The 230,686-nt window shown below is 71.1% G+C and carries 198 protein-coding genes, 5 pseudogenes and 1 riboswitch (2 of these 204 only partly in view); of the genes and pseudogenes, 91 read left to right on the forward strand and 112 right to left on the reverse strand.

The features are described from left to right. The 7 genes from OG352_RS18540 to OG352_RS18570 all read right to left on the reverse strand — a co-directional run. Positions 1-1,684: the 5' portion of an FtsX-like permease family protein gene (locus OG352_RS18540; RefSeq protein WP_329218268.1), read on the reverse strand. Its footprint begins 587 nt before the window's first position; 1,684 of the gene's 2,271 nt are visible here — the first part of the coding sequence; its start codon is at positions 1,682-1,684; the stop codon falls past the left edge of the window. Then, positions 1,681-2,355 carry an ABC transporter ATP-binding protein gene (locus OG352_RS18545; RefSeq protein ID WP_329218270.1) on the reverse strand — a complete coding sequence of 225 codons (675 nt, stop codon included), beginning with the start codon at positions 2,353-2,355 and terminating at the stop codon, positions 1,681-1,683. The genes OG352_RS18540 and OG352_RS18545 overlap by 4 nt, the downstream gene beginning before the upstream one ends. 76 nt (positions 2,356-2,431) lie before the next feature. Beyond that, on the reverse strand, positions 2,432-2,842 hold the full coding sequence (locus OG352_RS18550; protein WP_329218271.1) for a hypothetical protein: 411 nt from the start codon (positions 2,840-2,842) through the stop codon (positions 2,432-2,434). Positions 2,843-2,983: 141 nt separating this feature from the next. Beyond that, positions 2,984-4,456 (reverse strand): aldehyde dehydrogenase family protein, encoded by a 1,473-nt coding sequence (locus tag OG352_RS18555; protein ID WP_329223880.1) that lies wholly within the window; start codon positions 4,454-4,456, stop codon positions 2,984-2,986. 44 nt (positions 4,457-4,500) lie between these two features. Further along, entirely contained in the window at positions 4,501-6,231 is a 1,731-nt protein-coding gene (locus OG352_RS18560) for an N-acyl-D-amino-acid deacylase family protein (RefSeq protein WP_329218273.1), read from the reverse strand. 138 nt (positions 6,232-6,369) lie between these two features. Beyond that, positions 6,370-7,488 carry an LLM class flavin-dependent oxidoreductase gene (locus tag OG352_RS18565; protein ID WP_329218275.1) on the reverse strand — a complete coding sequence of 373 codons (1,119 nt, stop codon included), beginning with the start codon at positions 7,486-7,488 and terminating at the stop codon, positions 6,370-6,372. A 135-nt stretch (positions 7,489-7,623) separates the two neighbouring features. Next, positions 7,624-8,394, reverse strand: coding sequence for an SDR family NAD(P)-dependent oxidoreductase (locus tag OG352_RS18570; RefSeq protein ID WP_329218276.1), 771 nt, complete (start codon positions 8,392-8,394; stop codon positions 7,624-7,626). Between the two features lie 313 nt (positions 8,395-8,707). Here OG352_RS18570 and OG352_RS18575 point away from each other — a divergent pair, with 313 nt between their 5' ends. Further along, entirely contained in the window at positions 8,708-9,442 is a 735-nt protein-coding gene (locus OG352_RS18575; RefSeq protein ID WP_329218278.1) for a hypothetical protein, read from the forward strand. A 153-nt stretch (positions 9,443-9,595) separates the two neighbouring features. After that, positions 9,596-10,426 carry a hypothetical protein gene (locus OG352_RS18580; protein ID WP_329218279.1) on the forward strand — a complete coding sequence of 277 codons (831 nt, stop codon included), beginning with the start codon at positions 9,596-9,598 and terminating at the stop codon, positions 10,424-10,426. 91 nt (positions 10,427-10,517) lie between these two features. On the opposite strand, the gene OG352_RS18585 is transcribed toward OG352_RS18580, so the two are convergent. The 3 genes from OG352_RS18585 to OG352_RS18595 form a co-directional block, all read right to left on the reverse strand. Continuing rightward, the gene (locus OG352_RS18585) at positions 10,518-11,192 is read right to left on the reverse strand and encodes a response regulator transcription factor (protein ID WP_329218280.1); all 675 of its coding nucleotides are present in this window, start codon (positions 11,190-11,192) and stop codon (positions 10,518-10,520) included. 128 nt (positions 11,193-11,320) lie between these two features. Next, positions 11,321-12,265, reverse strand: coding sequence for a TIGR03619 family F420-dependent LLM class oxidoreductase (locus tag OG352_RS18590; RefSeq protein WP_329218281.1), 945 nt, complete (start codon positions 12,263-12,265; stop codon positions 11,321-11,323). Next, the gene (locus OG352_RS18595; protein ID WP_329218283.1) at positions 12,262-13,536 is read right to left on the reverse strand and encodes an amidohydrolase family protein; all 1,275 of its coding nucleotides are present in this window, start codon (positions 13,534-13,536) and stop codon (positions 12,262-12,264) included. The genes OG352_RS18590 and OG352_RS18595 overlap by 4 nt, the downstream gene beginning before the upstream one ends. A 228-nt stretch (positions 13,537-13,764) precedes the next feature. Between OG352_RS18595 and OG352_RS18600 the strand changes: the two genes are divergently transcribed. After that, positions 13,765-16,752: an AfsR/SARP family transcriptional regulator gene (locus tag OG352_RS18600; RefSeq protein ID WP_329218284.1), complete on the forward strand. Its 2,988-nt coding sequence runs from the start codon at positions 13,765-13,767 to the stop codon at positions 16,750-16,752. A 247-nt stretch (positions 16,753-16,999) separates the two neighbouring features. Next, positions 17,000-17,272 (forward strand): hypothetical protein, encoded by a 273-nt coding sequence (locus OG352_RS18605; RefSeq protein WP_329218286.1) that lies wholly within the window; start codon positions 17,000-17,002, stop codon positions 17,270-17,272. 460 nt (positions 17,273-17,732) lie between these two features. Here the strand turns inward: OG352_RS18605 and OG352_RS18610 are convergent, their stop codons facing one another. Then, positions 17,733-19,343, reverse strand: coding sequence for a FadD3 family acyl-CoA ligase (locus OG352_RS18610; RefSeq protein ID WP_329218287.1), 1,611 nt, complete (start codon positions 19,341-19,343; stop codon positions 17,733-17,735). A gap of 115 nt (positions 19,344-19,458) precedes the next feature. On the opposite strand from OG352_RS18610, the gene OG352_RS18615 reads away from it, so the two are divergent. The 3 genes from OG352_RS18615 (at position 19,459) to OG352_RS18625 (ending at position 21,900) form a co-directional block, all read left to right on the forward strand. Further along, a complete protein-coding gene (locus tag OG352_RS18615; protein WP_329223881.1) occupies positions 19,459-20,613 on the forward strand; it encodes a lipid-transfer protein in 1,155 nt (384 codons plus the stop codon). Positions 20,614-20,713: 100 nt separating this feature from the next. Then, positions 20,714-21,130, forward strand: a complete 417-nt coding sequence (locus tag OG352_RS18620) for a Zn-ribbon domain-containing OB-fold protein (RefSeq protein ID WP_329218288.1) — start codon at positions 20,714-20,716, stop codon at positions 21,128-21,130. Next, positions 21,127-21,900: an enoyl-CoA hydratase/isomerase family protein gene (locus OG352_RS18625; protein ID WP_329218289.1), complete on the forward strand. Its 774-nt coding sequence runs from the start codon at positions 21,127-21,129 to the stop codon at positions 21,898-21,900. The genes OG352_RS18620 and OG352_RS18625 overlap by 4 nt, the downstream gene beginning before the upstream one ends. 6 nt (positions 21,901-21,906) lie before the next feature. Here the strand turns inward: OG352_RS18625 and OG352_RS18630 are convergent. The 3 genes and pseudogenes from OG352_RS18630 to tmk form a co-directional block, all read right to left on the reverse strand. Continuing rightward, positions 21,907-22,284 (reverse strand): annotated as a pseudogene (locus OG352_RS18630) (hypothetical protein); the annotation flags it as partial. A gap of 87 nt (positions 22,285-22,371) precedes the next feature. Further along, positions 22,372-22,815 (reverse strand): NUDIX hydrolase, encoded by a 444-nt coding sequence (locus OG352_RS18635; protein ID WP_329218291.1) that lies wholly within the window; start codon positions 22,813-22,815, stop codon positions 22,372-22,374. Continuing rightward, entirely contained in the window at positions 22,812-23,468 is a 657-nt protein-coding gene (gene tmk / locus OG352_RS18640) for a dTMP kinase (protein WP_329218292.1), read from the reverse strand. The genes OG352_RS18635 and tmk overlap by 4 nt, the downstream gene beginning before the upstream one ends. A gap of 32 nt (positions 23,469-23,500) precedes the next feature. Here tmk and OG352_RS18645 point away from each other — a divergent pair, with 32 nt between their 5' ends. Beyond that, positions 23,501-23,788: a hypothetical protein gene (locus OG352_RS18645; RefSeq protein WP_329218293.1), complete on the forward strand. Its 288-nt coding sequence runs from the start codon at positions 23,501-23,503 to the stop codon at positions 23,786-23,788. Positions 23,789-23,965: 177 nt separating this feature from the next. Here OG352_RS18645 and OG352_RS18650 read toward each other — a convergent pair whose 3' ends face one another. Both OG352_RS18650 and OG352_RS18655 read right to left on the reverse strand, forming a co-directional pair. Next, the gene (locus OG352_RS18650) at positions 23,966-24,160 is read right to left on the reverse strand and encodes a hypothetical protein (RefSeq protein ID WP_329218295.1); all 195 of its coding nucleotides are present in this window, start codon (positions 24,158-24,160) and stop codon (positions 23,966-23,968) included. A 14-nt stretch (positions 24,161-24,174) separates the two neighbouring features. Beyond that, complete coding sequence (locus OG352_RS18655) at positions 24,175-24,621, reverse strand: ATP-binding protein (protein WP_329218297.1); 447 nt, start codon at positions 24,619-24,621, stop codon at positions 24,175-24,177. A 243-nt stretch (positions 24,622-24,864) separates the two neighbouring features. Here OG352_RS18655 and OG352_RS18660 point away from each other — a divergent pair, with 243 nt between their 5' ends. The 3 genes and pseudogenes from OG352_RS18660 to OG352_RS18670 all read left to right on the forward strand — a co-directional run. Next, positions 24,865-26,151: an XRE family transcriptional regulator gene (locus OG352_RS18660; protein ID WP_329218299.1), complete on the forward strand. Its 1,287-nt coding sequence runs from the start codon at positions 24,865-24,867 to the stop codon at positions 26,149-26,151. After that, positions 26,148-26,687: a GNAT family N-acetyltransferase gene (locus tag OG352_RS18665; RefSeq protein WP_329218301.1), complete on the forward strand. Its 540-nt coding sequence runs from the start codon at positions 26,148-26,150 to the stop codon at positions 26,685-26,687. Before OG352_RS18660 ends, OG352_RS18665 begins: the two co-directional genes overlap by 4 nt. 2 nt (positions 26,688-26,689) lie before the next feature. Then, a pseudogene (locus OG352_RS18670) lies at positions 26,690-26,851 on the forward strand (enoyl-CoA hydratase/isomerase family protein); the annotation flags it as partial. Positions 26,852-26,861: 10 nt separating this feature from the next. Here OG352_RS18670 and OG352_RS18675 read toward each other — a convergent pair. The 3 genes from OG352_RS18675 to OG352_RS18685 form a co-directional block, all read right to left on the reverse strand. Continuing rightward, the gene (locus OG352_RS18675; protein ID WP_329218303.1) at positions 26,862-27,014 is read right to left on the reverse strand and encodes a hypothetical protein; all 153 of its coding nucleotides are present in this window, start codon (positions 27,012-27,014) and stop codon (positions 26,862-26,864) included. A gap of 63 nt (positions 27,015-27,077) precedes the next feature. Continuing rightward, positions 27,078-29,498, reverse strand: a complete 2,421-nt coding sequence (locus OG352_RS18680) for an outer membrane protein assembly factor BamB family protein (RefSeq protein ID WP_329218304.1) — start codon at positions 29,496-29,498, stop codon at positions 27,078-27,080. A gap of 462 nt (positions 29,499-29,960) precedes the next feature. Beyond that, a complete protein-coding gene (locus OG352_RS18685) occupies positions 29,961-30,644 on the reverse strand; it encodes a VOC family protein (RefSeq protein WP_329218306.1) in 684 nt (227 codons plus the stop codon). Between the two features lie 580 nt (positions 30,645-31,224). Here OG352_RS18685 and OG352_RS18690 point away from each other — a divergent pair. Further along, on the forward strand, positions 31,225-31,860 hold the full coding sequence (locus tag OG352_RS18690; protein ID WP_329223882.1) for a TetR family transcriptional regulator: 636 nt from the start codon (positions 31,225-31,227) through the stop codon (positions 31,858-31,860). Positions 31,861-32,089: 229 nt separating this feature from the next. On the opposite strand, the gene OG352_RS18695 is transcribed toward OG352_RS18690, so the two are convergent. Both OG352_RS18695 and OG352_RS18700 read right to left on the reverse strand, forming a co-directional pair. Then, positions 32,090-32,581 (reverse strand): nitroreductase/quinone reductase family protein, encoded by a 492-nt coding sequence (locus tag OG352_RS18695; RefSeq protein WP_329218308.1) that lies wholly within the window; start codon positions 32,579-32,581, stop codon positions 32,090-32,092. 41 nt (positions 32,582-32,622) lie between these two features. After that, entirely contained in the window at positions 32,623-33,855 is a 1,233-nt protein-coding gene (locus OG352_RS18700) for an acyl-CoA dehydrogenase family protein (RefSeq protein ID WP_329218309.1), read from the reverse strand. Positions 33,856-34,001: 146 nt separating this feature from the next. Here OG352_RS18700 and OG352_RS18705 point away from each other — a divergent pair, with 146 nt between their 5' ends. Together OG352_RS18705 and OG352_RS18710 are read left to right on the forward strand one after the other, a co-directional pair. Next, positions 34,002-35,213 carry a thiolase C-terminal domain-containing protein gene (locus OG352_RS18705; RefSeq protein WP_329218310.1) on the forward strand — a complete coding sequence of 404 codons (1,212 nt, stop codon included), beginning with the start codon at positions 34,002-34,004 and terminating at the stop codon, positions 35,211-35,213. Positions 35,214-35,281: 68 nt separating this feature from the next. After that, on the forward strand, positions 35,282-35,686 hold the full coding sequence (locus tag OG352_RS18710) for a hypothetical protein (RefSeq protein ID WP_329218311.1): 405 nt from the start codon (positions 35,282-35,284) through the stop codon (positions 35,684-35,686). An 83-nt stretch (positions 35,687-35,769) separates the two neighbouring features. Here OG352_RS18710 and OG352_RS18715 read toward each other — a convergent pair whose 3' ends face one another. Both OG352_RS18715 and OG352_RS18720 read right to left on the reverse strand, forming a co-directional pair. Next, positions 35,770-36,180 carry a cupin gene (locus tag OG352_RS18715; protein ID WP_329218313.1) on the reverse strand — a complete coding sequence of 137 codons (411 nt, stop codon included), beginning with the start codon at positions 36,178-36,180 and terminating at the stop codon, positions 35,770-35,772. Continuing rightward, entirely contained in the window at positions 36,177-37,625 is a 1,449-nt protein-coding gene (locus OG352_RS18720) for an MFS transporter (protein WP_329218315.1), read from the reverse strand. Before OG352_RS18720 ends, OG352_RS18715 begins: the two co-directional genes overlap by 4 nt. A 57-nt stretch (positions 37,626-37,682) precedes the next feature. Between OG352_RS18720 and OG352_RS18725 the strand changes: the two genes are divergently transcribed. The 3 genes from OG352_RS18725 to OG352_RS18735 all read left to right on the forward strand — a co-directional run bounded on the left by OG352_RS18725 (position 37,683) and on the right by OG352_RS18735 (position 40,294). Continuing rightward, a complete protein-coding gene (locus OG352_RS18725) occupies positions 37,683-38,351 on the forward strand; it encodes a TetR/AcrR family transcriptional regulator (RefSeq protein WP_329218316.1) in 669 nt (222 codons plus the stop codon). Positions 38,352-38,575: 224 nt separating this feature from the next. Continuing rightward, positions 38,576-39,553, forward strand: coding sequence for an expansin EXLX1 family cellulose-binding protein (locus OG352_RS18730; protein WP_329218318.1), 978 nt, complete (start codon positions 38,576-38,578; stop codon positions 39,551-39,553). A 39-nt stretch (positions 39,554-39,592) separates the two neighbouring features. Beyond that, positions 39,593-40,294, forward strand: a complete 702-nt coding sequence (locus OG352_RS18735; RefSeq protein ID WP_329218319.1) for a pyridoxine/pyridoxamine 5'-phosphate oxidase — start codon at positions 39,593-39,595, stop codon at positions 40,292-40,294. Positions 40,295-40,338: 44 nt separating this feature from the next. Here the strand turns inward: OG352_RS18735 and OG352_RS18740 are convergent, their stop codons facing one another. The 3 genes from OG352_RS18740 to OG352_RS18750 all read right to left on the reverse strand — a co-directional run bounded on the left by OG352_RS18740 (position 40,339) and on the right by OG352_RS18750 (position 44,194). Beyond that, positions 40,339-43,263, reverse strand: a complete 2,925-nt coding sequence (locus tag OG352_RS18740; RefSeq protein WP_329218320.1) for a SpoIIE family protein phosphatase — start codon at positions 43,261-43,263, stop codon at positions 40,339-40,341. A gap of 65 nt (positions 43,264-43,328) precedes the next feature. After that, positions 43,329-43,673: a helix-turn-helix domain-containing protein gene (locus OG352_RS18745; RefSeq protein WP_329218322.1), complete on the reverse strand. Its 345-nt coding sequence runs from the start codon at positions 43,671-43,673 to the stop codon at positions 43,329-43,331. Beyond that, the gene (locus OG352_RS18750) at positions 43,670-44,194 is read right to left on the reverse strand and encodes an ATP-binding protein (protein WP_329218324.1); all 525 of its coding nucleotides are present in this window, start codon (positions 44,192-44,194) and stop codon (positions 43,670-43,672) included. Before OG352_RS18750 ends, OG352_RS18745 begins: the two co-directional genes overlap by 4 nt. 274 nt (positions 44,195-44,468) lie before the next feature. Here OG352_RS18750 and OG352_RS18755 point away from each other — a divergent pair, with 274 nt between their 5' ends. From OG352_RS18755 to OG352_RS18765, 3 genes are all read left to right on the forward strand, one after another. Next, on the forward strand, positions 44,469-45,320 hold the full coding sequence (locus OG352_RS18755; protein WP_329218325.1) for a helix-turn-helix domain-containing protein: 852 nt from the start codon (positions 44,469-44,471) through the stop codon (positions 45,318-45,320). A gap of 13 nt (positions 45,321-45,333) precedes the next feature. After that, positions 45,334-45,525: a hypothetical protein gene (locus tag OG352_RS18760; protein WP_329218326.1), complete on the forward strand. Its 192-nt coding sequence runs from the start codon at positions 45,334-45,336 to the stop codon at positions 45,523-45,525. Positions 45,526-45,711: 186 nt separating this feature from the next. Beyond that, positions 45,712-45,990 (forward strand): DUF397 domain-containing protein, encoded by a 279-nt coding sequence (locus OG352_RS18765; RefSeq protein ID WP_329218327.1) that lies wholly within the window; start codon positions 45,712-45,714, stop codon positions 45,988-45,990. On the opposite strand, the gene OG352_RS18770 is transcribed toward OG352_RS18765, so the two are convergent. Continuing rightward, positions 45,974-46,375, reverse strand: a complete 402-nt coding sequence (locus tag OG352_RS18770; RefSeq protein WP_329218328.1) for a Zn-ribbon domain-containing OB-fold protein — start codon at positions 46,373-46,375, stop codon at positions 45,974-45,976. The genes OG352_RS18765 and OG352_RS18770 overlap by 17 nt on opposite strands. 394 nt (positions 46,376-46,769) lie before the next feature. Here OG352_RS18770 and OG352_RS18775 point away from each other — a divergent pair, with 394 nt between their 5' ends. The 6 genes from OG352_RS18775 to OG352_RS18800 all read left to right on the forward strand — a co-directional run bounded on the left by OG352_RS18775 (position 46,770) and on the right by OG352_RS18800 (position 54,444). Beyond that, positions 46,770-47,996: a flavin-containing monooxygenase gene (locus OG352_RS18775; protein ID WP_329218329.1), complete on the forward strand. Its 1,227-nt coding sequence runs from the start codon at positions 46,770-46,772 to the stop codon at positions 47,994-47,996. 186 nt (positions 47,997-48,182) lie between these two features. Continuing rightward, positions 48,183-48,473: a hypothetical protein gene (locus OG352_RS18780; RefSeq protein WP_329218330.1), complete on the forward strand. Its 291-nt coding sequence runs from the start codon at positions 48,183-48,185 to the stop codon at positions 48,471-48,473. A gap of 166 nt (positions 48,474-48,639) precedes the next feature. Further along, positions 48,640-50,163 carry a flavin monoamine oxidase family protein gene (locus tag OG352_RS18785; protein WP_443072298.1) on the forward strand — a complete coding sequence of 508 codons (1,524 nt, stop codon included), beginning with the start codon at positions 48,640-48,642 and terminating at the stop codon, positions 50,161-50,163. 432 nt (positions 50,164-50,595) lie between these two features. Beyond that, positions 50,596-52,830 carry an acetate--CoA ligase family protein gene (locus OG352_RS18790; RefSeq protein ID WP_329218331.1) on the forward strand — a complete coding sequence of 745 codons (2,235 nt, stop codon included), beginning with the start codon at positions 50,596-50,598 and terminating at the stop codon, positions 52,828-52,830. 35 nt (positions 52,831-52,865) lie between these two features. After that, entirely contained in the window at positions 52,866-53,657 is a 792-nt protein-coding gene (locus OG352_RS18795) for an enoyl-CoA hydratase/isomerase family protein (protein ID WP_329218332.1), read from the forward strand. 184 nt (positions 53,658-53,841) lie between these two features. Further along, complete coding sequence (locus OG352_RS18800; protein ID WP_329218333.1) at positions 53,842-54,444, forward strand: flavin reductase family protein; 603 nt, start codon at positions 53,842-53,844, stop codon at positions 54,442-54,444. Between the two features lie 41 nt (positions 54,445-54,485). On the opposite strand, the gene OG352_RS18805 is transcribed toward OG352_RS18800, so the two are convergent. Together OG352_RS18805 and OG352_RS18810 are read right to left on the reverse strand one after the other, a co-directional pair. Continuing rightward, positions 54,486-55,850 carry a multicopper oxidase family protein gene (locus OG352_RS18805; protein WP_329218335.1) on the reverse strand — a complete coding sequence of 455 codons (1,365 nt, stop codon included), beginning with the start codon at positions 55,848-55,850 and terminating at the stop codon, positions 54,486-54,488. Positions 55,851-56,221: 371 nt separating this feature from the next. After that, a complete protein-coding gene (locus tag OG352_RS18810; RefSeq protein ID WP_329218337.1) occupies positions 56,222-57,601 on the reverse strand; it encodes an MFS transporter in 1,380 nt (459 codons plus the stop codon). A gap of 72 nt (positions 57,602-57,673) precedes the next feature. Here OG352_RS18810 and OG352_RS18815 point away from each other — a divergent pair, with 72 nt between their 5' ends. Further along, entirely contained in the window at positions 57,674-58,747 is a 1,074-nt protein-coding gene (locus OG352_RS18815; protein ID WP_329218339.1) for a GlxA family transcriptional regulator, read from the forward strand. 590 nt (positions 58,748-59,337) lie between these two features. On the opposite strand, the gene OG352_RS18820 is transcribed toward OG352_RS18815, so the two are convergent. After that, positions 59,338-59,748, reverse strand: a complete 411-nt coding sequence (locus tag OG352_RS18820) for a hypothetical protein (RefSeq protein WP_329218340.1) — start codon at positions 59,746-59,748, stop codon at positions 59,338-59,340. 650 nt (positions 59,749-60,398) lie between these two features. Between OG352_RS18820 and OG352_RS18825 the strand changes: the two genes are divergently transcribed. Both OG352_RS18825 and OG352_RS18830 read left to right on the forward strand, forming a co-directional pair. After that, positions 60,399-61,343, forward strand: a complete 945-nt coding sequence (locus tag OG352_RS18825; RefSeq protein ID WP_329218342.1) for a helix-turn-helix domain-containing protein — start codon at positions 60,399-60,401, stop codon at positions 61,341-61,343. Next, the gene (locus OG352_RS18830) at positions 61,340-62,185 is read left to right on the forward strand and encodes a helix-turn-helix domain-containing protein (RefSeq protein WP_329218344.1); all 846 of its coding nucleotides are present in this window, start codon (positions 61,340-61,342) and stop codon (positions 62,183-62,185) included. The genes OG352_RS18825 and OG352_RS18830 overlap by 4 nt, the downstream gene beginning before the upstream one ends. A gap of 507 nt (positions 62,186-62,692) precedes the next feature. Here the strand turns inward: OG352_RS18830 and OG352_RS18835 are convergent. From OG352_RS18835 to OG352_RS18850, 4 genes are all read right to left on the reverse strand, one after another. Further along, entirely contained in the window at positions 62,693-65,677 is a 2,985-nt protein-coding gene (locus OG352_RS18835; RefSeq protein WP_443072299.1) for a SpoIIE family protein phosphatase, read from the reverse strand. Positions 65,678-65,831: 154 nt separating this feature from the next. Further along, complete coding sequence (locus OG352_RS18840; RefSeq protein ID WP_329218347.1) at positions 65,832-66,881, reverse strand: Zn-dependent alcohol dehydrogenase; 1,050 nt, start codon at positions 66,879-66,881, stop codon at positions 65,832-65,834. After that, positions 66,881-68,035, reverse strand: coding sequence for an acyl-CoA dehydrogenase family protein (locus OG352_RS18845; RefSeq protein WP_329218349.1), 1,155 nt, complete (start codon positions 68,033-68,035; stop codon positions 66,881-66,883). The genes OG352_RS18840 and OG352_RS18845 overlap by 1 nt, the downstream gene beginning before the upstream one ends. Before the next feature lie 132 nt (positions 68,036-68,167). Beyond that, positions 68,168-69,079, reverse strand: a complete 912-nt coding sequence (locus tag OG352_RS18850) for an SDR family oxidoreductase (protein ID WP_329218351.1) — start codon at positions 69,077-69,079, stop codon at positions 68,168-68,170. A 101-nt stretch (positions 69,080-69,180) separates the two neighbouring features. Here OG352_RS18850 and OG352_RS18855 point away from each other — a divergent pair, with 101 nt between their 5' ends. After that, on the forward strand, positions 69,181-70,107 hold the full coding sequence (locus tag OG352_RS18855; protein WP_329218353.1) for a cyclase family protein: 927 nt from the start codon (positions 69,181-69,183) through the stop codon (positions 70,105-70,107). A 485-nt stretch (positions 70,108-70,592) separates the two neighbouring features. Here the strand turns inward: OG352_RS18855 and OG352_RS18860 are convergent, their stop codons facing one another. From OG352_RS18860 to OG352_RS18875, 4 genes are all read right to left on the reverse strand, one after another. Beyond that, the gene (locus tag OG352_RS18860; RefSeq protein WP_329218355.1) at positions 70,593-71,144 is read right to left on the reverse strand and encodes an ATP-binding protein; all 552 of its coding nucleotides are present in this window, start codon (positions 71,142-71,144) and stop codon (positions 70,593-70,595) included. 606 nt (positions 71,145-71,750) lie between these two features. Next, complete coding sequence (locus tag OG352_RS18865; RefSeq protein WP_329218357.1) at positions 71,751-72,671, reverse strand: acyl-CoA dehydrogenase family protein; 921 nt, start codon at positions 72,669-72,671, stop codon at positions 71,751-71,753. A 10-nt stretch (positions 72,672-72,681) separates the two neighbouring features. Next, positions 72,682-73,815: an acyl-CoA dehydrogenase family protein gene (locus tag OG352_RS18870; protein ID WP_329218359.1), complete on the reverse strand. Its 1,134-nt coding sequence runs from the start codon at positions 73,813-73,815 to the stop codon at positions 72,682-72,684. Next, complete coding sequence (locus OG352_RS18875) at positions 73,815-75,035, reverse strand: amidohydrolase family protein (RefSeq protein WP_329218361.1); 1,221 nt, start codon at positions 75,033-75,035, stop codon at positions 73,815-73,817. Before OG352_RS18875 ends, OG352_RS18870 begins: the two co-directional genes overlap by 1 nt. Before the next feature lie 187 nt (positions 75,036-75,222). Between OG352_RS18875 and OG352_RS18880 the strand changes: the two genes are divergently transcribed. Further along, entirely contained in the window at positions 75,223-76,791 is a 1,569-nt protein-coding gene (locus OG352_RS18880; protein ID WP_329218363.1) for a class I adenylate-forming enzyme family protein, read from the forward strand. A 68-nt stretch (positions 76,792-76,859) separates the two neighbouring features. Here OG352_RS18880 and OG352_RS18885 read toward each other — a convergent pair whose 3' ends face one another. Further along, positions 76,860-77,372 carry an EF-hand domain-containing protein gene (locus OG352_RS18885; protein WP_329218364.1) on the reverse strand — a complete coding sequence of 171 codons (513 nt, stop codon included), beginning with the start codon at positions 77,370-77,372 and terminating at the stop codon, positions 76,860-76,862. 209 nt (positions 77,373-77,581) lie between these two features. Beyond that, entirely contained in the window at positions 77,582-77,962 is a 381-nt protein-coding gene (locus OG352_RS18890; RefSeq protein ID WP_329218365.1) for an STAS domain-containing protein, read from the reverse strand. 347 nt (positions 77,963-78,309) lie between these two features. On the opposite strand from OG352_RS18890, the gene OG352_RS18895 reads away from it, so the two are divergent. Next, entirely contained in the window at positions 78,310-78,900 is a 591-nt protein-coding gene (locus OG352_RS18895; RefSeq protein ID WP_329218367.1) for an RNA polymerase sigma factor, read from the forward strand. 98 nt (positions 78,901-78,998) lie between these two features. Continuing rightward, entirely contained in the window at positions 78,999-80,252 is a 1,254-nt protein-coding gene (locus OG352_RS18900; protein WP_443072484.1) for a zf-HC2 domain-containing protein, read from the forward strand. Positions 80,253-80,329: 77 nt separating this feature from the next. On the opposite strand, the gene OG352_RS18905 is transcribed toward OG352_RS18900, so the two are convergent. Beyond that, positions 80,330-80,806, reverse strand: coding sequence for an ATP-binding protein (locus OG352_RS18905; protein WP_329218370.1), 477 nt, complete (start codon positions 80,804-80,806; stop codon positions 80,330-80,332). 149 nt (positions 80,807-80,955) lie between these two features. Here OG352_RS18905 and OG352_RS18910 point away from each other — a divergent pair, with 149 nt between their 5' ends. Beyond that, a complete protein-coding gene (locus OG352_RS18910) occupies positions 80,956-81,822 on the forward strand; it encodes a helix-turn-helix domain-containing protein (RefSeq protein ID WP_329218371.1) in 867 nt (288 codons plus the stop codon). Continuing rightward, positions 81,819-82,037 carry a DUF397 domain-containing protein gene (locus OG352_RS18915; protein WP_329218372.1) on the forward strand — a complete coding sequence of 73 codons (219 nt, stop codon included), beginning with the start codon at positions 81,819-81,821 and terminating at the stop codon, positions 82,035-82,037. Before OG352_RS18910 ends, OG352_RS18915 begins: the two co-directional genes overlap by 4 nt. Before the next feature lie 61 nt (positions 82,038-82,098). Here the strand turns inward: OG352_RS18915 and OG352_RS18920 are convergent, their stop codons facing one another. The 7 genes from OG352_RS18920 to OG352_RS18945 form a co-directional block, all read right to left on the reverse strand. Continuing rightward, entirely contained in the window at positions 82,099-82,491 is a 393-nt protein-coding gene (locus OG352_RS18920; RefSeq protein WP_329223884.1) for a hypothetical protein, read from the reverse strand. 56 nt (positions 82,492-82,547) lie between these two features. Then, positions 82,548-83,195: an RDD family protein gene (locus tag OG352_RS18925; protein ID WP_329218373.1), complete on the reverse strand. Its 648-nt coding sequence runs from the start codon at positions 83,193-83,195 to the stop codon at positions 82,548-82,550. An 86-nt stretch (positions 83,196-83,281) separates the two neighbouring features. Then, a complete protein-coding gene (locus OG352_RS39990) occupies positions 83,282-83,659 on the reverse strand; it encodes a DUF7919 family protein (protein ID WP_443072300.1) in 378 nt (125 codons plus the stop codon). Between the two features lie 3 nt (positions 83,660-83,662). Further along, positions 83,663-90,106, reverse strand: a complete 6,444-nt coding sequence (locus OG352_RS18930) for a putative adhesin (RefSeq protein WP_329218374.1) — start codon at positions 90,104-90,106, stop codon at positions 83,663-83,665. Between the two features lie 76 nt (positions 90,107-90,182). After that, a complete protein-coding gene (locus OG352_RS18935; RefSeq protein WP_329218375.1) occupies positions 90,183-93,758 on the reverse strand; it encodes a LamG-like jellyroll fold domain-containing protein in 3,576 nt (1,191 codons plus the stop codon). Between the two features lie 331 nt (positions 93,759-94,089). Continuing rightward, entirely contained in the window at positions 94,090-94,974 is an 885-nt protein-coding gene (purU, locus tag OG352_RS18940; protein WP_329218377.1) for a formyltetrahydrofolate deformylase, read from the reverse strand. Positions 94,975-95,077: 103 nt separating this feature from the next. Beyond that, the gene (locus OG352_RS18945; protein WP_329218378.1) at positions 95,078-95,524 is read right to left on the reverse strand and encodes an SCO4402 family protein; all 447 of its coding nucleotides are present in this window, start codon (positions 95,522-95,524) and stop codon (positions 95,078-95,080) included. A gap of 172 nt (positions 95,525-95,696) precedes the next feature. Here OG352_RS18945 and OG352_RS18950 point away from each other — a divergent pair, with 172 nt between their 5' ends. Next, positions 95,697-97,097 carry an ABC transporter substrate-binding protein gene (locus tag OG352_RS18950; protein WP_329223885.1) on the forward strand — a complete coding sequence of 467 codons (1,401 nt, stop codon included), beginning with the start codon at positions 95,697-95,699 and terminating at the stop codon, positions 97,095-97,097. Between the two features lie 25 nt (positions 97,098-97,122). Here OG352_RS18950 and OG352_RS18955 read toward each other — a convergent pair whose 3' ends face one another. Together OG352_RS18955 and OG352_RS18960 are read right to left on the reverse strand one after the other, a co-directional pair. Continuing rightward, the gene (locus tag OG352_RS18955) at positions 97,123-99,015 is read right to left on the reverse strand and encodes a hypothetical protein (protein WP_329218380.1); all 1,893 of its coding nucleotides are present in this window, start codon (positions 99,013-99,015) and stop codon (positions 97,123-97,125) included. A 222-nt stretch (positions 99,016-99,237) separates the two neighbouring features. Then, entirely contained in the window at positions 99,238-100,623 is a 1,386-nt protein-coding gene (locus OG352_RS18960) for a transcriptional regulator (protein WP_329218381.1), read from the reverse strand. A 351-nt stretch (positions 100,624-100,974) separates the two neighbouring features. On the opposite strand from OG352_RS18960, the gene OG352_RS18965 reads away from it, so the two are divergent. The 3 genes from OG352_RS18965 (at position 100,975) to OG352_RS18975 (ending at position 104,134) form a co-directional block, all read left to right on the forward strand. Continuing rightward, positions 100,975-101,637: a bifunctional DNA primase/polymerase gene (locus tag OG352_RS18965; RefSeq protein WP_329218382.1), complete on the forward strand. Its 663-nt coding sequence runs from the start codon at positions 100,975-100,977 to the stop codon at positions 101,635-101,637. Positions 101,638-101,777: 140 nt separating this feature from the next. Then, a complete protein-coding gene (locus OG352_RS18970; protein ID WP_329218383.1) occupies positions 101,778-102,548 on the forward strand; it encodes an ABC transporter ATP-binding protein in 771 nt (256 codons plus the stop codon). Further along, the gene (locus tag OG352_RS18975) at positions 102,545-104,134 is read left to right on the forward strand and encodes a transporter (RefSeq protein WP_329218384.1); all 1,590 of its coding nucleotides are present in this window, start codon (positions 102,545-102,547) and stop codon (positions 104,132-104,134) included. The genes OG352_RS18970 and OG352_RS18975 overlap by 4 nt, the downstream gene beginning before the upstream one ends. Before the next feature lie 57 nt (positions 104,135-104,191). On the opposite strand, the gene OG352_RS18980 is transcribed toward OG352_RS18975, so the two are convergent. Further along, positions 104,192-105,133: an alpha/beta fold hydrolase gene (locus tag OG352_RS18980; RefSeq protein WP_329218386.1), complete on the reverse strand. Its 942-nt coding sequence runs from the start codon at positions 105,131-105,133 to the stop codon at positions 104,192-104,194. Between the two features lie 456 nt (positions 105,134-105,589). Next, complete coding sequence (locus OG352_RS18985; RefSeq protein WP_130442080.1) at positions 105,590-106,282, reverse strand: metal-dependent transcriptional regulator; 693 nt, start codon at positions 106,280-106,282, stop codon at positions 105,590-105,592. A gap of 363 nt (positions 106,283-106,645) precedes the next feature. On the opposite strand from OG352_RS18985, the gene OG352_RS18990 reads away from it, so the two are divergent. Further along, on the forward strand, positions 106,646-107,401 hold the full coding sequence (locus tag OG352_RS18990; RefSeq protein ID WP_329218387.1) for an SIS domain-containing protein: 756 nt from the start codon (positions 106,646-106,648) through the stop codon (positions 107,399-107,401). A 101-nt stretch (positions 107,402-107,502) separates the two neighbouring features. On the opposite strand, the gene OG352_RS18995 is transcribed toward OG352_RS18990, so the two are convergent. Beyond that, complete coding sequence (locus OG352_RS18995) at positions 107,503-108,942, reverse strand: PAS domain-containing protein (RefSeq protein ID WP_329218389.1); 1,440 nt, start codon at positions 108,940-108,942, stop codon at positions 107,503-107,505. 99 nt (positions 108,943-109,041) lie between these two features. Further along, the gene (locus OG352_RS19000) at positions 109,042-109,506 is read right to left on the reverse strand and encodes a GNAT family N-acetyltransferase (RefSeq protein ID WP_329218390.1); all 465 of its coding nucleotides are present in this window, start codon (positions 109,504-109,506) and stop codon (positions 109,042-109,044) included. A 647-nt stretch (positions 109,507-110,153) separates the two neighbouring features. Between OG352_RS19000 and OG352_RS19005 the strand changes: the two genes are divergently transcribed. Further along, on the forward strand, positions 110,154-111,170 hold the full coding sequence (locus tag OG352_RS19005; protein ID WP_329218391.1) for an isopenicillin N synthase family dioxygenase: 1,017 nt from the start codon (positions 110,154-110,156) through the stop codon (positions 111,168-111,170). A 28-nt stretch (positions 111,171-111,198) separates the two neighbouring features. Here the strand turns inward: OG352_RS19005 and OG352_RS19010 are convergent, their stop codons facing one another. Beyond that, positions 111,199-112,299 (reverse strand): citrate synthase 2, encoded by a 1,101-nt coding sequence (locus OG352_RS19010; protein ID WP_329218392.1) that lies wholly within the window; start codon positions 112,297-112,299, stop codon positions 111,199-111,201. A gap of 377 nt (positions 112,300-112,676) precedes the next feature. Here OG352_RS19010 and pdxH point away from each other — a divergent pair, with 377 nt between their 5' ends. Continuing rightward, positions 112,677-113,357, forward strand: coding sequence for a pyridoxamine 5'-phosphate oxidase (pdxH, locus tag OG352_RS19015; protein ID WP_329218394.1), 681 nt, complete (start codon positions 112,677-112,679; stop codon positions 113,355-113,357). 42 nt (positions 113,358-113,399) lie between these two features. On the opposite strand, the gene OG352_RS19020 is transcribed toward pdxH, so the two are convergent. From OG352_RS19020 to OG352_RS19065, 10 genes are all read right to left on the reverse strand, one after another. After that, positions 113,400-114,131 (reverse strand): TetR/AcrR family transcriptional regulator, encoded by a 732-nt coding sequence (locus OG352_RS19020; RefSeq protein WP_329218396.1) that lies wholly within the window; start codon positions 114,129-114,131, stop codon positions 113,400-113,402. Then, positions 114,119-114,853 carry an enoyl-CoA hydratase family protein gene (locus tag OG352_RS19025; protein WP_329218398.1) on the reverse strand — a complete coding sequence of 245 codons (735 nt, stop codon included), beginning with the start codon at positions 114,851-114,853 and terminating at the stop codon, positions 114,119-114,121. Before OG352_RS19025 ends, OG352_RS19020 begins: the two co-directional genes overlap by 13 nt. 48 nt (positions 114,854-114,901) lie before the next feature. After that, positions 114,902-116,044, reverse strand: coding sequence for an acyl-CoA dehydrogenase family protein (locus OG352_RS19030; protein WP_329218400.1), 1,143 nt, complete (start codon positions 116,042-116,044; stop codon positions 114,902-114,904). Positions 116,045-116,123: 79 nt separating this feature from the next. Next, a complete protein-coding gene (locus OG352_RS19035) occupies positions 116,124-117,971 on the reverse strand; it encodes an acetyl/propionyl/methylcrotonyl-CoA carboxylase subunit alpha (RefSeq protein WP_329218401.1) in 1,848 nt (615 codons plus the stop codon). 5 nt (positions 117,972-117,976) lie between these two features. Then, on the reverse strand, positions 117,977-119,593 hold the full coding sequence (locus tag OG352_RS19040) for an acyl-CoA carboxylase subunit beta (protein ID WP_329218402.1): 1,617 nt from the start codon (positions 119,591-119,593) through the stop codon (positions 117,977-117,979). Continuing rightward, entirely contained in the window at positions 119,590-121,272 is a 1,683-nt protein-coding gene (locus OG352_RS19045; protein WP_329218403.1) for an acyclic terpene utilization AtuA family protein, read from the reverse strand. Before OG352_RS19045 ends, OG352_RS19040 begins: the two co-directional genes overlap by 4 nt. After that, positions 121,269-122,093, reverse strand: a complete 825-nt coding sequence (locus OG352_RS19050; RefSeq protein ID WP_329218404.1) for a TIGR03084 family metal-binding protein — start codon at positions 122,091-122,093, stop codon at positions 121,269-121,271. Before OG352_RS19050 ends, OG352_RS19045 begins: the two co-directional genes overlap by 4 nt. Before the next feature lie 160 nt (positions 122,094-122,253). Then, positions 122,254-123,213, reverse strand: a complete 960-nt coding sequence (locus tag OG352_RS19055; RefSeq protein WP_329218405.1) for an EamA family transporter — start codon at positions 123,211-123,213, stop codon at positions 122,254-122,256. 154 nt (positions 123,214-123,367) lie between these two features. Continuing rightward, complete coding sequence (locus OG352_RS19060) at positions 123,368-124,498, reverse strand: lipid II:glycine glycyltransferase FemX (RefSeq protein WP_329218407.1); 1,131 nt, start codon at positions 124,496-124,498, stop codon at positions 123,368-123,370. Positions 124,499-124,631: 133 nt separating this feature from the next. Beyond that, positions 124,632-127,595 (reverse strand): FAD-binding and (Fe-S)-binding domain-containing protein, encoded by a 2,964-nt coding sequence (locus tag OG352_RS19065; protein ID WP_329218408.1) that lies wholly within the window; start codon positions 127,593-127,595, stop codon positions 124,632-124,634. An 80-nt stretch (positions 127,596-127,675) separates the two neighbouring features. On the opposite strand from OG352_RS19065, the gene serC reads away from it, so the two are divergent. The 3 genes from serC (at position 127,676) to OG352_RS19080 (ending at position 130,358) form a co-directional block, all read left to right on the forward strand. Continuing rightward, positions 127,676-128,794: a phosphoserine transaminase gene (gene serC, locus OG352_RS19070; protein ID WP_329218409.1), complete on the forward strand. Its 1,119-nt coding sequence runs from the start codon at positions 127,676-127,678 to the stop codon at positions 128,792-128,794. 276 nt (positions 128,795-129,070) lie between these two features. Continuing rightward, a complete protein-coding gene (locus tag OG352_RS19075) occupies positions 129,071-129,745 on the forward strand; it encodes a ribonuclease domain-containing protein (RefSeq protein ID WP_329218411.1) in 675 nt (224 codons plus the stop codon). Positions 129,746-129,902: 157 nt separating this feature from the next. Next, positions 129,903-130,358 (forward strand): barstar family protein, encoded by a 456-nt coding sequence (locus OG352_RS19080; RefSeq protein WP_329218414.1) that lies wholly within the window; start codon positions 129,903-129,905, stop codon positions 130,356-130,358. A 217-nt stretch (positions 130,359-130,575) separates the two neighbouring features. Here the strand turns inward: OG352_RS19080 and OG352_RS19085 are convergent, their stop codons facing one another. Both OG352_RS19085 and OG352_RS19090 read right to left on the reverse strand, forming a co-directional pair. Next, a complete protein-coding gene (locus OG352_RS19085; protein ID WP_329218415.1) occupies positions 130,576-132,129 on the reverse strand; it encodes a cellulase family glycosylhydrolase in 1,554 nt (517 codons plus the stop codon). A gap of 259 nt (positions 132,130-132,388) precedes the next feature. Next, complete coding sequence (locus OG352_RS19090; protein WP_329218417.1) at positions 132,389-133,465, reverse strand: WD40 repeat domain-containing protein; 1,077 nt, start codon at positions 133,463-133,465, stop codon at positions 132,389-132,391. Between the two features lie 107 nt (positions 133,466-133,572). On the opposite strand from OG352_RS19090, the gene OG352_RS19095 reads away from it, so the two are divergent. From OG352_RS19095 to OG352_RS19105, 3 genes are all read left to right on the forward strand, one after another. After that, complete coding sequence (locus tag OG352_RS19095; RefSeq protein WP_329218418.1) at positions 133,573-134,253, forward strand: SGNH/GDSL hydrolase family protein; 681 nt, start codon at positions 133,573-133,575, stop codon at positions 134,251-134,253. A gap of 71 nt (positions 134,254-134,324) precedes the next feature. Further along, positions 134,325-134,912 carry a Uma2 family endonuclease gene (locus OG352_RS19100; RefSeq protein WP_329218419.1) on the forward strand — a complete coding sequence of 196 codons (588 nt, stop codon included), beginning with the start codon at positions 134,325-134,327 and terminating at the stop codon, positions 134,910-134,912. 65 nt (positions 134,913-134,977) lie between these two features. Further along, on the forward strand, positions 134,978-135,967 hold the full coding sequence (locus OG352_RS19105; protein ID WP_329218420.1) for an aldo/keto reductase: 990 nt from the start codon (positions 134,978-134,980) through the stop codon (positions 135,965-135,967). A gap of 174 nt (positions 135,968-136,141) precedes the next feature. Here OG352_RS19105 and thpR read toward each other — a convergent pair whose 3' ends face one another. Continuing rightward, entirely contained in the window at positions 136,142-136,714 is a 573-nt protein-coding gene (thpR, locus tag OG352_RS19110; protein ID WP_329218421.1) for an RNA 2',3'-cyclic phosphodiesterase, read from the reverse strand. Between the two features lie 51 nt (positions 136,715-136,765). Here thpR and OG352_RS19115 point away from each other — a divergent pair, with 51 nt between their 5' ends. Beyond that, positions 136,766-137,293 (forward strand): GNAT family N-acetyltransferase, encoded by a 528-nt coding sequence (locus OG352_RS19115; RefSeq protein WP_329218423.1) that lies wholly within the window; start codon positions 136,766-136,768, stop codon positions 137,291-137,293. Positions 137,294-137,335: 42 nt separating this feature from the next. Here the strand turns inward: OG352_RS19115 and OG352_RS19120 are convergent, their stop codons facing one another. Then, a complete protein-coding gene (locus OG352_RS19120) occupies positions 137,336-138,739 on the reverse strand; it encodes an MFS transporter (RefSeq protein ID WP_329218424.1) in 1,404 nt (467 codons plus the stop codon). A 110-nt stretch (positions 138,740-138,849) separates the two neighbouring features. Continuing rightward, positions 138,850-139,287 carry a MarR family winged helix-turn-helix transcriptional regulator gene (locus OG352_RS19125; RefSeq protein ID WP_329218425.1) on the reverse strand — a complete coding sequence of 146 codons (438 nt, stop codon included), beginning with the start codon at positions 139,285-139,287 and terminating at the stop codon, positions 138,850-138,852. Between the two features lie 150 nt (positions 139,288-139,437). Here OG352_RS19125 and OG352_RS19130 point away from each other — a divergent pair, with 150 nt between their 5' ends. Beyond that, positions 139,438-139,620, forward strand: coding sequence for a ribbon-helix-helix protein, CopG family (locus tag OG352_RS19130; protein WP_329218426.1), 183 nt, complete (start codon positions 139,438-139,440; stop codon positions 139,618-139,620). Between the two features lie 15 nt (positions 139,621-139,635). Here OG352_RS19130 and OG352_RS19135 read toward each other — a convergent pair whose 3' ends face one another. Beyond that, positions 139,636-141,042, reverse strand: a complete 1,407-nt coding sequence (locus OG352_RS19135) for an NCS2 family permease (protein ID WP_329218427.1) — start codon at positions 141,040-141,042, stop codon at positions 139,636-139,638. A 148-nt stretch (positions 141,043-141,190) separates the two neighbouring features. On the opposite strand from OG352_RS19135, the gene OG352_RS19140 reads away from it, so the two are divergent. Beyond that, positions 141,191-141,478 carry a DUF2530 domain-containing protein gene (locus OG352_RS19140; RefSeq protein WP_329218429.1) on the forward strand — a complete coding sequence of 96 codons (288 nt, stop codon included), beginning with the start codon at positions 141,191-141,193 and terminating at the stop codon, positions 141,476-141,478. 110 nt (positions 141,479-141,588) lie between these two features. Next, positions 141,589-143,958, forward strand: a complete 2,370-nt coding sequence (locus tag OG352_RS19145; protein WP_329218431.1) for an HAD-IC family P-type ATPase — start codon at positions 141,589-141,591, stop codon at positions 143,956-143,958. A gap of 39 nt (positions 143,959-143,997) precedes the next feature. Here the strand turns inward: OG352_RS19145 and OG352_RS19150 are convergent, their stop codons facing one another. The 4 genes from OG352_RS19150 to OG352_RS19165 all read right to left on the reverse strand — a co-directional run bounded on the left by OG352_RS19150 (position 143,998) and on the right by OG352_RS19165 (position 148,302). Continuing rightward, positions 143,998-144,804 (reverse strand): hypothetical protein, encoded by an 807-nt coding sequence (locus tag OG352_RS19150; protein WP_329218433.1) that lies wholly within the window; start codon positions 144,802-144,804, stop codon positions 143,998-144,000. A gap of 122 nt (positions 144,805-144,926) precedes the next feature. Next, positions 144,927-145,859 (reverse strand): hypothetical protein, encoded by a 933-nt coding sequence (locus tag OG352_RS19155; RefSeq protein WP_329218434.1) that lies wholly within the window; start codon positions 145,857-145,859, stop codon positions 144,927-144,929. A 328-nt stretch (positions 145,860-146,187) separates the two neighbouring features. Continuing rightward, positions 146,188-147,762 (reverse strand): FG-GAP-like repeat-containing protein, encoded by a 1,575-nt coding sequence (locus OG352_RS19160; RefSeq protein ID WP_329218435.1) that lies wholly within the window; start codon positions 147,760-147,762, stop codon positions 146,188-146,190. Positions 147,763-147,867: 105 nt separating this feature from the next. Beyond that, on the reverse strand, positions 147,868-148,302 hold the full coding sequence (locus OG352_RS19165; RefSeq protein ID WP_329218436.1) for a hypothetical protein: 435 nt from the start codon (positions 148,300-148,302) through the stop codon (positions 147,868-147,870). Between the two features lie 566 nt (positions 148,303-148,868). Here OG352_RS19165 and OG352_RS19170 point away from each other — a divergent pair. Both OG352_RS19170 and OG352_RS19175 read left to right on the forward strand, forming a co-directional pair. Further along, complete coding sequence (locus OG352_RS19170) at positions 148,869-152,459, forward strand: ALF repeat-containing protein (protein WP_329218437.1); 3,591 nt, start codon at positions 148,869-148,871, stop codon at positions 152,457-152,459. A gap of 8 nt (positions 152,460-152,467) precedes the next feature. After that, positions 152,468-152,791, forward strand: coding sequence for a hypothetical protein (locus OG352_RS19175; RefSeq protein ID WP_329218438.1), 324 nt, complete (start codon positions 152,468-152,470; stop codon positions 152,789-152,791). A 66-nt stretch (positions 152,792-152,857) separates the two neighbouring features. On the opposite strand, the gene OG352_RS19180 is transcribed toward OG352_RS19175, so the two are convergent. Continuing rightward, positions 152,858-156,061 (reverse strand): sacsin N-terminal ATP-binding-like domain-containing protein, encoded by a 3,204-nt coding sequence (locus OG352_RS19180; RefSeq protein WP_329218439.1) that lies wholly within the window; start codon positions 156,059-156,061, stop codon positions 152,858-152,860. 282 nt (positions 156,062-156,343) lie between these two features. Continuing rightward, positions 156,344-157,270: a DUF3027 domain-containing protein gene (locus tag OG352_RS19185; RefSeq protein ID WP_329218441.1), complete on the reverse strand. Its 927-nt coding sequence runs from the start codon at positions 157,268-157,270 to the stop codon at positions 156,344-156,346. Between the two features lie 398 nt (positions 157,271-157,668). On the opposite strand from OG352_RS19185, the gene OG352_RS19190 reads away from it, so the two are divergent. The 4 genes from OG352_RS19190 (at position 157,669) to OG352_RS19205 (ending at position 161,367) form a co-directional block, all read left to right on the forward strand. Further along, positions 157,669-159,102 (forward strand): MFS transporter, encoded by a 1,434-nt coding sequence (locus tag OG352_RS19190; RefSeq protein ID WP_329218443.1) that lies wholly within the window; start codon positions 157,669-157,671, stop codon positions 159,100-159,102. 147 nt (positions 159,103-159,249) lie between these two features. Then, on the forward strand, positions 159,250-159,762 hold the full coding sequence (locus OG352_RS19195; protein WP_329218445.1) for a DUF2771 domain-containing protein: 513 nt from the start codon (positions 159,250-159,252) through the stop codon (positions 159,760-159,762). A gap of 23 nt (positions 159,763-159,785) precedes the next feature. Beyond that, a complete protein-coding gene (locus OG352_RS19200) occupies positions 159,786-160,502 on the forward strand; it encodes a futalosine hydrolase (protein WP_443072301.1) in 717 nt (238 codons plus the stop codon). After that, positions 160,489-161,367, forward strand: coding sequence for a 1,4-dihydroxy-6-naphthoate synthase (locus OG352_RS19205; protein ID WP_329218448.1), 879 nt, complete (start codon positions 160,489-160,491; stop codon positions 161,365-161,367). The genes OG352_RS19200 and OG352_RS19205 overlap by 14 nt, the downstream gene beginning before the upstream one ends. A gap of 30 nt (positions 161,368-161,397) precedes the next feature. Here the strand turns inward: OG352_RS19205 and OG352_RS19210 are convergent, their stop codons facing one another. After that, on the reverse strand, positions 161,398-161,781 hold the full coding sequence (locus OG352_RS19210; protein WP_329218450.1) for a cold-shock protein: 384 nt from the start codon (positions 161,779-161,781) through the stop codon (positions 161,398-161,400). Positions 161,782-162,067: 286 nt separating this feature from the next. Here OG352_RS19210 and OG352_RS19215 point away from each other — a divergent pair, with 286 nt between their 5' ends. The 4 genes from OG352_RS19215 to OG352_RS19230 all read left to right on the forward strand — a co-directional run bounded on the left by OG352_RS19215 (position 162,068) and on the right by OG352_RS19230 (position 165,246). Beyond that, positions 162,068-163,069, forward strand: a complete 1,002-nt coding sequence (locus tag OG352_RS19215) for a hypothetical protein (RefSeq protein ID WP_329218454.1) — start codon at positions 162,068-162,070, stop codon at positions 163,067-163,069. 332 nt (positions 163,070-163,401) lie between these two features. Beyond that, the gene (locus tag OG352_RS19220) at positions 163,402-164,421 is read left to right on the forward strand and encodes a hypothetical protein (RefSeq protein WP_329218456.1); all 1,020 of its coding nucleotides are present in this window, start codon (positions 163,402-163,404) and stop codon (positions 164,419-164,421) included. Continuing rightward, positions 164,388-165,002 (forward strand): zinc ribbon domain-containing protein, encoded by a 615-nt coding sequence (locus OG352_RS19225; RefSeq protein WP_329218458.1) that lies wholly within the window; start codon positions 164,388-164,390, stop codon positions 165,000-165,002. Before OG352_RS19220 ends, OG352_RS19225 begins: the two co-directional genes overlap by 34 nt. After that, positions 164,995-165,246 carry a hypothetical protein gene (locus OG352_RS19230; RefSeq protein ID WP_329218459.1) on the forward strand — a complete coding sequence of 84 codons (252 nt, stop codon included), beginning with the start codon at positions 164,995-164,997 and terminating at the stop codon, positions 165,244-165,246. Before OG352_RS19225 ends, OG352_RS19230 begins: the two co-directional genes overlap by 8 nt. On the opposite strand, the gene OG352_RS19235 is transcribed toward OG352_RS19230, so the two are convergent. Beyond that, positions 165,243-165,872, reverse strand: a complete 630-nt coding sequence (locus OG352_RS19235; RefSeq protein WP_329218461.1) for an HAD family hydrolase — start codon at positions 165,870-165,872, stop codon at positions 165,243-165,245. The genes OG352_RS19230 and OG352_RS19235 overlap by 4 nt on opposite strands. Positions 165,873-165,932: 60 nt before the next feature. Beyond that, positions 165,933-166,895: a hypothetical protein gene (locus OG352_RS19240; RefSeq protein WP_329218462.1), complete on the reverse strand. Its 963-nt coding sequence runs from the start codon at positions 166,893-166,895 to the stop codon at positions 165,933-165,935. A 150-nt stretch (positions 166,896-167,045) separates the two neighbouring features. Between OG352_RS19240 and OG352_RS19245 the strand changes: the two genes are divergently transcribed. Then, complete coding sequence (locus tag OG352_RS19245; RefSeq protein WP_329218463.1) at positions 167,046-169,640, forward strand: helicase C-terminal domain-containing protein; 2,595 nt, start codon at positions 167,046-167,048, stop codon at positions 169,638-169,640. Positions 169,641-169,669: 29 nt separating this feature from the next. On the opposite strand, the gene OG352_RS19250 is transcribed toward OG352_RS19245, so the two are convergent. Further along, the gene (locus OG352_RS19250) at positions 169,670-170,278 is read right to left on the reverse strand and encodes a hypothetical protein (protein WP_329218464.1); all 609 of its coding nucleotides are present in this window, start codon (positions 170,276-170,278) and stop codon (positions 169,670-169,672) included. Between the two features lie 186 nt (positions 170,279-170,464). Between OG352_RS19250 and OG352_RS19255 the strand changes: the two genes are divergently transcribed. Further along, on the forward strand, positions 170,465-172,108 hold the full coding sequence (locus tag OG352_RS19255) for a DNA repair helicase XPB (protein WP_329218465.1): 1,644 nt from the start codon (positions 170,465-170,467) through the stop codon (positions 172,106-172,108). An 18-nt stretch (positions 172,109-172,126) separates the two neighbouring features. On the opposite strand, the gene OG352_RS19260 is transcribed toward OG352_RS19255, so the two are convergent. Further along, on the reverse strand, positions 172,127-172,315 hold the full coding sequence (locus OG352_RS19260) for a hypothetical protein (RefSeq protein WP_329218466.1): 189 nt from the start codon (positions 172,313-172,315) through the stop codon (positions 172,127-172,129). A gap of 283 nt (positions 172,316-172,598) precedes the next feature. On the opposite strand from OG352_RS19260, the gene OG352_RS19265 reads away from it, so the two are divergent. Next, on the forward strand, positions 172,599-174,662 hold the full coding sequence (locus OG352_RS19265; protein WP_329218468.1) for a HelD family protein: 2,064 nt from the start codon (positions 172,599-172,601) through the stop codon (positions 174,660-174,662). Positions 174,663-175,059: 397 nt separating this feature from the next. Here the strand turns inward: OG352_RS19265 and OG352_RS19270 are convergent, their stop codons facing one another. Further along, entirely contained in the window at positions 175,060-175,473 is a 414-nt protein-coding gene (locus OG352_RS19270; protein ID WP_329218469.1) for a hypothetical protein, read from the reverse strand. 165 nt (positions 175,474-175,638) lie between these two features. Between OG352_RS19270 and OG352_RS19275 the strand changes: the two genes are divergently transcribed. The 3 genes from OG352_RS19275 to OG352_RS19285 all read left to right on the forward strand — a co-directional run bounded on the left by OG352_RS19275 (position 175,639) and on the right by OG352_RS19285 (position 178,102). Further along, a complete protein-coding gene (locus OG352_RS19275) occupies positions 175,639-176,478 on the forward strand; it encodes a DUF5753 domain-containing protein (protein WP_329218471.1) in 840 nt (279 codons plus the stop codon). Continuing rightward, positions 176,462-176,677, forward strand: coding sequence for a DUF397 domain-containing protein (locus tag OG352_RS19280; RefSeq protein WP_329218473.1), 216 nt, complete (start codon positions 176,462-176,464; stop codon positions 176,675-176,677). Before OG352_RS19275 ends, OG352_RS19280 begins: the two co-directional genes overlap by 17 nt. 267 nt (positions 176,678-176,944) lie before the next feature. Continuing rightward, on the forward strand, positions 176,945-178,102 hold the full coding sequence (locus OG352_RS19285; protein ID WP_329218475.1) for a VanZ family protein: 1,158 nt from the start codon (positions 176,945-176,947) through the stop codon (positions 178,100-178,102). 419 nt (positions 178,103-178,521) lie between these two features. Here OG352_RS19285 and OG352_RS19290 read toward each other — a convergent pair whose 3' ends face one another. Beyond that, positions 178,522-179,232 (reverse strand): copper homeostasis protein CutC, encoded by a 711-nt coding sequence (locus OG352_RS19290; protein WP_329218477.1) that lies wholly within the window; start codon positions 179,230-179,232, stop codon positions 178,522-178,524. 159 nt (positions 179,233-179,391) lie between these two features. Between OG352_RS19290 and OG352_RS19295 the strand changes: the two genes are divergently transcribed. Then, positions 179,392-180,036, forward strand: coding sequence for an HD domain-containing protein (locus OG352_RS19295; RefSeq protein WP_329218478.1), 645 nt, complete (start codon positions 179,392-179,394; stop codon positions 180,034-180,036). 20 nt (positions 180,037-180,056) lie between these two features. After that, positions 180,057-180,545 (forward strand): annotated as a pseudogene (locus tag OG352_RS19300) (GNAT family N-acetyltransferase); the annotation flags it as partial. Positions 180,546-180,547: 2 nt separating this feature from the next. Here the strand turns inward: OG352_RS19300 and OG352_RS19305 are convergent. Both OG352_RS19305 and OG352_RS19310 read right to left on the reverse strand, forming a co-directional pair. Then, positions 180,548-180,832, reverse strand: a complete 285-nt coding sequence (locus OG352_RS19305) for a DUF4031 domain-containing protein (protein WP_329218479.1) — start codon at positions 180,830-180,832, stop codon at positions 180,548-180,550. Positions 180,833-180,839: 7 nt separating this feature from the next. Then, the gene (locus OG352_RS19310; RefSeq protein ID WP_329218481.1) at positions 180,840-181,253 is read right to left on the reverse strand and encodes a hypothetical protein; all 414 of its coding nucleotides are present in this window, start codon (positions 181,251-181,253) and stop codon (positions 180,840-180,842) included. 94 nt (positions 181,254-181,347) lie between these two features. Here OG352_RS19310 and murQ point away from each other — a divergent pair, with 94 nt between their 5' ends. The 3 genes and pseudogenes from murQ (at position 181,348) to OG352_RS19325 (ending at position 184,509) form a co-directional block, all read left to right on the forward strand. After that, positions 181,348-182,283 (forward strand): N-acetylmuramic acid 6-phosphate etherase, encoded by a 936-nt coding sequence (gene murQ / locus OG352_RS19315; protein ID WP_329218482.1) that lies wholly within the window; start codon positions 181,348-181,350, stop codon positions 182,281-182,283. Between the two features lie 16 nt (positions 182,284-182,299). Further along, positions 182,300-183,765 (forward strand): annotated as a pseudogene (locus OG352_RS19320) (PTS transporter subunit EIIC). Positions 183,766-183,936: 171 nt separating this feature from the next. Next, positions 183,937-184,509, forward strand: coding sequence for a hypothetical protein (locus OG352_RS19325; protein ID WP_329218483.1), 573 nt, complete (start codon positions 183,937-183,939; stop codon positions 184,507-184,509). 53 nt (positions 184,510-184,562) lie between these two features. Here the strand turns inward: OG352_RS19325 and OG352_RS19330 are convergent, their stop codons facing one another. Continuing rightward, on the reverse strand, positions 184,563-185,699 hold the full coding sequence (locus OG352_RS19330; protein ID WP_329218484.1) for an NADH:flavin oxidoreductase: 1,137 nt from the start codon (positions 185,697-185,699) through the stop codon (positions 184,563-184,565). A 475-nt stretch (positions 185,700-186,174) separates the two neighbouring features. Between OG352_RS19330 and OG352_RS19335 the strand changes: the two genes are divergently transcribed. After that, on the forward strand, positions 186,175-187,062 hold the full coding sequence (locus tag OG352_RS19335; protein ID WP_329223886.1) for a hypothetical protein: 888 nt from the start codon (positions 186,175-186,177) through the stop codon (positions 187,060-187,062). A gap of 123 nt (positions 187,063-187,185) precedes the next feature. On the opposite strand, the gene groL is transcribed toward OG352_RS19335, so the two are convergent. The 4 genes from groL to thrC all read right to left on the reverse strand — a co-directional run bounded on the left by groL (position 187,186) and on the right by thrC (position 191,556). Then, on the reverse strand, positions 187,186-188,808 hold the full coding sequence (gene groL, locus OG352_RS19340) for a chaperonin GroEL (protein WP_329218485.1): 1,623 nt from the start codon (positions 188,806-188,808) through the stop codon (positions 187,186-187,188). A 394-nt stretch (positions 188,809-189,202) separates the two neighbouring features. Then, positions 189,203-189,409, reverse strand: a complete 207-nt coding sequence (locus OG352_RS19345) for a cold-shock protein (protein ID WP_007493268.1) — start codon at positions 189,407-189,409, stop codon at positions 189,203-189,205. A gap of 463 nt (positions 189,410-189,872) precedes the next feature. Beyond that, a complete protein-coding gene (locus tag OG352_RS19350; protein WP_329218486.1) occupies positions 189,873-190,148 on the reverse strand; it encodes a MoaD/ThiS family protein in 276 nt (91 codons plus the stop codon). 118 nt (positions 190,149-190,266) lie between these two features. Continuing rightward, complete coding sequence (gene thrC, locus OG352_RS19355; RefSeq protein ID WP_329218487.1) at positions 190,267-191,556, reverse strand: threonine synthase; 1,290 nt, start codon at positions 191,554-191,556, stop codon at positions 190,267-190,269. Between the two features lie 18 nt (positions 191,557-191,574). Continuing rightward, positions 191,575-191,722: riboswitch (SAM riboswitch) on the reverse strand. Between the two features lie 175 nt (positions 191,723-191,897). On the opposite strand from thrC, the gene OG352_RS19360 reads away from it, so the two are divergent. Together OG352_RS19360 and OG352_RS19365 are read left to right on the forward strand one after the other, a co-directional pair. Then, positions 191,898-192,842: a glucosyl-3-phosphoglycerate synthase gene (locus OG352_RS19360; protein ID WP_329218488.1), complete on the forward strand. Its 945-nt coding sequence runs from the start codon at positions 191,898-191,900 to the stop codon at positions 192,840-192,842. A gap of 108 nt (positions 192,843-192,950) precedes the next feature. Further along, positions 192,951-194,378, forward strand: a complete 1,428-nt coding sequence (locus OG352_RS19365; protein ID WP_329218489.1) for an alpha,alpha-trehalose-phosphate synthase (UDP-forming) — start codon at positions 192,951-192,953, stop codon at positions 194,376-194,378. A gap of 24 nt (positions 194,379-194,402) precedes the next feature. Here OG352_RS19365 and otsB read toward each other — a convergent pair whose 3' ends face one another. Together otsB and OG352_RS19375 are read right to left on the reverse strand one after the other, a co-directional pair. Then, on the reverse strand, positions 194,403-195,287 hold the full coding sequence (gene otsB / locus OG352_RS19370) for a trehalose-phosphatase (protein ID WP_329218490.1): 885 nt from the start codon (positions 195,285-195,287) through the stop codon (positions 194,403-194,405). Positions 195,288-195,337: 50 nt separating this feature from the next. Then, the gene (locus OG352_RS19375; protein ID WP_093775401.1) at positions 195,338-195,577 is read right to left on the reverse strand and encodes a DUF3263 domain-containing protein; all 240 of its coding nucleotides are present in this window, start codon (positions 195,575-195,577) and stop codon (positions 195,338-195,340) included. Between the two features lie 151 nt (positions 195,578-195,728). Between OG352_RS19375 and OG352_RS19380 the strand changes: the two genes are divergently transcribed. From OG352_RS19380 to OG352_RS19390, 3 genes are all read left to right on the forward strand, one after another. Continuing rightward, on the forward strand, positions 195,729-196,670 hold the full coding sequence (locus OG352_RS19380) for an ROK family protein (RefSeq protein ID WP_329218492.1): 942 nt from the start codon (positions 195,729-195,731) through the stop codon (positions 196,668-196,670). 35 nt (positions 196,671-196,705) lie between these two features. Then, a complete protein-coding gene (gene nagA / locus OG352_RS19385; protein ID WP_329223887.1) occupies positions 196,706-197,902 on the forward strand; it encodes an N-acetylglucosamine-6-phosphate deacetylase in 1,197 nt (398 codons plus the stop codon). Positions 197,903-198,001: 99 nt separating this feature from the next. Then, a complete protein-coding gene (locus OG352_RS19390) occupies positions 198,002-198,931 on the forward strand; it encodes a 1-phosphofructokinase family hexose kinase (RefSeq protein ID WP_329218493.1) in 930 nt (309 codons plus the stop codon). Between the two features lie 11 nt (positions 198,932-198,942). Here the strand turns inward: OG352_RS19390 and OG352_RS19395 are convergent, their stop codons facing one another. Both OG352_RS19395 and cdgB read right to left on the reverse strand, forming a co-directional pair. Continuing rightward, positions 198,943-199,923, reverse strand: a complete 981-nt coding sequence (locus tag OG352_RS19395) for a CBM35 domain-containing protein (protein ID WP_329218494.1) — start codon at positions 199,921-199,923, stop codon at positions 198,943-198,945. A gap of 160 nt (positions 199,924-200,083) precedes the next feature. Next, on the reverse strand, positions 200,084-201,805 hold the full coding sequence (cdgB, locus tag OG352_RS19400; RefSeq protein ID WP_329218496.1) for a diguanylate cyclase CdgB: 1,722 nt from the start codon (positions 201,803-201,805) through the stop codon (positions 200,084-200,086). Positions 201,806-202,304: 499 nt separating this feature from the next. Between cdgB and OG352_RS19405 the strand changes: the two genes are divergently transcribed. Together OG352_RS19405 and OG352_RS19410 are read left to right on the forward strand one after the other, a co-directional pair. Continuing rightward, positions 202,305-202,850, forward strand: coding sequence for a flavin reductase family protein (locus OG352_RS19405; protein ID WP_329223888.1), 546 nt, complete (start codon positions 202,305-202,307; stop codon positions 202,848-202,850). A 60-nt stretch (positions 202,851-202,910) separates the two neighbouring features. Next, positions 202,911-203,426 (forward strand): GNAT family N-acetyltransferase, encoded by a 516-nt coding sequence (locus OG352_RS19410; RefSeq protein WP_443072302.1) that lies wholly within the window; start codon positions 202,911-202,913, stop codon positions 203,424-203,426. Between the two features lie 29 nt (positions 203,427-203,455). On the opposite strand, the gene OG352_RS19415 is transcribed toward OG352_RS19410, so the two are convergent. Together OG352_RS19415 and arfB are read right to left on the reverse strand one after the other, a co-directional pair. Then, complete coding sequence (locus tag OG352_RS19415; RefSeq protein ID WP_329218498.1) at positions 203,456-203,767, reverse strand: hypothetical protein; 312 nt, start codon at positions 203,765-203,767, stop codon at positions 203,456-203,458. Between the two features lie 138 nt (positions 203,768-203,905). Continuing rightward, complete coding sequence (gene arfB / locus OG352_RS19420) at positions 203,906-204,343, reverse strand: alternative ribosome rescue aminoacyl-tRNA hydrolase ArfB (protein WP_329218499.1); 438 nt, start codon at positions 204,341-204,343, stop codon at positions 203,906-203,908. A gap of 236 nt (positions 204,344-204,579) precedes the next feature. Between arfB and OG352_RS19425 the strand changes: the two genes are divergently transcribed. After that, positions 204,580-205,155 carry a TerD family protein gene (locus tag OG352_RS19425; RefSeq protein WP_329218500.1) on the forward strand — a complete coding sequence of 192 codons (576 nt, stop codon included), beginning with the start codon at positions 204,580-204,582 and terminating at the stop codon, positions 205,153-205,155. A 131-nt stretch (positions 205,156-205,286) separates the two neighbouring features. After that, the gene (locus OG352_RS19430; RefSeq protein WP_329218502.1) at positions 205,287-205,553 is read left to right on the forward strand and encodes a helix-turn-helix domain-containing protein; all 267 of its coding nucleotides are present in this window, start codon (positions 205,287-205,289) and stop codon (positions 205,551-205,553) included. Positions 205,554-205,971: 418 nt separating this feature from the next. Here the strand turns inward: OG352_RS19430 and OG352_RS19435 are convergent, their stop codons facing one another. Further along, complete coding sequence (locus tag OG352_RS19435; RefSeq protein WP_329218504.1) at positions 205,972-206,157, reverse strand: hypothetical protein; 186 nt, start codon at positions 206,155-206,157, stop codon at positions 205,972-205,974. A gap of 171 nt (positions 206,158-206,328) precedes the next feature. Between OG352_RS19435 and OG352_RS19440 the strand changes: the two genes are divergently transcribed. After that, positions 206,329-206,538 (forward strand): hypothetical protein, encoded by a 210-nt coding sequence (locus tag OG352_RS19440; RefSeq protein WP_329218505.1) that lies wholly within the window; start codon positions 206,329-206,331, stop codon positions 206,536-206,538. An 8-nt stretch (positions 206,539-206,546) separates the two neighbouring features. Here OG352_RS19440 and OG352_RS19445 read toward each other — a convergent pair whose 3' ends face one another. Both OG352_RS19445 and OG352_RS19450 read right to left on the reverse strand, forming a co-directional pair. Beyond that, positions 206,547-206,726 (reverse strand): DUF397 domain-containing protein, encoded by a 180-nt coding sequence (locus OG352_RS19445; protein WP_329218507.1) that lies wholly within the window; start codon positions 206,724-206,726, stop codon positions 206,547-206,549. 11 nt (positions 206,727-206,737) lie between these two features. Then, positions 206,738-207,589, reverse strand: a complete 852-nt coding sequence (locus OG352_RS19450; RefSeq protein WP_329218509.1) for a helix-turn-helix domain-containing protein — start codon at positions 207,587-207,589, stop codon at positions 206,738-206,740. A gap of 876 nt (positions 207,590-208,465) precedes the next feature. On the opposite strand from OG352_RS19450, the gene OG352_RS19455 reads away from it, so the two are divergent. Next, positions 208,466-209,236, forward strand: coding sequence for an SDR family oxidoreductase (locus OG352_RS19455; RefSeq protein ID WP_329218510.1), 771 nt, complete (start codon positions 208,466-208,468; stop codon positions 209,234-209,236). Here the strand turns inward: OG352_RS19455 and OG352_RS19460 are convergent. After that, positions 209,233-210,126 carry a LysR family transcriptional regulator gene (locus OG352_RS19460; protein ID WP_329218512.1) on the reverse strand — a complete coding sequence of 298 codons (894 nt, stop codon included), beginning with the start codon at positions 210,124-210,126 and terminating at the stop codon, positions 209,233-209,235. The genes OG352_RS19455 and OG352_RS19460 overlap by 4 nt on opposite strands. A 318-nt stretch (positions 210,127-210,444) precedes the next feature. Here OG352_RS19460 and OG352_RS19465 point away from each other — a divergent pair, with 318 nt between their 5' ends. From OG352_RS19465 to OG352_RS19475, 3 genes and pseudogenes are all read left to right on the forward strand, one after another. Beyond that, positions 210,445-210,816, forward strand: a complete 372-nt coding sequence (locus OG352_RS19465) for a hypothetical protein (protein ID WP_329218514.1) — start codon at positions 210,445-210,447, stop codon at positions 210,814-210,816. Between the two features lie 61 nt (positions 210,817-210,877). Next, a pseudogene (locus OG352_RS19470) lies at positions 210,878-211,381 on the forward strand (NAD(P)-dependent oxidoreductase); the annotation flags it as partial. Positions 211,382-211,449: 68 nt separating this feature from the next. After that, the gene (locus OG352_RS19475; RefSeq protein WP_329218515.1) at positions 211,450-212,331 is read left to right on the forward strand and encodes an NUDIX hydrolase; all 882 of its coding nucleotides are present in this window, start codon (positions 211,450-211,452) and stop codon (positions 212,329-212,331) included. A gap of 4 nt (positions 212,332-212,335) precedes the next feature. Here the strand turns inward: OG352_RS19475 and OG352_RS19480 are convergent, their stop codons facing one another. After that, positions 212,336-213,775, reverse strand: a complete 1,440-nt coding sequence (locus tag OG352_RS19480) for a M1 family metallopeptidase (RefSeq protein ID WP_329218516.1) — start codon at positions 213,773-213,775, stop codon at positions 212,336-212,338. A gap of 58 nt (positions 213,776-213,833) precedes the next feature. Here OG352_RS19480 and OG352_RS19485 point away from each other — a divergent pair, with 58 nt between their 5' ends. Then, positions 213,834-214,334 (forward strand): hypothetical protein, encoded by a 501-nt coding sequence (locus OG352_RS19485; protein WP_329223890.1) that lies wholly within the window; start codon positions 213,834-213,836, stop codon positions 214,332-214,334. A 74-nt stretch (positions 214,335-214,408) separates the two neighbouring features. Here OG352_RS19485 and OG352_RS19490 read toward each other — a convergent pair whose 3' ends face one another. After that, positions 214,409-215,107, reverse strand: coding sequence for a pentapeptide repeat-containing protein (locus OG352_RS19490; protein ID WP_329218517.1), 699 nt, complete (start codon positions 215,105-215,107; stop codon positions 214,409-214,411). Positions 215,108-215,256: 149 nt separating this feature from the next. Here OG352_RS19490 and OG352_RS19495 point away from each other — a divergent pair, with 149 nt between their 5' ends. Beyond that, on the forward strand, positions 215,257-216,768 hold the full coding sequence (locus OG352_RS19495) for an MFS transporter (protein WP_329218519.1): 1,512 nt from the start codon (positions 215,257-215,259) through the stop codon (positions 216,766-216,768). A 34-nt stretch (positions 216,769-216,802) separates the two neighbouring features. Here OG352_RS19495 and OG352_RS19500 read toward each other — a convergent pair whose 3' ends face one another. The 9 genes from OG352_RS19500 to OG352_RS19540 all read right to left on the reverse strand — a co-directional run bounded on the left by OG352_RS19500 (position 216,803) and on the right by OG352_RS19540 (position 229,811). Continuing rightward, on the reverse strand, positions 216,803-218,206 hold the full coding sequence (locus OG352_RS19500; protein ID WP_329218521.1) for an NAD(P)/FAD-dependent oxidoreductase: 1,404 nt from the start codon (positions 218,204-218,206) through the stop codon (positions 216,803-216,805). Between the two features lie 9 nt (positions 218,207-218,215). Next, positions 218,216-218,914, reverse strand: a complete 699-nt coding sequence (locus OG352_RS19505; protein ID WP_329218523.1) for a rhomboid-like protein — start codon at positions 218,912-218,914, stop codon at positions 218,216-218,218. Positions 218,915-218,983: 69 nt separating this feature from the next. Beyond that, positions 218,984-219,337 carry a putative quinol monooxygenase gene (locus OG352_RS19510; protein WP_329218525.1) on the reverse strand — a complete coding sequence of 118 codons (354 nt, stop codon included), beginning with the start codon at positions 219,335-219,337 and terminating at the stop codon, positions 218,984-218,986. Then, positions 219,334-220,503: a ferritin-like domain-containing protein gene (locus OG352_RS19515; RefSeq protein WP_329218526.1), complete on the reverse strand. Its 1,170-nt coding sequence runs from the start codon at positions 220,501-220,503 to the stop codon at positions 219,334-219,336. The genes OG352_RS19510 and OG352_RS19515 overlap by 4 nt, the downstream gene beginning before the upstream one ends. Continuing rightward, positions 220,500-222,545, reverse strand: a complete 2,046-nt coding sequence (locus tag OG352_RS19520) for a GMC family oxidoreductase (protein ID WP_329218528.1) — start codon at positions 222,543-222,545, stop codon at positions 220,500-220,502. The genes OG352_RS19515 and OG352_RS19520 overlap by 4 nt, the downstream gene beginning before the upstream one ends. Positions 222,546-222,590: 45 nt before the next feature. Beyond that, complete coding sequence (locus OG352_RS19525) at positions 222,591-223,079, reverse strand: hypothetical protein (protein ID WP_329218531.1); 489 nt, start codon at positions 223,077-223,079, stop codon at positions 222,591-222,593. Positions 223,080-223,120: 41 nt separating this feature from the next. After that, positions 223,121-224,581 carry an FAD-binding oxidoreductase gene (locus OG352_RS19530; protein WP_329218533.1) on the reverse strand — a complete coding sequence of 487 codons (1,461 nt, stop codon included), beginning with the start codon at positions 224,579-224,581 and terminating at the stop codon, positions 223,121-223,123. A gap of 2 nt (positions 224,582-224,583) precedes the next feature. Next, entirely contained in the window at positions 224,584-226,176 is a 1,593-nt protein-coding gene (locus tag OG352_RS19535) for a Dyp-type peroxidase (RefSeq protein WP_329218535.1), read from the reverse strand. A 506-nt stretch (positions 226,177-226,682) separates the two neighbouring features. Then, positions 226,683-229,811, reverse strand: a complete 3,129-nt coding sequence (locus OG352_RS19540) for an AfsR/SARP family transcriptional regulator (protein ID WP_329218537.1) — start codon at positions 229,809-229,811, stop codon at positions 226,683-226,685. 505 nt (positions 229,812-230,316) lie between these two features. Between OG352_RS19540 and OG352_RS19545 the strand changes: the two genes are divergently transcribed. After that, on the forward strand, positions 230,317-230,686 hold the 5' portion of the coding sequence (locus tag OG352_RS19545; protein WP_329218539.1) for an ATP-binding protein. The gene runs 1,964 nt beyond the window's last position; only the first 370 of its 2,334 coding nucleotides appear in the window; the start codon lies at positions 230,317-230,319; its stop codon lies beyond the right edge, outside the window.

The raw sequence follows: 230,686 nt of genomic DNA on the forward strand, positions 1-230,686 counted from the left end.
ATGCGGAGTACGCGTTGATGACCATCCGCTGGGAGGGGATCGTGATGTTCAGCTCTTTGCCCTTCCCCCCGTCGAAGCGGAAGGGGTAGGACTTGCCGGGTTTCGGATCGGTTCCCGTGGTGGGGTCGACGAGCCGCATCACTCTGCCGTCCACGCATCCCTCGGCATACTCGACCATGCGCTCCAGTTGGGCGCAGGTCGCGACCACAGCCGTGGCCGAGTCCGGGATACCGGGTGCGTTGAGGTCGATCCAGGAGTTCATCATGACGGCGTGCGCGCGTACGTCGGGTACGTCGGCGAGTTTCCGCTGCTGCTGTGCGGTGAGGGCCGACGGGCTGAGCGAGTATTCCTGCACAGGAGCTTCCGGGCGGGTGACCTGTTCCAGCTGGATAAGGACGCCCTGGGCGAGCGAGGCGACGTAGACGAGCAGCACGAGACCGGTGACCACCCGCATCGTGCTGCCCGGCTCCGCCTCGTTGCGCCGCATCGCCAGGTTGAGTGTCAGGGACTGCGTGGTCCGCGCCACCCGGCTCGCCAGTGCGTACGACAGCAGCGGCAGGGTCAGTACGAGTCCGACGCCCGTCAGCACGACTCCGGCGACCACCAGAAGCGCGTTCACGCCGAGACTGTTGGCGGGGTGCCCCATCAGGCCGGTGGCACAGAAGCCGCACACGATACCCAGGCCGCTGAGCAGCAGCAGACCGCCCCATTTGGACGGGGGTCGCGGCACCGCCGTACGCCGTACCGCGAGCGGGTTGGCGGTCGCGTCCCGCGCGCTCTTGCGGCCGACGAACCAGGCGAGGGCCGGGCAGCCCAGCAGGCAGATCGCGACGGTGGACAGGGACAGTGCGCCGTCATCCGGATACCAGCGCAGTCCGGGCAGTCCGGCCCGGGACATCACCTGGTTGAGGATCCAGTACTCGCCGAGTCCCAGCACGGCGCCGAGCAGCGCCGCGACGACGGTCTCGGCGGCGTTGACGCGCTGGGTGCCCTTGCGGCTCAGCCCGAGCAGCCGCAGGGCCGCGAGGCGGCGCATCCGGCTCGCGGCGGAGAGCCGGGCGCAGACGGACAGGAAGATGCCCAGGGGCAGCAGGACCAGCGTGGCCAGGGCGAACCGGACGTCGGTGAGGGTGGACGGATCGACAGCGGGGGACGGGGCATAGTCGTAGCCGAACCCCTTCAGGGTCCGTGCCTCGTGGGCGATCCGGGTGCCGTCGGTACCGACGTAGGCGAACAGCTCATCCGGGTGGGCGAGCCCGGCCGGACTGATCACACCCGCCTCGCGGCCCGGCAGCAGCGCCTTGGCGGCGGGCGCCTCGCGCAGCAGTTCGTGCACGCGCGGGGAGACGAACACCTCGCCCGGGGCGGGCAGTCGGCTCAGCCCGGGGGGAACCGGATGCGCACCCTCGGTGCCCTTGGCGACGAAGACCCGGGTGAACGGCCGTGAGCCGTAGGCGTCGTCGCGCTCCAGGACGAGCGTGCCGTCCGCCGGCCCCTTGGAGGAGGTGACGGGCTCCCGGGCGGCGGTGCGTCCGTCGTGGGCGTGGAGGATCGCCGGGACGGTGAGGACGAGGGCGAGGCAGCACACCCCGATGGAGCCGCCGGCCGCCATCAGGAAGAAACGGATGCGGTTGCCGCGTCCCGAGCCGAACAGCAGACGCAGACCGAGCAGGAATTCGCTCACTCCGCACCCCGTGGGCCGAGGACGCCGTCGGACATCGTGTAGTGGGTGTCTGCCTGGGCGGCGATCGCGGGGTCGTGGGTGACCAGGATGACGGCCGTGCCCTGCGAGCGGGCCAGGTCGAGGAACTCCTTGAGCACGGCGGAGGCGTTGGCGCTGTCGAGCGACCCGGTGGGCTCGTCCGCGAAGACGACGGCGGGCCGGTGGACCAGGGAACGGGCGACGGCGACGCGCTGGCTCTGCCCACCGGAGACCTGTCCGGGCCGGCGCTCCCGCAGCTCGCCGAGGCCGAGGCGCTCGAGCACCTCGCCGGCCGCCGCGAGGGCGGGGCCCTTGCGCTGCCCGGCCAGCCTCAGCGGCAGGGCGGTGTTCTCCTCGATGGTGAGCTCCGGCAGCAACTCGCCGTACTGGAAGACGAATCCGAAGCGTTCCCGGCGGAGCGTGCTGATCTCGTCGTCGGAGAGATCGCCGAGCACCCGCCCCTCGAACCGGACCTGGCCGCGTGTGGCGGGCAGGACGCCGGCGAGGCAGTACAGCAGCGAGGACTTGCCCGAGCCGCTCTGCCCGGTGATCGCCACGACTTCGCCGGGCGAGATGGACAGATGGGCGTCCCGGACTGCGGGCTGACTGCCGTAGGAGAGGTCGACTCCCGTGGCAGTGAGTATTTCTGACATGCGGTTGGCTTCCCCCAAGAAGCGGTGCGGGCCCAGGTGTGCACCCCTGGGCCCGCGGACGTGCTGAAGCGGTCGCCTACTTCTGGTAGTGCTTGGTCGCCGAGCAGTTGTCGGGGTTCAGCGAGCCCTTGTCACGGCAGACGCGTATGTACGCGTCGTCGGTGTACTGCGCGGCGCCGTCCCAGTTCAGCTGGTCGAAGGAGACGGTGCTCCGCTGCTTGCCGTTGTAGCGGCTCCAGTCGTAGCCCTCGACCCGCACCTGGACGTAGACGTTGTGCCCGTCACCCGGGTCGGTGTCCTTGAGGTTGCCCTTCCACTCGAAGGCTCCGTGGTTCTGCCCGGACGGCCAGAACGCGTACTGGCCGTCGTTGAAGGCTGCGCCCCCCGTGGTGAGCGTCGGAATGTTGTGCCACGAGACCGCCACCGCGGTCCCGGCGCTCAGGGCGAAGATCCCGCCCGCGAGCACGCCGACAGCCAACTTGCGCATTTTTTTCTCCCGTTTTTGTTCGCTCTGGTTGGTCGATCCAGAGAGAAACGGGAAGTTAGCAACCTCCGATCATGGAAGCAACACAAAATTGATCAGGCCATGCCAAGAGCGGTTTTCGGACACCCGTGTGACGCGTTTCCTTCACCCCGGCCAGACGATCGCCTGTACCTCGCTGTAGGCGTGCAGGGCGTACGAGCCCACGTCCCGGCCCACGCCGCTCCTCTTGAACCCCCCGAACGGCGCCTCCATGTTGCGGGCGACCGTGTTGATTCCGACGCCGCCGGCGCGTAGTTGACGGGCGACGCGGAAGGCGCGGGCCACGTCCGACGTCCAGACGTAGTCGATGAGGCCGTAGTCGGAGTCGTTCGCCAGGGCGATGCCCTCGGCCTCCTCGTCGAAGGGGACGACCGTGACCACCGGGCCGAAGATCTCCTCGCGGGCCACCCGCATGTCGTTCGTGCAGTCGGCGAGGAGGGTCGGGGCGACGTAGAAACCCCGGTCGGGAACGGTGACTTCGACGCCTCCGGTCACCACCACCGCGCCCTCCTTCCGGCCCAGTTCCACGTACGCCTCCACGCGGTCCCGGTGCGCGGCGGAGATCACCGGGCCGACCACCGTGTCGCGCTCGCGCGGGTCGCCCACCTTCAACCGGCGGGCGTATGCGGCGAGTTGTCCGACCAGCCGGTCGTAGATCCCGCGTTGCGCCAGCACCCGCGTCGGCGCCGTGCAGATCTGGCCGCTGTAGAAGGAGAACGTCGTACCGATGCCGGCCACCGCCGAGGCGACGTCCGCGTCGTCGAGGACGACCGCCGCGCCCTTCCCGCCCAGCTCCATCAACTGGCGTTTCATGTCCCGGCCGCACACCTCGGCGATGCGCTGCCCGACCGCCGTCGAGCCGGTGAAGCTCACCATGTCGACGTCCGGCGACGACACCGCCGTCTCACCGACCTCGACCGCGCGGCCGGAGACGACGTTCACCACCCCGCGCGGCACACCCGCCGCCTCCAGCGCCTCCGCCATCCGGTAGACGGACAGGGGGTCCTGCGGGGCCGGTTTCACGACCACCGTGTTGCCCATGGCCAGGGCGGGGGCGATCTTCCCGGCCGGGTTCGCCCACGGGTTGTTGTAAGAGGTGACGCACGTGACGACGCCGACCGGCTGCCGGACGGCCACCGCGCCCATCACCCCCGCCCCGCCCATCGGCCCCGCCTCGTTGACCTGCGGCGGGATCGGCCACTCGGCGGGCTCCACGCGCGCGTAGCGCCGGAAGCGGGCCGCGCCCACCCCGACCTGCATGCCGCGCGCGGTGCCGGTCGTGGCACCGGTCTCGGCCTGGGCCAGCTCGGCGTACGGGACCAGCCGGGCGCGGATGATGTCGGCGGTCCGGGCGAGGATCGCGGCCCGTTCCTCCGGCGGGGTGCGCGACCACGGGCCGAAGGCCTCGCGGGCTGCGGCGCAGGCCGCGCGCACCTGGTCCGGCGAGGCCTCGGGCGCCAGGCCGACGGTCCCCTCGGTCGACGGGTCGACGACGTCGTAGTGACCGCCGTCCGGCTCCACCCACTCCCCACCGACGAACAGCCGCTGCCCGTAGACGAGTTCATGTCCGTAGGCCAGGCCGTGCCCGTCGGTCAGACCGTGCCCGTCGGCCGCTTCACCGCTCACCTGGTGCTCACCGTCCTGGTGTCCCGTCCCGAGCGCAGCACCCGCCCCGGTACGGCGCCGGTCACGACGTCGTCGCGGATGGCCGACACGCCGTTGACGAAGACCGCCCGCACGCCGATCGCCTTCGAGTCCAGCCGCGGGCTGTCACCCGGCAGGTCGCGCACCAGGGTGGCCTTGCCCGCGTCGATCCGCTCCGGGTCGAACAGGACGAGGTCCGCATGGAAGCCCTCCTGGATCCGGCCCCGCTCGCGCAGGCCGAAGAGCCGCGCAGGGTCGTCCGTCAGCATCTTCACCGCCTGCTCCAGGCCGACCAGGCGCCGGCCGCGCAGACAGTCGCCGAGGAAGCGCGTGGTGTACGGCGCCCCGCACATCCGGTCCAGGTGCGCGCCCGCGTCGGAGCCGCCGAGCAGGACGTCCTCGTGGCTCCAGGTCTCCGCCCGCAGCGCCCACGAGTCCGGGTCGTTGTCCGTGGGCATCGGCCACAGGACCGTGCGCAGTTCGTCGGCCGCGCAGATCTCGACCAGGCAGGAGAAGGGGTCCAGGCCGCGTTCGGCGGCGATGTCGCGGACTACCCGCCCGGTGAGGCCCTCGTTCGCCGCGCTGTAGGTGTCGCCGATGACGTACCGCCCGAAGTTCGCCAGCCGCCGGAAGACGCCCGCCTCCTTGGACTCGGCCCGCCGCAGCATCTCCGCCCGGACGGCAGGGTCCCGCAGCTTCTCGATCCGCTCGGGGACGGGCAGGCCGAGGACCGGCCCCCACCCCGGGATCAGGTTCAGGGCGCAGAACGTGCCCAGGGACATGTTCATCGGCGTGAGGATCGGCATCGTCAGCGCGACGACCCGGCCCCCGGCCTTCCGCGCCCGCTCGCCGGCCACGAGCTGCCGGGGCACGCGTTCCGGGACGGCCGCGTCGACGGTGAGGACGTTCCAGTTCAGGGGGCGTCCGGCCGCCGCGCTCATCTCCACGAACAGATCGATCTCGGCGTCGCTGAACTGGTCCAGGCAGCCCGCGACGATCGCCTCGATCTGCGTGCCCTCGTGCTCCCCGACGGCCCGCGACAGCGCCAGCAGTTCGGCGGGCAGCGCGTGCCGGGAGGCGACGGGCTGTCCGTCGCCGTCGGAGTGGGACGAGGACTGCGTGGTGGAGAAACCCCACGCGCCCGCGTCCATGGCGTCGTGCAGCAGCCGTACGATCTCGGCGAGTTGCTCCTCGCTCGGCTGCCCGCCCACCGCGTCAGGCCCCATCACGTACCGCCGCAGCGCGCAATGCCCCACCATGAAGCCCGCGTTGACGGCGATCCGCCCTTCGAGCGCGTCCAGATACTCCCCGAACCCGTTCCAGCTCCAGGGCGCCCCCTCCTCCAACGCCACCAGCGACATGCCCTCCACCTTGGACATCATGCGGCGCGTGTAGTCGGCGTCGGCGGGGCGGGAGGGGTTGAGCGGCGCGAGCGTGAAACCGCAGTTCCCGGCGGCGACGGTCGTCACCCCGTGGTTCAGGGAGGGCGTCGCGTACGGATCCCAGAAGAGCTGGGCGTCGTAGTGGGTGTGGGGGTCGACGAACCCGGGCGCGAGGACGAGGCCGCTGCCGTCCTCCACCGTCCGAGCTTCCTCGCCGACCGCCCCGACGACGGCGATACGCCCGTCCCGGATACCGACGTCGGCGACATGGGCGGGCGCGCCGGTTCCGTCAACGACGGTCGCGCCTTTGATGACGTGATCGAGCACGGACCTTGCCTCCTCGAACTCCGGTGTGGTGGAGATACCTAAGGGGCGCGGGGCTGTATCGATATGCGGCTCCGCCGCGTGGGCGCGACCAGCCACAGCGGACCCGCAGTCGCCGGACAACCCGCACCCCAGCGACGATCAGGCGCCCTGCCGGAACCGCGTAGTGCGATGCACGGGATCCGTGTCGATCTTCGGAATCACGTGCTCCCCGATCAGCCTGATCGTCTGGAGCGTCTCCTCCTTGGGCACCCCGACGGGAAGTCCGAAGGACAACTGATCAGCACCGGCCTGCTCCCACCGCTTGCACTGCCGCACCACCTCCTCCGGATCCCCGCAGATCAACAGCTCCTCCTCGACGAGCAGTTCGACGAATTCGGCGTTGTACGCGGGCAGCGTCTCCGGCCACTCCGGGAAGCCCTCGGGCCGCGGGAACGTGTCGTGGTACCGGAACACCAGCGACGGCAGGTAGTGCAGCCCGCCGTTCACGGCGATCTGGATCGCCTCGTCGTGCGTGGGCGCGCAGATCGCCGTCGTCGTCACCATCACGTTGTCGTTGACGAAGTCCCCGATCGGCTCGGCGTTCACCACCGCCGTCTTGTACTGCTCCAGCACCCATTCCATGTCGGACACCTTCTGGATGCTGAACCCGAGGACGCCCAGCCCCTTGCGCGCGGCCATCGCGTACGACGGCGGCGACCCGGCCGCGTACCACATCGCCGGGTGCGACTTCCCGTACGGCTTCGGCAGGATCTTGCGCGGCGGCAGTTGCCAGTGCTTGCCCTGGAAGCCGACGTACTCGTCCTGGAGCCACATCTTGGGGAACTCGGCGATGGTCTCTTCCCAGATCTCCTTGGTGTAGTTCATGTCGGTCACCCCCGGTATGAACCCGAGGATCTCGTGGGAGCCGGCGCCGCGTCCGCTGCCGAACTCGAAGCGGTTCTCGCTGAGATGGTCGAGCATGGCGACCTTCTCGGCGACCTTCACCGGGTGGTTGACCTGGGCGAGCGGGTTGAAGATGCCCGAGCCGAGGTGGATGCGGTCGGTCGCGTGGGCCAGGTAGCCGAGGAAGACGTCGTTGGCGGAGAGGTGCGAGTACTCCTCCAGGAAGTGGTGCTCGGACGCCCAGGCGTACTTGAAGCCGGACTTGTCCGCCTGGATGACGTACTCGGTCTCCTCCATCAGCGCCTTGTGCTCGGCGAGCGGGTCGGTCTCGGCACGCTTGCCCACGTATCCCTGTACAAAGAGCCCGAATTCCAAGGCGGTTCACCGTCCCCGGTTCACGAAGATTTCTGACGTACCGTCAGTTTCGACGACTGTCGCACCGCCCGCGCGGAGGGTCAATAGCTGATGAACCGTCAGATGCGGGAGCCCGCCATCGGATGACGGGCACCGTCAGATGATGCTGACCCCGGCCAGCCAGCCCCCGTCGATCACGAACGGCTGCCCGGTGATGTACGAGGAGTCCTCCGAGGTGAGGAAGAGGGCGAGCCTCGCCACCTCCTCCGGCCGCCCGACCCGGCCCAGCGGCACCAGCTTGCGGTACAGCCCGTCGAGGGCCTTCGAGGTCTCCTCGGGGTCCGCGTCCGGGTCCAGCAGGGACGGGTTGGACATCGCGGTGTCGACGGCGCCGGGGCACACCGCGTTGACCCGTATGCCGCGCGGCGCGAGCTCCAGGGCGGCGACCCGGGTGAGGCCGAGGATCGCGTGCTTGGTCGCCGCGTACGCGCCCACCGCCGCCATCCCGGTCACGGCGGTGTACGACGCCGTGTTGACGATCGTGCCACCGTCCGCCAGCACCGGGGCCGCCGTCTTCATACCCAGGAAGCAGCCGACCTGGTTGACCTGCACGACCTGCATGAACTCGTCGAGGGGCGTGTCGACGAGGGCGTTGAAGCGCAGGATGCCGGCGTTGTTGACGAGGCCGTCGAGATGCCCGTACGCGTTCTGCGCGGCGCGCACGGCCAACTGCCAGTCGCCCTCCCGCCCCACGTCCAGGTGCACGTACAGCGCGCCGATCTCCTCGGCGAGGGCCGCGCCCTGGTCGTCCAGGACGTCGGCGACGACGACCTCGGCCCCCTCCGCCCGGAACAGCCGGGCCTCCTGCTCCCCCTGGCCGCGCGCGGCGCCGGTGACGAGGACGACGCGCCCGTCGAGCTTGCCCATGCCGAACCCCCTTCGCATCACATCACTGGAACTCGGCATCGTAACGCTGGAACTGACGATGCGTCAGATGCGTGCACGCGGCGGGCCGCACCCGATGACGCCCCGATGGCACATCGAGGGCACCCCGAGGGTGCCGGATGAGATGAAATGAATTGCGCGAGTTGTGTGAATTGCTCGAGTTACGCGGATTGCACAAGCACACGGCAAGTCGATTGAAAGCCGGGATATTTGACTCTGTCCACAGCCTGTGCGGAACCCCAATAATCCTCCACGGAACGGTAAAGCCCCCCTCAAGGACGGATCGGACGCAGTCATGGCGAAGAGAAAGCTGAAGAACCGGAAGATCCGGTACGTGGCGATCGGTGCGGCGCTGGCGACCGGCGGGGTCATCGTCACCCTGCTTCCGTCGGCCAACGCGGCCGACGCGAAGTCGACCGACGAGATCATGACCATGTGCCAGCGGACCAAGGTGCTCAACGGCAAAAACCAGTCGCTGGACGATTTCGGAGCCGGTTTCGGAGACGGCTTCAGGTCCGACAACTGTGAATTCGTCGAGACGAACTTCGAGACGTTCGACGCACCCACCGAGAAGTCGTCCATCGACTTCCCCAACTGCGAGCCGAACGCCACCACGCCGTCGAAGGTCTCCATCTCCTGGACGGCCAGCGCTGCCCAGGGACAGGGCAAATACACGTCGACCCAGCAGGGTGCGGCCGGAGGCCTCTTCGGAGCGCTGAGCGGCTCCTGGCTGAAGCACAAGGGCACCCTGGACATGACCACGAAGACGGCCACGGCGGGCGACACGGAAGAGCGCCAGGTGCCGGTCGGCAAGGTGCTCCACATGGAGTTCACGCCGAAGATCCAGCGGATGACCGGTGAATGGCGGGTGCGTATCGACGCCGACCCCGGAGCCTTCGCCAGGCAGGCCCGCCCCGAGCAGAACTTCACCGCGCCGGACGTCGTCGAGGGTCCGGCCGTCCTGCCGGGCGCCGCGGGTAGCCCCGGTCTCATGGACGGCACCTCCAAGGCGGTCCTGGAGGACTGCTGACCGACCGCCGCCCCTCCGGCATCGTCGCAGCACACCTCCAGCACCCCCCGAGCATTGCCCGACATCACTCGAACGTCGCTCGAACACCGTATGAAGTAGCAGCTCAGCACCCCGGCAGCGCCCAGTTACCCCTCCCTCCCCCTGGAGAATCCCATGGCCCGCACCCCCGGCAAGAGAAGCCACCGGAGCAAGAAGAAGCGCATCACCTTCGCCCTGGCCCCCGTGGCGGCCCTCGCGGTGATCGTCCCGCTGATGAACTCGGCGGGTGCCGCGACCCCCTCCGAAGTGAGCTCCGACTGCGCCTCGGACTCGGGCAAGCTGGCGGACTGCGACTTCGTCCCCGTCCAGAACAAGCGGAACAGCCTCGGACCCAATCAGCGGGTCTCCGCGGTGACCGACAACTGCGGATCGACCAGCACCGCTTCCAAGAGCTTCAAGGTGAGCACGTCCGTCGCCCGGACGATTCAGCTGGAGGACGGGTTCACCGCCTCGAGCACCTCGAAGCTGGCGGGCTCGATCTTCGACGTCGGCGTGAGTTTCAACACCACGGAAATCAACATCACGTCGGACACCAAGACGACCAGTCTGGACCTCACCCGCACCGACACCGTACAGACGGACAGCATCGGCTTCTTCATGTGGTCGGCCAAGCGCACCGATGTGAGCGGATTCCTGCGGGCCACGTACAAGGAAGCCCAGGACGGCAAGACGGTGTTCTTCTCACCGAGCGAGGGCGCCGCGACCGTCCACGTGTTCTATCCGCAGATCCTGAAGAGCGGAACTCCGGACGGCCGGCTGTGGCTGCGCAACGTGAAATGCGGGACGCCCCAGGCCGACGGAATCCTGAAATCGGGCAACAGCGTTCGCGCGGAACCCGGATTCGGTGAGGGCGGCGGAAACGTGACCGACGTGGAAATCGCGCAGGCCGAAGTGGAGAACCCGCCGGCGGGCGGCGAGGGCGAGCCGGTGACGGGCATAGAATAAAAGCCGTGCAGTGAGCCTTTGAGAATTCGGAAGTCCGCGAATCCGGGAGCCCGAGAATCCGGGATCGTTCTCAACTGCGAAGCATCGGCTCTCAACTGCGAAGCACGGGCGTGGCACGGTTGGCTCCGAGCCACCGCAGGACCGCGTCCGTGCCTCCTCTCGCGTCGAGCTTGGCGTAGATGTTGCTCAGGTTGTTGCGGACGGTCTTCTCGCTGAGCCGCAGCCGCAGCCCGATCTCCTGGGCGCCGAGGCCCGTCGACAGCAGTTCCATGACCTGGCGTTCGCGCGGCGAGAGCAGAGCCCGCAGCCGCTCGACGGCGTCGCCGCCCGTGGGCAACCGCCGGGCCGCCTCCCGCAGCGCGGCGCACGCGGCCGGCGAGAGGTAGGTGTGGCCGACGGTGGCCGCCACGAGGGCCGAGGACAGCATGTGGGTGCAGTAGTCGCCCTCGACGAGATAGCCCGCCCCGCCCTGGAACACCTCCACCACGGTCGCGGTGTCGTGGCGGGGGCTGACGACGATCACCGGCACCCGCGCCTTCCCCTGCACGGTCAGCGCCGCCATCAGCGCCGGGAAGGACACCGTCGGCTCCGCGCAGCGCAGCACGGCGACGTCCACGGGCTCCGGCAGGCGGAAGGGCGGGGTCAGCCGCACGACCCGGCCCACGTACGGGTCGTCCGCCGCCGGCCAGTCGTCATGCGCCCAGTCGCCCTCCGCGCAGGCGAGGGCGACGGCGAGTCGCTGGGAGGGGCGCTCGGTGGATCGCACTTCACGGGTCCTTCCGCCGGAGCCATCACGTCCGTACGTCCATACGTCAGTTCATACGTCCGTACGTTCGTGCATACGCGGCCCGGCGGGGACCTGTTCAAAGTTCAAGAAGAGTCAGGGAGAGCCGGTCAGGCGGACGTTCCCAGCGAAGGCCCCACCTCCGCCCCGAACGCGTCGATCTGGTCGGTGAGTTCGGCCCGGCTGCGGCAGCGGAATCTGACCTGGATCTGGTGGACGCCCATCGCCGGGTAGGCGCGCAGGGATTCGGCGAGGGCGTCCGGTGGGCCGGTGAGGGTGCGGTGGCCGACGTTCCAGCCGGGCGTCCCCACGTACAGGGGCTCGGTGACGGCGCCGACGGTGAAGGGCGTGTCGATGCCCGCGTCCTCGCGCAGGCGCCGGATCCGCTCGATCCGCGCGGGCAGCCGGTCCCTCGGGTCGCCCTGGGGCAGCCAGCCGTCGCCCTTGAGCGCGGCCCGGCGGACGGCCGCCGGGGAGGAGCCGCCGACCCAGACGGGGACCCGGGCCTGCGCCGGTCTCGGCCGCTGACCGAGGCCCTCGAAGTCGTACGACTTCCCGTGGTGGGCCGGGAACTCGTCCGGCCCGAGGGCGGCGCGCAGGGCGTCGATCGTCTCGTCGAGGACGGCCCCGCGCCGCTCGAAGTCGGCCCCCAGCGCCTCGAACTCCTCCCGTACGTGCCCGGCGCCCACCCCGAGGATCAGGCGGCCGCCGCTGAGGTGGTCGAGGGTGGCGTACTGCTTGGCGGTGACGAGGGGGTGGCGCAGGCCGACGACGGCGACGTGGCTGAGCAGGCGGACCCGTTCGGTGACGGCCGCGAGGTGGGCGAGGGTGGCCACGGGGTCGTACCAGACCGTGCTCATCGCCTCGGCGAGCCGGCGCGGGATCGCCACGTGGTCGCAGGCGGCGACGTAGGCGAAGCCGGCCCGGTCGGCGGCGCGGGCGATCCCGACGAGGTCGGCGGCTCCCGCGCCGGCCTCCCAGGGTTCGGCGTAGATCGTGGACTGGGACTGGACCGGGAGCTGGATGCCGTAACGGACGACATGGCCGGAGCTCAACGGGGGCTCCACAGGCCGTCCTTCGTCAGGCCCAGCAGGTCGATCGCGTTGCCCCGGACGATCCGCTCCACCACGTCCGGGTCCAGGTGCCCCATCTGCGCCTCGCCGACCTCCCGCGACTTCGGCCAGGTGGAGTCGGAGTGCGGGTAGTCGGTCTCGTACAGCACGTTCCCGACGCCGATCGAGTCGAGGTTGCGCAGCCCGAAGGCGTCGTCGAAGAAGCAGCCGTAGACGTGCTCGGCGAACAGTTCGGACGGCGGCCGGTGGACCTTGTCCGCGACGCCGCCCCACCCGCGGTTCTCCTCCCACACCACGTCGGCGCGCTCCAGGATGTACGGGATCCAGCCGATCTGCCCCTCCGCGTACATCACCTTGAGGTTCGGGAAGCGTTCGAACTTGCCGCTCATCAGCCAGTCGACCATCGAGAAGCAGCAGTTGGCGAAGGTGATCGCCGAGCCGACGGCCGGCGGGGCGTCCGCCGACGTGGACGGCATACGGCTGCTGGAGCCGATGTGCATGGCGACGACGGTGCCGGTCTCGTCGCAGGCGGCGAGGAAGGGGTCCCAGTAGTCGGTGTGGACGGACGGCAGGCCGAGGTGCGGGGGTATCTCGGAGAAGGCGACGGCGCGGACCCCGCGGGCGGCGTTGCGCCGGACCTCCGCCGCAGCCAACTCGGCGTCCCACAGGGGGATCAGGGTGAGCGGGATGAGCCGGCCCCGCGCCTGCGGGCCGCACCACTCCTCCACCGTCCAGTCGTTGTAGGCGCGCACGCAGAGCAGGCCCAGCTCGTGGTCGGCGGCCTCGGTGAAGGTCTGGCCGCAGAAGCGGGGGAAGGTGGGGAAGCAGACGGCGGACTGGACGTGGTTGACGTCCATGTCGGCGAGGCGGGACGGCACGTCGTACGAACCCGGGCGCATCTGCTCGTAGGTGATGACCTCGAGCTTGATCTCGTCGCGGCTGAAGCCGACGGCGGTGTCGAGGCGGGTGAGGGGGCGGCGCAGGTTCTCGTAGACCCACCAGTCGCCGATCGGACCGTCGTCGCCGGGCTCGCCCATGACGGGCCGGAAGCGGCCGCCGAGGAAGGTCATCTCCTTCACCGGGGCGCGGACGATGCGGGGTGCGGTGTCGAGGTACTTCTTCGGCAGGCGGTCCTGCCACACGTCGGCCGGCTCCACGGTGTGGTCGTCGACGGAGATGATCAGCGGCAGGGGCGTCGTCGCGGTCGCAGGCGTGGACGTCGTGCTCGTCGTGGTCCTCGATGTGGTCTCCATGAGGGCACGGTAGCGCCGATCTGACGGATCGTCAGCTAGTTCGTCGGCCGATGACCGAGGGCCGGACTTGATCGACTGTGTGGGGATGTGTGCGCGCCGGATGGGAGAGATGTGCGGACTTCCGGGTGCCTCCTGGGCGGCTCCCGGACACCTCCGGGGGGAAGCTGACGGTTCCGGCATGGACAGGGCAAACTGAACAGGTAATTCGGATGCCTAAAGGGAGCCCTGATGGACGACCGGGTAGGACACGGCGGCCCGCGTGTGCCGGAGCAGTGGCGCCCCGGCTCCCCCGGGGAGCCGGCGGCGCTGCGCTTCGCCGTGCTCGGCCCGGTGCGCGCACGGCGCGGGGACGAGCAGTTGGCCACCGGCTCCCCGCAGCAACGCGCCCTGCTGGCCGCCCTGTTGCTGCGCGAGGGCCGTACGGCGACGGCCGCCGAGCTGATCGGCGCGCTGTGGGGGGAGGAGCCGCCGTCGCAGGCGCTGGCGGCGGTGCGGACGTACGCCTCGCGGCTGCGGAAGGTGCTGGACCCGGGCGTCCTGGTGAGCGAGTCGGGCGGGTACGCGGTGCGCGGGCTGGGCGAGGGCGCCCTCGATCTCGGCGTGGCGCAGGAGTGGGCGGCGGAGGCGGAGAAGGCGAAGGCGGCCGGGGACCTGTCCCAGGCCCGTGACGTGCTGAACCGCGCGCTGGGCCTGTGGGACGGGGAGACGCTGGCCGGCGTCCCCGGGCCGTACGCGGAGGCGCAGCGGGTGCGGCTGGAGGAATGGCGGCTGGGGCTGCTGGAGGCCCGGCTCGACATGGACCTGGAGCAGGGCTGCCACGCGGAGGCGGTCTCCGAACTGACGGCGCTGACGGCCGCGTACCCGTTGCGGGAGCGGCTGCGCGAGCTGCTCATGCTGGCCTTATACCGCGGCGGCCGGCAGGCGGAGGCGCTCGCCGTGTACGCGGACACGCGGCGGCTGCTGGCGGAGGAGCTGGGCGTGGACCCGCGGGCGGGGCTGCGGGAACTCCAGCGCCGCATCCTGCAGGCCGACCCGGAGCTGGCGGAACCGTCGGCCGCGGCGGCACAGCCGCCGGTGGCGCTGGTGCGCCCGGCCCAACTCCCGGCGAACGTACCGGACTTCACGGGGCGCTCGGCGTTCGTGCGGGAGCTGAGCGAGGTGCTGTCGGCGGCGTCCGGTCCCGAGGGCGGCGGCGGGGCGGGCCGTGTCATGGCCGTGTCGGCGCTGGCGGGGATCGGCGGCGTGGGCAAGACGACGCTCGCCGTGCACGTGGCCCATCAGGCCCGGTCCGCCTTCCCCGACGGGCAGTTGTACGTCGACCTGCAGGGCACGGCGGCCCGGCCCGCGGAGCCGGATGCCGTACTGGGCTCGTTCCTGCGGGCGCTCGGAACGGCGGACTCGGCGATCCCCGAGTCGCCGGCGGAACGGGCGGCGCTGTACCGGTCGGTGCTGGACGGCCGCCGGGTGCTGGTCCTGCTGGACAACGCGAAGGACGCCGCGCAGGTGCGTCCGCTGCTGCCGGGCACGGAGGGCTGCGCGGCGCTGGTGACCGCGCGGGTGCGGATGGTGGATCTGGCGGGCGCGCATCTCGTCGACCTGGACGTCATGTCCCCCGACGAGGCGCTGACCCTGTTCACGAGGATCGTCGGCGAGGAGCGGACGGCGTCGGAGCGGAAGGCGGCGCTGGACGTGGTGGCGGCGTGCGGCTTCCTGCCGCTGGCGATCCGCATCGCGGCGTCCCGGCTGGCGGCCCGCCGCACCTGGACGGTGTCCGTCCTGGCGGCGAAGCTCGCGGACGAGCGGCGCCGGCTGGACGAGCTCCAGGCCGGCGACCTGGCCGTGAAGGCCACCTTCGAGCTGGGCTACGGCCAACTGGAGCCGGCCCAGTCCCGCGCGTTCCGCCTGCTGGGCCTGGCCGACGGCCCGGACATGTCCCTGGCCGCCGCCGCTGCCGTCCTCGACCTCCCGCTGGACGACACCGAGGACGTGTTGGAGTCCCTCGTGGACACCTCCCTCCTCGAATCGGCGGCTCCGGGCCGCTACCGGTTCCACGACCTGGTGCGCCTCTACGCGCGTTCCTGCGCGGAACGCGACGAGCGGCCGGCGAACGGGCGGGGGGCCGCGCTGTCACGGCTGCTGGACTTCTACCTGGCGACGGCGGCGGGCGTCTACGCGATCGAGCGGCCGGGCGACCGGACGGTCACCCACCTGGAGCCCACCTCGTACACCGGCCTGGCGTTCACGGACCGGACGGAGGCCCTGGACTGGCTGTTCCTGGAGGCGCAGGGCCTGCTGGCCTGTGCCCGGCAGCAGACCACGGGCAGCGGGCTGCGGCGCGCCGTCGACCTGCTGTGGGCGGCGAAGGACCTGGCCGAGTCGGGCGCGAACGCGAAGCAGTACGAGACTGCGGCGGCGGCCCTGCGGGACGCCGCGCAGCACGCCGGCGACGTCCGCGCGGAGAGCCGCGCCCGCACGGCGCTGTCCAACGTCCACCTGGCCGCCGGACGCTACACCGAGGCCGACGACGAGGCCCGGCGCGCGATCGAGCTGGCCACGGCGGCGCACGACGCGACGCCGGTGAGCTGGGCCTCCACCGACCGGGGCATCATCGCGCTGAGCCAGGGCCGCTACGAGGAGGCCGAGCGGTTCCTCACCACCGCGCGGGACGCCTACCGGGCGGACGGCAACCGCCCCGGGGAAGCCAACGCGCTGTGCAACCTGTCGCGGCTCTACGAGCGCATGAACCGCCCGTCGGACGCGGTCACCCTGGCCCGGCAGGGCGTCGACATCTTCCAGCAACTCGGTCTCACCCTGCGCCTGGCGAACGGCCGCTACGCCCTCGGCGTCGCGCTGATCCGGGCCGGCCGGCTCGCCGAGGGTCTGGTCCAACTGTCCGACGCGCTGGTGATGTTCGGCAGCAACCGGCAGCGCCTGTGGGAGGGGACGACGCACTTCCGCATCGCTCAACTGCACCTGGCCGACCAGCGCCCGGCGCAGGCCGCCCGGCACGCCGAACAGGCGCTGGCGATCGGGTTCATCGGCGGCGACCTCATCCGGGGCGGTGTCCTGACGGTGCTGGGCAAGAGCCTGCACGCCCTCGGCCAGTCGGACCGGGCGCGGGCCTGCTGGCAGGAGGCCCTGCTGCTCCTGGAACGGTCGGGAGTACCGGAGGCGGCCGAGGTACGGCGCCTGCTGGCCCCCCTGGACGCGTCCTGAGGCTGAACACGCGCTGAGGGCTGGATGCGTCCTGAGGGCCTGGTCGGTCTGCGGCGGCGTTCATCGAACGTTTATGACCGCCTGACAAGGTCGACTCAACGGTTCGTCGTGTCGGGGGGCAGACGGGTCGCACGAGCCCACTGGGGGGTGGGCTCCGGCATATGCCACTGTCCGGCGATACTTCGGGGGAATCGCCGGGCAGGGGCGCCTTTCAGCCACCTGCACACCACTCCCAGGGGGAGCCAACATGAGCGACACCGAGAAGAAGCCGACGGACGACGCCGCGAACATCCGGACCCTGGAGAACCACGCGCCCATCCTGCCGTCCCTGTCCAGGCCCGCGACGCCGGACACCACGACGCCGGACACCACGACGCCGGACGCGAAGTCGTCGGAGGCGAAGTCGGCCGACGCCGAGACGACGTCCGCCCCGACGTCCGCCCCGGCGGCCGACGACAAGATCGTCACGCTCGAGAACCACGCCCCGGCCCCGCCCGCCCTGGGCCTGGACGGCAAGTAAGCCTCATTTCCCCACGGGGATCGGCCGCGGCGGCTCGGAGGGGGAGCCGCCGCGGCCGAGGCACGCCCGGAGCGGGCCGGACCACCGGAGACCCGGGTACCGTCGCCGGCGAAAGGTGACACACCCACCCGGAAGTGTCACATTCGCAGAACTGGGACCCGGCCCGCCCGCGGAAGCGTGAGCCCGTGCCGGAGACCCGGGACACCGTCGCCCGCGAAAGGTGACACACCCACCCGGAAGTGTCACATTCGCAGAACTGGGACCCGGCCCGCCCGCGGAAGCGTGAGCCCGTGCCGGAGACCCGGGACACCGTCGCCCGCGAAAGGTGACACACCCACCCGGAAGTGTCACATTCACAGAACTGGGACCCGGCCCGCCCGCGGAAGCGTGAGCCCGTGCCGGAGACCCGGGACACCGTCGGCCGCGAACTGTGACACATCCCCCCGGGAGTGTCACAGTTTCAGAACTGGGACCCGGCCCCCCGCAGCTCCCCCTTCACCACTTTCCCGCTCGCGTTGCGGGGCAGTTCGGCGACGAAGACCACCACCCTCGGCACCTTGTAGTTCGCCATCTCGCGGCGGGACCAGGCGATCAGGTCGTCGGCTGTGGCGGTCGCGCCCGGACGCCGGACCACGTACGCCTTGCCGACCTCGCCCAGGCGGGGGTCCGGGACGCCGATGACGGCGACGTCGGCCACGTCCGGGTGCAGGCCCAGGAGTTGCTCTATCTCCGCCGGGTAGGCGTTGAAGCCGCCGACGATGAACATGTCCTTCATCCGGTCGGTGATACGGAGGTTGCCCGCCGCGTCCAGCACGCCGACGTCGCCCGTGCGCAACCAGCCGTCCGCCGTGAGGACTTCCGCCGTCGCCGCCTCGTCCTCGTAGTAGCCGCGCATGACGTTGAAGCCGCGGACCAGCACCTCGCCCGGGACGCCCGGGGCGAGCGCGGCGCCCGCCTCGTCGACGACCTTCACCTCCGTCCCGGGGATCGCCCGGCCCGACGTCGACGCGATCACCCGCGGCTCGTCGCCGCGCCGGCACATCGTGACGATGCCGCTGGCCTCCGAGAGACCGTACGCCGTGAGGACCGTCCGCACGCCGAGTTCGCCCCGCAGCCGTTCCACGAGGCGCAGCGGGACGACCGCCGCACCCGTCACCACCAGCCGCAACGCCGACAGGTCGTAGGCGTCGCGGGACGCGTGGTCCAGGAGGGACTGGTGGAGCGTCGGGGGGCCGGGCAGCACCGACACCCGCTCCGAGGCCACGTTCGCCAGCACCGCGTCCACGTTGAACACCGACTGCGGGATCATCGTCGCGCCCCGCATCAGGCAGGCGATCACGCCCGCCTTGTAGCCGAAGGTGTGGAAGAAGGGGTTGACGATCAGATAGCGGTCGCCGTGCCGCAGCCCCGCCAGGTCGGTCCAGATCCGGTACGCCGTGAGGGTCTGCGCGTGCGTGATCACCGCGCCCTTCGGGCGGCCCGTCGTACCCGAGGTGTAGACGATGTCCGACGGCCAGTCCCCCCGCACCGCGTCCGCCCGCGCCCGCACCCGCGCCGCCCCCACCCCGTCCCCGCCGGCCAGGAAGTCCTTCCAGGTGCGGAAGTCGGCCGGGGCGTCGTCGGACAGCACCACCGCCTGCTCCAGCGCCGGAAGACCGGGCAGCGGCCCCGCACCCGGCCCCTCCCCCGCCGCCCGCCGCAACGACGCCACGTACGACGTGCCCAGGAACGTGCCCGTCACGAACAGCAGCCGCGCCCCGCTCCGGCGCAGCACATACGCGGCCTCCGCGCCCTTGAACCGCGTGTTCAGCGGGACCAGCACCGCGCCCGCCGACACCGCGCCCAGCGCCGCGACCAGCCACTCCAGCGAGTTCGGCGCCCAGATGCCGACCCGGTCGCCGGCCCGCACCCCGTTGGCGACGCAGGCCGCCGCCGCGCGTTCGACCCGTGCGCCGAGTTCGCCGTACGAGATCCTCGTCCGGCCGTCCACCACCGCCTCGGTGTCCGCGTACCGCTCGGCCGCCGCCCGAACCAGCCCCGGAATGCTGCCCCACTCCACATTTCCGTCCACAACCAGCCTCCCGCACGCAGTAGCTGACGACCCGTCAGATTAGCTGTAACGTGACGTCCTGTCAGCTCATCTATGCGCTGTGTCTGCGGAGGTGAAGCCAGTGAGCGGGCTCCCAGTGAGCGGGCTCAAGGACGCCACGGCCGTCGTCGGCATCGGACAGACGCCCTTCGCCAAGCACCTGCCCGAGGACGAACGGACCCTCGCCTGCCGTGCCGTCCTCGCCGCCCTCGACGACGCCGGGATCGCCCCCGGCGAGGTCGACGCCCTCGCCTCCTACACCATGGAGGAGACGGACGAGGTCGAGCTCGCGAAGGCCGTCGGCTTCGGCGACCTGACCTTCTTCAGCAAGATCGGGTACGGCGGCGGCGGTTCGTGCGCGACGGTCGCCCACCTGGCGGCGGCGATCACCGCCGGTCAGGCCACGGTCGGGGTCGCCTGGCGCTCACGCAAGCGGGGCAGCGGCCCACGCCCGTGGACGAACACCACGGCCCAACTCCCCACCCCCGCCCAGTGGACCCGCCCCTTCGGCCTGCTCCGCCCCGCCGACGAGATAGCCATGCTGGCCCGCCGCTACCTGCACGAGTACGGCGCCACCCGCGACCACCTCTTCAACGTCGCCCTCGCCTGCCGCAACCGCGCCAACCAGAACCCGGCCGCGATCATGTACGACCGCCCCCTCACCCGCGAGATGTACATGACCTCCCGGTGGATCAGCGAGCCCCTCTGCCTCTACGACAACTGCCTGGAGACGGACGGCGCGTTGGCCTGCGTGATCGTCAGCCGAGAACGCGCCCGCGACTGCCGGCACGCCCCCGTGTACGTCCACTCGGCCGCCCAGGGCCTGCCCGCCCAGCACCACGGCATGGTCAACTACTGGAACGACGACCCCCTCACCGGCCCGGCCTGGGCAGCCGCCCGACACCTGTGGAAACACGCCGACTTCACCCCGTCCGACGTCGATGTCGCCCAGATCTACGACGCGTTCACCCCGCTCGTCCCCCTCTCCCTGGAGGGCTACGGGTTCTGCGGGCGGGGCGAGGGCGGGGCGTTCACCGAGGGCGGCGCCCTGGAGAGCGGCGGCCGGCTGCCCCTCAACACGGGCGGCGGCGGCCTCAGCGAGGCCTACGTCCACGGCTTCAACCTCATCAACGAGGGCGTGAAACAACTGCGCGGAACCAGCACGGCCCAGGTCCCGGGCGCCGCGACCTGCCTCGTCACGGCGGGCGAAGGCGTCCCGACGTCCGCCCTGCTGCTGACCAACAGACGTTGACCCACAGACGTTGACCCACAGACGTTGACCCACAGACGTTGACCAACAGACGCTGGCCAACAGACGCTGACCAACAGAAGTCGACCTGCCAGGAGTTGACATGCTGAGCCCCGTCCCGGACGCCGACGGCGCCCCCTTCTGGCGGTACGCCGCCGAGGGCGAACTCCGCGTCCAGACCTGCGCCGACTGCGACGAACCCCGCTTCCCGCCCCGCCCCTGCTGCCCGCACTGCCAGTCCTTCGCGACCGAGTGGCGACGCACGTCCGGACGCGGCCGCATCTGGTCCTACGTCGTCCCGCACCCACCCCTCCTCCCCGAGTACGCGGCACACGCTCCCTACAACGTGATCCTCGTCGAACTGGCCGAGGCCCCCCGGATCCGCCTGGTCGGCAACCTGGTGACCGCACCGGGCGCCCCCCTCGACTCCCTCTCCCCCGACCGCATCCGGATCGGCGCCCGGGTCCAGGTCGTCTTCGACGGGGACGGCCTGCCGCAGTGGGTCCTGGAGCGCCCGTGAGCGTGCTCCTCGCCCTAGACAAGGACACCGGCGTAGCCGTCGTCACCCTCGACCGACCGGCCAGACTCAACGCCATCGACACCGAAACGATCCGCGGACTGACGCAGATCTGGCGGGAGTTGAGGTTCAACGACTCGATACGGGCCGTAGTCCTCACCGGGTCCGGCGACCGGGCGTTCTCCACGGGCCTGGACCGAGACACGGCCGTACCGCAGCCCGACTCCCCCTACATGCAGGACGACCCCCTCCTCACCGTCGGCCCCAAGGCGAACGACCTGTGGAAGCCGGTCATCGCCGCAGTGGAGGGAATGGCCTGCGGGGGCGCCTTCTACCTGCTCGGGGAGTGCGACTTCGTCGTCGCGGGCGCCGACGCCGAGTTCTTCGACCCGCACGTCACGTACGGCATGGTCAGCGCGTACGAATCGATGCTCCTAGCGCAGCGGATGCCGTACGGCGAGGCAGCCCGGATGATGCTCATGGGCACAGCGGAACGCACCTCGGCCCGGCGCGCCCACGAGGTCGGCCTCGTCTCCGAACTCACCGAAGCAGGCGGCGCGTTGGAGGCGGCCGTCACCTGCGCGACGGTCATCGCCGGCTACCCCCCGACCGGCGTCCAGGGCACCGTCCGTTCCCTGTGGGCGGCGAAGGAGGCGGCCCGGGCAGCCGCCTTCGCCCAGGCGCCGCACCTCATCGCACTGGGCAACCTGCCCGGCGAGCGGCAGGCGGAGCTGTTCGCGACGCGGTCGGTCGCCCGGCCACGGATCCGTTGAGCGGCTTTACACCGTTCCCCGAATCACGGTGTCGCTGACGCGGAGAACCGCCATCAGTTCTCCTCTCAGCTCATCGGACACGGCGCCTGCCCCGAGGGCGCAGGCTCGTACCAGAGCGTGGCAGTGCTGTTCTTGCCGGTCTGTGGCGATCGCCGTGAACAGAGGGTGCGCCAGGGTCTCGCGGGCCGCGTAGCCGTCTTCGGCGTCCGTCGTCCTGCGGTGGAGGTGCTCGACGATGCGGTGTGCGGCGGGTGCCTCGGGGGAACCGATCGTGTCGAGGACGGTGAGTCCGAGCCGGATGTCGAAGACGGTCATTCCGGGTTCGGCCTGCCGTTCAAGACAGGTGGCCGTGAGGTCCGTCAGGTGGTCGTCGACGGGCTGCCCGCCGGGGCAGCAGAGGGGGGCCCGGCCGGAGGACGCCCCCCATACGTCGCGCTGTTCGAATCAGTCCAGTCCAGCCGGAAGGCCTGTCTACTGCCAGCCGTGCCCTGTGAGAGGGCCGCTGTCGTCGAGGTAGCCGCGCAGGCCGGCCTCCGGGTACTCGATGATGTCGTCAGGCAGGTCGTGCACGGTGAACCACTCAAGGGCGAGGCACTTCTCAGGCTCCTTGTTGACGGGCTGCCCTTCCCATTCCGTGGCCTCGAAGAAGAAGCCGATCCGCTGCACCTGCGCGTCCTGCCGATGGTGCACGGTATGGACCAGGCGAAGGTGAGCCGGTTCGACGGTGATGCCGGTCTCCTCGTACAACTCCCGGGCGGCGCCGTCGGGAAGGGCCTCGCCTTGGTCAAGTTTTCCCGACGGCATGTGCCATCGGCCGTGACCGTAAGGGCCGCCACGCTGTGAGAAAAGGATCTTGTCGCCATCGCGGAGGATGACGTGAGTGTCGATGACGGGCTGTGCCGGTTGTCCGCTCATGTTCCTTGGGGGGTCGGATGGACGGGTGGGGTGACCGACGCTATCGGCAGCGCCAGGATGGCGTCGGCGATACGGCGCGCTACGTCCGATGGGGTGGCACTGCTGGTGTCGAGAAGCAGCACCATCACCCCCTGCCTCGTCAACTGGGATGCGGCATCGGCGTAGAGCTCGGCTTCCCGGCCGGGTGCCGAGGGGTCGAGGTGGAAGCGGTGGGTGACTCCGCGCGTTGCGATGCGTTCGGCGATGAGTCCCGGTTCCGCTGTGAGGATCACGGCGAGGTCCGGCAGCAGTGCGTGACGGTTGATGCCGAGCAGGAATTCCAAGGGCACACCGTCGAGCCGTTGCAGGACCAGCGTCGAGGGCAGGTAGCGGTCACTGATGATCAATTCGCCGGTTTGCAGAGCGGGTTGTATCTCGCTCTCGATGTGCTCGTAGCGGTTGGCGGCCACCAGGCAAGCGAGCGCCAGGCCGTGGATCTGGTCGGCATGTCTGCGGATGAACTGACCCAGGGCGCTGGTGGTCGGTTCAGCCGTCCGCCGTGCGGGATGGCCTTGAGCGGTGAGATGGTCGTGGAGCGCCTTCACCGTCGTGGACTTGCCCACCCCGCTGGGACCGTCGATGGTGACGAACCGTCCTGTGTGCTTGGGCGTCACGCGGCGTCCTCCTTGGCCCCCTGGTTCCGGCCGTGCTGCTCGCACGTGAGCATCGCCAGCGTCGCCCGGATCCGTTGGAGTGGCACGTCACCGAACTGGATGCCGACCGAGAAATTGAACTCGTCGCGCTGTCTCATGGACTCGTCGGCGCCGTCGCCGGTGAGATCGACGTCGCCGTACGCGAGGAGGGCGTCCGGGTCGTGGCCGGCCTGGATGACACAACCAGCACAGCCCTCGCCCTGGCTCTGCTGCTCGTCGGATCCGTTCTCGTCTGCCGTGTGGCGTTCGCTTCGTCAGATACGTCGGTTGCCGCCCCATGAAGTAGGCGAGCGCCTGTGCCTTGAGGCAGTTGAGGCACTGCTCGCACGCGTAGAACTGGACGTGCTGCCCACCCCGCTGCACCGGGTCGAGCCAGATCACCCGCACTCCGGTGCGCTCGCACCAAAGCCAGCAATCACTGGTGATCCATCGCCACTCCACGGGAGAACGCCCCCTTCCTAGGTGCTCGGGATGGCCGAGCTGGCCGCCCGGCAGTCGGGGTTGCAGACCCAGAGCCGGAACGGCAGGCCCCAATGGCGCACCTCGCCCAGCACCCGGCCACTCGCTCCCAGCGGGCGAGCGCAGAGGGCGCAGTCCATGGCCATCTGCTGGCGGGGCCGGAGGCGTGCGATGTCCGGGAGGGGCGGATGCACCGTGCCCAGGGTGTTCACTCGTCACCCCCGATGCGGAGTTCGGCCCAGACTTCCTTGCCCCACGGGCGTCGGCCCGAGCCACGCAGGTCGTAGCCCCAGCGGTCGGCGACAGCGTCGATCAGGAACAGGCCACGGCCCGACTCGTCATCCTCGTCGGCCTGGCCGAGAGCCGGCAGACGCGCGGCTTCCCGGTCCACGACGCCGACGCGTACCCGTGTCGGGCTCGGCCGCGCGACGATCAGGCGGATCTCGCGGCACCGGGTGTGCCTTGCGGCGTTCGCGATGAGCTCTGTGACGATCAGCGTGGCGTGGTCGGCGAGGGTGTCGAGGTGCCAGACGCCGAGAACGTCCCGGACGAGCTTGCGGCCTATCTCGGCCGTGGACGGCTCGCACGGGAACGTCTGGCTATAGGCGGGACGGCCGACAGCGGCGGCCTGAACTGTCGTACTGAAACTCGTCATCGGGGTGGAGCCTTCGCGTCGTCTCGGCGCCCGGCCCGCCCCTCGGAGAACGTCAGGAGCGGACCGGGCCGTCAACAGCCGTCCGTCACCAGTGGGGAGGCGACGGGCGGCCAACACCCAGACAACTCCCTTTCCCGGCAGGCTGGTTAGGGCGATCAGGTGTCCATCCGACAGGCCGACCTAGGGTGATTTGGCCTCCCCTTTACCTGGCGGGCGGCGGGGCGTGAGGGCTACCGTGCGTGGATGGACACCACGCGCAACGCCGTCCTTCAGGCGTGGATGGCCGAACACGGCTACAGCTCCAACAGCCTTGCTGATGCCGTGAACAGTTCCTTAGAGCGGCTGACCGGGCGACCTGGCGGCCTCGACGGCTCATCGGTCCGGGACTGGAAAGCGGGCCGGGTCAAGTGGCCCAAATCGGCTACCCGCAAGGCACTTGAGGACGTCAGCGGTCTGCCCGCCATCGCTCTAGGGTTCGTGCCACGGGGCCGGGCTCCGTTCACCCCAGTCCCACCGCAGCAGGAGGACCCCGACATGAAGCGCCGTACCCTCGTCGGCGGCATCGCGGCGGCTGCCGCCGCAGCCGCCGCCGCGCCGGGCACCGTATCGCCGCGCCGTATCGGCATGAGTGACGTCAACCGCCTCAACAAGCGCTTCGCCGAGATCATCGCCAGCGACCACCGCCATGGCGGACAGCTCGGCATCGAGCAGCGGGCCGCCGCGCTCGCCGACGAGGCACTGAACCTCCAGAACGCCGGCAATGCCACCCAGCGGGTACGCAGCAGCCTCTACGCCTCCGCAGCGGCGTTCCGCTCCTCGGCGATGTGGGCCGCCATCGACGGCCGCCGCTATGACGATGCCAAGGCGCACATGCGTGAGGCCCAGGCCCTCGCGGAGATGTCGGGCGATCAGGCGATCAAGTTCCGCATCTGGAGCCACGCGGGCACCATGTACCGGCACATGGGCCGCCCCGCCGATGCATTCGCCGCCAACGACGTCGCCCGCAACCTGCACCTCACCCGCCGCGACCCCCTGTTCGCGTCCCTCGGCCTCGCCCGGCAGGGGGCGATCCACGGCGCGGCCCAGGACCGCGCCGACACCCGCCGGGCGTTCGGGCAGGCCCAGGACGCCATGCTGCGCGCCGACCCCGCCGACTACCGGCCGGTGTGGATGCTCGCCTTCTACGACCAGGCCGAGCTGGACTCGCTGGCGCTGTCGGCGTACTCGGCGCTCGGTGACTACCCGACCGCCGAGTACCACGCCCACCGCTGCCTGTACGCCCTGCGCCCCCACATGGTCCGATCCAGGGCCATCACCACGACCCGGCTCGCCCACGCCCAGCTCGTACAGGGCGCCCCTGACGCCGCCACAGCCACCGCGATGAAGGTCCCCGCCGACGCCGCCACCCAGCACGCCCGGGTCACGCGCATGCTCCAAGAGTTCGGGGCCGCACTGCGCGCCACCGCGCCAGGCAGCACCACCGTCCAGACCTGGACCGAGCACGCCGCCAGTTGGAGGATGGCCGCATGACCACGGTGCCCGCCATCGAACTGCGCACGTTCACCACCCTCGACACCGCCCGCGGCGACCTCCTCGACGTATACGCCGACGTACGCGCCCCCCTGCTCCACCTGCCGAACTACGCGGTCACCGCCTTCGGCGAACGCCTGGACCGGCACAGCACCGAGCCTGGGTTCACGGCCGTCCTCGCGTACGCGGACGGGCACCCGGTCGGCTACGCCTACAGCAACACCATCCAGCACGGCGACCGCTACTGGCAGCGCACCAGCCCGACGCCGCCGGACAAGTACACCGAGCGCCCGGCCGTGGCCCTGAAGGAGATCGGCGTCCGGCCGGACTGGCGCAAGACCGGCACTGCCCGCCGCATCCACGACGCCCTCCTCGCCACACGCGACGAGCCATTCGTCACCCTCATGGTCAACCCGGCCGCTGGAGACGGAAAGGTCCACGCGCTGTACAAGTCGTGGGGGTACGAGGACATCGGACAGAGCCAGCCGTCACCGGCTTCGCCGGTCCTCACCGTGATGATCCGCGCCACCGCCTGACCGGTCCCCAGGGCACCGTCCGCTCCCTGTGGGCGGCGAAGGAGGCGGCCCGGGCGGCCGCCTTCGCGCAGGCGCCGCATCTCATCGCGCTGGGCAACCTGCCCGGCGAGCGGCAGGCGGAGCTGTTCGCCGGGCGGCGGAGTGGGGGGTTCCGGGTGCGGTGAGCGGCTGCTGTCAGCCGGCCGGGGCGTACGGTTCCGGGTTGCGGTGGTCGACCTTCGCCGCGACGCCCGGACCGGACAGGTCGACCTGTACCGTCGCCGTCGCGTTCCCGGCGACGTACTCGTCCGTGCTGCACTCTTCCACCCGGTTGGAGCGTCGATCCATGCGGACACCCTGGACGGTCAGCTCTCGTCCACCCTGGACAGGGCTTCGGTGATCAGGCGGGGACTACGCCGTTCGGGCCGTGCCCGTTCCCTTCTCCGCGTCCAGCGCGTACACGCAGCGGTCCTTGCTGCAGGCGTACACGACGCCGTCGCGGACCACCGGGGAGCCGGTGATCTCGCCGCCGGTGGCCAGTTTCCAGCGCAGGCGGCCGTCGTCGGCCTTCAGGGTGTAGAGGAGGTGGTCGGTGGAGCCGAAGTGGATACGGCCCTCCGCGACCGCCGGGGCGCCCACGATGTCGCCGCCGGCCTGGAAGCGCCACTTGGGCGTGCCGGTGACCGCGTCCAGGGTGTACAGGCCCTTGCCGCTGCCGACGTGGACATGGCCGGCCGCCACCAGCACGGGGTCGACGGACGCCCGGGCCTCGGTGGCGATGCGCCAGCGGTCGCGGCCGTCGGTGGCGTCGATGGCGTACACCGTGCCGAGGTAGTCGGCGAGGTAGACGCCGCCGCCGGTGACGGCCGGGCCGGGGACGAAGGTCGGCGGGGACAGGAACACCGCCGGGGCCTCGAAGTGCCAGCGCACCATGCCGCTCGCCACGTCGACGGCGAGGACGCGGGTGCCGGCGGAGAGGTAGACGTAGCCGTCGGGGCCGGGCGTCACGCGGACCGGGACGCCGCCGCAGGAGGCCGTGTCGCCGATCGGATACGACCAGCGTTCGTCACCCGTACGGGCGTCGAGCGCTCTGAGACGGGCGTCCTGCCAGACGTAGACCGTGCCCTCGTGGAGCGTCGGACCGGCCTCCGGGGACTCGAAGTCGGTCTGACAGCCGCTGATCTCCCAGAGTTTCTGCCCGCCCGAGGCCTCCCATGCCTGGACGCCGCCGCCGCGCGTGCCGGTGACGACCGTGCCCCGGTCGGCCTTGAGCGAGTACACCCAGGCGTCCGTGGACAGCCGCCACAGGTCGCCGCCCTCGCGGGCGTCCAACGCGAACAGGGTGGGGCCGTCGGAGGCGTGGACGCGGCCGTCCGACACCGCCATCGACCAGGCCACGTCGCGCGTCTTGAAGCGGCGCCGGCCGGTGGCCACGTCCAGGGCGTGTACCTCGAAGGAGGTGACGTAGACCAGGTCCCCGGCGACCGACGGCGTGCCCCACACATCGTTCGACATGCGGAAACGCCAGGGACGCCAGCCGGCAGGCGTCTCCGCGGGCCCGTTCTGCGCGGCCGGTACGGCGGGGTCGGCGCCGTTGACGCCGGGGTGCAGCCGGGACCAGTTGGCGACCAGGCCGGGTTCCGCGACCGGCGCCTTCACGGCGGCCGTGGCCCGGACGTCGGCGACGCGCGGACCGGGCCCGATCGGCACCGCCGCACCCGCCAGCCGGACGGGACCGGCGTCGGGGGAGCCGACGGGCGAGGGGCCGTGCGAGGGCGCGTGCGAGGGCGCCGGGCGGGTGAGGACCACGGGGTCGTGGGACGGCGGGGGCGGTACGGCCCCCCGCCCCATGGCCACGCCGCCACCGCCACCGCCGCCGACACCTGCTCCGCCTCCGCCGCTGCGGGGGCTCGCGGGTGCCGGTTTCGGTGCCGGGCGCCCGCCGCGGCGCGTCTCGATCATGGTGACCGCCTTCTCGGGCAGCCACGCCGACGCCGTACCGCTGTCGTCGGAGCCGGAGCCGAAGAGGTGGGGGGCGAGCTGGGCCTGGAGGTCCGCCGGGTTGGGGCGGGCCGTGGCCTCCATCTGCATGCAGGACTCGATGAGCGGACGCAGCTCGTCCGGGAGTCCCTCCAGGTCCGGGCCTTCGCGCAGCAGCATGAAGACCGTCTCGACCGGGTTGGCGCCGTGGAAGGGCGGGTGGCCGGTGGCGGCGAAGACGAGCATCGAGCCGAGCGAGAAGACGTCGCTCGCGCCGGTCACGCTCCGCGAGTCCTTCGCCTGCTCGGGCGACATGTAGGCGGGGGTGCCGACGGCCACGTTCGTCATCGTCAAACGCGTGTTCGAAACGCCGGACGCGATACCGAAGTCGATCACCCGGGGCCCGTCCTCGACGACGAGGACGTTGGACGGCTTGAGGTCACGGTGGACCAGTCCCGCCCCGTGGATGGACTGGAGGGCCTCCGCCACGCCCGCCGCCAGCCAGCGCACCGCCTGGGCCGGCATCGGCCCGCACTCGTTCACTATCTCCTCGAGGGAGGGCGCGGGCACGTACGCGGTGGCCAGCCACGGCACGGCGGCGCGCGGATCGGCGTCGACGACCGCGGCCGTGTAGAAGCCGGAGACCGCCCGGGCCGCCTCCACCTCGCGCGTGAAGCGCACGCGGAAGAGCTGGTCCTCGGCGAGCTCCGTACGGACCGTCTTGATCGCCACGCGCCGGCCCGAGGCCGAACGTGCCAGATAGACCAGCCCCATGCCGCCGGCACCCAGCCGTCCCAGCACCTCGAACGGCCCGATCCGCCGAGGATCGTGCTGCGTCAGCTGATCCACCACTTGCCTGCCACCTCCCCGTACGAGCCGCGTCACCCACTTGTGTACACGGCCCCGTGCAGCGTCTCACCACCGCACCGCCATGGCGGCACGCACCCCGATTGTTCCTGGCCGGGCGGCTGGTTGCGAACCCGCGGGCATTCGGGGTGTCTCATTTCATATGCGGGCAAAAAATCCTCACGGTAGGACAAACCTGCCGGTGAGACGTTCGATGAGCGGGCGTGTGAGGGGGTCGGCGAGGGGTCAGAGGGGTCCGGTGGGGGTCCGAGGAGAGGTCGGCGAGGCGTCGGCGAGGGGCCTGAGGGATCCGTTGTGGGGGGCCGGTGGGGGGGCCGAGGAGGGCGGCGAGGCGTCGCTGAGGGGCCTGAGGGATCCGTCGGGGGTCCGGTGGAGGTCCGGCGAGGGTTGGATCAGGGTCCGATGAGGGACGGACGAGGCGGCTGACAGGGTCGGACGAGGGGCTGCTCAGCGCTGGAGCAGCGCGAACGACGCGCCCTGATCGTCGGTGACGACGGCCACCGTGCCGTACGAGGCGGTGAACGGCCCCGCCTGCACCCGCCCGCCGAGCCGGCTCACCGCGCCCAGCGCCGCTTCGCAGTCCTCGACGCCGAAGTGGACGAGGAAGTGCGGCGGCATGACCTCGGAGAAGACGTCGCCGACGGGCGCCCGGCCGAAGTCGGGCTTCGCGCCGGGGCCGAAGAGGGCCTCGTGGAAGAGGTGGCCGTAGAAGGTGTTGGCCTGCTCGGTGTCGCGGGCGTAGAGCTGCGCCCAGGCGAAGGTGCCGGGGGTGTGCCGGACGCCGAAGCCGGCGTGGCTCCCGGTCTGCCAGAGGCCGAAGACGGCGCCCTCGGGGTCGGCGGCGAGGGCCGCGACGCCCAGCCCGCCGACCGGGAACGGGGGCATGATCACCTGTCCGCCGCCGGTCCGGATGCGGTGGGTGGTGGCCTGTGCGTCGGGGGTGGCGAAGTAGACCGTCCAGACGGTGGGCATCCGACCGTCCGTCTTCTGGGCGAGCGCGGCGACGGCCGCCGCATCCAGCCGGGCCCATACGGAGGCGCCCTGGCCCTCCGGCCGCGCCTCGAAGCTCCACCCGAAGAGCTCACCGTAGAACCGCCTGCCCGCGTCCACATCGGGAAGCTGCGCATCCACCCAACAGGGGACACCCTCCGGGAAACCTTGGGGGGAGCCCTGGGGGGACCCTTGGGGGGATCCCTGGGAGGAGCCCAGGGAGGAACCCTGGGCAGACCCCTGGGCAGACCCCTGGGTGGGCCCCTGGGTGGGCCCCTGGGTGGGCCCCTGGGTGGGCCCTTGGGAGAAGTCCTGAGCGGACCCTTGTGGGGGCCCTTGGGGGGCGCCCTGGGGAGACCCCGGGGAGGAGCCCCCGGAGGATCTCGGGGAGGGGCCCTCGGGGGGCCTCTCTGAGGCGCCCTCGGAGGAACTCTCGCCGGACCGCCCGGAGGGCGATCTCGGGGAGGGGCCCTCGGGGGGCCTCTCTGAGGCGCCCTCGGAGGAACTCTCGCCGGACCGCCCGGAGGGCCCCTCTGCGTTCACCGATGCCCTGTTTTCGGCCATACAGCCAAACTAACGGCGGTTCACGCGACGCGCAGACCCTGCGCGCACACCCTGCGCGACCAGGCACACCCGCCTCCGGACCCCCTCGCACCCCATTTGCAGTCGGCCGAATCGCGCTCCGATCACCCCTCGGTAAGCTGACGGCATGACAGGACAAGTGCGTACCGTCGACGGCCGCGTGGCCGGTCGGCGCGGGCAGGCGACGCGGCAGAAGCTGCTCGACTGCCTCAGCGAGATGCTCAGCTCCTCTCCCTACCGGGACGTCAAGGTCATCGATGTCGCCCGGAAGGCGGGTACTTCGCCCGCGACGTTCTACCAGTACTTCCCGGACGTCGAGGGTGCCGTCCTGGAGATCGCCGAGCAAATGGCCGCCGAGGGAGCCGAGTTGACCGCTCTGGTCACGGGCCGGTCGTGGGTCGGCAAGGCGGGCTGGCAGACGGCACAGGAACTCGTCGACGGTTTCCTGGAGTTCTGGCGGAAGCACGACGCGATCCTCAGAGTCGTCGATCTCGGTGCGGCGGAGGGCGACAAGCGCTTCTACAAACTCCGCATGAAGATCCTCAACTCGGTGAACAACTCCCTGTCGGACGCGGTCGCCGAGTTGCAGTCCAAGGGCAAGGTCGACAAGGACGTGAACCCGGGCGCCGTCGCCGGTGCGCTCGTCGCGATGCTCGCGGCGGTCGCCTCGCACCAGAAGGGCTTCCAGGCGTGGGGCGTCAAGCAGGCTGAACTCAAGCCGAACCTGGCGCTGTTGGTGCACCTGGGCATCACCGGCAAGAAGCCGACGAAGTAGCCCCGCCCCCGCGCGACGCCACTCTTACGCCAAGACTCCACTCCTACGTCAAGTCCTGTCTGCCAGGCGGCGGTTCACCCGGTCGCTCGGTCGGGCGGTCGGTCGTTCATTCGCCGGCCCCGACCGTCCGTCCCGGATGGGCCGCCGCTTGCCGCGCTGTGCGGGCAACGCCAACGCCAACATCGACGCCAACTCCAACTCCATGCGACTCCAGCGGCCATGAGGCCGTCTATGGCCTGGGCGTGATCCGGAACAGCCGTATCTCCCGCTCCACCCGCGCCTGATACGTCGCGTACGGCGGCCAGAACGCCAGCAGCGCCTTCCAGACGGCCGCCCGGTCCTCCCCCGCGAGCAGCACGGCCGTCACCGGGATGTGCGTGCCCTTCCAGTTGATCTCGGCGTCGGGGTGGGCCAGGAGGTTGGCGGTCCAGGCGGGGTGCCCGGTGCGGCCGAAGTTGGAGCCGGTGAGGATCCAGCTCCCGCCGCCCTCCTCGGGCATGCAGGCCAGCGGCGTCCGACGCGGCCGCCCGCTCCGCGCGCCGGTGCAGGTCAGGATCACCCCCGGCAGCATCTGGGCGCTGAGCAGCACTTTTCCCCGGGTGAGCCGGTGGACGGCCCGGTCGAGTGCGGGGATGACGTGCGGGGCGACTTTCGCGAAGCCCCGGGTCGAGGACACCTTCTGAACCAGACGGACGCCGACCGCACCGACTCCACTGATCACTCCGCTCACTCCGCCCCTACCGCCCCTACCGCCCATACCGCTCACACCGAGACCTCCGTCCGCTCGAAGAGCCGTGCCTGGTCGGCCGCGTGGGCGCGGAGCCGGTGCACGGGCCCGAACAGCAACTCGTCGCCGGCGGCCCGCTTGAAGTACAGGTGGGCCTCGTGCTCCCAGGTGAAACCGATACCGCCGTGCAACTGGATGCCCTCGGCGGCGGCCCGACGCAACGCCTCCAGGGCCTGCGCGAGGGCAAGCCCACCGACCCGCTCCCCACCACCATCGCCCTGACCGTCCTGGCCTGCCGCCCAGGCGGCGTAGTAGGCGGCGGACCGGGCGGCCTGGGCCTGCACGTACACATCGGCCAGCCGGTGCTGCACGGCCTGGAAGGAGCCGATGGCCCGCCCGAACTGCTCCCGCTGCCCGAGGTACTCGACGGTGCGCTCCACCACACGATCGGCGGCCCCGACGGCCTCACAGGCGAGGAACGCGGCGGCGAAGTCCCCGGTGCGGGACAGGGCTTCGGAAATGCCTGCCGCCTCGCTCCCCAGCAACTCGGCTTCGACATAGCGGAGTTGGACACGGGCCTGCGACCGGGTCGCGTCCAGGGCGGTCTGCCGGGTGCGTACGAGCCCGGCGGCGTCCCCCGCCACCAGGAACAGCAGGGTGCGGGACCGGGCGAACCCCCCGGCGTGCGCGGCGACGACCAGCAGCCCGGCGCTGTGCCCGTCGAGCACCTGCGCGGCCTCCCCGTACAGCCGCCAGCGGCCGTCTCCCGCCCGACGGGCCTGGACGCCCCCGGCCCGCCCCCCGCCGGCCCAGTCACCGCCGTTGCCAACGCCGTTGTCACCGCCATTGCCGCAGGTCAGGGCGAGGGCGGCGGTGAGGGCGGGTGCGGGGACGGCGAGGGCGGCGGTCAGGGTGCCGTCGGAGATACGGGGCAGCAGGCCGGCGCGCTGGGCGTCGGTGCCGAGGGCGAGGATCAGGGGCGCGGCGAGGACGGAGGTCGCGAGGAGCGGGGAGGGCGCGAGGGCCCGGCCGGTCTCCTCGGCGGCGAGGGCGAGGTCGGTGCGGGGGCAGCCGACGCCGCCGTACGCCTCCGGGAGGGCGAGTCCGGGCAGGCCGAGCTGTTCGGCGAGGGCGGTCCAGAGGGCGGGATCGTGACCGGCGGGGGTGTCGAGGGCGGCCCTCAGGTCGTGCGGGCCGGAGCGTTTGTGGAGGAGTTCCCGCAGCGTGCGGCGGATCTCACCCTGTTCGGCGGTGAAGTTGGGGTTCATGGATGACGCTCCCCTCCGTATCTGACGGTCCGTCATATTAGGGCGGGGGGAGACGAATGCCCAGGGGGAGAGGGGGAGGGAAGAGACGAACGCCCCGGACCCACAACACCTGCCACCGCCAAAGCATCTGATGTACCGTCAGATTCATGGTGGGGAAACCAGGAAAGTCCGGGAGACCCGGGAGATCTGGGAGACCAGGCACCCGCGACGTGGCCGTGGTCGGCGTCGCCCTCTCCGACTGCGGCCGAGTGGACGACGCGACCCCGTACGCCCTGCACGCCCAGGCGGCCCGCCGCGCGCTGGCGGACGCGGGCCTCGACCGTTCGCAGGTGGACGGCTTCGCCTCCGCAGGCCTCGGCACCCTCGCCCCGGTGGAGGTGGCGGACTACCTGGGCCTGCGCCCCACCTGGGTCGACTCCACGTCGGTCGGCGGCGCGACGTGGGAGGTGATGGCGGCGCACGCGGCGGACGCGATCGCCGCCGGGCACGCGAACGCGGTCCTCCTGGCCTACGGTTCGACGGCCCGCGCGGACATCCGGGCAGGCCGCCGCACCGGCACCTTCGCCTTCGGCGCGCGCGGCCCGCTCCAGTTCGAGGTGCCGTACGGCCACACCCTGATCGCCAAGTACGCGATGGCCGCCCGCCGTCACATGCTCCAGTACGGCACGACGATCGAGCAGTTGGCGGAGGTGGCGGTCCAGGCGAGGGCGAACGCGGCCCTGAACCCGGAGGCGATGTTCCGTGACCCGATCACGGTCGACGACGTCCTGTCGGGCCGGATGATCGCCGACCCGTTCACCAAACTCCACTGCTGTCTGCGCTCGGACGGCGGCGCGGCGGTGCTGCTGGCGGCCGAGGAGTACGTACGCGACTGCCGCACGGCACCGGTGTGGATCCTCGGCACGGGCGAACACGTCTCGCACGCCTCCCTGTCCGAGTGGGACGACTTCACGGTCTCCCCGGCGGCGGTGAGCGGCCGACTGGCCTTCGAGCGGGCGGGGGTGCGTCCGCAGGAGATGGACTTCGCCGAGATCTACGACGCGTTCACGTACATGACGCTGGTGACCCTCGAAGACCTGGGTTTCTGCCCGAAGGGCGAGGGCGGCCCCTTCGTGGAAAAGGGCCGCCTGACCCTGTCGGGATCCCTCCCGACCAACACGGACGGAGGCGGCTTGTCGGCCCAACACCCGGGAATGCGGGGCCTGTTCCTACTGGTGGAGGCGGTACGGCAGCTACGGGGCGAGGCGGGGGCCCGGCAGGTACACGGACAGGACGGCGGGCTGCCCCGCCTCGGGGTGGCATCCGGAACCGGCGGGTGGTTCTGCTCGTCGGGGACGGTGGTGCTGGGGCGGGACTGAGGTCTGCGACAGCTTCCGCCGCCCGTCCCCGAGGACCCGGCGGAGGAACGGCTGTCAGTCTTCTCCCCATGTCCGCACGCAAACGAAGACTGCCCAGGAACCGCGCCTGGCCACTGACCACCACCGACATCAACGAGTGTCTCGGCACCGCCATGGCCCACGTCACGGAGATGAGGTTCCTCAGCGGGCAGGACGACGGAACCATCATGCTGGGCGCCGCATGGGTCGCTCCGCACCCCCACAACTACGGCAGAAGCATCCACCCGGACTCGATCGGCGTCCGTATCGACGTCCACCCGGTCGACGCCACCGAACGCGCCGCCACCCGCGCCGTCCTACGGGCACAGGCCCTCCCCCAGCTCCTCGAATGGATCACGCAGGCGATCACCGCCGACGAGACCTGGCGCCTGACCCCTCACCAGCACTACTGGCGACTCACCGACGGCCACCTCACCCACCGCGACGAGGCATGAACCACCGGTAACCCAGACCCTCCTGCGGAGACACATCCCCGTGGCGCTCACCGTCCACCACGGCGCGGGACGAGCGGACCCATCTACCGCCTGCGGGCGCTGCTCCGGGCCGCCCGCCGTGATGTCAGGTCAGTGGGAGCGTCCAGCTCCAGGCGGTGCCAGCGACCACGGAGGACGATCGCGGCGGTGCCTGCCCGCAGCCGCACCATGTCCTCACCGCAGTCGGGCCTGGCGGGACGGAAGTAGAGGCGGATGCCGCCGGTCAGGCAGCACACCGCCTCCTCGGCCTCCGGGTGCATCTCCCAGTGGTCGGCGTGAACGTCGGCGTCGGTCTCCACATGGAACGTCGCGATCTGCCAGGCGCCGGAGTCGCCGCTCGTCATCCGCCGTTCGGCGACCCGGACATCGCCGTCGGGGTGAATGTGCAGCGCCGAGGCGAACAGGTCGACGGGGTCAATGGGGTTCGTGGATGAGATGGGTGTTGTCGTCGTCATGACGGCGTTCCTTCCAGTCGGTTCTCCGCAGGGGCGGCGGGTCGCAGGTCAGGTGTGTCGGCCCGGCGGCGGGGCAGCACGCCGATCGCCACGACCGCCGCGAGAACGAAGAGGGCGGCGGCGACGGCGAGGCCCAGGGCATAGCCGTCGTTGAGCGCGGCGGGGTCGGTGGCCGTGCCGGTGCGGTGTGTGGCGAGGGTGGTCAGGGCGGCCAGGCCGATGCAGCCTCCGAGTTGGCGGGAGCTGTTCATGAGGCCGGAGGCCATGCCGGCCTCGCGGGCGGCGACGCCGGTGGTCGCGGCGGCGACGATCGGGGCGATGACCAGTCCGACCCCGACGCCGGTGATGACGCAGGGGCCGAGCACGTCGGTCAGGAAGCCGCCGTCGGGACTGATGAAGGCGAACCAGGCCAGGCCTGCGGCAGCCAGCAGGGCCCCGGGCACCAGAGACGCACGGGGGGTGCGTGTCGCGGTGACGCGGGTCGCGACGAGGGTGCCCGCGACCAGACTCGCGGAGAAGGGCAGGAACGCGGCGCCGGTCGCTGCGGGACCCATGCCCAGAACCTGCTGCATGTACAGGGACACGAAGTAGAACGCCGCGAACTGCCCGGCCGTGGAGAAGAACACCAGCACGTTGGCGCCGGCGACCCAGCGGCTGCGCAGCAGGCCGAGGCGCAACAGCGGTGCGGGAGCCCTGGATTCGGCGAAGACGAAGGCGGCCAGGAGCATGGCTGCGGCGACGAGCATCGCCAAAGTGGCCGGTGATCCCCACCCTTGGGCATCGGTGCGGACGACACCGAGCACCAGCAGCCCGGCTCCCCCGGTCGCCAGGACGGCGCCGAGCACGTCCAGCCTCTCGCGCCGGGCGGGGCGTGCTTCCGCGGGCACGCCTGCGGGAACCAGCGCGAGAGCGACCGCCACGATGGGCAGATTGATCAGCATCACCCAGCGCCAACCCGCGTACTCGGTCAGCAGCCCGCCCGCCAGCACGCCCAGCGCTCCCCCCGCGGCGTTCACCCCGCTCCACACCCCGAGAGCGCGCACGCGCTGCGGGCCCTCGGTGAACGTCGTGGTGAGCATCGCCAGCGCGGCCGGGGCGGCCGCGGCAGCGCCCAGGCCCTGACCGGCGCGGGCGGCGATCAGTTGCCAGGATGCCTGGGCCAGGCCGCCCGCCAGCGAGCACAGCCCGAAGACCACCATGCCGAGCACGAACAGCCGCCGCCGGCCGTACAGGTCGCATGCGCGGCCCCCCAGCAGCAGGAATCCGCCGAGTGTGAGCGCGTATGCGTGCACGACCCACGACAGGCCGAGCGGCGCGAACCCCAGCGCGGTGCGGATCGCGGGCAGTGCGACGTTGACCACCGACAGGTCCAGAGCGACGGCGAACTGGGCGACGGCCACCGCCGTCAGCACCACGCCGGGACGCCCCCGTAAGTTTTTGTACATGTAAGGAAAATAGCCTCGGAGGATCGCCGTTGTCGACACCTGGGGGAGGATGAGGGCATGCCGCAACCGTCCGCACCGCGCAGAACCCCCGGCCGACCGCCCCGCATCTCCCGCGAGGAGGTCGTCGAGACGGCCCGCCGGATCGTGGCCGCGGAAGGCGTGGACCGGCTGACCATGCGGCGGCTGGCCACAGAGATCGGCAGTACGCCGATGGCTCTCTACCACCACGTCCGCAACAAGGAAGAACTGCTCGTCCTGCTGCTGGACGACTACGCCGCGCGGACGCTCCACCGACCCGAACTGCCCGCCCGGCCTCGCGAGCGGATCGTCGTCGCCGCTGCCACGATCCACGAGGCACTCGCCGCCTGCCCCTGGATCGTGGAGGTGCTGACCGCCGACGACCTGATGTCCACGTCCGCCCTGTGGTTCGTCGAGCAGATCGTCGACGGCCTGGTCGAATGCGGCCTGCCTCCCGAGCGGGCCGTGCACGGTTACCGCACGATCTGGTACTACACCGCCGGAGAGATCGTGGTCCGGACGGCAGCGGCCCGGCGGCGCGCAGACAGTGACCGTGCGACCTACCGGGAGCGAGTCTTCGCCGACCTCGACCCGGCCGAACTACCCCGCTTGGCACAGGTTTCGGACCGCTGGGCGCCGCTGACCGACGAGGACACCTACCTGGATGGGCTCCGAGCTCTGGTGGACGGCCTCCTCGCCGCCCGCTGAGGGGTCACCACCGACGACGTGCGCCTGACCGTCGCCCCCTTCCGACACCTCCCGCAGGCAGCAACCTTTTCGGGTTCGGCGGCCACTGATGAGACGACAGCTTTCTCAGAGCACGTCCAGGAACACTCCAGAAACACTCCGGGAGCTACCCAGCCAAGGAACACCCCAGGAGCTTTCCGGAGCTTTTCAGGACGTGCTGCGCCGAACCGCGTAAGGATTCCTCCGTGGCAGCCTCTTCGCACCGACGTTCCCGCCGACCCGATCGCCGTCCCGACCGGCGCACGGTCCGCGTCCCCGCGGTCGCCGTGACGGCCGTGGCCGCCGTCGTGCTCGTCGTGTCCCTGGTCGTGGCCTTCCGCCCCGGCGGCGGGGACGATGACGGGGCGCGCACGGTCAAGCCGGTGGCCGGTGCACAGGTGAGCGGGGCGCCGACGCCGGCAGCGGCTTCTACGGCAGCGGCGGCATCCGCGTCGGCGTCGCCCTCGGCGGCATCCCCGACCCCGAGCCCCTCCGCCACCCCGTCCGCGCGGCCCTCGGCCAAGCCCGCCGTGCCCGCGGCCCGGGCGGGGTCCCGCACGGCGCCGTCCGCCGGGCGGATCCAGCCCGGCACCGACTACCAGGGCATCGCCACCTCCTACGACGTCGGCAACGGCGACGGCGCCTGTTCCTACGGTCCGACCTCCGACGTCATGACCGCGGCGATGAACACCGCCGACTACGAGACGTCGAAGGCGTGCGGCGCGTATGTGCTCGTGCGGGCGTCGGGCGGGGCGTCCGTGACGGTCCGGATCACCAACGAGTGCCCGGCGCCCTGCGAGGCCGGCCAACTCGACCTGAGCCGGCAGGCGTTCGCGAAGCTCGCGCCGCTCTCGGCGGGCCGGATCCCGATCACGTGGAGCCTGCTGAGCCCGGCCACGTCCGAGACGGTCTCGATCCGCTACAAGACCGGTTCCACCCAGTACTGGTGCGGCGTCCAGGCGATCGGCCACCGCAACCCGCTGTCCCGTCTGGAGGTCCGCGCGAACGGCTCGTGGGTCGCGCTGCCCCGCACCGAGTACAACTACTTCCTGTCCGAGCAGGGCAGCGGATGCGGCGGCGCGATCAGGCTCACCGACGTCTACGGGGAGCAACTGACCGTCGACGCGGTCGCCGTACGCCCGGACGTCGTGCAGTCGACCCGGGTCCAGTTCGCCCGGCACTGATGCCGTGGCGCGACCGCGCGGACCGCGCATACTCGCTGCATGGCTACGGATCTCCATGGACTGCCAGATCTCCATGAACTGCTGAGGACGCTGCGGGTGTGGGACCCGGAGGTGACGGAACTGCCGCCCTTCGACCCGGCGTCGGCCCCCGACGACCCCCTGCCCCTCTTCACGGAGTGGTTCGCGGCGGCGGTCGCGGCCGGGCAGACCGAGCCGCACACGATGACGCTGGCCACCTCGGACGAGGAGGGCCTGCCCGACGCCCGCATCGTGATGCTGCACGGCGCCGACCCGGACGGCTGGTCCTTCGCGACCCACGCGACCAGCCGCAAGGGCCGCCACCTCGCCGCCCGCCCCTACGCCGCGCTCACCTTCTACTGGCCGGTGCACGGCCGCCAGGTCCGCGTCCGGGGCCCCGTCACGGTGGCTCCGGCCGAGGCGGCGCAGACCGACCTGCACGTCCGCTCGACGGGCGCGCTGGCCGCCGCGCTGACCGGGCGGCAGAGTGAAGTCCTGGGCTCGGTGGAGGAGTTGGCGCGGGCGTCGGAGGAGGCCTGGGAGCGGGCGTCCCGGAATCCGGCGGCGGAGGCGGCCTCCTGGACCCTGTACCGGCTACGGCCGGACGCGGTGGAGTTCTTCCAGGGGGACGCGCGGCGACGGCACGTACGGCTGGCGTACCGGCGGGAGGCGGGGACGGGAACGGGAACGGGGAGGTGGGCCACGGAACTGCTGTGGCCGTGACGTGACGCGGTTTTCGTGCTCACGGGATGCGGGGCAGAGGGCGTTCACAGTTCGGCGGCGAGGAGTTGGTCCGTGAAGTCCCAGGGCAGGGCCTCCGGGGTGTCGCCGGAGAGGGTCTGTTCCGTCCAGATGCACTTGCCGGCCGCCGTGTAGCGCGTACCCCAGCGCTGGCTGAGGGCCGCGACGAGTTGCAGGCCCCGGCCGCCCTCGTCCGTGTCCGCCGCGTGACGGATGCGGGGGGTGGTGAGGCTTCCGTCGGAGACTTCGCAGATCAGGCTGGTGCTGAGCAGCAGGCGCAGGCTGACCGGGCCCTTGGCGTGGCGTACGACGTTGCCGACCAGTTCGCTGCCGATGAGTTCGGTGGTCATGGCCAGGTCGCCCAGGTCCCAGGTGCGGAGCTGTTCCCGAATGTGCTGACGGGCCTGACCTGCCGCTATCGGCTCTTCGGGGAGCTGCCAGGAGGCCATCCGGTCGGGGGTGAGGGCGTGCACACGGACGGCCAGGAGGGCCGCGTCGTCGCTGGTCGTGCGCTGCTCGTCGGGGAGGAGCCCGGCCGTGAGGGTATCGCACAGACGTTCGAGATCCGTGCGGTCGGCGGTGCACAGGAACTGCCTGAGGTCGTCCATGCCCCGGTCGACCTCGCGGTGCGCGGACTCGACCAGGCCGTCGGTGTACAGGACCAGAAGACTGTCGTCCGGGAGCTTCAACTCGAGGGTTTCGAAGGGGGGTTGGGCCACGCCGAGCGGCGGGTCGGGGTCCAGGCGGCCGGGGAAGTACACGCGGCCGTCGGGCTCGACGACGGCCGGGGGCGGATGGCCGGCCCGGGTGATGGCGCAGGTCCCGGCGGTGGGGTCGTACACCGCGTACAGGCAGGTGGCGAAGGAGTCCTCGCCGAGGCCGCCGACGATGTCGTTGAGGTGGGTCATGACCTCGTCGGGCGGCAGTTCCAGGTCGGCCAGGGTGGCCACGGCCGTGCGCAGCCGCCCCATGGTCGCCGCCTCGGACAGGCCGTGGCCCATCACGTCCCCGACGACGAGGGCGACCCGACCGGCGGAGAGCGGGATCACGTCGTACCAGTCGCCGCCCACGTCCATGCCCTGCCCCGCCGGCAGGAAGCGCGCGGCGGCCGTGCACGCGGACACCTCGGGCAGCCGGCTCGGGAGGAGGCCGCGTTGCAGTTCCTGGGCTCGGGTGTGCTCGGCGTCGTAGAGCCGGGCCCGTTCCAGGGCGTGGGCGACGAGGGCGCTGATCGTGGTCAGCAGGGTGCGTTCCTCGTGGGCGAGGCGGCGGGGCTGGTCGAAGGAGACCGTGCAGACGCCGAACGTGCGCCCGGAGACCGTCAGCGGCAGGAACGCCCACGCCTGCTTGCCGGCCAGGCGCGGCCGCTCCTTCAGTCGCGGGTAGCGCCGCGCGTAGTCCTGCGCCGAGGCGAAGAACGACGGCACGCCGGTCAGCACGGCGTCCCCGACCGGGTCACCCGCCCCGACCGGCCGGCCGTTGATCTGGTCGAGCAGCGCCTCGGGGTAGCCGACGGCTCCGACGACCTGCGCCCGGTTCCCCTCGATGGCGGCCACGGCCAGGCCGGTCGCGCCGAACGCCGGAAGGACGCGCCGGGCGACCACGTCCACCACGTCCTGCGAGGTCCGCGCCTTGGCGAGGGCCTCGGTCAGCTCGGCGATCCTGGCCGAGCGCTCCGCCGCGACGCGTTCGGCGGCGGCCCGCTCGGCCTCGCGCCGCCGCCGTTCGGTGACGTCCGTGAGGTAGAGGGTGAGCCCGTCGGGCCCCGGCACGAGCCGCAGGTGATGGGAGCGGCCGGCCGCCATCCGCACGTCGAAGCCGACCGGCTCGGCCTCGGCGGCGGCCTCGCGGCAGCGGGCCTCCAGGTCGGGCACCGCCCGCACGGCGGGCAGCTCCCACAGCACGCGCCCGAACAGCTCCTTCTGGGGCGCGCCGAGCGTGCGCTCCCCCTCCAGGTTGACGAAGACGATCCGCCAGTCGTCGTCCACCAGCACGAACCCGTCGCTCATGTGCCGCAGGGCGCGGCCGAGCGCGTCATGGGCGGTACGGGACTCGCTGCTGTCCCAGGCCACGCCCACCATGCGCGCCGGTTCGCCGTCCTCGCCGTAGATCACCCAGCCGCGGCCCTGCGTCCAGCCGTAACTGCCGTCCGGCCGCCGCTCCCGGTACTCGGCCTCGTACGGGACGCCGTCGCGCACCGCCCGCTCCGCCGCGGCGAGCGTCGCCGGCAGGTCGTCGGGGTGCACGGCCTTCATCCAGGCCTCGGCCCGGGGCTCGTAGTCCGCCGGAAGCTCACCGTGCACGGCGGTCTCGTGGCCCTCCCACGCCAGCTCGCCCGTGCGGATGTTCCACTCCCAGGTGCCGATGGGCACGTCCCGCAGGGCCTGCCGTAGACGACTGCCGGCCGACTCCTCCTGCGCCGACGCCGATTCCGACCCTGATTCCGATGCCGACGCCGGTGACCTTGCCGCCGACGGCGGGGCGGGTGCCGGAGCGTGCCTGACCCGCTCCTCGGCCCAGTGGGCCACGGCCCGCAGAAACTCCCACTGCTCCTCGCTCGGCTCCCCCTCGACCCCGCTGACCACCGTCATCGCGCCGATGGCACGTTCCCCACGAAAGAGGGGGACGGAGGCAAGCCCTTCACCGGGCAACGGCTCCGTGTTCGCCCCGGGCGCCTCAGGCGCCCCCCACACGCCACGCCCGTGACGCACGGCCTGCGCGGGTACGGCCGTCCCGTCCTGGTCGACCATGTCCCAGGCCCGGGTCAGGGCGGGCGGCAGGCCCACCGACGCGACGAGGCGCAGGGCCGGCAGCGGCCCGCGCAGATGGACGGCCCCGCCCAGACCGTCCAGCTCGGCCACCGCGTGCAGCAGCCCCAGCCGGAAGATCTCACTCTCCGTGATCCCCTGCTCCGTACCCGCAAGAACACCCAGTCGCGCACCCGCGCCCATGTACTCAACGGTACAACTAGGACCCGTTTAGGGCCGTTCCATGCCATTCCGCTCCGCCCGCTGTGTCAGGCAGCGCGCTCCTCGAGCACCACCGTGTTACATCCGTCGGAGACGACGTGCAGGTCCACGGTGACATCCAGCGCCGCCGCCAGTCTGACCAGCAGGTCCGCGGTGAGCGGCAGCATTCCGCCGAGCTCGACGGCCTCCACATCACCAGGGTCCATCCCGAGGCGCTCGCCCAGACCCGCCCGAGTCAGCCCGAGGGTCACCCGGCGATCGTGCACCAGCTGCCCCAACGCGAGCGCCAGCCGAATCTGCTCCCGCTCGGCGACGACCTCCGGCGGCTCGACATGCCCCTCGACGACTCGCCGCTCCCGCGACAGCTTCCAGCGGGTGTGACTGTGACTCACAGGTCCTCCCGGAACTCACGTCCGTCGCGGAGGTAGCCGCAGGCTCCCGCGCGGGGCAGTACCGCCCACATGCGCGTGCCGCCGCCCGGTTCGCGGCCGCCGCCGATGCCCCAGTCCCCGCGGCAGGCCCGGACCACGTGGTCCAGCACACCCAAGGACACGCGTCGGGACAGGTCGCAGACGGCGCCCAGGCGGGCGTGGGCGTGACGGGGGTGGCCGTCGTAGAGGGTGACGCGGAGGGCTTCTTCGCGGTAGCGGAGCGACACGTACACGGTGGCGGTGGAGGAGAACCGGCAGGCGCAGGCGGCCAGTTCGCTCACCACCTGCACGGTCGCGTCGGCCGCGTCGGCGAGGCCGTGCGCGTCCAGGATCGTCCGGGTCGCCGCCCGCGCGATGCCGGGACTTCGCGGAACGGCGGGCAGCGTGAAGCTGAAGGAGAGGGCCTCCGGCCTGGCGAGGACGAACGGGGCGTCGGCGGGGGCGAGGGTCGGCGACTGACACACCCCGGTGTCGAGATACACAGCAACTCCCTTGACTGGTACGGCTGGTACGGAGGGAACCCACCCGGTGGCCTGTCTCCCCGACGCGGCTCGCCCCTCCCGGGGGAGGAGATGGCGGGCGGGCACGCGTGATGCGCTTCCAGGATGGTTGTTACGGCTCAGTGATTGAGCTGTTGCAGACTGTAGAGGAAAAGAGTGACACAGTGCCACCGATTCGGCAGAACTGGCACTTGTTCGATGGACCGATACGCCTCAAGAACGGCAGAATTACGGTGCCACCACCGGAGGAGTGAACATGCCACCAAGGGCCGCACCCAGCGAGCGCCAGAAGCGCTTGGGGGCAGAGCTGCGAAAGATGCGCCTCGCAGCCCGGGTGTCCACGGGGCACGCCGCAGGGCTACTCGGCATCGACCGGACGAAGATTTCCAACATCGAATCCGGAGTCCGGATCATCACGGCCGAGCGCCTGCGCCTTCTCGCCCACAACTACTCCTGCACCGACCAGAATTACGTCGACGCGCTCGCCGCCATGGCCGAGGAGAAGGTGCGGGGCTGGTGGGAGGAGTACCGGGATACTCTGCCCGTCGGCATGCTGGACGTCGCCGAGTTGGAATGGCACGCAACACGGGTGCGGACCGTGCAGTTCGTGCACGTACCGGCGCTGCTCCAGACCGAGGAGTACGCCCGAGGCATCTTCACCGCCATCATCCCGAAGTTGAGCCCGCTGCGGGTCGAGTTGGGAATCGCCCATCGCATGGCCCGCCAGAAGGTCTTCGAACGACTCGCCCCCCTGCCCTACCTTGCCTACATCCACGAAGCAGCGCTGCGGATGCGTTTCGGCGGCACCAAGGCAACCCAAGAGCAACTGATGCACCTCGCGGAACGGTCTGAGCGGGACTGCATCGAGGTACGGATCATCCCCACCACCGTCAACGACTTCCCGGGCGCAGGGCACGCCATGCTGTACGCCGACGGCCCCGTACCCTCACTCGACACCGTTCAACTGGATTCCGCACACGGGCCGACATTCACCGACGCGGAAGCCCAACTCACCAAGTACCGTGCCCATATGGACTGGATGGACGAAGCATCCCTGCCCCCGGCCGCCTCACGCGACCTCATGCTCACCATCGCCCGCGAACTCTGAGGAACCCGCCACGATGACCGACATCACCTGGGAAGACCCCTTCTGCGGCGAAGGCAACAACTGCTTCCGCCTCGGCACCGACCCCTCCGGCAACGCCTACATCGCCGTCGCCGGGCAGGAGGACACCCCCCTCACCGACACCCACGACGCCCTCCGCGCCCTCATCCTCGAAATCAAGGCGGGCAAGGCCGACCACCTCCTGTAGCGAGCCCGCCGAGTTGTCGGTCCAGGAGCGCATGACGCCCTCACTCCGGAAAGCCGGAGAGTGCCAGGAGGAGTTCGGCGATGCCCGAGGAATCGGTCTCGCGTACGGTGTCCGCCGTCGGCCCGGGGACCGGCTTCGGCCGCTGCGTGCCAGTGCTGTTTCCCCACCACTGCCAGGAGGGACCCCATGCCGCTCCCACTCACGGGCTGGCACAAGAGCAGGTACAGCACCGACTTCGAAGACGCGTGCGTGGAAGCCTGCGCAGACGGCCCGGGCCGCGGTGTGCACATCCGCGACTCCAAGGACCGCGGCCTTCGCCCGCTCACCGTCTCCAGCTCGGCATGGCGCGCATTCCTCGGATCGGGACGCTTCACAACTCCGGGAAATCGCACGCTTCGTGCTCGCGGACATGAGGGACTGATGAGGGACTACAGAAGCGAATCAGGACTCAGGCCGTCGGCCTGAACACCGGCACGCCCTCCCGGAACGCGACCTCCAACTCCAGCCCCGCCCGCAGCCCCTGCCCTACGGCCTCCCCCTCCCCCACCACCTCCGTGGACATGCGCGGCCCCTCCGCCAGATCGACCACCGCCGCGACGTACGGCGTCCGGTGCCCGAAGGGCGGCAGGTCGTTGCGGTGGACGACGGACCAGGTGTAGAGGGTGGCCCGGCCGCTCGCGTCCTCCCAGGTCACGTCCTCGCTCCAGCAGCGCGGACAGAACTCCCGGGGGTAGTGGTGGACCCGCCCGCACGCCCCGCAGCGCCGGATCAGCAGCCGCCCCTCGGCTGCCGCGTCCCAGTACGTACGGGTGAAGGCGTCGACCTCGGGAACGTCGAAACGAGCGTCCATGAATCTGACGATACGTCAGACGATCGAGGTCGGGAAGGGCACAGGAAGGGCCCGGACACCGTCGGCGCATCCACGGGCCGCCGGGTCCCAGTTCCACAAACGTGACACCCCCGGCAGGAAGTGTCACATTCGCGGCCGACAGCACCCGGGCCCCCGGCACGGACTCACCATGGCCCGGATCGCCCAGGCGGGATTCGCCGACAGCATCAGGGCCCAGGAAGGGGCCGGGCGAGGGCCCGGGAAGACCGCACCCTTGCCACCTCCCCCGTCCGACCACAACCAAGCGGCCTACGTCACAAGCTCCCCCCATCCCTCCCCCACACGTGATCGATCCGCAACCAATTCCCCTCTTGACCGAGACCCATCAACCGCCCGCGTAATTAGGCTCGCGCTCATGGAAGACTCCGCACCGCGCCCGGCCCCCCAGGCGATCACCACCGCGAACCCCGCCGACCGCCCCGTCTACGTCATCGGCGGCGGCCCCGGCGGACTCGCCGCCGCGTACGCGCTGCGTGCTCAGGGCGTACGCGCCGTCGTCGTGGAGAAGGGCGACGGGGTCGGCGCGTCCTGGCGGCGTCACTACGACCGGCTGCATCTGCACACCACCCGCCGCCTCTCCGCCCTGCCGGGGCTGAAGATGCCGCGCAGGTTCGGGCGGTGGGTGGGCCGCGACGACGTGGTGCGGTACCTGGAGAAGTACGCCGAGGTGCACGAGCTGGAGATCGTCACCGGCGTCGAGGTCACGCGGGTCGAGCGCACCCCGGACGGCGCCGGCTGGCTGCTGCGCGCCACCGGCGGGCGCGAGCTGGTCGGCTCGGCGGTCGTCGTCGCCACCGGCTACAACCACACCCCGCACCTGCCCGACTGGCCCGGCCGCGAGACGTTCACCGGTGACCTCACGCACGCGTCCGGCTACCGCAGCGGCAGGGACTACGCCGGCCGGGACGTCCTCGTCGTCGGCGTCGGCAACACCGGCGCCGAGATCGCCGTCGACCTGGTGGAGAGCGGTGCGGCGCGGGTACGGCTGTCCGTGCGCACCGCCCCGCACATCGTGCGCCGCTCGACGGCCGGCTGGGCCGCGCAGTACACCGCCGTCCTCGTACGACGGCTGCCGGTGCGCCTCGTCGACCGGCTCGCGCGGCCGATGGCCAGGCTCAGCGTGCCGGACCTGGCGGCGCACGGCCTGCCCCGCCCCGACACCGGCCTCTACTCCCGCGTCAAGGACGGCGCCATCCCGGTACAGGACGTCGGCCTGATCGACGCCGTCCGCAAGGGCGAGGTGGAGATCGTGGCCGCCGTGGAGGGATTCACGGAGAGTCCCGAAGACAGCGTCGCGGACGGGGTCGAGAACGGCGCCACGGTCGTACTCGCCGACGGCACCCGGATCTCGCCGGACGCCGTCGTCGCCGCCACCGGATACGTCCGCGCGCTGGAGGGCCTGGTCGGTCACCTCGGCGTGCTCGACGACCGCGGCAGACCCGTGGCGCACGGCGCCCACCCCCCGAAGGACACCCCCGGCCTGTACTTCACCGGCTTCACCACCCCCATCAGCGGCACGCTCCGCGAGCTGGCGATCGACGCGGAGCGGATCGCGAAGGCCGTACGCCGCCAACTCCGTTAGATGTGGCTCTCCCTCAGGGACCGCCCTCAGGGACCGGCTGAGCCGGGAGCTGAACTGCTCTCGGCTGCCGCACGCAGTTCGTCCACTCCGGCGCTGTCCGTGGCCTTGACGGACCCCGAGAGGCGATAGGTGTGACGTCCGTGGCCCTGCGGCGAGGCCGCCCGGAACCTTGCTAGTGTGCGAGACGTGACAGCCGATGAACGTGAAGTACCGGGCGTGGACAGCGAGTTGGGGGCATCGCCCGAGCACTGGTGGTCGGGGATCGGCGGTCCCGTCGGCGGTGGTCTGCTGGTTCTCGCGGGCATCGGACTCCTGCTGTGGGCGTTTCTGGGCCGGTCGGGCTCGGACGTCCCGTTGATCTACCAGGCCTCGAAGATCGTGGCGGTCGGCCTGGTGGTCGCCGGCACCACGCTGGCCGCCCGCCGACGCGCCTCCGCACGGCGTCCCGACGCGGAGACGGAGTCCGCGGCTCCGTAAGGCCGGAAGCCTGCAACTCCCTTTGCACTTCCCTCAGTTACCCGTGTGCCAGATGTGACGAGAGCGTTGCCCCACACCCTCGCGCGGACCCAGAATGTGAGCCCTGTTCACCTTTTAGGTCCGGCTCCACCCACCTCTCGCACTCGAAGCTCGTCGGAGGACGCACGTGGCACGTGAAAGACAGTTCGCTCCCGGCATGTCCCGCCGCTCCCTGCTCGGCCGCACCGCAGCCGTGGCCGCCGGTGCCACCGCCCTGACGGCGACCGCCACGGCCTCCGCGACCGCGGCCACCACGGCGACCGCGGCCACCACCCGGGACGTCGACGTCGCGATCGTCGGCGGCGGACTCGCCGGCCTCACCGCCGCCCGCGACCTGGTCGCCGCCGGGAAGACGGTCGTCGTCCTGGAGGCCCGCGACCGTGTGGGCGGCCGGGTCGTCAACCTCGCCCTCCCGGGCGGCGGGGTCACCGAGGGCGGCGGCGAGTTCATCGGCCCCACCCAGGACCGCGTCAAGGCGCTCGCCGACTCCCTCGGCGTCGCCACCTTCGCCACCTACAACACCGGCAAGAACCTGCTCTACAAGGACGGCAAGAAGACCCCGTACGCCACCGACGGCGTCCTCGGCTCGGTCCCGCCGATCGACGTGGCCGGGCTCGCCAACGCCGCGATCGTGCAGGCGACGCTGGACGACATGGCCAAGCAGGTGCCGGTCGACGCGCCCTGGACCGCCGCCAAGGCCGACGAGTGGGACCGCCAGACCTTCGAGAGCTGGCTGCGCGCCAACGCCGTCGTCCCGTCGGCGAAGTTCCTCATGGACGTGGCCTGCACCTCGATCTTCTCGGCCGAACCCCGGGAACTCTCCCTCCTGTTCGTCCTCTTCTACATCGCCGCCGCCGGCAACGAGTCGACCCCCGGCACCCTGGAACGCCTCACCGAGACCGCGAACGGCGCCCAGGAACAACGCTTCGTCGGCGGCTCCCAGCAGGTCCCGATCAAGCTCGCCGCCACCCTCGGCGACCGGGTGGTCCTCAACGCCCCGGTGCGTACGATCACCCGCTCCGCCGGCACGTACGTCGTCACGGCCGACGGCGTCACCGTCACCGCCAAGCGGGTCGTCGTCGCCGTACCCCCGCCGCTCGCCGCCCGCATCACGTACGCCCCCCTCCTGCCCGCCGCCCGCGACCAGCTCACCCAGCGGCTGCCGATGGCCTCGGTCGGCAAGGCGATCGCGATCTACGACACCCCCTTCTGGCGTGCCGCCGGACTCAACGGCCAGGTCGTCAGCGACACCGGAGTGGTCAGCTCCACCTTCGACAACTCCCCGCCCGACGCCTCCTACGGCGCCCTGATGGGCTTCATCGAGGCCGACGAGGCGCGGGAGTGGGACGCGGCGAGCGAGGCCGAGGTCAAGGCGGCCGTACTGAAGGACTACGTGACGTACTTCGGCGAGAAGGCCGCCGCCCCCACGGCCTTCGTCCTGCAACGCTGGAACAACGAGGCCTACACGCGCGGCGGCCCCGTCTCCATCGCCGCCCCCGGCGTCCTGACCCAGTACGGCCCGTCCCTGCGCGAACCCGTCGGCGGCATCCACTGGGCCGGCACGGAGACCTCCACCCACTGGATGGGCTTCATGGACGGAGCCGTCCGCTCGGGCGAGCGGGTGGCGAAGGAGGTACTGGCGGCGCTGTAGGCCCGTGCGAAGGCCGCGCGAAGGGCCGTCGCCGCCGGTCAGCCCCCGGATGGCTCCGCCGGTCAGCCCCCGGCGGGCTCCGGGGCCTGTCCCGGTCTCGGGCAGGTCCCGGCCGTCCCAGTGACGTCCCCTCCCCCCCTGGGTACCAGTTCTGAAAAGGTGACACTTCGTACCGGGAGTGTCACCTTCGTGGAACTGGTACCCAGGGGGGGGACCCGGCCGCCGGGCACCCAGGGGACTCGCCGCCGCGTACCCAGGGGGACCCGCCCGCCCGCCCGGGGGTAGCCGGACGCCCTCGGATTCGCCCACGGCCCATCCACTCCATCCTTCTGCTGCACACCCATTCCTGACACACCGTCAGGAATGTAACCTGACAGAGCGTCAGTTACTTGGTGGTCACACAAGGACGTCACACAGGAGCGGGGCGGACCGATGCTTGGATCAACCCACGGCACCCTCACCACCGACTCCCGCCGGGCCCGGGTCATCGCGTGCGGCGAGCAGCCCGGGCCCGCCGTGCACGGCCGGCCGGCCGCGGCGGACGACCTCGACGTCAGCGGCCGGCCGCTCTACGCGGACGTCCCCGACCTGGACCGGTTCTTCCGGCCCGAGTCGGTCGCGGTCGTCGGCGCCTCGGACACCGAAGGCCGCCCGAACACCGGCGTCACCCGGCAACTGGTGGGCTGGGCCGAGCGGGTGGGGGCGCGGCTGCATCCCGTGCACCCCACCCGCGAGACCGTCTTCGGCCTGCCCTGCTTCCCGTCCGTCGCCGAACTCCCCGAGCAGGTCGATCTGGCGGTGCTGCTGGTCGCCGACCCGCTGCCGGTGATCGAGCAACTCGCCGAGACGAAGGTGAAGTTCGCGGTCGTCTTCGCCTCCGGGTTCGCCGAGACGGGCGAGGCGGGCGCCGCCGCACAGGAGCGCCTCGCGGCTGCGGTCGCCCGGACGGGCCGGTCCGGTGTACGACTGCTCGGCCCCAACACCAACCTCAACGCCTTCGAGCACTTCCGGGACGACCTCCCCGGCCCGGCGATCGCCCTCATCACCCAGTCCGGCCACCAGGGGCGTCCCGTCTTCGCCCTCCAGGAGCTCGGCATCCGCCTCTCCCACTGGGCGCCCACCGGCAACGAGGCCGACCTCGAGACCGCCGACTTCCTCTCCTACTTCGCCGAGCGCCCCGAGGTCGGCGCGATCGCCTGCTACGTGGAGGGCCTCAAGGACGGCCGGTCCTTCCTCCTCGCCGCCGACCGGGCCGCCCGGCGCGGAGTGCCGGTCGTCGCGGTGAAGGTGGGCCGCACCGAGACCGGCGCCCGCACCGCCGCCTCCCATACCGGCAAGCTGACCGGCGCGGACGAGGTCGTCGACGCGGCGATGCGCCAGTACGGCGTGATCCGCGTCGACGGACTGGACGAACTCCAGGACACCGCGGCCCTGTTGGCGCGGGCCCGCCCCCCGCAGGCCGACGGCGTCGTCGTCTACTCGATCTCGGGCGGCACCGGCGCCCACGCGGCCGACCTGGCGACGGCGGCGGGCCTGCGCCTGCCGCCCCTGTCGCCCGCCAAGCAGGCGGAGCTGCACCAGTGGATCCCCGAGTACCTGAACGTGGCGAACCCGGTCGACAACGGCGGTCACCCGGTGGGGGACTGGCGCGGCCGGAAGATCATCGACGCGATCCTCGACGACCCGGCGGTCGGCGTCCTGATCTGCCCGATCACCGGCCCGTTCCCGCCGCTCAGCGACCGCCTGGTGCAGGACCTGGTGGACGCGGCGGAGCAGACGGACAAGCTGGTGTGCGTGATCTGGGGCTCGCCGGTGGGCACCGAACCGGCCTACCGCGACGTGCTGTTGGGCTCCTCCCGGGTGGCGACCTTCCGCACCCTCGCCAACTGCGTCACGGCCGTCCGCGCCCACCTCGACCACCACCGCTTCGTCAGCGACTACCACTCCCCCTTCGACCAGGCCCCGCGCACCCCGTCCCCCTCCTTCCGCAAGGCGCAGCTCCTGATCCGCCCCGGCCAGCAGCTCAGCGAACACGCGGCGAAGCAGCTGCTACGGGCGTACGGCATCCGGGTCCCGCGCGAGCAGTTGGTGACGAGCGCGGCGGCGGCCGTACGGGCGGCGGGCCTGGTCGGCTACCCGGTGGTGATGAAGGCGTCCGGCGCGCGGATCGCCCACAAGACCGAGCTGGGCCTGGTGAAGATCGGCCTGACCTCGGCCAGCCAAGTCCGCGACGCCTACCGTGAGTTGACCGACATCGCCCGGTACGAGGGCGTGGACCTGGACGGCGTCCTGGTGTGCCAGATGGTCGAGCGGGGCGTGGAGATGGTCGTCGGCGTCACCCACGACGACCTGTTCGGCCCGACGGTGACGGTCGGGCTGGGCGGGGTGCTGGTGGAGGTCCTGCACGACGCCGCCGTCCGCGTACCGCCGTTCGGCGAGGACCAGGCCCGCGACATGCTGGCCGAACTGCGCGGCCGGCCCCTGCTGGACGGCGTCCGAGGCCGCCCCCCGGCCGACCTGGACGCCCTCGTCGAGGTCGTCCTGCGCGTCCAGCGCATGGCCCTGGAACTCGGCGACGACCTCGCCGAGCTCGACATCAACCCCCTGGTCGTACTGCCCTGGGGACAGGGGGCGGTGGCGTTGGACGCGCTGGCGGTGTGCCGGTGAGGATCCCTTCGGAGGCGTCAGAACGGAGCTCGACCGTGCCCGAGCGCTGGATAGGGACGACGACCGACCACCAGGTCACCCACCTCACCCTCAACCGCCCCGAGTCCCTCAACGCCCTCACCCCCGACATGCGGGACCACCTGATCGACCTCCTCGCGGAGGCCTCGGCCGACCCGGACGTCCGGGCGGTGGTCCTCACCGGAACCGGCCGCGGCTTCTGCGCGGGAGCGGACCTGCGGGGCGGCTCCTCGGGCGGCGAACGGGTCGCCGGCGACGTGACCCGCACCCTTCGCCTCGGCGCGCAGCGCCTGGTCTCCGCCGTCCTCGACTGCGAGAAACCGGTCGTCGCCGCGGTGAACGGCACCGCGGCCGGCCTCGGCGCCCATCTCGCGTTCGCCTGCGACCTGGTCCTGGCCGCCGAATCGGCCCGCTTCATCGAGGTGTTCGTCCGCCGGGGCCTGGTCCCGGACGGCGGCGGCGCCTACCTCCTCCCCCGCCTGATCGGCCCCCACCGCGCCAAGGAGCTGATGTTCTTCGGCGACGCGCTCACGGCCCCGGACGCGGAACGCCTCGGCCTGGTCAACCGGGTCGTCCCGGACGGGGAGTTGGAGAAGAAGGCCCGCGAATGGTCGACCCGCCTGGCCAACGCCCCCACCCGCGCCCTGGCCCTGACCAAGCACCTCGTCAACACCTCCCTCGACACCGACCGCGCGACCGCCTTCGCCGCCGAGGCCGCCGCACAGGAGATCAACATGACGACGGCGGACGCGCGAGAGGGAGTGGCCGGCTTCACGGAACGACGCGAACCGAAGTTCAGGGGCCGCTGACGCCTACGCGGCGACAGCCGCACTCACCTCGGGTTCCGCCCACTTCAGGCCCGTCTTCGTGCGTGCGTTCCCCCAAGTCGCCCCCGCAGCGCATGCAAGGGCACACCAAGGCACCCCCCGCACCCCCGTGACCGCCGCACTCCCCTTCCCATCTGACACCCCGTCAGCTTCAATGGAAGGCGTGATGGGACATGCGGGAATGGCGGCGGCGGCCGTCCGTTACCTCAAGGTGGGCCGCCCGGTCGAGGCACTGCCACGGCCCGAGTTGCGGTGCGTCCGGGAGGACGAACGGGCACCGGTCGACCCGGACGAGTTCCGGCGCGTGCTGGGCGACTTCGCGTCGGGCGTGACGATCGTGACGGCACCCGGCGTCGAGGGCGGTGAGGCCGACGCGGCCGGGCCCGCGGGCTTCGCCTGCCAGTCCTTCTCCTCCCTCTCCCTCGATCCGCCCCTGGTCGCCTTCATGGTCGGCCGCACGTCCACGACCTGGCCGCGCATCGCCCGCGCGGGCGTCTTCTGCGTCAACGTGCTGAGTGCCGGCCAGGGCCCGTTGTGCCGGGCCTTCGCGCGGAGCGGCACGGACAAGTTCGCGGGCGTCGAGCACGACGCCGCCCCGGTATCGGGCGCCCCCCGCCTCACCGGCACCCTCGCCTGGATCGACTGCACGATCCACGCGGTCCACACGGGCGGCGACCACCTCATCGTCGTGGGCCGGGTGAACGCCCTGGGGAGGGGCGACGCCACGGCCGAGCAACCGCTGCTGTTCCACAAGGGGCGGTTCATCTGAGGGAGTTCCTCCGACCGGCCCCGCTCACCGCTGAGCACCACTCAGCGCACGTACTCGACGATCTGCATCATGCCTTCGTCGCCGTGCTGGAGCTGGTGGCAGTGCAGCATGGAGCGGCCGGTGAAGTGCTCGGCGCGCAGCCGGAAGGTGATCGTGCCCTGGGGCGGGATGGCGACGGTGTCGTGCCAGACGGGCGTGGCCAGGCGGCGGTTGTCGACGGCGGTGAGAAGGAAGTGGTTGGTGTGCAGGTGGAAGGGGTGATGGCTGTGGCTGCGGGAGTCGTTGCCGACGGTCCACTCCTCGACCTCACCCAGGCGGATGCGCTGGTTGACGTAGTCGGGTGCGAAGCGGCCCCAGGCGAGATCGCGTCGGCCGGCCCGGCTGTCGGCGGGCGGCGTCTCGCCGTCGCCCAGGATGCGGTAGGCGTTCGGGAAGGCGCCCGGGAAGACGTTCTCGTCGCTGCGGAAGGTCAGCGCACGGGTACGGGTGGGCGCGGGCAGGCCGGTGGGCAGGCCGGGCAGGCTTTCCGGCAGTGACATCGAGCGGGCGGCGCCGGTGACGACGAGCGTCAGCAGGGGCCCAGAGGCGCCGCCGCCGGTCAGCCGGTAGGTACCGGGCCTGCCGCCACGGATCAGCAGGTCGGTTCGTCCGCCCATCGGCAGCGTCACTCCGGTGACGGCGGCGGGTTTCATGAACGTGATGCCGTCGCAGGCGATCTGGTGCATCTCGTGCCCGCCCAGGCTCAGGAAGTGAGCGCTGATCGGCCCCGCGTTGACCACCCGCCAGCGCTGGACCTCCCCCGGGGCGATGGTCAGCACGGGGTTCTTCGCGCCGTTGACCAGGAAGGCCGAGGGGAGGCCCTCATAGGTGCCGTGCGAGGTCAGGTCCGGCACCCGCCCGGCGGACAGCTTGAGTTCGTTGATGCAGACGACGATGTCCTTGGCGGCGGCGATCTCGGGCACCTCGTCGATGTCGCCCTCGACGATGATCACGCCCCCCATACCGCCCACCAACTGGGTCGACGTGGATCCGTGATGGTGCGGGTGGTACCAGAACGTACCGGCCGGATGATCGTCCGGGACGGCGATGCTGCTGCGGTAGGTCGTGGTCTCGCCCTGCGTGTCGGCGGGCTCGAAGGCACGGAAGACGTTGTCCGCGTCGCCGGTGGGGTCCACGTGCATGCCGTGGGTGTGCAGGTTGAAGGTGTTGAAGTGGTGCGGGATGTTGATGTCCTGGTGCATCCCGGTGTTCGGCGGCAACGCGTTGACGTGCGTGATCTCAAGGGTGTCCCCCGGACGCACCCGCAACGTCGGTCCCGGGATCGACCCTTCGTAGGTCCGCGTGGCCACACTGCCGACCCCGGCGACCACCCGCTCGGTGAACTCGACGGTCAACCGGGTGTCCAACCGCCCCGCCCCCTTGGACGGCGGCGTCCTACGGATCTCCGGCTGCGGAAAGACGGGACCGGCCCCCTCCCGCGCCACCGCGTGCGACGCGGTAGCTGGCGACGCAGCCGCGTGAGACGTGGTCGCACCCCCGGTCACGACCGCCCCGGCGACGACCGGCAGGCACTTCAGCACGCCACGACGAGCCAAGGGTGATGTCACGAATCGCCTCCACGAACAGCCGACGGCAACAGACTTCAACGGACGCACAGAGCAACGAAACGGGCGCCGCACAGCACCGCACAGCGCAGCACCCGTCACGCAATGTATCCATACAATACGCAAAGTGGTCACAAGTGGGCGGTTCGACGCGTGCGCCGATCGGGACGGGATCAGGCCGCCGCCAGTCGCACCACATCCCCCGTCCCCGCCCCCGTCCCCGTCCCCGTCCCCGCCCCCGTCGACCTCCGCCGAATGACCAACGCCATCAGCGCCGCCGCGGCACACAGCGCCCCCGACGCGCACCAGACCACGTCGTACGAGCCGAACGTGTCCCGCGCCACCCCGCCCAGGAAGGCGACCAGGGCCGCACCGACCTGGTGGGAGGCGAGGACCCAGCCGAAGACGATCGCACTGTCCTCCCCGTAGTGCTCGCGGCACAAGGCCAGGGTGGGCGGGACGGTGGCGACCCAGTCGAGGCCGTAGAAGACGATGAAGAAGATCATCGGCGGGTGGACGGAAGGGGCCAGCAGCATCGGCAGGAACAGCAGCGAGACGCCGCGCAGCGCGTAGTACACCGCCAGCAGGCGGCGCGGCTCGAAGCGGTCCGTGAACCAGCCGGAGGCGATCGTGCCGACGACGTCGAAGATGCCGATCACCGCGAGGAGCGAGGCCGCTGCCGTGACCGGCATGCCGTGGTCGTGGGCGGCCGGCACGAAGTGGGTCTGGACCAGGCCGTTCGTCGAGGCGCCGCAGATCGCGAAGGTGCCGGCGAGCAGCCAGAACGGACCCGTGCGGACCGCCGAGAAGAGCACCCGCAGCGTGCGGCGGGCGGCGCCCTGCACCGGGGCCGGCTTCGGCACGAACTCCGTTGCGCCGTAAGGCTTCTGGCCGACGTCCGCCGGGTGGTCGCGCAGCAGCAGCCACACGAAGGGGACGACGGCGAGCGCGGCCAGCGCGACCGTCACGGCCGCCGGACGCCAGTCGTAGCGCGTGATCATCCACGACAGCAGCGGCAGGAAGATCAACTGGCCGGAGGCGGAGGCCGCCGTCAGGATGCCGCTGACCAGGCCACGGCGTTCGGTGAACCAGCGGTTGGTGACCGTCGCCGCGAAGGCCAGCGCCATCGATCCCGAGCCGAGACCCACCAACAGGCCCCAGTACAGGAGCAGTTGCCAGGCCTGCGTCATCCACACCGTCAGGAGCGAGCCGGCCGAGATCACGGTCAGGGCGACGGCGACCACCCGCCGGATGCCGAAGCGGTCCATCAGCGCCGCCGCGAACGGCGCGGTGAGCCCGTACAGCGCCAGGTTGATCGAGACCGCGAGCGCGATCGTGCCGCGCGACCAGCCAAAGTCCTGGTGCAGCGGATCGATGAGCAGCCCGGGAAGCGAGCGGAAGGCCGCCGCACCGATGATCGTGACGAACGTGACGGCGGCGACGAACCAGGCCCGATGGATCCGCACGCGAGGGTTGCGGACGCGAGGGAAGCGGCCACGTTTGGGGGGCTTCTGATCCTCTTTGGCTGCGGGAGCCTCGCTTGTCTGGGTCACGCCATAGAGCATCCAATGTCCGCCTCCTCCCCAACGAGTGGCCTGAAGGACAGCATTCGCTAGGATCGGGCCATGCGCCGCCATCATGGCCACCACCAGAACCACCATCAGGGCCGCCCCGACTTCCGCCCCCACCGCGTCGTCGTCCTCGCCCTCGACGGCCTGCTCCCCTTCGAGCTGGGCATCCCGCACCGCATCTTCGGCCGCCCCAAGGACGCCGAGGGACGGCACCTGTACGAGGTCGTCACCTGTTCCGTGCGGCCACCGGGCCCCGTCGAGACCGACGCCGACTTCGCGATCATGGTCGAGCACGGCCCGGAGACCCTCGCCACCGCCGACACCGTCGTCGTCCCCGCCTCGTACGAGCTCGGCCCGGTCTTCGAGGAGGGCGTGCTCACCGACGACCTCGCCGCCGCCCTCGCCCACCTGCGGCCCGGCACCCGCCTCGCCTCCATCTGCACCGGCGTGTACGTCCTGGCCGCCGCCGGCCTCCTCGACGGCCGCCCCGCCACCACCCACTGGGCCGACGCCGACCGCCTCCAGCGGCTCTTCCCGAAGATCGACGTCGACCGGGACGTCCTGTTCGTCGACGACGGCGACGTCCTCACCTCGGCCGGTGTCGCCGCCGGGATCGACCTGTGCCTGCACATCGTGCGCCGCGACCACGGCACCGCCGTCGCCAACGACATCGCCCGCCGCACCGTCGTACCGCCGCACCGCGACGGCGGCCAGGCGCAGTACATCGAGCGCCCCGTGCCCGACCCGGAGCAGGCCGGCACCACCACCGCCCGCACGTGGGCGCTGGGCCGCCTGCACGAGCCGATCCAGCTGCGCGACATGGCCGGACAGGAAGCCATGTCCGTACGGACCTTCACGCGCCGCTTCCGCGAGGAGGTCGGGATCAGCCCCGGCCAGTGGCTCACCCAGCAGCGCGTCGAGCGGGCCCGGCACCTGCTGGAGACCACCGGCCTGTCCGTCGACCAGATCGCCCGGGACGCCGGTTTCGGCACCGCCCAGTCGATGCGCCAGCACCTACAGGCGGCCCTCGGAGTCACCCCGACCGCGTATCGCCGCACCTTCCGAACCGGAAGCCACGCAAGCAGCGGAAGCAGCGGCACGCTGGGCGCCCTGCACGGAACGGACTGAACGGGCGTATGAAACGACGGTAGGCGCTGCCACTGGCACCGCCCCAGAATTCTCCAGAGCCTGTGGACAACCCACTTACCATGGACCTGTCCACCACTTCTTTCGAAGCGCACCGCCCAGACGAGGATGGCTGCACCGTCCACCGATCCTTACCTTCCCTGTCATGGGTCGGATCGGGTGCGCAGGCAGCCTCGGTCCGAACCCTACGGTTCGGACCGGGACACCCACGCTGACACACCAGGCGCAAAGGTGTTCTCGGAGCGGGCCGACATTCATCCAGCCCGGTATTACAGACTGCAAAGGGGGTCTTCGAAGGTGAGCGGTGCACCTCTTCGACGCGCCGCGGACCCAGAGGGCTTCCCCGTGGAAATGTGACACTTCTGCGCCGGAGTGTCACATTCGCGCGCCACGTCCACCCGCCCCCGGACGCTCGCGCGCGCCGCTCAACTTCGAAGACCACGAAAGATGGGCCCGCCCGGCGTGATGCCGAGCGAGCCCATCCCAGGCAGACGCGGAACCGCGTTGCTGCGAAGTACCTACGGTGACGGGGTTCCTACAGTGACGGGGTTCGGGTGGTGCGTGCGTCAGCCCTACAGCTCCACGCAGCTGTCGCCGTTTCCGACGTGGCAAATGTACAGTCGGACATCGGCCACATCCTTGCCGTTGCCTGAGGACGCAATCTTGTGGAACTTGCCGTCGTTGGTCCAGGCGACACCGTTCCACTTCGAGTACTTGGTGTAGAGGCTCTCGCTCCGCTCGTCGGTCGAACAGCGGTCGACGACCGTCATGTCCCAGTCGGTCTTGAAGGCCTGCTTGTTGTTGTACTTGACGGTCTCGTACCAGTGGTAGGTGCCGGATGCCTTACCGCAACCGTCTCGCGTCTCGGCCGAGAAGGTTCCGCCCGAGGCGTGGGCGGCACCGGTGAACGCGACCAGCAGGCCGACAGCGGTGACGGCCGTGGCCAGTATCCGCCGCGTGCCCTTGAAAATGTCATTTCGCATGGTGGGAACCCTTTTCTTCAGTAGGTGTTGAGGGGGCTGGGCACGAGTTTGTGGGCCGTTGCCGGGTTGAGGTGCACATCCCGGGGTTGACGACTGCCCGCTTGTCTGGGGCGTCCGTTCGCTGTGCGACTGGACACCTGCCGAGCTGAGCCTCCGGGTTGCGTGTCGCGCTCTCAGCAGGCCTGTGCAGCGCGACTGGGATCGAGAACACGCTCTCCGACGACTGGACATGGATGGATTTGGGCCAGCTTCTGGAGCCCGATTCGGCCAGTTGCTCCGCCATGGCTACAGCGGGCTGTCCAGGTTCTGACGTCGCAAGGGCGGTGCGCTTTCGTGCGTTCATGAATCGACCTCCGCCCTGTGAGGACGATGCGGGGTGGACCGCGCCGTCTGGCTGCACCACAGAGATTGCTGGTCAATCCGGATCTGGGCCAGAGAGGCCGGCCCCGTTGGGACACCGTGGGACGTCCCACGCGTTGACCTGCTGGGATGTCCGGCGTGATGCGGCATCGCTGGGACGCCCGCCCTCGTGGGCCATGACTGAAGACACGGGTGTGGAGCTTCGGCCTGGCCCTGGAGCCCGCGCGAGGTGTACTAACAGGGCAAGGGGCGAGAGCCCTGGGGGGTTCTGATGCGTATTGGGGTGGAGCGTGTCACGTTGGAAAGAACTGCCGGATTCCCTGGACCAGAGAGTCCGGCAACTCGTGGTGCAGTTGCGGAGGTTGAAGGACCGCAGCGGGCTGAGCCTGGACGTGCTCGCGGTCAAGACCGGATACAGCCGCTCGTCGTGGGATCGCTACCTCAACGGGAAGGCGCTGCCGCCGCAGCACGCGGTGGAGGAACTGGCGCGGGTCTCAGGGGCGGATCCGGTCCGGCTGCTCGTGCTGCATGAGGTGGCCGAGGAAGCGTGGCCACAGCGGATCGCGTCGTCCTCGTCGGCCGGTGCGGAGGGCAGCGGCGAACAGGGGGCACGGGGCGAGGCGGCTGCCGAACGTTCTGGTGCGGCCGAGGACTCTGCGGCGTCGGCGGAGGGGCCCGGGGCCTCGGAGGAGGGGCCCACGGTGTTGGGGGCCGGGCAGCCGCCGGGGGTGCGCAGGCCCGTCGCCCTCGCTGCCATGGTGGCCGCCGCGCTCGTGGGGATGGCCGCCGGAATGCTGATCGCCGCGCCCTGGGGCGATGACGACGGCGGGGGCGACAAGGTGCAGACGGCGCTGGATGGCCCACTCCCGAGCAGCAGTACCACCAGTACCGGTGCCAGTACCGCCGGCAACAGCAACAGCACCTCTACCGAGGGGCTGGGCTGGTACGTCTTCAAGCCGGGCAAGTCGTACTCCTGCAAGGTCCGCCGGACCGGCGCGGCAGGCGGGGGGCTGTTCGCCGGATACAGCGCGACGCGCACCGCCGTCCTTGCCGGACCGGGCTGGGACGTGGTGGAGGCCCAGTGCCTGCTGCGCTATCTCCAGTTGGAGCCGGGCATCGTCGACGGGGTCTACGGGCAGCAGACCATCGCGGCCGTGATGCGTCTGCAGAAGAAGGCCGGGCTGCCGGCGGACGGCGTCGTGGGCCCGCACACCTGGCAGGCGCTGCGCGGATGACCGGCTCCGCACCGGAGTGCGTGGCACTGGCCGAGGGGCTCCGCGAAATGAGGGCGCGGACGGGCCTGAGCCTGGTGGCGCTGGCCGAGCGCACGGCGTACAGCAAGTCGTCCTGGGAGCGCTATCTCAACGGGAAGAAGCCAGTGCCCCGGCAGGCCGTCGAGGCGCTCTGCGCGATGGCGGGGGAGCCCGCCGGGCGGCTGCTCGCCCTGTGGGAACTGGCGGACGCCGAGTGGAGCGGGCGCGCCCGACACACCCGCCCCCCTGCCCAGCCCGCGCCCACGCCCCCGCCCACGCCCGCCCTGGTCCCCGCAGGTGCTGTGGGGACCAGGGCGGATGAGGGCGTCCACAGGAGGGCTCGGCGCCACGGGCTGTTCATTGCCGGTGCGGGTGTGGCCGCAGTGGCGATCTTGGCGGCGCTGTCTCTGCGGAGCCCCGGCGCCGCCGGAAGCCCGGCGAGCCTGGCGTCCCCCACGCTGGATCCCGTTCCCGGATGCCAGGGGAAGGCGTGCGACGGGAAGGATCCCAACCCGATGGCCTGCGGGTTACCCGGCCGGGTGGACTCGCTCGGTCCGCCGCACCGCACCAGCACCGGTACGAGTGTGGAGATCCGGTACAGCGAGGTGTGCGCCGCCGCGTGGGGCCGGATCTGGCATTCGAAGGTCGGGGACATGATCGAGGTCTCGGCCCCCGGCGCCCTGCCGCGTCGGGTCGTCATCAGAAACGCCGCGGATACGGGCTCCTACCGTTTCACGTCGATGATCGGCGACCCGAACCGGACCAACCTACGGCTGTGCTTCACACCGGCGGGCGTCACGGTCCGGGAGTGCTTCGACTCCTGAGAGGGCGGTATGAGACCTGATACCCGATTCTTCGTTTCGTGCGGGACAAGCGGCGGGTCGTAGCGACGTCGGTCGACTGCGGCCGAGGCTGGGTGAACAAGCCTGGCTCGGTCTCGGTCAGGATCCCGCGGTCGGCCGGCTGCTTGAGCTCGAGGCGGACGTCGTTGATGTTGTCGGGCGAGAACACCACGTCCATCGCCTCAATAACACGCAACGCGGTGACCGAGACACAACAAGGCCCCACCCCGGTCGAGTTGGGGTGGGGCACAGTTGCCGGTCAGGCGGAGTCCGGCTCTCCTGACGGGAGTTCGTCACCGGCTGGGAACCGGGCCGTACCGCCCTCCTCCCAGGTGACCACCACGGCCGACCCGCCCACGCCTTGCCAAGCGGGCGGGCGTGCCCTTCTGACGATGTTTCCGGGTCAGGCGCAGCACGCGGCGGAGCACCCTCGACAGAAGTCGATGCGTTCGCGCGAGACCAAGCCCTGCTGGGCATCCGTACGAACCGTCAGGGCAAAGGCTGTTCCGTCCAGATGATCTTGCCGTCGGCCGTGTAGCGGGTGCCCCAGCGTTCGGTGAGCTGGGCGACGAGGAAGAGGCCCCGGCCGCCCTCGTCCTCGGTGCGGGCGCGGCGCAGTCGCGGCGAGATGCTGCTGCCGTCCGAGACCTCGCAGATCAGGGCGCGGTCGCGGAGGAGGCGGAGGTGGACGGGGCCGGTGGCGTGGCGGATGGCGTTGGTGACCAGTTCGCTGGCCACGAGTTCGGTGGTGTAGGCCAGTTCGTCGAGGCCCCAGGCGGCGAGCTGGTCGATGACCGCCGCGCGGGCCCGGGAGACGAACGCCGGGTCGCGGGGCACGGGCCACTCGGCGACCTGGTCGGGCCCCAACGCGCGCGTACGGGCGACCAGCAGGGCCACGTCGTCGTTCGGCCGGGCGGGGAGCAGGGCGTCGAGGACCGCCTCGCAGGTGTCCTCCGGCGCCCGGTCGACGCAGGCCAGGACGGTGCGGAGCCGGTCCATGCCGACGTCGATGTCCCGGAGCCGGTCCTCGATCAACCCGTCGGTGTAGAGCACCAGTTGGCTGCCCTCGGCCAGTTCCAGCTCGACGGTCTCGAAGGGCATCCCGCCGAGCCCGAGCGGCGGCCCCGGCGGCAGGTCGACGAAGTCCACCGTGCCGTCGGGACCGACGACCGCCGGAACCGGGTGCCCGGCGCGGGTCAGGGTGCAGCGCCGGGTCACCGGGTCGTAGACGGCGTACAGACAGGTCGCGCCGACGATCCCCGAGTCCTGGTGGGTGTTCTCCACGGCCCAGCCCTCGCCCCGGTCCAGCCGTCCGACCAGGTCGTCTAGGTGGGTGAGGAGTTCGTCGGGCGCGAGGTCGAGCGCGCAGAAGTTGTGTACGGCGGTACGCAGCCGTCCCATGGTGGCGGCGGCGTGCAGACCATGACCGACGACGTCCCCCACCACCAGCGCCACCCGCGCGCCGGACAGCGGGATGACGTCGAACCAGTCCCCGCCCACCCCGGCCTGCGCGGGCAGATAGCGGTAGGCGACCTCGACGGCGTTCTGCTCGGACCGCCCGCGCGGGAGCAGGCTGCGCTGGAGGGCGAGCGCGGTGTTGCGTTCGCGTGTGTAGCGGCGGGCGTTGTCGATGCAGATCGCCGCACGTCCGGCCAGTTCCTGGGCGAGCGACAGGTCGTCGTCCTCGAAGGGCGCGGGCTGCTCGGAGCGGTAGAAGACGGCGACGCCGAGGATCGCGCCCCGGGCCCGCAGCGGCACGGCGATCAGGGAGTGGATGCCCGCCCTGATCGCCCGCTCCCCGCGCGCGGGGTCCTGCGCGACCCAGCCGCCGTCCACGGTCAGCTCGGGTTCGAGCACGGGCTGCCTGCCCTCCAGGGCGCGGGCCTGCGGCGTCGAGGAGACGTACCGGACGGCGGCACCGACCCCGTACAGCCAGGACTCCTCGTGCACGGCCCCCAGCGCGACCCGGCGCAGCGGGGTGTCCGCGCCGAGCAGCCCCGGCTCCTCGCCGAGCAGCACGGAGTCGGGCAGGTCGACGGCGGCGAAGTCGGCGAAGCGGGGGACGGCGACCTCGGTCAGTTCCTCGGCGGTGCGGGCGACGTCCAGGGTGGTGCCGATCCGGACCCCGGCGTCGTGCAGCAGCTCCAGCCGCCTGCGGGCCAGCACGGCGAGCCGCCCGACACCGGGTTCGCCGACGAGAAGCAGCCACGCGTCGGCGTCGGCGGCAGCGTCACCGTCGGTGGACTCCGGGGGCGCGGGGGCGGTCAGCGAGGCCGGGGGCGGTGCGGGGACGGCACGGAGGACGACAGGGGGCGTCCGGGTCGGCTGCGGAGACGGCGGTGACGGCGGTGACGGCGGTGACGGCGGTGACGGCGGTGACGGCAGTGACGGTGACGGCGGCTTCGGCGTCCGCGTCGAGGAGGGCGAGGGCGCGACCGGGACGTCCACGACCGAGGCGTTCGTGACCGGGACGTCCACGACCGGCGTGACGGCAGGTCCCGTATGGCGCAGGCGCGGGCCGCCGAGAACACGGGCCTCGACGACCACACCCGTCTCACCCGCCGCTCCTCTGACCTGGCGGCGCAGCAGGGTGGCGGTCCGGCCGCCGGACAGCACCACTTCGTCGAGTGTGCGGTGCGGGGTGGCGATCAGTTCCTCGGCCTTCTCGCGCAGCACCGCCAGGTCGATCGGGCCGAGCGCGCTGCCGTCGTGGGTGGCCCGGTGGCCGGGCGGGGCCGGCAAGGGCTGGAGCCGGGACTCGGGCTGAGGCGGCCAGCCGCCGCCGTCACCGTCGTGCGCGTGCCGGTCGGCCCGCCGGTACGCGGTGAGCAGCGCCCGCTCCCGCTCCGTGGCCTGCTCCAGCAGCCGCGCCTCGACGTCCCGGACGGCTTCACGGACCAGCCGCATCATCGCGGGGTCGCCGTCGTCGCGCAGGCAGGTGAGGTCGAGGACGGCCTCGATACGGCCGCTGAGGGGGTTGCGGATGGGCGCGCCCGCGCAGGCGAACGGTTGCAGACAGTCGGCGAAGTGCTCACGGCCGGCGACGTAGACGGGGCTGCGCCCGGCGAGCGCGGTGCCGACGCCGTTCGTACCGGCGGCCCGCTCGGAGGCGTCGAACCCGGGGGCGAAGTTCACGCCGTCGAGGCGGGCGCGCAGCTTGCGGTCCCCGCCGTACCGCTCGACCATCCGGGCCTGCCCGTCGCAGAGCGCGATGGTCGTGTTCATCTCGGCGAGCGACACCGTCAGCCGCTTCAGCACCGGCTCGACAGCGTGCAGGAACCGGTGGTCCAGGGCCAGGTCCGAGGCGTACGGACTCAGCAGCCGGTCCGGCTCGACCCCTGCGTACCGGCACCGCTTCCATGAGTCGAGTACCGAGTCCCGAACATCCGAGTCGACCCGCGCACCGGCCAGAAACCGCTCGTGGGCATCGACGAGCCCACCGATGGCGTCCCAGGCGACGGACAACGGGATCACTTCCCTGCCCTGGAGGTGCCTCGGCCCGCCGCACACCGCGAATCGGCCTGCTGAGGGGCCTCCTCCAAGCGAATCCACTTTAGACCTGTTGTCACACAAATCACAGTTCGGGAAGGGCGAGGACCGGCCGGCCCAGAACGGAGGACGGGCCGGCCTAGAACGTCAGCACCGCCCGGGCCACCCGCCCCGCCTCCGCGTCCGCCGCCGCCTTCTCGAAGTCCTCGACCGGATAGGTCCGCGTGACGAGTTCGTCGAGCAGGAGCCGGCCCGCGCGGTACAGCTCGGCGTACAGGGCGACGTCCCGCTGCGGCCGCGAGGCGCCGTAACGGCAGCCCAGGATCGACTTGTCCAGGAACAGGGACGAGACGAGGAAGGACGCCTCGGCGGTCGCGGGCGGCACCCCGAGCAGCACCGCCTGGCCGTGCCGGTCGAGCAGATCGATCGCCGTACGGATCAGCTCGACCCGCCCCACGCACTCGAAGACGTGATCCGCGCCCGTCGGCAGCACCTCCCGCACCCCGTCCGTCGAGGTCAGGAAGTCGGTCGCCCCGAACCGCCGGGCCGCCGCCTCCTTCGCCGGGTTCGCGTCGACGGCCACGATCCGCAGCGCGCCCGCGATCCGCGCCCCCTGGAGCACGTTCAGCCCGATCCCGCCGGTCCCGATGACGACGACGCTCTCCCCGTACCCCACCCGCGCGCGGTTGAGCACCGCCCCGACCCCCGTCAGCACCCCGCACCCGATCAGCGCGGCGGACGTCAGCGGGATGTCCTTCGGGATCCGCACCGCCTGCACGGCCTTGACGACCGTCCGCTCGGCGAACGCGGAGTTGGCCGCGAACTGGTACACCGGGCTCCCCGCGCGCGTGAACGGCTTCCGCGGCCGTCCGATGGCCTGCCGGCACATCGTCGGCCGGCCCCGGTCGCACTCCGCGCAGGTACCGCAGTTGGCGAGCGTGGACAGCGCCACATGGTCCCCGGGTAGGACATGAGTGACCCCGGAACCGACCGCCGCCACCACCCCCGCGCCCTCATGCCCGAGGACGACGGGCACCGGGAAGGGAATCGTCCCGTCGACGACCGACAGATCGCTGTGGCACAGCCCGGCCGCCGAGACGGCGACCAGCACCTCACCGGGCCCCGGATCGCGTACGACGAGATCGTCGACGACCTCCGCCCGCTTCCCGTCGAACACCACGCCACGCATCAGACGACCCCCTTGCGCTCTCTGGGCAGGCCGAGCACGCGCTCGGCGATGATCGTGCGCTGGATCTGGTCCGAGCCGCCGTAGATCGTGTCGGCCCGCGAGAACAGGAACAGGTGCTGCGCGTCGTCGAGTTCGTACGGCGAGGACGGCGACCAGTCCACCGGCCCGACGCCCGCCGCAGCCCCCCGCACCTGCACCGCCACCTCCCCCAGCCGCTGATGCCAGCCCGCCCACAGCAGCTTGGCCACGCTCGGCGCGCCCGGCCCGCCGTTGCCCCCCAGCGTCCGCAACGCGTTCCACCGCATGGTGCGCAACTCGGCCCACAACCGCACCAGCCGCTCCCGTACGACGGGGTCGTCGGCGGCCCCCGTCTCGACGGCCGTACGCACCACCCGCCCCAACTCCGCCGCGAAGCCGATCTGCTGGGCGAGGGTCGACACCCCGCGTTCGAAGCCGAGGAGACTCATCGCGACCCGCCAGCCGTCGCCCGCCGCGCCCACGACATGCTCCACGCGCGCGTGCGCCCCCTCGAAGAAGACCTCGTTGAACTCACTGGTCCCGGTCAACTGCCGGATCGGCCGCACCTCGATCCGCCCCGGCTGGTCCATGGGCACGAGCAGAAAGCTCAGCCCACGATGCCGCATCGACTCCGGATCGGTACGAACCAGCACGAAACACCAGTCGGCCTCATGGGCGAGCGAGGTCCAGATCTTCTGCCCGGTGACCCGATACGTCCGCCCGTCCCCGGCGAGCTCGGCCCGCGTACGGATCCCGGCAAGATCAGACCCGGCCCCGGGCTCGCTGTACCCCTGACACCACAACTCCCCCCCGGCGGCGACCGGCGGCAGGAAGCGCGCCTTCTGCTCGTCCGTGCCATGCGCGAGAAGCGTGGGCGCGAGAAGGTTCTCCCCGATGTGCCCGGACCGCCCCGGCGCTCCGGACCGCGCATACTCCTCAGCCCAGGCCACCTGCTGAGTGAGAGAAGCGGCCCGATTCCCGTACCCGCCCTCCCCCCACCCGATCCCGATCCATCCGGCGGCCCCGAGGACGCGTTCCCAGGAGCGCCGGTCGCAGCTACCTGGGGCATGGGCAGCCAACCAGTCCCGAGCCTCGGCGCGAAACTCCTCATCCAGCGGACTGAACCCGAAATCCACGGTGACCTCCTAAGTCAGGGCGCCGGCACCCCACCCAGGGGCGCGGGGCTGTATCGATGTGCGGCTCCGCCGCGTGGGCGCGACCAGCCACAACGAACCCGCACCCGCCAAACCACCCGCACCCCCGCCCCCTCAGGCGTTAGGCCGACCCCCATCCGCCGCAGCCCGCCGCATCTCCTCCAACCGCTCCAACATCGGCATCGGATCCACCCCCACACTCCCCGGCAGCAGTTCCGCGATCCGCTCCGGCGACCACGCCCCCTCCGCATAAACCGAACGGAGTTCCCGCGGCTGCGCCCACACCGCGATCTTCGGCCCGGCCACCGTGTACACCTGCCCCGTCACCCCCGCATCCCGGGCGCGATCCGACAGCAGGTACACCACAAGCGCCGCCACATCCTCCGGCTCCCCGATCTCCGCCAACTCCACAGGCACCCCCGCGGACATCCGCGTCCGCGCGACCGGAGCAACCGCGTTCGCCGTCACCCCGTACCGGTGCAGGCCCAGCGCGGCGCTCCGCACGAGCGAGATGATCCCGCCCTTGGCCGCGCTGTAGTTGGCCTGCGACACCGACCCCTGATGGTTGCCGCTGGTGAAGCCGATCAACGTACCCGCGCCCTGCTTCCGCATCACCGCCGAAGCCGCCCGGAACACGGTGAACGTGCCCTTCAGATGGGTGGCGACGACCGGGTCCCACTCCTCCTCGGACATGTTGAACAGCATCCGCTCGCGCAGGATCCCGGCCACGCACACGACCCCGTCGACCCTGCCGTACGACGACAACGCCACGTCGACGAGCCGCTGACCGCCCGCCATGGTGGAGATGTCGTCCGCGACGGCGACGGCCTCGCCGCCCGCCGCCTCGATCTCCTTGACGACGGTCTCGGCGATCCCGCTCACGGGCGCGGCCCCGTCCACGCCCACGCCGTAGTCGTTGACGACGACCCGCGCGCCCTCCGCAGCCGCCGCGAGCGCCACCGCCCGTCCGATGCCACGCCCCGCGCCCGTGACGGCGACGACCTTGCCGGCCAAGAAGTTCCCCACGCCCGGCCCCTCCCACAGTTTCTGACGATCCGTTAGATTTGAGATGCGAGGACTAGATTGACCCGTCAGCCGGTCAGGAACAAGCCCCGGGGAGGCATGGAATGACACTGCCGGTCGAGTTCCACGACATGGCCAAGCGCGTCAACAACTGGGGGCGCTGGGGGGCCGACGACGAGATCGGCACGCTGAACCTGGTCACCGACGACGTCGTCCGCGCGGCCGTCGCCGAGGTCCGCACCGGCCGCCGCGTCCCGCTCGCGCTGCCCCTACGGCAGGACGGCGTGCAGACCGGCATGATCCCGGGCCGGGTCAACCCGCTGCACACCATGGTGCAGATCAACCAGGAGATCTTCGGTCCGGGCACGGTGGCGTGCAGCGACGACGCCGTGACGATGGGCCTGCAGGCCGGCACCCACTGGGACGCGCTGACCCACGTCTCGCACTCGGGGAAGCTCTACAACGGCCGTCCGGCCGCCACCATCACCGCGCACGGCGGTGCCGAGTTCGGCGGCATCGACAAGGCGCGGCACGTCGTCTCGCGCGGGGTGCTGCTGGACGTGGCACGCGCGCGTGGCGTCGACCGGCTGGCGGGCGGCTACGCGGTCACCCCCGAGGACCTGGACGCGGCCGAGGAACTGGCCGGTACGCGCGTGCGCGGCGGCGACATCGTGCTCGTACGGACCGGGCAGGTCCAGGTCTATCTGGCCGGCGACAAGCAGGGGTACGGCTTCCCCTCGCCAGGGCTGTCGGTCCGCACCCCGGAGTGGTTCCACGCGCGCGATGTGGCCGCCGTGGCGAACGACACCATGACCTTCGAGATCTTCCCGCCCGAGATCGACGACCTGTGGCTGCCCGTGCACGCGCTCGACCTCGTGGAGATGGGGATGCTGCAGGGACAGAACTGGAATCTCGAAAAGTTGTCCACAGCCTGTGGAGAAGCGGGCCGCTACGCGTTCCTGCTGTCGGCGATGCCCGAACCGTTCGTCGGCGGAACGGGAACTCCGGTGGCCCCCGTCGCCGTTCTCTGACCGGAGACCGGAGACCGGAGAACGCGAGGAACGTCGGTCTGGCGGCGCGCGGTTGCCCGCCCCGAGCACGGCACCGCGCACCGCCATCCGACTCCGGCGTCCCGCCCCGACCCCCCTCGGCCCTGAGGGAACCGACGCCGAATCACGACCCACACTCGCCGAGGGCCTCCGTCACCGAAGCCCTCGCCGTCCCCTCACGGCGAATCGCTGAGCACAAGCGTGATCACATGAACACGACGCGTCAACACCCGAACGGGGATTTATCACTTACGCCCCCTTTGCGGTGGGCGCGCACAGAAGCACGGCCGGGCGCACCGACCCCGTACCGGCCAAGACCGAGAGCGCTTTCTGCCCCCGTGCCCCACAACCTGCCGAATCACCGCCACCGTGCGCCCGCCGGACAGCCGGACGGACGGGCGGTATGACCATGCCGGATGACCGGGCCGGATGACCGGGCCGGATGACCGAGCCGGATGACCGGACGCTCAGACGACCTCGAAGGCGAACCCTTCGAACCCTTCACAAGCCGGCTCCCGGCCCACCACAGCCCTGCCCAGCGCAGGATTGACCGCCGCAGCATTGCCCGCCGAGCCATTGCCCGCCGCGACCTTGCCGGGCTCGGCCCTGCCGGGGCCGGCACAGCGGTCCAGTTCGCACCAGATCCGCTTGCCCGCGCCCTCGACGCTCCAGCCCCAGCGGTCCGCGAGGCCGTCCACGAGGGCCAGGCCACGGCCGCCGGTCGCCTCGTCACTGGCGCACCGGGGCACGGGGGCCCGGCCGCTGGTGTCGGCCACCTCCAGGCGGACGATGGACGGTTCGGCAGCGCCGTCGGCCGTCCCGCCGCCCGGCAGGGAGAGCCGCAGCACGGCCGGACAGCCGGTGTGCACCACGGCGTTGGTGACCAGCTCGGAGACGAGCAGGATCAACGTCTCGGCGAGCGGCTCCTCGTCTCCTATCCCGGACCCGGCGAGGCGCGAACGGGCCCACCTGCGGGCGCGCCCCACCTCAGCGGGGTCGGGCCGGATCTCCAGCTGCACTTGAAGCACCTGCACCGCTCACACCATCCGAACCGGCGGACACATGGCCGTGCGCCACGCGAGCCACGCGAGCCGCGTGTGCACCATGACGACGGGGGCCACGATCGTAGCCATTTTCTGCATGGCCAGAACAACAGCCAGAGGCAGCGTGACGGAACGTGAATCCCTTACGAGACAGCTTGGTTGACATACAGTCACCTCAACAAGCGCTTCGGGCATATTCCAGCGCGAAGGAGTACCCGTGCGGGATACTGTGCGACGCTCGTTGCGGGGAGTCGAACAGGCGGGGGCCGATCGCCCGTCCGCCCTGCGAGCGGCGGCGCGCACCGCCGGATCCGGCATCGCCCCAGGGGCACCGCCGGCATGGCTCATGCTCGGAACCACTCGCATCCCACAGAAGGTACCGGAGCGACCCGTCGACTCCGGGCCGTGACGGGTCACGCATCGGACACAACCCGATATCAACGCACAGTGATTCCGGTATGCCACAATCCGCGACACTCGTACGACCGTCTGCACGGCCATCGGTACGGCACCCCGCCCGACGCCCCGTCCGTCACCGCAGGCAGACGCCTTCTGACGTCGCGAAACACCGCCAAAAGACCCTTAGCGGCCCGCTTCTGACAGCAGGTCACCGGCGAGCAGTTCCTCACTCTCCGTGCCGCCGCCCGCACGCCGGGTGCGCACCCAGGCCCGTTTGAGCAGGAGATGTACGTCCGCCTCCCAGGTGAACCCCATCCCGCCGTACACCTGGAGGCAGTCGCGCGCGCCGCGTACGGCGGCCTCGTCGGCGAGGAGCCGGGCGGCCGCGATATCGGCCGGGTCTGCGGTGACGGCGGCCGCGTAGACCGCCGCGCGGGCCACCTCGACCCGCACCAGCAGCTCCGCGCACAGATGCTTGACGGCCTGGAAGGCCCCGATCGGCTGCCCGAACTGCTCACGCGCCCGGGCGTGTTGCACAGCCAGCTCGCACGCGCGCGTGGCCGTGCCGAGCTGCTCGGCGGCGGTGAGGAGGACGGCGACGGGGTCCACGGCCACCGATGCGCCCGGAACCCGGTGCAGCGGCGTCAGCGGATCCACCGACCGCATCCGCACGGCCCCGCCCGCGTTCCCACCCGCGTCCCCGAGCACGTCCCCGCCCGTGTCCCCGAGCACGACGTCCGCCTCCGTGAGCCACTCCACCAGCCCGCCGCCGTCGACGGCCGCGACGACCGTCTCCCCGTCGGCCGCGCCGGGCACGCGTCCCGCCGCGAGGTGGGTGGCGAGCAGCGGCCCGGGCAGCAGGACGCGGCCCGCCTCCTCGAACGCCAACACCGCCTCGGGCAGCCCTAGTCCGACGCCGCCGTCCGCCTCGGGCAGCCGGAGCGCGAAGAACCCGGCCGCGCCCAGCTCCCGCCACAGCGCCCGGTCCAGCCGCCCCGGCCGGTCCACGGCGGCCCGTAGCGCCGTACGGTCGAACCGGCGCGCCAGCAGCCCCCGCACCCCGTCCTGCAGCGCCCGCTGATTCTCCGTCAGTTGAAAACGCATGGCGGAGAGTTCACCGTCCCTTCGGCAGTCCGAGGATCCGCTCGGCCACGATGTCGCGCTGGATCTGCGAGGTGCCGGCCGCGATGGTGTACGACAGCGAGGAGAGCCGGTCGCCGGCCCAGGGGTGGTCGAGGTCGAGGGAAACGTCGCCCAGGACGTCGGCGGCGGTGTCGTACAGCTCCTGGCGCGCCTGCGAGTAACTCAGTTTGAAAACCGAACCCCCTACGCCCGGCAGGCCGCCCGTGGCCTCCGCCTCGCTCACGTTCCACTGCGTCAGCCGCCACAACGCCCGGAACTCGGCGTTGAGGCGGCCCAGCCGCCGCCGTAGGGCGGGATCGTCCCAGCGGCCGCCGCTCCGTGCCGCGCGGGCGAGGTCGCCCAGCACGCGGCGGCAGGCGACGACCTCGCCGACGAAGGCGGTGCCGCGTTCGAAGGACAGCGTCACCATCGTCACGCGCCAGCCGTCGTTCTCCTCGCCCACCCGGTTGGCGACCGGCACCCGCACCTCGTCGAGGAACACCTCGGCGAACTCGGCGGACCCGGCGAGCGTCCGCAGCGGCCGTACGGTGATCCCCGGGGCGTCCATGGGCATCGCCAGCCAGGTGATGCCCCGGTGCTTCGGGGCGTCCGGATCCGTGCGGACCAACAGCTCGCACCAGTCGGCGACTTCCGCGTGCGAGGTCCAGATCTTGGAGCCGCTCACCACGTAGTCGTCGCCGTCGCGCCACGCGCGCGTGCGCAGCGCCGCGAGGTCGGACCCGGCGTCGGGCTCGCTGAAGCCCTGGCACCAGACCTCCTCGCCGCGCAGGATCGGCGGCAGCCAGCGCTCCCGCTGCCCGGCCGTCCCCTCGGCGGCGATCGTCGGCCCGGCGTGCAGCAGCCCGACGAAACCGGCTCCCACATAGGGTGCGCCCGCCTTCTCCGTCTCCTCCAGGAAGATCAGTCGGACGGTCGGGGAGGCGCCCCAGTGGACCTCGCCGTACCCGGCGTCGTGGAGCGTGCGCTGCCAGCCGAGGTCGTAGGCGCGGCGGCCGGGCCAGTCGTCCGGGGACGGCTTCGGCGGCAGCGTCGGCAGCACCTTGCCGAGCCAGTCGCGCAGCCGGGCCCGGAACTCGGCGTCCTCGGCACTGTCCGAAAGATCCATTACTTGTCGAAGTCCAGGTCCAGCATGCGGATCGCGTTGCCCCGCATCAGCTTGTAGACCGTCTCGTCGTCGAGGCCCTTGACGTGGTCGAGGGCGACCTCCTTGGTGTGCGGGAAGGTCGAGTCGACGTGCGGGTAGTCGGTCTCGAAGGTCGCGTTGTCGCGGCCCACCACATCGAGTGACGCCACTCCGTGTTTGTCGCGGAAGAAGCAGCAGAAGATCTGCCGGTAGTAGTACGTCGACGGCGGCTCGGGAACGAGGTCCCTGACCCCGCCCCACGCGCGGTGCTCCTCCCAGACGTCGTCGGCGCGCTCCAGGGCGTACGGGATCCAGCCCATCTGGCCCTCGGAGTAGGCGAGTTTGAGGCGCGGGAAGCGGACCAGGACCCCGCTGAACAGGTAGTCCATCATCGAGGCCATCGCGTTGTTGAACGAGAGGGACGCCTGGACGGCCGGGGGCGCGTCCGGTGAGGCGGCCGGCATCTGCGACGACGAACCGATGTGCATGTTGACGACCGTCCCCGTCTCCTCGCACACCGCGAAGAACGGGTCCCAGTACCCGGAGTGGATGGACGGCAACCCCAGATGGCTGGGGATCTCGGAGAACGTCACCGCGCGCACCCCACGGGCCGCGTTGCGCCGGATCTCCGCGACCGCCAGGCCGACGTCCCACAGCGGGATCAGGCACAGCGGGATCAGCCGTCCGCCGCTGCCCCCGCACCACTCCTCGACCATCCAGTCGTTGTAGGCGCGCACGCACGCCAGCGCGACCTCCTTGTCGTGCGCCTCGGCGAAGGTCTGCCCGCAGAAGCGCGGGAAGGACGGGAAGCAGAGCGAGGCCTCGACGTGGTTGAGGTCCATGTCGGCCAGCCGCGCCTTCGGGTCCCAGCAGCCGCGCCGCATCTCCTCCCGGGTGATCCCCTCCAGCGTCATCTCGTCCCGGTCGAAGCCGACGGCGGCGATGTTGCGCTTGTACGGGAACTTCAGGTCCTCGTAGATCCACCAGTCGGTGGGCTGGCCGTCCGGGTCCATCGTGATCCGGTACTTCCCGGCGACGTAGGCGAGTTCGCCGATCCCGGCGGTGAGGGGCTGCGGGCCCCGGTCCCGGTACTTGCGCGGCAGCCAGGTCGCGAAGAGGTGCGCGGGCTCGATCACGTGGTCGTCGACGCTGATGATGCGGGGCAGGTCGGTCGTGTCCGTCGTGCCTGTCGTGTCCGTCATGGGTCCCCTCCGGCCTGAGGTTCCGGTCGCGAGCCACGGTTTCTGATGGACCGTCAGATATGGCTTCCCTGGAAGGCTAGCCCCACGGCTATGGACCGACAAGCCGACCGGCCCTACGCTCTGCCCACGATCTGACTGTCCGTCAGTTGTCCGTCAGATGTCCGTCAGTCACCGGCAGGGGGCCGCCGTGAACGACACCGCCCATGAGCTGAGTTCGTCCCGCACCCTCTGGGACCTCCTCGCGCGCCGGGCCGACCTCACCCCCGACCGCCCCGTCCTCCTCCAGGAGGAGCGCGCGCTGACCTTCGGCGCGCTGCGCGCGAGCGCCGAGCGGGTCGCGGCGGGGCTGTACGACCTGGGCGTACGCCCCGGCACGGTCGTCGCCTGGCAACTGCCCACCCGCCTCGAAACGGCCGTCCTGTCCTTCGCGCTGGCCCGCCTGGGGGCCGTGCAGTCACCCGTCATCCCGTTCTACCGCGACCGCGAGGTCGGCTTCGCGCTGCGCGAGTCGAAGGCGGAGTTCTTCGCGGTGCCGGGCGTGTGGCGGGGCTTCGACCACACCGAGATGGCACGCCGGCTGGGCGCGAAGGGCGTCTTCGAGGCGTACGACGACCTGCCCGAGGGCGATCCCGCCGTCCTCCCCGCCCCGCCCGCCGAGGGCACCTCGGTCCGCTGGATCTACTGGACCTCGGGCACCACCTCCGACCCCAAGGGCGTGCTGCACACCGACCGTTCACTGATCGCGGGCGGGTCGTGCCTCGCGCACGCGCTGCGCCTGTCGGCGGACGACGTGGGCTCGATGGCCTTCCCGTACGCCCACATCGCCGGCCCCGACTACACCGTCATGCTCCTGCTGTACGGCTTCCCGGCGGTGATGTTCGAGCACTTCGCGCTGCCGGACGCGCTGGCGGGGTACCGGCGGCACGGGGTGACGGTCGCGGGCGGGTCGACGGCGTTCTACTCGATGTTCCTCGCCGAGCAGCGCAAGCGGCCGGGCGTCCCCGTGATCCCCTCGCTGCGGCTGCTCGCGGGCGGCGGAGCGCCCAAGCCGCCCGAGGTGTACCACGCCGTCGTACGCGAGATGGGCGTACAGCTCACGCACGGGTACGGGATGACCGAGGTGCCGATGATCACCATGGGCGCGCCGGACGACACCCCGGAGAACCTCGCGACGACGGAGGGACGGCCGCCCGAGGGCATGGAGATACGCGTCGCGGAGGGCGGGGAGGTACGACTGCGCGGGGAGGCCGTGTGCCAGGGGTATCTGGACCCCGCCCAGACGGCCGAGGCCTTCGACGCGGACGGGTTCCTGCGCACCGGTGACCTGGGGCGCATGACCGACAGCGGGCACCTCGTCCTCACCGGGCGGCTGAAGGACGTCATCATCCGCAAGGGGGAGAACGTGTCGGCCAAGGAGATCGAGGACCTGCTCGCCGCCCACCCGTCCGTGGGCGACGCGGCGGTGATCGGCCTGCCGGACGCGGAGCGCGGGGAACTGGTGTGCGCGGTGGTGGAGCGGGCGGTGGTGGAGCGGGCGGTGGTGGAGCGGGCGGTGGTGGAGCGGGCGGTGGTGGAGCGGGCGGGGCCGGGGGCCGGGGAGGCGCTGACGTTGGAGGCGGTGACCTCGTATCTGCGCGCGGCCGGGCTGTCCGTCCACAAGCTGCCGGAGCGGCTGGAGGTGGTGGACGCCCTACCGCGCAACGAGACCCTCAGGAAGGTGCTGAAGTACAAACTGCGCGAGCGCTTCTCCCGGTGAGCGCTGTGAGCGCTGCGCTGTGAGCCCTGCTCTGTGAGCCCTGCTCTGTGAGCCCTGCTCTGTGAGCGCTATTCGGCGACGGTGAAGTAGCGGGCGAAGGCGGGGATGATCTCGGCCTCGCCGACCTTGCCGTCCGCGTCGGCGTCGAGGGCCGCGGCGGCCGTCCGGGCGACCTCGTCGGGGGCTCCGAGGGCCCTCAGGACCCGTACGGTGTCCGCGACCGTGGCCCGGCCGTCGCCGTCGGAGTCCGCGATGTCCAGGGCCGCGTGCAGGAAGGGGCGGGCGATCTCGGCGAACCGCTCCGGGTTGTCGTGCAGGCGCTTGACCGCGCCGCCCACGAACTCCTCCCGGGTGATGCGCTGGTCGCCGTCCCGGTCGGCGATGCCGGCCATGCCCTGCCAGAACGCCTCGGCACCCGCGTACAGGGCCTGTCCCTTGTCGGAACGGGCCGCGGTGCCGAACTCGGCGAGCAGCGCCTTGGCCGCCGCGCTGAAGTCCGTCCGGTCGATGTAGCCGTTGCCGTCCCGGTCGAAGGTGGCGAACCGGGCGGCGATCCTGCGCTCGTACTCACTGCTGACCATGTCTTCTCGGGCCGCCTTACGTCGTCGCGGGGGGATATCTCGGGGGATATCACGTGGAGATGCTTCAGCTCAGGAGCGTACGACGCCGGCGACGCCCAGGCAGCGGGAAGGTGACGCCTGTGTCAGGACCGGGTGAATTCCGGGACACGGGTGTCGCACACGGGGCGAGGGAAGAAGGGACCCTCGCCGGTCTCAGCGGTCTCGCCGGTCTAGGCGGAGAGCGGCTCCGTCCCTTCGTCCAACGCCGCCTCGAGGTCGCCGTAGACGTCGAAGAGGCGGCGGACGCCCAGCGCGCCCAGGACCCGGTTGACGTGGGAGTCCTCGGCCGCGCCCCGCGCGGGAAGGATCAGGCGCAGCCGTCCCCGGCAGGAGCGCATGAGACGGCGGGCGGCGATGAGCACGCCGACGCCGCTGGAATCGCAGAAGTACACCTCGGAGAGGTCCAGGACGAGACTGTGGCGGCCCGCGGCCACCTCGTCGTGCACCCGCTGACGCAGCGCCGGCGACGTCACCAGGTCCAGCTCGCCCGACACGTGGAGCACGGCCCATCCGCCCTGCTCGCCGCCGGTCACTTTGAAGGCCACCACCACGCCTTTCGCTCGCTGTAGCTCGCTGTGAACGGAAGCTGCCCCTTCGCTTCCATGCAGCGCGGCTGCCCAGCGGCCGTGCCCCGAAACACTGAGGCAAAAACAGAAAGGAAGAGAAAGGAAGGGAAAGAGGCTTGTTTCCGTCACATGCAGTCCGGTTCGATCCGTAACTGTCGGGTAGGCACGGCCCATACCAGGCGCTCGCGGACAGGGGGCGCACATTGAAACAAAGGGGCGTGCGTTGTCGGACGTGCCGACTACATTCGAGGTGACGGTGGACGCAGTCTGGACACAGGCACAGGCACGAACACGAGCACAGGCACAGGCATGGGCACGGGTGAGGGGGCCGCATGGCGAAGAAGGACGCACCGCCCCGCTGGGACCGCAAGATGCAGCAGCGACTCGCACGCGGTGAGGCGGCCGCCCTCGGCGAGCTCTACGACCGTTTCGCCTCACTCGTGCACGGTCTCGCCCACCGCGTGCTCGGAGACGAACGGGCGGCCGACGGCATCACCCGCGAGGTCTTCGCCCACGTCTGGGAGAACCCCGACGCCTACGACCCCAAGCAGGGCCCCCTACGCACCTGGGTCGCCGCGTTGACCCACCGCCTCGCCGTGCAGCGACTGCGCGCCACCGAGACCGCCGCGCTGGCCGAGACCGGCCACGGCTCCGCCGCGGCGACCGAGGAACTGGAGCACAAGGTGCGGCACGCCTCCGTCGCCGCCCGCGCCGACTACATCGTCCAGGCCATGCCCGCCCCGCTGCGCGCCGCCCTGGAACTGGCCTACTTCCAGCGCCGCGACTACCGCCAGACCGCGGCCGACCTCGGCGTCACCGAGGACGAGGCCCGCCGCCGCCTCCGCCTCGGCCTCCAACTCCTCTCCACGGCCCACGACACGGCGTCCCCAGGGGCACCCCCCGGCTACGGAGGTGCGGCGTGAGCGGCCCGGACGACTACGAGCCGCACGACGGCGAGCACACGGAGAACACAGAGGGAACGGAGAACGCGGAGAACGCGGAGAACGCGGACGAGGACACCGTGAACAAGGACACCAAGGACGAGGGTGCGGGCGGGGACGAGGGCGTTCCGGATCCGGAACCGCTGCGGCTCGAGCACCCGGTGCTCAAGGCTTTGCTGGGCGCGTGGGCGCTGGCCGCCTGCTCGGCCGAGGAGACGGCGGCCGTCGAGGAACACCTCGGCGACTGCGGAGCCTGCGCCGACGAGGCACGGCGACTGCGCGAGGCGGTCGGCCTGCTCCAGCGCCCGGAGAGCCTCGATCTCGACCCCGGCCTGCGTACCCGCGTCCTGGACTCCTGCCTGGGCCGCCGCCCGCCCCGCATCCCGGTACCGGCCTGGGCGACACCGTACGACGCCGAGACCGCGCGGCTCGACGCCCTCCTCCAGGACTTCGGCGACGCCGAGTGGCACGCGCCCGTACGGCTGCGCTGGTTTCGCGGCGACGGCGAGACGTACCGCCGGACGACCGTCGCAGGCGTCATCGCCCACCTCCTCGCCGTGGACGGGCTGGTGGCGGTGGCACTGGGCCTGGACGACCCGATGGAGGCCGTGGAGAAGCCGAAGGAACGGACCGGAGAACGGACGAACGACCAGCCGGAAGAACGGACGAGGGAACAGGCGAAGGGACTGCCGGAAGACCGGGAGGGACCGGCGGAACGCACCGAGGCGCTCTGGACGGGCTCGCACTACCCGCCCACCCGCTCCGTGCGCGCCCCCTGGCGCGAACAGACCCACGCCCTCGTGCGCACGGTGTCCTTCACCGGCGGCGGACCCGGCACCATGCCGGTCTCGTACGGCGACTTCGAACTCCCGTTGCGGGACGCGATGCTGGACCGCGCCTTCGAGTGCTGGGTGCACGCCGAGGACATCGCGGACGCGGTCGACTACCCCTACGCGCCGCCCGCCCCGCGCCACCTCCACAGCATGATCGACCTGGCCGCGCGGATGCTGCCGGAGACCCTCGCGGCCCGCCGTCGAGCCGGCCTCGCCGCCCCCTCGCACACCCGCCACCTGGTGACCGCGGGCCGCCCCGGCCGCAGCCTGCGCCTGGAGATCGAGGGCTCGGGCGGCGGCCAGTGGCTGATCCCCCTGGACTCCCCCGGCGCAGTCGGCTCCGCCGACCACGAGGTGGCCCACGTGGCCCTGGACGACGTCGAATTCTGCCGCCTGGCCGCAGGCCACGTATCCCCGGAGGAAGCGGCAGCGGGCCAACTCGGAGACCGCGAGGCGATCAGGGACGTACTGTTCGCGGCGGCGGCGCTGAGCCGGATGTAGGGGAGACGCGCGCCGTCCGGTGTCATCGCCGCCCCACGGGGATGGTGCGCTTCCGGACGGACCACGCACAACGCCCTTCAGCCCCACTCCGGTTCGGCAGCCACACGGCACCGCACCTGCTTCCCGATCGCCGACCTCCGTACGTTCCACCCTGGTGCCAGCAGGTCGACCAGCCCGAGCCCCCGCCCGCCCTCCGCCTCCGCGCTGTCGAGCGGTGTCGACCGACGCTGCGGCAGAGCGCCGGGGTCCGGGTCGTGCACATTCACGGCGATGCCGTACGACGTCACATACACCTCCACCACGAGCGGCACGTGTTCACCGCATGCCCGCACCGAGTTACCGACAAGCTCGGACAGGACGAGTTGCGCGGAGTGCACGGCGTCGGCATCAATGCCGTGACTGAGCAACTCGGCGCTGGTCAACGCCCTTACCGAGACCAAGTGTTGCTGCGATGCGGAGATGTGAGCGGCGAAGCCCTGAGGGCGGGGGCGGAGGTAGTAGCCGGGAGTGAGGTTTGGAGTGAGCCCAAGAGCGGGGGTGAACGTGGGGAGCATGGCAGCGCCTCCAGAAGTCGAGTGGGCCAGTGACCACAGCTTCCACCTATCCGAAGACTTTCTCCCCCAGGTAGAAAGTTTTCCACCCTTGCGGGTGAAGTTCTCGCGATGGTGCGCGGTGCGCGCGCCTGTCTTGCCAAACTCCACGTATGCCCAACTCACCCCTCGTACCGACCGTTCGACGCCGCCGCCTCGGTGCGAGCCTTCGGCGCCTTCGCAATGAGGCCGGGATGACACTCGACGCGGCAGCCGGAGCCATGAGCTGGCGGGGACCGAAGCTCTCGAAGATCGAAGGGGCGACCCAGGCGATCCGGACCGCCGATGTAGGCGCGCTGCTGACCGTGTACGGGGTGGAAGACGATCAGACGAGGCACGCATTGGAAGCCCTGGCCCGGGAAGCGGGGAAGAGGGGCTGGTGGCAGACGTACAGTGCGGTCGTCTCACCCACCTACGCCGACTACATCTCCCTCGAAACGGACGCGGACTCCATCTGCGCGTGGTCCCCACTCGTCATCCCCGGCCTGCTGCAGACGGCCGCGTACGCCAGAGAGACCATCGCCGGCGTGACGACGTCTCGCACGCCGGAAGAAGTGGCCGCCCTGGCCGAGGTCCGGCTGGCCCGGCAGGCAGTCCTTTCCCGCCCCGGCACAGCTCCAGAACTGTGGGCCATCGTCCACGAGGCAGCGCTGCATCAGCGCTTTGCCGTACGGCCCTCAATCATGCGTGAGCAGCTACGACGGCTGCTCGACGTCTCCGGCATGCCCAACGTCACCGTGCAGTTGATGCCGCTGGCCTCCACCGCGCACCCCGGAGTGGTCGGCGGCTTCACCCTCACCGGGTTTCCTCCGCCCATGCCTTCGGTAGTGCTCTTGGAAAACCTCAGCGGCGCGACGTACGTTGAGGGCGACGACGCGACTCCCTTCGCCAAAGCCTTCGAACGCATCCGCGCCACGGCCCTCCCGGTGGAGGACTCGCTCGCGAGAATCGCCGAGTTGGAAGAGGGCCACAGGAAGTGAATCCCAAGAGCGAGTTGTACACGTACGACCTCTCCGAGGCGATATGGCGGAAGGCGTCCGCCAGCGGCGCGGAGCACGACTGCGTCGAGGTCGCCCAACTCCCTGGCGGCGCAAGAGCTGTCCGCGACTCCAAGAACCCGAGCCGCGAACCCCTGCGTTTCACCGCCTCGGAGTGGGCGGCCTTCCAGGAAGGTGTCATCGCCGGGGAGTTGTGACCCCGCGCCCGGCGGTTCGCGTCGAAGCCCGCACGTGCCAGCCAACGCCTACGAGGACCTCTCAGCTCTGCGTCAGGCCGAAGACGTACCGCACAAGCTCGCCGTCCTTCTTCGGCACCACCAGGTCGTACGTCCCGTCGGCCGTGACCAGTTCATAGCGCTCGAACTTCGGCGCCATAGGCACCTTCTCGCCCATGAGCTTGAGCCCGAAGGGCGGCCTCAGGGTCGCGCTTCTCCCACCCCGACGATCGGTCCAGCCCGGGTCCTCCCCCGCGGCAAGACGCAGGTACCCCTGTCTGGTCCGCGCGATCTCCTTGCCCCTGCCGATCGAAACGAGAGCCGCCCCACCGATGCTCTTGGTAAACCCCACGACCTGAAACGGCTGCCCGTTCTTGAAGTCCTCGATGTCCTGCGCGGGTGTGCGCCGCCGGATCCAGGCCCAGCGCAGCAACACATCCAACGCGGTCTCCGTACCCGCGGAACGCCGAACTGCCTTCACTCCGTCACCCATCAATTCCCTCCCACATACGCCGGCCACCGCACGACAACCGTCCGGGCCGCGCGGTCGGACTTGCTCTGGTGGTATGCGCCCCGGTCCTTGGCCATGTACGCCAGCAGGATCGCGCCGACCAGCAGGTTCAGCACCGGAATCGCCAGGAGGGCTCCCCGGTCGAACTCCCGGATGAACGTGTCCTTCCATGACGGCGGAAGGGTCCCGTCCGACCACAGCCGGACTACCCGCAGCCCGAACATCCGCTTGCCGACGGTCGTGCCCCACCAGTGCACCAAGGGCAGGTAATAGAGCAGCCCCCCGGCCACAAACCCCACTGGCAGGAGAACCACCAACGCGATGCCGTCGGTCGAGGCGGCCTCCACGAAGAAACCGAGGCAAGCGAACACGGTCGCGATCACCGTGTCCACCAGGCGTGCCGCGATCCTGCGCCCGTTAGAGGCCAGCACGAGCACCGGATTCCCGGTCGCGCGGGCCGCCGCACCCACGTCAGCGACGTACTCGACCAACGCCCCCTCAGGCCGTACGCCCCGCAACGGATCCATGCCGGCCAGATGCTCTCGGTACCACTCCCGCCCCATCGCCCTTGCGACCATGGAGGGGACACCCTCCACTCCCTCGCGATTCACTATCGTCACGCTGTTCATCGTGCCGCCTCTTATTACCGAACCGACCGAGTCTCTTCTGACTTGAGCACACACCGTCGTTCCACGGCGCGTCACGCCCAGTCATCTCAGGAGACTCGGAGCACCGACTCGACGAATTCTGTCGGGGGCCTGTATCCATGATCTGCGACATAATGCACGATCATGATCGGAGCCACGTAAACAGCCCCTCCTTCACCTCGGACACGCATCTCTCCGCTACCGACGAACACATCATCGAACCTGACATTCTTCCGCGCCTCCACAAAAGATGGGCAGAGTTCACAGAAATGCATTCCTCGATGCACATTCGAGGGATTCCGAGCCAGTTCAAGAAGGGAATCTACGAGACCTTCGGGAACTTCTCCGACATTGAATTCATATCCCCGGGAAAGCCATCCCACATTGAACATGGGTTCACTGGATTCCGAGTAGCTGTACCTGCTCAAGTCTTCGAAGTGCGCCATTGGTCACCAATTCGGATTAACGTGCTCTCGACAGATCACCACGTGACATGCTCCCATATTGGGCTGCAGTATATCGCCCAGCCCGGTCGGGGCAGATACACTGATCGACCTGCTGCTAATATTCAAACCGTCAGGCGTCTCCACAGTGTAGTTCGGGATACTCGTTCCCGGGCCCATCGTTTCGACAGGAGGAATTGTGGCACCTGTTTCGACGGAAAGCCCTACGGAGTCCTTCAGTTTCTTGCCGTCTTCGACGTAGAACTTGACCCAGGTCCCACTGGGAACCGTCACATCTCCACCCCCGAGAACGTAATAACCGTGCCCCGTGATAACGGTCGACTTGTCGGAGCGCCCAGTCTGAGTGACGCTCCTTGCATGCGGTGCCCCGACCCCTTTACCCACGCGCGGGCTTGACCCTCGAGCGGCCGCCTCCGCACGCGCACCCGCGGCCACGGCTCCGGTAGACGAAGCCGACTCCTCTTTTGCGGCGGTTTTCGCGCCTTCGGCGACGGCCGCCGCTCCCGCTCCGGCGATGCCCGCCGCCCCCGCGATGACGGCACCGCCTTCGGCCGCCACCCCCACGGACGCGCCCACCAAGGCTCCGCTGAGGCTGCCCGCTTCCGCGCCCGCGGTGAAGCCCTCGGCGCCCGCCGCCAGTACGGCTCCGCAGCCGCCCGCTGTCGCGACGACGCAGGCCACGACGCCCACGACGACGGCCGTGGCCACCACGGCCGCGATCACCGGGTGCTGCTGGACGGAGTGGTAGGCCTTGTGGGCCAGGCTGGACACGTGGCAGGAGAACGACCAGCCGCAGCTGTGACGCGAGCCGCCACCACTGTGGTGGGAACCGCCGCCACCGCTGTGATGGGTCCCGCTGTCGTTGACCGAGCCGGTGTCGACCAGCGTGGACTTCTGTTCGCTCTGTGCACAGCCTGAGCCGGCACAGCCTTGGTCGGCGGGCATCTGCAGACCGGAGGGGTCGCTGCCCCTGACCGGGTTGTCGGCCGCGTAGGTGTAGCCGTCGATCTGCTGGGCGTCCGTGAGTTCGAGGATCGGGTCGTCGGAGACGAACCGGCCGATCGTCGGGTCGTACTCCCGCGCCCCCAGGTGTGTCAGGCCGGTGGTGGTGTCCTGGACGCCGGCGACGAAGCCCTTGTCGCCGAGCCACGCGGCCGAGGTCGGCTGGGTGCCGCGTGCGTTGCCGAAAGGGTCCAGGCGGCGGCGCGTGATCGCCTGCGTGGTGGCGTCCACCGCCGTCTCGGCCGTGTCGTGGGCGTCCGTGACCTGCCACTGCAGGCTGCCCGAGCTGCTGCGGACGGCGATCGTCTGCCCAGCCCAGCTGTAGTACCGCGTGCCCGTGGTCGACGTAGTGCCCTTGGCGAGGTGGACCTCGGTGTCGCCCAGGTAGAGCGTCGTGCCCGAGGCGTCCCGGGAGAGCAGCCGGTTGCCGCCCGCGTCGTACAGGTAGGAAGCCGAGGTGCCGTCCGCGTTGGTGACCTTGGAGAGATGGCCCTCGTCGTCCCAGTCGAGCGTCTGCGTCTTGCCGTTGAGCGTCCGGGTGTGGGTGTTGCCGGACGCGTCGTAGGTGTACGAGTTCGTGGTCGTCGTACCCGCGGTGACAGTCGTCGACGAGCCCAGGGTGTGGGCCTGGCCGGTGCCGGGCGTCGGGTAGACGAAGGACGTCGTGCTGTCGTTGCCGCCCGGCGTGGTCGCGTGGTTGACCTGCGTCCTGCGGTTGCCGAGGTCGTCGTAGGCGAAGCTCTGCCAGTACGGGGCCGGGCCGCCGAGGACGGCCGCCGACGGGTCGGCCGAGCAGCCGTCGGTCGCGGTCCAGGCCTCGGCGAGGCGGTCGTGGCCGTCGTAGCGGTAGCACTGGACGTCGTCCGTGGCGTCGGCGTGCGTGGCGACCTTGGTGGGGTTGCCGTAGTCGTCGTAGGTGTAGGCGGTGTCCTGGACGGGGGCCGTCTGGGCATCGTCCGTGACGAGTTCGCGCTTGAGGCGGTGGGTGCCGTCCTCGTAGGTGTTCGTGATCTGGAGCCACTTGGCGCTGTCGGACGAGGACACCCCCAGCGTCACCTGGCCGATGTCGCTGAGCTTGGTGTAGTTCGTAGCCTGGACGTAGCCCGTCGCGCCCTTCAGGGTCGTCGGCATGCTCAGGTCGTTGTAGCCGTAGGTCAGGGACTCGGAGGGCAGTCCGCCGGCCGCCGGGTCTGAGGTCACCTGGACGGTGCCGTCGAGGTTGTATCCGATCGTCGACGAGTACGAGCCCGCCAGTGCCTCCTCGCCCGTGACCGAGGGGATGGTGACCCTGGTCAGGGTCGGCCGGTACAGGGAGTCGTAGGCGCCGACCTGGCTGATGTACGCCTGTCCCGAACTGCCGCCGACGTAGCGGATCGCCGACGTGGGCTGCCCCTTGGCCAGCGAGTCGTACGTCCACCGGGCGAGTTCGTGGGTGGTGTCCTTGGTGGTGCCGTCGTACATGTCGGTCTGGCGGCCGAGGACGTCGTAGGAGTAGCTGAGGGTCTTCGCCTCAGCGGTGCCCACCGCGGTCGTCGTGGAGGCGACCTGGTCCAGCTCGTTGTACGCGGTGGTCGTCGTGCCGGCGTCCGGGTCCGTGGCGCTGGTCCTGCGGCCCATCAGGTCGTAGCCGTAGGACCAGGTGTTGCCGTCGTCGTCGACGGCCGACTTCAGGCGGCTCTTCGCGTCGTACGCGTACTTGATCGACGTGTACGAGCCGGAGGGGGTGCCGTTGTCGTACTGCCGGGTCTCGGTCGTACGGCCGAGGGTGTCCGTCACGGTTGTGGTGGCTATGCCGCCGTGGGGCGGGGTGACCGTGGTGCGGTCGCCGCCGTACGAGGTGGAGGTCGTCCACCGCTTGGCGCCGTTGGCGTAGAAGTCGGCTGCCGTGGGGCGGCCTGCTCCGTCGTAGGTGGTGAGGGTCTGGGCAGGAACGGCGGAGGTGATGGTGACGAGGGTGCCCGACGGGTTGGACGTGTCCGTGTAGTCGGCGTCGGCCTCCACTGCCAGGCCTCGGCTGTCGTACTTGGCTTCCGCGACTACACGGCCGCCGCCCGGCGCGGGAGTCTGCGTCTGGCGCGGGCGCAGGAGCGCGTCGTACAGGGCGTAAGTGGTGTCGTAGGTCGTGCCGTCGTTGTTGAGCTTGCCCGTGGAGACCACGGACGCCGCAGTGTTGGAGACCGCGTACGTGTAGACGAGGCTCGCGGACTGGTTCGAGGACTTGGACCTGTTGGCCAGCCACAGTCCGGTCACCCGGCCGAGGCCGTCGTAGGCGTAGTCCGTCCGCTTGCTGTTCGGGTCGATGACCGATGTCGCGGTCCCGCGCGCCGGGTCGAAGTTCGTCGTCGTCGCGTAGCCCTTGGCGTCCGTCGTGACCGTGCCCGTCAGCGGACCGCCCGTGGTGGGGGTGTACTTGGTGGTGCTGACGACCGCCGCGTTGGTGTCCTTGACCGAGTCGACCCGGCCCTGGCTGTCGTAGTGGCTGGTGGAGACCGTCTGGTAGGCCGGGGTGCCGCCGCTGTAGGAGGACAGCCGCTGGGTGGAGGTCTCGTCGCCGAGCGTCGGGGCGGTGCCGTAGGCCTGGCTGTCGTAGAGCGTGCGGACGTCGGAGACAACGGCGTCCGGACGGTCGGTCGTGGCGCCGCAGGCCACGTCGACCGTCTCGACCCGGGTGGGGAAGGCCATCAGCCAGGCGGAGGTGTTGTTCGCGAGGGTGGTGCGGGTGCACTGCTCGTCGCCCGTGACGGCGGCGTCGCCCGAGTCGTCGACCGTGAGCGCCGCGCCGGTCGTGTCGTCGTACGTCGTGGTGACGGCGGTGTCCCGCGTGCCGCCGGAGGACAGGTCGGTGCGGTCGTGGACGGTCTGGGCCCGGGTGTAGTCGGAGGCGCGTGTGCCGTCCGTGCCGGTCTGGTGGATCCACGGGTCGGTGATCGTGCCCGAGACCTCGGCACTGCCGTTGTAGGCGATGGACTCGCGGACCGTGCCGGCCAGCGGATCGGCGTCGGTGACCGACGTCCCGGTCGAGTCGGTGACCTTGGCGGTGCGCGTGGTGCCGTCGGACTGTTTGTCGCCGTCCATGCCGCGGAAGTACGTCGAGACGGTCTTCGTGCGGGTGGACTGCGCGTCACCCGACGTCGACGTGACGCTGCCGTAGCCGCGCCAGAGCGACCAGGTCTTCCGTTTGGCGGGAGCGGTGACGTTGTCGCTGTCGTAGTGCCAGGCCGGGGAGCCGTTGTAGGTGTAGTCGGTCTCCTTCAGCGGGGCCCCGCCGGTCGGGTCCGACTCGGTGACCTGGGTGATGACGTACTTGTGGAACCAGTCCAGTTGGGGATCGGCCGTGAACGGCGGCTGCCAGTACGTCGGGAAGCAGCGCAGGGTGTCCGAGTCGGGAGCACTGGGCATCGCCGTTCCGGCGACGCACTGCGGGTCGGAGTAGTTGACCGTGAGGACCGAGCCCGTCTCCGAAGTGATCTTGCGGACGCGCCACTTGACGAGTGCGGCGATGTCGTCGTGCGTGGTGTCGACCCGGTTGAAGAGCTGGATGCCGTCGAAGGTGACCGGCGGCATGGCCGTTGTCGCGCCGTCCTTGCCGGTACGGGTGATGGACTTGAGCCACAGTCCGGCGGAGGTGCCGTCGCCGGGGTCAGGGAAGGACTGCGCGAGCGCCCAGGAGTCGGCGTCCCGGTAGGCCGGGGTGGACAGGCTCGCGTCCCAGATGCTGGTGGTGACGCCTGTGAGGCGCCTGCGGGAGAAGAACGTCGGCCCGGTCGCCTTGCAGACCTTGCCGGAGGCGCAGATCTGGTCGAACGGCACGTCCGGCCAGTGGGCGGCCGTGGTCGAGGTGGGCGAGGAGCAGGTCTCGGTACTGGTCACCAGGCAGCGTTCGGCGGTGGTGAAGGTGACCCTCTCAGGCGCGGTGCCGAAGACGGTGGAGGCGGTGATGCCGTAGTCGATGCGGCTGAGATAGCCGCCGCGGTCGTACACCGTGCCGTTGGCGGTGGTGGTGCCGTTCTTGGCGTAGTAGTTGGTCTCCTTGGTGTACCAGTACGACATCGCGTTGCCGTGCGGGTCGACGACGTAGTCCAGGTTCCAGCGCCAGGCCTGGGTGAGGGCGCGGCCGGAGAAGGCGGTGCCCTGGTCGTAGCCGGGTTCGCCGGAGTCGTCGCCGAAGACCGGTGCGGTGTAGGCGGAGTTGGTGACGGCCGCACCGGTGGTCCAGCCGGGGAGGCGGTTCTTGCCGAAGACGTACTGGGTGCCGTCCTGGGTGGTGACGGTCCAGTACTCGCCGTCGTTGTCGCCGTTCGTGGCGCCGGTGGAGCGGACGACGCGCTCGCCGTCGTCGGTCTTGGGATGCCAGTCGCCGCTGGTCTTGTCCTTGATGAGCGGGCTGGACTTGCCGCCGAGGACGAGGGTGGCGTTGTCGTTCGCCCAGCACTCGTCGTTCTTGTCCTTCTGCCCGTCGTCGTCGCAGGAGTCGTAGGAACGCTCGATGTAGGACGTCGAGAGGTCGAATCCCTCGCCGACCCAGGACGGCTGGTTGTTGGTGGACGGCAGCCGACCGTCGACGCTCTGCGAGTCGTAGGTGATCGACAGGTTCGGCGCCGGGCCACCGTTGGACGGGGGCACGGACAGCGGGTACGACCAGGTGAAGTCACCGCTGGAGCCGCCCGCGTTCCAGGCGGCGGACGGGTTGAGCGATGTCGCCTGGTAGGAGCCTGCGCCCGAGGTGGCGGCCGCGGCGGTCGCGGCGAAGGCCGTGACGGCGGAGGAGGTCACGGGGGCGGTCGTGGTCAGGGTGTGGTGCGCGACGTCGTTCGTCGTGGCGACCGGTGTCGTGGTCCGGCACTTCTTCACGGCCGGGGTGGTGAGCGCGCAGGCCGGGAGGCGGACCAGGGTGAGCCGGGAGACGTAGTCGCCGCCGTAGGCGTTCGCGAAGCCGGAGTAGTCCAGGGTCAGCCGGGTGCCGGCCGTGCCCTTGCGGCCGTCGGCGCGGGCCACGGACAGCACGGTGCCGTTGATTCCGAGCGCCGTCGCGGTCTGGTGCGCGGCCACCTTGACCGACACCTTGGCCGGGGCCACGCCGGTGGCCGGGGCGCTCACCTTGACCGGCAGCTTTCCGACCGAAGTGGCCTTGGCGAGAGCGGTCTTGCCCGCCACAGGGAGGGTGGCGGCGGACGCGACGGGCCAGGCGGTCGGCTTCGCCACCGCCGCGGCCGTACGGGCGGCAGCGGCATCGGCCTGGTTCTTCTTCGCGAACTTCCTGGCCTTGAACGGCACAGCTGTGCCGTTCCTGACGTCGGGCACGTCGGCCGTGCTGTGCCCGTGCCGCTCGGTCGCCCACACGGCCGGGGCCGCGCCCAGCCCCGTGGCCACCAGGGCACTCGCTGTGACAGCGACGACCCACAGCCGTGTCCGCCGTAGCCCACCCATGACTGCACTCCCGATCGTGTGACGTGTGAAAAGTCCGCTGAGGTCTGTCGCGCCCCGCCGTGCCGGCGGGACGGCCTTACAGAGGCTTGGGCATTTCGTTGACGTACATCTGGTCGATCGCGGTGTCGGACATGACGCCCGTCCACACCCGTACGTCGTCCACGAGGCCGTGCGCGTAGTCGCTGTACGCGCCTGTGCTGATCCGTCCTCGGCCGATGTTGAAGGTGCCGGTGGCCTGCCAGGGCTGGGTGAAGACAATGCCGTCACCGGTCTCGTCGTCGGTGTCGGTGTCGCCTTGGGCGCCCTGCCTTACCCCGTTGACGTAGAGGAACAGCTGCTGGTGGGCACTGTCGTAGACGCCGGTCACGAGGGTCCAGTGACCGGGATCGACCAGTTGGGCGGAGGCGATGTCGGCGGGCGCGGTCACGACGGTGGCGCCGGTGGTGTCGGCAGTGGTGCGGCCGAAGACCCACATGCCCTGCGTGGAGCCTGCGGCCTGGTCGTACCAGAGGCCCCAGGAGTCGCGTACGCCGCCGGACTGGGTGGTGATCCTCATGTGGTGGGCCACTGATGTGTCGGACAGCGCCGCCGCGTCGAGGTCGGCCCAGGCCGCCACGGTGAAGTCGCCCTGCGAGTCGACGATGGGGCCGGTCGCTGTGGCATTGGCTGTCGGCGTCCCTGTCAGGGAGAGAACGTTACCTTTGCCTCCGCCGGTGTCGTCGGCCCAGGCACCGCCGGCGGCGACGGTGGCCGGGTGGCCGTATCCGGAGGAGTCGGCCGCGGTGGTTCCCGAGGTCTCCTCCATGCCCCACTCCGCGGCCAGCGCCGGCCGGGCCTGGCCGGTGCTCGCGTCGGTCATGGCCTGGAGATCGGCGATCTCCTCCTCGGACAGGATCCGGTTCCAGACGGTGACCTCGTCGACCTGGCCGGCGAAGTAGTCGGAGAAGCCGCCGCCGTGCTGACCGCGGGCGAACTGGAGGCCGCCGGTGGCCTGCCAGGGGGTGGTGTAGGAGACGGGGGCACCCTGCGGGATGCCGTTGACGAAGAGCTGGATGGTCTGGCCCAGCGCGTCGTACACACCCATCAGATGCGTCCACACACCGACCACCGGCAGGGCCGTCGAGGTCGAGCGGACATTCGTCGGTGCCACGGCATCGGATGCGTACCGGTTGAAGACCCAGGCGTTGACGGAGGCCGAGTAGGAGAGGGCGAAGGCGGATCCGTTGGCTCCTGCCTGGGCCAGGGCCACGGAATCATGGGATTTATCGGTCAGCCGGACCCACGCGGAGGCGGTGAAGCTCTTGGTCGTGTCCAGTACCGGAGAGGTCGTGGCCGCGTACGACGAGGTGCCGTTGCCCTGCACCGACTTGCCGAGCCTGGCCTGGTCGGACCAGGTGGCCGACCCGGACAGGGTCGCGCTCCGGCCTCCGACCGCGTCGGCCGCCGTGGAACCGGTGCCCTCGTCCATGGACCACTGGGAGAGCGGGCCCGCGCCGGGCGCGACCTTGAAGGGGTAGGTGTAACTGGTCGAGCCGTTCCCCGCCGAGTCCCAGGTCTGAACGGTGAGGGTGTTCAGGCCGCGCACGTCGGGGGCCAGGGGAAAGGCGTAGCTGGTCGTCGCGGTGGTGAAGGTCTTGGTCCGCACCGGGTTGTCGTTCAACTGGTAGGTGTACTTGACGACGTCCGAGGCCCCGTTGGCCTTGAGAGTGAAGGCGGCGGCAGCGCCGACGCCGCCGTAGGCCGTGCAGTCGTCCGGAGTCTCCGGGCTCGCGCACTCCGGGTACGTCGTGGAGTCGACGTCCGGCTGGACGGGAGCCGACGTGTCGATGCGGAACCAGCAGGCCGGGCTCCAGGCCGAGTACATGAAGCCGGTCGTGCCGTTGAAGGTGTACTTGTACTGGCTGCGGGCGCGGAACCAGTACGTCTGCCCGTTGGTCAGAGTCGGTGTCGTCCACGTCCCGGCTGTGCCGGAGGCCGTGTACGCCGACGGGTTTCCCGAGGCGACCAGGGGATCCCCGACCTTCGCGTCGTACCGGTACAGCTCGAAGTTCGGGCGCAGCGTCGACTGCGAACCGTCCGCCGACTTCGGCGCCGCCGTCACCGTGGGCGTCGTGTCCCGGATCACGGCGGCGGTGCCGAGGCCCGCGGCGCACGCCACGCTCGGGCTCGACGTCTTCACACCGGTCGGAGCACTCGGCTTGGAGACGAAGGTCACCGACAGGGTGGGCTTGGTGTCCGACGGCGAGGCGAACTGCTTCCAGGCGATCGCGTCGTCCTCGTTGCCGGGGGCGCGCAGACCGAGCGTCGTGGTCGAGGAGGACTGGCCTGCCGTGTAGGTGACGGCGCTGGTGGCATCGAAGGAGACGTTTCCGCCCGGGCAGGAGGACGAGTAGCCCTTGGCAGCATTGACCGAGTCCACCTGGGCGGCCCACGACGGCTGCGCCGACCACTTCGTCGACGCCGAGATCGCCCCCGTGCGCCACAACTGCACGGCCTTGGCGGTGCAGTTCGCCGACCACACCTCCAACGCCGCGAAGGTCGCCGAGAGGATCTTCTTGCCGCCCAGGGTGTGCGTGTCGAACTGGTAGAGGGAACGAGCCTTCTTGTTGTCGACCCACGCGTCGTAGCCGACGCCGAGCGAGTGCGAGGTCTTCCAGAAGGACGTAGAAGGCGAACTCGACCACACCGTCGTCCAGCCGGAGAGGGACGCGCTGGTCGTCTGGGGGTCGAGCACCACGGGGTAGGTGGTGTCGGGGTCGTCGAGGAACGAACGGTCGGGCTTCAGCGTCAGCGCGTCGTCAGAAACCGTCACATCCATGACCTGCGACCTGGCCCCCGGGACCGGACCGTCCAACGCGCCGTCCCCCGAAGCCGCAGCCTGGTCAAACGCAGCGACCGCCACGGTGTGCGAAGCCTTCGAGGCCGTAGCCGGGCCCGTTGCCTGCGGGGACGTGGCGACCGCCGACGAGTCGTACATCAGCGCCGTGCCCGTGGTGAACACCGGGCGCCCCTGATCGTCCACCAACGCGGCGCCACCGGTGTGCGTGTCGTATGCGGAGACGCCGTCGGTGGAGACAGGGAACGCGATGCTCGAGAGTCTCTCGTTCTGAGCCGCGTCGCGGGACTTGACCACCAGGTTCTCGCTGAAGCCGTCCGGCGTGGCCTGCACCACCAGGTCTGTCCCGGGCATGACATCCGGATACGTCGCGGTGGAACCCGACAGCTTCGGCACCGGCAGCGTCCACGGCGAACCGACGCTGTACGTCTTCCCGTCCTGCGTGATGGTGGCGAGGGGGTCGCCCGAGCCACCTCCGGAGAAGGCGATGTCCGCCGCGGCGGCCTTCGGCGCGATCGCTCCGGACGAGGTCGTCGCCAGGTCGGTGTCGACCGGCACCCACCCCGCCGTCTTTCTCACCCTTACCGGAGTCGGATCGAAGTCGACCGTGAAGGTGCCGTCCGGCTGCGCCGTGACGAGTTGCGTGGAAGTCGTCTCCGCACTCACCTCGACAGGCGAGCCGGACTCCACGGCTTTCCGTGAGGCCGCCGCTTCGGGTGACAGGTCATTGGTGTCGGCAGTCGCCGACGAGGCTTCCGACGGCGTCACGGCGACCGCTCGGGCGACCGGGGCGCCCAGCGCAGGCACGAGCAACATCGATGCCACCAGCCAGGATCCACGTCCCGGCGCACGCCTGCCCCACCCCATGGCCCTCACCCCGTGTTTACAGACTTCTTACAGTCGGGTGATCAAAGCCCGGGGGGTGCCACGTGTCAATCAGTTACGAGTGCCACCAAGTCGATCAAATTCACCTATAGGGCGCACCCGATAGGCAAAATAAACGAACAGGATGTCTCATCGGGGAGCCGTCGACAGGCAAAGGAAGCTCAAAGGCGCAGCCCGAAACGCCTCGTACACCCGAAAGATCGGCAAGGAGTGGGAAAACCTTCGCCGTCTCTCGACCAATTGGTACGGCGACGGCGCACGGCTACGCGAAGACGACCGTTCGTCGGCCGTTCAGGAGGATTCGGCGTTCCGCGTGCCACTTGACCGCTCGGGCCAGGGCCTGGCATTCCACGTCGCGGCCGACGGCGACCAGTTGGTCCGGGGTGACGCCGTGGCCGACGCGTTCGACCTCCTGCTCGATGATCGGGCCCTCGTCGAGGTCGGCGGTGACGTAGTGGGCGGTCGCGCCGATCAGCTTCACTCCGCGCGCGTGTGCCTGGTGGTACGGCTTCGCGCCCTTGAAGCTCGGCAGGAAGGAGTGGTGGATGTTGATGATCCGGCCGCTGAGCTGCTTGCACAGGTCGTCCGACAGCACCTGCATGTAGCGGGCCAGGACGACCAGTTCGACGTCCTGCTCGCGGACCAGTTCCAGGAGCTGCGCCTCGGCCTGCGCCTTGTTGTCCCTCGTCACCGGGATGTGGTGGAAGGGGGTGTTGTACGAGCCCACGAGCTCGGCGAAGTCGGTGTGGTTGGACACCACGGCCGCGATCTCCACCGGCAGCGCGCCGATGCTGGCGCGGAAGAGCAGGTCGTTCAGGCAGTGGCCGAACTTGCTGACCATGAGGACGATGCGCATCTTCTCGTCGGCCCGGTTGATGTGCCAGTCCATGTGGAAGGAGTCGCCGATCGCCGCGAAACTCGCGCGCAGCTTGTCCACGGTCACCGGCGGCTCGGCCGAGAAGTGGACGCGCAGGAAGAACAGTCCCGTGTCGCGGTCGCCGAACTGCTGACTGTCCTCGATGTTGCAGCCGGTCATGAAGAGGTAGCTCGACACGGCGTGCACGATGCCCTGCTTGTCGGGGCAGGAGAGGGTGAGGACGTACTGGTCGGCGAGGTTCGCCGCGGCTCGGGTGGACTGCTCAGTCATGCGGGACAGGGTCTCATGTCCGTCCAGGGCGGACAGAACGCCGTCCGCTACGCGGACCCGGTCACGCCGACCTGGTCATGCGGACCCGGTCACGCGGACCCGGTCACGCCGACCTGGTCATGATGCGCAGGACCTCGAGGGTCCGGGGCGGTGCGTCAGGGTCGTCGCCGTCGCTCGCCGCCATCCGCACGTGCGCGTCCCGTGCCGCCCGCACCGCCTCCGGCCACCCCTGGTGCTCGACGTACGCGGAGACCAGGGCGTCCGGCCCGACCTGGTGCATGATCCGCAGCACGCGCAGTACGGCGGTGTCGACGAGGGCCGCCTCCTGCGAGTCGCGGAAGATCGTGCCGACGTACTTCTCGGCGGACCAGTTGTCGAGCCAGGTGTCCTCGACGAGGCGGTACACGGCGTCGGTGACGTCCCCGTACCCCTCGACGCCGGCCAGCCAGACGTTCTGCTGGAACGCCGGGTCGGAGAGCATGTGCAGCGCGGAGCGCACGTTGCTGCGCCAGCGCCACCACGGCATGTCATTGTGTGGCATGCCGCCCATGGTGGGGGAGCGACGGCCGCGACGGGAAGAGTTCTCCGAACCTTGCACGGTCGACGATCGTACGTTTCCCCGTCACAGGGGCCTCACGCGCCCCTGTAATTCACCTTGCCGTCACCACTCGTCGACCATGGGTCACCCCCAGGTTGGCGGTGTGAGGGAATCGTGCATGTCCATGACCGGCAGGCGACGCACGTCCACGCGAAGCACCTTCCTCCCCAGGTCCCTCCGCACCACCGGGCCCTTCCGCTTCACCAGGGCCTTCCGCTTCACCGGGTCCGTCAGAGCGGCCGCCCTCTCGGCGGGCGCCGTGGCCGCCTGTGCGTCGCTCACCGTCGGCTGCGGGGTCGTCCCCGGCACCTCGGCGGGTTCCGGTGACGACCCGATCGTCGTCATGACGTGGGCGCCCGAGGGGACGTCCGCGACCAACAAGCCGGGCATGCCCGCCTTCGCCCGCGCCTACGCCCGCTGGGTCAACGCCAACGGCGGTCTGAACGGCCGCAAGCTCGAGGTCCTGACCTGCAACGATCACAACGACACCGTGTCCGCCGCGAAGTGCGCCCGGCGCGCCGTCAAGGAGAACGCGGTCGCCGTCGTCGGCTCCTACAGCCAGCACTCCGACGCCTTCTTCCCGTACCTGGAGGGCGACGGCATCGCCTACATAGGCGGCTACGGAGTCACGAACGCGGAGTTCACCAGCCCGCTGTCCTACCCCGTCAACGGCGGCCAGCCCTCCCTCCTGGCCGGCCTCGGCAAGGAGCTGGCCGCGACCTGCGGTCCCGTCACCCTCGTCCGCCCCGACACCCTCGCCGGCGACGCGCTGCCCACGATGCTCAACGCCGGACTGAAAGCCGGCGGGCACAAAGCCGCCGAGGACCAGCGCGCGCCGGAGGACTCCACCGAGTACGCGACACAGTCCGAGGCCGCCCTCGAGAACTCGACCGGCGGCAAGCCCGGGAACGGGGCCGGGGGCGGGACCGGGGGCAGGAGCGGGGACGAGAAGGGGTGCGTGGTGCCCGCGCTCGGGGACCGCACCAGCACCTTCATGGACTCCTTCCGGCGGACCCGCACGGACTACCCCGCCGTGAACACCGCCACCGTCCTCGGCAGCGTCGACCAGACCGTCGTCGACGCCGCGGGCGGCGGCTCCGGGCCGTACGAGGGGGCGTACGTCACCGGCTGGTACCCCGTGGCGAGCGACCCCGCCTGGGCCCCGATGAAGAAGGTCATCAGCGAGCAGGCGTTCTCCGACACCCGGATCGACGCCGGCGACACCGGGGTGCAGACCACCTGGATCGCCTACAGCGTGTTCCGGCAGGCCGTGGAGTCGCTGGACGGCGGCGAGGTGACCTCACGCTCCGTGCGCGGCGCCCTGGACGACGGACTGAAGATCGACACCGGCGGGCTCACGCCGGCGCTCCGCTGGCAGTTCAGCGACCGGCTCGCCTCCATCGGCTTCCCCCGCCTGGTCAACGCCGACGTCACCCTCCAGGCCGTGCAGAAGGGCCGGCTGGTGGCCGCCAGGAAGGGCTTCGTCGACGTGACGAAGACCCTGGAGCAGGCGGACGTCGACTGACCTGCGGTTACCGCGGTTACAGCGGCTACAGCTGGGTGGGCTGGCGCTGTGTCAGGCCGTACGTCTTCGCGATCTCGTTCCACAACGTCGCGGCCCGCGTCTTCTGGGCGCTGGCGGTGCCGCTCGCGCGGTTGCCCTGCTGCGTCTCGGAGGTGGTGCGGGCCGAGCCCTTCTTGCAGCTCTTGTTCTTGCTGCCGGCGACCTGGTCGGCCCAGGCCGCGTAGTGCTCGTCGGCGGACGCGGACGCCTGCCACGCCTTGGTGAGGGCGGTGGTCAGCGCGGCGTGCTCCGGGAGCTGGTCGGCCTTCAGCGCGGACAGCCTGGTGACCAGGTCGGTGCGCTGTTTCGCCGCGTCCCGCAGGTCCGTGGCGGCCTGCGCGAGGTTGTCGCAGGCCTTCACGTCGGCGACCGCGCTGATCACGCTGGCCCGGCTGCTGCCGCTGTCGGCCAGCAGCTTGTCCAGCTCGACGGCCTGCTGCTCGGCCGCGCCGCCGGACGCCGACGCCGACCCGTCGGCAGCGGGCGCCGACGCGGCGACGGTCCTGTTGTCGCCGCCCTGGTCGTCGCCGCCACCCCCGCCGGAGAGCAGCGCGCCCGCGCCGACTCCGACGACCGCGAGGGCCACCCCGACCGCCGCGAACAACGGCACGCGCGAGCCGCTACGACCGCCCCGGCCGCCGCCGTCGTCGTCCCGCGCCCCGCGCCCCCCGCCCGCCGCCGGGTCACCGGGCGGGGTGTAGGCGGGCTGCGGGGAACGGGCGCCGTATCCGGGAGATCCATGAGGTCCATGAGGTCCATGAGGTCCAGGAGATCCGGGGGTTTTCGGCTCGGCGAAGCGTGGGAGCTGCTGCGTGGACGCGGCCGGGCTCTCGCTGCCCGGCCCGCTGCGGAAGAGGTTCTCGAACTCGGCGGGCGGCTGCCGGTCCCGGTCCCCGCCGGGCTGCGCGGGGACGGGCGGGATGTACTGCGTGGCCTCGGCGTCGGAGTGCCCGCCCGGCTGGGCACCGGGGGCGGGCATCGGCCCCGGGCGGGAAGCGTTGTGCGGGGTGCGGCCCAGGAAGTGGGTCGACTCGGCCGGGGTCTCGGGCGGCAGCGCGCCCGGCCCGACCGGCGGCAGCAACTGCGTCGCGCCCTCGTCGACGGGTGCGGCGGCGGGGACGGGCGGCAGGTACTGAGTGGCACCCTCGTCGGCCCCGGAAGCCGGAAACGCCGGTACCGCCGGTATGTACTGCGTCGCGCCCTCGTCGGCCGGCGGCAGGGGTGCGCCCGGCATGCCCTGGCCGTACGTCGGATTGGCCGGGGCCGGTGCGCCCTCCGGCGGCAGCGGGCCCGCGCCCGCGCCCGACTGGGCACCGCCGTTCCAGGGCGCCGGCTGCGAACTGTTCCACTGCTGCTGGTGCTGCTGCTGGTGCTGGTGCTGCTGGTGATGCTGCGGGTCTTGCTGGTACTGCGGCTGCTGGTGGGCCTGGCCCGCGGGGAGCGGCCAGCCCTGGGACGGCTGCTGCTGCTGTTGCTGCGGGGCGGGCGTCTGCTGGTCGGGCGTCTGCTGGTCGGGCCCCCAGGACTGTCCCCAGGTCTGCCCACCGGCCGGCGCCTGCTGCCCGTACTCCGCCACCGGCTCCGATTGCCCGTACCGCTGCTCGCCGTACTGCTGCTGCCCGTACGCCTGCTCCCGCTGGTCGTACTGCGGCTGCCCGTACTGCGGCTGCTGCCCGCCGTACTGGCCGGAATAGTGGTCCGCCGGCGGTCCGGACAAGGGGCCCGGCGGCGGTCCGGACGGTGGGCCCTGGCGGGGGACCGGGCGTGGTGCGTGTGTCGTCATTCCCGGCAGCAGGGGTTCCCCACCGTCCGAGGGCAGCACGATGCCTTCGCGCGCGGGCTGCGCCGAGGGCTCCTCGCCCTGTCCACTCTGCGTCACCGGGACTCCTACGAATGGGGGACCTTCGGAATCGTCGGTTCACGCTACCGGGTCCCCGGAACCCCGGGCTACGCGCAGCTCAGAACGTGATCTCCCTCCCAGCGAGGACGACGAGGTCGGCAAGGCCGGCAGTGACGTCGGTAACAGATCCGGAGCGCCGTGCGCCGGCGCGTTCACGCAGCGGCGCCCCGTCCCTTCGCGTCTTCGTGCCTTCGTGCCGGCTCACGCCGCCGTCTGCAACTCCAGCCGCGCCCCGAACTCCCTCACCACCGACTCGTCCCGGAACGGTTCCAGTCGCTGCTGGAGATCATCCAGGTACTCCGCGCCCCGGTTGGAGCGGAGCGTCTCCAGCAACTCGACCGCTTTCAGGCCGGTGTTGCAGGCCTGCTCGATCTCGCGCTGCTGCACCTGGGCGGTGGCCAGCAGGACGTACCCGATCGCGCGCCGGCGCGCACGGCTCTCCGGATGCCCGGCCAGGGACTGTTCGGCGCAGCGCGCCGCCGACTCGGCCTGGCCCAGGTCGCGGTGGCAGTGCGCCAACTCGTCGGCCAGATAAGCCTCGTCGAAGTGCGCGATCCACGCCGGGTCGTCCCCGGCGGCCGGATCGACCGCTTCCAGCGCCGACACCGCCCGCCCGGACGCCGCCTGCGCCCCGCGTACGTCACCCATCAGCGCGTGCCCGCGCGCCTCCGCCGCGAGGAACATCGCCTCCGCGCGCGGGGTCACCCGTCCGCGTGCCCCCTCCTGTGCCGCGCGCGCCAACTGGGCGATCTCGCGCGGGTTTCCGAGCTGGGCCGCGAGGTGGCTCATGGAGGCGGCGAGGACGTATCCGCCGTACCCCCGGTCGCCCGCCGCCTGCGCGAGCCGCAGGGCCTGGATGTAGTAGCGCTGGGCGAGGCCGGGTTGGCCGGTGTCGACGGCCATGTACCCGGCGAGTTCCGTCAACCGGGCTACGGAGGCGAAGAGTTCACGGCCCACCGCCTCCCGGTAGGAGCCGGCCAGCAGGCCCGAGACCACGCTGTTGAGGTAGTGCACGACGACCGGGCGCACATGCCCGCTGCCGTACTGGTGGTCCAGGTCGACCAGCGCCTGTGTCATCGCCTTGACGGCGGCGACGTCGGACAGGCCCACCCGGGGTCCCGCCGCGCGCGCCACCTGGGCGTCGGGTGAGGAGATCAGCCAGTCGCGGCTCGGCTCGACCAGCGCCGAGGCGGCCACGGACGAACCGGAGAGGAAGTCCCGCCGGCCCACGTCGCTGCGCCACAGCTCACAGACCTGCTCGATGGCCCCCAGTACCGTCGGCGAGAACTGGAGACCCACGCCCGAGGCGAGGTTCTTGCCGTTGGCCATGCCGATCTCGTCGATCGTGACCGTACGGCCGAGCTTGCGGCCCAGGGCCTCGGCGATGATCGCCGGGGCGCGTCCGCGCGGCTGCTGTCCGCGCAGCCAACGGGCCACGGACGTCTTGTCGTAGCGCAGGTCGAGACCGTGCTCCGCACCGCACATGTTGACGCGGCGGGCGAGCCCGGCGTTCGAGCACCCCGCCTCCTGGATGAGCGCCTGCAGCCGTTCGTTGGGCTGCCGCGCGACGAGAGGCCTTGCGGCCATTGGCACTACCCCCTGTGGAGTTCCGTACCGAAGGATCCGTACCGAAGAGTTCCGTACCGAAGAGTTGTGAAAAGTTCCGGCCGAGAAGATCAATGCCCACAGACATAACGAAAATGCGAGGCATGCGAGGATTGCCGACTATTTCCGGGTTGCCGACAGGAGCCGGCCCCGCTCCCGTCCCCGCTCCGTCCCGTCTCCGGCCCCCTCCCCCGGCCCCCTTCCGTGACTACCCGCTACCGCGCCCGTTCCTCCCGCGCGCCCCCGCACATGCACCCATGCGCCCCGGACGCGGAATCGATGCTCCTCCCCCGCGCATATGGGCATGCGTAACCCCTGGTGGCAGCTAGAGTTGTGTTCATCGTGGAAGAGACCATCGCGGGCGCCGACGCCACTCAAATCCCGAAGCAGCGCGGGGAATCGCTGCTCGAGACCGCTGTTCGCTATGCCGAGGAACGCCATTGGGACGTGTTCCCCGGCACCTGGCTCGACACCGTCGACGGAATGCAGCGCTGCTCCTGCGGCGACGTGACGTGCGACGCGCCTGGCGCACACCCTGCGCGCCCCGACTGGGCGACGCAGGCCACCGGCAGTGCGACGGTCGCGCGCCGGATGTGGCAGAAGCAGCCGACCGCCTCCATCCTGCTGCCGACGGGCCGTACGTTCGACGCGATCTCCGTGCCGGAGACGGCCGGGTTCCTCGCGTTGGCGCGGATGGAGCGGATGCAGTTGACGCTCGGTCCCGTCACGTTGACGCCGGATCGGCGGATGCAGTTCTTCGTGCTGACGGGGGCTTCGGCGAAGGTGCCGGACCTGGTGCGCAAGCTCGGCTGGTCGCTGGGGGCGCTCGATCTGGTGACGCTGGGGGAGGGCGCTTATGTGGCCGCGCCGCCTACGCGGTTCGGGTCGAGGGGGGCCGTGCAGTGGGCCTGCCGGCCTACGGCGGCCAATCGGTGGCTGCCGGATGCCGAGGAGTTGATCTCGCCGCTTGCCTATGCGTGCGGTCGGGATCGTTGACAGCCCCTTCTCGTCTGCGTAGTTGATCTTTCGTTGGCGGGTGCGGGTCGGTTGTGGTTGCTCGCGCCCACGCGGCGGAGCCGCATGTCGATACAGCCCCGCGCCCCTTCAGGGCGCTGTCCCCGCCGTAGGGTTCACGCATGACGTCCGTACGTGTGCGTGGGCTCTGGAAGCGGTTTGGGCAGCAGGTCGCGGTCGCCGGGATCGATCTCGATCTGCCCGCCGGGAAGTTCATCGGGCTGGTCGGGCCCAACGGGGCGGGGAAGACGACCACGCTGTCGATGGTGACCGGGTTGCTGCGGCCCGATCAGGGAACCGTCGAAGTCGTCGGGCACGACGTGTGGCGGGATCCCGTGGCGGTGAAGGCGCGGATCGGGGTGCTGCCGGAGGGACTGCGGCTGTTCGAGCGGCTGTCGGGGCGTGAACTGCTCGGCTACAGCGGGCGGTTGCGGGGGCTGCCCGGTGCCGAGGTCGACAAGCGGGCCACGCAACTGCTCGACGTCCTCGACCTGGCCGGTGCCCAGCACAAGCTCGTCGTCGACTACTCGACCGGCATGCGGAAGAAGATCGGACTCGCCGCCGCGCTGCTCCACAACCCCGAAGTGCTCTTCCTCGACGAGCCGTTCGAGGGCGTCGACCCGGTGTCCGCGCAGATCATCCGGGGCGTGCTGGAGCGGTACACGGCGTCCGGGGCGACGGTCGTCTTCTCCTCCCACGTCATGGAACTCGTCGAGTCGCTGTGCGACTGGGTGGCGGTGATGGCGGCGGGACGGATCCGGGCGCACGGCACACTGGCGGAGGTGCGGGGGTCGGCGCCCTCCTTGCAGCAGGCGTTCCTCGAACTCGTCGGGGCGCAGGGGCGGGACATGGGCTCCGACCTCGACTGGCTCGGCGGCGGGGCCGCCCGATGAGCGGCGTGACCTCCACCCTCGTCCGGCTGAAGCTGTCGCTGCTGCGCAACGGGCTGAAGCAGTCGGGCGGGCGGCGGGCCGCGTACATCGCCTCCGCCGTCGTCACGCTGCTGTTCGCCGCGTTGCAGTTGCTCGGGCTGATCGCGTTGCGCGGGCACGACCACGCCGTTTCGCTGGTGGTGCTCCTGGTGGCGGTGCTGGGGCTGGGGTGGGCGGTGATGCCGCTGTTCTTCCCCAGCGGCGACGAGACCCTCGACCCGACCCGGCTCGTGATGCTGCCGTTGCGGCCCCGGCCGCTGGTGCGGGCGCTGCTGGCGGCCTCGCTGGTGGGCATCGGGCCGCTGTTCACGCTGCTGATGCTGGTGGGGTCGGTGGTGTCCGTGGCGCACGGGGCGGCGGCCTGGGCGGTGGCCGTCCTCGCCGTCGCGCTCGGGCTGCTGGTGTGCGTGGCGCTCGCGCGGGCCGTGGCCGCAGCCAACATCCGGCTGCTGAGCAGCCGCAAAGGGCGCGATCTGGCGGTGCTGAGCGGGCTGGTGATCGCGGTCGGCGTGCAGGTCTTGAACTTCGGGGCGCAGCGGCTCGGGACGTCCGGTCTCGGGCAGCTCGATCCGGCGGCGGCCGTGCTGCGCTGGCTGCCGCCCGCCTCGGCGGTCGGCGCGGTGGACTCTGTGAGCAAGGGGGCGTACGGGGTCGCCGTCGCGCAACTCGCCGTCAGCGCGGCGGGTTTGGCGCTGCTGGTGGCGGCGTGGGCGCGGAGTCTGACACGGCTGATGACCTCGCCCGACGGCTCCACCCTCCAGGCCGCCGAGCCGGCCGCGCGGGACCGGCGGAACTCGGCGGGGCCGGCGCGGCTGCTGCCAGGCGGGCGCACCGGGACCGTGATGGAACGCAGCCTGCGCTACATCTGGCGCGACCCGAAGACGAAGGCCGCCTGGGTGACGTCGCTGGCCATCGGGCTGATCGTGCCCGTCTTCAACGCGGTGCAGGGCACCGGCTCGATCTACTTCGCGTGCTTCGCCGCCGGGATGCTCGGCGTCCAGATGTACAACCAGTTCGGGCAGGACACGTCCGCGTTCTGGATGGTCGCGCTGACCATCTCCTCGCCCCGGGACGCGTATGTGGAGCTGCGTGCGCGGGCGCTGGCCCTGCTGCTGATCACCCTGCCGTACGCGACGCTGGTGACGGTGCTGACGACGGCGCTGCTCGGCGACTGGCCGAAGCTGCCCGAGGCGCTGGGGCTGTCCCTCGCGCTGCTCGGCGCGATGCTGGCGACGGGCGCCTGGACCTCGGCCCGCTTCCCCTACTCGATTCCGTCCGAGGGCCACAAGAACGTCGCCCCCGGGCAGGCCGGTCTCGCCTGGATCGCGATCTTCGGCGGGATGGTCGCGGCGGCCCTGCTGTGCGCGCCCGTCATCGCGCTGACGATCTGGCTGAACGTCAGCGCGGGCGGCGACTCCTGGACTTGGCTGCTGCTGCCGGTGGGCGCGGTGTACGGCACGGCCATCACGGTGCTGGGCCTACGCCTGGCGGCCCCCAGCACGGCACAGCGCCTGCCGGAGATCCTTACGGCGGTGAGCAAGGGGTGACGGGGGAGGCGGGGGTGACGGCGGAAGGGGACTGAAGTTCTCAGGGGTTCCGGGGCTTCAGGGGGTTTCTGGGGTGAGTACGGCGTCGAGGAAGGGTTCGATCGCTGTGCGCCAAGCCGTTGGCTGGTCGTAGTGGACGAGGTGGCCGGCGTGGGCGACCTCCGCGTACTCGCCGCGCGGTAGTACGCGGACCATCTCCTGGGCCTCGGCCCGGCCCAGCTCGCCGTCGAGCCCGCGCACGACCAGGACCGGGCACTGGACCTGGGTGAGTTCCTCCCAGTGCGCGTCATAGACCCAGGTCTCGCGGGACTTCAGCATCTGTTCGGGCTCGAAGACGGGCCGCCAGCCGTCGGGGGACTCGTGCATGACCTCGGCGTAGAACTCGCCGCGGGAGGGGTTCGGGCGCTCCACCCAGGGGTCGTCCTCGCCGAACCACTTGCGGACGTCGGCGAGGGTGGCGAAGGGGACGGGCCAGGACTTGAACCAGTCGCCCCACTCGCGCTGCGAGGCCGCGCCGAGCGCGGAGGCCCGCATGTCGCAGACGATCAGGCCGCGCACCAGGTCGGGACGCTTGGCGGCGAGCTGCCACGCCGTCAGCGCGCCCATCGCGTGGCCGATGAGGACGGCCGGGGCGAGGCCGAGCTGTTCCAGGGCGGCCTCCGCGTCCTCGACGTAGGCCTCGCGGGTGAAGGCGGCTTCGGGGGGCTTCTCGCTCTGGCCGTGGCCGCGCTGGTCGAGGGCGACCGCGCGGTGCCGCTCGGAGAGCCAGCGGGCGGTGGACGCCCAGTGCGAGGCCCGGCCCATCAGACCGTGCAGTAACAGGACGCCCGAGGACGACGACGACCCGTTCTCCCCGCCCCCGTCTCTGGCCCCGCCTCCGTCCCTTTCCGCTTCCACTGCTCGTGCGGACTGCGCCGGGATCACCTTGGGCGGGTCCCCGAACTCCCAGGCCGCCAGGCGTACGCCGCCCGCTCCGGTCACGTCGATGCGTCGCGCCACAGTTCCTGGCACCCCCCTGGGCCTCGTACCGTTGTGCTGCCGTCAGACTTCGAAAGACTTCGGATCACACGCAGGCTATCGAATGCCCTTTCGAGATATGCACTCTCCGCGAGCAACACCCCTCGTTCGAGTGACCTCGTTCAAGGAATGATCGCCGCTGCCGAGGGGAGACCTTCTGCGGGAGGCGGACCGTTCGGGGAAACCGGTCCGAGGGGAACGACCTTGAGAGCTCGGGGCTCCGGGTCGAAACAGGGGAGGACAGGCCCCGGTGCCGCACGGCACCGGGGCCTTCCGCTGCTCTGCGGCACACCATCCCGCCCCCTCAGGTCATATGCCCACGCGACAGCCTGGCACGTGAAGCGTCGGAGCGCTGCGATTCGACACAGCCGATCTCCGATTCGACGAGATCGACAGGACGCCACAACTGCCCCCTGCGTCCCGGGAGTTGAACAATGCTCAGCGTTTGGCGACGAACACGTGGGACGCGACGTCCGACGCCAGCTCGGCGGCCTCGCCACCGCTGCCGACCAGCACCCCGCCCGCCGACTCCGTCACGCTCACCACCGAACCGGGCTGCACGCCCGCGCGGCGCAGCGTGTACATCAACTGCGCGTCCGTCTGGATCGGCTCGCCGATACGGCGCACGACGACCGTCTTGCCCTCGGTGCCCGGGTCGAGGTCGGCCAGGGAGACCATGCCCTCGTCCAGGAAGGGGTCGGCGCCGTCCTTCTCGCCCAGCTCCTCCAGGCCCGGGATCGGGTTGCCGTACGGCGACTCGGTCGGGTGCCGCAGCAGCTCCAGCACGCGGCGCTCGACGGCCTCGCTCATCACGTGCTCCCAGCGGCAGGCCTCCGCGTGCACCTGCTCCCACTCCAGGCCGATCACGTCGACGAGGAGACACTCGGCGAGGCGGTGCTTGCGCATCACGCGCGTGGCCAGCCGACGGCCCTCGTCGGTGAGCTCCAGGTGCCGGTCGCTGGCCACGGAGACCAGTCCGTCGCGCTCCATGCGCGCCACCGTCTGGCTGACCGTCGGACCGCTCTGGTCGAGCCGCTCGGCGATCCGGGCGCGCATGGGGACCACACCTTCCTCTTCCAGCTCGAGGATGGTGCGGAGATACATCTCCGTGGTGTCGATCAGTCCGGACATTTGTAGCCCCTTGATTAGCTCTGCCGAAGGCTGGACGGCTCTCCGGCGCGTGCGCTGGCCCTGGAGTCAATTCTGCCGGATACCACTGACAAGCGTGCCGCGCCGTTGGAACCATGCGGTTACATCAGGGTGCGAGGCGATGGAACAGGGGCGGCCGGTGCCTCTGCTTCCTCACCGTTCACGGCCGTCTCCCCACCGTCCCCGGTCGTCCCCCCATCGTCTTCGGCCGTATTGACAGCGCACTGGTCCAGACCGCACGGTGATCCGCGACACGGACGCCCGGCACCCGGACACGGGGCACGGACGCCCGGTACGGGCACGGACGCCCGGTACGGACACCGATACGGCAAAGGGGCCCCTCGGATGAGCGACCGCAAGCTCGCCGCGCAGTTCTTCGACGCCGCGATCGGCCTGCTGCAGCGGGCCCGCGACGAGGAGGCCGAGGCCGTCGAGGCCGCCGGGACGCTGCTCGCCGACACCGTGGCCGACGGCGGCCGCCTCTTCGCCTTCGGCGCCGGCCACTCCTCCCTCGCCGCCCAGGACGTCGTCTACCGCGCGGGCGGCCTCGCCCTGATGAACCTGCTCGCGGTGCCGGGCGTCGTCGGCGTCGACGTCATGCCCGCCACCCTCGGCTCCGCCCTGGAGCGCGTCGACGGTCTCGCCGGCGCCGTCCTGGACACCTCGCCGCTGCGCGCGGGCGACGCCCTCGTCATCGTCTCGCTCTCCGGCCGCAACGCCCTGCCCGTGGAGATGGCCCTCGGCGCCCGCGCCCTGGGCGTCAAGGTCATCGGCGTGACCTCGGTGGCGTACGCCTCAGGGACGACGTCGCGGCACTCCTCAGGGACGTTCCTCAAGGACCACTGCGACGTCGTCCTCGACTCGAAGATCGCGGTCGGCGACGCCGAGCTCACCCTCGACACCGTCCCCGCGCCCTTCGCCCCCGCCTCCACGGTCGTCACCAGCGCCCTCCTCCAGGCCGTCATGGCCACCGCGGCCGGCGCCCTCGCCGACCGCGGCATCGAGCCCCCGCTGCTGCGCTCCGGCAACGTCGACGGCGGCCACGACTGGAACGGGCGGCTCATGGAGGAGTACCGGGACCGGATCTTCTACCGCCGTTGAGCGGAGCTTCTACCGCTACGGCCATTGAGCGCACGCGCGTGTGCGTGCGTGCGTGCCTGCCCTCAATGGGCGTCCGTGCCCCCAATTGGCCGTCCATGCCCTCAATGGCCGTCCGTGCGCTCCGTGGCCGTCAGGTCGGCCAGGTCCAGGGCGGTCGCGATGCGGACGGCGACGTCCTCGGCGTAGATCGCGTCGGAGCGTTCGAAGGCGGTGCGGCCGGCGCCCCGTAGGAACGTCACGACGCCCAGCGTGCGGCCACGGCTGCGCAGCACCGCGGACAGGGCGTACACCGTGTCGTCTGGCCACTGGCGCGCCCGCGCCCACTCCCTGGCCTCGCCGGCCGCGACGGAGCCGACACCGGCCCGCACCGAACCGGCTCGCGCGACGCACTGGAGCGCCGGATGGGCGTCGCCGTAGCGGACGGGCAGGCCCGCGTGGCCGGTGAGCGCGCTGGGGCCCGGCCCGCCGGACGGGGTGGCCGCGACCCGCATCAGCCGCGCCGGACCGGCCCCCTCCACGTCGGCCGCCGTCTGGCCCATCACCCGGTCGACCAGGGCGTGGTCGGCGAATCCGGCGAGCGCGAAGTCGAGATGGACGGTGGCCGCCTCGGCCGGGTCCTCGCACTCGACCGCCGCGCGGGCGGCCCGGTGCAGTTGGTTGGCGCGGAAGCGCAGCAGGGAGGCCTCCTGCTCGCCCTGCTTGGCCTCGGTGACGTCCTGGAAGATCCAGCCGACGCCGAGCGGCACCGGCTCCTCGGCGAGCGGCGACGCCAGCCGCAGGAAGCCGCTCCGCCAGCAGCGCCGCTTCTCGCCCTCCGGGGTGCGCACCCCGACCCACAGCTCGGCGGGGGCGGGCGGGGCGCCCTCGGCGAGGACGTGCGTCAGCGCGTTCTCCAGCTCCTCCACGCCCCGGGTGAGCAACTCCCCCAGCGGACGCCCCAGGACGGCCGTACGCCCCGTCCCGAGCGCGCGGGCGGCGTGTGCGTTGACGACGGCGGGGCGCAGGTCGGCGTCGACCAGGACCACGCCCCAGGAGGCGTCGTCGAAGAGGGCCTCGCTGAGCGCGATGGAGCGCTCCAGGTCGATCTGGGCGTGCACCTCGCTGAAGGCGCAGTACAGGCCGGCGGGCTTGCCGTCGGGCCCGCGCACGGCGGCGGACTGGGTCCGGACGAGCACCCGGCCGCCGACCTTGGTCAGCAGCGCGAACTCGTGCACCTGGCGGCCCGGCGCGTGCATGGCGGCCGTCAGCCGCCCCTCGATCTCCTCGGCGTCGGCCTCGCGCACGGCCCAGCCGGCGAAGCCGTGCCGGCCGACGGCCTCGGCCGCGCTCCAGCCGAGGATGCGCTCGGCCTCGCGGTTCCAGTGGGTGACCACTCCGTCGCCGTCGAAGGCGCACAGGGCCGCGTCCATGCCGTCGAGCAGCGCGGCGAGCAGATCGGTGCCGTCCGGGCCGACCGGGCCGTCGTCGCCCGACCGCTCGGGCTGCTCGGGCTCGTCCGGCCCCAGCTCGTCGGTGGTCCCACTACGCCGGGAAGCACTCACCTGGACCCCCTGCAGGTTCGCTCTCTTGCCCTCATTCAACTCGAACGTGACACAGCCCACATATGATTCCCGCAAGATTGCCGAGGAATCATTGTTCCGCTACGGCCTGCCGCCCCCGGACACCAGCCTCAGGTCGACCCATTCCGCCGCCTCGCCGTCCAGGACGTACCGCTCGACCTCGACGAACCCACGCGCCCCCGCGAACCGCAGACCGTCCTCGTTGACGGCCAGCACACACGTCTCGACCGCCCGGGCACCGAGCACGCGCGCGTGGGCGAGACCGTTGTCGTACAGGGCGGCCCCGTAGCCGCGTCCCCGGTACGCGGGCAGCACGCGCGCGATGACGGTCGCCACCGCGTCCTCGCCCTCGGGCGGCCGCACGGTCGAGCAGCCGACGAGGACGTCACCGGCGTAGGCGTTCTCGAGCCGGTAACGGCCGGCCCGCTCCCGCACCTCGTCGAGGGACAGCGCGGCCGGCGGCACGATCACGTTGTGGACGTGCCGCCACTGCTCCAGCGCGGTCTCGCCCGCGACGGGCTCCGTACGAAGTCGAAGATCAGTCACACGAGCAGCGAAGCGCGTGCGCACACCCGCGTCAACGCGTTTGCGCGGCGCTCGGTCGTCTCGGCCATCTCGGCCATCTCGGCCATCTCGGCCATCTCGGCCATCTCGAAAAAACACTTGAGCGATCGGGGATGGCCTTTTTAGAGTGGGCGTACGAGGAAAGGAGGTGGTTCGGAGCATGTATGGACACCGGACGTCGGAGGTGGCTGCGGGCTAGTGGCCCGTCGCCCACTCAGTGCGGTGCCGGACCCGCGTGCACGAGATGCACGCAGCCGGCCAATCCAACGCAGTCACCCGACCCGCGAGTCGCCGGTACGTCCGGCCGGCCCCTCCTCCGGGAGGACCAGACTCGCGGGTCGTCTGCGTTTCCCCCGTCCGTAGACCGGAAGGCTTGCGGTGGGTGATCCGCACCACGTACGGATCTTTGGTCAGGCGGTACCCTGAGCGCATGCTTTCGCTTGTTCGACGCCGCCATGTGGACTACGTCCGCGTCACGAGCACGGGCTGTCGACGCTCCATCTGAGCCGTCCAGCCTCCCTCGCGGTTACCGCCGCCTGTGTTTGCGCAATTCCTCCCCCGCCCACCTGGCACCCGTGCGCCGTCCCACCCGACGCCGGCCGCGGGCCCCGTACACCCACGGACGCACCATGACGAACCCGTCGTACCGCCAACTGCCGATCATCGATCTCTCCGCCGTCGACGGCGGGCCCCAAGCGCGGGCGCTGCTGCACGCGCAGTTGCACAGTGCCGCGCACGATGTGGGGTTCTTCCAGCTCGTCGGGCACGGGGTGAGCGCACGGGAGACGGATGCGCTGCTCTCCGCCATGCGGCGGTTCTTCGCACTGCCGGAGGACCAGCGGCTCGCGATCGACAACGTGAACTCGCCGCACTTCCGCGGGTACACGCGCACCGGCGACGAGCGGACCGGCGGGCGGCAGGACTGGCGGGACCAGCTCGACATAGGGGCGGAGCGGGCCGCGCGGGTGCCGGGGCCCGGTGATCCCGCGTACTGGTGGCTGGAGGGGCCCAACCAGTGGCCCGCCGGGCTTCCCGAACTGCGCAGCGCCGCGCTCGCGTGGATCGAGCGGCTCAGCGCCGTCGCCGAGAAGCTGCTGCACGAGCTGCTGGCCGCGATCGGGGCGCCCGTCGACTTCTACGACCCGGCCTTCGGGAAGCGGGCGCATCCGCAACTGAAGCTCGTGCGGTATCCGGGGAGCGCGGGGGACGGGGCCGGTCAGGGGGTGGGCGCCCACAAGGACTACGGGTTCCTGACGCTGCTGCTCCAGGACCAGGTCGGCGGGCTCCAGGTGCAGCGGGAGGACGGGCGCTTCCACGATGTGCCACCGCTGGACGGCGCGTTCGTCGTCAACCTCGGTGAGCTGCTGGAGGTGGCGACCAACGGGTACCTCCTCGCCACCAACCACCGGGTCGTGTCGCCGCCGAGTGCCGTCGAGCGGTTCTCCGTGCCCTTCTTCTACAACCCCCGGCTGGACGCCCGCGTCGAGCCGCTGCCCTTCCCGCACGCCTCCACCGCCCCCGGCGTGACCGACGACCCGGCCAACCCGCTCTTCGCCGACTACGGCTTCAACGAGCTGAAGGGCAAGCTGCGCGCCCACCCGCCGGTGGCCCGGCGGCATCACGCGGAGCTGCTCAGCCCCGTGTGATGCCCCATGTCGACCGGTCGGCGGTCGGCTAGTTCGCGATGCCGCCGTAGCCCTCGATCTCGCGGGGGTTGCGGGAGGCGGGGCCGATGTAGCGGGCCGACGGGCGGACCAGGCGGCCGGTGCGCTTCTGTTCCAGGATGTGCGCCGACCAGCCGGCCGTGCGGGCGCAGGTGAACATCGACGTGAACATGTGCGCCGGGACTTCGGCGAAGTCCAGGATGATGGCCGCCCAGAACTCGACGTTCGTCGCCAGGACCCGGTCGGGGCGGCGGGCGTGGAGTTCCGCGAGGGCCGCTTTCTCCAGGGCTTCGGCGATCTCGAAGCGGGGCGCGCCCAGCTCGCGGGCGGTACGGCGCAGCACGCGCGCGCGTGGGTCCTCGGCGCGGTAGACGCGGTGGCCGAAGCCCATCAGTCGCTCGCCCTTGTCGAGGGCCTGCTTGACGTAGGCGTCGGCGTCGCCGGTCCGCTCGATCTCCTCGATCATGCCGAGGACGCGGGAGGGCGCGCCGCCGTGCAGCGGGCCCGACATGGCCCCTACGGCGCCGGAGAGGGCCGCTGCGACGTCCGCGCCCGTGGAGGCGATGACGCGCGCCGTGAAGGTGGACGCGTTCATGCCGTGCTCGGCCGCCGACGTCCAGTAGGCGTCGACCGCCGCCACGTGCTTGGGGTCCGGCTCGCCGCGCCAGCGGATCATGAACCGCTCGACGACGGACTGGGCCTTGTCGATCTCCCGCTGCGGGACCATCGGCCGGCCCTGACCGCGCGCGGACTGGGCGACGTAGGAGAGGGCCATGACGGCGGCGCGGGCGAGGTCCGCGCGGGCCTGCTCGGCGTCGATGTCGAGGAGGGGCTTGAGGCCCCAGACGGGCGCGAGCATGGCGAGCGCGGACTGCACGTCGACGCGGATGTCGCCGGAGTGGACGGGGATGGGGAACGGTTCGGCGGGCGGCAGGCCGGGGTTGAACGCGCCGTCGACGAGCAGGCCCCAGACGTTGCCGAAGGAGACATGGCCGACCAGGTCCTCGATGTCGACGCCCCGGTACCGCAGGGCGCCGCCCTCCTTGTCCGGTTCGGCGATCTCCGTCTCGAACGCGACGACTCCTTCGAGTCCGGGTACGAAGTCGGACATCAGGCGGCTCCTCGTGATGTGTGCGACATGTGCGACAGGATTTGTATGAGGGGTTGGTGTGACGGGGTGGGTGTGTATGGCGTGATGCGTGTGACGGGATCTGTGTGACGGGATCTGTGCGGCTACAGGTGTGAGACGGGCCGGGCGCCTGTGGTTCCGCGGTCCTGGGGAGACTCACGGTCCTCGGCGGTCACCCCAGTGATGCCCCGTGCGGCGCGGGGTCACCCAACCGGGACGACATCTGCACCATATCCCCGGGTGTCACCCTTGGGGAGGGGTCGCGGCACTCAGTGCCACCTGCACCGCGGGGATGCGTGCGGATGACTGCGGGTGAGTGCGGCCGGGTACGGATGCGTTCCGTACGGCAGGATGACCTCGTGACCGACGCAGACGCCGTCTCTCCCGGCCCCGTCCCCGACCCCGCCGCCATGCGCAAGCAGTACCGGGCCGAGGGGTTCGCGGAAGCCGAGCTGGCCGCCACGCCCGTGGAGCAGTTCGCCCGCTGGTTCAAGGACGCGGCCGTCGAGGCCCAGCTCTTCGAGCCGAACGCCATGGTCGTCGCCACCGCGGACGCCGAGGGCCGGCCTAGCTCCCGTACGGTGCTGCTGAAGCGGTTCGACGAGCAGGGCTTCGTCTTCTTCACGAACTACGGCTCTCGCAAGGCCCGCGATCTCGCCGAGAACCCGTACGTCTCGCTGCTGTTCCCCTGGCATCCGATGGCCCGGCAGGTCATCGTGCGGGGCGTGGCCCGGCGCACCGGGCGGGACGAGACCGCCGCGTACTTCCGGACCCGGCCGCACGGCTCCCAGCTCGGCGCGTGGGCCAGCGCCCAGTCCTCGGTGATCGCCACCCGGGCCGACCTCGACGCCTCGTACGCCGAGCTGGCGGCCCGCTATCCGGAGGGCGAGCAGGTGCCGGTGCCGCCGCACTGGGGCGGTTTCCGGGTGGCACCCGAGTCGGTGGAGTTCTGGCAGGGCCGCCTGAACCGGCTCCACGACCGGCTGCGGTACGTGGCGGAGGCGGACGGAAGCTGGCGGGTGGAACGGCTGAGTCCGTGAGGGGGCAGGGGCAGGGGCAGGCACTGACAACGTCCTCGGTCCTCAGCTCAGTGCCTCCTCCAGCAGTACGGTCCACTGCGCCACCACCCGCTCGCGGCGCGCCGCGTCGTCGGTGAGGAGGTTGGCGAGGCCCAGGCCGCGGGCCATGTCCAGCAGGCCCTGGACGGTTTCACGGACGCCGGGGCCGGACTCGTCGGCGCCCAGCAGCTCCACGGCCGTGCGGTGGGCGTCGCGGCCCACGCGGGCCTCCAGCTCGGTCACGCGCGGACGCAGTTGCTCCTCGTTGGAGGCGGCCACCCACAGGTGCAGGGCGGCGCGGAAGAGGGGGCCGGTGTAGAGGCCGACGAGGGCGGTGACGACCGCGCGGCGGTCACCGGTCGCGCCCTGCGGGAACAGGGCTCGCAACGCGCCGGAGCGTTCCTCGGCGACGTACTCGACGGCCGCGGTGAACAGGTCCTCGCGGGTGGGGAAGTGGTGCTGGGCGGCGCCCCGGGAGACACCCGCGCGTTCGGCAACGACGGAGACCGTGGAGCCCGCCCAGCCGTGTTCGGCGAGGCAGGCGACGGCGGCCTCCAGCAGCCGCTGCCGGGTGGCCCGACTGCGGTCCTGCTTGGGGGCCCGGTCGCCGGAGACGCCCCGGTCACGGTCGCCGGGGGCGCGGCCGTCCGGGGTGTGTCCGTCCGGGGTGTGTCCGTCCGGGGCGTGTCCGGGCGGGGCGTGTCCGGGCGGGGCGTGTCCGGGCGGGGCGTGTCCGGGCGGGGTCACAACACCCATGAGGGATCCCGTCGTTCGAGGAAGGCCGTCATTCCCTCGCGGGCGTCGGGGTTGGCGAACAACGAGGCCGAGAGGCCGGTCATCGCGCCGACGTCCTCGACGAAGGCCTCCAGGACCTTGGCCGTGAGCAGCTCCTTCGTCCTGGCCAGGGCCCTGGGCGAGGCCCGCCGCAGGCCGTCGAGGACGGGGGCGAGGGCCTCGTCCAGGTCGGTGTCGCCGGCCGAATGGCTGACGAGGCCGATGCGGGCGGCTTCGGCGGCGCCGAAGGTCTCTCCGGTGAGGCAGTAGCGGGTGAGGGCGCGCGGGTCGACGCGGGGCAGCAGCGGCAGCGAGATGACGGCGGGCGCGACCCCGATGCGCACCTCCGTGAACGCGAAGGTCGACGCCTCGGACGCGACCGCGATGTCGCAGGCGCCGAGCACCCCCAGGCCGCCCGCCCGCACATGCCCGGCGACCCGGGCCACCACGGGTTTGCGCAGCTTCAGGATCCGCTGGAGCAGCCCGGTCACCGCCTTGGGGGCCGGCGGGTCCTTCAGGTCGGCGCCCGCGCTGAAGGTGTTGCCGGTGTGGGTGAGGACGACGGCGCGTACGTCGTGGTCCTTGTCGCACTGTTTGAGCGCGTCGGTCAGCTCGGCGACGAGGGCGTGCGAGAGGGCGTTGCGGGTGGCGGGCGAGTCGAGGCTGAGGGTCTCGACGCCCCGGACGCGGGTGCGGCCGATCATGGTTCCTCCAAGGCGGTTTCGTCCAAGGCGGTTTCGTCCGAGGGCGGTTCAGTACGACTTGGGCAGGCCCAGGGTCTGGTGGGAGACGTAGTTGAGGATCATCTCCCGGCTGACCGGGGCGATACGGGCCACCCGCGAGGCGGTGATCAGCCTGGCTATCCCGAACTCGCTCGTGAGGCCGTTGCCCCCGAGGGTCTGCACCGCCTGGTCGACCGCCCGCACGCAGGCCTCCCCCGCCGCGTACTTCGCCATGTTGGCGGCCTCGCCCGCGCCCATGTCGTCCCCCGCGTCATACAGGTGGGCCGCCTTCTGCATCATCAGGCGGGCCAGTTCGAGTTCGATGTGCGCCTGGGCCAGGGGGTGCGCGATGGCCTGGTGGGCGCCGATCGGGGTGTTCCAGACGGTTCGCTCGCGCGCGTACGCGACCGCCTTCCCGAGGGCGTGCCGGCCCATGCCGATCGCGAACGCGGCCGTCATGATCCGCTCGGGGTTCAGGCCGGCGAAGAGCTGGAGCAGACCGGCGTCCTCGTCGCCGACGAGCGCCTCCGCCGGGAGCCTCACGTCGTCCAGGATCAGCTCGAACTGCTTCTCCGCGCCGTGCAGTTCCATGTCGATCTCGCGGTGGGTGAAGCCGGGCGCGTCACGCGGGACGATGAAGAGGGCGGGCTTGAGACGGCCGGTGCGGCCCTCTTTGCCGGACACCGTCTCCGTGCGGCCGACGATCAAGGTGGCGTCCGCGATGTCCACGCCGGAGACGAAGACCTTGCGGCCGGTGAGGAGCCAGTCGCCGCCGTCCTTGCGTGCCGTCGTGGTGATGCGGTGACTGTTGGAACCGGCGTCGGGCTCGGTGATGCCGAAGGCCATGAGGCGGGTGCCGTCGGCCAGGGCGGGGAGCCACTCCTGCTTCTGGGCTTCCGTGCCGAAGCGGGCGATCACCGTCCCGCAGATCGCCGGGGAGACGATCATCATGAGGAGGGGGTTGCCTGCGGCGCCCATCTCTTCGAGGACCAGGGAGAGTTCGGTGATGCCGCCTCCGCCTCCGCCGTATGCCTCCGGCAGGTTGACGCCGATGTAGCCGAGCTTGGCGGCTTCTTGCCAGAGGGTCTTGGAGTCGTGCGGGTGGGTCTTGGCGAAGGAGGAGACCGCGTCTCGGAGTGCCTTGTGCTCGTCGGGTTCGATGAGGGGGGTCATGAGACTCCTTCGGCTGCGGGTTGTGGGTGGTTGCTCGCGCTCACGCGGCGGAGCCGCATATCGATGCAGTCCCGTGCCTCTAGGTTGCTTGCACTACCGCCAGCAACATGCCCACCGTTACTTGTTGTCCAGGTGTCACCGCCACCTCCGTCACCCTCCCGGTGACCGGCGCGGAAATGCGGTGTTGCATCTTCATCGCTTCGAGCCACATCAGCGGTTCTCCCGCTTCGACACTCGATCCGGTGATGAGACCGGGTGCGAGCTTGACGACCGTGCCGGGCATCGGGGCCAGGAGGGAGCCGGGGGCGTGCTGCGTCTGAGGGGTGGGGAAGCGGGGCAGGGCGGTGAGGGCGGTGGTGTTGACGTGGACCTGGTCGCCGTAGCGGGCGATCTCGAAGCGGTGCCGTACGCCGTCCACTTCGAGCACCACCAGGTCCGCATCGGCGTGCACGACGTGCACACCGTCCGCTGTCAGGCCGGTGCGCGTGTGGCGGTAGTGGACCTCCTGCGCCTCTCCCCCCACCCCGTACCGCTTCGTCTGCGGCTGGGACGGCAGGTTGCGCCAGCCGCCGAAGCGGGAGGCGGTGGATGCCTGTGCCAGCGCGGCGGCCAGAGGGGCGTGCGGATCGCGGGGAGGGGTCGTCAGTTCGGGCAGGTGGCGGTCGTAGAAGGCCGTGTTCATGCGGGCCGACGTGAACTCCTCGTGCCGCAGGGAGCGGACCAGGAGGTCGCGGTTGGTGGTCGGGCCGTGGACGGTGGCCCGCTCCAGTGCTCCCGCCAGCTTGCGCAGCGCCTCCGCGCGCGTGGGGGCGTGTGCGACGACCTTCGCGAGCATCGGGTCGTAGTGGACGCCGATCTCGTCGCCGCCCTCGTACCCGGTGTCCATGCGGACGCCCGCCGGGACGGTCAGGCGGTGCAGGGTGCCGGTCTGCGGGGTCCAGTCGTTCGCCGGGTCCTCGGCGTAGAGGCGGGCCTCGATGGCGTGGCCGCGCGCGTGGGGCGGTGAAGGGGACAGCCGGGCGCCCTCCGCGACGCGGATCTGCTCCGCCACCAGGTCGAGGCCGAAGACCGCCTCCGTGACGGGGTCTTCGACCTGGAGGCGGGTGTTCATCTCCAGGAAGTGCGCCCGGCCGTCGGCGACGAGGAACTCGACCGTGCCCGCGCCGACGTAGTCGACAGCACGGGCTGCGTGTACGGCCAGCCCCTTCAACTCCTCCTCCAGCGACCCGGAGAGCCCGGGCGCCGGGGCCTCCTCGATCACCTTCTGGTGCCGCCTCTGGAGGGAGCAGTCGCGGGTGCCCAGCGCCCATACCGTGCCGTGTGTGTCGGCGAGGATCTGCACCTCCACGTGGCGGCCGGCGTCGACGTACGGCTCGACGAACACCTCGCCGTCGCCGAAGGCGCTCGTGGCCTCGGCGCGGGCGCTCTCCAGGGCGGCGTCCAGCTCCTCCAGGCGGCGTACGACGCGCATGCCGCGGCCTCCGCCGCCCGCCGCCGCCTTCACCAGCACCGGAAGGTCGGATTCCGTCACGTCCCGCGCGGACAGGGGAGTGAGGCCCATCAGCTCCTTGGCGCGCGTCTTGGACGCCATCGCCTCGATCGCGTCGGGCGGCGGGCCGATCCAGACCAGGCCCGCGTCCAGGACGGCGCGCGCGAAGTCGGCGTTCTCGGAGAGGAAGCCGTAGCCGGGGTGGACGGCGTCCGCGCGCGCGGCGACGGCCGCCTTCACGATGAGGTCGGCGCGCAGGTAGGTGTCCGCGGGGGCCGCGCCCGGCAGGCGTACCGCCGTGTCGGCCACGCGCGCGTGGAGGGCGTTCTCGTCGGCGTCCGAGTGCACGGCGACCGTCCGGATTCCCAACTCACCGCAGGTGCGGAAGACGCGGCAGGCGATCTCGCCGCGGTTCGCCACCAGAACTGACGTAATCATGACCCTCACATCCGGAAGACGCCGAAGCCGCCGCGCGCACCCTCGTACGGCGCCGTGTGGATGGCCGACAGGCACAGCCCGAGGACCGTTCGGGTGTCGCGCGGGTCGATGACGCCGTCGTCGTAGAGCCGTCCCGACAGGAACATCGGCAGCGACTCCGACTCGATCTGCTGCTCGACCATGGCGCGCAGCGCGGCGTCGGCGTCCTCGTCGTAGGGCAGGCCCTTCGCCGTGGCCGACTGCCGGGCGACGATCGAGAGGACGCCCGCGAGCTGCTGCGGGCCCATGACGGCCGACTTGGCGCTCGGCCAGGCGAAGAGGAAGCGGGGGTCGTAGGCGCGCCCGCACATGCCGTAGTGGCCCGCGCCGTACGACGCGCCCATGAGGACGGACAGGTGGGGGACCTTCGAGTTGGCGACCGCGTTGATCATCATCGCGCCGTGCTTGATGATGCCGCCCTGCTCGTACTCCCGGCCGACCATGTAGCCGGTGGTGTTGTGCAGGAAGAGCAGCGGGATGTCGCGCTGGTTGGCGAGCTGGACGAACTGGGCGGCCTTCTGGGACTCGGCGCTGAACAGCACGCCCTGGGCGTTGGCCAGTACGCCTACGGGATAGCCGTGCAGGGTCGCCCAGCCGGTGACGAGGCTCGTCCCGTACAGGGGCTTGAACTCGTCGAAGTCGGAGGCGTCGACGATCCGGGCGATCACCTCGCGCGGGTCGAAGGGGGTGCGCAGATCGCCCGGGACGATGCCCAGGAGCTCGTCCTCGTCATACTTGGGAGGGATGGCCGGGCCGGGATCCTCGTACGCCTTGCGGTGGTTGAGGCGGGCCACCACGCGGCGGGTCTGCCGCAGCGCGTCCCGCTCGTCGACGGCGAAGTGGTCGGCGAGACCCGACACGCGCGCGTGCATCTCCGCGCCGCCCAGGGACTCGTCGTCGCTCTCCTCCCCGGTGGCCATCTTCACCAGCGGCGGCCCGCCGAGGAACACCTTCGCCCGCTCCTTGACCATGATCACGTGGTCGGACATGCCGGGGATGTACGCGCCCCCGGCGGTCGAGTTCCCGAAGACGACGGCCACGGTCGGGATCCCGGCGGCGGACAGGCGCGTCAGGTCGCGGAAGACGGCCCCGCCCGGGATGAAGATCTCCTTCTGGGACGGCAGGTCGGCCCCGCCGGACTCCACCAGGCTGATGCAGGGCAGCCGGTTGGCGAGGGCGATGTCGTTGGCGCGCAGGGCCTTCTTCAGGGACCAGGGGTTGCTGGCGCCCCCGCGCACGGTCGGATCGTTGGCCGTGATCAGACACTCCACGCCCTCGACCACCCCGATCCCGGTGACGAGCGAGGCGCCGACCGTGTACTCGCTCCCCCAGGCGGCCAGCGGCGACAGCTCCAGGAAGGGCGTGTCGGGGTCGAGGAGCAGCTCGATGCGCTCGCGCGCGAGGAGCTTGCCGCGCGCGCGGTGCCGGGCGACGTACTTCTCGCCGCCGCCCGCCAGCGCCTTCGCGTGCTCGGCGTCGAGGTCGGCGATCTTGGCGAGCATCGCCTCCCGGTGCGCACGGTAGGCGCGGTGGTCGGGGTGGTCGGGGGCGGTCGTGTCCAGCGCCGACGGCAGGACGGTCACAGGAGGGCCTCCGGAATGTCCAGGTGACGGGAGCGCAGCCATTCGCCGAGCGCCTTGCCCTGCGGGTCGAAGCGGGCTTGCGAGGCGACGCCGGCGCCGAGGATTCCCTCGACGACGAAGTTCAGGGCGCGGAGGTGGGGCAGTGCGTGCCGGGTGACCGTCAACTCGCGGGTTTCCGGGAGCAGTTCGCGGAAGCGGTCGACCGTGAGCGCGTGGGCGAGCCAGCGCCACGCCTCGTCCGTGCGCACCCACACCCCGACGTTGGCGTCCCCGCCCTTGTCCCCGCTGCGGGCGCCGGCGACGAGTCCGAGGGGAGCGCGCCGGGAGGGTCCGTCGTCCGGCAGGGGATCGGGCGGCGGGGGTTCCGGTAATGCGTCGAGTTCGAGGGTGTCGGCGGCCGGGGGTACGGGGATGCGGCGCCCGTCGGCGAGGACGGCCACGTGCGCGACCTCGTCCCGGGGGACGTACGCGGCCTCGAAGACGCCGTACGGGGTGCCCTTGCCGGGTGGGGCGAGGACGTGGAAGCCGGGGTAGCTCGCGAGGGCCAGCTCGACGGCCGCTCCGCTCAGCACCCGGCCGACGGCGGCCTGTTCTGGGTCGCGTACGACCAGCCGGAGCAACGCGCTCGCGGTCTCCTCGGTGTCGGCGTCGGGGCGGTCGGTGCGGACCGACTCCCAGCGGGCGTCGGCGACTTTGCCGACCGCCGCCGCCAACTGCTCCCGCACGAGCGCCGCCTTGGCCTCGATGTCGAGGCCGGTGAGCACGAAGACGACCTCGTTGCGGTAGCCGCCGAGGCGGGTGCGGCCGACCTTGAAGGTCGGCGGCGGGGCCTCGCCGCGCACGCCGTGGATCCGTACGCGGTCCGGGCCGTCGTCGTCCTGGGTGAGCCGTACGGTGTCCAGGCGGGCGGTGACGTCGGGTCCCGCGTACCGGGCCGGGCCGGTCTCGTACAGGAGTTGGGCGGTCACCGTGCCGACGTCGACGAAGCCGCCGGTGCCGGGGTGCTTGGTGATGACGCTGCTGCCGTCCTCGTACAGTTCGGCGAGCGGAAAGCCCGGGCGGCGTACGTCCCGGCCCTTGAACCAGGCGTAGTTGCCGCCGGTGGCCTGTGTCCCGCACTCCAGGACGTGCCCGGCGACGACCGCGCCCGCGAGCCGGTCGTACTCCCTGGGCCCCCAGCCGAAGTGGGCGGCGGCGGGCCCGGTGACCAGGGCCGCGTCCGTCACCCGCCCGGTGACGACGACGTCCGCGCCCTCGCGCAGACAGGCGGCGATGCCGAAGCCGCCGAGGTAGGCGTGCGCGGTGAGGCTGCCGGGGTAGCGGGCGGTGAGGTCGTCGCCCTCGACGTGGGCGACGCGTACGGGGATGCCGAGCCGGTCCGCCAACTGCCGTACGGCGTCGGCGAGTCCGGCCGGATCGAGGCCGCCGGCGTTGGTGACGATCCGCACCCGGCGGTCGTGGGCGAGGCCGAGGCACTCCTCCAACTGGCCCAGGAACGTGCGGGCGTAGCCGGCTGACGGGTCCTTGAGCCGGTCCCGGCCCAGGATGAGCATCGTCAGCTCGGCGAGGTAGTCGCCGGTGAGGACGTCGAGCCGGCCATCGGTGAGCATCTCGCGCATCGCGTCGAAACGGTCGCCGTAGAAGCCGGAGGCGTTGCCGATGCGGAGCACCCTCGTCACTCCGTCGCCCCCTTGGGCGCGTCCCCCTTGGGCATGTCCGCTGTGGGCGTGCGGCCCTCGCCGGGCGGGCCCGCGAACGCCTGGGCGACGTCCAGCCAGCGGTCCGCGTCCGGGCCCACGGCGGTCAGGGCGAGGTCGGCGCGATGCGCCCGCTGGGTGATCAGGCGGCAGAAGTCGAGCGCGGTGCCGGTGACGCGGTCGTCGGCGTCCTCGGGACCGTGGATCCACAACTCGCCGGACGGGCCGGTGAGTTCGATGCGGAACTCCTCGAACGGCACGGGCAGTCCGTGCATGCCGAGGGCGAAGTCGCGGGTGCAGACGCCGAGATGGACGATGTGCCGGATGCGGTCGGTGGGGGTGCGGACGACGCCGAGCGCGTCGGCGATGTCCAGGCCGTGGGCCCAGGTTTCCATGAGGCGGGCGGTGGCCATGGAGGCGACCGACATGGGTGGGCCGTACCAGGGGAAACGCGCCCCCGCCCGGGCCGCGCGCAGGGCGTCCTGGAGGGCTGCGCGGCCGGACCGCCAGTCCGCGAGCAACTGCGCGGACGGCTTTCCGGCGCCCTCCTCCGCGGCGTTGTCCACGAAGTCCCCGGGCGCGGTCAGCGCCTTCTCGACCTCACGGGAGAAGGCGTCCTGATCGGTCGCGGCCAGCACGGAGGAACGGTCGGTCCAGGCGAGGTGCGCGATCTGGTGGGCGACGGTCCAGCCGGGGGCGGGGGTCGGCAGCGTCCACTGCTCCGGTCCCAACTCGGCGACCAGCCGGTCGAGTTCGTCGCTTTCGGCACGGAGGTCGTCGAGTACGGGGGTGGGGTCGGCCATGGGGTGGAGCATGGCAGCGGGCAAGAAAACAATCAAGCATGCTTGTTATTAGTCTGCGCGGCGAGTGCGCCGAGTGCCGCGCGTGTACAGGGAGTGCCGCGCGTGTACAGACGAGTGCGACGCGTGCCCAAGCGGTGCCCCTCGGCACGGCCCCGGAGCGTCAGGCCTCCGGAAGCGTCGCCTTGCCCCGCTGTCCCACCTGGGTCCGTACCGCCCCCATGCTCGCCGCGATGACCAGCGCGATGGCCGCCGCCTGCAGGGTGGAGAGGGCCTGGCCGAGGATGAGGAAGCCGGCCGTTGCCGCGATCGCGGGTTCCAGGCTCATCAGGATCGCGAAGGTGGAGGCGGGCAGGCGGCGCAGGGCGAGGAGTTCGAGGGTGTAGGGGAGGACCGAGGAGAGGACGGCCACCGCCGCGCCCAGGCCCAGCGTCACCGGGTCGAGCAGCTTCGTGCCCGCGCCGGCGACCCCCAGCGGCAGGAACAGCAGCGCGCCCACCGCCATCGCCAGCGCCAGCCCGTCCGCCTGCGGGAAGCGGCGGCCCGTACGGGCGCTGAAGACGATGTACGCCGCCCACATCGCGCCCGCGCCCAGCGCGAACGCGACGCCCACGAGGTCGAGTTCACCGAAGCCGCCACCTCCGCCCGCGCCGCCGCGTCCGCCGCCTCCGCCCGCGCCGCTGAGCAGGAAGACGCCGGCGAGGGCCAGTCCGGCCCAGACCAGGTTGAGCGCGCGGCGCGAGGCGACGACCGACAGGGCGAGGGGGCCGAGCACCTCCAGGGTGACGGCCAGGCCCAGCGGGATACGGTCCACCGCCTGGTAGAACAGGCCGTTCATCGCTGCCAGCGTGACGCCGAAGACGACGACCGTGCCCCAGTCCGCGCGCGAGTGGCCGCGCAGGCGCGGTCGGCAGACCACCAGCAGCACCAGCGCCGCGACCAGCAGCCGCAGCGCCACCACGCCCAGCGCGCCCACCCTCGGCATCAGCGTCACCGCCAGCGCGGCGCCGAACTGCACCGAGACCCCTCCGGCGAGCACCAGGCCGACGGGTCCGAGGCCGCCGAAGCGGCCCGGGGCGGGGGCCGAGACCTGCGGTGAGGTGGCTGTATCGAGGGTGGTCACGGGCGGTCCAGGTGCTCGGTTCGTTCATCTTGATGTACTGACCAGTCCAGGCTAATGGACCCCGTCAGGTGTGTGAACCCATTAAGCCTCTGTCTTGGGCTGTTCACGCCACCGTCCTGGGCTGTTCGAGCCACTGTCCCGGGCTGTGAGACGGCTACCTGCGCGCCATGTACAGGTCCAGCGCCCTGTGCAGCAGCTTGTTGAGCGGGAAGTCCCACTCGCCCAGGTACTCCACCGCCTCTCCACCCGTGCCCACCTTGAAGCGGAGCAGGCCGAGCAGGTGGTTGGACTCCTCCAGGGTGTCGGTGATGCCGCGCAGGTCGTAGACGGCGGCGCCGAGCTCGTGGGCGTCGGCCATCATGCGCCACTGCATGGCGTTGTTGGGCTGGACCTCGCGCCTGCGGCCGGTGGAGGCGCCGTACGAGTACCAGACGTGCTCGCCGACGGTCAGCATGGTGGCCGCCGCGAGCACCTCGCCGTCGTGGTGGGCGAGGTAGAGCCGCATGCGGTCGGGGTGTTCGTCGTTCAGCGCGCTCCACATGCGCTGGAAGTAGGGCAGCGGGCGCGGGATGAAGCGGTCGCGCCCGGCGGTCTCGGTGTAGAGCGTGTAGAACGCCGCCAGGTCCTCGTAGCCGCCCCGGACGACCTTCACGCCCGCCTTCTCCGCCTTCTTGATGTTGCGCCGCCACTGCTGGTTGAGGCCGCCGTGGACCTCCTCCAGCGTCCGTCCGGCGAAGGGGATCTGGAAGACGTAGCGGGGCTGGCCGGCCGCGAAGCCGTCCTCGCCGCCCGGCTCGGTCTGCTGCCAGCCGGCGCGGCGCAGCCGGTCGGCGACGTCGAGGGCGCGCGGCTCGCACGAACTCGGCTCGGCGTCGCGCAGCCGGTGGGCGGCCGGGTCGGCGATGGCCGCCTTGACGGCGTCGGCGCTCCAGCGTCGCACGACGACGGGCGGGCCCATCTTCACCGAGAACGCGCCCCGCGCCTTCAGGTGCGCGAGCATCGGCGTCAGCCAGCGCTCCACCAGGTCGGGCGCGTGCCAGTCGAGGACCGGCCCCTCGGGCAGGTAGGCCAGGTACTTCTTCAGCTTCAGCTTCGGCAGCGGGCGCAGCAGCACCAGCCCCACCCCGGCGAGCCGGCCCTCCTCGTCGAACCAGCCCAGGCTCTCCGCCCGCCAGTCCGGCTTCACGTCGCCCCACGAGGGGATCTGCATATGACTGGCGGAGGGGCGGGCCGCGACGAACGCCAGATGCTCGTCACGGCTGATGGACTGGACACGCAGGCTCATACCCGGGATTCCTTCGAACGGTTGTTCAAACAAGCGCGGACGAGTCAGCCTAGGAGGCGGCTACGGCCGTCCCCGGTACCGAACGCCTCCAGGGCCACCGTGTCGGTCACGCGCGCGTGCGCCACCGTGTCGGTCACGCACGCGCGTGCGGGAACCCTTCCCCGTCCGGCTCGTCCTCCAGCGCCTCGGCCAGTACCTCCGCCAGATGCCGCCCCCGGACCCCCGCCAGTTGGTCCAGTTGGGTCCGGCAGGAGAAGCCGTCCGCCAGGACCACCGACCCCTCCGGAGCGTCCCTTACGGCGGGCAGCAGTCGTTCCTCCGCGCAGGCCGACGACACCTCGAAGTGGCCTGCCTCGAAGCCGAAGTTCCCGGCGAGGCCGCAGCACCCGCCCGTCAGGTCACCGGTGAGCCCCGCGGCCTCGCGCAGCCGCCGCTCGGCCGCGTCGCCCAGCACCGCGTGCTGGTGGCAGTGGGTCTGGCCGACCGCCGGACGGTCCAGGCGGGGCGGGGTCCAGCCGGGAGCGTGCCGCTCCAGAGCCTCCGCGAACGTGAGGACGCGGGCGGCGAGGCGACCCGCGCGCGGGTCGTCGTGCAGCAGCTCGGGCAGGTCGGTGCGCAGGGCGGCCGCGCAGCTCGGCTCCAGGACGACGACCGGGGCGGCCGTCTCCAGCACCGGTTCCATCAGGTCGAGCGTGCGGCGCAGCACCACGCGCGCGTGGTCGAGCTGGCCGGTGGAGACGTACGTCAGCCCGCAGCAGACCCGGCCCCGGCGGGCGGTCAGCAGCGCGGCCGCGGACCTGGACCGGCCGTCGCCCACCGGCCGCACCCGCCCGCGCATCCGCAGGGTCGGCGGCAGCGCGACCCGCAGCCCCGCCGCCTCCAGGACGCGGACGGCCGCCCGGCCCACGGACGGCGCGAGGTGCTCGGTGAAGGTGTCGGGCCACAGGACGACCAGCTCGCCCCTGCCGGCCGACCCGCCCGCGTCAGGGACCCGCCTTCCCCGCCACCACCCGCTGAACGTCTCCCCCGCCAGCCGCGGAATCCCCCGCTCCGGGGCGATGCCGCCCAGCCGTTTCGCGATGTGCGCCAGCGGGCCGACGGAGGCCAGCGTGTTGAGTACGGCGGTCGCCCGCGCCCCGCTCGCCCAGCGCAGCCACACCGGCAGCCACCCCATGCTGTAGTGCGCGGCAGGCCGCCGTCGCCCCTCGTAGTGGTGGTGCAGGAACTCCGCCTTGTAGGTGGCCATGTCGACCTCGACCGGGCAGTCGGAGCGGCAGCCCTTGCAGGACAGGCACAGGTCCAGCGCGTCCCGGACCTCCGTGGAGCGCCAGCCGTCGGTCACCAGCTCGCCGGCCAGCATCTCGTGCAGCAGCCGGGCCCGCCCGCGCGTGGAGTGCTCCTCCCGGCCCGTGACACGGAACGACGGGCACATCACCTCCGCCCCCGTCGCCGACGTCGTACGGCACTTCGCGACGCCCACGCAGCGCCGTACCGCCGCCGAGAAGTCGCCGCCGTCGGACGGGTAGCCGAAGGCCACCTCGACCGGTTCGCGGGGCAGAACGGCGAAGCGCAGGTTGCCGTCGAGGGGTGCCGGGCGGACCAGCATGCCCGGGTTGAGGAGGTCGTCCGGATCCCAGACGCCCTTGGCCCGCTCGAAGACGGCGACCAGCTCGTCCCCGTACATCCTGGGTAGCAGTTCGGCGCGGGCCTGTCCGTCGCCGTGCTCGCCGGAGAGCGAGCCGCCGTGCGCGACGACCAGGTCGGCCAGCTCCTCCGAGAAGCGGCGGAAACGGCCGACCCCCGCCTCCGTCAGGAGGTCGAAGTCGATGCGGACGTGGATGCAGCCGTCCCCGAAATGGCCGTACGGCGTGCCGCGCAGGTCGTGCGCGGACAGGAGCGTGCGGAAGTCGCGCAGGTACGCGCCGAGGCGGGCCGGCGGCACCGCACAGTCCTCCCAGCCGGGCCAGGCCTCGGAGCCGTCCGGCATCCGGGTCGCCGTCCCGCTCGCGTCCTCCCGGATCCGCCACAGCGCCCGCTGCCCGGCGGCGTCGGTCACCACGCGCGCGTCGACGACGTCGGCGGCGCGCACGATCGCCTCCGCACGCGCGCGTGCCTGCGCGCCCGTCTCCCCGCCGGTCTCCACGAACAGCCAGGCGCCGCCCCTGGGCAGCCCGGCCGCCGCCCCCGGCGGCACCAGGTCGGCCGCCATGCCCTCCACGGTCAGCGGGCGCTGCGGCAGGAGCCCGGCCGCGGCTTCGGCGGCGTCGCCCTCGTCGGCGTAACCGAGCACCGCGAGCGCACACGCGCGTGGTGCCTCGACGAGCCGTACGACGGCCTCCGTGAGCACCCCCAGCGTGCCTTCGGAGCCGCAGAAGGACCGGGCGACGTCGACGCCGTTCTCCGGGAGCAGCGCGTCCAGGGCGTACCCGGAGATACGGCGGGGCAGGTCGGGGTAGCCGGTGCGCAGCCGCACCAGTTCGCCTTCCACCAGCGCCCGCAGCCCGTCCGGCGCCCCGGCCCAGCCCTGCCCGGGCCGCAGCCGCCGCCCGCGCGCGGTGACGACCTCCAGCTCGCGCACACTGTCCGCCGTCGTCCCCCAGGCCACCGAGTGGGAGCCGCACGAGTTGTTGCCGATCATCCCGCCGAGCGTGCAGCGGCTGTGCGTGGACGGGTCGGGCCCGAAGCGCAGCCCGTGCGGGGCGGCGGCCTCCTGGAGCCGGTCGAGGACGAGCCCCGGCTGCACGACGGCCGTCCGCGCCTCCGGATCCAGGCTGACCAGCCGGTTCATGTACCGCGTGAAGTCCAGCACCACGCCGGTGCCGGTGGCCTGCCCGGCGATCGACGTCCCGCCGCCGCGCGCGACGACCGGCACACCGTGCGCCCGGCACACCTCCAGCACGGCGCTCACGTCGTCGGCGTCACGCGGCGCGACGACCCCTACGGGGACCCGCCGGTAGTTGGACGCGTCCATGGTGAACAGCGCCCGGGCCGTCACCCCGAAGTCCACGTCCCCGCCGACGACCCGCCGCAGCTCGGCTTCAAGCCCCGCGGTACCCGTAGCACCCGCACGACCGTCAACACCCTCGAGTTCCGTCACCTGTCCAGGAAACCAAAAACGCGTCTCACCCGACGGACCACGTTTCACCCAGGTTTCCCGCAACGGCTAACCTCACCTCCGTGGCTGAGATCCAGATTCCTGCTGACATCAAGCCCGCCGACGGTCGTTTCGGCGCGGGCCCCTCCAAGGTGCGGGTGGAGGCGCTGGACGCCCTGGCCGCCACCGGTACGTCCCTCCTCGGCACCTCCCACCGCCAGGCCCCGGTGAAGAACCTGGTCGGCAAGGTGCGCGAGGGCATCTCCGAGCTGTTCTCCCTCCCCGAGGGCTACGAGGTCGTCCTCGGCAACGGCGGCTCGACGGCCTTCTGGGACGTCGCGACGCACGGCCTGATCGAGAACAAGTCGCAGCACCTCACGTTCGGTGAGTTCAGCTCCAAGTTCGCGAAGGCAGCCAAGCTCGCTCCCTGGCTGGCCGAGCCCACCGTCATCTCCTCCGACCCGGGCACGCACCCCGAGCCGGCGGCCGAGGCGGGCGTGGACGCCTACGCGTTCACCCACAACGAGACCTCCACCGGTGTAGCGGCCCCCCTCGCGCGCGTGCAGGGCGCGGACGACGGCGCGCTCGTCCTGGTCGACGCCACGTCCGGCGCGGGCGGCCTCCCGGTCGACATCGCCGAGACGGACGTCTACTACTTCGCCCCGCAGAAGTCCTTCGCCTCCGACGGCGGCCTGTGGATCGGCGTGTTCTCCCCGGCCGCGATCGAGCGCGCCGAGCGGATCCACGCGTCCGGCCGTCACATCCCGGAGTTCTTCTCGCTCCCCACGGCGATCGACAACTCGCGCAAGAACCAGACGTACAACACCCCGGCCCTCGCCACCCTCTTCCTCCTGAACCAGCAGCTCGAGTGGATCAACGGCCAGGGCGGCCTGGACTGGTCGGTGCGCCGCACCGCCACCTCCGCGCGCACGCTCTACGGCTGGGCCGAGGACGTCAAGTACGCGAACCCCTTCGTCACCGACCCGGCCAAGCGCTCCCAGGTCATCGGCACGATCGACTTCACCGACGACGTGGACGCCGCCGCCGTCGCCAAGACCCTCCGCGCCAACGGCATCGTCGACACCGAGCCCTACCGCAAGCTCGGCCGCAACCAACTGCGCGTCGCGATGTTCCCGGCGATCGACCCGGCGGACGTCGAAGCGCTGACGAAGTGCATCGACTACGTGATCGAAAAGCTCTGATCTTTTCAGTACGGCTCAGTACGACCACCCAGTACGACTGAGTACGACGACTGAGGGCGCCCGGCACACCACGTGCCGGGCGCCCTTTGTCATGTCGCCCGTGCCCCCAACGTGTACGCCCGAGGAATTGAATTCCCTGGCGAAAGGGGGGTGAGCATCAATTTTCGGCTTGCAAACGTAGGTCGTGTCGCCGGTCGGATCCCGCAGCCCTGAAACGCCGACGAGCATCCGGTACCGATCACCGGACCGATCCCTGACCCGATCAAGGAGCAACCGATGTCCTCCTCACTCACCACCGAGTCCGCGGAGTCCGCAGACTCCGCGACCGACGCGGAGCGCCCCACGAAGCGGCGGCTCCGGGGCCGGCGCAGGGCCGTGACCTTCGCGGGCGTACTGCTCGCCCTCGCGGGCATCATGGCCACCGACTCCGGCACCGCGGTCGCCGCGGCACCGCCCGGCGCCTGCACCCAGTGGTGCAACAACCCGCCGCCGAACGTATCCGTGCAGAACTGGAACTGGGCGGTCGAGGCGGCGGACTTCTGGGCCAACCACTGGGCGGACACCACCACCACGAGCTGGTACGGCGGACGCACCTACTACCGCCTCGACCAGTGGGCCGGCCACGGGTGGCCCGGGCAGACCTTCGGAAACCGCTGGTACGCCTACTGGGACAGCCGCCTCCACCGCGACCAGTACGTGTACTACGGCGGCGTGTACAACGACTACAACGGGCTCCTCAGCAACTTCGAGCAGGTCCGTGGAGTCTCGAGCTCCCGGGCCTACTCGACCAACGGCCGCACCACGGCTCCCTACGTGGAGTACGACATCGCCTACTACAACGCGCCGAACACCGGACGCGACGCGATGCGGATCATCCGCAACCCCAACTCGGGCAACGTCTACGCCACGTTCGACCACTACCAGTCGTTCGACTACCTCGGCCACTACTAGGCCAGGCAGTAGATCAAGACCGGGTGGTGTGGGCGGACAGAGAACCGACCCGCCACACCACCCGGCCCCGAAGAGGAAAAGCAAAACCAAAAGAAAAAGAAAAAAGAAAAAAGATCAGAGAAACAGGAACAGGCAAAAGGGAAAGAAGAGGATCGGATTGACCAGCACGACGTCCTGGATCCGCCCGCTGACCGAGGCGGCGGCCGGCCTCCCGACGCGCGGGGAAGTGCGCGGCTCCCGCTGCCGTACCAGCCAGGACCTGTTCGCCGAATGGGCCGCCGGGCTCGGCTTCCCGGACCACTTCGGCCACAACTGGAACGCCTTCCTCGACTGCCTCCGCGACACCGTGCCGCCCGTCGCCCCCACGTCACCCGGCGACCGGGCCGCACCGCCCACGGCGGTCGTGGTCCGGGAGGCCGGCGACCTCCTCACCGACGAGCCGGACAACGCGCTGACGGTCCTCGCCCTCATCCTCGCCGAGGCCGCCGACGCAGGCAGCGACGAACCCCGCCTGCTCCTCCTCCTCGACGACACCCCCGCCCGCCTGGCCCACCTGTCCCACCGCATGACCCGAGCGGGCGGCCCACCCATCTCCTCCCGGACACCCGCCTGACCGGTCCCACGACTCGGGGCCGACGGGGTAGGGCAGCATGATCACCTGGCGCCGGGGGGCGTTTCCGCCCGCACGATGCGTGTGCCGATGCGGCCCCGCATACCGCTACTGGCCGGTGCGGGGCGGGTGACGGCCCTGTACGCGCTCCCGTTGTCCCTTGCCCCCGCCCCCGTCCCTTACGGGTGTGTCGGCCGGCGGCCGACACACCCGCAGACGTTCACGCCGCCGTACAACTCACGCTCGGCGCACCCCCGCCCCCCGGCGCGCCCCCGAAGCCGAAGCTCGCCGAACCGCCCGCCGGGACGGTCCCGTTGTGTGAGGCGTTCGCGGCTGTCACGGTCGGGCCGGTCTGGGTGTACGAGGCGTTCCACATGGACGTGACCTGCTGGGCGCCGGTCCAGGTCCAGGTGACCTTCCAGGACGAGAGGGGGCTCGTCCCGGTGTTGGTCACCTTCACCTCGGCGTTGAAGCCCCCGCCCCAGTCGCTGCTGACGGTGTAGGCGGCGGCGCAGGCAGCCGTACCGCCGCCACCGCCACCGCCGTCCCCGCCTCCGCCGCCGCTTCCCCCGCCGGTGCTCGGGAAGCCGGCCGCCTTGACGGTCGTCAGATAGCCGTCCTTCACCGTGTCCACGGTCTGCCAGTCGTCCTTCAGGATTCCGCCCGTGTCACCGGAGTTGGGGTTCCAGGACCAGAAGGTCCAGTGGAAGGAGTCGGCGCCGTACGTCGACGTCGGCCGGAGGTAACTCACCAGCGCCGCAAGCCACTTCTGGTCCACCGTCGACGTCAGCGTCGTGCCGAACTCGCCCACCCACACCGGCGCGATGTTCTGCTTGAAGATGTAGCCCCAGTACTTGTCCCAGATCCCCGGCATGTTCGCGGGGAACGTCGGATCGCTGAACCAGCTCTGCTGGGCGACGCTCGTGGCGTAGTCGTGGGCGGAGTACACGACCCGGTTCGCCACGTCGAGCTGCACCGGGTACTGCGCGACCCCCATCAGGTTGCCGCCCCACCAGCCGGAGACGCCGTTGAAGGACTGCACGCCCTCGACGAAGATCAGCAGGGCGGGGTTGACGGACAGGACCGCGTTGCCGGCCCGCTGCGCGGCCAGCCGCCAGTCCGTGGCCGTGTCGCCGCAGCCCCAACAGGCGGGATCGTGGGGCTCGTTGTGCAGGTCGATGCCGACAACCGTGTCCTGGCCCTTGTAACGGGCCGCGAGGGACTTGAGGTTGGCGATCCACGTCGACTCCGGGACCGCGGCCGTGTACCAGAGCGCCGACTGGCCGCCCGCGTCCGGACGGTGCCGGTCGAGGATGACCTTCAGGCCGTCCTGACCGGCGTACGCGACCAACTTGTCCAGCACGCCCAGCGAGTTGAGCCCTTGCAGATCGGCGTTCTTGCCGCTGCTGAAGTCGATGCTGTTGGGGACGGTCGAGCTTTTGAAGATGTCGTCGCTGTAGGGGATGCGGATCGTGTTGTAGCCCAGCGACTTCATCTGGTCGATCATGCTCTTGTAGTCACGGGACCAGAGGCCGTGGACGACGTAGTTGCCGGTCTCGAAGCCGAACCAGTTGATCCCGGCGACCCGGACCGGCTGCCCGGCGGCGTCCAGGATCTGGCGGCCACTGGTGTGCCAGTAACCGGCTCCGGCGGCGGCCGCCACGGTGCCCGCCGCATCGGCGTCGGCCGCCCGGGCCGTCTGTGCGACGGCTCCCAGCGGTATCAGGAGCGCGGCGGCAACCGCGCACAGCGCTCTTCGCAAGCTGCGGAACATCTCGCTGCTTCCTCTCGTGGGGCGAGGGGGGAGGCGCGGGCCCGGAACGTGGGAGCGCTCCCACACGCCGCGCTCCCCCCAGGAAACTGACACACCATGACCACGTCAAGGAGGATGACGAAGAGGGTGACAAAGGAGAGATGACAGGAGAGACGACGAAGGAGGACGCCAAAGACGCCGGCAGCCGCACCCGGCAGCCGTAAGAGCCCGGCTCAGGGCCGCCCGGCTCAGGCCTCCCGACCCAGGGCCGCCGCCCGGCTCAGTTCCGGCGCGTGAGGCGGCGGAGGCCGAAGACGCCCGCCACGACCGCGGCCACGGCCAGCGCCCCGAACTTGACGCCACCGCCGGACGAGGAGCCGTCACCGCCGCCGTCCGAGGCACTCGAACTCGAACTCCCGCCCCCCGACGGGGACTTGGCACCGGACGAGGAAGCCGCACCCTTGGGTGCGTCCTCCGCCACCACGGAACTCCCGGCGCCCTCGCTGCCGTACATGAGCTTGGTGCCGTCGGCCGAGTAGCTGACGGATTCCCCCTGCCCCTGCAACGGCACGTCGAGCCGCCCCTCGCGCTCGATCTTCCCGCCGTTCCAGTCGTAGGAGATGCCGCCGAAGTAGCCGCGGACGGCGAGCTGGGTGCCGTCCGGCGAGAACGCGGCGTCGGTGGCCCACAGGTCGACGGCGGCGACGGGCCGGAAGACGTTCGTCCCGGAGGAGGAGAGTTTCGCCGGCCCCTCGTAGAGGTGCCCGCCCTCCTCCTTCTTGTCGATGATGTAGACGCGCCCGGTCTTGGGGTGCACGAGGAGCGACTCGGCGTCGCGCGCGCCGTCGGAGTACTTGACGACGTACTGCGTGGCCTTGATCGTCTGGTCGACGAGCTTCTTCGGCTCGGGCAGCCGGTAGATCCACACGTACTTCCAGGTCCCGCCGAGGTTGTCGCCGATGTCGCCGACCCAGATCTCGTTGTCCGGCCCGATGGAGACGGCCTCGACGTCACGCGGGGTGCCGATGCCGGTGAGGGTGAGCCGGGCGACGGTCTTCCCGGTCGCGCTGTCGACGGCGTACAGGTAGGGGCCGTCGTCGCTGTCGTTGTGGGTCCAGTAGACGCCGGGGTGCAGGCGCGAGGCGGCGAGACCGCTGGACTCGGTGATGCGCGGATCCTCGATGGTGAACCCCTTGTCGCCGCCGGCCGCGAACGCGACGGACGCGGCGGGTCCGGCCGGCACGGCGAGGACTCCCAGCAGAACGGCTCCCGAGAGAGCGGCTCCCGAGCGTACGACTGCGGCGAGGAAGGCTCCGGTTCGGACGGCTCCGGTTCGGACGGCGAAAGGTCGGCGCATGCCCCCAAGCGTGCCATCCCGCCCGGCGGTTCACGTGCCCGTGCTCGTGGCCGGTGTCACACGCCCCCGATCGCGGTGATCCTTTCCCGATCCCTCATCATGAGCGGATGCTCAGGTTCATGCCCGTAGGCGACTCGATGACGATCGGCAGCACGGGCGACCACACCTGGCGTCACCGCATGTGGCAGCACCTGTGCGGGACGTACGGCGGCCCCTTCACCCTCGTCGGCCCCCGCGAGACGCTCTACGACAAGGCGACGGACACCCCCACCTCGTACGCGTACGCCGACCCCGACTTCCCGCGCGGCCACCTGGCCGGCTGGGGCGAGGGCTGGCAGCACATGGTCCCGCAGATCGGCGAGGCGGCACGCAGGTCGAAGGCGGACGTCCTGCTGGTCTCCCTGGGCCTGATCGACCTGGGCTTCTACACCAACGCCGAGCAGACTGCGGCGAACGCCCGCGCCTTCGTCGCGGAGGCCCGCGCGGCGCGGCCGCGGATACGGATGGTGTGGCTCCCGGTGATCCCGAACGTCCGCGCCGCGAACGACGCGCCCTTCGCCACCGAGGTGGCCCGCTTCAACGAGCTGCTCGCGAAGACAGCCGCCGACCTGGACGAACCGGCCTCCCCCATCCTCCTGGCCTCGATCCCGCAGACCTGGGACATCGACACCGACACCTACGACGGCACCCACCCGAACGCCAACGGCGAACACCGACTGGCGGGGGCCTTCGCGGAGGCGATGTACCAGGGGTGGGAGCTGGGCGGCGAGTACGACCGCCCGGCGTGACCTTGTCACCGAACGTATCGTTGTACTGCGCAGCTGCACTTGAGCGAGAGCGGCCGGGGAGGAGCGCCACGATGACCGTCCTTGAAGACAGGATCGCGATGGCCGAGAGCGACAACACGAGCACCCTGGACGAGATGTTCGAGCGGCTCGAGACGATGCCCGTCCCCGAGGGATACAAGGTCGAGATCGTCGAGGGGACCGTCTTCATGTCGCCGCAGCGGGACACCCACTGGGAGATCATCGCGGATATCTACGAGCAGTTGCGGACCAAGTACCCCCGCAAGCGCGTGAAGTCCGATGTGCGCATCGACTACCCGGGGCATCTCAACGGATTCGCGACCGACGTGACGGTGATGGCCGAAGGCGCCGCCAAGACGGAGGCCGGCCGCTGGAACCACGAGGACGTCGAGTTCGTCGCCGAGGTGATCTCCAAGGGCACCGCCGCCAACGACTACGGCCCGAAGATGGCGGCCTACGCCACCGCCGAAGTCCCCGTCTACCTGATCGCCGACCCCTGCCAGCGCCGCTGCCACCTCTACACGCAGCCCAAGAACGGTGAGTACGTCACCGAAACGAAGATCGACTTCGGCGACGACATCGACCTCACCACCACCGTCGTCGGCCTCACCCTCAAGACCGACGACTTCCCCCGCGACTGACCCACCCCCTGCCTCCACCCGATCCCCCTTGCCTCGAGCCCACTCCAAGACGTTGGCTTGGAGTCATGGAGTACACGCAGCTCGGACGTACCGGACTCAAGGTCAGCCGCCTCGTCCTCGGCACCATGAACTTCGGCCCGCAGACCGACGAGGCCGACAGCCACGCGATCATGGACGCGGCGCTCGGCGCGGGCCTCAACTTCTTCGACACCGCGAACGTGTACGGCTGGGGCGAGAACAAGGGCCGTACCGAGGAGATCATCGGGAACTGGTTCGCGAAGGGCGGCGAGCGGCGCGACAAGGTCGTCCTCGCGACCAAGGTGTACGCCAACATGGCCGCCGAGGGTGACGCCTGGCCGAACCACGACAAGCTGTCCGCCGTCAACATCCGGCGCTCGGTCGACGCGTCGCTGAAGCGGCTGCGGACCGACCACATCGACCTCTACCAGTTCCACCACATCGACCGCGCCACCCCCTTCGAGGAGATCTGGCAGGCGATCGACACCCTCGTCCAGCAGGGGAAGATCCTCTACGCGGGTTCCAGCAACTTCCCCGGCTACAAGATCGCCCAGGCCAACGAGGTCGCCGCCAGGCGCGGGTCGTTCGGCCTGGTCAGCGAGCAGTGCCTGTACAACCTGGCCGAGCGGCGCGCCGAGATGGAGGTCCTCCCGGCCGCGCAGGAGTACGGCCTCGGGGTCATCCCCTGGTCACCGCTGCACGGCGGTCTGCTCGGCGGCGTCATCAAGAAGGAGGTCGAGGGCGGGCGCCGGGCGGGCGGACGCGCCGCCGACTCCCTCGCCGACCCCGCCGTCCGCGCGCAGATCCAGGCCTACGAGGACCTCCTCGACAAGCACGGCATCGAGCCCGGCGAAGCCGCCCTGGCCTGGCTGCTCACCCGGCCCGGCGTCACCGGCCCGATCGTCGGCCCGCGCACCGCCGAGCAGCTCGACTCCGCCCTGCGCGCGGTCGAGCTGGACCTCGGCGAGGAACTGCTGACCGCCCTCGACGAGATCTTCCCGGGTCCGGGACCGTCCCCGGAGGCCTTCGCCTGGTAGGACGGCCCTGAGCCCTGAAGCACGGCAGGGCACAGCAGAGCAGGACAGGGCGCGGTGGCGGCCGGGGTCGGTCGGTTATCTTCCGACCGCCGCCGCCACCGCGACCACCACGAACATCAGCACTAGCGCACCGGCCATGATCCGGTTCCGGGTCTTCGGGTCCACGCGTCGAGACTAACCGGCCCCGCCGAGCGCCCAGCGCCCGACCGGCTCGTAACGCGGCTGCTCCCCCGCGACCCCGGACTTCGGCAGACTGCTGCGCACCAGCACCAGTTCCCCGACCGTCCAGGTACGGCCCTCGAAGGCGTCCAGCGCCTCGACGTACGCGCGCACATCCACCGCTTCCCGGCTACGGGCCAGGGTCAGGTGGGCCTTGTAGCGGCGGTGCTCCCCCGTCTCCAGGCCCGCCCTGCGCGCCGCCGCCTCCGCCCGGTCGGCCAGCAGCCGCAGGGCTGGCACCTCCCCGGCCGCCCCCGCCCACAGCGCCCGCCCGTGCCCGAACTGTCCCCCGCCCCGCACCGCCAGCGCGAAGGGCGCACCGCGGTGCGCGGCCCGCTCCAGCCGCGCCGACAGCTCCGGTACGAGGTCGTCGTCGACCTCGCCGTAGAAGGCGAGGGTGAAGTGCCAGCCGGGCCGGCCCGTCCAGCGCAGCGCCTCAGCACCGGGCAGCTTGCGCAACTCCGTTACTTCGGCGGCGAGTTCACGGGTGACGTCCTCCGGGGGCAGTACGGCGGCGAAGAGTCTCATGCCCCCGATTTTCCCGGCAGGCGCGGCCGGGCGCCCGGCATTATGGGCGCCATGCAGATCACGCGGATCACGATCAGAGAAGGCGGACCCGACGACATCCCCGCGATACTCGCCATGCTCGACAGCAGCGTGGAGTGGCTGGTCGCGCAGGGGCGCACCCGGCAGTGGGGGACGAAGCCGCTGTCGGAGCACGCGAGGACGGTGGAGTCGGTCGCCCGGTACATGGAGGAGGGCGACGTGTTCATCGCCGAGGCCGACGGGGTGCCGGCCGCCACCCTCACCCTCACCGACGCGCCCGGCGCCTACCTCGCCCACCTCCCGCCGCCCGGCGAGCCCGAGCGGTACATCCACTGGCTGGCCTCCGACCGCCGTTTCAAGGGCCACGGCGTGGGCAGCGCCCTGCTGGCGCACGCCGCCGAGGTGACCCGTCAGGCGGGCGTCTCCCTGCTCCGGGTGGACTGCTACGCGGGCGACGACGGCAAGCTCGTCGCCTACTACGAGGGCAACGGCTTCACCGCGACGGAGCCGTACACGACGAACGGCGACTGGCCGGGGCAGGTGCTGGCCCGGAGGGTGTGAGCGCACGGGCGCGCCACGGCCACCCTCCGGGTGCACCCGCGCCTACGCCGCCGGAGCCAGCTCGCGTTCCCCGTTCTCGCTCTCCCCGTTCTCGCGCTTGCCGCCGTCCCGTGCCACGAACCGCACCCGTGGGTGCCCGTGGTGCCAGCCCACCGACAGGCGCAGGCCGCCGACGCGGGCCAGGACCAGGCCGACGGTGAGGGCGGCGACCGCCGCGACCGCGCCGCCGACCGCGATGCCCGCCCGGACGCCGTACGCGTCCGTGATCCAGCCGGCGATCGGCGCGCCCACCGGCGAGCCGCCCAGGAACACCATCATGTAGAGGGCCATCACGCGGCCCCGCATGGCCGGGTCGGTGCCCATCTGGATGGTGGTGTTCGCGGTGACGTTGACCGTCATGCCGAACATCCCGATCGGGGCCATGAGCAGGGCGAAGAGCCAGAGCGACGGGGCGCCCGCCGCGACGATCTCCATCACCCCGAAGGCCACCGCCGCCGCGATCATCACCCGCATCCGGGCCGTGCCCCGCCGGGCCGCCAGCAGCGCGCCCACCAGCGATCCGACCGCCATCAGCGTGTTGAAGAGGCTGTAGGCGCCGGCGCCCGCGTGGAAGACGTCGTCGGCGAAGGCGGAGAGGTAGACGGGGAAGTTGAAGCCGAAGGTGCCGATGAAACCGACGAGGACGATGGTCCAGGTCAGGTCCGGGCGCCCGGCGACGTACCGCAGTCCCTCGCGCAACTGGCCCTTGCCGCGCGGCGCGCGCTCCACGGCGTGCAGTTCGCGGGCGCGCATCAGCAGCAGGCCGGCGATGGGTGCGACGAAGGACAGGCCGTTGGCGAGGAACGCCCAGCCGGTGCCCACGCCGGTGATCATCAGGCCGGCGACGGCGGGGCCGACGAGGCGGGCGGACTGGAAGTTGGCGGAGTTGAGACTGACCGCGTTCTGCAGTTGGTCCGGGCCGACCATCTCGGAGACGAAGGACTGGCGGGCCGGGTTGTCGACGACGGTCGCGAGTCCGACGGCGAAGGCGGCCACGTACACGTGCCACACCTCGACGTGGCCGGTGAGCGTCAGGGCGGCCAGCGCGATGCCGGTGACGGCCATCGCGGACTGCGTGAACAGCAGCGCGCGGCGCTTGGGGAGCCGGTCGACGAGGACGCCGCCGTAGAGGCCAAAGAGGAGCATCGGCAGGAACTGCAGGGCCGTCGTGACGCCGACGGCGGTCGCGGAGCCGGTGAGGCTGAGGACCAGCCAGTCCTGAGCTATCCGCTGCATCCAGGTGCCGATGTTGGAGACGACCTGGCCGAGGAAGAACAGCCGGTAGTTCCTGACCTTCAGCGAGCTGAACATCGAGGACTTCGAGGACTTGCGGGCGGGTTCGGGGGTGGGCGGGGAGTCGTGGACGGCAGGTGCGGGGGCGGAGTCTGCTCCGGATCCCGAACTCAAAAGGGTTCGCCTCCTCTTGAACTGCTGGACTGACAGGGCTGACAGGGCTGACAGGGCTGAACTGACAGGACTGCTGGGCTGCTGGACTGTTGTGTTGCTGCTGGACCGGCTTACAGGTGGGCGAGTTTCTCCAGTACGGGGGCGGCTGCGCGCAGTTTCGCCCACTCGTCCTCGTCGAGGCCGTCGACCAGGGTGGTCAGGAAGGCGTTCCGCTTGGCGCGGCTCTCCGCGAGCATGGCCTCGGCCTGTTCGGTCTTCGTGACGACCTTCTGGCGCCGGTCGTCCGGGTGCGGCTCCAGCCGGACCAGGCCCTTGGCCTCCAGCAGGGCCACGATGCGGGTCATCGAGGGCGGCTGCACGTGCTCCTTGCGGGCGAGCTCGCCCGGGGTGGCCTTGCCGCAGAGGGAGAGGGTGCCGAGCACCGACATCTCGGTCGGGCTCAGCGACTCGTCGACGCGCTGGTGCTTGAGCCGACGGGACAGCCGCATCACGGCGGATCGCAGGGAGTTCACGGCGGCCGTGTCGTCGCCATGGCTTAGGTCAGGCATGTCTTTAGCGTAACTCATTACTCTCGCTAAACAAGCCGGGCGGGCCGGGATTCCCGTGACCGTGGCCACGGAAACCTCATCGTCACTCGTACGAGTGATTCGGCAGCGGAAAGTGATCGAAGTGCGGTACGCGCCCGCGACCCTCGTCTCATGGGGACCAGTGTGCTCAGCCTGCGGATAGACGGGGAGCTGCTCGAGCGGCTCCGGCAGCATGCCGCGAAACGCGGAATGAGCGTCCAGGACTATGTCGTCCAGACGCTCATTCGCGATGACTTCGACGAGCGGTTCCAGACCGCCGTCGACGAGACGGAGAAGTTCTACGGGCTCACGTGAGCGGCACCGGGCCGTTCACGTCAGACCGAGGGCCGGCATCAGGTAGTAGAAGGCGAAGACGGCGGAGACCACGTACATCGGCACCGGGACGTCCCGGCCGCGCCCGGCCGCCAGGCGCAGCACCACGAAGGTGATGAAGCCCATGCCGATGCCGTTGGTGATCGAGTAGGTGAACGGCATCATCACCATGGTGACGAAGGCCGGGACGGCGATGGTGTGGTCGGCCCAGTCGATCTCCTTGACCGAGCCGGCCAGGATCAGGTAGCCCACCGCGAGCAGCGCCGGGGTGGCCGCCTGGGACGGGACCATCGTGGCGACGGGCGTGAGGAACAGCGCTACGGCGAAGAGGCCGCCCGTGACCAGGTTCGCGAGGCCGGTGCGGGCGCCCTCGCCGACGCCGGCCGTGGACTCCACGAAGCAGGTGGTGGCCGAGGAGGAACTGGCGCCGCCCGCGGCGACCGCGATGCCGTCGACGAAGAGCACCTTGTTGATGCCGGGCATCTCGCCCTTGGCGTCGGTCAGCTTCGCCTCGTCGGAGACGCCCATGATCGTGCCCATGGCGTCGAAGAAGCACGACAGCAGGACGGTGAAGACGAAGAGGACGCCGGTCAGCACGCCGACCTTGCCGAACCCGCCGAAGAGGCTGACGTCGCCGATGAGCCCGAAGTCGGGGGAGGCGACGGGGTTGCCGGGCCACTCGGGGGTGGTGAGGCCCCAGGAGGGGATCGTGGCGACGGCGTCGACGACCAGCGCGAGGGCGGTCATCGCGACGATCGAGATGAGGATCGCGCCGGGCACCTTGCGGGTGATCAGCGCCAGCGTGAGCAGGGCGCCCAGGACGAAGACGAGGACCGGCCAGCCATTGAGGTGACCGTCCGCGCCGAGCTGAAGCGGGACGGTGGTGTGGGCGACGTCCGGGATGCGGCTGACGAAGCCGGAGTCGACGAGCCCGATCAGCATGATGAACAGGCCGATACCGATCGAGATCGCCTTGCGCAGTCCGAACGGCACCGCGTTCATCACGCGCTCGCGCAGACCGGTGGCGACCAGGAGCATGACCACGAGACCGGCCAGCACGACCATGCCCATGGCGTCCGGCCAGGACATGCGGGGCGCGAGCTGGAGGGCGACCACCGAGTTCACGCCGAGGCCGGCGGCCAGCGCGATGGGCACGTTGCCGACCACGCCCATGAGGAGGGTGGTGAAGGCCGCCGTCACACAGGTGGCGGTGACCAGTTGGCCGTGATCGAGCTGGTGCCCGTACATGTCCTTCGCGCTGCCGAGGATGATCGGGTTCAGCACGATGATGTACGCCATGGCGAAGAAGGTGGCGAAACCGCCCCGGATCTCGCGCGGCAGCGTGCTGCCCCGCTCGGAGACGCGGAAGTAGCGGTCGAGGGCGCCGTGAGCGGGGCTGGACATGTTTTTGGCGTTTCCTACGAAGAGAAGTGGTCAGACATAAAACCGTTTCAGTATGAACGTATAGCGTTCGAATCAGCCATCTCCGCGCGTAGATACGCTTAGCTGCGCATGGATATGACCGCCTCGTACCGCCTCGTAAGCTGTGCCCATGGCCGCGTTTTTCTCGGGACCCACCAAGCACGAGGCGCCGGAGCCCCTGGAGGGCCCCGTCGTCGCCACCGTCACCGGCGGCACGATCCTCTGGTTCGTCCTCTTCCTCCTCCAGCTCCCCTTCTACGGCCGGCTGGACGACCACGGTCATCTGTGGTGGCTGTGGACCTGCCTCGCGGGCGCCGGGCTCGGGCTGATCGGCATCTGGTACGTCCGCAGGCGGGACGCGGCGATCAAGCGGGACGCGGTCGACCGAGCCGACCGACAGGACCCCGAGCCCCAGTAGGGGCGGGCGTACAACCCGGGCACTAGCCGCGCCCTCCCCCGTCCTCCCCTGGTCGGATCTTCGGCGTGCTCGGGGGGTGAACCCCCAAATCCGCACGTACCGTCGATTCCATGGCCCACACCGACGCACCCGCCTCCGTGCCGACGACGGCGACCGGCCTGACCGCCGCCGAGGTCGCGGACCGCGTGGCGCGCGGTCAGGTGAACGACGTACCCGTGCGCAGCAGCCGCTCGGTCGGCGAGATCGTCCGGGCGAACGTGTTCACCCGGTTCAACGCGATCATCGGCGTCCTGTGGGTGGTGATGCTCGCCGTCGCGCCCATCCAGGACGGCCTGTTCGGGTTCGTGATCCTCGCCAACACGGGGATCGGCATCATCCAGGAGTGGCGGGCGAAGCAGACCCTGGACTCCCTCGCGGTCGTCGGCGAGGCCCGCCCAACCGTCCGCCGCGACGGCACGGCGACCGAGGTCACCACCTCCGCACTCGTCCTGGACGACGTCATCGAGATCGGGCCCGGGGACAAGGTCGCCGTGGACGGGGTGTGCGTCGAGGCGGACGGGCTGGAGATCGACGAGTCGCTGCTCACCGGCGAGGCCGACCCCGTTGTGAAGCGGCCCGGCGACCAGGTCATGTCGGGCAGCTTCGTGGTGGCCGGCGGCGGCGCGTTCCGGGCCACCAAGGTCGGCCGCGAGGCCTACGCCGCCCAGCTCGCCGAGGAGGCGTCCCGCTTCACGCTCGTCCACTCCGAGCTGCGCTCCGGCATCTCCACGATCCTCAAGTACGTGACGTGGATGATGATCCCGGCCGCGATCGGCCTGGTCGTCACGCAACTGTTCGTGAAGAACAACGGCTTCAAGGACTCGGTCGCGCGCACCATCGGCGGCATCGTCCCGATGGTCCCGGAGGGGCTGGTCCTGCTCACCTCCGTCGCCTTCGCGATCGGCGTCATCCGGCTTGGCCGGAAACAGTGCCTCGTGCAGGAGCTTCCGGCGATCGAGGGCCTGGCCCGCGTCGACACCGTCTGCCTGGACAAGACCGGCACCCTCACCGAGGGCGGCATGGACGTCACCGAGCTCAGGATGCTCGACGGCTTCGACGAGACGTACGTACGGCGGGTGCTCGGCTCCCTCGGGGAGTCGGATCCCCGGCCGAACGCCTCGCTGAAGGCGATCATCGACGCCTATCCGGACGTCGAGGAGTGGCGCTGCACCGAGTCGCTGCCCTTCTCCTCCGCCCGCAAGTACAGCGGGGCGAGCTTCAGCGAGGGCAACGGGGAGAACAACACCTGGCTGCTGGGAGCGCCGGACGTGCTGCTGACCGACGGCGCGCCCGCCCTCGCCGAGACCGGGCGGCTCAACGAGCAGGGCCTGCGGGTGCTGCTGCTGGCCCGCGCCGCCCGCGACCTCGACGATCCCGAACCCGCGCACGGCGCCCGGCCCGCCGCGCTCGTCGTCCTGGAACAGCGGCTGCGGCCCGACGCCGCCGACACGCTGCGCTACTTCGCCGAGCAGGACGTCCACGCCAAGGTCATCTCCGGCGACAACGCGGTGTCGGTGGGGGCGGTGGCCGCGAAGCTGGGGCTAGACGGCCGTACGGTCGACGCGCGCCGGCTGCCCGCCGAGCGGGCGGGCATGGGGCAGGCGCTGGACGAGGGCACGGTGTTCGGGCGGGTCACCCCGCAGCAGAAGCGGGACATGGTCGGCGCGCTGCAGTCACGGGGGCACACGGTGGCGATGACCGGGGACGGCGTCAACGACGTCCTCGCGCTGAAGGACGCCGACATCGGCGTGGCGATGGGGTCGGGCTCCGAGGCCACCCGGGCGGTCGCGCAGATCGTGCTGCTGAACAACAGCTTCGCGACGCTGCCGTCGGTGGTGGCGGAGGGCCGGCGGGTCATCGGCAACATCACCCGGGTGGCGACCCTGTTCCTGGTGAAGACGGTCTACTCGGTGCTGCTGGCCCTGCTGGTGGTGTGCTGGCAGGTCGAATACCCGTTCCTGCCACGCCACTTGACCCTTCTGTCCACCCTCACCATCGGCATCCCGGCCTTCTTCCTCGCCCTCGCCCCCAACACCGAACGGGCCCGCCCGCACTTCGTACGGCGCGTGATGCGGTACTCGATCCCGGGCGGGGTCATCGCGGGCGTCGCCACCTTCGTGACGTATCTGACGGCACGTCACTACTACGTGGGCGAGGGCTCGTTGGACGCGGAGACCAGCGCGGCGACCCTCACTCTGTTCCTGGTCTCGATGTGGGTCCTGGCGATCATCGCCCGCCCGTACACGTGGTGGCGGGTGCTGCTGGTGGCCTCGATGGGGGCGGCGTTCCTGGTGGTGCTGATCGTCCCGTCGCTCCAGGACTTCTTCGCGCTGAAGCTCGTCGGGACGGCGATGCCGTGGATCGCGGTGGGGGTGGCGGGGGTGGCGGCGGTCGCCCTGGAGTTCTCCTGGAAATGGGTCGACCACCGCCACCCTGCCTGACGGCGTACTACGTACCGCTTACCGCTTACCGCTTACCGCTTACTTCACGTCGACGAAGTCGCCCGCGGCGCTGACCGCCGGGGTCGTCGTGGTGCCGGCGAAGGTGTAGCGGTAGGAGCCGTCCACGCCCGCCTTGACGGTGGTGGACAGGCCGCCGGTCGAGCTCGTCTTGACGGTCTTGACCGTGGTGTAGGTGGTGCTGCCGTTCTTCTTGAACTGCAGCTGCACCGGCTGGGCCGCGTAACCGGCGTACTTGCTGGTGTCCCAGTTGGCGCGGCTCAGCTTGCCCGTGACGGTGATCGTCTTGCCCTTCTTCACCGGCTCCGGCGCGGCGTTGACCGTCAGCTGGGCCTGGCGCTGGACGTTGCTGGTTCCGAAGCCGGTCTGCGTGGTGATCCCGCCGTTGCTGCCCACAGCGAGGGCGCCCAGCTTCCACGTACCCGCGTCGGCGTTGGTCAGGTCCTCGGTGTCGTCGGAGGAGGCCGGGCGGAACTCGACCTTGGCCGTGCAGTTCAGGACAGTCGAGGAGACCGTCGTGCACGTGCCGGGGTTGTCGCCGCCGAAGGAATTGCCCTCCAGATCGAGCGTGGTGCCGCGGTAGAAGGCCGGGCCGCTCTGGAAGGAGCTCGCGCTCAGGCTCGCGGGCTTCGTCACCGTGTAGGTCGCGGTGACCGTGAGCTTGCCCGTGGTGCCGACCACGATGTTCTTGCCCGCGTTGACCTTGACCTTGGAGAAGGTGACGGCGGGGCCGACCGGAGCAGCGGGAGCGGCCTGCGCGGCCGGGACGGCGAAGGCCGAGAGAGCGACGGCGCCGGAAGCGGCGAGGGCGAGGGCGCGTATGCGCATGTGCGTTCCCCAGATGGAGGAGTGATCTCGGAGTCTGTTGACTCGTTGGGTGAGATCCGTGATGGATGGTGCGAGTTGCACGAGAAAAGGTAAGGAAACGTGAGAAGTCGTCCCGTACCTGACTACTTGACGTCGACGAAGTCACCCGCGGCGCTGACCGCCGGGGACGTCGTGGTGCCCACGAAGGTGTAGCGGTAGTAGCCGTCCACGCCTGCCTTGACGGTGGTGGACAGGCCGCCGGTCGAGGTGGCCTTGACGGACTTCACCGTGCTGTACGTGGTGGAGTTCTTCTTGCGGAACTGCAACTGGGCGTAGACGCCGGCGTAGCCGGTGTACTTGTCGGTGTCCCAGTTGGCGCGGGTCAGCTTGCCCGTGACGGTGATCGTCTTGCCCTTCTTCACCGGCTCCGGGGCGGCGTTGACCGTCAGCTTGGACAGGCGCTGGAGCTTGGTGGTGGCGAGGGCGTCGGCCTCGGTGTAGCCGACCTTGCTCCAGTCGACGTCGTCGGCGTTCGGATCGACGTCGTTCCAGTCGATGATGTAGCCGGCCGCCTTCCAGGAGGTGGCGTCGGCGTTGGTCAGCTCGTCGGTCGGATAGATGTCGATGGTGCTCTTGCAGCTGGCGACCGTCGCCGAGACCGCGGAGCAGACCGGCCAGTCGTCGCCGACCAGGAGGCTGCCACCGTCCGCGTCGTCGAGGTCGCCCCGGTAGATGAGCACGTCCAGCTCGGTGTCTTCCGCCGTGACGTCGACGCCCGCGCCGTGCGTGACCTTGAAGGTGACCGGGGCGGTGACCTTGCCGCCGGTGCCCGCGACGATCGGCTTGCCGTTGTTGATCTTCACGGCGGTGAACTTGGCGTCCAGTGCGAACGGGGTGCCGGTGTCGGCGGGGGCCGAACCAGTGAAGGCGGTCTTGCCGGAGGTGGCCGCGCGGAGGGCCTTCAGGGTGTCGACGGGGTTGTGCGAGTCGCTGCCGGTGGCCTGCGCGGCCGGCACGGCGAGAGCGGAAAGGGCCAGGGCCCCGGTGACGGCGGCAACGGTGGCACGAATGTGCATGCATTTCCCCGATAGTGATCGCAGAGGCTGTTGGCTCGTCAGGTCAGATCTGCGACGGGTGTGAATGGTTGTACGTGGTGGCGGATATTTCGCGCATGCGAGGGCCGGTCCCGTACGTCCGGACGCTGTTGGCGAATCCACGGGCGGCCGGGTACCAGTTCTGCAACTGTGACACTCCCACTAGGAAGTGTCACAGTTCGCGGCCGACAACACCCCGGATCTCCAGCACGGACTCACCCTCACCCGGCCCGGATCGCCCAGGCGGAATTCGCCAACAGCATCCGTACGTCCGGAACCGGCCCTCGTCCACCACTGCTCGTGTGTGCGCCTAGACCTTCGGCCACATGGTCTTGCCGGCCGAAAGGCCGCCCTTGCCGTCGCCGGCGTACAGACGCAGGTCGCCCGCGGTCGTCATGGCGGCGAGGTCGGCTTTGCCGTCGCCGTCGAAGTCACCGCCCAGGACGACGCGCATGCCGCCCCAGGTCTTGTCGGGCCACATCGAACGAGCCTTGTCGAAGGTGCCGTCCGTCTTGCCCGGGTAGAGATTCAGCGAACCGTCACTCGCGACAGCGGCGATGTCGTCCCGCCCGTCACCGGTGAAGTCGGCCGTGGCGATGAGCTTCTTCTTCCAGGTCTTGTCCGGCCACATCGCCTTCTTCTGGTTGACCAGGTTGCCGTCGGCGTCCCGCTTGTACGTGTAGAGAGAGCCGTCGGGCCACTGGAACAGCAGGGTGTCGCGAGCGGCGGTGCCGGTCCGGAGGGCGGCAACGGGCAGGCCTGCCTTCCAGGTGGCGTCGGTCCACAGCTTGGTCCGGTCGTACAGGATCGGCGGCCAGGCGCGGCGGCCCTGCCTGTGCAGAATGAGGTCACCGTCGTTGTCGACCGAGATCAGTTCGGTGCCCCGAGCCTCGTCGAAGTCCCCCGCGACGAGCCGATTCTGGTCGCTGCGCCCGACGGCGGGCAGCGAGCTGCCGAACTGCAGGGTCCCGTCCGCCCGGCCGTAGAACACCTGGGCATTGCCGGGCTTCATGAGCGAAGCGACGTCCGTACGGCCGTCCCCGTTGAAGTCGGCCGCCGTCATGACGTCGGTGATCTGCTTCTGGCGGGAGGAGAGCCGGACCTGCTGGACCCAGTCCGCGATGTCGTCGACGCGGGCCGCGACGGCACCAGTGCGGGTCTCCTGCGAGTTGAAGCAGCCGCCGTCCCAGGCCGCGCTGACCACGCCGACGACCCGGCCGGAGACGTTGAGCACCGGCCCTCCCGCGTCGCCCTTGCACAGGGCCGCCCCGGACGAGGTGGGCGAGATCGCGAGGGTCGTCGGGTTGACGAGGTCCACGCCGAAGGCGCCGGTGTGGGCTCGTTCGGGGGTCCACTCGAGCTTGGTCCGGCCGTAGCCGATCGCCCTGAGCTGGTCGCCTTGAGCTGGCACCGCACCGCTGACCTGGGCGGACACGATGTCGGGGAAGGGTCCGCCCAGCGCGTCGTCGGCGGAGACCGGGTTGAAGCGGGCCATGACCAGGTCGCGGCCCGGGTAAGGCACGATTTCCTGCACCTTCTGCGTCTGCTGCACCGCCGGCGTCGGCTTGTTGCCGTCGGCCGTGACCACAGCCGGCAGGGGCGGTGCGCCCCGGGTGAGCGTGGTCGCCTGCTGGGGGTCGGCCGCGAAGCAGCTGGCGGCGGTGAGGACCCACTGAGGGTCGACAAGGGTGCCGGAGCAGGCGCGTTCGTTGTCGGTGCCGCCGGCGACGTGGACCTTGACCGTGTACTGGTCAGCGCCGTCCGCGACCTGGTCGCCGACGACGGACTGGGCCGGCGCGGCGGCCAGCAGCCCGGACGTCAGACCGGCTGCCACGAGTCCGGTGGCCCACACCATGCGCGTTCTGCGCGGACGGGCGTCTTTCACGATTGCCTCACATCGGAGATGTCGGAGATGTCGGAGATGTATGTCTCGGCGGGGCACCGGCCCCCCAGGGATGCGGACCCGGAGATGCGGACGCGGGGGTTCGGATCAACCGGTCACCCTGAGTTCGACGAGCACCGACCGTGCGCCGCCCTGGGTCCCCTCGCCGACGGACGCCCATCCGTCCTTGGCCACATCCACCGAGGTGGTCTGGCCGCCGGCCGTGAGGTCGGCGCTGATCGGGTGGTCCGTGGTCTCCAGGCCGAAGACCCGGGGCAGCTCCAGCGCGAGGCGGCCCGTCTTGCCGAGGGCCTTGAAGCAGTAGGTATCCGCGCGGCCGGCGGCGGGGTCGCCGATGGTCAGCACCCGGATCTGCGGGACGGCCTGGTCGCAATCGGCCAGCAGGATCCGGCCGTCGCCCTTCTTCAGCTTGATTCCCTTTTCGGCCAGGATTTTGTCGGCCCCCGGATAACCGTAGCCCTCGACCGCGACAGGCGGATTCGAGTCCGCCGGGGATTGCGGCGGATCATCGGCGGAGGCCACGGAAATACTGGCGAGAGTAACACCTACGCCCACAGTTATGGAAAGAATTATATTTCGGACACGAAAAGGCACCGAAGAGTCCCTTCCGGCGCGGCTCGTCGCAGCGTGAGACCCCGCCAGGATGTTTTGGAAAGTGGACATGCGTGGACCACGACCGTCCATGGTCGCCAGACATGCCCTGTTCAGCCGGGTGCACGCACGCAGCCGACCCTCGTTCAACCCCCCGAAGACACGAGTGAAGACATGAGCCCCGGTGGTGAATCGGCTGGTCAGGCCGGGCAGCCACCAAAGCAAAGTGTCGGCATAGCTTATGCATAGCCCTGACCAACGTCAACACCATTTATCGGCGACCTGGCCGACCCCCACTGCGCGTTCCGGAACATCCATATTGCCCGATATCTACATCTCTAAATATTTCCCCCGCACCGCCGAAAGTGAGGGCTATGCTTACCCGTCGACCATTCGGTGGCTCGCTTTTCGGAGGTCGCCGCCGGTTAGCAGACAGGTACCCAGTGAATCGAAGAAATGACCAGCTCGATACCGCCGGGAACAGGAAAACGACACGCTTGATACGCAGAACGGCACTGAGTCTGCTGCCACTGGCCCTCGCCGTCGGCCTGCTGGGCGCACCGCCCGCAGCGGCGGCGGGTTCGGCGGCCGCCGCTCGTCCCGCAGCCGCGTCGACGGTCACCCCCGCCGACCGCGGCCGGATCGTCGACTACTGGCGGGAGGGAGGCCCCGGCGTCAGGGCAGCCGCCGAGGCGGCGCTGACGGGGAGCGACGCCGACGTACAGACGTTCCTGGAGGCCGCGGAGAACCTGGTCTTCCAGGACGAGCGGGTGACCGCCGCGCAGATCGCGAGCGTCGGCGGTCCCGAGCTGCTGGCTGCGGCCCGCAAGGCCCTCGCCGGCACCCGGGAGGAGCTGGAGACCTTCGTCAACTGGGGCTGGGAAGCCCCGATGGAGCAGGACAACCGGGTCCGAGTCGCCCAGATCATCGACGCCGCCGGGCCCAATGTGCAGGAGGCCGGACGGACCGCGCTGAAGGGCACGGCAGACGACGTACGGACGTTCCTCGCCAAGGTGCAGTACGCCCAGCGCGAGCAGGACGAGCGGGTGCAGCTCGCCCAGATCATCGGCGTGGGCGGGACCAACGTACGAGCCGCCGGGCGCATCGCGCTGAACGGCGGCGCGGCGGACATCCGGGAGTTCCTGGAGGTCGGCCAGTTCGTCGCCCGCGCCAAGGACCAGGAGCACGCCACCGTCGCCCAGCTCGCCGAACAGGCGAAGGAGGCTGGACGGCAGGCGGCCGTCCAGACCGCGGCAGCCAAGGCCGAGTCCGCCAAGGCGGTGCAGGCCTCGCTGCTCGCCAAGGAGGCCGCGCTGGAGGCCGCGGCGGAGGCCAAGGCCGCCAAGGACGACACCGACAAGGCCGGGCGAGCCGCCAAGCGGGCCGCCACCGCGGCCTCCCAGGCCGCCGGCGCCGCACAGCGGGCGATCGACGCGGCCAGCGCCGCGAACAACTCGGCGCGCGTGGCGGCCAACGCGGCCTCCCAGGCCGCCGCGGCCGCGGCCGGTGCCGCCCAGGCCGCCTCCCGTGCCCGCAACGCCGCGGCCGACGCCGCCGTCGACGCCAAGAACGCGGACGCCGCGAAGGTCGCCGCTGAAGCCGCGCAGAAGGCCGCCGATGGCGCCGACCTGGCCGCCGACGCCGCCGACCAGGCGGCCAAGGCGGCCGACGCGGCGGGCGACGCCGCCCACGCGGCGGCGAGCGCGAGCACCAATGCCACCGCGGCCGCCGACGCCGCCTACGAGGCCGGCGGCTACGCGGGCCAGTCGAGCAGCGCCGCAGCCGAGGCACGCGCCGCCGCGGCGGCTGCCAAGAGCCAGGCGGCCGAGGCCAATCGTGCCGCGACCGCCGCCGAAGGGCTGGCCCGCAAGGCCGGTACGGCGGCGCGCGAGGCCCGGGACGCCGCCAGATCGGCGGCCACGCACGCGAGGAACGCCGGCGCCGCCGCTCTGGACGCGGCCAAGCACGCGGGCGAGTCGGCGAAGGCCGCGACCAGGTCCACCGAGCACGCGAACGCGGCCACCACGGCGGCGAACGCGGCCACCGACGCCGTGACCAAGGCACAGCAGATCTTCGCCCTGGCCCGTGAGGTCGAGACAGCGGAACTGCTCGGCCGCACCAACGCGGGCATCGAACTGGCCAAGCAGGACAAGGCCGAAGCCGACGCCCGCGACGAGGAGCGGACCACGCGGGCGAAGGCCGCGAAGGACCGGGACGCCGAGCGGGACCGGTTGGTGACCGAGGCCGGCGGGGCGGGGGCCGATCTCGCGGACGTCGCCGACCGCGGCCGTAATCTGGCCGTCCTGGTGATGAGGAACGGCACGGCATGGGGCCGTGCCGCGGCCGAGGCCGCCCTGGCCGGCCCCGACGAGGTGGTCGTCGACTACCTGCACAACGGCTGGACGACGGCGAGGCAGCAGGACGAGCGCTCCTACGTCGAGCGGCTCGCCGAGGAGAGCGCGGACAAGGCGGTGCGCGACGCCGCCGAGACCGCGCTGGACGGCGACGCGGCCACCGTCGCGGAGTTCGTCGCCAACGGGCAGTACCAGGCCGGCGCCCAGGGCATGCGCGTCGCCATCGCGCAGGTCCTCGACGGTGCCGGACCCGTCCTCACCGAGACCGGCCGGACCGCCCTCGCCACGGGCGACCCGAAGAAGTACAGCGAGTTCCTGGTCACGACCCAGCACCACGCGCGCACCCAGGACGAGCGGGTCAGGGCGGCGCAGCTGATCGACGCCGGCGCCCCCGAGGTGAAGTCGGCGGCGCGGATCGCCCTGGCGGGTTCGCCGCAGGCACTGCACGCCTTCGTCGTCTCCGGGCAGTACAAGGCGCTGCGCAAGGACTACCTGTCCGCCACCCACGTGGCCCAGGTGCAGAAGCTGATCGCGGACGCGGCGAAGGTCGCGGCCACGGCCCAGGAGAACGCTGCGACCGCGCAGAAGGTCGCCGCCACCGCGCGCAAGGCGGCCGCCGAGGCCACCGAGTGGTCGAAGAAGGCGAGCGCGTCCGCGACCAAGGCGCAGGGGTACGCCAAGCAGGCCGCCCAGTACGCCAAGGACGCCGAGGCGTCGGCGGCACAGGCCGCGGCCTCCGCGAAGACGGCCCGAGACGCGGCGAACCGCGCGAACGCCGACGCGGCCGGCGCGGCGAAGTCGGCGGCCGACGCCACGCTCTCCGCCGAGTCGGCCCAGGCCTCCGCGTCCACCGCGGCCTACCACGCCGAGGAGGCGCGCAAGTCGGCCGTGGAGGCGGGCAAGGACGCGACAGCCGCGGTCAAGGCGGCCACGGAGGCGTTCACGGCCGCGGTCACCAAGTACCGGGAAGAGGAGGAGAAACGGCGTAAGGCCGCAGTCGAGGCCAAGGAGCAGGCGGAGAACGGGCCGAGCGCGGCCGAACAGTACCGCTGCCAGCAGGGGTACATCCCGTGCGACCCGGAGGACTTCGCCCGCTGGTGCCAGCACCAGGAGACCTACTGCGACATCCTCGCGCACGGCCAGGAGTTCGGCGACGCGATGGAGGAGCTCTGGAACGTCGAGAAGGAGCTGCTGGGCATCAGCGAGTTCGAGTCCTGCCTCCGGAAGCAGGACTTCGACAGCTGCAAGGGCCTCGCCGTGGACGCCTTCCTCGGCGGCAAGCTCAAGGCTTTGGAGCGGGTCTACGACGAACTGAAGCTGCTGAAGCGCGGCTGCAAGATCATCGACAAAGCGCCGCTGCGGACGGCCGCATCCGCCCGCTCGTCGTCCGTACAGACGGCGCTGGCCACGCGGTCCGGGGGCGTGCCGTGCGGGGAGCACAAGGTCCCAGGTCTGCCCAGGCCCACGAGTAAGATCCCGGACAGTTCCGACTGCCGTGCATGCGCCGAACGGATCCAGAAGAGCCTCGGTGGCGGTGAGATCAAGGTGATCAAGCCCAAGCCGCCCTTCCCAGGCCTCGGCAACTACCGCGATCAGGACTCCTTCTGGGGAGAACACATCGTCCTGGTGTTCAACGGTCGCGTCTACGACGGTTTCACACCGAAGGCCGGCGAGACCATCGCCGAGTACAAGGACAAGTGGCTCTACAAAGAAGACATCAACTTTGGATTCTGAGGCAGACCATGACTGACAGAGAACTGATCGAGAAGATCCGCGACCGGCCCGGGATGTTCGGTCTGGACGGCTCGTACTACCCGACGGCGATGTTCCTCACTGGGCTCGACCTGGGCACCTCGGGGAGGGTGCTGGACGGGTTCCGCGAGTGGCTTCTCATCCGCAAGGGTGAGGAGAGCAGCTACATGTGGATCCCACTCGTCCTAGAGGACGCCTTCCCCGGAACCGGTATCCGGCACTGGAAAACCCTGACAGAGAGCCAGCAGCAGCTGGCAGTCGACCACTTGTTCGCTCTCCTGGTCGCGTTCCTGACCGAGCGGGAGGCCGACTAGCCGGAACCCAACGAGACAGACGGCCGTTCCGCCGGATTTCCCTCCGGTGGAACGGCCGTTTCGTGTTCAGTCGAACCAACGGTCCCGCGCCAGTTCGCCCGTGCGGGACGGGTCCTCCAGCAGTGCGGCCACCTCGAAGCGGCGGGGCCACTGGCGGGTCGCCCAGGCGAGGCCGGCGGCGACGCCCTCCAGGGTGGCGGCGTGCAGGACGCCGTCGGCCGTGAGGCGCCAGTCGATCTCCACGCCGTCCACGACGAGCTCCTCGTGTTCGGTGTACGACGCCGGCGTGCGCGGGCCGAGCAGCGCCCGCACCGACTCCGGTACGTCGTGCTCGGCGCCCTCGGAGTCGACGCCCCCCGTGACGGACTCGCTGAGCCGCCGCACCTGGAACAGTTCGGCCAGTTCGGCGGCGCGGGAGGGCCGTACGGGCAGCAGCGGGACGCCCTCCGTGAAGGGGAGGAGGTCGGGTGAGTCGACGACGACGGCGTCGGCGGCGTCCACGACCTCGACCCGGCCGTCGACGACGGCCCGCAGGTCGTCCGGGAGGGTCACCTGCTCGGGGTCCAGTTCGGCCAACGCGCTGTAGAGGCCGTGCAGTTGGGCGGAGGAGACGGGGCGGTCCGGGTCGGCCAGGCGGTCCAGGAGTTCGGCCGCGCCGCCCGGCTCGTCGAGGAGGGCCGCCACGGACGTCCGTACGCCCAGTGCGCGCAGGACCTGCTCGTCGTCGAACCCGGTGGCGTCGGCCTCGTCGTACAGGCCGTGCAGGAGCGGGTCGCCGCCGGCGGCCAGCAGGCCGGCCGGGCGCCGGCCGTCGAGCACCGGGTTTCCGCGCAACCACCAGGCGGTGTAGGGCCGTACGGTCTCGTGGGTGCCGTCCGGGAGGAGGATGCGGACGGGCTGGGTGAGGGCGTCGCGCAGCGGCGGCCGGGCGAGCAGGGCGAGGGCCTGCGGCCAGCGGTCCTCGTCGACGAGGTCGAGGTCGCGGACGGCGACCAGTTCGGTGGCGACGGGCGGTACGGGCGAGTCGGGGAAGCGGTCGAGGATGTCCTCGCACCACACGTCCACCGCGTCCAGCAGTCCCGCGTCGTCCGGTTCGGCGAAGTCGCCTTCGCGCGGCTCGAGTTCGTCCGGGTCGAGGACGACGTCGGCGGCTCGCACGAGCGCGAAGTTCGCGAGCACCCCGCAGGCGGCGAGGGGCCGTTCGCCCCACTTGTCCGCCAACTCGGCGTCGACGAAGGCGAGTTCGTCCTCGCGGATGACGGAGGCGAACGGGCTGCCGGGGAGGACGAGTTCACCGGCGGGGACGAGTTCGCCGTCTTCGTCGGGCAGGGCGAGGGCGCCGAGCCAGGGTTCGTCGCCGGGCTCCAGACCGGCGTCCCGGACGAGGGCGAGGACCGTGTCGGCGAGTTCCTCGGCGTCCGGGGTGTCCTGGTCGTCCCAGGCGCCGCGGTCGTCGTCCAGGGACGCGGCGACGGCGGCCCGCACCTGCGGGGTGGTCAGGACGGCGCGGGGCGTGGCGGGCAGGGCGCCGAGCTTCTCCAGGAGGGGGTGCGCGGCGTCCTGGTGGGCGACCTTGAGGCCGAGGCGGGCGAGGGACTCGGAGGCGGCGGCCCAGGTGTCGTCGGGGGTGGGGCCGTCGGCGAGCGGCAGCAGCACCTGGCGCGGGCCGATGGTCGTCCGGCCTCCCCCAGTGCCGAAAGCCTGGGAGGTGCCCCCAGCGAGGGGCACCGGCAGCCCCGAGAGCCGGTCGGGGTCGACGCCGGCGAGGCTGTCGTAGAGCCGGTACCACCAGTCCGGGTCCTTCTCCAGGCCGGCCAGCCGGTCGATCGCGTCGGCGAGCGGGATCCGGGCGACGCCCAGCGTGCGCAGCTCGACCCGCCGTTCCAGCCCGGCGGGGAGGAGCGTCGGCAGGACCTCCGCCAGCACCCGCACGGTGTCGGCGCCGGCGCCCTCGACGACCTCGGCGTCCCGGGGCCGCAGGGCCTCCGGGAACTCGACGACGTCGTCGCCGTCGCTCTCGGCGGCCGGCCGGACGGCGGGCGGCAGGAAGGCGGTGCGCGGCAGCCGTTCGAGGACGGCCTGCCGAAGGGCCCCGTCCAGCTCGCCCTTGCCCAGCGGCCCGGGCACGAGATCGATGATCCCGGCGCCCACCGGCCGCCAGCCGGCGAGGAGTTCGGCGTACAGGTCCGCCGCGCGCAGCACCAGATGGTCGGTCAGCGGGCCGGGGGCGGCGTGCCGGCGGGTGGTGTCGAGCGGGAAGGAGGCGATGAGCAGGGCGGGCACGCCGAGGGGCTCGTCGCTGGGGGTGGGGGCGTGGACGACGGGAGTGGTCCGGGGCCGGGCGGGCGCCCCGTCCTCGTCGACCGGCACGGCCCAGGTGACCGACCAGTGGGGCCGCAGCCGCTCCTCCACCGGCCGGTCGGCCAGCAGCTCGGCGGCGAGGGAGCCGTGCGCGGCGGCGACCCGCCACCGCGTGTTCCCGTCCCGCGTGTCTTCGACGACCGTGAGGGCCGCGTCGGCGGAGTCGGCGGACCGGCGCAGCACGCGGGGCGCGTCGTCGCCGACCTCGATGACGACCTCCGCCAGCCCCGGGAGGGCGAGCAGCAGGGCGTCGTCGACGGCGGTGAGGAGGCGTTCGGCGAGGTCGGCGGCGGCGGTGTCGCGCAGGGGCAGGATGACGGCGGTGTCGTACGGGTCGGGCGCGGTGCCCTGGGCGGCGAAGGGCAGCCGGAGCAGCGGCACATGCCCGTCCCGCCGCCGGACCTCGTCACCGAGGCCCGGGCTGTGCCGGGCGGTGTCGGAGGCGAGCGAGCGGGCCTCGGCCAGGTCCCACCGGACACCCCCGTACCGTCCGACGACGGCGGGCTCGTCGGTCACGGCGAGGACGGCGGCGAAGCCGACGCCGAACCGTCCGACGGCCACCTCCGACTGCCGGGCCTCGCGCTTGGCGGAGGCGCGGAGGGTGGCGAGGGACTCGACGCCGGCCGCGTCCAGGGGCGCGCCGGTGTTGGCGGCGACGAGGACGCCGTCCCGCAGGGTGAGCCGCAGCCGCCCCGGCACTCCGGCGCGGGCCGCGGCGTCGGCGGCGTTCTGAGCGAGCTCGACGACGAGCCGGTCCCGGTACCCGCCGAGGACGAGGTCCTCCTCGGCGTTGGCGTCCTCCCGGAAACGGGCGGGACTCGTGGCCCAGGCGTCCAGCACTCCGCGACGCAGGCGGGCCGTGCCGAAGGGGTCCGCGCCCTCGGGTGCCGGCCGCACGAACTTGCTCACGTACGTTCACTCTCCTCATCGGCGTGGGCACGAAGGTACCGCGAGGCGGAGTGACGGCAGAACGGGACGGCTGCGGGGCGGTCACGGGGGCCGGTCCGGACACCGGGCCGACCCCACATCACAATCACACAACGACTACGGGCCGACCCGGCCACCGGACGGCTGCCGACGACTTCCGGACGGCTACCTGACCACTTCCGGACAGCTACCGGACCACTTCCGGACGGCTACCTGACCACTTCCGGACAGCTACCGGACCACTTCCGGACGGCTTCCGGACGGCTACGAGTGCCCCAGTTCGGCCGTGTCCTCGTCCGCCGCCGTCGGCACGGACCCGGAATCCGGGGCCGGGCGCAGCGGGAACGGGTCCACGCGGGTCTCGTCGACCACCGGCGGCGCGGGCCGCGGCGGCGTCGGCATGACCGCCGCCTCCGAGTGCCCCCCGCAGCCGTAGGACAGGGAGACGACGCGGCCGTCCGCCGGGGAGAACTCGTTGGCGCAGACGCCGAAGGCCTGCCCGAGGGAGCCACCGATGGGGGTAAGGAAACCGCAGCTCACACAGGGTGCGGGGGCCGCCTGGGCCATGGGCGTCGCGGGGCCGAAGCCCTCCTCCCAGCGGTCCGCGGCGATGTGCAGGCCGTACCGGGACAGGACCCGGGCCCGGCGCATCCCGAGCTCCTCCGCCACCGCGGCGATCGTCCCCCGCACCGGCGTCGTGGGCAGCTTCGCCGGCGCGGCCGGGGTCACCTCGGCGTCCTCCGCCTCCACCAGCGCCGCCATCTCCGCGGAGACGGGCGAGTTCGGCAGCGGCTCGTCCACACCGGTGAAGCCCGGCTCCAGCCGGAGATCCTCGGCGTCCGTGGGCAGGAGGTCGCCGGGGCCCATGTCGCCGGGCCGCAGCCGCTCGCTCCACGGGACCCACTCGGGGGCCAGCACCGCGTCCGGGCCGGGCAGCAGGACGACCTCGTCCAGGGTGACGACCTTGGCGCGGGACGCCCGGGCCACCGTCACCGCCCAGCGCCAGCCCCGGTAGCCGAGCTCCTTGCAGCCGAAGTAGTGGGTGACCACCCGGTCGCCCTCGGAGAGCATCCCTGCATGCTCACCGACCACACCGGGGGCGGCTGCCTCCTCGGCTGCGGTACGGGCGAGGTCGACGGCCTCGGCGCACAGGCGGTCGGGGGTGCGGCTTCGCGTGGTCGCTGCGCTCACAGGTATCGCTTCTCTCCTACGCCGTCTCTCGGTGCGCCTGCCTGAAGGCGGCGGGTGCGGACGGAGCGGACCAAAGGGCCGCGTCGACGTCCGCGCCCGATCGCGCTCGGGCGCACCTGCTGTCATCCATTCTGCGGGATGGCCGGGAGGCGCGCGGCCGAGAACGATCGCCACGGCGCGCTACGCACGCTACCTGCTCCCGGACGTTCGTCCTACACCGACAGGACGTTTCCCACCACCGGAAGCCACCGTAAGCCTCCGGACACCGACCGCGACAGCCGCCTGAACGCCCTCCGGCCGGGCGCCCCGTCACCGGTCGCCCGGCCGGACCGCACGATCACACGGCCATACGCGCGGTAACCCCACCACATACCGCGTTCTCGGGGCACTATGACGGAGTGGCAGCCGCGAGGACACCCCAGGGCGCCACCGGGATCGGTGCGACGAAGGGGAACAAGGGGAGGAGCCGGGTGAGCGGTTCGGGCCGGATGAGCGGGTCCGTCCGCGCGGTCGGCCGTGCCCTGCACCGCCCGTTCACCGGCACCGCCCGCGGCATCCGCAAGGCCACGCACGCGCACGGCGCCGGCGAGTCCGGTCTCGGCAAGCTGATCGAGCTGCACGGGGTGAACGGCGCCGGCGACGTCATGATCACCGTCGCGCTCGCCTCCACCGTCTTCTTCTCCGTGCCGACCGACGAGGCCCGCGGGCGCGTCGCCCTCTACCTCGCCATCACCATGGCCCCCTTCACCGTCCTCGCCCCCGTGATCGGCCCCCTCCTCGACCGGCTCCCGCACGGCCGGCGCGCCGCGATGGCCGGGGCCATGGCCGCCCGGGCCGTCCTCGCGCTCGTCCTGTCGGGCGCGGTCGCCACCGGCAGCATCGAGATGTATCCGGCCGCGCTCGGCGTGCTCGTCTCCTCCAAGGCGTACGGGGTCGTCAGAAGCGCCGTCGTGCCCCGGCTGCTGCCGCCCGGCTTCTCCCTGGTCAAGGCCAATTCGCGGGTCACCCTCGGCGGCCTCCTGGCCACCGGCGTCGCCGCGCCCGTGGGCGCCGGGCTCCAGTCCCTCGGGCCGCGCTATCCGCTCTACGGCGCCTTCGTGATCTTCGTGGCCGGGACGTTCCTGTCGTTCACGCTGCCCCGCAAGGTGGACTCCGCCAAGGGCGAGGACGTCGCGCTGCTCGCCGCCGACGAGCAGCACCTGCACGGCCCGCACCTCAAGGAGGTGAAGCGGCCGGGCCTGAGGACGGTCGGCATCGCCGTCACGCACGCGCTGGGCGCCAACGCGTCGCTGCGCTGGCTGTCCGGGTTCCTGACCTTCTTCCTGGCGTTCCTGCTGCGCGAGCACCCGCTGACCGGGCAGAGCGCGACGCTGTCGCTGGGCATGGTGGCCGTGTCGGCGGGCGTGGGCAACGCGCTGGGGACGGCGGTGGGGGCGTGGCTGCGCTCCAGGGCCCCGGAGCTGATCATCGTGGCGGTCGTCGCCGTCGTCCTGGGCGCGGTGCTCGTCGCCGCCGTCTTCTTCGGCGCGTTCCTGGTGGCCTGCCTGGCGGCGATCGCCGGGTTCTCGCAGGCGCTCGCCAAGCTGTCCCTGGACGCGCTGATCCAGCGGGACGTGCCGGAACTGGTGCGCACCTCGGCGTTCGCCCGCTCGGAGACGATCCTCCAGGTGTGCTGGGTGTTCGGCGGCGCGGTCGGTATCGTCATGCCGCTGAACGGCACGCTGGGCCTGTCGGTGGCCGCCGCGGTGGTCGCCCTGGGCTGGCTGACGACGGTCCGCGGCCTGCTGTCCTCGGTACGGCACGGGGGCGGCGCGAAACCCCGGGTGGCGTGAGCGCGGCGTGGCGTGAGCACGGCGTGGCTCTGCGGGCACCGCGTGGCGTGAGCGCGGCGTGGCGGCGCGGGCACCGCACGGCGTAATACACGGCCACGCCGCACCCCACGTAAAGAGACGGCTGGACGTGCCCGATAGCCTTCCGCCATGACCATGATGCCCCGCGGCGGAGCCGCTGATGTACTCGGCGTTCGGCGACGCCGCCGCGCCGTCGCCGCCGCCGGCGCCGTATCCGCCGGACTGCTCGTCCTGTCGGCCTGCGACAAGCCGACGCCCATGTCCACGATCACCGTCGGCCGCGCCTCGATCAGCTCCCAGGCGACCTGCGGCGGCGAGGGCGACACCCTGCAGGCCGCGGCGCTGACCAAGTGCCTCGCCGACAAGGACATCAAGTCCATCAGCGTCGACCCGGACGAGACCGTCCGCTTCGGCGTCGACCCCGACGTGGCCGACAAGCGCTGGACGATCCTCATGAACGGCCAGCCGCTCACCGAGGACAGCGACAAGACGTACCGGACGATCCCGGGCAGCGTCTTCTTCAACGCCCAGTACGGCGCCCAGGGCAACTCCACGCTCGTCACCATCAAGGCGGGCGACGGCAAGAAGGCGAGCCAGTCGGCGACCGGCCTGTGGTCCTTCAAGCTCAAGAAGGACGACTGACCACGTCCCGCGCACGCGTCCTCGTGGCCACCGCGGTCCCCGCCGAACGGGACGCGGTGGCACGGGCGTTGCCGGAGCCCGGCGGGTACACCCCGCCGCGAACTGTGACAGTCCGGCTACCAGGTGTCACCTTTCTCCGCTACGAGGCCTACGACCTCCTCGCCGCCGGAGTCGGCCCGGCCCCGGCCGCCGCCTCCGTCTCCGCCGCCCTCACCGCAGCCGCGCTGCAGGGCGCCCCGTACTCCCTAGTCGTCTCGACGGGCATCGCCGGCGGATTCCTTCCCGCCGCCCCCGTCGGCTCGCTGGTCGTCGCCGACGAGATCACCGCCGCCGACCTGGGCGCCGAGACCGCCGACGGCTTCCTTCCGGTCACCGAGCTGGGCTTCGGCACCGTCACCCACCGTCCGCCCGAGTCCCTCGTACGAGAGGCCGCGGCCGTCACCGGTGCCCGTACCGGCGTCGTCCTGACCGTCTCGACGGTCACCGGCACCGCCGCCCGGGCCGCCGCCCTGCGCGCCCGCCACCCGCGGGCCCTCGCCGAGGCGATGGAGGGCTTCGGGGTCGCCGAGGCGGCCGCCGCGCACGGCGTGCCCGTGCTGGAGATCCGCGCGGTCTCCAACCCCGTCGGCCCGCGCGACCGCGCCGCCTGGCGCATCGGCGAGGCACTGTCCGCCCTGACGACGGCCTTCGGGAAGCTCGCACCCGTCCTGGAGAGTTGGACCCCACATGACCACCAGTGAACCGGCATCGACACCGGCATCCGCATCCGCGTTGCGGATCGCGTACTCGCCCTGCCCGAACGACACGTTCGTCTTCGACGCCCTCGCGCACGGCCGGGTGCCGGGCGCGCCCGCGCTCGACGTGACGTTCGCGGACATCGACCTCACCAACGGCATGGCGGAGCGCGGTGAGTCGGACGTGCTGAAGGTGTCGTACGCCGTTCTGCCGTACGTCCTCGACACGTACGCGCTGCTGCCCTGCGGGGGTGCGCTGGGCCGGGGCTGCGGCCCGCTGGTGCTGACGCGGGAGGCCGGGACGGACCTCACCGGCCGCACGGTCGCCGTGCCGAGCGAGCGGTCGACGGCGTACCTGCTGTTCCGTCTCTGGGCGGCGGACACGGTGCCGGGGGGCGTCGGCGAGATCGTCGTCATGCCGTTCCACGAGATCATGCCGGCCGTGCGGGACGGCAAGGTCGACGCGGGCCTGGTCATCCACGAGGCCCGCTTCACGTACCGCAACTACGGCCTGCACAAGCTCGCGGACATGGGCGAGCACTGGGAGTCCACGACCGGCCTCCCGATCCCGCTCGGCGCGATCATCGCCAAACGCTCCCTGGGGACCGGGACGTTGACCCTCCTGGCCGACGCGATCCGCACGTCGGTGCGCGCCGCCTGGGACGCCCCCGAGGTGTCCCGCCCGTACGTCATGGCGCACGCCCAGGAAATGGACCCGGCCGTCGCCGACCAGCACATCGGCCTGTACGTCAACGAGTTCACGGCCGACCTCGGCGAGGACGGCTATGCGGCGGTACGCGGACTGCTCACCCGCGCGGCGGCCGAGGGGCTGCTGCCGCCCCTCGGCCCGGGTGCGCTCGATTTCCCGTAAAACGGTTGATGCGTGGGTGACTTACCCGGTTCAGACGTCCAACTGGTCGGCGACCGCGCGCAGTAGACCGGCGATCTGCTTGCCGGAGGTCTTCTCGGGGTAACGGCCCCTTTCGAGCATCGGCGTGATGTTCTCGAGAAGGGTCGTCAGATCCTGGACGATGGAGGCCAGTTCGTCGGGCTTCTTGCGCTGCGCCGCGGCGACCGAGGGGGTCGGGTCGAGAACGATGACGGAGAGCGCCTGGTCGCCGCGCTGTCCGGCGACGACGCCGAACTCCACTCGCTGGCCCGGCTTCAGTGCCTCGACTCCGGCGGGCAGGACCGAGGAATGTACGAAGACGTCACCGCCGTCGTCGCGGGAGAGAAAGCCGAAGCCCTTCTCGCTGTTGAACCACTTGACCTTGCCAGTCGGCAAAGCACACACTCCCTCGATCGGTCCCGGACGCTCCCGGACGCCGGTTGAACTGCCGTCATGACAGCCTACCGGGGGTCTCTCCAACCCAACACGCCTTAAAACGAGACCGAGCCCCTGCCTGTCAGCCATGGCCACCCCTGAAGTGTGTGCAGCTCCCGGACTCTCCACTCGGCGGCCAGAGGGCCTCCATAACCCACCAGCGTCAGTAGCGCAAAGCCCACACACCCGACATCCACTCCACCCCTGTCCTCGTCTTCACTTTTTGAGATGAGGGGGTGTGACGTCGATGTCCACCAGTCCGTTCGGCCCTGCGGCAGACAAGGCCCACGAGGAAAAAATCCGCGTCGACCTGGATCGCGTGTCACAGGAAGTTGTCGAGCGGAGCAAAGAGCTCGTCAGGCGGTATAAGCAGGAAGCAGCCGAATACAAGCGGCTCGCCGAGGCGGAGAGAGAGCGGCGTCGCAAGGCCGAGGCGCGGTTGCGTGCCTGCTCCAAGCTGCTCGACGAACGGTCGGTTCTCGAGTCGAAGCTCGGCTCCCTGATCCCCGACGCCGTACGAGCATGGGAGAACCTTCCGCTGCCGCCCGAAACGTCCCGGCTTCAAAGGGAGCTTGAGGCGGCAGAGAAGGACCGAGACGCATTCGCGGAGTTACTGAACACCGCGGCCGAGGAGCGGGACGCGGCGTTGAGGGCCCGCGACGCCGTCATCGCACGGCTGCAGCCACGCCAAGACGATGAACAGCCTCTGAAGGCAGAGCAGGCCTTGAAGACGCGGCTGGAATCCTCCTCTTTCCGAGGCGTTCTCAGACAAGCGCAACAGCACTGCTCGTCGCTGGTCATCACCGCGGATCTGGACGAGACCAAGAAACTGGAGCATCACCAGAAGGCTCCACACTGGCGAAGCCGTCTGGCCGCGACGCTGGCAGCCATGCAGGCTTACGCCGAGGCCAAGGATGTCGCGCGGGCGCAGGGCGGCAGAGCCGGCCCGGAGATGGCGAGCCTCAAGGCATACTGCGCGAACGAACCGTTCCCGCTGCTGGCCGAAGGGAAGGTGGTCCTCAGCGAGGGGCAGACGGCCAGCAGCAGCCCGCGAGGCAAGGCCCAACGCACTTTCCGCGTACCCGAGCACATCGCCCCCTCGGGGAAAGCCGTCATGGTCGAGCACATCCGCATCGGCGATGGTGCTCCGCCGGCGCCGCGACTGCACTATCTCGACGACACCGACAGAAGCGGATTGCTCGTCATCGGGTTCTTCGGCGACCACTTGTACAACGCCGGAACCAATTGACTGTCTGCGGCATCCAACGATGCCTGGCCCACCAGCGGCAGCGTCGTACGCAGGTGCGCACATCGAATGCGTGACTCTTTCGCAGGAGTGTCGTTGATCGGATGACAGCATCGCGGACGGAGAGGAGGTGATGATGGGCCGGAGGCTGCCGCTCGGTGAGGGGGAGACGGCCCGCACCGCCTGTGCCCGTGGCCTGTTGCGTGCGGGTGAGGTGGAGCGGACGGGTGAGGTGCTGTCGGCCGCTGCACTTGCGGAGCGCGTCGGCTGGTGCGTGGATCTGGTGTCCGGCCGGTGCGCTGACCGGCGAGCACTGGAACACCGCGGATGTGGACATGCTGGCGTCGGGTGAGGACGCCGGGGGCCGCGGACTGCCGTCGAACGCGTGGATGGCGCTGCGGCGTCTGGGCTGGAGCTGCGGTCCCCCGGAGGGTGTCCGGGTCAATGACCGCATCGTGCGTATGGCTCAGGAACAGGCCGGGCGCGTTCTGCGGTCGGTGAAGTGGCGCGCTGATCTGACCGTGGGCGTTCTCACGACGTGGCCTGCCGATCCGGCGAAGCGCCACGCTGGTGAGTGGGACGCGGTGCGCAACGCCGTAACCGGCGGCGCCTCTCTGCCGTCGAGCGTCATCAAGTCCCGTACCCGGCAGGCCGCTTCCTTCGTACGGAGGCACGGGCGGCTGCCGGTCGACGTGTTCGAGCTGGAGGCCGCGCCGCGCACTGCTCGGATGCTGCTGCTGTCGGCGTGCGACGGGCAGCGGGCCACCATCGAGCGGCACGAGAGCGATCCGGGCAGGGCACTGCTGCGGCTGCAGTTGCCCACCCGCCCCGACCCGCGCTCCTACGGGGACTGGACGTGGGTGTCCTGCCCGGTCTCGCTGCCGCCGACGGTCCCGGCAGGTGCGGTGCTGCATCTGCCCACCCTGCGCATCCATCAGGGCCGGGTACGGGCCGATCTCGCCTACACGCACGCCGTGCCGAAGTCCCGGCGGATCGGGCACACGGTCGCGCTGGGGGTGGACTGGGGCCTGAACACGATGCTGTCCGCCGGGGCGGTCCGGCTGCACGACGACGGCACGATCACCCCGCTCGGGGCGGGGGCATGTTCCGGGCCGGCGGCGTCCTGGCGAAACAGCATCGCCTGCGCCGTCTGTCCGAGCGCCTGCACGCCAAATCCGATCGGTACCAGCGGCTCACCGGCGGCGACTCCGGGCACGCACTGGCGGCCCGGCACCGGGTCCTCACCGATGAGATCGGACACGTCCGCGACCGCCGGTCGAACCTCAACGACGCCCTGGCCCGGGCGGCGGCACGTTGGGCCGTGGACCAGGCCGTCGCCGCCGGGGCGAGCGTGATCTACGTCGAAGACCTCCGCTCGATGGAGGCGCGGGGCATGGGCCGCACGATGAACACCCGCCTGTCCCAGGCCGTGCGCGGGCAGATCACGGACCGCATGCGACACCTCGCCGCCGAAGCCGGCATCGCCGTCGTCATCGTGCCCCCGAAGAACACCTCCAGGCACTGCCCCCAGTGCCTCACACCGCTGCGCCACCGCAAAGCCCCCGACCACCCGACCACCCCCGGGTGGAAGTGGGCACCCTCCCCCGCCGGCCCCACGGGACCGGCGGGCAAGCGTCCGGAGGGACACGCACCAACGGACCGGACCCGGCTGCCCCGCGCAGCCCACCGGCACCAGGACGTGACGACGATCGACACACCCGCCACAGCCGGTCACCGGCCACTAGGAGCAGCATTGGGCGCAGGATTCCACCTGCACGCCCACGCCACCCCTCCACGACGGGAAAGCCTCCTGCCGGACACTACGGCCCGACTGGAACGGCTGAGTCGATCAGAGACGCTGATGCTCTTCGGGCCGGGGACAAGACGTCCCCCGGTCGTTCCTCAGGGCTGGGAACTACCCTGGTCGGGTGCGTGACAAAACCCGAACGAATTCCGCCGTCCCCGGTGACCGACTGATCCGTGCCGGCGCCATCGTGTTCTTCGTCGGCGCCGTGGCCACACTCGTCACGGTCGCCCCGCTGTTCCTCGGCTCGACGCCTTTTCCGACGTACATGTTCGGATTGAGCATGCTCATGGGCGTCGGCTTCCTGATCGCCGGCGCGGGAGTGCTGCGATCGGCCGCCGCCGGACGGCGTCAGGCGCGGGGTGCGGGGGGCTAGTGCGGGAGGTGGCCGGTGAGGTGACCGGTGAGCCAGGCGGGGAATTCGGTGAGGTCGGCGAGCACGACATCCGCACCGGCCGTCCGCAGTTCCTCCGCACCGATCGGCCCGGTCGGCACGGCGACCGACAGCGCCCCGGCGGCGTGCGCGCCGAGCACGTCTCCCACGTGGTCGCCGACGTAGACGCTCGCGCCGTGCTCGCGCAGCGCCTGCGCCTTCTGCTCGGCCCACAGGTCGCCGATCACCGCGTCGGGGCCGAGACGCAGATGCTCGACCTGGAGCTTCGCGTTGGGCTGGTGCTTGGCGGTGACCACGATCGCCCGCCCGCCGGCCGCCCGCACGGCCGCGATCGCCTCCCGGGCGCCGGGCAACGCGGTCGCGCCGGTGACGCCGTGCTCCGGGTACAGCGAGCGGTAGACGTCGGCCATGGCCGCCACCTGCTCCGCCGGGTACCAGTGGGCCAGCTCCGTCTCGGGCGGCGGACCGAGCCGGGTGACGACCAGATCGGCGTCGATGTACGTCCCCGTCCGCTCGGCGAGCGCCAGGTAGGTGGCGCGGATGCCGGGCCGGGAGTCGATCAGGGTCATGTCGAGGTCGAAGCCGACCGTGAGCACGGGTGACGTCATGGACCCATTCTGCCCGCCCACCACAGCCGACCCTGGCCCCCTCTGCCTACCTCTGTCTGCCTACCTCTGTTTCTGCGACCGCCAGACCAGGAACAGCGCGGACGCCACGGCGGCGCCCCGGATCACCCAGGGCCAGGTGCCGGCGAGCGCGTCGTTCATGTGCCCGTCGGCGATGGGGGCGCCCCAGCGGCCGTCGGTGCGGCCCCACAGCCACACCAGCCCGGCGGCGACCGAGAGGCCTGGCAGCCAGACGACCGCCAGCTTCGTCTCCCGCTCGGTCAGCCGGCGCGAGACGTAGGCGATGGCCCAGCCCACGATCAGCGCGAACCAGTACCCGAGCGCCGCGCCCACGACCAGACACCCGGCGGCGATGAGGAGCAGCGGGTTGCTCCAGCGCCGCCCCTGCGGGGAGGCGGAGGTGGAGGAGCCCCGGGGGAAACGAAGCAGACGGCGACGGGGCCGGACGCCTTCGTCATCACCCGCTGCCTCCCCCTCGACGGCGAGGTCGTCCTCGTCCTGCTCGTCCTTCTCCTCGATCGTCCTGGGGGGCGGGGGCTTGAGCAGGTCCGGGATCTCCACGCCGCCGACGAACCCCGGGACGTCGTCGCCGAGTTCGAGCGGCGCCGGCCCGCGCAGCCACCAGTCGGGGTCGGACGCCTCACGGCTGTCGCCCGACTTCTGCGCGGGGACGGCGGGCGGCGCGCCGCGCCGGGTGCCCTTCGGCCGCTTCGACGCCTCCTCGCGGTCCCGCTGGACGGGCACGGAGGGCGCCGGCGGCTGCGGAACGCCGGGGCCGCTGTCGGCGGCGGCGTCGACGAGGTCGTCGGGGCTGCCGAGGCGGTCGATGATGCGCCGGACGGCGGCGGGCGAGTCGACCGTCGCCTTCGCCCGGCGCCGGTCGATCTCGTTGCGCAGCTCGGAGACGAGCCGCATCCGCGTGGCCGACGACAACTGCCGCTGCTGCGCGACGTCCCCGACCCGGCTCAGATACTCGTAGACGACTTGGTCACTCTCGATCCCCACGGGGCGAAGCTAGTGCATTTCAGCCCGTCCGGGGGTCCCCCCGCTCGAGCGCAGCCGAGAGTGGGGGAGTTTGAGGACAGGCCCCTTCAGGGCCGGTGGGGGGTCTGGGGGCGCAGCCCGCAGGGGGCGCCAACCGCTACCGTGGGCAAGATGAGCACCGAGGACGAGCTGGCCCCCCGCTCCCTAGCGGCAGCGCTCCGCGCCCGGGACGACACTTCCCTGGCCGCACTGCTGGGCGCCCGCCCCGACCTCATCACCCCGGTCCCGACCGACCTGACCCAGCTCGCCACCCGCGCCGGCACCCGTGCCTCCGTCGTCCGCGCGCTGGAGCGGCTCGACCGGTTCGCCCTGCAGACGGCGGAGGCGCTGGCCGTGGCCGGCGACCCGGCGACGTACGGCGAACTGCTCGCGCTGACGGCGGGCGACGCCCGCGACCCGGCCGTCGTCGAGGCGCTCCCCGGCGCGCTGGCGGCGCTGCGCGAACAGGCCCTGGTCTGGGGCGCCGACGACCGCCTGCACCTGGTCCGCACCGCCCGCGAACTGCTCGCGCCGTCCCCGCAGCACCCGTCCCCGACGGGACTCGGGCCGAGCGTGCGGGAGGCGACGGCGGGCATGTCGCCGGGCCGGATCCAGGAGATCGTGGCGGCGGCCGGGCTGCCGTCCACGCACGACCCGGTGTCCGCCGTCGCCGCGCTCACCGCCCTCTTCGGCCACCGCAAGAAGATGGCCGCGCTGCTCGCGGGGGCGCCCGCCGAATCCCTCGACGTCCTGGAGCGGCTGGTGTGGGGGCCGCCGTACGGGCAGGTCACCCACGACCCCGCGGCGCGGCTGCGCTGGCTGCTGGACCGCGGGCTGCTGCTGCCGACGGCGCCCGGGACCGTCGTCCTGCCCCGGGAGGTCGCCCTGCATCTGCGCGCGGGGCGGGCCCACCGGACGCCCGAACCGGCGCCGCCGGCCGTGGAGCCGGCCGCCGCGCACGCCCCGCAGGTGGTGGACGCGACGGCGGCCGGGCAGGCGTACACGGCGCTGGCGACCGTCGAGGAGCTGCTGAAGGACTGGGACGAGGGCGGGCCGGCGGTGCTGCGGGCCGGCGGGCTCAGCGTGCGCGACCTGAAGCGGACGGCCGTCGCGCTGGACGTGTCCGAGCCGGTGGCCGCGTTCTGGGTGGAGCTGTCGTACGCGGCCGGGCTGCTCGCCTCCGACGGCGAGGCCGACGAGCGGTACGCGGCGACCCCGGAGTACGACGAGTGGCTGGAGCGGCCGCCCGCGGAGCGGTGGGCGCGGCTGGCGGAGGCGTGGCTGACGGCGACCAGGACCTCCGGGGTGGTCGGCGGCCGGGACCTCAAGGAGCGGGCGCTGTCGGCGCTGGGTCCGGGCCTGGACCGGTCCGCCGCGCCCGAGGTCCGCCACCGGGTGCTGACGCTGCTGGCCGGGCTCCCCGAGGGCACCGCGCCGGACCCGGAAGCCCTGCGCGCCCGGCTCCGCTGGGAACGCCCTTTGCGCGGCCCCCAGACCCACCAGGGACCCCAGGCTCCCCACGGTTCTCAGGGCTCTCAGGCCGACGAGGATCTGCGCTCCCGGCTGGCCCGCTGGACCCTGGCGGAGGCCGAGTCGCTGGGCGTGACCGGCCGGGGCGCGCTGTCGTCACAGGGCCGCGCCCTTCTGGGGGCACCGCACCCCCCGAAACCCGCCCCCGCTCACAACGCCCCGGCCGGCCCCGGCGACAGGCTCCCCGCCCACCACCAGCACCGCCCGGCCGCCCCCGCTCCGGCGCCACTCTCACCCCCCGAGCAGGCCGTCGCCGCCACGGCCGCCGCCCGGCTCCTGGCCCCCCTCCTCCCAGAGCCCCTGGACCACGTCCTGCTCCAGGCGGACCTGACCGCGGTCGCCCCCGGCCCGCTGCGGCGCCCCCTCGCCGACGTGCTGAACGTGCTCGCGGACGTCGAGTCCAAGGGCGGCGCGACGGTCTACCGCTTCACGCCGGGCTCGGTCCGCCGCGCGCTGGACGCCGGCCGCAGCGCCTCCGACCTGCAGGCCTTCCTCACCGAGCACTCGCGTACCCCGGTGCCGCAGCCGCTGGCGTACCTGATCGACGACGTGGCCCGCCGGCACGGCCATCTGCGGGTGGGCGCGGCATCGGCCTACGTCCGCTGCGACGACGACGCCGTACTGAACGAGATCCTCGCCGACAAGCGCGCCGTCGCCCTGCGCCTGCGCCGCCTGGCCCCCACGGTGCTCGCGGCGCAGGCCGACCCGGCGACCCTGCTGGACGGGCTGCGCGCGATGGGCTTCGCGCCGGCCGCCGAGTCCGCCGAGGGCGACGTCCTGATCGCCCGCGCGCACGCCCACCGCACCCCGCCCCGCACGGCCCCCGAGCCGGTGCCGGACGGCCCGCCGGTCCCGGACGCCACGCTGCTGACGGCGGCGATCCGCGCGATCCGGGCCGGCGACCTGGCCGCCACGACCCCCCGCAAGCCGACGACGGAGGACGCCGCTCCGCTCGCCGCCGGCGAACTCCCCCGCACCAGCCCGGCCGAGACCCTCGCCACCGTGCAGGCCGCCGTCCTCACCGGCGAGGCCCTGTGGATCGGCTACGTCAACGCCGAGGGCACCGCCAGCCAGCGCGTCATCGCCCCGGTCCGGGTGGAGGGCGGCTTCGTGACGGCGTACGACCACACGGCGGACGAGGTCCGCACGTACCCGCTGCACCGGATCACGGGCGTGGCGGAACTGGCCGACGACTGACGACACTCCCCACTCCCCGGTCGGCCCCTTCAGCACTCCCCGACGGAGGCGTCCGCGGGCAGGCGGAAGTGGGTGCGGGCCTCGGTCTCCAGGGCGGCGGACGACATCGGCTCCTGGAGCGAGGCCCTGACGTAGACGCCGAAGTGCGCGTGCGTCCACGGCGCGTACCCGGCGCCGTCGGGCGCCTCCTCCCGGGAGACGACCCGGTAGCCGCCGTCGGCCGCGTCGTCCCGCTGGAGCCGCACGACCTGCGGGAACTGTCTGCCGCTGCACTCCACCAGGCCGCCGCCGCGCACCCCGAACTCGATGCACAGCGTGTTGACGCCCGCCCGCACCTCGCCCGCGTGCTCCGCCAGTTCGAGCGGCTCCGCCCGGCAGAACCAGCGGGCGTCGAGCGCGGTCACGCTCTCGCCACCGCCACCGCCACCGCCTCCACCGCTACCGCTACCACTGCCGCTGTCCCGCGAGTCCGCCGCGATCCGGGCCTCGATCACCGGCCGTACCTCGCCCCACAGCCGCGCGTCGACGTGCGGCGGCCACAGCACCCAGGTGCCGGTCGCCGCCAGCACCGCCGCCGCCCCCACCCCGACCGCCGCCCTGCGAAACGACAGCACCGACTCGGCCGGCTGGACCGACATACCGTGAACTCCTCACCGCGTCGCGCCCACCGCGCTGCTCTGCTGGTCAGACACCCGACCGGCGCACAGGGTTGCGCAAGGTGGAGGCCGCGGTGACGGCCGTGGTCACGGTCGGGCAGCGACCCCCCGTTTCGGCACGTCGTACGGCACACTGGAGGTTTGGCCCGCGCGGAAGGGATGGCGTACGTGAACGGACCGCTGATCGTCCAGTCGGACAAGACTCTGCTGCTGGAGGTCGACCACGAGCAGTCCGGCGACTGCCGTCGGGCCATCGCGCCGTTCGCGGAGCTGGAGCGGGCGCCGGAGCACATCCACACCTACCGGGTGACCCCGCTGGGCCTGTGGAACGCGCGGGCGGCCGGGCACGACGCCGAGCAGGTCGTGGACGCGCTCGTGCAGTACAGCCGCTACCCGGTGCCGCACGCGCTGCTCGTCGACATCGCCGAGACGATGGACCGCTACGGCCGGCTGACGCTCAGCAAGCACCCGGCGCACGGCCTGGTGCTGACGACCACCGACCGGCCGGTGCTGGAGGAGATCCTGCGCTCCAAGCGGGTCGCCCCGCTCGTCGGCGCCCGGATCGACCCGGACACCGTCATCGTGCACCCCTCCGAGCGCGGGCAGATCAAGCAGACGCTGCTGAAGCTGGGCTGGCCGGCCGAGGACCTCGCGGGGTACGTCGACGGCGAGGCGCACCCGATCGACCTGGCCGAGGACGGGTGGGCGCTGCGGCCCTACCAGAAGCAGGCCGTGGAGAACTTCTGGCACGGCGGCAGCGGGGTCGTCGTCCTGCCGTGCGGCGCGGGCAAGACGCTCGTCGGGGCCGGGGCGATGGCCGAGGCGAAGTCCACCACGCTGATCCTCGTCACGAACACGGTCTCGGCGCGGCAGTGGAAGCACGAGCTGGTGAAGCGGACGTCCCTGACCGAGGAGGAGATCGGCGAGTACAGCGGGACGCGGAAGGAGATCCGGCCCGTCACCATCGCCACCTACCAGGTGCTGACGACCCGCCGTAAGGGCGTCTACCCGCACCTGGAGCTGTTCGACTCCCGGGACTGGGGTCTCATCGTCTACGACGAGGTGCATCTGCTCCCCGCCCCCGTCTTCAAGTTCACCGCCGATCTCCAGGCCCGCCGCCGCCTCGGCCTGACCGCGACGCTCGTGCGCGAGGACGGCCGTGAGTCGGACGTGTTCTCGCTCATCGGGCCGAAGCGGTTCGACGCGCCGTGGAAGGAGATCGAGGCGCAGGGCTACATCGCGCCCGCCGACTGCGTCGAGGTCCGCGTGAACCTGACCGACTCCGAGCGGCTGGCGTACGCGACCGCCGAGGCGGAGGAGAAGTACCGCTTCTGCGCGACGACCGCGACGAAGCGGAAGGTGACGGAGGCGATCGTCCGCCGCTTCGCGGGCCAGCAGATCCTGGTCATCGGCCAGTACATCGACCAACTCGACGAGCTGGGCGAGCACTTGAACGCCCCCGTCATCAAGGGCGAGACCTCCAACGCGCAGCGCGAGAAGCTCTTCGGGGCCTTCCGCGAGGGCGAGATCAGCGTGCTGGTGGTGTCGAAGGTCGCGAACTTCTCGATCGACCTGCCGGAGGCGACGGTCGCCGTCCAGGTCTCGGGCACCTTCGGCTCCCGCCAGGAGGAGGCCCAGCGCCTGGGCCGGGTGCTCCGCCCGAAGGCGGACGGCCACCAGGCCCACTTCTACTCCGTCGTCGCCCGGGACACCCTCGACCAGGACTTCGCCGCACACCGCCAGCGCTTCCTGGCGGAACAGGGCTACGCCTACCGGATCATGGACGCGGACGAGCTGCTGGCGGAGAGCTGAGCGGAGACCGAGCGGACGTCACTTACGGCGGACGCCCGCTTCCTCTCCGTACTCACCGAGGATGATCACGTCGAAGGCGGCGCGCACGAAGACCTTTATCGCGCGCAGGCCGTCGCCGACGCGGTGGTGATGCAGGTCGGACAGGTCGGACACGGGGGTCGCACCGGACGGGCGACCGGGGGCTGGGGTGAGGGTCGCTGCACTCATGCCTCCATGATGCGATCCGGGGCATAAAGGGGGCATCGGTCCTGAGTCTCGACCTTGTGTACTACTTGAGTACCCCTGGGTGGAGACGCCTCCCCCAGGGGAGGGAAAACCGTTCAGGGGAGGGAAAACCGTTCGCCTCCGCCGCTCCCCCTCCCCTAGAATCTCCGCTCTTGCCCGCCTCCCTCAACCGGAGAGCCGCCGTCCGGCCGGAAACCGGACGGCATCCCGCAGCCGCAGCCCACCCTGCGGCGCCACCCTCAGCCGGCCGCCCGGAGGCACCCCCTTGTCCACCTTGTCCGCGCCGTCCCTGCCCGCCCCCGACGGCGACCCCCTCGCCCGCGAGCGCGGCCACCTGGCCTCCTCCCGTGGCGCCCTGCGCGCCATGCGCGAGGACGTCGAGGCCCTCGACATCTCCGACGTCGCCGCGAACTGGGTCAACGCCCAGATCCTGGGACGTCAGATCGGGGAGCGCATCAAGGCGCTCGCCGACCTCAGCGACACCCCGCTGTTCTTCGGCCGCCTCGACTACCTGCACGCCCCCGGCACCGACCTGGCGGAAGGGGCCGAGGGCGAGCGCTTCTACATCGGGCGGCGGCATGTGCACGACGGCGACGGGGACCCGATGGTCATCGACTGGCGTGCGCCGGTCTCGCAGCCGTTCTACCGGGCGTCGAAGAAGGACCCGATGGACGTCGGGCTGCGCCGCCGCTTCGGTTACACGGGTGGCGACCTCACCGCCTACGAGGACGAGCACCTCTCGGACCCGTCGGAGACCGTGCGGACCAGCAAGCTGCTCCAGCAGGAGATCGAGCGCCCACGTGTCGGCCCGATGCGGGACATCGTCGCGACCATCCAGCCCGAGCAGGACGAGATCGTCCGCAGCGGGCTGGGCGGGACGGTCTGCGTCCAGGGCGGTCCGGGCACCGGAAAGACGGCGGTCGGCCTGCACCGGGTCGCCTACCTCCTCTACGCCCACCGCGAGCGGCTCGCCCGCACGGGCACGCTGGTCATCGGGCCGAACAGGTCCTTTCTCCACTACATCGAGCAAGTGCTGCCCGCTCTGGGCGAGTTGGCGGTCCGCCAGGGCACGGTCGACGACCTGGTGGCCCATGTGGAGGTGCGGGGCGAGGACGACGCGACGGCGGCGGTCGTCAAGGGCGACGCGAGGATGGCGGAGGTGCTGCGGCGGGCGGTCTACGCGCACGTCAGCATGCCGGCCGAGCCGGTCGTCGTGGTGCGCGGCTCGCGGCGCTGGCGGGTCCCGGCGTACGAACTGGAGCAGATGATCCGGGAGTTGCTCGACCGGGACATCCGGTACGGCGCGGCCCGCGAGGCCCTGCCGCAGCGCATCGCGCACGTGGTGCTGGTGCAGATGGAGCGCTCGGGCGAGGCCCCGGACGACCGGGTGCAGGACGCCGTCGCCCGGGGCAGCGCGGTGAAGGCGGCGGTGAAGGCGGTCTGGCCGGCCGTCGACCCGGCGAAACTCGTCCTGCGGCTGCTGTCCGACGCGGAGTTCCTCGCCACGCACGCGGAGGGCGTGCTGACCGACGACGAACAGAAAACGATCCTGTGGCCGAAGCCGGTGCGCTCGGTGAAGACGGCCAAGTGGTCTTCGGCGGACGCGGTGTTGATCGACGAGGCGACGGACCTCGTCGAGCGCACGCACTCCCTCGGCCATGTCGTCCTGGACGAGGCGCAGGACCTGTCCCCCATGCAGTACCGGGCGGTCGGCCGGCGCTGCACGACGGGTTCGGCGACCGTACTGGGCGACCTCGCGCAGGGCACGACCCCTTGGGCGACCCGGAGTTGGCAAGAAGCCCTCACCCACCTCGGCAAGGCGGACGCGGTGATCGAGGAACTGACCGCCGGTTTCCGCGTCCCGACGGACGTCATCACCTACGCCTCCCGTCTGCTCCCGCACATCGCGCCCGGCCTCACCCCGGTCGCGTCGGTCCGTGAGAACCCCGGCTTCTTCGACCTCCGCCCGATCGCCGACGACACCGAAGTCGTGGCGGCCTGCGAGGAGTTGCTCCGCAACGAGGGCTCGACGGGCCTGATCGCGGCGGACACCCGCATCCCGGCCCTGGCCGAAGCCCTCACGACGGCGGGCCTACGCTTCCTCTCCCCCGGCGAGGAAACCACGGCCGAGACCCGCCTCACCCTGGTCCCGGCCTCCCTGGCCAAGGGCCTGGAGTACGACTACGTGGTCCTGGACGAACCCCAAGCCGTCGTCAACGCCGAACCAGACGAACGAACAGGCCTACGCCGCCTGTACGTCTCCCTGACCCGAGCGGTCTCGGGCCTGATCGTGACCCACTCGACGGCCCTGCCGGAGCAACTCGGCTGACGCTCACCACAGCACCCCTCCAGAGGAACGGTGGCGCTGTCGATGGGTTCGGCGGTGAAGACGTAGCGCAGGCCGGTGCCGGTCATCACCTGGAACACATACGGCCTGCCTTCGGCGAGCCCCTCCAGTGCCCGTTCCAGCTCGTCGGCGTCGCGAAGCCAGGCGCGCACCTGCCGGGTGGGCCAGCCGTCGAACCGACCGGCCACGCGCCCCACGCGCTCACGCAGACAACTCATGATCATGCGCGGGGAGTTCGCCTCGTACTCCCCGAGCACGGTGCGGAATCCGCCGGGCACATACGCGACCACGCGCAGACGAAAGCCCAGGTCCGCCCGCGTCGGGGCCGACAGATCGTCCGGGGGTTCCAGGACCGCGTGGTCCGCGACGGTGCGGCGGGTCATCCGTCGTGGTCCTTGCGCTGGTGGCGGCGCATCAGGACGTTGGCGTCCGACACGGCGCTGTAGTCGAACTCGACGCGTGCGAGCGCGCGTTGCGCGTCGAGTTCGGCGCACGCGTCGCACCCCGGGGCGGGAACGGGCGGCCGGGTCATGTCGCAGCCCGACCCCGGCCCACGCACCGCGTCGTCCCGGCCGGTGCGGTCGTTGACCGCCTTCACCTCGGCGCTGAGCCGCTCCGTCGTGGTGGCCGGCCGGATCCGCACCGGGTCGGCCTGCCACTCGCGCCCGCCGCCCACCGGGCGCAGCATCGCGTACGGCCCCGCCTTGTCCCGGTACTCCCCGACCCTGCGGGTCACCGGGTCGTAGACCAACGCACCCTGCGCCGGGGGTTGGTCGTCTGCCTGCCGCACCATCATCACTCCATGTACGTTTATGCGCACAACCCGTGAGAAACGGGTAGTCACGCACTGCGTTCAAGTCACTACCAACATGGCCGATTCGGCAGGCCGGACACACCGGTGGGCTGTCACCGGACGCCTTTGGTGACAGCGGTTCGACGAGGAGAGAGGTGCGGTGAAGTGGAGTTGACCAGCGAGGACGGCAAGCTCACGCCCCGGGAGAGGCTCGGCAGGCGACTGCGTCGCCTCCGCGAGCGCAAGGGGCTGTCACTGCGTCAGCTCTCCGAACTGGTGGGCGGCTACTCGCACAGCTACTTGGGGCGGGTAGAACTGGGTGAACAACTGCCGTCGGAGTCCCTGGTCAACACCCTGGACGAGTTCTTCGAGACGGACGGCGTCCTGGCCGAACTCCTGGAACTCGCCCAGGACCCGCTGATCCCCGGCTACTTCCGCAAGCCCTTCGCCAAGGAGAAAGAGGCCGTACGCATCCAGGTGTTCACGAGCAGCCTGGTCCCCGGACTCGTCCAGACCCCTCAGTACGCGCAGTCGCTCATCCGCAGGTCGCTGCCGGGTGAGACCGACGAACGCGTCAACGAGCGGGTGGCCATCCGCATGGAACGGCAACTCATCCTGGACCGGGAGGAGCCGCCCTTCTACTGGGCGATCATGGACGAGTCGGCGCTGAGGCGAAAGGTCGGCAACGCCCAGTGCATGAAGGACCAGATGTGCCGACTGCTGGACCTGGCGGCCCGGCCACGTGTGACCGTGCAGATCCTGCCGTTCGACCAGGGCGGTTACCCGCTGATGGGCGGAAGCCTGACCTTGCGGACACTGCCCGACGGCGAGACGGTCGCGTTCATCGAGAGCTACGGCTCCGGTGAGCTAGTAGAGTCCCCGGCAAGGGTCCTTGAGCAGACACTGAGATTCGACATGGCGCGCTCACTGGCCCTCACGGACGACGAATCACTCGATCTGATCCGCACATACTTGAAAGAGTACGAAGTTGAAGACGATTCCTGACGCATCGACTCTCCCCGCCTGGCGCAAGTCCAGCTACAGCGACAACGGCGAAGGCGGTTGCATCGAGATCTCGGACGGATACCTCACCGGCGTCCCCGTCCGCGACTCCAAGGCACCCCACGGTCCCGCGCTCGTCTTCGAGACGGCCGCCTGGTCGTCGTTCGTCGGCGCTGTCAAGGCCGAGGGGTTCACCGCCTGAGCCGCGCAGCACCGGAGTAACCGGCCCTCGCAAAACGGGGTCTTCGAAGTCGAGCGGCGCACGGACACCCCGGGTCCCCGGTAGGTGAGTTCCAGGAATGTGACACTCCCCCACCGAAGTGTCACATTCCTGCGCGGACCACCCCTCGGACAGGCACCCGGCAGAGAGCCACCGGAGTGGCGAGCAACAACTGCTTCTTCCGGACGCTGACGCACAGTTGGGGCGGCGTGACCAGCACTCCGGGCATCGTGCTCTGAAGGCCACCTCGTGATCGAAGCGTCCATCGCGGCCGTACCCGGCCTGATCGTCTCCTTCCTGGTTCTCGCCGTCGTGCTCACGGCACCCACCGCACTGGTGGCCAGGGCCCGCGACAAGCCCTGGCCGCTGCGAACGGCCCTGGCCGTCTACGTGGCCGGCCTCCTCGCGGTGACGCTGCTCCCCGGTGACGCCGGCCTTGAGGCCTGGCAGTGCGACACAGGAGCACCCACGCACCTGTTCACCTCGGTCGGTTCCCTGCTGAACATCGCCCTCTTCGCACCGGCCGGGTTCCTGGCCGTCCTGCTGTTCCGGCGGCCGGTCACCGTGGCGGCTGCGGGCGCCTTCCTGAGCGCGGCAGTCGAGCTGATGCAGTCGGCGGCGAGCTTCGGCCGGTCGTGCAGCGTGAGCGATCTCGCGGCGAACGCGGTTGGGGCCGTGGCCGGTGCCCTGGCCGGGGCTTTGTGGCTCTACCGACAGCGCAGGCTGCCGCGCAGACCGGTGCGCGACCTCCTGTGGGGCACCACTCTTGCCGTGGCCGGTGCCGTGGCGGTGGCGGGAGTCTTCGACAGCCGCATCACCGGGGTGGATGTCGTCGCCCAGGACGACCGGACACACAGCCTCGCCGAGTCCTCCGTCCAGGCCAACGAGTGGATCACTGACGCGGCCAAGGGCATCTACGGCAGCGACACCGAGGTCACGGAATCCGCTACCCAGAAGAGCGGAGAGCGCTTGAAGATCACCGCGGAGACGAACCGCGGCAGCATCTCGGGCTGGTGGCCCGACAAGGATCTCGTCAGCGCGTGGTCGTCGAACACGCGTGGCGACGGAGGGTCCCTCAGCGAGGCCCAAGTCGCCAAGGACGCCGACAAGTTCGCACGTCAGTGGTTTCCGAAGAACGTCGCCGGAAGCGAGCAGAAGATCCGCTCCATCGGGGACGGCCCCACCCGGGCCTACACCGTGATCTACCGGCGCTACGCGGATGGCGTGATGATGCCGATGCGCCTCGACCTCACCATCACCACAACCGCTCGGGTCATCGGGTTCTCAGCCGTGACAGTCGAGGATCCCGCACTGCCGCAGGTCACTGTCGATGAGACGAAGGCCAGGGATCTGGCGCAGAACAAGACCGGGCTGTCGACCGAACACGCCGTCCTCCTCGCCCAGTAAATCGCTGGTGCCTGGCGGCCCGTCTGGATAGTCGGAAGCGGCAAGCAGGACATCGCTGTCGACGCCGCAACAGGCAAACTCCTTTCCACCTCCTGAGCCGGCTCGATGGCCTGTCCCCTGGGCCGGGCAGGAGACACGAATACCCGGAAAGGGGAATCAGAAATCAGACGCTGCGTGCTGCTCCCCAGTCCGCCCTCGACGGCATCGAAGCCCTGACGCTGTCGGCGAATCCACGGACGGCCGGATACCAGTTCCACAAATGTGACACTCAAGGGGGCATGTGTCACAGTTTGCGGCCGATACCACCCGGGCCCCCGGCACCGACCCACCGTGGCCCGGATCGCCCAGGCGGAATTCGCCAACACCATCAGCCCTGGGGATCACCACTCACCGCCGGGCGTGAGAGCCGCCACGGGCACCTACCCCCCGTCCACCGCCCGCCGCCACTCCCGTACCGCTTCCACCGACACCGGGCCGGTCCAGCCCTCCGGGCGGGCCGCGCCGCCGATGTGGAAGGCGTCGATGCCGGCTGCTCGGAGGGGCGGGACGTGGGCGAGGCGGAGGCCTCCGCCGACGAGGAGTTGCTGTTCGTAGCCCTGTTCGCCGTGGCGGGCCGCTTCCGTCAGGAGGGTGGGGAGGCCGGTGTCGACGCCTGCCGCCGAACCGGCCGTGAGGTAGGTGTCCAGTCCGGGCAGGCCGTCCAGTTGCTTGCGCAGGGTGTCGCGGTCGGCGGCGTGGTCGAGGGCGCGGTGGAAGGTCCAGCGGCAGCCGTCCAGCTCGGCGACGATCCGTTCCACCGCCGCCAGGTCCACCCCGCCCTCCGCGTCCAGGAACCCGAGCACGAACCCCTCCGCGCCCGCCGACCGCAGCTCGCGGGTGACCCGGACGAGGCGGTCGAGGCAGTCGGGGTCCTCGGCGGCTCCCGCCGCGAAGCCCTCGGACAGTCGCAGCATCACGCGCAGGGAGAGGTCGACGGCGGCCCGGATCCGGGCGAAGGCCGCGACCGGCGGGGTGAGCCCGTCGGCGGCCATGTCGGTGACCAGTTCGAGGCGGTCCGCGCCTCCGGCCTGGGCGGCGACCGCGTCCTCGACGTCGAGGGCGATCACCTCCAGAACTGCACGCTTGCTCATGGGACCCCATTCATCGACATTCGCCGCCAGGCGGCTGTTCAGCACAGGTCTAGTCCAATTAAAAGAATACGCCTCGGTCCGCGCCTCCCGGATCACCCCGACCCACCCCGGATCACCCCGGCCCACCCCAGCTCCCCCCTCCCGCGCGACAATGAAGACATGGCCGATCTCGACGCCCTCCGCACCCGCTTCAGTCACGCCCTGGAGAGAGCCCGGTCCCCCGTCGGCGGCCCCGACCCCGTGCCGTACGCCGACAACCTCCTCGCCCGCTGGCAGGAGCCGCAGCGCCGCTATCACACGCTCACGCACCTCACCGCCGTCCTCGACCGCGTCGACGAGCTCGAGGCGCACGCCGACGACCCCGACGTCGTCCGGCTGGCCGCCTGGTTCCACGACGCCGTCTACCTCCCCGACCGCTCCGAGAACGAGGAGCGGTCCGCCCGGCTCGCCGAGCGCGCGCTGCCCGAGGCGGGGGTGTCGCGGGAGCGGACCGCCGAGGTCGCGCGGCTCGTCCGGCTCACCGTCACCCACGACCCGGCCGACGGCGACCCCGACGGCCAGGTCCTGTGCGACGCCGACCTGGCGATCCTCGCCGCGCCGCCGTCCGCGTACGCCGCCTACACCGCCGCCGTACGCGAGGAGTACCACTTCGTCCCCAGCGACGCCTTCCGCGCCGGCCGGTCGGCCGTCCTGCGCCAACTCCTCGACCTGCCCCGGCTGTTCAGGACGCCGTACGGCAGCGAGCGGTGGGAGGAGACGGCCCGCTACAACCTGCGCGGCGAACTGGAGCTGCTGGCCTCGTGATCACCCCGCCACCCCCGCGCATCCCCGCCGACCGCCTCACCCTCGAAGGCGTCACCCCGCCCGCCGCCGCCGGACTGCGCGCGGGCGGCGGCGGAGGGTTCGAGTGGCTCGGGGGCGGACCCTACGAGGGCACGCGGGACGCCGCCGGGATGCTGGTGAAGGCGTACGTGAACGGCGTGCACCGGCCCGAGTTCGGCCTCTACGTCCTCGTACGGCACGAGGACGGCCGGGCCGTCGGCAGCATGGGCTTCCACGCGGCTCCCGACGAGGACGGCCGCACGGAGATCGGCTACGACCTGGTCGAGGCCGCCCGCGGCCACGGCTACGCCACCGAGGCACTGCGCGCGCTGGCCGCCTGGGCGCTGGCGCGCGGCGACGTACGACGCCTGTTCGCGGTCGTCGAACACGCCAACACGGCCTCCCGGGCCGTACTGGAGCGGGTCGGGTTCGTCCGGGTCGCCGACGGTGAGGACGACGGCGGGGCAGAGGACGCGTACCAGCTCACCTGAACTCAGGGCGTGCTCTGCGCCGCCTCGCCGCCGCCCTTGCGTCTGCGCAGGCCGGACGTCGTCAGCAGCCGGATCACCTCACGGCTGCTCACCTCGACCGCGCCGGCGGCCACCACCTCGGCGTAACGATGGGACGGGATGTCGTAGTGGTCGCGTTCGAAGGCGCGTCGGGGGATGCCCGACTCGTCGGCGAACGCGTGCAGTTCGGCGTACGAGACGTCGCTGACGAGGTGGGACCACATACGGCCGTGGCCCGGCCAGTCCGGCGGGTCGATGTAGACGGTCACGAGAGCCTCACGAGGACGACGCGCCTCCCATGGCCGACCCCGGCGACCCCACCGAACCCAGGGAGCCGACCGACGCGACCTTGACGCCCGCCTTGTGGCACACCCAGTGCGGGTCCGGGCCGAGTTCGGGCTCGACGTCGAGGGCGTGCGGGTCGCCGGAGCCGCAGACCGGGCACAGGGGCCAGCGGCCGTGACGTTCGAGGATCGCGTCCTGCACGTCCTGCGCGACCAGCCCCGCCACGTACTCCGCGCCCTCCGGCCACTGCTCGACCCACCAGCGGCGCTGCACGACGGAGTCCTCGACCATCGACACGACGTCCGCCGCGGCGACCTCGCCCGAGGCCAGATCGGCGAGGACCAGGGCGCGTGCCGCGTGCAACGCCTGTTCCAGGGGGCTGATGGGGTCACCGGTGGGGTCCATCCCTCTATTGTGCGCACGCCTGGCCCCCTCCCCGAACGGAAAATACGTTTCATGGGTAGCTGCACCTGACCCTCGCCGGAAAGAGTCAACGCCGATGACCTCCCGCAACCCCCTCGCCCAGCTCAATGCCCAGCTCGATTCGCTGACCACCGAAGCGTTCCGCCCCGAGCTCGCCGGGATCGACCTGCTCCCCACCCTCGACATCGCCCGGCTCATGAACGCGGAGGACTCCGCCGTTCCCGCCGCCGTCGCCGCGCAGCTTCCTCGGATCGGTGCCGTCATCGACGCCGTCGCCGCGCGGATGGCGCGCGGGGGGCGGCTGGTGTACGCCGGTGCCGGTACCGCCGGGCGGCTCGGGGTGCTGGACTCGTCCGAGTGCCCGCCGACCTTCGACACGGCCCCCGGGCAGGTCGTCGGGCTGATCGCGGGCGGGCCGGCGGCGATGGTCACGTCCGTCGAGGGCGCCGAGGACTCCCGGGAGCTGGCAGAGGCGGATCTCGCCGCCCTCTCCCTCACCCAGGACGACACCGTGGTCGGCGTCTCCGCCTCCGGTCGCACCCCGTACGCGATCGGCGCCGTGGCGTACGCGCGGGCGCGGGGTGCCCTGACCGTCGGGCTGGCCTGCAACGCGGGCAGCGAGCTGGCCGCCGCCGCCGAGCACGGGATCGAGGTGGTCGTGGGTCCCGAGCTGCTCACCGGCTCCACCCGGCTGAAGGCGGGCACGGCACAGAAACTGGTCCTCAACATGATCTCGACGATCACGATGATCCGGCTGGGCAAGACGTACGGGAACCTGATGGTCGACGTCCGCGCCTCGAACGAGAAGCTGCGCGCCCGCTCGCGGCGGATCGTGGCGCTGGCGACCGGCGCGGACGACAAGGACGTCGAGGCGGCTCTCGCGGCCGGCGACGGCGAGGTGAAGAACGCGATCCTGGTGCTGCTGGCCGGGGTGGACGGGCCGACGGCCGCCCGCCTTCTGGAGGAGTCCGGGGGACATCTGCGCGCCGCGCTCGCCTCCGCCGACGGATGAGCCGCACGCTCGGGGGGTGCGTACCGACTCCTCCTCCACAGCCGCCGCGATCCTGCCCCTGGTCGGCGGCCCCGCGAACGTCACCTCCGTCGCCCACTGCATGACCCGGCTGCGGCTGGTCCTCACCGATCCGTCCCGGGCGGACGAGGCGGCGCTGCGGGCGCTGCCCGGGGTGCTGGGGGTCGTCGTGGCCGACGACGCGTACCAGGTGGTCCTCGGACCGGGCGTCGTGACGACGGTGACGGCCGAGTTCGAGAAGCTGCTCGCCCACCGCCGCCCCTCGACCCCCGACAAACCGACCGACGAACCGACCGGTGGACTGGCCGACAGACCAGCCGATGGACCAGTCGCTGAACTGGCCGATGAACTGGGCGTGCACGGCGCCGAGTTGAGGGCGGCGCGGCGGCGGCGCAACGCGACCCCGCTGAAGACCGCCCTGCGCCGCGTCGCCGCCGTCTTCGTCCCGCTCATCCCCGCCCTGATCGGCTGCGGAATCCTCGCCGGCCTCAACGGGCTTCTCCTCAACGCCGGTTGGCTGCCGGGGCTGACGCCCGCGCTGGCCGCCGTCGCCTCCGCCTTCATGTCGCTGATCGCCGTGTTCGTCGGCTATCAGACGGCGAAGGAGTTCGGCGGGACACCGATCCTGGGCGGCGCGGTCGCGGCGATCGTCGTCTACCCGGGGGTCGCGAAGGTGACGGCGTTCGGGGTGACGCTCGCCCCGGCCAGGGCGGGGTCCTCGGCGCGCTGGCCGCCGCGCTGCTCGCGACGTACGTCGAGAAGTGGTGCCGCGGCCGGGTCCCGGAGAGCCTGGACGTGCTCCTCACCCCCACCCTGACGGTCCTCGTCGCCGGCCTCGGCACGCTGTACGGCCTGATGTACGCGGCCGGCGCGGTCTCCTCGGCCATCGGCACGGCCGCGAACTGGCTGCTCACGACCACCGGCCCCTTCGCGGGCCTCGTCCTCGGCGGCCTGTTCCTGCCCCTGGTGACGCTCGGCCTGCACCAGGCCCTCATCCCCATCCACACCACCCTCATCGAGCAGCAGGGCTACACGGTCCTCCTGCCCGTCCTGGCGATGGCGGGCGCGGGCCAGGTCGGCGCGGCGCTGGCGGTGTACGTCCGCCTGCGCCACGACACCTCGATCCGTACGACGATCAGATCGGCGCTCCCGGCCGGCCTGCTGGGCGTCGGCGAACCCCTCGTCTACGGCGTCTCCCTCCCCCTCGGCCGCCCCTTCCTCACCGCCTGTGCGGGCGGCGCGGCCGGCGGCGCCTTCGTCGGCTTCTTCGCGATGCTCGGCGACAAGGTGGGCGCGACGGCCATCGGCCCGTCCGGCTGGGCCCTGTTCCCCCTGCTCGCGGGCAGCCGGGGGCTGGGCATGACGGCGGCGATCTACGCGGGCGGGCTGCTGACGGGCTACACGGTCGGCTTCGCGGCGACCTACGCCTTCGCCGGCCCACTGACCGCCCGGCGCGGCTCGTAGGAACACCGCGTACACCGCCGCTCACCCCCGGGCCCCAGGGACGATGCTGCCGGCGAACCCCCGGGCGACAGGGTCCCAGTTCCACGAATGTGACACTCCCGGGGGAAGGTGTCACATTCGCGGCGACAGCACCCCCCGCCGCACGACCGGCTCCCCCCTACCCTTGAACCCATGAACCACGCCCAGCTCACCGCTCTCGGTCGTGCGCTCCGGCTGCTCGGGGAGCACGGCGACGCCCTGACCGCCGACACGCCCGACACCCGGCTGCACGAGGTCAAGGCCGACCTGAAGCGGGCCCTGGAGCTGCTGGACGACGGCGTCGTCGGCGCCGTGCCCACCACCCGCTGCGCCGAGCACCCGCACGGCCCGGTCGACAAGTCCGCGCCCGACCTGTGCCTGCTGTGCGAGACGCGCCGCCGGTCGGCCCTGCGCGCCGAGTTCAACGGCCCCGCCCCGCAGGCGCCGTACACCCCGACCCCCTCCATCTCCCGTTACGGCACCCGCGCCGACCGCCCGCAGCCCCAGCAGCGCTGGCTGCCGGAGCTGTGGAACGGCCAGGAGTGGCACCTCTGCGGAACCCCGAGGCGCGACCGGCGCGAGGCCGAGCTGTACATCACCGCCCTGCGCCGCGGCTCCCGGCCGGCGATGGCCTACCGGCTCGTGCACGAGTTCACCGACTACGAGGTGCTGCGCATCTGGGGCACCCCGGTGAAGGTCGACATCGAGCCCCTCGGCAACCTCTAGAACACCTCGCGGAGCGATCTCCCGGACCATACCCGGCAGTTGACGCCCAACCCCTAGCTGAGGGTCTTCAGCGCGGCGGCGTCGTAGGGCGCCAGCTCGTCGAGGCGACCGCCGAGGACCTTGGCGGCCCACTCCGGGTCCTGGAGCAGCGCACGCCCGACGGCCACCATGTCGAACTCGTCGCGCTCCAGCCGGTCGAGGAGGTCGTCGATGCCCTTGACCGGGGAGCCCTCGCCCGCGAAGCCGCCGATGAAGTCGCCGTCGAGGCCGACCGAGCCGACGGTGATGGTGGGCTTGCCGGTGAGCTTCTTCGTCCAGCCCGCGAGGTTGAGGTCGGAGCCGTCGAACTCGGGGAGCCAGTAGCGGCGGGTGGAGGCGTGGAAGGCGTCGACACCGGCGGCGGCGAGCGGGGCGAGGATGGCCTCCAGCTCCTCCGGGGTCTCGGCGAGCCGCACGTCGTACGCCTCCTGCTTCCACTGCGAGTAGCGGAAGATGATCGGGAACTCGGCCGAGACGGTCTCGCGGACGGCCGCGACGATCTCGGCGGCGAACTTCGCACGGGCCACGGGGTCGCCGCCGTAGGCGTCGGTGCGGCGGTTGGTGCCGGCCCACAGGAACTGGTCGAGCAGGTAGCCGTGCGCGCCGTGGATCTCCACACCGTCGAATCCGATGCGCTCGGCGGCCGCGGCCGCCTGCGCGAACGCGCCGATGACGTCGTCCAGGTCGCGCTGGGTCATCGCCTTGCCGGCGCCTTCGGTGCCGTCGAGACGCACCCCGGAAGGCCCGACGGCGGGCGCGTCGGCGAACGGCGGCTCACCCTGGTTGCGCACCATCCCGATGTGCCACAGCTGCGGCACGATCGTCCCGCCGCCCGCGTGCACGGCCTCGGCGACCTTCGCCCAGCCCGCCAACTGCTCCTCACCGTGGAACCTCGGCACCCGGTCGCTCTGCCCGGCGGAGTCGTGCCCGACGTACGTCCCCTCGGTGACGATGAGCCCGACACCGGCGGCGGCGCGCCGCGCGTAGTACGACACGACGTCCTCACCGGGAATCCCGTCCGGCGAGAACATACGCGTCATCGGCGCCATCGCTATCCGGTTCGGAACGGTCAGCCCGTTGATGGACACCGGCCGGGAAAGAATCTCGGCGGCACGGGAGGGGGCGGGGGCCGCGGAGGGGGTGGCAGTCACGACAAGGGCTCCTCTGAGAGGTCGGTCAGACGTCGAGCAGTCTTCGGATGGTCTTCAGGCATCGGACAGTCATACGTCCCGCACGGTATGTGCACACGCATCGACCGCCACCAACAGCAACCGCTCCACCCGCCACCGGCATTCCGCCGCCCCGCCGGAACCCCCTGTGATCCGGAACACGCCGGCCGGGCCAGGCCGGGCCGGTCGGGCCCGAAGCTCAAGCGGCGAGCTCCGAGCCCTCTTTGCGTGGAATGGGTGGAGGGCCTCAACCCACCCACCCACCCTGCGATTTGACGCGCGGCGACCGACTTGCCACGGACAGTCACCGGGCTCTAGCCTGCGCACAACGAACAGCCCCCGTCAGGTGCTACCAACACCTGCGGGGGCTTGACCAACAAGATCGAATGAGAGTCGATCCGTGGCTGACGCCAAGCTTAATCACGCCGCCCTGCCCGCGCACGCATCCCCGCACCCGATGGCCAGTCCGGGGTACGGCAAGCGCTCCGCGCCCGGCGAACTTCCCCGCGCGAACCACGACTTCGCGCACCTCCCGCCCCGCGAAGCGGCCGTCGCGGCGTACATCGACCGGCTCCCGGGCGGCACCGACATCTCCGTGAAGACGCTGGCCAAGACGCTCCCGTACGGCCAGTGCGCGCTGCGGACGGCCCTCAACAACCTCCAGCGGACAGGTCACTTGAGGCGCGGTCGCGAACGCGTCGAGACCGAGTCGGGCAGCTCGCACTGGGTCACCCGAACGTGGTTCACCCGTACCGCGCGCGACGACGACTGGTGGGCCACGTTCATCCGCGGCGACCTGCCGGAGTCGGAGCGGTCGGCGGAACCGCCTCGCCCCACCCGCTCCCGCGCCCACATCCTGCTCGCAGCCCTCGGCCGCACGGCCCCCGCCCTGTCCCTGTCCGCCGCCGACTGCACGCGGCTCGCCCCGCTGGTGGAGGAGTGGTTCGCGCGAGGGGCCACCGAGGAAACCCTCCTCACCGCCCTCACCGCCGGCCTGCCCACCCCGATCCACAGCCCGGCGGCCCTGCTCCAGCGCCGCCTGGCGGACAAGATCCCGCCAGAACCGCCCGCCCCACGCCCGCCCGCCCCACACACGCCCGGCCCACGTCCGCCCGGCCGGATGCTGGAGTGCGCGAAGTGCGGAATCCCCGGCCGCACCGAAGCGCTGCCGGGCGGCTTCTGCGGCGCGTGCCGCGGCGAACACGCGCCCGCCTCCTCCGACGCGCCCCTCCCCGCGTCGGCCATCCGCGCCCACGCGGCCGGGATCCGTGCAGCGATGGACCGGCGAGCACCAGAAAGGACACTCACCCTCGACACCGAAAAGCTGAAGGACTACGCCGACTGACCCGGATGCCCCGGACCCGCACGCCGGGACAAGTCCCGGAAACGCCCGAGGGCGGCACCCCCGTCGGAACTGGGGTGCCGCCCTCGGTCGTGTACCGCGATGAACCGCCGATCCTCGAGGGGATCAGAAGTCCATGTCACCGCCCGGCATGCCGCCGCCGGCCGGGGCCGAGGACTTCTCCGGCTTGTCGGCGATGACGGCCTCGGTGGTGAGGAACAGCGCGGCGATGGAGGCGGCGTTCTGCAGCGCAGAGCGGGTCACCTTCGCCGGGTCGATGATGCCCTCGGCGATCATGTCCACGTACTCACCGGTGGCGGCGTTGAGGCCGTGACCGATGGGCAGGTTGCGGACCTTCTCGACGACGACGCCACCCTCGAGACCACCGTTGACGGCGATCTGCTTCAGCGGGGCCTCGAGCGCGATGCGCACGGCGTTGGCGCCGGTCGCCTCGTCACCCTCGAGGTCCAGCTTCTCGAAGACGGAGGACGCCTGGATGAGCGCCACGCCACCACCGGCGACGATGCCCTCCTCGACGGCGGCCTTCGCGTTGCGGACGGCGTCCTCGATGCGGTGCTTGCGCTCCTTGAGCTCCACCTCGGTGGCGGCGCCGGCCTTGATGACCGCGACACCGCCGGCGAGCTTCGCCAGGCGCTCCTGCAGCTTCTCGCGGTCGTAGTCCGAGTCGCTGTTCTCGATCTCGGCACGGATCTGGTTGACCCGCCCGGCGACCTGGTCCGACGAGCCGGAGCCGTCGACGATGGTCGTCTCGTCCTTGGTGATGACGACCTTGCGGGCCTTGCCCAGCAGGTCCAGGGAGGTGTTCTCGAGCTTGAGACCGACCTCCTCGGAGATGACCTCGCCACCGGTGAGGATGGCGATGTCGTTCAGCATCGCCTTGCGGCGGTCGCCGAAGCCCGGGGCCTTGACCGCGACGGACTTGAAGGTGCCGCGGATCTTGTTGACGACCAGCGTCGACAGAGCCTCGCCCTCGACGTCCTCGGCGATGATCAGCAGCGGCTTGCCCGACTGCATGACCTTCTCCAGGAGCGGGAGCAGGTCCTTGACGTTGGCGATCTTCGAGTTGGCGATCAGGATGTACGGGTCGTCGAGGACGGACTCCATACGCTCCATGTCGGTGGCGAAGTACGCCGAGATGTAGCCCTTGTCGAAGCGCATACCCTCGGTGAGTTCCAGCTCCAGACCGAAGGTCTGGGACTCCTCGACGGTGATGACGCCTTCCTTGCCGACCTTGTCCATCGCCTCGGCGATGAGCTCGCCGATCTGGGTGTCGGCGGCGGAGATGGAGGCCGTGGAAGCGATCTGCTCCTTGGTCTCGACATCCTTCGCCTGCTCCAGCAGGGCACCGGAGACGGCCTCGACGGCCTTCTCGATACCGCGCTTGAGAGCCATCGGGTTGGCGCCGGCGGCTACGTTGCGCAGGCCTTCCCTGACGAGCGCCTGGGCGAGGACGGTCGCCGTGGTCGTACCGTCGCCGGCGACGTCGTCCGTCTTCTTGGCGACTTCCTTGACCAGCTCGGCGCCGATCTTCTCGTACGGGTCCTCGAGCTCGATCTCCTTGGCGATGGAAACACCATCGTTGGTGATCGTGGGGGCGCCCCACTTCTTCTCGAGGACGACATTGCGGCCCTTGGGGCCGAGCGTCACCTTCACGGCGTCCGCGAGCTGGTTCATGCCGCGCTCGAGGCCGCGCCGTGCCTCCTCGTCGAACGCGATGATCTTGGCCATGTGAAGTGGTCCTCCCGGACTGGGGTGGATTGCTCCGGACCGTGCTGGCGCCCGCGACGGACGGCTCGCCGGCCTCGTGGTTCCTTGCCCCACCTGGCCTGCGGGCCTCACCGACCCGATCCTCGTTGTCACTCTCACCTGCAGAGTGCTAACGCCAATGATTAGCACTCGACCATGCCGAGTGCAAGCGGCTCGAGGCAATCCGCAGGTGAACAACGGTCCCGGCAAGGGTCCCGACAACAGTCCCGGCAAGGGGCCCGGCCGGGGCTTGGAGACGACCGCCCCGGGCACGACTGAAGGGCCCGTACCCCGGGAGGTACGAACCCTTCAGCGATATGCGGACGTACAGACATGCGGACGTACAGAAGAACGACGCTGTCAGTCGGCGCGTGCTTCAGCCGGTCGCAAGACGGACCATGTCCGCCTGCGGCCCCTTTTGGCCTTGCGAGATCTCGAAATCGACCCGCTGACCCTCTTCCAGGGTGCGGTAGCCGTCCATCTGAATCGCGCTGTAGTGGACGAATACATCCGCACCACCGTCGACCGCGATGAAGCCGTACCCCTTCTCCGCGTTGAACCACTTGACGGTGCCCTGAGCCATGCCTAACTCCCCTATTACTGGCCCTTGCACAGATCCGCACTTCGCGGATCCGGGTCAGACCTCACCCCCCACACGATTGGGGGCGTGCGCCGGAACGCGTCGACCGCGGCCGAATGTATCTGTCCAACTGCCCTCTGCAACAGGTCACTTGGACGAGAATTCTGGACGTGCGAGATCCGGAATGTGGCGAGAATTCGCCAGAACTCAGGGCAAGTCGGGCCCCGCAAAAGCCACAAAAGCCACGAATGAGGCGCGCACTTTGGCTGCTTCTCATCGGGCGGTGGGCAGAAACAAAAGGCTCCGGATCTCTTGATCCCGACCCGGTTCCCCAACTGTACCGCGCTCAACCACACTGAATTGCCCCCTCCGCTTCTATCGCGGAGAGGGCAATTCGATGAACTCTCGGTAATCGCTGTTACCGACGGTTACTACCGGCGGGTACTGACCGACGGTCAGTGACCATTCAGCCGCCGGCGACAGCCGGGATGATCGAAACGCCGGCGCCGTCCGGAGTCGCCGTGTCGAGCCCCTGCTCGAAGCGGACGTCGTCGTCGTTCACGTACACGTTGACGAACCGCCGCAGCTTGCCCTGGTCGTCCAGGACCCGGGCGGCGATCCCGGTGTGGTTCTTCTCCAGATCGGAGATGACCTCACCGAGGGTCCCCCCTTCGGCCGACACCTCAGCCGCGCCGCCGGTGTAGGTGCGGAGGATGGTCGGGATGCGGACAGTAACGCTCATTGCTGAGACCTCCGGTCAGGGAAACGCACCTAGGGGCGCGGGACTGGGTGGAATCTGCGGCTACCGCCGCGTGGGCGCGACAAGCCCTCACCGGCCCGCAGACGAACAACGACGACTGCTACACGAGCCCGGCTTCGCGGAACGACTCCAGGTTGGGACGGATGGTCGCCGTGAGCCCGGTCCCGGCCACCGCGTCGAGCGTCTTGAGACCGTCACCGGTGTTCAGGACGACCGTCGTGAGCGTCGGATCCAGCAACCCGCTCTCGATCAACTTCCGCGTCACGCCGACGGTCACCCCACCCGCCGTCTCCGCGAAGATGCCCTCGGTCCGGGCGAGCAGCCCGATCGCGTCGACGACCTGTTCGTCGGTCACGTCCTCCACCGCCCCGCCCGTCCGCCGCGCGATGTCGAGGACGTACGGCCCGTCCGCCGGGTTGCCGATGGCCAGCGACTTGGCGATGGTGTTCGGCTTCTGGGGGCGTACGACGTCGTGGCCCGCCTTGTACGCGGCGGACACCGGCGAACACCCTTCCGCCTGCGCGCCGAAGATCTTGTACGGCCTGTCCTCGACGAGCCCGAGCTTGATCAGCTCCTGCAAGCCCTTGTCGATCTTCGTGAGCTGCGAACCGGAGGCGATGGGGACGACGAGCTGGTCGGGGATCCGCCATCCCAACTGCTCGCAGATCTCGTACGCCAGCGTCTTCGAACCCTCGGCGTAGTACGGCCGCAGGTTGACGTTGACGAAGCCCCAGCCCTCGCCGACCGGGTCGCCGATGAGCTCGGAGCAGAAGCGGTTGACGTCGTCGTAGTTGCCCTCGATGCCGACGAGGTCGCCGCCGTAGATCGCGGCCATGACGATCTTGCCCTGCTCCAGGTCGTGCGGGATGAATACGCAGGAGCGGAAGCCGGCGCGGGCAGCGGCGGCGCCCACCGCGCCCGCGAGGTTGCCGGTGGAGGAGCAGGAGAGGGTGGTGAAGCGGAAGGCGCGCGCGGCCTCGATGGCCTGGGCGACGACGCGGTCCTTGAAGGAGTGCGTCGGGTTGCCGGAGTCGTCCTTGACGAAGAGCTTGCCGGCGTCGACGCCCAGCTCGCGGGCGAGGTTGTCGGTCTGGACGAGCTTGGTCCAGCCCGGGTTGATGTTCGGCTTCTCCGCCACGTCGGCCGGGACGGGCAGGAGGGGCGCGTAGCGCCAGATGTTCGCGGGGCCCGCCTCGATGCGCTTGCGCAGCTCCTCCGTGTCGTAGGAGGAGAAGTCGTAGGCGATCTCGAGGGGGCCGAAACACTCTTCGCAGGCGAAGACCGGGCCGAGGGGCACGCGGTGACCGCACTCGCGGCAGCTCAGCGCGGCGGCGGGGCCGAGGTCGACGGGCGTGGGTTCGGTGGTGCTTCCAACAGTCTGCGCAGCCATGTGAGGCGAGGCCCTTTCTCCTCATCTTCCTCACGACGCATCTCGCCGTGAGACGGATTTGGCACCTTCCCGAGCCGGGAGCCTCGCCGCGCGAACGCGGACAAGACCGGCTGGAGGGTTGCCGGGGCTTCATCGGGCCGTATCCCTCTGCCCCTCTGGATGAGCGGTATGAAGTTGTGAACGACGGCGACCTCGGACATCGGACATGCGATGGTCATCCGCGTTGTTCAAGACTGTAACCGAAGGCCAGGACAGTTGAGATAGTCGTCCGAACCGCGAGATGGATCACACGGTCACCTGCCGTGCACCTGCTGTGATCACGACGTGAGGAGCCGCTGACCGTGCTGGAAGAAGTCGAACGCTGGCTGGCCGCCCGCTCCTGGTCCGTGACCGATCGCCCACTGCACCGGATCATGGCCGCGAAGCGCGCCACGAACCAGTCGGTGTCCGTGGTCCTGCCCGCGCTGAACGAGGAGGCGACGGTCGGTGACATCGTCGCCGTGATCCGTCACGACCTCATGCACCAGGTTCCGCTGGTCGACGAGATCGTCGTCGTCGACTCGGGATCGACCGACCGTACGGCGGAGGTCGCGGCGGCGGCCGGCGCGCGTGTCGTGCACCGGGACGCGATCCTGCCCCGGATCCCGGCCGTGCCCGGCAAGGGCGAGGTGCTGTGGCGGTCGCTGCTGGTCACCACCGGGGACATCGTCTGTTTCATCGACGCCGACCTGAGGGAGTTCTCCTCCGACTTCGTCTCGGGGATCGTCGGCCCGCTGCTCACCGACCCGGGCGTGGACCTGGTCAAGGGCATGTACGACCGTCCGCTGGGCGGTGCGGCCGGTCAGGGCGGGCGGGTCACCGAGCTGATGGCCCGGCCGCTGCTCAACATGCACTGGCCGCAACTGGCCGGGTTCGTGCAGCCGCTCGGCGGCGAGTACGCGGCCCGCCGCAGCCTGCTGGAGCAGTTGCCCTTCCCCGTCGGGTACGGCGTGGAGCTGGGCATGCTGGTCGACGCGCTGCACCTGGTGGGGCTCGACGCCCTCGCCCAGGTGGACGTCGGGGTGCGCAAGCACCGGCACCAGGACGGCCAGGCGCTGGGCCGGATGGCGGCGACGATCTACCGCACCGCGCAGCTCCGGCTGGCCCGCGGGCACATGATCCGTCCGGCCCTCACCCAGTTCGAGCGCAGCGCGGACGGCTTCGCGCCGCGCACGTACTCCGTGGACACCGAGGAACGGCCGCCGATGGCGGAGATCACGGAGTACGCGACCCGCAAGGTCGCCTGAAATGTCACACATGACCCCTCATCTGTAACACTGTGCGGGGCTGTATACAGCCCCGCACAGTGCGCGACCGTACGTTTGAGCGGTTCCCGACCGGGCTAGGTTGGGCGTATGGCTTCCACGCACGAAACTGCTGCTCGGGGTGGAGAGGTGCTGGTCGCGTCCAACCGCGGTCCGGTCTCCTACGAGGTGCGCGAGGACGGCGCGCTGCACGCGAAACGCGGGGGCGGCGGGCTGGTCTCCGGCCTGTCGGCCATCGGCCCCGACGTGGGCGCCCTCTGGGTGTGCGCGGCGCTCTCCGACGGCGACCGGGAGGCGGTCCGGCGCGGGGTCGGCGAGGACGGCGTACGCATGCTGCCCATCCCGGCCGGCGTGCACGCCGACGCGTACAACGGCATCGCCAACTCCGTCCTCTGGTTCATCCACCACCTCCTCTACCAGACCCCTCTGGAGCCGGTCTTCGACGCGGAGTTCCGCCGCCAGTGGGCGTCGTACGAGGCCTACAACCGGGCGTTCGCCGAGGCGCTGGCTCAGGAGGCGGCGGACGGGGCGGCCGTCCTCGTCCAGGACTACCACCTGTGCCTGGTCCCCGGGATGCTCCGCGAACTCCGCCCCGACCTGCGCATCGGCCACTTCTCGCACACCCCGTGGGCGCCGCCGGACTACTTCGCGCTGCTCCCCCAGGACATCCGCGAACAGTTGCTGGACGGCATGCTCGGCGCGGACCGCCTGGGCTTCCTCACCCGGCGCTGGGCGGACGCGTTCACCGCGTGCTGCACGGAGTTCGTGGGCGGCCCGGGGAAGACGCGGGTCGGCGTGCACGGTCTCGGCGCCGACGCCGACTTCCTGCGCGAGCGCTCGCACCGGCCGGACGTCGACGAGCGCATGGCGGATCTCCGTACGCAGATCGGCGAAGGCGAGGACGGCGAGGGGCGGAAGGCCATCGTCCGTGTCGACCGCACCGAGCTGTCCAAGAACATCGTGCGCGGGCTGCTGGCGTACCGGCAGCTTCTCGACGACCACGAGGAGTGGCGCGAGCGGGTCGTCCACGTGGCGTTCGCCTACCCCTCCCGCCAGGATCTCGCGGTCTACCGCGACTACATGGCGGAGGTGCGACGCCTGGCGGAGGAGATCAACTCGGCCTACGGCACCCCCGGTTGGACCCCGGTCCTGCTGAACCTGGAGGACGACTTCGCCCGCTCCCTCGCCGCCTACCGCCTCGCCGACGTGGCCCTGGTCAACCCCATCCGGGACGGCATGAACCTGGTCGCCAAGGAGGTCCCGGTCGTGTCCGACGAGGGCTGCGCGCTGGTCCTGTCCCGGGAGGCGGGGGCGTACTGGGAGCTGGGCGACGACGCGATCGTCGTCAACCCGTACGACGTCCTGGAGACCGCCCGGGCCCTGCACGAGGGCCTGACCATGAAGCCGGCCGAGCGCGCCGAGCGCACGAAACGCCTCGCCGCGGCGGCGACCGCGCTCCCCCCGGCCCAGTGGTTCCTTGAGCAGCTGACCGCCCTACGGGAGATTCAGCCGAGCTGAGCGGCCTGCGTGCGGGCTCGGAACTCAGCCCACCCGACCCGCCAGGTCCCGCAGCAGCCGTACGACGCCGGAGGGCCCGTCGACGACGAGGTCCGCGCGTTCGGTCAGCTCGGTGACCTCGGTGCTGCCGCTGCACACCAGCAGGCCCGGGACGCCGTCGGAGCGGAGTTTCCCGACGGCGGCGAAGGCGGGGAGGTCGCCCAGGTCGTCGCCGGCGTAGAGGACCGACCGGGCGCCGGTCTCGCGGACGTGGTCCAGCAGGGCCACGCCCTTGTCCATGCCGGGTGGGCGCAGTTCCAGGACCAGGCGGCCGGGCTCGACGATCAGGCCGTGGCGGGTGGCGAGGTCGGTGAGGGGGGCGCGCAGCGCGTCGAAGGCGGCCTGGGGGTCGTCGGCGCGGCGGGTGTGGACGGCGACGGCCCGGCCGCCCTTCTCCTCCACCCAGACGCCCGGCCGGTCCCCGGCCGCCGCCAGGATCCGCGGGAGTTCGGCCCGCACGGCGGCCACGCCGGGGTGCGGGGCGGGGGCGTTCAGGGTGCCGGTGCGGGCGTCCCAGCGTTCGGCTCCGTAGTGGCCGAGGACGGCGAGCCGCGCCAGTCCGTCGACCCCGGCGAACCCGCCGTTGCGTACGGCGACCTCGGCGGGCCGGCCCGTGATCACGGCCACGGCGGCGACCTTCGGCGCGAGGGCCGCGAGCGCGGGGACGGCGTCGGGATGCGCCCTGGCGTCCTCCGGGTTCTCGACGATGGGGGCGAGGGTGCCGTCGAAGTCGAGGGCGACGAGGGTGCGGGAGGGCCGGGCGAGGATCGCGGCGAGCGCCTCGCGACCGGCGGGGGTGGTGGGGGTGGGGAGGGGGAGCAGGCGGGAGCGGGGGTCGGGGTCCGTGGAGTGCGTCTCTTGGGTGCCCATACGGCGACCATAGCCAACGGGCGACGGCCCCGGTGTCCTGAGCCGGGGCTCTAGCGCTCCCCGCGCCTCGACTCCCGGACCCTCCGCAGCCTGTTCACCGTCACCGGGTCGTGGGCCAGGGCCCGGGGATCGTCGAGGAGGGCGTTGAGGAGCTGGTAGTAGCGGACCGGGGAGAGGTGCAGCTCCTCGCGGATCGCGCGTTCCTTCACGCCGGGGCCGGGGAATCCGCGCCGCTCCAGGGCGAGGATCCCTCGTTCCCGCTCCGCCAGCTCTTCGTCTCGCCGTTCCATGCCCGCACCGTAACGCCCGCCACCGACACCGGGCTCATCCGGTGTTGTCCATCGACTGATTGTTCATACCATTGGATCCGCTATCCGGAGTAAGGTCTACACCACGTAAGTGGACTAGACCTCTCATGGGTCCTCGGTCCACACTGTTCCGGTGAGACATGTCATCGCCCTCGACGTGGGCGGCACCGGGATGAAGGCCGCGCTGGTCGGCGCGGACGGCACGCTGCTGCACCGGGCGCGCCGGGCCACCGGCCGGGAGCGCGGCCCCGACGCGGTCGTCGCCGGCATCCTCGACTTCGCCGCCGACCTGCGCGAACACGGTGCCCGCGAGTTCGGCGAGCCCGCCGCCGCGGCCGGCGTCGCCGTGCCCGGCATCGTCGACGAGGCGAACGGCGTCGCCGCCTACGCCGCCAACCTGGGCTGGCGGGACGTCCCCCTGCGCGAGCTGCTCACCGTCGCGCTCGGCGTGCCGGTCGCCCTCGGGCACGACGTCCGCACCGGCGGCCTCGCCGAGGGCCGGATCGGCGCGGGGCGGGGCGCGGACCGGTTCCTGTTCGTGGCGCTGGGCACCGGCATCGCGGGCGCGATCGGCGTCGACGGCCGGGTGGAGGCGGGCGCGCACGGCTTCGCGGGCGAGATCGGCCACATCGTCGTACGGCCCGGCCAGGCCCTGTGCCCGTGCGGGCAGCGGGGCTGTCTGGAGCGGTTCGCGTCGGCGGCGGCGGTGAGCGAGGCGTGGGCGGCGGCCTGCGGCGACCGGGAGGCGGACGCCGCCGACTGCGCCAAGGCCGTCGCGTCCGGCGACCCGAACGCCGTCCGGGTCTGGCAGACGGCGGTCGACGCCCTCGCCGACGGCCTGGTCACCGCCCTCACCCTGCTGGACCCCCGCACGCTCATCATCGGTGGCGGCCTGGCGGAGGCGGGGGAAACCTTGTTCACACCCCTACGGGACGCGGTCCGACACCGGGTCACCTTCCAGAAACTCCCGCAGATCACCCCGGCGGCACTGGGCGACAGCGCCGGATGCCTGGGAGCGGGCCTACTGGCCTGGGATCTCCTCAACACGACCGACGGCACGGAGGTAAGAACCTGATGGCCACCCCCCCAGGGGCGCGGGACAGCGCCGATATGCGGCTCCGCCGCGGGGCGCGACCAGCCACGACGCACCCGCAGGTACTAGCCGGTGCGAGGGTGGTACTACCGACGGGCACGCTCCCCAACGGCCGCGTAACCATCGACGGCACCCGAATCGCCGCCAACGCCCCGCACGGGACCCCGCAGGGGGGCGCGACGGTGATCGACGCAACCGGCCACTGGCTGGTACCGGGCTTCATCGACCTGCACAACCACGGCGGCGGCGGCGCCTCCTTCCACGGCACGGCCGACGAAGTCCAGCAGGCCATCCACACGCACCGCCTGCACGGCACGACCACCCTCGTCGCCTCGGCCGTCACCGACGACATGGACGTCCTGGTCCGCCAGGCCGGCCTGCTCAGCGAGCTGGCCGAGCAGGGCGACCTGGCCGGCATCCACTTCGAAGGCCCCTTCATCTCGCCGTGCCGCAAGGGCGCGCACTCCGAGGCGCTGCTGCGCGACCCGGACCCGGCGGAGGTGCGCAAGCTGCTCGACGCGGCGCGCGGCCAGGCCAGGATGGTCACCCTGGCGACGGAACTGCGAGGCGGCCTGGACTCCGTACGCCTCCTGGTCGACCACGGCGTGATCGCCGCCGTGGGTCACACGGACGCGACCTACGAGCAGACGGTCGAGGCCATCGAGGCCGGCGCCACCGTCGCGACGCACCTCTTCAACGCGATGCCGCCGCTCGGTCACCGCGCCCCCGGCCCCATCGCCGCGCTGCTGGCGGACGAGCGGGTGACGGTCGAGCTCATCAACGACGGCACCCATCTGCACCCGGCCGCACTGGAGTTGGCGTTCCGGCTCGCGGGTCCGGGCCGGGTCGCGTTCATCACGGACGCGATGGACGCGGCCGGCGTCGGCGACGGCCGCTATCTGCTCGGGCCGCTGGAGGTCGAGGTCAGCGAGGGCGTGGCCCGGCTGGTGGAGGGCGGCTCGATCGCGGGCTCCACCCTCACCCAGGACCGCGCCTTCCAGCGGGCGGTGACGGTCGACCGCATCCCGGTCGAGGACGTCGTCGCCGCCACGTCCGCCAACCCGGCCCGCCTGCTGGGCATTGACGACCGGGTGGGCTCCCTGGAACCGGGCAAGGACGCCGACCTGGTCCTGCTGGACGACGACTTCATCCTCAAGGGCGTGATGCGCAAAGGCAGTTGGCTGGTGGATCCCCAACTGGCCCAACTGGCCTGAAACTCCCACTGAAACGGTGGCCGACCGGAGGACTGGGCCGGTCGCCGTCTCTTTGGCATGATCGGGCCTCCGGAAAGCACATGCGTGAGGGAGGTCCAGGTGATCCTCACCGTCACCCTGAACACCGCTCTCCACGTCACCTACCGCGTCCCGGCCCTGCGTCCGCACACCTCGCACCGGGTGACCGACGTGCGGGAGCGGGCCGGCGGGAAGGGGCTGAACGTCGCGCGGGTGCTCGCCGCTCTCGGTCACGAGGTGACGGTCACGGGTTTCGTGGGAGGGGCCACCGGACGCGTCGTGCAGGAGCAACTCGCCCCCGTGGCAGGGATCGTGGACGCGCTCGTCCCGGTCGCCGGGGCCACCCGCCGCACGGTCGCCGTCGTCGACGCCCGCACCGGCGACACGACCCGGCTCGACGAACCCGGACCGGTCGTCGTCCCGGCCGAGTGGTCCGCCTTCCAGGAGGTGTACGGCGAACTGGTCGCCGGGGCCGACGCGGTGGCCCTGTGCGGGAGTCTGCCGCCGGGGGTGACGGTGGGCGCGTACGCGGGACTGATACGGACCGCCCGGGCCGCCGGAGTCCCCGTGCTGCTCGACACGAGCGGGGAGCCGCTGCGCCGGGGCGTCGCCGCCCGCCCGGACATCGTCAAGCCGAACGCCGAGGAACTGGCCGAACTCACCGGCTCCCACGACCCGTTGCGCGCCACGCAGGACGCCCGCAGGCGCGGCGCACGGTCGGTCGTGACCTCCCTCGGCGCCGAGGGCCTGATCGCGGCGACCCCGGAGGGCCGCTGGCGCGCCACCCCGCCCGCCCGGATCCCGGGCAACCCGACGGGCGCCGGCGACTCCGCGTCCGCCGGCCTGCTGTCGGGCCTGGTCGACCAACTCCCGTGGCCGGAGCGCCTGTCCCGCGCGGTCGCCCTGTCCGCGGCGACCGTACGGGCCGCGACGGCGGGCGAGTTCGACCGGGCGGCGTACGAGGAGTTGACGGGCCGGATCGCGGTGACCGGAGAGGCCACCGCGGCCTAGCGACCCGCCGGCTACTTCGTGACCTGACCCGCCTTGAGCCACAACTGGTCAAGCAGGACATTGCACTTGTCGCCGTTCTGGCAGGAGAGCGTGAGGGTGTTGGTGCCCTTGGTGAGGGTGGGCCAGGTGTAGCTCGTCGTCCAGCCCTTGACGAAGTCGCCGTCGGGGGCGTGGGCGTAGTTGTCCAGGCCGAACTTGCTGCCGAACGTCTTGCCGTTGACGGTGAGCGTCATCTCCTGGTCGGCACCGGGCACGCTGTAGTGCGCGAAGAGGGTGTACGTGCCGTCCGACGGGATGCCGTCGACCTTCCAGGTCACCGAGTTGCCGGCCTGGTTGAGGTTGCCGACGTAGGTGCCGCCGGCCGCCTTCGCGCCCTTGACGTCCGAGGCCAGCGCGGCGCTGCCGCCGAGGCTGAGCGCCTTCGCGTCGATCGTCGGGAGCTCGTCCGCGTTCGCTTCGCTCGTGGCCGACTTGCTGGGCGAGGGGCTCGCGGAGGCGGAGGCCGCGGTGGAGGTCTGGTCGCCGCCGTCCGCCTTGTCGCCGGTGTTGGAGTTGCCGTTGGCCATGGCCACCGCGATGCCGATCACGACCGCGGCGACCACCGCGACCGCGCCGATCAGCAGCCCCTTGGTGTTGGGGCCGCGGCCACGACCGCCGCCACCGCCCTGCTGCCCGGGCTGCCGTCCCGTAGGGGGTCCGCCGGGGAAGCTCTCGGGGGCGCCGTAGTGGGCGTTCTGCTGGCCGTAGCCGCCCTGCTGCTGGGGAACCGTCGGCGGCTGCCCGTACTGGCCGTACTGCGCGGTCTGCTGCTGGGCCTGCTGCGGCTGCCCGTACTTGCGCTCGCCGACCGCACGCACTCTGTTGACGGAGTTGGGGTAGCCGTAGCCACCGCCGGAGGGCGGCTGTGCGCCGTTGGCCTGGCCGTCGGCGTAGAGGTAGCCGAACGGGTCGTCGTCCTCGGGCGTACTCGCGCCGTTGTTGCCGGGCGTCATCCCTTCGTACTCCTCAAAGTGCGGGGCGGATGCGATACGCGTACGGGCAGCTGATACGCGTACCTATACGTGCGGAGAACAGCGAGCCTACCCGCTCCCCACCCTCCGAACGGGTGACTCGGATCGCATCAGCCCGGCGACGATGCCGCTGACCTGGTGATCATCCGGCACGTCTGTGCTGTTTGGGACGAGATCGTTTCTCGACGTACATGCGCTCGTCGGCCGACTTCAGCACTTCGTCCGCGGTCATCCCGCAATGTGCCCAGCCGATGCCGAAACTGGCCCCCACCCGCACGGCCCGGCCCTCGGCGCGGATCGGCTGGATGATCTCGTTGCGCAGGCGTACGGCGAGGTCGGCGGCGTCGGCACGGCCGAGGCCGTCGGCGAGGATCACGAACTCGTCGCCGCCGAGACGGGCCACCGTGTCGCCGTCCCGGACGGCGCGCGAGAGGCGTCGGGCGACCTCGATGAGAACTGCGTCACCCGCGTTGTGCCCGAACCGGTCGTTGATCGACTTGAAGCCGTCGAGGTCGCAGAAGAGGACCGCGAGCCCCTTGCTGCCGTCGTCGTGACTTTCCTCGGGGGCGGCCGTGTGGACGTGGACGTGGTGGTCGAAGCCGTCGAAGGACTCGGCGCCGGCGGGCCGGTAGTCGAAGCCGTCACCGTTGACACCGCCGTTCACATCCCCGTTGAGGTCACTGGTCACGCCGCCGTTGACGTCGAAGGCGGCGTGGCCGTAGGCCGTGTCCATGGCGTCGACGGCGGTGGGGAGGGTCGAATGGGGGCGCCGGCAGATCCGGGAGGACAGGCGCGAGCGCAGTTCGGCCGAGTTCGGCAGCCCGGTGAGGGAGTCGTGCGAGGCGCGGTGGGCGAGCTGCAGCTCACGGCGCTTGCGCTCCTCTATGTCCTCGACGTGGGTGAGGAGGAAGCGGGGGCCGTCGGTGGCGTCGGCGACGACGGAGTTACGGAGGCTGACCCAGACGTAGGTGCCGTCGCGGCGGCCGAGGCGCAGCTCGGCGCGGCCGCCTTCGGCGGAGGTGCGGAGCAGGGTGCTTATGTCCTCGGGATGGACGAGGTCGGAGAAGGCGTACCGGCGCATCGCGGAGGCGGGACGGCCCAGCAGACGGCACAGGGCGTCGTTGGACCGGAGTATCCGCCCGTGCTGGTCGCCGCCCATCTCGGCTATCGCCATGCCGGAGGGGGCGTACTCGAAGGCCTGCCGGAAGCTTTCCTCACTGGCGCGCAGAGCTTGCTGCTCGCGTTCGAGCCGGACCAGTGCCCGCTGCATGTTCGCACGTAGACGCGCGTTGCTTATCGCGATGGCGGCCTGGAACGCGTACATCTGGAGCGCCTCGCGCCCCCACGCGCCGGGCCGCCGGCCGTTGCGCGGCCGGTCCACGGACAGGACGCCTATCAACTCGCCGCACGGCTCCCCGCTGCCGGCCGCGGCGGGCGTGTACATGGGGGCGAAGAGGCGGTCGGAGGGGTGCCACTCGTCCTCGAAGCGGGGCGCGGGCCCGTCGGTGTACCACTGCGGGACGTCGTCGTCGTCGAGGATCCAGCCCTCGGTGTGGGGTATGAAGACCAGGTCGCCCCAGGTCTCGCCCATGCCGAGGCGCCGCTCCCAGGAGTCGCGCGAGCCGACCCGGCCCGTGATGAGGGCCTCGGCGGCCGGGTTGCCGGCGAACGCGGCGACCACGAGATCGCTGTCCGGGCGTACGAGATTGACGCACGCCAGCTCGAACCCGAGTGCCGTGACCACGCCGTTGGCGACGGTCTGCAGTGTGTCTGGCAGGCTGCGGGCCGTGTTCATCTCGGCCATGACCTGATGCAGCTGTCGCAGGGACGCAAGACGGACGTACGGCTCCGACTCGGTCTCCATATGTTTCGCCCTCCCCCCGAGACTTCGCAGCGAATCAAGGGTTGTCTCCGGCGTAACGTCTTTCTGGTGCAGTCTGGTGCAGTGTTGTCGGTGTGTGTCTCCTTGTGACGCCTCCGCCACTGAATCACAGCGCGCTGCCCACTCGGTACACAGGGTCAACAATTAATGCCTCTTGTGACTCAAGTCACAGATGAACGTGAACAATTGAGTGGAGTTTCCGCGTTTTCCTGTGTGTTTCCTGAACGCGGCCTGAACACGGACAGCGACATAACGACGACTTACGGCCCACGACTGACGACTGACCGCTTACGGCCGACGACTTACGGCTGCGGTAATCCGTCCACGGTCGGTCCACGGTCCTACGACCCGGTTCCGGCGAACTCGGCCGGAGGGCCGATGCGGCGCGCACCGGCCGGACACTAGCGTTCCGGACGTGCCTCCAGACGCGCTCAAGACCGTACCGACCGTCCAGACCCTCCAGACCCTCCAGACCGTACCGATGACTCCCTCCGGGCATGCTGAGGGAGTGAGCAACGACGCGTTCCGTGCCGCCATGTCCCGGCTCGCCGACGGCGTGGTCCTGGTGACCGCCCGGGAACCGTCCCTGGACCCGGACGACCCCGGGGCGCCGGACTGCGAGGACGTCGGCATGACGGCGACCGCCTTCGTGTCGGTCTCCCTGGACCCGCCGCTGGTCCTGGTCAGCCTGCGCACGGGCTCCCGCATGGACGACCTGCTCGACGAACAGCCCGTGTGGGCGGTGTCGGTGCTCTCCGAGAACCAGCGGCACATCGCCGGCCGCTTCGCGATGAAGGGCCGCATCAGCGACCGTCTGCTCTTCGCGGACGTCCCGTACGTCCGCGGCGAGGTCAGCGGCGCGCCCCTGGTCGACGGCGCCCTGGCGACCCTGGAGTGCCGCACCGAACAGGTGGTGCGGGCGGGCGACCACACCCTGGTGATCGGCCGCGTGCTGACCGCGACGGCACCGAGCGCGGACGGCGGCCCGCTCGTGTATTTCCGGGGCCGTTACCGGCAGTTGGGATAACGGGCGGACCCACTGGAAATACCGTGGCCGTCCCGGGAACAGTGCGCTTAGGGTGCCCGCATGACTGGCATGACTGGCACGACAGGTGGGACCGGTGGGACGACGGCTTCGGGACTCCGACTTGAGGAGATCACCCCCCGGAACTTCGAAGCCGCGACCGGTATTCGCGTGCACCCCGACCAGGAGTTCGCGGTCTCGCCGGTCATGCAGTCCCTCGCGGAGGCCTACGTCCATCCCGAGGGCGTCGCCTGGCCCCGTCTGATCATGGACGGCGACCGTCCCGTCGGCTTCCTGATGGCCTTCCTCGACATCGACTGGAACGGGCGCGGCGACGGCAGCGTGATCCGCTCCGGCCTGTGGCGGCTGAACATCGCCGCCGACCAACAGGGCCGCGGCTACGGCCGTTTCGCCGTGGAGTCCGTCGCCGCGGAACTGCGTCGCTGGGGCACCAAGGAGATGTACGTGACCTGGCACGAGGGCGAGAACGGTCCCGCGAACTTCTATCTGCGGCTGGGTTTCCGGAAGAACGGCGAGCAGAGCGAGGGCGAGACGGTAGGCGTCCTGGACTTGGACTAGTCCCAACGCCGTGTAGATAGGCGTGGGGTCTAGTTCCTGAACCAGGGCAGGGTCACGTTCAGTTGGGAGAGGCGTCCGGGGTCGCTCGTGACGTCGATCAGGGCGATCCGTCCACCGCCTACGAAGGTGAAGGCGAGCGCCCGTTCCACGCGGCCGTCGACCAGCACCACCAGTCCGGTCGCGCCGTCCACCAGGGCGGGCCGGGCCGCGGCTGCGAGATGGGCGTAACTCGACGCGCCGCGCGCGACCGCCGCAGCGCCCGTGGTCACCGCCGCCCCGGAGCGGGCCATGACGTCCGGATCCAGGACGGCGAGCAGTCCGTCGTCGTCACCTGTTGCCATCGTTCGTCATCTCCCTGCTCGCGGTTCGCTGTCATGGGGATGACGGGTTGCGCGCAGAAAATGTGACACCTTCACGAAAAGTGTCACATTCACGGGAGGGGACACGTTCGCGCGAGGGGACGGGGACGGGGGACCCGGTCAGGACCAGTCCCGCCCGTTTCTCCCCCGCTTCGTGTCCGACCGCTGCTTCTTCTCCCGCAGGCGGCGCTCGTTGATGCCGCGTGGGATACGGGTGGGCCGGCGCTGCTTGGGCGGCGGGGCGGTGGCCTCGGCGAGGAGTGCGGCGAGGCGTACGGCGGCGGTCTCACGGTTGCGCCACTGCGAGCGGTGCTCGGAGGCGCGGACGGTGACGACGCCGTCGACGAGCCGCCCGGCCAGCCGCTCGAGCGCCCGCGCCTTCCACACCTCGGGGAGGGCTTCGGTGCGGGCGAGGTCGAAGCGGAGCTCCACCTGCGTGTCGCTGGTGTTGACGTGCTGCCCGCCCGGCCCGGACGACCGCGAGAAACGCCACATGAGCTCGGCCTCGGGGAGGGAGACGGAGCCGCGGACGACATAGGGACCAGACATGCCGACCATGTTCCCGCTAGTGGCACCCCACGTCACGCGAATATCCCGGGGTTCGTGGTGGATCTCCTTGGTGGATCTCCTCCCCTCGGAGCTGTCGCGGGGACAGTCGCCGGGACACCTTGGTAAAGAAAGTAAAGAAACGCGGAGTGGCGGGGAACCTTGACCACCCTTCGCTGCGTTCATAGGGATAGCTGTAGCTTCGTGCCCGTGCGAAGCCGTACACAACGAGGGAAGGACTCCCAACCATGGCTGTAAGCCTGTCCAAGGGTGGCAACGTCTCGCTCACCAAGGAGGCTCCGGGCCTGACCGCCGTCACCGTGGGCCTCGGCTGGGACGTCCGCACCACCACCGGCACGGACTTCGACCTCGACGCCTCCGCGATCGCGGTCAACCCCGAGGGCAAGGTCTACTCGGACGCCCACTTCGTCTTCTTCAACAACAAGCAGACGCCGGACCAGACCATCGTCCACACCGGCGACAACCGCACCGGCGAGGGCGCGGGCGACGACGAGTCGATCAACGTCAACCTGGCGGGCCTCCCGGCCGACGTCGACAAGATCGTCTTCCCGGTCTCGATCTACGACGCGGAGAACCGCTCGCAGAACTTCGGCCAGGTCCGCAACGCCTACATCCGCATCCTCAACCAGGCCGGCGGCGCGGAAATCGCCCGCTACGACCTCTCCGAGGACGCGGCGACGGAGACGGCCATGGTCTTCGGCGAGCTCTACCGCAACGGCGCGGAGTGGAAGTTCCGCGCAGTCGGCCAGGGCTACGCCTCGGGCCTGGTCGGCATCGCCCAGGACTTCGGCGTCAACGTCTAAAGCGACCCCGCCCCAAGAACACCTCTGCTGCACACCTCTACTGCCCCGTGCCGGACTCTTCGCCACGGGGCAGTGGTGTGCGGGTCATGCCGAGCACCACTTCGACTGGACGAAGGAGGGGAGGGGAACCGGTGAACCACTCCCAGTGGAGGACGCGTGAGACGCGGAGACTCCTGGGCGATCAGGTCGAGGAGTCTCCCGCATACGTGGAGGCCGGACATGCCTTCGCCCTCGGACAAGCTGTCTACGATCGCCGTACCGAGCTAGGCCTGTCGCAGAGCGAACTGGCGCGGCGCGCGGACATGACCCAGCCGCAGATCTCCAACATCGAGGGTGGCGACTCAGTGCCGACCCTTCCGCTGCTCGCCCGGCTGGCCAAGGCACTCGCACCTTCCTGATCGTCTGCCACGGCCATGGCTGACCGCCGCCGCCCGTGGTGGGGCGGGAGTTCAGGGAGGAGGGCTGCGGGTCGCTGCGGGCCGCGCTAGTCGGAGCGACGTGCCTGCGTCGGCAGGACGGCTGCGGCGCGGAGTGCTTCGGCTATCCGCTCGACGTGGTCGGCGCGGACCATGCCCCGTGCACGAACGGCGTGCCGGAATTCGGGGTCTTCGAACTCGGGCCGTGCGGCCCTCTGCCCGGGGCAGGTGGTCCGCACAGAAAGGTGACACTTCGGTACGGGAGTGTCACCTTTCTGCACCTCAGCTACCGGGGACCCTGCGTGCCCGCGCACCGACAGATCGAGACCTGCCACCTCGCGCAGCGCCGTCGTCGCGTCGTCCGCCCGACGGCGGCTCTCCCTCCACGTCGACATGTCCATCAGTGCGCCTCGGCGCGGTGCGCACGCAGTTCGACGTTCCGGTCGGACGCAGCGCTGTAGTCACCGATGGAGCGGGCGTTCCGTCTGGCGACGACGAACGACAGACAGACGGCGCAGCCGGGCTCGGCGGCGGGCTCGACCGGAAGCTCGGTCAGACGGTAGTTCTGCGGTCGCTGTGTCTCCATGTGCGCCTCTCACGTGGTCTGTTCGATGCAACGGCCTTAGGAACGCAGCAACTTACGGCTACATGGTCTTGCGCGAGCTTGCAGACGCATCACCCAAGAGGGTCAACCGGCTTCTCCGCCCGCGAGCAGTCACCCGAGCATGTCGAGAGCGGAGACAATCAGCCTTCTCGCTTGTCCCCCATCGCCCTGTATCCCGGGCATTCCTTCTCCATCTTCGGCGGACGCCGCGTCCACGTCGAGACGTTCTCGGCGGGCCTCGACGTCACCGACGAACCTGAAATCGCCGTTTACGAGAAGGCCTTCGCCCTGTTGGAGCGGTCGGCTGTCTACGGCCAGGAGGCACGGGAGCTGATCGGGGCCGAATTGCGCGAAATGGGTTGAGGGTTGGCCTAGGTCTTCCCCTTGACCTGATGGATCAGGGCCAGAAGGCCTGCGGGAGGTACGGCGATTACGGTGTCTGCGGCGTCGCTTTCGCGGAGGAGGAGGCGGCGGGGCTCGGCTCGGGCGACTTCGACGCAGTCCTCGGCATCGATTCCCGAGAAGGACGACTTCTGCCACTGGGAAGGCATACCGGTCCCTTTCACAGCTCTTGCGCGATGCGATGGATGAGTTGCCGGGATGCGTTTTCAGTCAGCGCCGCGCGCTCGGCGAAGTCGAGCATCCCTCCGAACCTCGCGAGGCCGGCCGTGTCGGTGACGGGGATGCCGCCCAACGGGCTGTCCAAGTGCACCGTGTCGAGCTGCGGCACCACTCCAGCCGCGTACAGCAGGGAATGCGCCGCCTCGATGAAGTCCTCGCAGGTGAACGGGATGACCCGAACCGTCACCGCCGGCCACGCCGACGCCTCCAGCAGGAATTCCAACTGCCCCTTCGCCACCTTGCGGCCTCCGTAGCGCATACGCAGGGCCGCTTCGTGCACCAACGCCACGAACGGGGTCGGCGACGCCCGCTCGAAGATGGTTCGTCGACGGACTCGGAACTCCACGCGTGCGTCCACCTCGTCTGCGGGCAGCTTGGGGACGTAGCCGGTGTGGATCGCCCGTACGTACTCCTCGCTCTGCAGGATTCCCGGGATGTTGACGGTCTGGACACTGCGCAGACGGGTTGCCCGGTACTCCAGCTCGGCGAGATCCAGGAAACCCGGGCGCAGGACGCCCCGGTACTCCTCCCACCACCCCTTGACCCGCTCCTCCGCCATGCCGCACAGCGCCTCGATCAGCTTCTCGTCGGAGGCTGAGTACAGCGTGGCCAGCCGCCGTACCCGTTCCGCGCTGACGCCCCAACGACCCGCCTCGATATGGCTGATCTGCGCCTGGTTGCCACCGAGGAACGCTCCTGCCTCGCGGGCTGCCATGCCGGCCGCCTCGCGGAGTTTCCGCAGCTCCGCGCCCAGCCGGGCCTGGCGTGCGGTGGGGTTGCTCCTGGGTGGCATTCGTTCCTCTCCTGGTCGAGCTGTCCAAGTCTGCCGTGAACACGCGCAGGCGGTCCACTCGCACGAGTGGCATTTCGGCACATCCATGTGCCGTCACATGGATGTGCCCTATTGTCGTAGCCGTCAGCCCGCGGCACGCCAGTGAACCCGCAGTGCAGTCACCCCTGGTGCCCGAGCCACGGTGGCCTCAGCCGCGCAACCCCCCTGAACCGACCGGGAGTTGAAACCATTGAACGCCAGACCAGCCCACCCCCCGCAGATCTACCGCCTCCGCACCCCCAACTCCCCCACCAGCCCCAAGATCTGCCGGGACACGGTCGCTCTTCTGCTTCAGGTGACCGGGCACGCCGAACTTCGGGACGCCGCAGGGCTGTTGGTGTCTGAGCTGGTGACGAATGTGGCTCTGCACACCGGCTCCCTCGCCGTCCGGCTCGAAGCCGTCGTTCGCCACGACCGCGTGCGGGTGTCCGTGTACGACGACGAGCCTGCCAGGCCCTCGGGCCCTTCGACTCCTGCCCACGACAGAGCGACGGTGGGCGCGGATTACTGCTCGTCGAGGCGATGGCGCAGGCGTGGGGTGTCGGGGCGGCGCATCCGTCGGATCCGATGGGAGCGTCCGGTCGGGGTGGCAAGCACATCTGGTTCGAACTCCGCGACCAACCCACCCGTAGTTGACCTGCGCCCAGAGGGGGCAGGGTGCTATAGGAGTTCCCTATAGCACCTGCTGATATTTCGTCTTTGCCTCTCGTTGTTTTGCGAACGTACCGTGAAACCGCTCGGCGAGGTGCTCACCGCGAATTCTCCGAATTCGTGCTCGGTATGCGGCGATTCTTGTTTCGTCGAGCTGACTGACACGCTATTGAGAGGAACGGTGGCATGACCACGATCGAGAACGGATCGGGAACGCGGGAACTCGTGGGAAAGCGGGCCCTGGTCACGGGTGGTTCTCGTGGAATCGGAGCGGCAGTCGTGCGCCAGCTCCTGGACGCGGGCGCCGAGGTGCTCACGACCGCCAGGTCGGCGACGAGTACGGTGCCGGAGGGGGCGGCCTTCGTGGCGGCCGACGTGCGGACACGGGCTGGAGCGGAGGCGCTCGCCGCGGCGGCGCAGGAGGTGCTCGGCGGGGTGGACGTCCTGGTCCACAACGCGGGCGGGGCGCGACCGTACGAGAGCACTACCGCCATCCCCGACGAGGAGTGGCAGGACCAGCTCGACCTGAACTACCTGGCCTCGGTGCGGCTGGACTCGCTGCTGGTACCGGGGATGCGGGAACGGCGTTCGGGGGTGATCGTGCACGTCTCCTCGGCCGCGGTTCCCGCCACGCCACCACCGTTCCTGCACTACACGGCGGCGAAGGCGGCGCTGGAGAACTACAGCCGGGGACTGGCCTCGGAGCTGGCCCCGTTCGGGATCCGGGTGAACACCGTGACTCCCGGCCGGGTCGCCACCCCCGGCGGCGAACTGACGCGGGAGCAGTGGGCGCGTCTGGACCCGTCGCAGGGCCAGAACAACACCACCGTGCCGCTGGGGCGCATCGGTCAGCCCGACGACATCGCCCACGCGGTGCTGTTCCTCATGTCCGACCGGGCGAGCTGGCTGACCGGGAGCAATCTCGTCGTGGACGGCGGTGAATTCCCCAGGGGTTAACGCCGCGAGAAGGGAGCGGAATTGGACCAGGTCTCCTGGCGCAGGAGGTCGAGCAGGGCCGTCTCCGCCGGGCCCGCGCCGGGCCGGAGCACGGCGATGACGGGCTGGGACACGACCGGGAACACCGGGCGGACGAGGTGCTCGTGACCGTGGGGCACCGCGGAGGCCGGGACGAGGGTCACCCCCAGCCCGTGGGCGGCCCAGCGCACGGCCGTCGCCGTCTGGGACGCGCGGGCGGCCGTGGTCGGGGTCAGGTCGTTGTCCCGCAGCACGTTGAGCAGCACTCCGTCGAGCGCGCTGTCACGGTCGAACCTCACCCACGGCTCCCCCTCCAGTTCGCGCAACTCGACCCGGTCCGCAGTGAGTTGCCGGTGCCCGGTGCCCAGCACCACGACGAACTCCTCGTCGCCGAGGTGGTGTGCGGCGGCGGGACTCCGCTCGCACGCCGCCATCAGCGCGAGGTCCAGCACGCCCCGGCGGCACAGCCGCTCCAGCTCGGCGGAGCTCGGCTCCTCGAATACGGTGACCTCCAGCCGCGGGAAGCGGCGGCGCAGTGCGCCCAGCGCGCCCGGCAACTGCCGCGTGCCGAAGCCCATCTGCACCGCGACCACCAGCTCGCCCACCAGCTCGTCGGCACCGGCACGCGCCGTCGCCCTCGCCCGCCGCGACGCGCTCACCGCGACCTCCGCCTCCCGCAGGAACGCGCGGCCGACCACGGTGGGCACCAGTCCGGTCGGCGTGCGGGCGAACAGTTTCACGCCGAGTTCGCGCTCCAGGCCGCGGATCTGCTGGGACACCGACGGTTGAGCGACGTGCAGCAGCTCCGCCGCCGCCGTCACCGAGCCCTTCTCGGCAACGGCCAGGGCGTACTCGTACTGACGAAGGCTCATCGGCTCCCGTCCCCTCCATGCGGGTCGCTGTAACAGGTGTTACAACACGGGAGGCGGCGCGTTTACTCCGCGTCCCTGTCCGTGTCCGTCACCTTGTCCGTGTCCGTGTCCGTGTCCGTCACCGCGTCCGTGTCCGTGTCCGTCGCCGTCGCCGTCGCCGTCGCCGTCGGGGGCTTTGGCTCAGAGTGCGGGAGGTTGTCGGCTGGAGGAGACTGGATACGTCTCTCTTTTCATCGCCTCTTTCGTGCTCTTCAGCGTTGGCGAATTATTCGTTCACTCCGCCACTCCGTCACTCCGTCAATTCACGGGAGGAAGAGAATGAGTACTACGCCTGCGAGCGTCAACGAATGGTACCTAGCCGGACTCATTTTCGGATGGGAGGCGCCCCAGTGCACTGCTCAAGCACCGGCGCCCCTCAACGACGAAACCCTCCAGGCCTACTTCCAAGGAGTTCAGGACGGAGGCGTCGCCCGTCTTGACTTCGAGGATCAGAAGGCCGCCGAGACGGACAATCCGGAGCCGGTGAATTACCCGACGATCGGGCCCGTCCCCGGGGGCGGTGTTCCGCTGGACGAATACCTCAAGGATCAACGAGAGCTCCTTGAAGGGCTTTTCCACCAGCACATGCCCCACATCGAGGTCCCGGAATACGAACCCTGGTATCCGCCCTTCGAGAGCGTGCCCCGGTAGGCGGTTCGGGCAACCTAACCCGGGGTAACCACCCACTAAAAGGTGCGTACTTGAACGCCTGATGATCGGTGTCCCTGAGGCCGGCGGTTACGTCTTCTACAGCGGCTCCCGGGAGGTGTTCGAGCAGTGCCGGCAGACGCTGGGCGTCCCGGCCCGTACGACCTACGTCGGTGAGAACGCGGGCTTCGCGGCACTGCACGACGTGGCCCTGCTCAGCGCCATGTACGGGATGTTCGCCGGCGTCGCGCACGCATTCGCCCTGGTCCGCGAGGAGGACATCGACCCCGCCTCGCTCGCCCCGTTGCTCGCCGACTGGCTCGTCGCGATGGCCCCGTCCGTCCATCAGACCGCCGAGCAACTGCGCAGCGGCGACTACACCAAGGGCGTCGTCTCGAATCTCGCCATGCAGGTGGCCGGTGCGCCGACGTTCCTGAGCACCGCCGAGCAGCAGGGTGTCAGTCCCGAACTGCTCAGCCCGTTCTTCGCGTTGATGCGGCGCCGCCTCGCGGAGGGCGGGGGTGCGGAGGAGGGGCTGACGGGTGTGATCGATCTGTTGGTGGGCTGACGACCGGCCGCGTGCCGCAGGATCCGCGGGCAGGTCCTACAGGTCCTACGGGTCCTACTCTGCGTCCCATGCGCCTCGATCCCCTTCCCCTCAGTCCCGGCCTCGGCAACCCCGCCCCGCTCCTCGCCGAACTCACCGCCCTCCATGCCTCCCACCACTCGTTTCACGTCCTCTGCGGTGGCATTCGGCCGGAGCAGGTGGTGGTAGCGCTTGCGGAGGAGGTCGCGAATCCGGGTGTCGAGGTGTTGGTCGCGCGGAGTGAGGGGCGGCTCGTCGGGGTGGTGGTGGTCGCCCTCGGTCGGCATCCCGATCCGGCCGAACCCGAGCCCGAGCCCGAGCCCGAACCCGAACCCGAACCCGCCCGTCCCGATCGCGCCGAGCCCGGCCCCCGGATCAAGTTGCTCATCGTCGATGCGAGTGTGCAGGGACAGGGGCAGGGGTACGGGCGGGGGATCGTCGCGTTGGTCGAGGAGCGGTTTCGGGCTGACGGGTGTGGGGAATTGCTGCGGGACCGTCAGGCCGGGCGGGTGGCCGTCGTCGATCCCGGCGGGGCCGTTCTGCTCTTCCGGTACTACAACGTCGAGGACGGCGTGCACTGGGCGTTGCCCGGGGGTGGGCTGGAGGAGGGGGAGTCGCCGCGCGAGGGCGCCCTGCGGGAGCTGGGCGAGGAGACCGGGTGGACGGATCTGGAGCCCGGGCCGCTGCTGTTCACCTGGGAGCACGATTTCGTGCGCGCCGGCATCCTCGTCCGGCAGCACGATCACATCTACGTCACCGCCGGGCCGCGCCGTGAGCCCGCCGGGGCCGACCTCGCGGCCGCCCACGCCTCGGACGGCATCCTCGGCTGGCGCTGGTGGACGCGTGCGGAGCTCGCCGAGGAGGCGGGGTCGGTGTGGCCGTCCGGTCTTGCCCGGCTGCTCGACGCGTGGGAGGCGGACACCGGGCGGTGACGGCTCAGGGGCGGCGCGGCGGCTTGCCCTCGCCGTACAGCCAGTCCGACCAGATCTCGTCGAAGTCCGCGTCGGGCGCCGCCTTTTCGACGTACGCCGTGAAGGCGGCCGTGTCCGCGTTGGCGTGGCGGTGGGCGGCGGCCCAGCCCTGGACGAGGTCGTAGAAGGTGTCGTCGCCGACGGTCTGGCGGATGCGGTGGATCACCATCGCGCCGCGCTGGTAGACGGGGGTGTCGGAGATGTGGGCGGCGGTGGCCGGTTTCGCGGGTGGGAAGGACCACAGGTCCTTGTACTCGTCCTCGCCGTGGTCGTACAGGGTCGTGAACGTCTGTTCCGCCGTCGCGCCGCCCTCGTCCTCCGTCCACAGCCACTCGGCGTAGGTCGCGAAGCCCTCGTTCAGCCACATGTCCTGCCAGCTCTTCGGTGTGACGGAGTCGCCGAACCACTGGTGCGCGGTCTCGTGGACGAGGGTCACGAGGTCGGGGGCGCCGGGGTAGAAGGGACGGTTCTGGGTCTCCAGGGCGTAGCCGGCGTCCCCGGGACGGTCGACGATCGCGCCGGTCGAGGAGAAGGGGTACGGGCCGAAGTTGTACTCCGCCCACTCCATGGCCTCGGGGAGCCGGGCCAGTACCTTGCGACTCGCGGCCGTCTGCGTCGGGTCGACCGCTACGTACACCGGGAGGCCGTCCTTCGTAGACGTGCGGGTGAGCGTGTAGCGGCCGATCGCGAGTGTCGCCGCGTAGCTCGCCATCGGCTCCGCGGTGTGCCAGGTGAAGGTCCTGCGGCCGTCGGCCGTCGTGCGCTCACTCTTCAACTCGCCGTTGGAGACTGCCGTCAGGCCCTTCGGGACCGTGACCTCGACGTCGTACGACGCCTTGTCGGAGGGGTGGTGGTTGCCGGGGAACCAGGCCATGGAGCCGGTCGGTTCGCCGAGGGCGAGCGCACCGTCCGCGGTGCGCAGCCAGCCCTCCTTCGAGCCGTCCGGGTCGGTGATCGCGCGCGGGCTGCCGGAGTAGCGGACCTCGGTCTCGAAGGCCTCGCCCTCGGTGAGGGTGTCGGGCGGGCGGACGGTCAGCTCCTGGCCGTCCCGGTCGTACTCGGCCGCCCTGCCCCCGACGGTCACCTTCTCGACCTCCATGCCCGCCAGGTCCAGGTCGAAGGCGGAGAGGTCCTCGGTCGCGCGGGCCGTGATGACGGCGGTGCCGGTGAGACGGTCGCCGTCGGGGGTGTAGGCGAGGGTGAGGCCGTAGTGGGAGACGTCGTAGCCGCCGTTGCCCGCCTTCGGGAAGTACGGGTCGCCCAGGCCCGGAGCACCTTCGGAGCCGTCCCGCCCACCGTGCCGTCCACCATCCTGCGAGCCCTCTTGCGAGCCGTCGCACGCGGTGAGGGTCAGGGCTAAGGCCAGGAGCACGGCGGGCGGGACAAGGCGCGCGGATCGGGGCATGTCAGCGATCTTATGGCGGCGTCGGGGCCGGGCGCAGGGGCGTGACACCATCGCCTACGTGCTCGATATCGGCTACGCCCTCTCCAACCGCTTCCCGGACCCGCCGCAGACGGACTACCGCCGCGCGGACGTCCGCACCCTGCGCCACGACCTGTTCTGCGGCGACGTCTACCTCGCCGACACGAAGGCCGACCGCGAGGTGTCCACAGCCTGGGGATGGGTGCCGGTGCTGGACTTCGCGTGGGCGCTGTGCGACATCGTGGAGCGGATCGACCAGGACCCGGCGGGCTCCCGCGCCTCCCGCCCCCAGTACGCCGAACTGGACTTCACCGAGTCCACCGACCGCATGGTCTTCGAGCGCCGCTTCGGCTGGGTGGAGATCGAGGCCGACTGGATGCGGGTGGAGGAGCCCGCGCTCACCTTCTCCCACGCCGAACTCCGCCGCGAGGCCCGCGACTTCCTGCACGACCTCCTCGCCGACCTGACCGACCTGCACGACGACCTGGGGGAGAACCCGGCGATCTGGACGTTGCAGGCGAAGTTTCCCCGGCTGAAGTAAGACTCCGGCCGGCCCGTCCCGCCCTGCCTCCGGCCCGTCAGCCCCTCCCTTCAGCTCGCAGCCCCCTCCCCTTCTCAGCCCTCCACCCTGATCCCCAGCTCCCCCGCCAACACCGGTGCCAGGTCCAGGAGTTGGGCCGTGCTGATCACCGCGCCCGACAGGCGGTCCACACCGCCCGCGATGCCCAGTTCCGTCACTCCGCGCAGGTCCACGTCCGTCAGGGTCGCCGCGGTGAGGTCGGCGGACTTCAGGGCGCAGTCGATGAACTCGACGCGTTCCAGGCGGGCGCCGCCGAAGTCCGGTTCGACCAGGACGCAGGCCTCGAAGACGACGTCCCGCAGCCGCGCCTGGCGCAGGTTCAGGTAGTCGATCTTGCCGCCGCGGATCACCACCCGTTCCAGGACGGCGCCGTACAACTGCGTACCGCCCAGCCGGGCGTCGACCAGCTCGACGTCCCGCAGGGTAGCCTCCGCCAGGTTCGTGCCGACGCCCCGGATGCCGGTGAGGGACGAGTCGAGGAAGCGGGCGTGACGCAACCGGGTCTCGTCCAGCGCGCAGCCTCTCAGGGCGCAGTCCATGAAACGGGCGCCCCCGCCGTCCTGCCCGGCGAGGTCCAGCTCGCGGAACTCCACACCGTCGTAGTCCCCGTCGGGCTCCAGCTCCCCGCCCCCGTACGGCTCCAGCGCGGGCAGCCGCACCTCCGGACGCTTCGCGCCCTTCACCACCCTGGCCCCCGCCCCGACCCTGACCTCACCACTCGCTCGCCTCGCCATACCCCCCATGCTGCACCCCACCACTGACAATCCCCCCTCCACCCCCGGGTCCCCCACCCCAGCCCCCAGCCCCCAGGCACCAGGCACCAGGGAGGACACGGGGATGCCACGGGGATGCGATTCGTGCCGATTCATGGTCTTCTGTCTCAATGAGTGTCACCCGGACAGGTGAACCCTCCGCCGACACCGAACCCGATCCCCGCCGCTGGTGGGGCCTCGTGATCATCGCCCTCGCCCAGCTCATGGTCGTCCTGGACGCGACGATCGTGAACATCGCGCTGCCTTCCGCGCAACAGGACCTGGGCATGTCCGACGCCAACCGCCAGTGGGTGATCACCGCCTACACCCTCGCCTTCGGCGGCCTGCTGCTGCTCGGCGGCCGGGTCGCCGACCTGCTGGGACGCAAGCGCACGTTCATTTTCGGGCTGATCGGCTTCGCCGCCGCGTCCGCGCTCGGCGGAGCGGCCGTCAACCCGGGCATGCTGTTCGGCGCCCGCGCCCTCCAGGGCGTCTTCGCGGCCGTGCTCGCGCCTTCGGCGCTGAGCCTCCTGACGACGACGTTCACCGACCCCAGAGAACGCGGCAAGGCCTTCGGCATCTACGGCGCGCTCGCCGGCAGCGGCGCCGCGCTCGGCTTCATCGTCGGCGGTCTGCTGACGGAGTACCTGAACTGGCGCTGGTGCCTGTACGTGAACGTGCCCATCGCCGTCGTGGCCGTCTTCGGCGCGTTCGCCCTGCTGCACGACCGGCCCGGCCACGCGGGCGCCCGCCTCGACGTGCCCGGCGTGGTGCTGGGCTGCGGCGGCCTGGTCGCGATCGTCTACGGCTTCAGCGAGGCGCAGCCGCGCGGCTGGAGCGATCCCGTGGTGCTGGGGCTCCTGGTGGGCGGGGTGGCGCTGCTCACCGTGTTCGTCTGGTGGCAGACCAAGGCCCGGGTGCCGCTGCTGCCGCTGCACATCGTCAGGGACCGCAACCGCGCGGGCTGCTTCCTGACCATGGGCCTGGCCGTCATCGGCATGTTCGGCCTGTTCCTGTTCATGACCTACTACCTCCAGGTCATCCTCGGCTACTCCCCCGTGAAGACGGGCCTCGCCTTCCTCCCCCTCACCCTCGCGATCATCACCGGCTCCACCCAGATCTCGGCGCGGCTGATGAACCGTGTGGCGCCGCGCATGCTGATGGTGCCGGGCATGCTCCTCGCCTCGGGCGGCATGGTGATCCTCACGCAGATCACGGTGCACTCCTCCTACACCACCGAGATCCTGCCCGCGCTGCTCCTGATGGGCCTCGGCATGGGCCTGACCTTCATGCCGGTCTTCGCCACGGCCACCGCCGGGGTCGCCCCGTACGACGCCGGCGTCACCTCCGCCACCGTCAACACCTCGCAGCAGGTGGGCGGCTCCATCGGCACGTCCCTGCTCAACACGATCGCCACCACCAGCAGCACCGCATACATCGCGGCCCATCTGACCGGCTCCGGCACCGCCGCCCGCAAGGCCCAGGTCGCGGCGGAGGGCACGGTGCACGGCTACACGGTCGCCATCTGGTGGGCCGCCGGCATCATGCTGCTGGCCGGCCTGGTCGCGGGCCTGATGGTCACGGCCAAACCCCCGAGACACGACGTCCCGGCCAGGGCCCCCGTACCGGAACCGGCGACCTGAGCCCCTGCGCCCCTGCGCCCCTGCCTGAAACGCCCTACCGCCCCGCCACCCGGTCCGCGATCCGTGCCAGCCGGGACGAGCCGGCCGCGTGCCGCTCCGTCTCGCGGCGGTCCGCCGTGCGGTAGGCGGCGTACATGGCCCGCACGCCCAGCCAGCGCAGCGGTTCCGGTTCCCAGGCGCGGACCTTGTGGCCGACCCAGGGGAGGGTGGTCAGGTCGGTGGGCGCGCCCTGGCCGGAGTCGAGTCGGACCAGGTCGCGCAGGGTGCGGGCCGCGAGGTTGGCCGTGGCGACGCCCGAGCCGACGTAGCCGCCTGCCCAGCCGAGGCCGGTGGCCCGGTCCAGGGTGACCGTCGCGCACCAGTCGCGCGGCACGCCCAGCACCCCTGACCAGGCGTGTTCCACGCGCACCCCGGCCAGCGCCGGGAAGAAGGCGACGAGGATCTCGCGCAGCGCGCGGATCGTCTCGGGCCGGGTCCGGCCGTCGTTGTCCGTGCGGGAGCCGAAGCGGTACGGGACTCCGCGTCCGCCGAGCGCGATGCGGCCGTCGGCCGTGCGCTGGGCGTACATGTAGGCGTGCGCCATGTCGCCGAGCGCCTCGCGCCCCTGCCAGCCGACGGCCGCCCACTGTTCCTCCGTGAGCGGTTCGGTGGCGATCATCGAGGAGTTCATGGGCAGCCAGGTCCGCTTCTCGCCCTTCAGCGCGGCCGTGAAACCCTCCGTGCAGCGCAGCACGTAGGGCGCGCGTACGGTCCCGTACGGCGTCACGGCGCGCCCGGCGGCGATCTCCGTCACCGGGGTCGACTCGTGGATCGTCACCCCCAGCGCCTCGACGGCCGCCGCCAGCCCCTTCACCAGTTTCGCCGGGTGCACGCGCGCGCCGTGCGGGGTCCAGCTCGACCCGACGGCGCCCGCGACCCGCACCCGCTCGGCGGTCTCGCGGGCGCCGTACAGCTCGCGGTCCTGCTCTCCGTACGACAGTTCGTGCGCGTGGAAGTCCTTCAGGCGGGACAGTTGCGCGGGGGTCCGGGCGACCTCCAGGACTCCGCCCCGGTGGACGTCGGCGTCGATGCCCTCCGCCTCCGCCGCCCGGACGATTTCGTCCACCGTCTCGTTCATCGCCCGCTGGAGCCGTACGGCGGCCTCGTGGCCGTGCAGGGCGGCGTACCGGTCGCGGCCGGCGATGCCGTTGTACAGCCAGCCGCCGTTGCGCCCGGAGGCGCCGTAGCCGCAGAACCGCTGCTCCAGGACGGTGACGGCGAGGCCGGGGGCCGCCTTCTTCAGGTAGTACGCCGTCCACAGGCCGGTGTATCCGCCGCCGACGATCACGACGTCGGCGGACGCGGCACCGGCGAGCGGCTCCCGCACCGCCGGGAGGCCGTCGTCCGCGTACCAGAAGGAGATACCGCCGTTCACGACGCCGGGCGTCACACCGCTCATGGGCGGACGTTAACCCGGCGGCGCGACCGCTGTCCGCTCCGGATCCCGTGTTCTCGCGCGCCCTCCGGCCAGCGGGTAGCAGGCCAGGCCGATGAGCAGGGAGACGAAGTGGCCGACGTCGGTGAAGGTCGGAGCGGTGGTCAGCGGGAGGGTGTAGACGACGAGGACGACCACGAGATACGCGTACCGCCACGGGGAGGGGATGCGGTACACGAGCACCCCCACGACCCCTGCCAGCGCGTAACTCACGCCCACGTCAAGGGTGTTGACCGACGACTGTGGCGCGAGCCCGTCCCGGATCGCCCACGCCAGCACGCCCTGGCTGATCAGCGTCGCGAGCACGTGCGCGGCGGCGCACACCGCCAGCCAGCGGGCGGTCCCGAGCCATCGTTCCGACTGGGCGTGGAAGACGGAGTACAGCGCCACGTACGGCAGCCAGTGGCCGCCGTCGATCCACATCGCGCTCGCGACGAGCACCCGCACCGGGTGCCGGGACAGCTCACGGATGTTGGTGGACCGCTGCCGCAGGAACTCCTGTTCGAAGTCCGGGGACATGTGGTGCAGGGCGACCGTGGTGAAGAACAGGATCGCCAGCCACACGTAGGTGCCGGGCGCGCCGCGGACGTACGCCCACACCGCCCGCCGGATCCCGGACCTTCCCCTGAGGCGTTTCACGCGGCCCAGTATCGTCCGGGAGGTGATCGACATGCGTGGCTGACGTCGCCGGAGGCGGCACGACCGGGGATCGCCCCGCCTCCCGCGCACCCGCTCAGGCCGTCAGCCGACGGCTTCCGGGCGGATGAAGCCCGCGAAGCGGTCGGCGAACTCCGCGCTGACGTAGAGCTTGCCGCCGTTCTGCACGAACAGGTCGAGGTTGGTGTCCAGCCAGGTCGTGAAGACCGGGCCGGTGCGGTGGTCGTCGAAGGCCTGGCGGTCCTTCCAGGCGCCGAGGAAGATGATCTCGTTGTCCGTGGGCGGCGGGAGCGAGCCCTCCACGATCGAGGTGTGCAGGCAGTACATGTAGGTGTCGGGCTCGTACTTCTCGGTCTGCAGGACCAGTTCGCGCAGCGCGGTGATCGCCTCCTCCCGCCTGCCCTCGACGTGCCACCACTTCGTGACGATGGAGATCACCGGCTCTGCTCCCTCATGTGGTCGATGCCTTCCCGCAGCTTGTCCCGGGCGTCCTGCGTCGACGCGTAGAAGAACCGGGGGCACAGTGTCTGGCCCGGGTGGGCCGGGCTCGGGGTGCGCATCAGCGCGACGGCCATGTTCTTCAGCCCGTACATGCCGTGGACGGCGATCGGCAGTGCGGGCCTGAGGGCGACGCCCTTGTCCTCGAGCTTGTCCGGGACCTTCTTCTTCTGCCCCGAGAAGGCCAGGTAGAGGTCGTCGACGAGCCGTGTGTAGGCGAGGTCGAACTCGCTGAGCGCGGCGCCCTCGGGGCCGCCCACGGTGTCGCCGTTGATCGCGACGTGCCGCGCCGGGTGGACGGCGTCGTAGTCGACCAGCACCAACGCGCCCTCGGGCTCCTGGTTGGCCAGTTGGGTACTGCGGAAACGGCGGCCCGACTGGAGTTCGCGGAAGCGGACGTAGTGGGAGTACATCTGCCAGCCGTTGCGCAGCTTGTCGTCGTCGGTGACGGTCTTGGCCGTCTTCCCCAGCTTCGCCGGGTCCAGGCCCTCGCCCTCGTCGATGATCTTCTGGATCGCCTTCCGGGCGGTGTCGCGGTCCTTCACCTCGATCACGTACCCGGCGCCGCCGTAGTACTGGCTGGCCGGCACCTGGTTGCGGTGCTCGAAGGCCGAGTCCGGGCAGACGGCCGGGTCGGCCAGGGCGGTGAGGACCGCCTCGTAGAACTCGCCGATGGTGGCGTAGACGCACGAGCCCATGGGGATCTCGGAGATCTTGGCCGCGCCGTGCAGCGGGTGCTCGATGTCGACGTACCCGGCCACGGCCTGCGGGGAGAGCGGGCGCAGCTTGAGCGTGCCGATGCCGGCGATCAGCGGGCTGTCGAGCGGGTAGACCGGGATCGGGCTGATCTGCTTGCCCCGGAAGGTGACGGGCTCGGGGCTCGGCACCGCCTTGAGCGCGTTGAGGACGTTCGCCGCGAGGGTCATGTGGAGCATCTCCTCCATGACCACGCTGCGGATCGTCTGCACCGCCTCGGTGTTGGTGCCCTCCTTGATGGAGTAGAGCCCGGTGAGATAGACGGGGATGGTGCTGAGCTCCAGGCCGATGGCCAGTTGGAGGGCGGCCTTCAGCTCGTCGAGGCTGACGATCCTTTTCGGGTCGGTCACTTCTGGTCCGCCTTCCTGCTGCTCGGGTTCTCCGCCTCGGCCTTGCCCAGGTTCTCCGCGATGTGGTCGCCGGTGCGGATGGCCAGCGCGGTCATGGTGAGCGTCGGGTTGGAGGTGCCCAGCGTCGGCATGCTGCCGCAGCCGACGACATAGAGGTTGGGCAGGTCGTGGCTGCGCTGATGGGTGTCGACGACCGACTTCCACGGGTCGTCGCCCATCCGGTGGGTGCCGACGACGTGCCCCGCGCCGCGCACCCAGTACGTCACCCCCTCGTACTCCACGGCCGCCGGGTCGTTCGCGTCGTAGTGGGTGTAGTCGCCGGGCGCGTAGACGGGCCGCCGGACGGGCTCGGCGATGCCCAGCGCCGCGAAGAACTGCTTGCCGGCCTCCGCCGCCCAGGGCAGCGCCGCCTTCACGTAGTCCGAGAGGTCGTAGTGGATGACCGGGCGGTGCTTGCCCAGCCGGTCGCGGTAACGGTCGTCCACGGTGACGCGGTTGGTCGACTCGGGGTCCTGTTCCAGCTCCCAGGCGATCCGGAACTGCCGGGGCACGATGGCGCCGAGCGACCCGCGCAGCTCCTTGCCCCACATCTGGGCCTGCCCGTCGGTGCCCCCGCCGACCAGGTCGTGGACGGTGTCGTACGGGGCGTTCTCCGGGAAGTTCCAGCCCCAGTTGCCGATCTCGACCCGGAACGCGGTGCGCTCCTTGCGGAAGTCGCCGTCCCGGAACGCGGGGATGCCGGACGTGGACCCTGGGCCCCGGTAGGCGCCCGCGTCGTCCTTGAGCAGGCCCCAGGTGAGCAGCAGCGGATGGTCCATCAGGTTCCGGCCGACCTGGCCGCTGTTGTCGGCGGCGCCGGAGGCGAGCAGCAGGGTGGCGTTCTCGATGGCGTTGGCGGCCAGGACGTAGGTGCGCGCGGTCACCGAGCGCCGCTCCGCCGGGGTGCCGTCCTCGTAGTACGTCTTGTACGTGAGGCCGGTGACCGTGCCCGTCGTGCCCTTCTCCTGCGTGTGCTCGACGTTCGTGACGACCGACTGGCTGCGCACGGTGACGGCGGCCCGGGGCTTCTCGTCCGGCCGCAGGGGCCGGTCGGGGTACTTGACGATCAACTCGTACAGGGTCTTGAGCGCGTTGTACTTGGCCTGGGCCGGACAGATCGGGATGCAACTGGAGTTGCCCTCGCAGCGGGTGCCCTGCTCGGCGTTGCCGACGGCGCCCACGACCTCGTAATCCGGCCTGGTCGGGGTGGAGTTGCGGGCCACCGGGGTGTTGCTGACCTTGACGGGGAAGGTGTGGGTGTGGTCGGCGTCGTCCTTCAGGCTGACGGTCAGTCCGGCGGACAGCTTGGCCAGGTAGGTGTCGAGGTAGCTGGAGGGGATCTCCTCCATCGGGAAGATGTACTTCCCGTCCCGCATCTTCTTCGGGTCGGGAGACTTGAAGTACTCGCCGACGTTCTCGATCGGGTAGTACTGGTGGTCCACGTTCGCCGAGACGCCGATGATGTCCCACTCGGCGCGCTCGTAGTACGGCTTCAGGTCCGCGTACTCCAGCGGCCAGTCGACCGCCCGCCCGTACTTCGTGCGCAGCCGGAAGTCGTTGGGGAGCATCCGCAGACAGGTGCCGAGCCAGTGCAGGGTGGTGCCGCCGAGCGAGCGGGCGTAGTCGCTGCCGAAGGGCAGCGGGCCCTGCTGGACGAAGTACCCCTGGTCGCTGGGCACCCTGGCGATGTCGAGCACGTCCGGCTGCGGTGCCGAACTGCTCGCCGGATACGGGGAGTTGGGCACCTTGACGAGCGCCTCTTGGTACGCCTCGACGTAGGTGTCGTACTTGTCGGCGCTCATCGCCGTGGCCCGGCCGGCCTCCAGGATGAGGATCCGGGGGTACGCGGGCGGGGTCTGGGCGGCGGCCTTCTCGATGACCGTCTTGGCGACGGTCGCCGTGGCGATGCCGCCGCCGACGAAGACGATGTCGTAGTCGGGGTCGGGGTCGTGCGCGGCGTCGTGCTCGGGGTCGTGCTCGGGGGAAGGGGGGTTGCTGCTCATGACTCGTCGCTTCCTCGCGGCTCGGCAGATCAGGAGATCAAGGAATCAAGAGATCAGGGTCGGCGGCTCGGACCATGAGCCGAAGCCCGGTGGCTTGGCGCCCATCGGGTGGGCGCCTGCGGCGGTCCACACCAGGCCCTCGCGGTAGCCCTGGGCGGAGACGACGTGCTCGACGTCGTCCGCGGTCGAGCCGTTCTCGTCGCGGTAGTCACCGGCCAGCGGATACCAACTGCCCAGGTACCAGAGCTTGATGAGGCTGACGGCGATCGGTGCGAAGCGCGGGTTCTCGATGACCTTCGCCCTGAGGGCGTCGTCGCGGTCGCCGTCGCCGTCCCGCCGGTCGTCGGTGAGGGCTTCGTCGGCGTACCGGAACAGCTGCCCGGCCTCGCGCTCGCCGATGATCCGCAGCAGTGTGTCGTAGTAGGTGTCGATCATGCCGGTGCCGGCCAGCTCCGCCCGGTCGAAGCCGGTGAGGCGGACGGACAGCTCGGTGAAGATGTGTTTCGGGGTGAAGGGCGGGGCGCCTTCGGACATACGGGTACTCCCGTGCGGTGGATGCGGTGTGTGCGGAGGGGTCAGACGAGGGTGCGGTTGAGGGGGCTGAGGTCCAGCGGGCGGGAGACGTCCGGCTCGAACGCCGAGTCGACGGACTGCTGGAAGCGGAAGAAGCCCGTGGGATCGGCGACCTTCTTGATCCGCTTGAGCTTGTCCAGGTTGTCGCCGTAGTAGGCCGTGGCCCAGCCCGTCTGGAGCGGGTCGATGTAGTTGACGTAGGCGCCGTGGAACTCGGCGCTCAGCGCCTCGCCGAAGTCGTAGGCCCACTCGACGTTGGCCCGGGTCCGCGCCGGGTCGTTCCAGATGGCCTTGAGCTCGAAGACGTAGCGCTTGTCGCGGTGCGGGTAGGGGCCCTGGCCGCGCAGGTCCTCGTCGTTCACCCGGCCCCGGCCGTGGGTCCACACCACGAAGCTGTCGGGTGAGGGCGCGGTCGCCATCATCTGCTGGACGGACCTGATCATCTCCGGCTTCCAGCCGAGGTCGCCGATCATCCCCGAGCGGATGTAGGCCAGCCGGTCGCCGACCAGCGTGGACCGGCCGATGGTGGCCTCCAGCGTCGGCAGCGGCATCGAGTACAGCCGTACGTCGAACGGTTCGAGCCTGAGCATCTCCTTGAGCTGCTCGACGCCCTCCGCGTACTCGCCGTTGAAGACCGGCGTGATCCGGAACGAGGGGATCTTCCGGGTGGGCTCGGCCGGGTCCACGTCGTGGCCGACGTACCCGTAGGCGGCCATCGCGCGCGGGGCGGCCTTCGCCCACGCGTCGTACGTGGCGATGACCTCCTCGGCGCGCGCCAGCGGGAAGGAGAGCCCGCCGCCGAGCACGGTCCTCGCGGCCGGCTGGTGCAGTTGCAGGGTCATCTCGACGGCGACGCCGAAGTTGCCCCCGCCGCCGCCCCGGCAGGCCCAGAACAGGTCGCGGTCGTCGGGGTCGAGGGAGTCGGCGGCCAGGACGCGGGTCAGGCCGGTCGCGTCGACGAGCTTGATCTGGACGACGTTGTCGCTGCCGAGCCCGTACGAGCGGGAGACGAAGCTGTAGCCGCCGCCCTGGAGGAACCCGGGCAGGCCCACGGTGAGACAGCCGCCGCCGATCGGGATCAGCGAGGTGCCGCTGTCGGCGACGAACTGGTACACGTCGGCCCAGGTGGCGCCCATCTGCACGGTGAGCCGCCGCTGTTCCTCGTCGAGCCGCATGCCCTTCATCAGCCCGAGGTCCAGGACGATCCCGCCCCGGTTCAGGCAGTACCCGGCGGCGCTGTGACCGCCGCCGCGCACCGTCATGGGCAGTCCGGTCTGCTGCGCGAACTCGATCGCCAGGAAGACGTCGAGTTCCGAGTTGGCGCGTACGACGTACGCCGGGGGCGTGCGGGTACGGCCGTTGTCGATGGCGACGACCTTCGCGTACTCGGCGCTGCCCGGCTCGCAGACGTAGCCGCTGAGGCTGCGGGCCAGGTCGTTCACGGCGGAACGGAGATCGGGCACCGTCAGTCCTCCACCACGTCGCGGAACGACTTCAGGGCGCTGAGGCTCGGCACGAAGAAGTACTCGCCGCCCCGCATGAACGTCCACTGGCCGACGCGCTTCTTGAAGAAGAAGTCGACCACCGGCGGCGGGAACGTGCTGAAGTCCAGCTCGTTGCGCGACCCGTACTGCTTCGGCCAGCGCTGTTCGACGGCGTCCTCGCGTTTCTGGCCGTCCTTCAGCGTGCCGATCACCGGGTCGAGGCCGCTGCCGCCCCGCAGGAAGACCTCGTTGTTCGACCAGGCCGCCTGGATGAACTCGAACTGGTCGGCGATGCTGCTCTGCGCGCACAGGAACAGCAGCCCGACCTTCTCGTCCTGGCCCGGCTCCAGCGTCACCCTGCCGAAGCTGATGCCCCGGCGGGCGATCCGCTGCGTCCGCTCCTGGGTGACCGGCACCCCGAACTGGCGCTGCTTGTCGCCGCGCGGGTTCGTCTTGCGGACGTGCGCCGTGAACGGGCAGCGCACGCCGTCGACGTCGGCGTCGAAGGTGAAGTTGTTCGGCTGGTCGCCCAGGCCTGCCACCTCCCGGTCCACCACCGGCGTGCCGTCCTTGAACCGGCCCACCATGTACGCCCCGGCCAGCGCGACGTCCTCCGCCGTGGGGTCCGACTTCGGGTGGGCGTGCCGGGCGATCTCGGCGGCGAGGAGCTTCTCGTCGTCGCGGAAGCCCTGCACGTTCTGCTCCAGCTTGCGGTACACGAAGTACGAGCCGTAGGCGGAGTCGTCGCCGCCCGGGTCCGGGACGAGCACCTGGCCGAGGGGCGCGCTGGGGTCGTACTGGTCGATGCCGCCCTGCCGGGTCCGCGCGCCGGCGATGTCGCGGGCGAAGAACAGGGGCTGGCTGATGCCGTCGACGAAGCCGAAGTGCTCGCGCACGGGCGCCTTGGGGTCCGGCTTGCCGTCCGCGCCCAGGCGCATGGCGGCGCCGGTCTCCTCGCCGAGCACGGCCCCGAGCGCGGTGAGCTCCTCCTTCAGATCGGCGACGAGGCCCTCCAGCCGCTGCTCGACGTCGTCGGCGACGATCACCAGGGCGTGCAGCGTCTTCTGGAACGTCCCTTCCCACTTCTCCACGGGCGGGTCGTTGAGGAAGGCCGCCCGGTCCTTGGCCCCGGCGACGAAGGACGGGTCGTCGGGCGTGTTCTCGTCGCCGAGCCGCAGGTCCCGGTAGCCGTCGGACGACAGCAGCACGCCCACGAAGGGGTCGCTGGCGGACTCCAGCAGCGCCCGGTGGTCCTTCGCCGTGATCGCGCCGTTCGCGTCCAGCGTGTCCTGCAGCTCCCGGTACTTCTTCGCCTCGTCCCACTGCTGGAGGGCCGAGGTGACCCGGTCGGCGGCGACCATCTCGGCCAGCCACTGCCGGGCCTGCTTCCGCCGCTCGGGGGTGTCGGTCTTGAAGGTGATGAACAGGTGGCGGCTGTTGTCGCGCCCGTGGCTCTTGAGGATGTTCCCCTGGAGGTCGCCCAGGGCCTTCCTCAGGGCCTCTCGCGTGTTGCGGGTCGGCGGGATCTCGGGATTGTCCGGATCGATGGCGGTCTGCTTCAGGTCGATTGCCATAACACCTCATTCGCCCCAAAAGGGGCACGCGTAACCGCGCCGACATGCTTGCCTTCCGCATATGCGAAGGGCAAGAAGGCGGCTCGACGTGCACATATGGACAGCAAAGGTGAGGTTTGCGTATGCCAGCGGCATTCACTCCCGGGGAGCAGTGACGTCCGCGCCAAACCCACCATCCGAGTGGGATCCGACGAACGCCTGACCGGCCCCGAAACCCCCCGTCGCACAGAGGTTCCCGACCATGCGCCTCATTCGCATGAATTGCACCGACCTGGCGGCGTTACGGACGGTGACGCCCCCCGCAAGGGGAGGGGGGAGGGGGACGTAGCGCCAGAACTGTGACACTCCGGGTGGAAAGTGTCACAGTTCCACGGAGTCGGTGTAACTGCGGGCACCACCGATGGCGCCGGGGGCCCGCCGCACCGATCCTTGAGCGGCAGGCGGAGGCTGGCGGCGGAGGGGGATCGGTGCGGCGAGGTGGGGCCGGGTGCGGGGCCGGTGCGGCCTCAGGCGTGCGGGGTGGAGGCGGCGGACGGGTCGTGGTGGTCGTCGGTGTCCGGTCCGGGGTGGTCGAGGCGGGCGAGGCGGGCGAGGCGGGCGCGGACCTCGTAGGCGTCGGACCGGTCGAGTTCCTCCAGCAGGACCAGGGCCTGCTGCCAGGCCGTCCGGGCCGCCTCCGGGTCGTCGGCCGCGCGGAGGGCGTCGCCGAGGCGGACGAGGGTGCCGGCCTCGTTCGGGCTGTCCTTGAGGAAACGGTAGCGGGAGACGGCCTGTTCGTAGCAGGTCACGGCGCTCTGGCCGTTCCCGAGGCAGTGGTGGGCGTGGCCCATGGTGTTCCAGGCGCCTGCCTGCCCCCTGACGTGGTCCAGTTCCCGCAGCAGCGGCAGGGCGAGCCGGCAGGAGGCGATGGCCTGTTCGTGATCCCCGAGCATGGTGTGGCACCAGCCGATCGCGGCCAGGCTCTCGGCCGCCCCCGGACGGTGCCCGGCGGCCTGGTACAGCGCGAGGGCCTGCTGCGCCTGGCCCAGCGCCTCCCGGTCGCGGCCCTGCCGGTGCAGGGTGAAGGTGAGGCTGAGCCGCACCCGGCCCTGCGCGGCGCAGTTGCCGATCGCCGTGTACAGCAGGAGGGCGTCGTCGAGGTGGGCGCGGGCGTTGTCGAACCGGTTCAACTGGGCGTACGCGCCGCCGAGATCGCGGTGGATCCTGGCCTGTTCGGCCGGACCGCCCTTGCGTCGCGTGGCCGCCAGGGCGATGAGCTGGACGGCTATCTGGTCGTACCAGTGCCCCCGCCGGTCGAAGTAGGGCTGCATCGCCCAGGCGAGTTGCCAGACGTATGAGTCGAAGCCGGTGTCGACGGCCTTCCCGACCACCGCCATGATCACGGCGTGCTCGGCGGCGAACCAGTCCAACGCACCGCGGTGGTCGCCCAGTTCCTCCGGCGTGACCCCCTCGCCGACCGGCCCGGGGTGCGGATCCTCCCGGTGGGACGCGATGAGTCGGGCGCCGCCGTGGGCGGTGTGCAGATAGTGGCCGAGCATCCGGTCGAGGGCGGCGCGGCGCTCGTCCTCGGATTCCTCGGCTTCCAGGAGTTCACCGGCGTAGGCCCGCAGCAGGTCGTGGAAGACGTAACGGCACGGACGGTGGTGGATGAGGAGATGAGCACCCGTCAGTTCGGCGAGCAGCGGGCGGAGTCGAGCCACGGAGAGGCCGGCGAGGCCCGCCGCCGCGGCCCGGGACACGTCGGGGCCGGGGTGCAGCGCGAGCAGCCGGAAGAGGCGCGCGGCGGCCGGGCTGAGCGCACGGTAGGACCAGGAGAACACGGTCCGTACGTTGCTCACCGCGTCCATGTCCTCGAACGAGTCGAGGCTGCCGTGCGACTGCCGCAGTACGGCGGCGGTGGAGGCCAGGGAGAAGGTGGGATGCGCCACCGCGTGGGCGGCGACGATGGCCAGCGCCAGGGGCAGCCGCGAGCACAGGGAGATGATCTCCGCCACCGCCCGTGGTTCCGCCGCGACCCGGTCGGCGCCGAGCCGGTTGATCAGGGTGTCGCGGGCCTCGTTGATGGTGAGCAGGCCGAGGGTGAGGGGATGGGCGCCGTTGGCGGCGACCAGGCCCTGGAGGTGGTTGCGGCTGGTGATCAGGACCAGGCAGCCGGGTGCGCCGGGCAGCAGCGGGCGGACCTGTTCGGCGTCGCGGGCGTTGTCCAGCACCACCAGCACCCGTCGGTTCACGACGAGGCTGCGGTAGAGGGCGGCCTGCGCGTCGAGCCCGGCCGGGATCCGCTGCGGCGGCACCCCGAACGCGTCCAGGAAGCCGCGCACCGCCTCGGCCGGGGCCACGGCGGAGCCCTCGGGGCCGAACCCGCGCAGGTCGACGAAGAGTTGGCCGTCGGGGAAGCGGTGGGCGACCCGGTGGGCCAGGTGGACGGCGAGCGTGGTCTTGCCGATGCCCGCCATGCCGTCGATCGCGCTGATCACCACGGGGGCGGTGGGTCTGCCGTCGTCGGGCAACAGCGCGAACACGCGGGCGAGTTCGGCCCGCCGACCGGTGAACGCCGCGAGATCGCCCGGCAGTTGGGCAGGGCGCGCCTCGGCATAGGGCAGGGGGGCCGCGACGCCCACCCCACCGTCCACCCCACCACCCACCTCACCGTCCAGTGGTTCGTTCGGCGGGCTGTCCGGGCCAGGCGGTTCGCCGTCCGGCTGCGGCGGCGGGTCCGGGGCGGCGGCGGGTGCGGAGGCCGTCGGTGCGATGTGGCGTACGGCCGGTTCCAGGGCGGAGGTGTCGTGGCGGAGGATCGCCAGTTGTATGGCGCGCAGTTCGGGGCCCGGTTCGAGGCCGAAGTCCTCGGCGAGGAGGGCGCGGAACCGCTCGTACCGCTGGAGTGCCTCGGGGGTGCGCCCGGACAGGTACAGGGCGCGGATCAGCAGGGCCCAGGCCGTCTCCCGCAGGTGGGTGGCCGCCGTGAGTTCCTCCGCCGCGACGACCGCCTGCTCGGTCTCGCCCGCCTCGATCAGCGCGTTGACGCGGACCTGCTGTGCGGCGAGCCGTACGTCGTCCAGCCGGGCGATCTCCGGGACGGCGAACGCGTGGTCGGCGGCGTCGGCGAGGGCCGCGCCGCGCCACATGAGCAGCGCCCGCTCGATCTCCGTGCGGGCGCCGTGGGCGTCGCCGGCCGACAGCAGCCGCCTGCCACGGCTCAGGGACCGCTCGAAGCGCACGGTGTCCCGGGCCTCCGGAGGGATCCGCAGGGCATACCCGTTCGGACCGCCGACCAGGACGCCGGAGCGGGCGCGGGCGCCGCGTCCCGGTTCCAGTAAGGAGCGCAGTCTGCTGATGTGGGCGTGGACCGACGACACGGCGCTGGGCGGCGGGCGGCCGTCCCACAGGTCCTCGCACAGCCGGTCCATGCGCACGGGCCGGCCGTTCTCCATGAGGAGGCGGATCAGCAGCACCCGGCGTTTGCGCGGACCCGGATCGAGCGGTAAGCCCGCTCTCCGGACGGTGAGCGGACCGAGCAGACTGAACTCGTGCCCCGCCCCGGTCTCTTGCCCCGCCCCGGCTTCGTGTGCCGCCCCGGCCTCTTGCTCCGCCCCGGCTTCGTCCGAGGGTTCTGGTTCGTCGCTGATAGCCATGCAAAGTAAGGGCGCGGAGCAGCAGCGGCCCCCGCCCGACCCCCTTCAGGTCACCCCTGCGGCCGACCGTGGACGACCGCGCTCCCCACCCGCAAAAAGCGGCCCCCGTCGCCGTCATATTGTCCCACGCTTCAACTTCATCGCCTCGGAGAACACGGTGCTCCCACCATCCGCGATCCGGCCGAAAAGCGGGGACAAGAAGCAGACAAGCGGCAGACAAGACGCGGGCAAGATGCGGCCAAGTCGGGTGCCACACAGTGCAGTTGTCGTATGGAGCAGGCCTCCGGCCAGCCGAAACGATTCGGCGAATCGGGCCGGCGCGGCACTATGTCTGACGCGTGTAAAGGAACCCTTGATGCCTTCGGCCAGCGCGCCCTCGTCGCTCTGTGACTTCTGCGGTGACGCGATTCACAGCACCAACAGCGGTAACCGGAAAACGTCTTCCAAGTACTGCTCGAACGCCTGCCGACAACGCGCGTACCGCCGGCGGCTCAAGGGCGACGGAATGAACACGTCGGACTCCACCGGGCTCCCGGAGCGGCTGAGCAGCTTCGTCGGCCGGACCGAGGAACTCGTCGAGCTGGGACGGCTGTTACGTACCACACGGGTACTGACGCTGACCGGCCCCGCCGGAGTGGGCAAGACCCGCCTCGCGGTCGAACTCGCCGCCCAGGAGCACCGCGGCGGGCGCAGCGAGGCCGTGCTCGTGGAACTGGGCGCGGTGATCAGGGGCGAGGTCGCACGGCAGCGGATCACGGTGGCGGCGGGCGGAGTCGGGGTCGGCGACACGGCGGCGTCGATCACGGATCCGCCGGGCACCCCGTTCGCCGCGGGCGGCGACCGGCTGCTGGTGCTGGACAACTGCGAGCACGTCC

It is taken from the genome of Streptomyces sp. NBC_01485 (genome assembly GCF_036227125.1).
Classification (GTDB): Bacteria; Actinomycetota; Actinomycetes; order Streptomycetales; family Streptomycetaceae; genus Streptomyces.

Coding starts and splice junctions, on each gene's coding strand:
- OG352_RS18545 (WP_329218270.1), bottom strand. CDS start 2,355: ATGTCAGAAATACTCACTGCCACGGGAGTCGACCTCTCCTACGGCAGT.
- OG352_RS18550 (WP_329218271.1), bottom strand. CDS start 2,842: ATGCGCAAGTTGGCTGTCGGCGTGCTCGCGGGCGGGATCTTCGCCCTG.
- OG352_RS18570 (WP_329218276.1), bottom strand. CDS start 8,394: ATGGGCAAGCTCGACGGGCGCGTCGTCCTCGTCACCGGCGCCGCGCGC.
- OG352_RS18575 (WP_329218278.1), top strand. CDS start 8,708: ATGGCGAAGAGAAAGCTGAAGAACCGGAAGATCCGGTACGTGGCGATC.
- OG352_RS18580 (WP_329218279.1), top strand. CDS start 9,596: ATGGCCCGCACCCCCGGCAAGAGAAGCCACCGGAGCAAGAAGAAGCGC.
- OG352_RS18595 (WP_329218283.1), bottom strand. CDS start 13,536: ATGGAGACCACATCGAGGACCACGACGAGCACGACGTCCACGCCTGCG.
- OG352_RS18600 (WP_329218284.1), top strand. CDS start 13,765: ATGGACGACCGGGTAGGACACGGCGGCCCGCGTGTGCCGGAGCAGTGG.
- OG352_RS18605 (WP_329218286.1), top strand. CDS start 17,000: ATGAGCGACACCGAGAAGAAGCCGACGGACGACGCCGCGAACATCCGG.
- OG352_RS18620 (WP_329218288.1), top strand. CDS start 20,714: ATGCTGAGCCCCGTCCCGGACGCCGACGGCGCCCCCTTCTGGCGGTAC.
- OG352_RS18635 (WP_329218291.1), bottom strand. CDS start 22,815: ATGAGCGGACAACCGGCACAGCCCGTCATCGACACTCACGTCATCCTC.
- OG352_RS18655 (WP_329218297.1), bottom strand. CDS start 24,621: ATGACGAGTTTCAGTACGACAGTTCAGGCCGCCGCTGTCGGCCGTCCC.
- OG352_RS18660 (WP_329218299.1), top strand. CDS start 24,865: ATGGACACCACGCGCAACGCCGTCCTTCAGGCGTGGATGGCCGAACAC.
- OG352_RS18665 (WP_329218301.1), top strand. CDS start 26,148: ATGACCACGGTGCCCGCCATCGAACTGCGCACGTTCACCACCCTCGAC.
- OG352_RS18675 (WP_329218303.1), bottom strand. CDS start 27,014: ATGGATCGACGCTCCAACCGGGTGGAAGAGTGCAGCACGGACGAGTAC.
- OG352_RS18700 (WP_329218309.1), bottom strand. CDS start 33,855: ATGAACCCCAACTTCACCGCCGAACAGGGTGAGATCCGCCGCACGCTG.
- OG352_RS18705 (WP_329218310.1), top strand. CDS start 34,002: ATGGTGGGGAAACCAGGAAAGTCCGGGAGACCCGGGAGATCTGGGAGA.
- OG352_RS18710 (WP_329218311.1), top strand. CDS start 35,282: ATGTCCGCACGCAAACGAAGACTGCCCAGGAACCGCGCCTGGCCACTG.
- OG352_RS18715 (WP_329218313.1), bottom strand. CDS start 36,180: ATGACGACGACAACACCCATCTCATCCACGAACCCCATTGACCCCGTC.
- OG352_RS18720 (WP_329218315.1), bottom strand. CDS start 37,625: ATGTACAAAAACTTACGGGGGCGTCCCGGCGTGGTGCTGACGGCGGTG.
- OG352_RS18725 (WP_329218316.1), top strand. CDS start 37,683: ATGCCGCAACCGTCCGCACCGCGCAGAACCCCCGGCCGACCGCCCCGC.
- OG352_RS18735 (WP_329218319.1), top strand. CDS start 39,593: ATGGCTACGGATCTCCATGGACTGCCAGATCTCCATGAACTGCTGAGG.
- OG352_RS18740 (WP_329218320.1), bottom strand. CDS start 43,263: ATGGGCGCGGGTGCGCGACTGGGTGTTCTTGCGGGTACGGAGCAGGGG.
- OG352_RS18755 (WP_329218325.1), top strand. CDS start 44,469: ATGCCACCAAGGGCCGCACCCAGCGAGCGCCAGAAGCGCTTGGGGGCA.
- OG352_RS18760 (WP_329218326.1), top strand. CDS start 45,334: ATGACCGACATCACCTGGGAAGACCCCTTCTGCGGCGAAGGCAACAAC.
- OG352_RS18765 (WP_329218327.1), top strand. CDS start 45,712: ATGCCGCTCCCACTCACGGGCTGGCACAAGAGCAGGTACAGCACCGAC.
- OG352_RS18770 (WP_329218328.1), bottom strand. CDS start 46,375: ATGGACGCTCGTTTCGACGTTCCCGAGGTCGACGCCTTCACCCGTACG.
- OG352_RS18775 (WP_329218329.1), top strand. CDS start 46,770: ATGGAAGACTCCGCACCGCGCCCGGCCCCCCAGGCGATCACCACCGCG.
- OG352_RS18790 (WP_329218331.1), top strand. CDS start 50,596: ATGCTTGGATCAACCCACGGCACCCTCACCACCGACTCCCGCCGGGCC.
- OG352_RS18800 (WP_329218333.1), top strand. CDS start 53,842: ATGGGACATGCGGGAATGGCGGCGGCGGCCGTCCGTTACCTCAAGGTG.
- OG352_RS18815 (WP_329218339.1), top strand. CDS start 57,674: ATGCGCCGCCATCATGGCCACCACCAGAACCACCATCAGGGCCGCCCC.
- OG352_RS18820 (WP_329218340.1), bottom strand. CDS start 59,748: ATGCGAAATGACATTTTCAAGGGCACGCGGCGGATACTGGCCACGGCC.
- OG352_RS18830 (WP_329218344.1), top strand. CDS start 61,340: ATGACCGGCTCCGCACCGGAGTGCGTGGCACTGGCCGAGGGGCTCCGC.
- OG352_RS18840 (WP_329218347.1), bottom strand. CDS start 66,881: ATGCGTGGCGTGGTGTTCGACGGGAAGCGGGCGGAGGTCGTCGACGAT.
- OG352_RS18855 (WP_329218353.1), top strand. CDS start 69,181: ATGACACTGCCGGTCGAGTTCCACGACATGGCCAAGCGCGTCAACAAC.
- OG352_RS18865 (WP_329218357.1), bottom strand. CDS start 72,671: ATGCGTTTTCAACTGACGGAGAATCAGCGGGCGCTGCAGGACGGGGTG.
- OG352_RS18870 (WP_329218359.1), bottom strand. CDS start 73,815: ATGGATCTTTCGGACAGTGCCGAGGACGCCGAGTTCCGGGCCCGGCTG.
- OG352_RS18875 (WP_329218361.1), bottom strand. CDS start 75,035: ATGACGGACACGACAGGCACGACGGACACGACCGACCTGCCCCGCATC.
- OG352_RS18885 (WP_329218364.1), bottom strand. CDS start 77,372: ATGGTCAGCAGTGAGTACGAGCGCAGGATCGCCGCCCGGTTCGCCACC.
- OG352_RS18895 (WP_329218367.1), top strand. CDS start 78,310: ATGGCGAAGAAGGACGCACCGCCCCGCTGGGACCGCAAGATGCAGCAG.
- OG352_RS18905 (WP_329218370.1), bottom strand. CDS start 80,806: ATGCTCCCCACGTTCACCCCCGCTCTTGGGCTCACTCCAAACCTCACT.
- OG352_RS18910 (WP_329218371.1), top strand. CDS start 80,956: ATGCCCAACTCACCCCTCGTACCGACCGTTCGACGCCGCCGCCTCGGT.
- OG352_RS18925 (WP_329218373.1), bottom strand. CDS start 83,195: ATGAACAGCGTGACGATAGTGAATCGCGAGGGAGTGGAGGGTGTCCCC.
- OG352_RS39990 (WP_443072300.1), bottom strand. CDS start 83,659: ATGGCGCACTTCGAAGACTTGAGCAGGTACAGCTACTCGGAATCCAGT.
- OG352_RS18930 (WP_329218374.1), bottom strand. CDS start 90,106: ATGGGTGGGCTACGGCGGACACGGCTGTGGGTCGTCGCTGTCACAGCG.
- OG352_RS18935 (WP_329218375.1), bottom strand. CDS start 93,758: ATGTTGCTCGTGCCTGCGCTGGGCGCCCCGGTCGCCCGAGCGGTCGCC.
- purU (WP_329218377.1), bottom strand. CDS start 94,974: ATGACTGAGCAGTCCACCCGAGCCGCGGCGAACCTCGCCGACCAGTAC.
- OG352_RS18945 (WP_329218378.1), bottom strand. CDS start 95,524: ATGGGCGGCATGCCACACAATGACATGCCGTGGTGGCGCTGGCGCAGC.
- OG352_RS18950 (WP_329223885.1), top strand. CDS start 95,697: ATGACCGGCAGGCGACGCACGTCCACGCGAAGCACCTTCCTCCCCAGG.
- OG352_RS18960 (WP_329218381.1), bottom strand. CDS start 100,623: ATGGCCGCAAGGCCTCTCGTCGCGCGGCAGCCCAACGAACGGCTGCAG.
- OG352_RS18970 (WP_329218383.1), top strand. CDS start 101,778: ATGACGTCCGTACGTGTGCGTGGGCTCTGGAAGCGGTTTGGGCAGCAG.
- OG352_RS18975 (WP_329218384.1), top strand. CDS start 102,545: ATGAGCGGCGTGACCTCCACCCTCGTCCGGCTGAAGCTGTCGCTGCTG.
- OG352_RS18985 (WP_130442080.1), bottom strand. CDS start 106,282: ATGTCCGGACTGATCGACACCACGGAGATGTATCTCCGCACCATCCTC.
- OG352_RS18990 (WP_329218387.1), top strand. CDS start 106,646: ATGAGCGACCGCAAGCTCGCCGCGCAGTTCTTCGACGCCGCGATCGGC.
- OG352_RS19005 (WP_329218391.1), top strand. CDS start 110,154: ATGACGAACCCGTCGTACCGCCAACTGCCGATCATCGATCTCTCCGCC.
- OG352_RS19010 (WP_329218392.1), bottom strand. CDS start 112,299: ATGTCCGACTTCGTACCCGGACTCGAAGGAGTCGTCGCGTTCGAGACG.
- OG352_RS19020 (WP_329218396.1), bottom strand. CDS start 114,131: ATGGGTGTTGTGACCCCGCCCGGACACGCCCCGCCCGGACACGCCCCG.
- OG352_RS19025 (WP_329218398.1), bottom strand. CDS start 114,853: ATGATCGGCCGCACCCGCGTCCGGGGCGTCGAGACCCTCAGCCTCGAC.
- OG352_RS19030 (WP_329218400.1), bottom strand. CDS start 116,044: ATGACCCCCCTCATCGAACCCGACGAGCACAAGGCACTCCGAGACGCG.
- OG352_RS19035 (WP_329218401.1), bottom strand. CDS start 117,971: ATGATTACGTCAGTTCTGGTGGCGAACCGCGGCGAGATCGCCTGCCGC.
- OG352_RS19050 (WP_329218404.1), bottom strand. CDS start 122,093: ATGGCCGACCCCACCCCCGTACTCGACGACCTCCGTGCCGAAAGCGAC.
- OG352_RS19060 (WP_329218407.1), bottom strand. CDS start 124,498: ATGAGCCTGCGTGTCCAGTCCATCAGCCGTGACGAGCATCTGGCGTTC.
- OG352_RS19075 (WP_329218411.1), top strand. CDS start 129,071: ATGTCCTCCTCACTCACCACCGAGTCCGCGGAGTCCGCAGACTCCGCG.
- OG352_RS19085 (WP_329218415.1), bottom strand. CDS start 132,129: ATGTTCCGCAGCTTGCGAAGAGCGCTGTGCGCGGTTGCCGCCGCGCTC.
- OG352_RS19090 (WP_329218417.1), bottom strand. CDS start 133,465: ATGCGCCGACCTTTCGCCGTCCGAACCGGAGCCGTCCGAACCGGAGCC.
- OG352_RS19095 (WP_329218418.1), top strand. CDS start 133,573: ATGCTCAGGTTCATGCCCGTAGGCGACTCGATGACGATCGGCAGCACG.
- OG352_RS19100 (WP_329218419.1), top strand. CDS start 134,325: ATGACCGTCCTTGAAGACAGGATCGCGATGGCCGAGAGCGACAACACG.
- OG352_RS19105 (WP_329218420.1), top strand. CDS start 134,978: ATGGAGTACACGCAGCTCGGACGTACCGGACTCAAGGTCAGCCGCCTC.
- thpR (WP_329218421.1), bottom strand. CDS start 136,714: ATGAGACTCTTCGCCGCCGTACTGCCCCCGGAGGACGTCACCCGTGAA.
- OG352_RS19115 (WP_329218423.1), top strand. CDS start 136,766: ATGCAGATCACGCGGATCACGATCAGAGAAGGCGGACCCGACGACATC.
- OG352_RS19125 (WP_329218425.1), bottom strand. CDS start 139,287: ATGCCTGACCTAAGCCATGGCGACGACACGGCCGCCGTGAACTCCCTG.
- OG352_RS19130 (WP_329218426.1), top strand. CDS start 139,438: ATGGGGACCAGTGTGCTCAGCCTGCGGATAGACGGGGAGCTGCTCGAG.
- OG352_RS19135 (WP_329218427.1), bottom strand. CDS start 141,042: ATGTCCAGCCCCGCTCACGGCGCCCTCGACCGCTACTTCCGCGTCTCC.
- OG352_RS19140 (WP_329218429.1), top strand. CDS start 141,191: ATGGCCGCGTTTTTCTCGGGACCCACCAAGCACGAGGCGCCGGAGCCC.
- OG352_RS19145 (WP_329218431.1), top strand. CDS start 141,589: ATGGCCCACACCGACGCACCCGCCTCCGTGCCGACGACGGCGACCGGC.
- OG352_RS19150 (WP_329218433.1), bottom strand. CDS start 144,804: ATGCGCATACGCGCCCTCGCCCTCGCCGCTTCCGGCGCCGTCGCTCTC.
- OG352_RS19155 (WP_329218434.1), bottom strand. CDS start 145,859: ATGCACATTCGTGCCACCGTTGCCGCCGTCACCGGGGCCCTGGCCCTT.
- OG352_RS19175 (WP_329218438.1), top strand. CDS start 152,468: ATGACTGACAGAGAACTGATCGAGAAGATCCGCGACCGGCCCGGGATG.
- OG352_RS19195 (WP_329218445.1), top strand. CDS start 159,250: ATGACCATGATGCCCCGCGGCGGAGCCGCTGATGTACTCGGCGTTCGG.
- OG352_RS19205 (WP_329218448.1), top strand. CDS start 160,489: ATGACCACCAGTGAACCGGCATCGACACCGGCATCCGCATCCGCGTTG.
- OG352_RS19215 (WP_329218454.1), top strand. CDS start 162,068: ATGTCCACCAGTCCGTTCGGCCCTGCGGCAGACAAGGCCCACGAGGAA.
- OG352_RS19220 (WP_329218456.1), top strand. CDS start 163,402: ATGCTGGCGTCGGGTGAGGACGCCGGGGGCCGCGGACTGCCGTCGAAC.
- OG352_RS19235 (WP_329218461.1), bottom strand. CDS start 165,872: ATGACGTCACCCGTGCTCACGGTCGGCTTCGACCTCGACATGACCCTG.
- OG352_RS19245 (WP_329218463.1), top strand. CDS start 167,046: ATGAGCACCGAGGACGAGCTGGCCCCCCGCTCCCTAGCGGCAGCGCTC.
- OG352_RS19250 (WP_329218464.1), bottom strand. CDS start 170,278: ATGTCGGTCCAGCCGGCCGAGTCGGTGCTGTCGTTTCGCAGGGCGGCG.
- OG352_RS19260 (WP_329218466.1), bottom strand. CDS start 172,315: ATGAGTGCAGCGACCCTCACCCCAGCCCCCGGTCGCCCGTCCGGTGCG.
- OG352_RS19270 (WP_329218469.1), bottom strand. CDS start 175,473: ATGGTGCGGCAGGCAGACGACCAACCCCCGGCGCAGGGTGCGTTGGTC.
- OG352_RS19290 (WP_329218477.1), bottom strand. CDS start 179,232: ATGAGCAAGCGTGCAGTTCTGGAGGTGATCGCCCTCGACGTCGAGGAC.
- OG352_RS19295 (WP_329218478.1), top strand. CDS start 179,392: ATGGCCGATCTCGACGCCCTCCGCACCCGCTTCAGTCACGCCCTGGAG.
- OG352_RS19310 (WP_329218481.1), bottom strand. CDS start 181,253: ATGGACCCCACCGGTGACCCCATCAGCCCCCTGGAACAGGCGTTGCAC.
- murQ (WP_329218482.1), top strand. CDS start 181,348: ATGACCTCCCGCAACCCCCTCGCCCAGCTCAATGCCCAGCTCGATTCG.
- OG352_RS19325 (WP_329218483.1), top strand. CDS start 183,937: ATGAACCACGCCCAGCTCACCGCTCTCGGTCGTGCGCTCCGGCTGCTC.
- OG352_RS19335 (WP_329223886.1), top strand. CDS start 186,175: ATGGCCAGTCCGGGGTACGGCAAGCGCTCCGCGCCCGGCGAACTTCCC.
- groL (WP_329218485.1), bottom strand. CDS start 188,808: ATGGCCAAGATCATCGCGTTCGACGAGGAGGCACGGCGCGGCCTCGAG.
- OG352_RS19345 (WP_007493268.1), bottom strand. CDS start 189,409: ATGGCTCAGGGCACCGTCAAGTGGTTCAACGCGGAGAAGGGGTACGGC.
- OG352_RS19350 (WP_329218486.1), bottom strand. CDS start 190,148: ATGAGCGTTACTGTCCGCATCCCGACCATCCTCCGCACCTACACCGGC.
- thrC (WP_329218487.1), bottom strand. CDS start 191,556: ATGGCTGCGCAGACTGTTGGAAGCACCACCGAACCCACGCCCGTCGAC.
- OG352_RS19365 (WP_329218489.1), top strand. CDS start 192,951: ATGGCTTCCACGCACGAAACTGCTGCTCGGGGTGGAGAGGTGCTGGTC.
- otsB (WP_329218490.1), bottom strand. CDS start 195,287: ATGGGCACCCAAGAGACGCACTCCACGGACCCCGACCCCCGCTCCCGC.
- OG352_RS19375 (WP_093775401.1), bottom strand. CDS start 195,577: ATGGAACGGCGAGACGAAGAGCTGGCGGAGCGGGAACGAGGGATCCTC.
- nagA (WP_329223887.1), top strand. CDS start 196,706: ATGCGGCTCCGCCGCGGGGCGCGACCAGCCACGACGCACCCGCAGGTA.
- OG352_RS19395 (WP_329218494.1), bottom strand. CDS start 199,923: ATGACGCCCGGCAACAACGGCGCGAGTACGCCCGAGGACGACGACCCG.
- cdgB (WP_329218496.1), bottom strand. CDS start 201,805: ATGGAGACCGAGTCGGAGCCGTACGTCCGTCTTGCGTCCCTGCGACAG.
- OG352_RS19405 (WP_329223888.1), top strand. CDS start 202,305: ATGACTCCCTCCGGGCATGCTGAGGGAGTGAGCAACGACGCGTTCCGT.
- OG352_RS19410 (WP_443072302.1), top strand. CDS start 202,911: ATGACTGGCATGACTGGCACGACAGGTGGGACCGGTGGGACGACGGCT.
- OG352_RS19415 (WP_329218498.1), bottom strand. CDS start 203,767: ATGGCAACAGGTGACGACGACGGACTGCTCGCCGTCCTGGATCCGGAC.
- arfB (WP_329218499.1), bottom strand. CDS start 204,343: ATGGTCGGCATGTCTGGTCCCTATGTCGTCCGCGGCTCCGTCTCCCTC.
- OG352_RS19425 (WP_329218500.1), top strand. CDS start 204,580: ATGGCTGTAAGCCTGTCCAAGGGTGGCAACGTCTCGCTCACCAAGGAG.
- OG352_RS19435 (WP_329218504.1), bottom strand. CDS start 206,157: ATGGAGACACAGCGACCGCAGAACTACCGTCTGACCGAGCTTCCGGTC.
- OG352_RS19445 (WP_329218507.1), bottom strand. CDS start 206,726: ATGCCTTCCCAGTGGCAGAAGTCGTCCTTCTCGGGAATCGATGCCGAG.
- OG352_RS19450 (WP_329218509.1), bottom strand. CDS start 207,589: ATGCCACCCAGGAGCAACCCCACCGCACGCCAGGCCCGGCTGGGCGCG.
- OG352_RS19455 (WP_329218510.1), top strand. CDS start 208,466: ATGACCACGATCGAGAACGGATCGGGAACGCGGGAACTCGTGGGAAAG.
- OG352_RS19460 (WP_329218512.1), bottom strand. CDS start 210,126: ATGAGCCTTCGTCAGTACGAGTACGCCCTGGCCGTTGCCGAGAAGGGC.
- OG352_RS19465 (WP_329218514.1), top strand. CDS start 210,445: ATGAGTACTACGCCTGCGAGCGTCAACGAATGGTACCTAGCCGGACTC.
- OG352_RS19475 (WP_329218515.1), top strand. CDS start 211,450: ATGCGCCTCGATCCCCTTCCCCTCAGTCCCGGCCTCGGCAACCCCGCC.
- OG352_RS19480 (WP_329218516.1), bottom strand. CDS start 213,775: ATGCCCCGATCCGCGCGCCTTGTCCCGCCCGCCGTGCTCCTGGCCTTA.
- OG352_RS19490 (WP_329218517.1), bottom strand. CDS start 215,107: ATGGCGAGGCGAGCGAGTGGTGAGGTCAGGGTCGGGGCGGGGGCCAGG.
- OG352_RS19495 (WP_329218519.1), top strand. CDS start 215,257: ATGAGTGTCACCCGGACAGGTGAACCCTCCGCCGACACCGAACCCGAT.
- OG352_RS19500 (WP_329218521.1), bottom strand. CDS start 218,206: ATGAGCGGTGTGACGCCCGGCGTCGTGAACGGCGGTATCTCCTTCTGG.
- OG352_RS19505 (WP_329218523.1), bottom strand. CDS start 218,914: ATGTCGATCACCTCCCGGACGATACTGGGCCGCGTGAAACGCCTCAGG.
- OG352_RS19520 (WP_329218528.1), bottom strand. CDS start 222,545: ATGAGCAGCAACCCCCCTTCCCCCGAGCACGACCCCGAGCACGACGCC.
- OG352_RS19525 (WP_329218531.1), bottom strand. CDS start 223,079: ATGTCCGAAGGCGCCCCGCCCTTCACCCCGAAACACATCTTCACCGAG.
- OG352_RS19535 (WP_329218535.1), bottom strand. CDS start 226,176: ATGGCAATCGACCTGAAGCAGACCGCCATCGATCCGGACAATCCCGAG.
- OG352_RS19540 (WP_329218537.1), bottom strand. CDS start 229,811: ATGGCTATCAGCGACGAACCAGAACCCTCGGACGAAGCCGGGGCGGAG.